This is a genomic window from Flavobacterium sp. FlaQc-47 (genome assembly GCF_044006475.1).
Taxonomy (GTDB): Bacteria; Bacteroidota; Bacteroidia; order Flavobacteriales; family Flavobacteriaceae; genus Flavobacterium.
The window spans coordinates 288,358-519,043 of sequence record NZ_JBIPCQ010000003.1 but is presented as its reverse complement, the minus strand read 5'-3'; the positions used below and the strand labels follow the sequence as shown (position 1 = coordinate 519,043).

General features: G+C 33.4%; 206 protein-coding genes, 4 tRNA genes and 1 riboswitch (2 of these 211 running past the window's edge). Of the genes, 97 read left to right on the top strand and 113 right to left on the bottom strand.

The window, feature by feature from the left end:
- Positions 1-1,458, top strand: the 3' portion of a protein-coding gene (locus ACHRVX_RS11815; protein WP_395332405.1) for a murein L,D-transpeptidase. The gene continues 126 nt to the left of window position 1, outside the view; the window shows 1,458 of its 1,584 coding nt (coding positions 127-1,584); its start codon lies beyond the left edge, outside the window; the stop codon is at positions 1,456-1,458.
- Here the strand turns inward: ACHRVX_RS11815 and ACHRVX_RS11810 are convergent.
- On the bottom strand, positions 1,447-2,169 hold the full coding sequence (locus ACHRVX_RS11810) for a murein L,D-transpeptidase catalytic domain family protein (RefSeq protein WP_395332403.1): 723 nt from the start codon (positions 2,167-2,169) through the stop codon (positions 1,447-1,449). The genes ACHRVX_RS11815 and ACHRVX_RS11810 overlap by 12 nt on opposite strands.
- 276 nt (positions 2,170-2,445) lie before the next feature.
- Between ACHRVX_RS11810 and ACHRVX_RS11805 the strand changes: the two genes are divergently transcribed.
- Together ACHRVX_RS11805 and gpmI are read left to right on the top strand one after the other, a co-directional pair.
- A complete protein-coding gene (locus ACHRVX_RS11805) occupies positions 2,446-4,875 on the top strand; it encodes a DUF5916 domain-containing protein (protein WP_395332401.1) in 2,430 nt (809 codons plus the stop codon).
- Positions 4,876-5,015: 140 nt separating this feature from the next.
- Positions 5,016-6,533 (top strand): 2,3-bisphosphoglycerate-independent phosphoglycerate mutase, encoded by a 1,518-nt coding sequence (gpmI, locus tag ACHRVX_RS11800; RefSeq protein WP_395332896.1) that lies wholly within the window; start codon positions 5,016-5,018, stop codon positions 6,531-6,533.
- Positions 6,534-6,713: 180 nt separating this feature from the next.
- Here the strand turns inward: gpmI and ACHRVX_RS11795 are convergent, their stop codons facing one another.
- Positions 6,714-7,970 carry a DUF445 domain-containing protein gene (locus ACHRVX_RS11795; RefSeq protein WP_395332399.1) on the bottom strand — a complete coding sequence of 419 codons (1,257 nt, stop codon included), beginning with the start codon at positions 7,968-7,970 and terminating at the stop codon, positions 6,714-6,716.
- 295 nt (positions 7,971-8,265) lie between these two features.
- Between ACHRVX_RS11795 and map the strand changes: the two genes are divergently transcribed.
- From map to ACHRVX_RS11755, 8 genes are all read left to right on the top strand, one after another.
- Complete coding sequence (map, locus tag ACHRVX_RS11790) at positions 8,266-9,084, top strand: type I methionyl aminopeptidase (RefSeq protein ID WP_213295625.1); 819 nt, start codon at positions 8,266-8,268, stop codon at positions 9,082-9,084.
- Positions 9,085-9,152: 68 nt separating this feature from the next.
- Positions 9,153-9,557, top strand: coding sequence for a GxxExxY protein (locus ACHRVX_RS11785; protein WP_395332397.1), 405 nt, complete (start codon positions 9,153-9,155; stop codon positions 9,555-9,557).
- A gap of 40 nt (positions 9,558-9,597) precedes the next feature.
- On the top strand, positions 9,598-10,371 hold the full coding sequence (locus ACHRVX_RS11780; RefSeq protein WP_395332395.1) for a class I SAM-dependent methyltransferase: 774 nt from the start codon (positions 9,598-9,600) through the stop codon (positions 10,369-10,371).
- A gap of 127 nt (positions 10,372-10,498) precedes the next feature.
- Positions 10,499-13,408 (top strand): DEAD/DEAH box helicase, encoded by a 2,910-nt coding sequence (locus ACHRVX_RS11775; protein WP_395332393.1) that lies wholly within the window; start codon positions 10,499-10,501, stop codon positions 13,406-13,408.
- Positions 13,409-13,488: 80 nt separating this feature from the next.
- Complete coding sequence (locus tag ACHRVX_RS11770; protein WP_395332894.1) at positions 13,489-14,751, top strand: DUF5103 domain-containing protein; 1,263 nt, start codon at positions 13,489-13,491, stop codon at positions 14,749-14,751.
- Positions 14,752-14,830: 79 nt separating this feature from the next.
- Complete coding sequence (apaG, locus tag ACHRVX_RS11765) at positions 14,831-15,217, top strand: Co2+/Mg2+ efflux protein ApaG (protein ID WP_008467225.1); 387 nt, start codon at positions 14,831-14,833, stop codon at positions 15,215-15,217.
- Positions 15,218-15,373: 156 nt separating this feature from the next.
- Positions 15,374-16,999 (top strand): L-glutamate gamma-semialdehyde dehydrogenase, encoded by a 1,626-nt coding sequence (gene pruA, locus ACHRVX_RS11760; RefSeq protein ID WP_395332391.1) that lies wholly within the window; start codon positions 15,374-15,376, stop codon positions 16,997-16,999.
- Between the two features lie 403 nt (positions 17,000-17,402).
- Positions 17,403-18,134 carry a hypothetical protein gene (locus ACHRVX_RS11755; RefSeq protein ID WP_395332389.1) on the top strand — a complete coding sequence of 244 codons (732 nt, stop codon included), beginning with the start codon at positions 17,403-17,405 and terminating at the stop codon, positions 18,132-18,134.
- Positions 18,135-18,222: 88 nt separating this feature from the next.
- Here the strand turns inward: ACHRVX_RS11755 and rsmG are convergent, their stop codons facing one another.
- Positions 18,223-18,852 (bottom strand): 16S rRNA (guanine(527)-N(7))-methyltransferase RsmG, encoded by a 630-nt coding sequence (gene rsmG / locus ACHRVX_RS11750; RefSeq protein WP_395332387.1) that lies wholly within the window; start codon positions 18,850-18,852, stop codon positions 18,223-18,225.
- Positions 18,853-18,959: 107 nt separating this feature from the next.
- Here rsmG and ACHRVX_RS11745 point away from each other — a divergent pair, with 107 nt between their 5' ends.
- From ACHRVX_RS11745 to ACHRVX_RS11715, 7 genes are all read left to right on the top strand, one after another.
- Positions 18,960-20,054, top strand: a complete 1,095-nt coding sequence (locus tag ACHRVX_RS11745; protein ID WP_395332386.1) for a fatty acid desaturase family protein — start codon at positions 18,960-18,962, stop codon at positions 20,052-20,054.
- A gap of 65 nt (positions 20,055-20,119) precedes the next feature.
- Positions 20,120-21,307, top strand: coding sequence for a pyridoxal phosphate-dependent aminotransferase (locus ACHRVX_RS11740; RefSeq protein ID WP_395332384.1), 1,188 nt, complete (start codon positions 20,120-20,122; stop codon positions 21,305-21,307).
- Between the two features lie 381 nt (positions 21,308-21,688).
- Positions 21,689-22,147 carry a PA2169 family four-helix-bundle protein gene (locus tag ACHRVX_RS11735; RefSeq protein WP_395332382.1) on the top strand — a complete coding sequence of 153 codons (459 nt, stop codon included), beginning with the start codon at positions 21,689-21,691 and terminating at the stop codon, positions 22,145-22,147.
- A gap of 175 nt (positions 22,148-22,322) precedes the next feature.
- Positions 22,323-24,197, top strand: a complete 1,875-nt coding sequence (locus ACHRVX_RS11730) for a U32 family peptidase (protein WP_395332380.1) — start codon at positions 22,323-22,325, stop codon at positions 24,195-24,197.
- Positions 24,198-24,314: 117 nt separating this feature from the next.
- A complete protein-coding gene (gene purT, locus ACHRVX_RS11725) occupies positions 24,315-25,532 on the top strand; it encodes a formate-dependent phosphoribosylglycinamide formyltransferase (protein WP_395332892.1) in 1,218 nt (405 codons plus the stop codon).
- 2 nt (positions 25,533-25,534) lie between these two features.
- A complete protein-coding gene (locus ACHRVX_RS11720; RefSeq protein ID WP_395332378.1) occupies positions 25,535-25,852 on the top strand; it encodes a DUF6370 family protein in 318 nt (105 codons plus the stop codon).
- Positions 25,852-26,427 carry a Crp/Fnr family transcriptional regulator gene (locus tag ACHRVX_RS11715; protein ID WP_395332376.1) on the top strand — a complete coding sequence of 192 codons (576 nt, stop codon included), beginning with the start codon at positions 25,852-25,854 and terminating at the stop codon, positions 26,425-26,427. Before ACHRVX_RS11720 ends, ACHRVX_RS11715 begins: the two co-directional genes overlap by 1 nt.
- Positions 26,428-26,670: 243 nt before the next feature.
- Here the strand turns inward: ACHRVX_RS11715 and aceA are convergent, their stop codons facing one another.
- Both aceA and aceB read right to left on the bottom strand, forming a co-directional pair.
- Entirely contained in the window at positions 26,671-27,951 is a 1,281-nt protein-coding gene (gene aceA / locus ACHRVX_RS11710; RefSeq protein ID WP_395332374.1) for an isocitrate lyase, read from the bottom strand.
- Positions 27,952-28,085: 134 nt separating this feature from the next.
- Positions 28,086-29,687, bottom strand: coding sequence for a malate synthase A (gene aceB / locus ACHRVX_RS11705; RefSeq protein WP_395332372.1), 1,602 nt, complete (start codon positions 29,685-29,687; stop codon positions 28,086-28,088).
- A gap of 428 nt (positions 29,688-30,115) precedes the next feature.
- Between aceB and ACHRVX_RS11700 the strand changes: the two genes are divergently transcribed.
- The 3 genes from ACHRVX_RS11700 (at position 30,116) to ACHRVX_RS11690 (ending at position 33,550) form a co-directional block, all read left to right on the top strand.
- Positions 30,116-31,597, top strand: coding sequence for a helix-turn-helix domain-containing protein (locus ACHRVX_RS11700; protein WP_395332370.1), 1,482 nt, complete (start codon positions 30,116-30,118; stop codon positions 31,595-31,597).
- Positions 31,598-31,911: 314 nt separating this feature from the next.
- A complete protein-coding gene (locus ACHRVX_RS11695; protein WP_395332368.1) occupies positions 31,912-32,628 on the top strand; it encodes a pirin family protein in 717 nt (238 codons plus the stop codon).
- A gap of 388 nt (positions 32,629-33,016) precedes the next feature.
- Positions 33,017-33,550 (top strand): YceI family protein, encoded by a 534-nt coding sequence (locus tag ACHRVX_RS11690; protein ID WP_395332366.1) that lies wholly within the window; start codon positions 33,017-33,019, stop codon positions 33,548-33,550.
- A gap of 167 nt (positions 33,551-33,717) precedes the next feature.
- Here the strand turns inward: ACHRVX_RS11690 and ACHRVX_RS11685 are convergent, their stop codons facing one another.
- Positions 33,718-34,581, bottom strand: coding sequence for a helix-turn-helix domain-containing protein (locus tag ACHRVX_RS11685; RefSeq protein ID WP_395332364.1), 864 nt, complete (start codon positions 34,579-34,581; stop codon positions 33,718-33,720).
- 156 nt (positions 34,582-34,737) lie between these two features.
- Between ACHRVX_RS11685 and ACHRVX_RS11680 the strand changes: the two genes are divergently transcribed.
- Positions 34,738-35,100, top strand: coding sequence for a DUF983 domain-containing protein (locus ACHRVX_RS11680; RefSeq protein WP_395332362.1), 363 nt, complete (start codon positions 34,738-34,740; stop codon positions 35,098-35,100).
- Positions 35,101-35,170: 70 nt separating this feature from the next.
- On the top strand, positions 35,171-36,046 hold the full coding sequence (gene fabD / locus ACHRVX_RS11675) for an ACP S-malonyltransferase (protein ID WP_395332361.1): 876 nt from the start codon (positions 35,171-35,173) through the stop codon (positions 36,044-36,046).
- A gap of 93 nt (positions 36,047-36,139) precedes the next feature.
- Here the strand turns inward: fabD and ACHRVX_RS11670 are convergent, their stop codons facing one another.
- The 5 genes from ACHRVX_RS11670 to ACHRVX_RS11650 all read right to left on the bottom strand — a co-directional run bounded on the left by ACHRVX_RS11670 (position 36,140) and on the right by ACHRVX_RS11650 (position 39,398).
- Positions 36,140-36,457: a hypothetical protein gene (locus ACHRVX_RS11670; protein WP_395332359.1), complete on the bottom strand. Its 318-nt coding sequence runs from the start codon at positions 36,455-36,457 to the stop codon at positions 36,140-36,142.
- Entirely contained in the window at positions 36,445-36,642 is a 198-nt protein-coding gene (locus ACHRVX_RS11665) for a hypothetical protein (protein ID WP_395332357.1), read from the bottom strand. Before ACHRVX_RS11665 ends, ACHRVX_RS11670 begins: the two co-directional genes overlap by 13 nt.
- Positions 36,643-36,795: 153 nt before the next feature.
- Complete coding sequence (galE, locus tag ACHRVX_RS11660; RefSeq protein WP_395332355.1) at positions 36,796-37,809, bottom strand: UDP-glucose 4-epimerase GalE; 1,014 nt, start codon at positions 37,807-37,809, stop codon at positions 36,796-36,798.
- A 14-nt stretch (positions 37,810-37,823) separates the two neighbouring features.
- Positions 37,824-38,261 carry a nuclear transport factor 2 family protein gene (locus tag ACHRVX_RS11655; protein WP_395332353.1) on the bottom strand — a complete coding sequence of 146 codons (438 nt, stop codon included), beginning with the start codon at positions 38,259-38,261 and terminating at the stop codon, positions 37,824-37,826.
- Between the two features lie 3 nt (positions 38,262-38,264).
- Positions 38,265-39,398 (bottom strand): DegT/DnrJ/EryC1/StrS family aminotransferase, encoded by a 1,134-nt coding sequence (locus ACHRVX_RS11650; protein WP_395332351.1) that lies wholly within the window; start codon positions 39,396-39,398, stop codon positions 38,265-38,267.
- Between the two features lie 136 nt (positions 39,399-39,534).
- On the opposite strand from ACHRVX_RS11650, the gene ACHRVX_RS11645 reads away from it, so the two are divergent.
- Positions 39,535-40,764, top strand: coding sequence for a 3-deoxy-D-manno-octulosonic acid transferase (locus ACHRVX_RS11645; RefSeq protein ID WP_395332349.1), 1,230 nt, complete (start codon positions 39,535-39,537; stop codon positions 40,762-40,764).
- Between the two features lie 348 nt (positions 40,765-41,112).
- Positions 41,113-41,325 carry a hypothetical protein gene (locus ACHRVX_RS11640; RefSeq protein WP_213295569.1) on the top strand — a complete coding sequence of 71 codons (213 nt, stop codon included), beginning with the start codon at positions 41,113-41,115 and terminating at the stop codon, positions 41,323-41,325.
- 181 nt (positions 41,326-41,506) lie between these two features.
- Here ACHRVX_RS11640 and ACHRVX_RS11635 read toward each other — a convergent pair whose 3' ends face one another.
- The 4 genes from ACHRVX_RS11635 to mutS all read right to left on the bottom strand — a co-directional run bounded on the left by ACHRVX_RS11635 (position 41,507) and on the right by mutS (position 44,975).
- A complete protein-coding gene (locus tag ACHRVX_RS11635) occupies positions 41,507-41,896 on the bottom strand; it encodes a DUF1508 domain-containing protein (protein WP_395332347.1) in 390 nt (129 codons plus the stop codon).
- 149 nt (positions 41,897-42,045) lie between these two features.
- Positions 42,046-42,131 (bottom strand) — tRNA-Leu (locus ACHRVX_RS11630).
- Between the two features lie 14 nt (positions 42,132-42,145).
- Positions 42,146-42,218 (bottom strand) — tRNA-Gly (locus ACHRVX_RS11625).
- Positions 42,219-42,368: 150 nt separating this feature from the next.
- Complete coding sequence (gene mutS / locus ACHRVX_RS11620) at positions 42,369-44,975, bottom strand: DNA mismatch repair protein MutS (RefSeq protein ID WP_395332345.1); 2,607 nt, start codon at positions 44,973-44,975, stop codon at positions 42,369-42,371.
- Positions 44,976-45,133: 158 nt separating this feature from the next.
- Between mutS and ACHRVX_RS11615 the strand changes: the two genes are divergently transcribed.
- The 3 genes from ACHRVX_RS11615 to ACHRVX_RS11605 all read left to right on the top strand — a co-directional run bounded on the left by ACHRVX_RS11615 (position 45,134) and on the right by ACHRVX_RS11605 (position 48,484).
- A complete protein-coding gene (locus tag ACHRVX_RS11615; RefSeq protein ID WP_395332343.1) occupies positions 45,134-45,571 on the top strand; it encodes a DUF1573 domain-containing protein in 438 nt (145 codons plus the stop codon).
- Between the two features lie 77 nt (positions 45,572-45,648).
- On the top strand, positions 45,649-46,194 hold the full coding sequence (locus tag ACHRVX_RS11610) for an RNA methyltransferase (RefSeq protein ID WP_395332341.1): 546 nt from the start codon (positions 45,649-45,651) through the stop codon (positions 46,192-46,194).
- Between the two features lie 103 nt (positions 46,195-46,297).
- Positions 46,298-48,484: a T9SS type B sorting domain-containing protein gene (locus ACHRVX_RS11605; RefSeq protein WP_395332339.1), complete on the top strand. Its 2,187-nt coding sequence runs from the start codon at positions 46,298-46,300 to the stop codon at positions 48,482-48,484.
- A 75-nt stretch (positions 48,485-48,559) separates the two neighbouring features.
- Here ACHRVX_RS11605 and folK read toward each other — a convergent pair whose 3' ends face one another.
- The gene (gene folK, locus ACHRVX_RS11600) at positions 48,560-49,693 is read right to left on the bottom strand and encodes a 2-amino-4-hydroxy-6-hydroxymethyldihydropteridine diphosphokinase (protein WP_395332337.1); all 1,134 of its coding nucleotides are present in this window, start codon (positions 49,691-49,693) and stop codon (positions 48,560-48,562) included.
- A 269-nt stretch (positions 49,694-49,962) separates the two neighbouring features.
- Here folK and sppA point away from each other — a divergent pair, with 269 nt between their 5' ends.
- From sppA to ACHRVX_RS11585, 3 genes are all read left to right on the top strand, one after another.
- Positions 49,963-51,720: a signal peptide peptidase SppA gene (gene sppA / locus ACHRVX_RS11595; RefSeq protein WP_395332335.1), complete on the top strand. Its 1,758-nt coding sequence runs from the start codon at positions 49,963-49,965 to the stop codon at positions 51,718-51,720.
- A gap of 13 nt (positions 51,721-51,733) precedes the next feature.
- A complete protein-coding gene (locus ACHRVX_RS11590; RefSeq protein WP_395332333.1) occupies positions 51,734-52,681 on the top strand; it encodes an alpha/beta hydrolase in 948 nt (315 codons plus the stop codon).
- 173 nt (positions 52,682-52,854) lie between these two features.
- On the top strand, positions 52,855-55,482 hold the full coding sequence (locus ACHRVX_RS11585; RefSeq protein ID WP_395332331.1) for an AsmA-like C-terminal region-containing protein: 2,628 nt from the start codon (positions 52,855-52,857) through the stop codon (positions 55,480-55,482).
- Between the two features lie 63 nt (positions 55,483-55,545).
- Here ACHRVX_RS11585 and ACHRVX_RS11580 read toward each other — a convergent pair whose 3' ends face one another.
- On the bottom strand, positions 55,546-56,625 hold the full coding sequence (locus ACHRVX_RS11580) for a glycosyltransferase family 9 protein (protein WP_395332329.1): 1,080 nt from the start codon (positions 56,623-56,625) through the stop codon (positions 55,546-55,548).
- 256 nt (positions 56,626-56,881) lie between these two features.
- The gene (locus ACHRVX_RS11575; protein ID WP_395332327.1) at positions 56,882-57,676 is read right to left on the bottom strand and encodes a DUF2797 domain-containing protein; all 795 of its coding nucleotides are present in this window, start codon (positions 57,674-57,676) and stop codon (positions 56,882-56,884) included.
- 269 nt (positions 57,677-57,945) lie between these two features.
- On the opposite strand from ACHRVX_RS11575, the gene ACHRVX_RS11570 reads away from it, so the two are divergent.
- Complete coding sequence (locus tag ACHRVX_RS11570; RefSeq protein ID WP_395332326.1) at positions 57,946-59,469, top strand: GH3 auxin-responsive promoter family protein; 1,524 nt, start codon at positions 57,946-57,948, stop codon at positions 59,467-59,469.
- A 604-nt stretch (positions 59,470-60,073) separates the two neighbouring features.
- Here the strand turns inward: ACHRVX_RS11570 and serB are convergent.
- From serB to ACHRVX_RS11535, 7 genes are all read right to left on the bottom strand, one after another.
- A complete protein-coding gene (gene serB, locus ACHRVX_RS11565; protein ID WP_395332324.1) occupies positions 60,074-61,303 on the bottom strand; it encodes a phosphoserine phosphatase SerB in 1,230 nt (409 codons plus the stop codon).
- A 145-nt stretch (positions 61,304-61,448) separates the two neighbouring features.
- Positions 61,449-61,907: a VOC family protein gene (locus tag ACHRVX_RS11560; protein ID WP_395332322.1), complete on the bottom strand. Its 459-nt coding sequence runs from the start codon at positions 61,905-61,907 to the stop codon at positions 61,449-61,451.
- Positions 61,908-61,958: 51 nt separating this feature from the next.
- The gene (locus ACHRVX_RS11555; RefSeq protein WP_395332320.1) at positions 61,959-62,402 is read right to left on the bottom strand and encodes an SRPBCC domain-containing protein; all 444 of its coding nucleotides are present in this window, start codon (positions 62,400-62,402) and stop codon (positions 61,959-61,961) included.
- Between the two features lie 2 nt (positions 62,403-62,404).
- On the bottom strand, positions 62,405-62,812 hold the full coding sequence (locus ACHRVX_RS11550) for a VOC family protein (RefSeq protein WP_395332318.1): 408 nt from the start codon (positions 62,810-62,812) through the stop codon (positions 62,405-62,407).
- A gap of 168 nt (positions 62,813-62,980) precedes the next feature.
- Positions 62,981-63,385, bottom strand: a complete 405-nt coding sequence (locus ACHRVX_RS11545) for an SRPBCC family protein (protein ID WP_395332316.1) — start codon at positions 63,383-63,385, stop codon at positions 62,981-62,983.
- Between the two features lie 43 nt (positions 63,386-63,428).
- Complete coding sequence (locus ACHRVX_RS11540) at positions 63,429-63,833, bottom strand: SRPBCC domain-containing protein (RefSeq protein WP_395332314.1); 405 nt, start codon at positions 63,831-63,833, stop codon at positions 63,429-63,431.
- Positions 63,834-63,860: 27 nt separating this feature from the next.
- The gene (locus ACHRVX_RS11535) at positions 63,861-64,271 is read right to left on the bottom strand and encodes a VOC family protein (RefSeq protein ID WP_395332311.1); all 411 of its coding nucleotides are present in this window, start codon (positions 64,269-64,271) and stop codon (positions 63,861-63,863) included.
- A gap of 141 nt (positions 64,272-64,412) precedes the next feature.
- On the opposite strand from ACHRVX_RS11535, the gene ACHRVX_RS11530 reads away from it, so the two are divergent.
- Complete coding sequence (locus ACHRVX_RS11530) at positions 64,413-65,378, top strand: GlxA family transcriptional regulator (protein ID WP_395332308.1); 966 nt, start codon at positions 64,413-64,415, stop codon at positions 65,376-65,378.
- Positions 65,379-65,601: 223 nt separating this feature from the next.
- Here the strand turns inward: ACHRVX_RS11530 and clpX are convergent, their stop codons facing one another.
- The 5 genes from clpX to ACHRVX_RS11505 form a co-directional block, all read right to left on the bottom strand.
- Positions 65,602-66,834 (bottom strand): ATP-dependent Clp protease ATP-binding subunit ClpX, encoded by a 1,233-nt coding sequence (gene clpX, locus ACHRVX_RS11525; RefSeq protein WP_271336760.1) that lies wholly within the window; start codon positions 66,832-66,834, stop codon positions 65,602-65,604.
- Between the two features lie 177 nt (positions 66,835-67,011).
- Entirely contained in the window at positions 67,012-67,686 is a 675-nt protein-coding gene (clpP, locus tag ACHRVX_RS11520; RefSeq protein ID WP_213295507.1) for an ATP-dependent Clp endopeptidase proteolytic subunit ClpP, read from the bottom strand.
- 242 nt (positions 67,687-67,928) lie between these two features.
- Positions 67,929-69,251: a trigger factor gene (locus ACHRVX_RS11515; protein ID WP_395332303.1), complete on the bottom strand. Its 1,323-nt coding sequence runs from the start codon at positions 69,249-69,251 to the stop codon at positions 67,929-67,931.
- A gap of 118 nt (positions 69,252-69,369) precedes the next feature.
- Positions 69,370-69,714, bottom strand: a complete 345-nt coding sequence (locus ACHRVX_RS11510) for a phage holin family protein (RefSeq protein WP_395332301.1) — start codon at positions 69,712-69,714, stop codon at positions 69,370-69,372.
- A gap of 147 nt (positions 69,715-69,861) precedes the next feature.
- On the bottom strand, positions 69,862-70,626 hold the full coding sequence (locus ACHRVX_RS11505; protein ID WP_395332299.1) for an alpha/beta fold hydrolase: 765 nt from the start codon (positions 70,624-70,626) through the stop codon (positions 69,862-69,864).
- Positions 70,627-70,840: 214 nt separating this feature from the next.
- Between ACHRVX_RS11505 and ACHRVX_RS11500 the strand changes: the two genes are divergently transcribed.
- Complete coding sequence (locus tag ACHRVX_RS11500) at positions 70,841-72,133, top strand: hypothetical protein (RefSeq protein WP_395332297.1); 1,293 nt, start codon at positions 70,841-70,843, stop codon at positions 72,131-72,133.
- 41 nt (positions 72,134-72,174) lie between these two features.
- On the opposite strand, the gene ACHRVX_RS11495 is transcribed toward ACHRVX_RS11500, so the two are convergent.
- The 3 genes from ACHRVX_RS11495 to ACHRVX_RS11485 form a co-directional block, all read right to left on the bottom strand.
- Entirely contained in the window at positions 72,175-73,035 is an 861-nt protein-coding gene (locus tag ACHRVX_RS11495) for a DUF4249 domain-containing protein (RefSeq protein WP_395332294.1), read from the bottom strand.
- Between the two features lie 3 nt (positions 73,036-73,038).
- On the bottom strand, positions 73,039-75,270 hold the full coding sequence (locus ACHRVX_RS11490; RefSeq protein ID WP_395332292.1) for a TonB-dependent receptor plug domain-containing protein: 2,232 nt from the start codon (positions 75,268-75,270) through the stop codon (positions 73,039-73,041).
- A gap of 186 nt (positions 75,271-75,456) precedes the next feature.
- Positions 75,457-75,798 carry a hypothetical protein gene (locus tag ACHRVX_RS11485; protein ID WP_395332290.1) on the bottom strand — a complete coding sequence of 114 codons (342 nt, stop codon included), beginning with the start codon at positions 75,796-75,798 and terminating at the stop codon, positions 75,457-75,459.
- A gap of 91 nt (positions 75,799-75,889) precedes the next feature.
- On the opposite strand from ACHRVX_RS11485, the gene ACHRVX_RS11480 reads away from it, so the two are divergent.
- Positions 75,890-76,132 (top strand): helix-turn-helix domain-containing protein, encoded by a 243-nt coding sequence (locus tag ACHRVX_RS11480; RefSeq protein WP_213295485.1) that lies wholly within the window; start codon positions 75,890-75,892, stop codon positions 76,130-76,132.
- Between the two features lie 131 nt (positions 76,133-76,263).
- Here the strand turns inward: ACHRVX_RS11480 and ACHRVX_RS11475 are convergent, their stop codons facing one another.
- The gene (locus tag ACHRVX_RS11475) at positions 76,264-76,644 is read right to left on the bottom strand and encodes a DUF1016 N-terminal domain-containing protein (RefSeq protein WP_395332890.1); all 381 of its coding nucleotides are present in this window, start codon (positions 76,642-76,644) and stop codon (positions 76,264-76,266) included.
- 76 nt (positions 76,645-76,720) lie between these two features.
- Positions 76,721-77,434 (bottom strand): pyridoxine 5'-phosphate synthase, encoded by a 714-nt coding sequence (locus ACHRVX_RS11470; protein ID WP_395332286.1) that lies wholly within the window; start codon positions 77,432-77,434, stop codon positions 76,721-76,723.
- Positions 77,435-77,550: 116 nt separating this feature from the next.
- Between ACHRVX_RS11470 and ACHRVX_RS11465 the strand changes: the two genes are divergently transcribed.
- From ACHRVX_RS11465 to murI, 8 genes are all read left to right on the top strand, one after another.
- Entirely contained in the window at positions 77,551-78,210 is a 660-nt protein-coding gene (locus ACHRVX_RS11465; RefSeq protein WP_395332283.1) for an acetoin utilization protein acuB, read from the top strand.
- Between the two features lie 88 nt (positions 78,211-78,298).
- On the top strand, positions 78,299-79,186 hold the full coding sequence (locus ACHRVX_RS11460) for an NAD kinase (protein WP_395332282.1): 888 nt from the start codon (positions 78,299-78,301) through the stop codon (positions 79,184-79,186).
- A 173-nt stretch (positions 79,187-79,359) separates the two neighbouring features.
- On the top strand, positions 79,360-80,043 hold the full coding sequence (locus ACHRVX_RS11455) for a DUF6089 family protein (protein ID WP_395332280.1): 684 nt from the start codon (positions 79,360-79,362) through the stop codon (positions 80,041-80,043).
- Positions 80,044-80,049: 6 nt separating this feature from the next.
- Positions 80,050-80,790 carry an isoprenyl transferase gene (locus ACHRVX_RS11450; protein ID WP_395332278.1) on the top strand — a complete coding sequence of 247 codons (741 nt, stop codon included), beginning with the start codon at positions 80,050-80,052 and terminating at the stop codon, positions 80,788-80,790.
- On the top strand, positions 80,723-83,473 hold the full coding sequence (locus ACHRVX_RS11445) for an outer membrane protein assembly factor (protein WP_395332276.1): 2,751 nt from the start codon (positions 80,723-80,725) through the stop codon (positions 83,471-83,473). Before ACHRVX_RS11450 ends, ACHRVX_RS11445 begins: the two co-directional genes overlap by 68 nt.
- 49 nt (positions 83,474-83,522) lie before the next feature.
- Complete coding sequence (locus ACHRVX_RS11440; RefSeq protein WP_395332274.1) at positions 83,523-84,533, top strand: OmpH family outer membrane protein; 1,011 nt, start codon at positions 83,523-83,525, stop codon at positions 84,531-84,533.
- A gap of 15 nt (positions 84,534-84,548) precedes the next feature.
- Complete coding sequence (locus ACHRVX_RS11435; protein ID WP_198529562.1) at positions 84,549-85,052, top strand: OmpH family outer membrane protein; 504 nt, start codon at positions 84,549-84,551, stop codon at positions 85,050-85,052.
- 151 nt (positions 85,053-85,203) lie between these two features.
- Positions 85,204-85,980: a glutamate racemase gene (gene murI, locus ACHRVX_RS11430; RefSeq protein WP_395332271.1), complete on the top strand. Its 777-nt coding sequence runs from the start codon at positions 85,204-85,206 to the stop codon at positions 85,978-85,980.
- A 4-nt stretch (positions 85,981-85,984) separates the two neighbouring features.
- Here murI and ACHRVX_RS11425 read toward each other — a convergent pair whose 3' ends face one another.
- Both ACHRVX_RS11425 and ACHRVX_RS11420 read right to left on the bottom strand, forming a co-directional pair.
- Positions 85,985-87,220, bottom strand: a complete 1,236-nt coding sequence (locus ACHRVX_RS11425; RefSeq protein ID WP_395332269.1) for an aromatic hydrocarbon degradation protein — start codon at positions 87,218-87,220, stop codon at positions 85,985-85,987.
- Positions 87,221-88,549 carry a DUF4270 family protein gene (locus ACHRVX_RS11420; protein ID WP_395332267.1) on the bottom strand — a complete coding sequence of 443 codons (1,329 nt, stop codon included), beginning with the start codon at positions 88,547-88,549 and terminating at the stop codon, positions 87,221-87,223.
- A gap of 281 nt (positions 88,550-88,830) precedes the next feature.
- On the opposite strand from ACHRVX_RS11420, the gene ACHRVX_RS11415 reads away from it, so the two are divergent.
- The 6 genes from ACHRVX_RS11415 (at position 88,831) to ACHRVX_RS11390 (ending at position 93,804) form a co-directional block, all read left to right on the top strand.
- Entirely contained in the window at positions 88,831-89,622 is a 792-nt protein-coding gene (locus tag ACHRVX_RS11415; RefSeq protein WP_395332265.1) for a DUF6268 family outer membrane beta-barrel protein, read from the top strand.
- Between the two features lie 16 nt (positions 89,623-89,638).
- The gene (locus ACHRVX_RS11410; RefSeq protein WP_395332263.1) at positions 89,639-90,646 is read left to right on the top strand and encodes a Kelch repeat-containing protein; all 1,008 of its coding nucleotides are present in this window, start codon (positions 89,639-89,641) and stop codon (positions 90,644-90,646) included.
- A 55-nt stretch (positions 90,647-90,701) separates the two neighbouring features.
- Positions 90,702-90,971 carry a DUF4907 domain-containing protein gene (locus ACHRVX_RS11405; protein WP_395332261.1) on the top strand — a complete coding sequence of 90 codons (270 nt, stop codon included), beginning with the start codon at positions 90,702-90,704 and terminating at the stop codon, positions 90,969-90,971.
- Positions 90,972-92,078, top strand: coding sequence for a sensor histidine kinase (locus tag ACHRVX_RS11400; protein ID WP_395332259.1), 1,107 nt, complete (start codon positions 90,972-90,974; stop codon positions 92,076-92,078).
- Between the two features lie 14 nt (positions 92,079-92,092).
- Positions 92,093-92,806 (top strand): intradiol ring-cleavage dioxygenase, encoded by a 714-nt coding sequence (locus ACHRVX_RS11395; protein ID WP_395332256.1) that lies wholly within the window; start codon positions 92,093-92,095, stop codon positions 92,804-92,806.
- Between the two features lie 281 nt (positions 92,807-93,087).
- Positions 93,088-93,804 carry a LytR/AlgR family response regulator transcription factor gene (locus ACHRVX_RS11390; RefSeq protein ID WP_395332254.1) on the top strand — a complete coding sequence of 239 codons (717 nt, stop codon included), beginning with the start codon at positions 93,088-93,090 and terminating at the stop codon, positions 93,802-93,804.
- An 89-nt stretch (positions 93,805-93,893) separates the two neighbouring features.
- On the opposite strand, the gene ACHRVX_RS11385 is transcribed toward ACHRVX_RS11390, so the two are convergent.
- Both ACHRVX_RS11385 and ACHRVX_RS11380 read right to left on the bottom strand, forming a co-directional pair.
- Positions 93,894-94,409: a gamma carbonic anhydrase family protein gene (locus ACHRVX_RS11385; protein ID WP_395332252.1), complete on the bottom strand. Its 516-nt coding sequence runs from the start codon at positions 94,407-94,409 to the stop codon at positions 93,894-93,896.
- A 10-nt stretch (positions 94,410-94,419) separates the two neighbouring features.
- On the bottom strand, positions 94,420-95,409 hold the full coding sequence (locus tag ACHRVX_RS11380; RefSeq protein WP_395332250.1) for a type IX secretion system membrane protein PorP/SprF: 990 nt from the start codon (positions 95,407-95,409) through the stop codon (positions 94,420-94,422).
- A 143-nt stretch (positions 95,410-95,552) separates the two neighbouring features.
- Here ACHRVX_RS11380 and ACHRVX_RS11375 point away from each other — a divergent pair, with 143 nt between their 5' ends.
- From ACHRVX_RS11375 to ACHRVX_RS11365, 3 genes are all read left to right on the top strand, one after another.
- A complete protein-coding gene (locus ACHRVX_RS11375) occupies positions 95,553-96,452 on the top strand; it encodes a NifU family protein (RefSeq protein ID WP_395332248.1) in 900 nt (299 codons plus the stop codon).
- A 143-nt stretch (positions 96,453-96,595) separates the two neighbouring features.
- Positions 96,596-97,003: a YtxH domain-containing protein gene (locus ACHRVX_RS11370; RefSeq protein ID WP_395332246.1), complete on the top strand. Its 408-nt coding sequence runs from the start codon at positions 96,596-96,598 to the stop codon at positions 97,001-97,003.
- Between the two features lie 90 nt (positions 97,004-97,093).
- The gene (locus ACHRVX_RS11365; RefSeq protein WP_395332244.1) at positions 97,094-97,906 is read left to right on the top strand and encodes a mechanosensitive ion channel family protein; all 813 of its coding nucleotides are present in this window, start codon (positions 97,094-97,096) and stop codon (positions 97,904-97,906) included.
- Between the two features lie 7 nt (positions 97,907-97,913).
- Here the strand turns inward: ACHRVX_RS11365 and tsaB are convergent, their stop codons facing one another.
- The 7 genes from tsaB to ACHRVX_RS11330 form a co-directional block, all read right to left on the bottom strand.
- Positions 97,914-98,588, bottom strand: a complete 675-nt coding sequence (gene tsaB, locus ACHRVX_RS11360) for a tRNA (adenosine(37)-N6)-threonylcarbamoyltransferase complex dimerization subunit type 1 TsaB (RefSeq protein WP_395332242.1) — start codon at positions 98,586-98,588, stop codon at positions 97,914-97,916.
- Between the two features lie 27 nt (positions 98,589-98,615).
- Positions 98,616-99,908 carry an efflux RND transporter periplasmic adaptor subunit gene (locus ACHRVX_RS11355; protein WP_395332241.1) on the bottom strand — a complete coding sequence of 431 codons (1,293 nt, stop codon included), beginning with the start codon at positions 99,906-99,908 and terminating at the stop codon, positions 98,616-98,618.
- A 6-nt stretch (positions 99,909-99,914) separates the two neighbouring features.
- Positions 99,915-101,312: a TolC family protein gene (locus ACHRVX_RS11350; RefSeq protein WP_395332239.1), complete on the bottom strand. Its 1,398-nt coding sequence runs from the start codon at positions 101,310-101,312 to the stop codon at positions 99,915-99,917.
- Positions 101,313-101,392: 80 nt separating this feature from the next.
- Complete coding sequence (locus ACHRVX_RS11345) at positions 101,393-102,508, bottom strand: efflux RND transporter periplasmic adaptor subunit (RefSeq protein ID WP_395332237.1); 1,116 nt, start codon at positions 102,506-102,508, stop codon at positions 101,393-101,395.
- Between the two features lie 39 nt (positions 102,509-102,547).
- Positions 102,548-103,813, bottom strand: coding sequence for an ABC transporter permease (locus tag ACHRVX_RS11340; RefSeq protein ID WP_395332235.1), 1,266 nt, complete (start codon positions 103,811-103,813; stop codon positions 102,548-102,550).
- A gap of 2 nt (positions 103,814-103,815) precedes the next feature.
- Positions 103,816-105,060, bottom strand: a complete 1,245-nt coding sequence (locus tag ACHRVX_RS11335) for an ABC transporter permease (RefSeq protein ID WP_395332233.1) — start codon at positions 105,058-105,060, stop codon at positions 103,816-103,818.
- The gene (locus tag ACHRVX_RS11330) at positions 105,053-105,754 is read right to left on the bottom strand and encodes an ABC transporter ATP-binding protein (RefSeq protein ID WP_395332231.1); all 702 of its coding nucleotides are present in this window, start codon (positions 105,752-105,754) and stop codon (positions 105,053-105,055) included. The genes ACHRVX_RS11335 and ACHRVX_RS11330 overlap by 8 nt, the downstream gene beginning before the upstream one ends.
- A 176-nt stretch (positions 105,755-105,930) precedes the next feature.
- On the opposite strand from ACHRVX_RS11330, the gene ACHRVX_RS11325 reads away from it, so the two are divergent.
- Complete coding sequence (locus ACHRVX_RS11325) at positions 105,931-107,337, top strand: DUF4403 family protein (protein ID WP_395332229.1); 1,407 nt, start codon at positions 105,931-105,933, stop codon at positions 107,335-107,337.
- Between the two features lie 129 nt (positions 107,338-107,466).
- Here the strand turns inward: ACHRVX_RS11325 and ACHRVX_RS11320 are convergent, their stop codons facing one another.
- The 8 genes from ACHRVX_RS11320 to ACHRVX_RS11285 form a co-directional block, all read right to left on the bottom strand.
- Positions 107,467-107,985 carry a hypothetical protein gene (locus ACHRVX_RS11320; protein ID WP_395332227.1) on the bottom strand — a complete coding sequence of 173 codons (519 nt, stop codon included), beginning with the start codon at positions 107,983-107,985 and terminating at the stop codon, positions 107,467-107,469.
- Positions 107,986-108,124: 139 nt separating this feature from the next.
- Positions 108,125-108,517, bottom strand: a complete 393-nt coding sequence (locus ACHRVX_RS11315; protein ID WP_395332225.1) for a hypothetical protein — start codon at positions 108,515-108,517, stop codon at positions 108,125-108,127.
- Positions 108,518-108,571: 54 nt separating this feature from the next.
- A complete protein-coding gene (locus tag ACHRVX_RS11310) occupies positions 108,572-108,976 on the bottom strand; it encodes a hypothetical protein (protein WP_395332223.1) in 405 nt (134 codons plus the stop codon).
- A 183-nt stretch (positions 108,977-109,159) separates the two neighbouring features.
- A complete protein-coding gene (locus ACHRVX_RS11305) occupies positions 109,160-109,561 on the bottom strand; it encodes a hypothetical protein (RefSeq protein ID WP_395332221.1) in 402 nt (133 codons plus the stop codon).
- A gap of 20 nt (positions 109,562-109,581) precedes the next feature.
- Positions 109,582-110,988, bottom strand: coding sequence for a hypothetical protein (locus tag ACHRVX_RS11300; RefSeq protein ID WP_395332219.1), 1,407 nt, complete (start codon positions 110,986-110,988; stop codon positions 109,582-109,584).
- 3 nt (positions 110,989-110,991) lie between these two features.
- The gene (locus ACHRVX_RS11295) at positions 110,992-112,452 is read right to left on the bottom strand and encodes a T9SS type A sorting domain-containing protein (RefSeq protein ID WP_395332217.1); all 1,461 of its coding nucleotides are present in this window, start codon (positions 112,450-112,452) and stop codon (positions 110,992-110,994) included.
- 61 nt (positions 112,453-112,513) lie between these two features.
- Positions 112,514-113,152: a hypothetical protein gene (locus ACHRVX_RS11290; RefSeq protein ID WP_395332215.1), complete on the bottom strand. Its 639-nt coding sequence runs from the start codon at positions 113,150-113,152 to the stop codon at positions 112,514-112,516.
- Positions 113,153-113,177: 25 nt separating this feature from the next.
- Positions 113,178-114,632 (bottom strand): transglutaminase-like domain-containing protein, encoded by a 1,455-nt coding sequence (locus ACHRVX_RS11285; RefSeq protein WP_395332213.1) that lies wholly within the window; start codon positions 114,630-114,632, stop codon positions 113,178-113,180.
- Positions 114,633-114,820: 188 nt separating this feature from the next.
- Between ACHRVX_RS11285 and ACHRVX_RS11280 the strand changes: the two genes are divergently transcribed.
- Entirely contained in the window at positions 114,821-116,569 is a 1,749-nt protein-coding gene (locus ACHRVX_RS11280) for an O-antigen ligase family protein (protein WP_395332211.1), read from the top strand.
- Between the two features lie 2 nt (positions 116,570-116,571).
- On the opposite strand, the gene ACHRVX_RS11275 is transcribed toward ACHRVX_RS11280, so the two are convergent.
- The 16 genes from ACHRVX_RS11275 to ACHRVX_RS11200 all read right to left on the bottom strand — a co-directional run bounded on the left by ACHRVX_RS11275 (position 116,572) and on the right by ACHRVX_RS11200 (position 136,555).
- Complete coding sequence (locus ACHRVX_RS11275) at positions 116,572-116,874, bottom strand: hypothetical protein (RefSeq protein ID WP_395332209.1); 303 nt, start codon at positions 116,872-116,874, stop codon at positions 116,572-116,574.
- 13 nt (positions 116,875-116,887) lie between these two features.
- Positions 116,888-117,469 carry a DUF420 domain-containing protein gene (locus ACHRVX_RS11270; RefSeq protein WP_395332207.1) on the bottom strand — a complete coding sequence of 194 codons (582 nt, stop codon included), beginning with the start codon at positions 117,467-117,469 and terminating at the stop codon, positions 116,888-116,890.
- Between the two features lie 2 nt (positions 117,470-117,471).
- Complete coding sequence (locus ACHRVX_RS11265) at positions 117,472-118,161, bottom strand: SCO family protein (RefSeq protein WP_395332205.1); 690 nt, start codon at positions 118,159-118,161, stop codon at positions 117,472-117,474.
- A gap of 10 nt (positions 118,162-118,171) precedes the next feature.
- Positions 118,172-118,813, bottom strand: a complete 642-nt coding sequence (locus ACHRVX_RS11260; protein ID WP_395332203.1) for a hypothetical protein — start codon at positions 118,811-118,813, stop codon at positions 118,172-118,174.
- Between the two features lie 78 nt (positions 118,814-118,891).
- Positions 118,892-119,242, bottom strand: coding sequence for a cytochrome C oxidase subunit IV family protein (locus ACHRVX_RS11255; protein ID WP_154340739.1), 351 nt, complete (start codon positions 119,240-119,242; stop codon positions 118,892-118,894).
- Positions 119,243-119,260: 18 nt separating this feature from the next.
- Positions 119,261-120,244, bottom strand: a complete 984-nt coding sequence (locus ACHRVX_RS11250; protein WP_395332201.1) for a cytochrome c oxidase subunit 3 — start codon at positions 120,242-120,244, stop codon at positions 119,261-119,263.
- 42 nt (positions 120,245-120,286) lie between these two features.
- Complete coding sequence (locus ACHRVX_RS11245) at positions 120,287-120,886, bottom strand: heme-copper oxidase subunit III (protein WP_395332199.1); 600 nt, start codon at positions 120,884-120,886, stop codon at positions 120,287-120,289.
- Positions 120,887-120,888: 2 nt separating this feature from the next.
- Positions 120,889-121,791 (bottom strand): heme o synthase, encoded by a 903-nt coding sequence (cyoE, locus tag ACHRVX_RS11240; protein ID WP_395332197.1) that lies wholly within the window; start codon positions 121,789-121,791, stop codon positions 120,889-120,891.
- A gap of 159 nt (positions 121,792-121,950) precedes the next feature.
- Positions 121,951-124,074: an energy transducer TonB gene (locus tag ACHRVX_RS11235; protein ID WP_395332888.1), complete on the bottom strand. Its 2,124-nt coding sequence runs from the start codon at positions 124,072-124,074 to the stop codon at positions 121,951-121,953.
- 18 nt (positions 124,075-124,092) lie between these two features.
- Positions 124,093-124,836 carry a deoxyribose-phosphate aldolase gene (gene deoC / locus ACHRVX_RS11230; protein ID WP_395332195.1) on the bottom strand — a complete coding sequence of 248 codons (744 nt, stop codon included), beginning with the start codon at positions 124,834-124,836 and terminating at the stop codon, positions 124,093-124,095.
- A gap of 109 nt (positions 124,837-124,945) precedes the next feature.
- Positions 124,946-125,329, bottom strand: coding sequence for a VanZ family protein (locus ACHRVX_RS11225; protein ID WP_213295365.1), 384 nt, complete (start codon positions 125,327-125,329; stop codon positions 124,946-124,948).
- On the bottom strand, positions 125,322-125,702 hold the full coding sequence (gene gcvH, locus ACHRVX_RS11220) for a glycine cleavage system protein GcvH (RefSeq protein WP_041517696.1): 381 nt from the start codon (positions 125,700-125,702) through the stop codon (positions 125,322-125,324). The genes ACHRVX_RS11225 and gcvH overlap by 8 nt, the downstream gene beginning before the upstream one ends.
- A gap of 87 nt (positions 125,703-125,789) precedes the next feature.
- On the bottom strand, positions 125,790-132,992 hold the full coding sequence (gene sprA / locus ACHRVX_RS11215; protein ID WP_395332192.1) for a cell surface protein SprA: 7,203 nt from the start codon (positions 132,990-132,992) through the stop codon (positions 125,790-125,792).
- A gap of 25 nt (positions 132,993-133,017) precedes the next feature.
- A complete protein-coding gene (gene ruvA, locus ACHRVX_RS11210) occupies positions 133,018-133,599 on the bottom strand; it encodes a Holliday junction branch migration protein RuvA (protein ID WP_213295353.1) in 582 nt (193 codons plus the stop codon).
- Between the two features lie 75 nt (positions 133,600-133,674).
- The gene (locus tag ACHRVX_RS11205) at positions 133,675-135,969 is read right to left on the bottom strand and encodes an NADP-dependent malic enzyme (RefSeq protein ID WP_395332190.1); all 2,295 of its coding nucleotides are present in this window, start codon (positions 135,967-135,969) and stop codon (positions 133,675-133,677) included.
- 160 nt (positions 135,970-136,129) lie between these two features.
- Positions 136,130-136,555: a CBS domain-containing protein gene (locus ACHRVX_RS11200; RefSeq protein WP_395332188.1), complete on the bottom strand. Its 426-nt coding sequence runs from the start codon at positions 136,553-136,555 to the stop codon at positions 136,130-136,132.
- An 811-nt stretch (positions 136,556-137,366) separates the two neighbouring features.
- Here ACHRVX_RS11200 and ACHRVX_RS11195 point away from each other — a divergent pair.
- A complete protein-coding gene (locus ACHRVX_RS11195; RefSeq protein WP_395332186.1) occupies positions 137,367-137,687 on the top strand; it encodes a hypothetical protein in 321 nt (106 codons plus the stop codon).
- A 443-nt stretch (positions 137,688-138,130) separates the two neighbouring features.
- On the opposite strand, the gene ACHRVX_RS11190 is transcribed toward ACHRVX_RS11195, so the two are convergent.
- The 14 genes from ACHRVX_RS11190 to ACHRVX_RS11125 all read right to left on the bottom strand — a co-directional run bounded on the left by ACHRVX_RS11190 (position 138,131) and on the right by ACHRVX_RS11125 (position 163,868).
- Entirely contained in the window at positions 138,131-140,071 is a 1,941-nt protein-coding gene (locus ACHRVX_RS11190) for an OmpA family protein (RefSeq protein WP_395332184.1), read from the bottom strand.
- A gap of 11 nt (positions 140,072-140,082) precedes the next feature.
- Positions 140,083-140,988, bottom strand: coding sequence for a type IX secretion system membrane protein PorP/SprF (locus ACHRVX_RS11185; RefSeq protein ID WP_395332182.1), 906 nt, complete (start codon positions 140,986-140,988; stop codon positions 140,083-140,085).
- Between the two features lie 50 nt (positions 140,989-141,038).
- Positions 141,039-148,481 carry a gliding motility-associated C-terminal domain-containing protein gene (locus ACHRVX_RS11180; protein ID WP_395332180.1) on the bottom strand — a complete coding sequence of 2,481 codons (7,443 nt, stop codon included), beginning with the start codon at positions 148,479-148,481 and terminating at the stop codon, positions 141,039-141,041.
- 488 nt (positions 148,482-148,969) lie between these two features.
- Positions 148,970-149,896: a tRNA epoxyqueuosine(34) reductase QueG gene (queG, locus tag ACHRVX_RS11175; protein ID WP_395332178.1), complete on the bottom strand. Its 927-nt coding sequence runs from the start codon at positions 149,894-149,896 to the stop codon at positions 148,970-148,972.
- Positions 149,893-151,239 (bottom strand): cytochrome P450, encoded by a 1,347-nt coding sequence (locus tag ACHRVX_RS11170; protein WP_395332176.1) that lies wholly within the window; start codon positions 151,237-151,239, stop codon positions 149,893-149,895. The genes queG and ACHRVX_RS11170 overlap by 4 nt, the downstream gene beginning before the upstream one ends.
- 15 nt (positions 151,240-151,254) lie before the next feature.
- Complete coding sequence (gene ruvB / locus ACHRVX_RS11165) at positions 151,255-152,277, bottom strand: Holliday junction branch migration DNA helicase RuvB (protein WP_395332174.1); 1,023 nt, start codon at positions 152,275-152,277, stop codon at positions 151,255-151,257.
- A 197-nt stretch (positions 152,278-152,474) separates the two neighbouring features.
- Positions 152,475-154,277, bottom strand: a complete 1,803-nt coding sequence (locus tag ACHRVX_RS11160; protein WP_395332172.1) for a cbb3-type cytochrome c oxidase subunit I — start codon at positions 154,275-154,277, stop codon at positions 152,475-152,477.
- Positions 154,278-154,309: 32 nt separating this feature from the next.
- Entirely contained in the window at positions 154,310-155,494 is a 1,185-nt protein-coding gene (locus ACHRVX_RS11155) for a cytochrome c oxidase subunit II (RefSeq protein ID WP_395332170.1), read from the bottom strand.
- A 19-nt stretch (positions 155,495-155,513) separates the two neighbouring features.
- On the bottom strand, positions 155,514-156,908 hold the full coding sequence (locus tag ACHRVX_RS11150; RefSeq protein WP_395332168.1) for a quinol:cytochrome C oxidoreductase: 1,395 nt from the start codon (positions 156,906-156,908) through the stop codon (positions 155,514-155,516).
- Between the two features lie 27 nt (positions 156,909-156,935).
- Positions 156,936-157,481, bottom strand: a complete 546-nt coding sequence (locus ACHRVX_RS11145; protein WP_395332166.1) for a c-type cytochrome — start codon at positions 157,479-157,481, stop codon at positions 156,936-156,938.
- A gap of 8 nt (positions 157,482-157,489) precedes the next feature.
- Positions 157,490-158,014, bottom strand: a complete 525-nt coding sequence (locus ACHRVX_RS11140) for a DUF3341 domain-containing protein (protein ID WP_394776493.1) — start codon at positions 158,012-158,014, stop codon at positions 157,490-157,492.
- Positions 158,007-159,407 (bottom strand): NrfD/PsrC family molybdoenzyme membrane anchor subunit, encoded by a 1,401-nt coding sequence (gene nrfD, locus ACHRVX_RS11135; protein ID WP_395332164.1) that lies wholly within the window; start codon positions 159,405-159,407, stop codon positions 158,007-158,009. Before nrfD ends, ACHRVX_RS11140 begins: the two co-directional genes overlap by 8 nt.
- Positions 159,408-159,441: 34 nt before the next feature.
- Complete coding sequence (locus tag ACHRVX_RS11130; protein WP_395332162.1) at positions 159,442-162,507, bottom strand: TAT-variant-translocated molybdopterin oxidoreductase; 3,066 nt, start codon at positions 162,505-162,507, stop codon at positions 159,442-159,444.
- A 32-nt stretch (positions 162,508-162,539) separates the two neighbouring features.
- Complete coding sequence (locus tag ACHRVX_RS11125; protein WP_395332160.1) at positions 162,540-163,868, bottom strand: cytochrome c3 family protein; 1,329 nt, start codon at positions 163,866-163,868, stop codon at positions 162,540-162,542.
- A 219-nt stretch (positions 163,869-164,087) separates the two neighbouring features.
- Here ACHRVX_RS11125 and ACHRVX_RS11120 point away from each other — a divergent pair, with 219 nt between their 5' ends.
- Positions 164,088-164,477: an SPOR domain-containing protein gene (locus ACHRVX_RS11120; RefSeq protein WP_395332158.1), complete on the top strand. Its 390-nt coding sequence runs from the start codon at positions 164,088-164,090 to the stop codon at positions 164,475-164,477.
- A gap of 368 nt (positions 164,478-164,845) precedes the next feature.
- On the opposite strand, the gene ACHRVX_RS11115 is transcribed toward ACHRVX_RS11120, so the two are convergent.
- The 4 genes from ACHRVX_RS11115 to rimP all read right to left on the bottom strand — a co-directional run bounded on the left by ACHRVX_RS11115 (position 164,846) and on the right by rimP (position 170,189).
- On the bottom strand, positions 164,846-165,355 hold the full coding sequence (locus ACHRVX_RS11115; RefSeq protein WP_395332156.1) for a DUF4920 domain-containing protein: 510 nt from the start codon (positions 165,353-165,355) through the stop codon (positions 164,846-164,848).
- A gap of 156 nt (positions 165,356-165,511) precedes the next feature.
- Positions 165,512-168,415 carry a translation initiation factor IF-2 gene (infB, locus tag ACHRVX_RS11110; RefSeq protein ID WP_395332154.1) on the bottom strand — a complete coding sequence of 968 codons (2,904 nt, stop codon included), beginning with the start codon at positions 168,413-168,415 and terminating at the stop codon, positions 165,512-165,514.
- Positions 168,416-168,463: 48 nt separating this feature from the next.
- Positions 168,464-169,711, bottom strand: coding sequence for a transcription termination factor NusA (gene nusA / locus ACHRVX_RS11105; protein ID WP_065448016.1), 1,248 nt, complete (start codon positions 169,709-169,711; stop codon positions 168,464-168,466).
- Positions 169,712-169,724: 13 nt separating this feature from the next.
- Entirely contained in the window at positions 169,725-170,189 is a 465-nt protein-coding gene (rimP, locus tag ACHRVX_RS11100; RefSeq protein WP_395332152.1) for a ribosome assembly cofactor RimP, read from the bottom strand.
- 175 nt (positions 170,190-170,364) lie between these two features.
- On the opposite strand from rimP, the gene ACHRVX_RS11095 reads away from it, so the two are divergent.
- The 3 genes from ACHRVX_RS11095 to ACHRVX_RS11085 all read left to right on the top strand — a co-directional run bounded on the left by ACHRVX_RS11095 (position 170,365) and on the right by ACHRVX_RS11085 (position 173,671).
- Positions 170,365-171,189 (top strand): universal stress protein, encoded by an 825-nt coding sequence (locus ACHRVX_RS11095; RefSeq protein ID WP_395332150.1) that lies wholly within the window; start codon positions 170,365-170,367, stop codon positions 171,187-171,189.
- A gap of 190 nt (positions 171,190-171,379) precedes the next feature.
- Positions 171,380-172,795: an aldehyde dehydrogenase family protein gene (locus tag ACHRVX_RS11090; RefSeq protein WP_395332148.1), complete on the top strand. Its 1,416-nt coding sequence runs from the start codon at positions 171,380-171,382 to the stop codon at positions 172,793-172,795.
- A gap of 69 nt (positions 172,796-172,864) precedes the next feature.
- Complete coding sequence (locus ACHRVX_RS11085) at positions 172,865-173,671, top strand: helix-turn-helix domain-containing protein (RefSeq protein ID WP_395332146.1); 807 nt, start codon at positions 172,865-172,867, stop codon at positions 173,669-173,671.
- 660 nt (positions 173,672-174,331) lie between these two features.
- Here ACHRVX_RS11085 and ACHRVX_RS11080 read toward each other — a convergent pair.
- Both ACHRVX_RS11080 and ACHRVX_RS11075 read right to left on the bottom strand, forming a co-directional pair.
- Positions 174,332-174,402, bottom strand: a tRNA-Gln gene (locus tag ACHRVX_RS11080).
- A 96-nt stretch (positions 174,403-174,498) separates the two neighbouring features.
- Positions 174,499-174,569, bottom strand: a tRNA-Gln gene (locus tag ACHRVX_RS11075).
- Between the two features lie 246 nt (positions 174,570-174,815).
- Between ACHRVX_RS11075 and ACHRVX_RS11070 the strand changes: the two genes are divergently transcribed.
- Entirely contained in the window at positions 174,816-178,094 is a 3,279-nt protein-coding gene (locus ACHRVX_RS11070) for a DUF2723 domain-containing protein (protein ID WP_395332144.1), read from the top strand.
- A 92-nt stretch (positions 178,095-178,186) separates the two neighbouring features.
- The gene (locus ACHRVX_RS11065) at positions 178,187-178,822 is read left to right on the top strand and encodes a polysaccharide deacetylase family protein (RefSeq protein WP_395332142.1); all 636 of its coding nucleotides are present in this window, start codon (positions 178,187-178,189) and stop codon (positions 178,820-178,822) included.
- Between the two features lie 28 nt (positions 178,823-178,850).
- Here ACHRVX_RS11065 and ACHRVX_RS11060 read toward each other — a convergent pair whose 3' ends face one another.
- The 8 genes from ACHRVX_RS11060 to ACHRVX_RS11025 form a co-directional block, all read right to left on the bottom strand.
- Positions 178,851-179,153: a co-chaperone YbbN gene (locus tag ACHRVX_RS11060; protein WP_059117840.1), complete on the bottom strand. Its 303-nt coding sequence runs from the start codon at positions 179,151-179,153 to the stop codon at positions 178,851-178,853.
- A gap of 74 nt (positions 179,154-179,227) precedes the next feature.
- Complete coding sequence (locus ACHRVX_RS11055; RefSeq protein ID WP_395332140.1) at positions 179,228-180,463, bottom strand: metallophosphoesterase; 1,236 nt, start codon at positions 180,461-180,463, stop codon at positions 179,228-179,230.
- 177 nt (positions 180,464-180,640) lie between these two features.
- The gene (locus tag ACHRVX_RS11050; RefSeq protein WP_394773748.1) at positions 180,641-180,829 is read right to left on the bottom strand and encodes a hypothetical protein; all 189 of its coding nucleotides are present in this window, start codon (positions 180,827-180,829) and stop codon (positions 180,641-180,643) included.
- A gap of 106 nt (positions 180,830-180,935) precedes the next feature.
- Positions 180,936-182,273 carry a sensor histidine kinase gene (locus ACHRVX_RS11045; RefSeq protein WP_395332138.1) on the bottom strand — a complete coding sequence of 446 codons (1,338 nt, stop codon included), beginning with the start codon at positions 182,271-182,273 and terminating at the stop codon, positions 180,936-180,938.
- A 9-nt stretch (positions 182,274-182,282) separates the two neighbouring features.
- Positions 182,283-182,957, bottom strand: a complete 675-nt coding sequence (locus ACHRVX_RS11040) for a response regulator transcription factor (protein WP_395332136.1) — start codon at positions 182,955-182,957, stop codon at positions 182,283-182,285.
- A gap of 186 nt (positions 182,958-183,143) precedes the next feature.
- Positions 183,144-183,335 carry a hypothetical protein gene (locus tag ACHRVX_RS11035; RefSeq protein ID WP_395332134.1) on the bottom strand — a complete coding sequence of 64 codons (192 nt, stop codon included), beginning with the start codon at positions 183,333-183,335 and terminating at the stop codon, positions 183,144-183,146.
- 51 nt (positions 183,336-183,386) lie between these two features.
- The gene (locus ACHRVX_RS11030) at positions 183,387-183,584 is read right to left on the bottom strand and encodes a hypothetical protein (protein ID WP_395332132.1); all 198 of its coding nucleotides are present in this window, start codon (positions 183,582-183,584) and stop codon (positions 183,387-183,389) included.
- Positions 183,585-183,633: 49 nt separating this feature from the next.
- Entirely contained in the window at positions 183,634-183,849 is a 216-nt protein-coding gene (locus ACHRVX_RS11025; RefSeq protein ID WP_395332130.1) for a hypothetical protein, read from the bottom strand.
- 299 nt (positions 183,850-184,148) lie between these two features.
- Here ACHRVX_RS11025 and polA point away from each other — a divergent pair, with 299 nt between their 5' ends.
- Positions 184,149-186,989, top strand: a complete 2,841-nt coding sequence (gene polA / locus ACHRVX_RS11020) for a DNA polymerase I (RefSeq protein ID WP_395332128.1) — start codon at positions 184,149-184,151, stop codon at positions 186,987-186,989.
- 199 nt (positions 186,990-187,188) lie between these two features.
- On the opposite strand, the gene ACHRVX_RS11015 is transcribed toward polA, so the two are convergent.
- Positions 187,189-188,214 carry a LacI family DNA-binding transcriptional regulator gene (locus ACHRVX_RS11015; protein ID WP_395332126.1) on the bottom strand — a complete coding sequence of 342 codons (1,026 nt, stop codon included), beginning with the start codon at positions 188,212-188,214 and terminating at the stop codon, positions 187,189-187,191.
- 512 nt (positions 188,215-188,726) lie between these two features.
- Here ACHRVX_RS11015 and ACHRVX_RS11010 point away from each other — a divergent pair.
- The 6 genes from ACHRVX_RS11010 (at position 188,727) to tsf (ending at position 193,423) form a co-directional block, all read left to right on the top strand.
- Entirely contained in the window at positions 188,727-189,470 is a 744-nt protein-coding gene (locus ACHRVX_RS11010; protein ID WP_395332124.1) for a ferritin-like domain-containing protein, read from the top strand.
- Between the two features lie 26 nt (positions 189,471-189,496).
- Entirely contained in the window at positions 189,497-190,309 is an 813-nt protein-coding gene (locus ACHRVX_RS11005) for a ferritin-like domain-containing protein (protein ID WP_395332122.1), read from the top strand.
- A 192-nt stretch (positions 190,310-190,501) separates the two neighbouring features.
- Positions 190,502-190,957 carry a 50S ribosomal protein L13 gene (gene rplM / locus ACHRVX_RS11000; RefSeq protein ID WP_395332120.1) on the top strand — a complete coding sequence of 152 codons (456 nt, stop codon included), beginning with the start codon at positions 190,502-190,504 and terminating at the stop codon, positions 190,955-190,957.
- Positions 190,957-191,343, top strand: a complete 387-nt coding sequence (gene rpsI, locus ACHRVX_RS10995; RefSeq protein ID WP_007808909.1) for a 30S ribosomal protein S9 — start codon at positions 190,957-190,959, stop codon at positions 191,341-191,343. Before rplM ends, rpsI begins: the two co-directional genes overlap by 1 nt.
- 176 nt (positions 191,344-191,519) lie before the next feature.
- Positions 191,520-192,323 carry a 30S ribosomal protein S2 gene (gene rpsB, locus ACHRVX_RS10990; protein ID WP_395332118.1) on the top strand — a complete coding sequence of 268 codons (804 nt, stop codon included), beginning with the start codon at positions 191,520-191,522 and terminating at the stop codon, positions 192,321-192,323.
- 137 nt (positions 192,324-192,460) lie between these two features.
- Positions 192,461-193,423: a translation elongation factor Ts gene (tsf, locus tag ACHRVX_RS10985; RefSeq protein ID WP_395332116.1), complete on the top strand. Its 963-nt coding sequence runs from the start codon at positions 192,461-192,463 to the stop codon at positions 193,421-193,423.
- A 366-nt stretch (positions 193,424-193,789) separates the two neighbouring features.
- On the opposite strand, the gene ACHRVX_RS10980 is transcribed toward tsf, so the two are convergent.
- Positions 193,790-195,910: a M3 family metallopeptidase gene (locus ACHRVX_RS10980; RefSeq protein ID WP_395332114.1), complete on the bottom strand. Its 2,121-nt coding sequence runs from the start codon at positions 195,908-195,910 to the stop codon at positions 193,790-193,792.
- Between the two features lie 169 nt (positions 195,911-196,079).
- Between ACHRVX_RS10980 and ACHRVX_RS10975 the strand changes: the two genes are divergently transcribed.
- The 11 genes from ACHRVX_RS10975 to ACHRVX_RS10925 all read left to right on the top strand — a co-directional run bounded on the left by ACHRVX_RS10975 (position 196,080) and on the right by ACHRVX_RS10925 (position 205,437).
- Positions 196,080-196,742, top strand: a complete 663-nt coding sequence (locus ACHRVX_RS10975) for a queuosine precursor transporter (protein WP_395332112.1) — start codon at positions 196,080-196,082, stop codon at positions 196,740-196,742.
- 15 nt (positions 196,743-196,757) lie between these two features.
- Positions 196,758-197,429, top strand: a complete 672-nt coding sequence (locus tag ACHRVX_RS10970; RefSeq protein WP_395332110.1) for a hypothetical protein — start codon at positions 196,758-196,760, stop codon at positions 197,427-197,429.
- Positions 197,429-198,001 (top strand): DNA-3-methyladenine glycosylase I, encoded by a 573-nt coding sequence (locus ACHRVX_RS10965; protein WP_395332108.1) that lies wholly within the window; start codon positions 197,429-197,431, stop codon positions 197,999-198,001. The genes ACHRVX_RS10970 and ACHRVX_RS10965 overlap by 1 nt, the downstream gene beginning before the upstream one ends.
- Before the next feature lie 97 nt (positions 198,002-198,098).
- A riboswitch (TPP riboswitch) is annotated at positions 198,099-198,196 on the top strand.
- A gap of 86 nt (positions 198,197-198,282) precedes the next feature.
- A complete protein-coding gene (gene thiS / locus ACHRVX_RS10960; RefSeq protein ID WP_395332106.1) occupies positions 198,283-198,489 on the top strand; it encodes a sulfur carrier protein ThiS in 207 nt (68 codons plus the stop codon).
- A gap of 240 nt (positions 198,490-198,729) precedes the next feature.
- Positions 198,730-200,553, top strand: a complete 1,824-nt coding sequence (thiC, locus tag ACHRVX_RS10955) for a phosphomethylpyrimidine synthase ThiC (protein WP_395332104.1) — start codon at positions 198,730-198,732, stop codon at positions 200,551-200,553.
- A gap of 77 nt (positions 200,554-200,630) precedes the next feature.
- Positions 200,631-201,260 (top strand): thiamine phosphate synthase, encoded by a 630-nt coding sequence (locus tag ACHRVX_RS10950; RefSeq protein ID WP_395332102.1) that lies wholly within the window; start codon positions 200,631-200,633, stop codon positions 201,258-201,260.
- Positions 201,227-201,982: a hydroxymethylpyrimidine/phosphomethylpyrimidine kinase gene (locus tag ACHRVX_RS10945; protein WP_395332100.1), complete on the top strand. Its 756-nt coding sequence runs from the start codon at positions 201,227-201,229 to the stop codon at positions 201,980-201,982. The genes ACHRVX_RS10950 and ACHRVX_RS10945 overlap by 34 nt, the downstream gene beginning before the upstream one ends.
- Positions 201,972-202,610, top strand: coding sequence for a thiamine phosphate synthase (locus tag ACHRVX_RS10940; RefSeq protein ID WP_395332098.1), 639 nt, complete (start codon positions 201,972-201,974; stop codon positions 202,608-202,610). The genes ACHRVX_RS10945 and ACHRVX_RS10940 overlap by 11 nt, the downstream gene beginning before the upstream one ends.
- Positions 202,591-203,367: a thiazole synthase gene (locus ACHRVX_RS10935; protein WP_395332096.1), complete on the top strand. Its 777-nt coding sequence runs from the start codon at positions 202,591-202,593 to the stop codon at positions 203,365-203,367. The genes ACHRVX_RS10940 and ACHRVX_RS10935 overlap by 20 nt, the downstream gene beginning before the upstream one ends.
- 144 nt (positions 203,368-203,511) lie before the next feature.
- Entirely contained in the window at positions 203,512-204,654 is a 1,143-nt protein-coding gene (thiH, locus tag ACHRVX_RS10930) for a 2-iminoacetate synthase ThiH (RefSeq protein ID WP_395332094.1), read from the top strand.
- 72 nt (positions 204,655-204,726) lie between these two features.
- Positions 204,727-205,437, top strand: coding sequence for a HesA/MoeB/ThiF family protein (locus ACHRVX_RS10925; RefSeq protein ID WP_395332092.1), 711 nt, complete (start codon positions 204,727-204,729; stop codon positions 205,435-205,437).
- On the opposite strand, the gene ACHRVX_RS10920 is transcribed toward ACHRVX_RS10925, so the two are convergent.
- The 4 genes from ACHRVX_RS10920 to ACHRVX_RS10905 all read right to left on the bottom strand — a co-directional run bounded on the left by ACHRVX_RS10920 (position 205,434) and on the right by ACHRVX_RS10905 (position 208,375).
- Positions 205,434-206,228, bottom strand: coding sequence for an MOSC domain-containing protein (locus ACHRVX_RS10920; protein WP_395332090.1), 795 nt, complete (start codon positions 206,226-206,228; stop codon positions 205,434-205,436). The genes ACHRVX_RS10925 and ACHRVX_RS10920 overlap by 4 nt on opposite strands.
- A 2-nt stretch (positions 206,229-206,230) precedes the next feature.
- Positions 206,231-206,869, bottom strand: coding sequence for a leucyl/phenylalanyl-tRNA--protein transferase (gene aat, locus ACHRVX_RS10915; RefSeq protein WP_395332088.1), 639 nt, complete (start codon positions 206,867-206,869; stop codon positions 206,231-206,233).
- Between the two features lie 228 nt (positions 206,870-207,097).
- Entirely contained in the window at positions 207,098-207,469 is a 372-nt protein-coding gene (locus ACHRVX_RS10910; protein ID WP_213295224.1) for a DUF3127 domain-containing protein, read from the bottom strand.
- Positions 207,470-207,484: 15 nt separating this feature from the next.
- Positions 207,485-208,375: a flavin reductase family protein gene (locus ACHRVX_RS10905; protein WP_395332086.1), complete on the bottom strand. Its 891-nt coding sequence runs from the start codon at positions 208,373-208,375 to the stop codon at positions 207,485-207,487.
- Between the two features lie 163 nt (positions 208,376-208,538).
- Here ACHRVX_RS10905 and ACHRVX_RS10900 point away from each other — a divergent pair, with 163 nt between their 5' ends.
- The gene (locus ACHRVX_RS10900) at positions 208,539-209,687 is read left to right on the top strand and encodes a sensor histidine kinase (RefSeq protein ID WP_395332084.1); all 1,149 of its coding nucleotides are present in this window, start codon (positions 208,539-208,541) and stop codon (positions 209,685-209,687) included.
- A gap of 98 nt (positions 209,688-209,785) precedes the next feature.
- Here the strand turns inward: ACHRVX_RS10900 and ACHRVX_RS10895 are convergent, their stop codons facing one another.
- Both ACHRVX_RS10895 and greA read right to left on the bottom strand, forming a co-directional pair.
- On the bottom strand, positions 209,786-210,172 hold the full coding sequence (locus tag ACHRVX_RS10895; protein WP_395332082.1) for an HIT family protein: 387 nt from the start codon (positions 210,170-210,172) through the stop codon (positions 209,786-209,788).
- Positions 210,173-210,244: 72 nt separating this feature from the next.
- Positions 210,245-210,721 (bottom strand): transcription elongation factor GreA, encoded by a 477-nt coding sequence (gene greA, locus ACHRVX_RS10890; protein ID WP_213295211.1) that lies wholly within the window; start codon positions 210,719-210,721, stop codon positions 210,245-210,247.
- 155 nt (positions 210,722-210,876) lie between these two features.
- On the opposite strand from greA, the gene ACHRVX_RS10885 reads away from it, so the two are divergent.
- Positions 210,877-211,290 (top strand): Rieske (2Fe-2S) protein, encoded by a 414-nt coding sequence (locus ACHRVX_RS10885; protein WP_395332080.1) that lies wholly within the window; start codon positions 210,877-210,879, stop codon positions 211,288-211,290.
- A 53-nt stretch (positions 211,291-211,343) separates the two neighbouring features.
- Here ACHRVX_RS10885 and ACHRVX_RS10880 read toward each other — a convergent pair whose 3' ends face one another.
- The 5 genes from ACHRVX_RS10880 to ACHRVX_RS10860 all read right to left on the bottom strand — a co-directional run bounded on the left by ACHRVX_RS10880 (position 211,344) and on the right by ACHRVX_RS10860 (position 217,663).
- Complete coding sequence (locus tag ACHRVX_RS10880) at positions 211,344-213,506, bottom strand: TonB-dependent receptor (protein ID WP_395332078.1); 2,163 nt, start codon at positions 213,504-213,506, stop codon at positions 211,344-211,346.
- A 296-nt stretch (positions 213,507-213,802) separates the two neighbouring features.
- Complete coding sequence (gene arfB / locus ACHRVX_RS10875) at positions 213,803-214,207, bottom strand: alternative ribosome rescue aminoacyl-tRNA hydrolase ArfB (RefSeq protein ID WP_395332076.1); 405 nt, start codon at positions 214,205-214,207, stop codon at positions 213,803-213,805.
- Positions 214,207-216,321 (bottom strand): DUF4301 family protein, encoded by a 2,115-nt coding sequence (locus ACHRVX_RS10870; protein ID WP_395332074.1) that lies wholly within the window; start codon positions 216,319-216,321, stop codon positions 214,207-214,209. Before ACHRVX_RS10870 ends, arfB begins: the two co-directional genes overlap by 1 nt.
- Positions 216,282-216,905, bottom strand: coding sequence for a nicotinamide riboside transporter PnuC (gene pnuC / locus ACHRVX_RS10865; RefSeq protein ID WP_395332072.1), 624 nt, complete (start codon positions 216,903-216,905; stop codon positions 216,282-216,284). The genes ACHRVX_RS10870 and pnuC overlap by 40 nt, the downstream gene beginning before the upstream one ends.
- 29 nt (positions 216,906-216,934) lie before the next feature.
- On the bottom strand, positions 216,935-217,663 hold the full coding sequence (locus ACHRVX_RS10860) for a geranylgeranylglyceryl/heptaprenylglyceryl phosphate synthase (RefSeq protein WP_395332070.1): 729 nt from the start codon (positions 217,661-217,663) through the stop codon (positions 216,935-216,937).
- An 83-nt stretch (positions 217,664-217,746) separates the two neighbouring features.
- Here ACHRVX_RS10860 and ACHRVX_RS10855 point away from each other — a divergent pair, with 83 nt between their 5' ends.
- From ACHRVX_RS10855 to ACHRVX_RS10845, 3 genes are all read left to right on the top strand, one after another.
- Entirely contained in the window at positions 217,747-218,343 is a 597-nt protein-coding gene (locus ACHRVX_RS10855; RefSeq protein ID WP_395332068.1) for a Crp/Fnr family transcriptional regulator, read from the top strand.
- An 81-nt stretch (positions 218,344-218,424) separates the two neighbouring features.
- Positions 218,425-218,712: a hypothetical protein gene (locus ACHRVX_RS10850; protein ID WP_395332066.1), complete on the top strand. Its 288-nt coding sequence runs from the start codon at positions 218,425-218,427 to the stop codon at positions 218,710-218,712.
- Entirely contained in the window at positions 218,709-219,095 is a 387-nt protein-coding gene (locus ACHRVX_RS10845) for a group III truncated hemoglobin (RefSeq protein ID WP_395332064.1), read from the top strand. The genes ACHRVX_RS10850 and ACHRVX_RS10845 overlap by 4 nt, the downstream gene beginning before the upstream one ends.
- 172 nt (positions 219,096-219,267) lie before the next feature.
- Here ACHRVX_RS10845 and ACHRVX_RS10840 read toward each other — a convergent pair whose 3' ends face one another.
- Entirely contained in the window at positions 219,268-219,918 is a 651-nt protein-coding gene (locus ACHRVX_RS10840) for a 4'-phosphopantetheinyl transferase family protein (protein WP_395332062.1), read from the bottom strand.
- A gap of 307 nt (positions 219,919-220,225) precedes the next feature.
- Between ACHRVX_RS10840 and ahcY the strand changes: the two genes are divergently transcribed.
- From ahcY to ACHRVX_RS10785, 11 genes are all read left to right on the top strand, one after another.
- On the top strand, positions 220,226-221,542 hold the full coding sequence (gene ahcY, locus ACHRVX_RS10835; RefSeq protein ID WP_213295186.1) for an adenosylhomocysteinase: 1,317 nt from the start codon (positions 220,226-220,228) through the stop codon (positions 221,540-221,542).
- Positions 221,543-221,960: 418 nt separating this feature from the next.
- Complete coding sequence (locus tag ACHRVX_RS10830; RefSeq protein WP_395332060.1) at positions 221,961-222,395, top strand: hypothetical protein; 435 nt, start codon at positions 221,961-221,963, stop codon at positions 222,393-222,395.
- Positions 222,396-222,600: 205 nt separating this feature from the next.
- Complete coding sequence (locus ACHRVX_RS10825) at positions 222,601-223,695, top strand: hypothetical protein (protein WP_395332058.1); 1,095 nt, start codon at positions 222,601-222,603, stop codon at positions 223,693-223,695.
- Positions 223,696-223,815: 120 nt separating this feature from the next.
- Positions 223,816-224,658 (top strand): hypothetical protein, encoded by an 843-nt coding sequence (locus ACHRVX_RS10820; RefSeq protein WP_395332056.1) that lies wholly within the window; start codon positions 223,816-223,818, stop codon positions 224,656-224,658.
- A gap of 86 nt (positions 224,659-224,744) precedes the next feature.
- Positions 224,745-225,077, top strand: a complete 333-nt coding sequence (locus ACHRVX_RS10815; RefSeq protein WP_395332054.1) for a DMT family transporter — start codon at positions 224,745-224,747, stop codon at positions 225,075-225,077.
- Positions 225,078-225,093: 16 nt separating this feature from the next.
- The gene (locus ACHRVX_RS10810; protein WP_395332052.1) at positions 225,094-225,555 is read left to right on the top strand and encodes a GNAT family N-acetyltransferase; all 462 of its coding nucleotides are present in this window, start codon (positions 225,094-225,096) and stop codon (positions 225,553-225,555) included.
- 124 nt (positions 225,556-225,679) lie between these two features.
- The gene (locus tag ACHRVX_RS10805) at positions 225,680-226,525 is read left to right on the top strand and encodes a bifunctional helix-turn-helix domain-containing protein/methylated-DNA--[protein]-cysteine S-methyltransferase (RefSeq protein ID WP_395332050.1); all 846 of its coding nucleotides are present in this window, start codon (positions 225,680-225,682) and stop codon (positions 226,523-226,525) included.
- A 72-nt stretch (positions 226,526-226,597) separates the two neighbouring features.
- Positions 226,598-227,320: an alpha/beta fold hydrolase gene (locus tag ACHRVX_RS10800; protein WP_395332048.1), complete on the top strand. Its 723-nt coding sequence runs from the start codon at positions 226,598-226,600 to the stop codon at positions 227,318-227,320.
- Positions 227,321-227,323: 3 nt separating this feature from the next.
- Positions 227,324-228,037 carry a 2OG-Fe(II) oxygenase gene (locus tag ACHRVX_RS10795; protein WP_395332046.1) on the top strand — a complete coding sequence of 238 codons (714 nt, stop codon included), beginning with the start codon at positions 227,324-227,326 and terminating at the stop codon, positions 228,035-228,037.
- A gap of 88 nt (positions 228,038-228,125) precedes the next feature.
- Positions 228,126-228,371 carry an Ada metal-binding domain-containing protein gene (locus ACHRVX_RS10790; RefSeq protein WP_395332044.1) on the top strand — a complete coding sequence of 82 codons (246 nt, stop codon included), beginning with the start codon at positions 228,126-228,128 and terminating at the stop codon, positions 228,369-228,371.
- Positions 228,358-228,966 carry an alpha-ketoglutarate-dependent dioxygenase AlkB family protein gene (locus tag ACHRVX_RS10785; protein WP_395332042.1) on the top strand — a complete coding sequence of 203 codons (609 nt, stop codon included), beginning with the start codon at positions 228,358-228,360 and terminating at the stop codon, positions 228,964-228,966. The genes ACHRVX_RS10790 and ACHRVX_RS10785 overlap by 14 nt, the downstream gene beginning before the upstream one ends.
- 3 nt (positions 228,967-228,969) lie before the next feature.
- On the opposite strand, the gene ACHRVX_RS10780 is transcribed toward ACHRVX_RS10785, so the two are convergent.
- Positions 228,970-229,725 carry an NrtR DNA-binding winged helix domain-containing protein gene (locus tag ACHRVX_RS10780; RefSeq protein ID WP_395332040.1) on the bottom strand — a complete coding sequence of 252 codons (756 nt, stop codon included), beginning with the start codon at positions 229,723-229,725 and terminating at the stop codon, positions 228,970-228,972.
- 307 nt (positions 229,726-230,032) lie between these two features.
- On the opposite strand from ACHRVX_RS10780, the gene ACHRVX_RS10775 reads away from it, so the two are divergent.
- Positions 230,033-230,290, top strand: coding sequence for a hypothetical protein (locus ACHRVX_RS10775; protein WP_395332038.1), 258 nt, complete (start codon positions 230,033-230,035; stop codon positions 230,288-230,290).
- A 336-nt stretch (positions 230,291-230,626) separates the two neighbouring features.
- On the top strand, positions 230,627-230,686 hold the beginning of the coding sequence (locus ACHRVX_RS10770; protein ID WP_395332036.1) for a DUF3857 domain-containing protein. Its footprint extends 1,962 nt past the window's final position; 60 of the gene's 2,022 nt are visible here — the first part of the coding sequence; it begins with the start codon at positions 230,627-230,629; its stop codon lies beyond the right edge, outside the window.

The following is a 230,686-nucleotide window of genomic DNA, read 5'->3' as shown; positions in this document are numbered from 1 at the left end:
CAAATTGATACTGCACTTCTAAGCACTTTTAAAAGTGAAACTCTGAAACAATTTTACAATTCATCTGAAAATAAAACCGTTTGGGGAAATCTAAAAAAGAGAACCTACGTTTTAGCGCAATTATCAAAAGCAGAAGAGTTAGGTCTTAACCCTGAAGATTACAAGGCTTCGAAATTAAAAAAGTTCGAAGATAAAATTAGTAATCTGAGCGATGCTGATCTTTCAACTTATGATATATTACTGACTTATAATTTTGAAAAATACCTCAACCATCTTTATAAAGGAAAATTAGATCCTAAAAAGCTATATAACAACTGGGATCTGGAGGAGAAAACTTTTGATGTCAATAATATCCTTATTAAAGCTTTCAACAAAAACAAATTAGATAGTGTCGTTGACAATATTCAATCAAAAGCATCTACTTATAAACAATTACTAAAAGCGCTTGAAATCATTAATACTTTTCCTGATGATGATATTAAAACCATTGAATCTGTAAATAAAATAACATTACATGATACAAATGTAGCTTTGATCAACATTAAAAAAAGGCTTTTATTCTGGAAAGACATGTCCGGAAAAGACAGTCTGACGAAAATTTATGATCAAAAAACTTTTGAATCTGTAAAGAAATTTCAGGAAAGACACGGATTAGCTGCTGATGGCGTGATTGGAGTTGGAACCATAAATGCATTAAACTATTCTAAAGAAAAAAGAAAACAACAAATTATCGCCAATTTAGAACGATGGAGATGGTACAATAATGATTTAGCCGAAAACTATTTCATTATCAACATTCCCGATTACAGCCTGAATGTTGTAGAAAGTCAGGACACGACTTTAGTAAGAAATGTTGTTGTGGGAACGAGCAAAAGAAAAACACCTGTTATCACATCAATATTAAAAACGGTTGTTTTTAATCCAACATGGACAGTTCCGCCAACAATCCTGAAAGAAGATGTTGTTCCTGCAATGAAACGAAACAGAAATTATTTAGCCAAAAAAAATATTACTATTTATGATAGTGCCGGAAATGTGGTGGACCCAAACGCATGGAACGAAAATAAACCGGGCAATTACCGTTATGTACAAAGTCCCGGATATAATAATGCTTTAGGATTAATGAAAATTTTATTCCCTAATCATCATAGTGTTTATTTACACGATACTAACCATCGCAATAATTTTGGAAGAAACAATCGCTCTTTAAGTTCCGGATGTGTGCGCGTTGAAAATCCGTTAGAATTAGCACAACATATTTTAGATGATTCTGAGAAATGGTCAAAAGACAGGATTGATACCATAATTGCTTCAAAGAAAACAACGAGCATTAAAATCGTAAAAAAATACGCTTTGTATCAATGGTACTGGACAGCCTGGAGCAAAAAAAATCAGCTCTTGTTCAGAGCTGATATTTATAATCTGGATTCGGATTTGTATTCTAAATTAAGAAATTAATTTTGATTCCATCATAAAACTTCTTGAAGGATGGTAGATATACAAACACGATTTGTTTTTTATTAATTCAATTATTTCATTTGTAAGCGCAACCGGAACTGCAGGACAACCCTGGCTTCTTCCTAATCTTTTATGATCTCTGATAAACGATTCAGAAACATAATCTGCACCATGAAGCACAACAGCTCTTTCACGGGCATGATCGTTAACACCTCTTTCTAGTCCGTCCAATCTTAATGAAGCACCATGTTTTCCATTATAAACTTCTCCAGTCGCATAAAAACCTAAGCTGCTTTTAAAAGATGAATTTGAATTTGAAAAATCAGAAGCAAATTCTTCTCCGGTATTTCTGCCGTGAGCAACTAATGAATTTAATAAGATAGTGTTTGTTGATAAATCAATTACCCAAAGACGTTTGATATTTGATGACAAACTAAAGTCAATAACAGTTAAAATGTCTTTTTGAATAACTCCTTTTTCTCTTAATAAGTAAAACCCTTTTAAGGCTTCAGAAAAAGTTCTAAGTTCTGGTAAATTAAAATTGTTAGGATTTAAGGTGTTATAAATGTTTTCAATTTTAGCTTCGACAGTTAAATTTTCAACCTTAGCAATGGTCTTTGTCGATACTTTTTTAAGCTCAGGAGTGTTATTTGAATCTTTACCAAAAGATAATAGCAAAAACACTAGAAGTGGATAAATTTTGTAAATCATTCAATTTCTTTAGGTTAATAATAAATTTGGGTTTGACAAAAGTATAAAAATTTGTAGGTTGTCAAAATATAGGACTGAAAATCAGGCTTTTTTTGCTAAAAATTTAACATAATTAACATAAAACGAATCTTTCTGTAAGATTTTTTCTTCTGTCAAAAAACTTAACGTTTATACCTATTTTCTTAATAAAAATAAAATTTAATGGTAATTTTGAAACTTATACTGTAACAAGTAGAACAAAAAACCGTCTATTTTATTGTACCTTTTAAGAAATTCATGAAAAAAACTTTTTTTTACTTCCTTCTTTTGTTCACTTTTTGGAGTTATGGACAAAAAAAAGTAGTACAATCTCAATTTATTACGGAGAGCATTTCTATTGACGGAAAATTAGATGAACCTGTTTGGAACAGCGCTGCGATAGCCACAGATTTTGTGATGTATCAACCTGATAACGGAAAACCAATTCCGGAAACTCAAAAAACTGAAATCAAGGTTGTATACAATAATGACGCTATTTATATTGGAGCATTAATGTATGATAATCAACCTGATAAAATTTTAAAAGAAATTTCGCAGCGTGATAATTTTGGAACTGCAGATCTTTTTGGCGTTTTTATAAACGGTTTTAATGACGGTCAGCAAAACTTTGAATTTTTTGTGTCAGCGGCTGATGTGCAAGGCGATTGCATCATGACAGATGCCAACGGAGAAGATTATTCCTGGGATGCTGTCTGGATCAGCAAAGCTATTTTAACGGATAAAGGCTGGACGGTAGAAATAAAAATTCCCTACGCCGCACTACGCTTTTCAGCAGAAGACAAACAAACCTGGGGAATTAATTTTTTCAGGGAAATAAAACGGGACCGTCAAAAATATACCTGGAATTTAGTTGACACAAAAATTGGAACATTCACGCAACAAAATGGTGTTTTAGAAGGAATAGCAAATATCAAACCTCCTACCCGATTATTTTTAATGCCGTACGCTTCTTTTTATTTAAATGCGGCGGATGGTCAAAAAACATATGGCACAATGAAGGGTGGAATGGATATTAAATACGGAATCAACGATGCGTTTACTCTTGATGCTATCTTGATTCCTGATTTTGGACAAACAAAATACGATGATCAAATTTTAAATCTTGGTCCGTTTGAGCAGCAATTCAATGAAAACCGAGCCTTTTTTACTGAAGGAACTGATTTATTCAATAAAGGAAATATGTTTTATTCCAGAAGAATTGGCGGACGACCATCTGTTGAACCTACTTTAAATGAAAATGAGGAAATCATCGAACAAGTTCAAAATGTAAACCTCATCAATGCTTTAAAAGTTTCCGGAAGAACGAAAAAAGGCTTAGGGGTAGGGATTTTAAATGCCGTTACCGAAAAAACATTTGCAACAATTAAAGATACAATTTCGGGCGAAACAAGACGTGAAGTTGTAGAACCTTTAACCAATTATAATGTATTAGTTTTAGATCAGCGCTTTCGCAAAAATTCTTCGATAACTCTTATTAATACAAATGTAACCCGAAACGGAAATTTCAGAGATGCTAATATTACCGGGCTAGCCTGGGATTTGAACACAAAAGCAAATACTTATAATTTATCAGGAAATGTGAAATACAGTTTTATTAATGATATCCAGGATAAAAGTGGTGTTTTTAGCACTTTAAGTTTTGCCGAAACAACAGGAAATTATCGCTACAGCGTGGGATCAGATTTTGTAACCAAAGATTTTGATCCAAATGATCTGGGAATTAATTTTTACACCAATTACTACAACTTCTACGGAAATGGAAATTACAGGATTTTAAATCCTACCAAACTTTTTAATACTTTTAAAATTGATTACGATATGTATGTCGAATTTAATAAGGAATCCGGAAAAGTACAGGAAAACAAAATTAGTTCAGAGGTGAATCTTTCTACGATAAAAAACAATTATTACGGATTAGGGTTCACATTTTTCCCTTTACAGTCTAATGATTATTATGAACCAAGAGCCGAAAATCGCTATGTTATAATTCCAAGAAAAATAGAAGCCTGGGGAAGTATTTCGACTAATTACAATAAGAAATTTGCTTTGGATTTAAATCCTTCAATTGTTTTTACAGATGAAGCCGGACGAATGGCGTATGGCGTAGACATTGGTCCCCGATATCGCTTTAACGATAAACTTTTACTAACCTATACTTTTAGTTTTAACAGAAAAAACAATAATAAAGGTTATATCGACAGTATTGATGATGACGACAATGAAAACACGCCCGAAACTATTATTTTTGTCAATAGAAATGTAATCACCTATTCTAACACCTTGTCCGGAAAATACGCTTTAAACAGTACAATGACGCTTAATTTAGCCGTTAGGCAATATTGGTCCTTTGCAGAAAACAAGGAAAATCTTGAGCTTCAGCAAGACGGAACTTTAACTTCTTACACGGCATATACAGAAAACAAAAATTCAAGTTTTTATTCCTGGAATACGGATTTATCTTATTCATGGTGGTTTGCTCCGGGAAGTCAACTCTCTGTCTTATATAGAAATAATGCCTCTAATTTTGAACGCGTTATTGACAAAGAATTCAAACATAATGTAACCGGACTTTTAAACAATGATGCACTAAAACACATTTTTTCAATAAGTATGAAATATTTTATTGATTATAACGCCGTCAAAAATAAGGTTAGAAAGAGAGTATAGCGTGAATTAATTTTAAAAAATAAACACTTATATAATTAAATTAGTATTTTTTAATACGCTTCATTTTATTAACCATAATTTGTAACAATGCTTTCGTACAAATTTTAGAAATGGCTTATCTTTGTAGAAAACAAAAAATGATGAACAAAAAAGTAATCCTTATGATTTTAGACGGTTGGGGAAAATCTCCTGACCCTAAAGTATCTGCAATAGACAATGCAAATGTTCCTTTTATAAACAGTCTTTACCAAAATTACCCTAGCGCACAACTTAGAACCGACGGATTAAATGTTGGTTTACCGGAAGGTCAAATGGGAAACAGTGAAGTTGGTCACATGAATCTTGGAGCCGGAAGAATTGTATATCAGGATTTAGCCAAAATAAATTTAGCCGTAGCACATAAAACCCTTGCAAAAGAGCAGGTTCTGGTTGATGCATTTACATATGCTAAAGAAAACAATAAAAAAGTCCATTTTGTAGGATTAGTTTCTGATGGTGGAGTTCACTCTCATACTTCGCATTTACGCGGATTAATTGATGCTTCGCAGGAATATGGTTTAGAAAATGTTTTTATCCATGCTTTTACTGATGGCCGTGATGTTGATCCAAAATCCGGAGCAAAATACATTCACGATTTAGAAGATTATATTAAAGATACTCCTGTAAAAATTGCTTCGATTATTGGTCGTTATTACGCAATGGATCGTGACAAACGTTGGGAACGCGTAAAATTAGCCTATGATTTAGTTGTAAATGCAATAGGAACGCCATCTAAAAATGCAGTAGCAAGTGTTCTTGAAAGCTACGAACATCATGTAACTGATGAGTTCATTGAGCCAATTGTTATGGTTGACAAAGACGAAAAACCATTAGCAACAATTATTGAAGGTGATGTTGTTATCTTTTTCAACTTTAGAACTGACAGGGGCCGCGAACTTACAGAAGCACTTTCGCAACACGATTTTCACGAGCAAAACATGCACAAGTTAAACTTGTATTATGTTACGCTAACCAACTATGATGATACGTATCAAAACGTAAAAGTAGTTTACAATAAAGATAATATTACTGAAACTCTTGGTGAGGTTTTAGAAAAAGCAGGCAAAAAACAAATTCGTATTGCCGAAACGGAGAAATATCCGCACGTAACGTTTTTCTTTTCCGGTGGTAGAGAAACTCCGTTTGAAGGCGAATCCCGTATTTTAAGAAATTCTCCTAAAGTGGCTACTTATGATTTACAACCGGAAATGAGCGCTTTTGAACTTACAGCGGCTCTTGTTCCTGAATTAAATAAAGGCGAAGTAGATTTTGTTTGTCTAAATTTTGCAAATGGGGATATGGTTGGTCATACCGGAATTATGAGCGCGGCAATTCTTGCCTGTGAAGCTGTTGATAAATGTGTTAAACAAGTTATCGAAGCAGCTCTTGCTAACGATTATACAACAATTGTAATTGCCGATCACGGAAATTGTGAAACAATGATTAATCCTGACGGAAGTCCAAATACTGCACACACAACAAACCCAGTGCCTATTATTTTAGTTGACAAACAATTAAAAAGTATTCACGATGGGGTTCTTGGCGACATTGCTCCTACCATTTTAGAATTAATGGGAGTTCAGCAACCTAATGCAATGACTTGTCATTCATTATTGTAGTCGTATAAAATTTTTAAACCATATAAGTGATATAAGTTCATTTAATAAAGCTGCGAAAAGCTTATAATAACTTATATCTCTTATATGGTTTATTTTTTTTGCATAATTATTCGCCATTATAAAACTGCCAAAAATTTATAATATCTTATATCTCTTGTATGGTTTAATTTCCATTTATAGTTAAACTACAAAGTAGTGATACGTCCATTCTACGCAATAGATTATAATTCCAATAAGCCCTCCAACTAAAGTTCCGTTGATTCGAATGTATTGAAGATCTTTTCCTATTTCAAGTTCTAATTTTTCTGAAACTTCTTTACCATCCCAGCTTTTTACCGTTGAAGAAATTAAATCTCCAATCACTTTTTTATTATTTAAAAGAATCGAAAGCAAATCGTTTTTAATGAAATTATTGATTTTGGCAATCATAACGTCATCTTCCTGAATCCCTTTTCCAAAAGTTTGTATTAATCCCGAAATACTATTTTTGATAGAAGATTCATCTCCTTTGTCCAAATCTCTGGTAATTGACAATTTTATTTCATCCCAGATTCCGTTAATATAATCCTGAACTTCTTTTTTACCCGTAAAGCTCAAAATCATATTGTTGATTTTTATTCTCATTTCTTCAGAATTTCTTACCTTAAGCAGAAAGTCATTAATATACTCGTCTATTTTAAGCCTAATTTCACTTTCCGGATTTTTAGCTTCGTTTAAAAAGTCATACAATCCGTTAAAAATACCTTCCGAAATGCTTTTATCGGCTAAGCCAAAACTTAAAAATGGTGTTGATTGTTTTACTTTTTTCCGAATCAGATCTTTATTATTGCTCAATTCTGTCGCCATAACTTCCAGAACATTTGTCAGCAATTGATCTTTTACTTGTCCTTTTTGTAAAGGTTCTAAAGCCAATGCAACCCAATCACCAAAATTTATCGCTTCGAGTTTTTCTTTGAACTGAACCTGAATAAATCTTTTAATATCTTCATCTTTTATTGTTTTTAAAATCCCCGGAATAATATTCACCGCAACCAAATTGGCAATTTTATCGGCGTTTTCTTCCTGCGATAACCAATCTGAAGCTTTTGTAGCAAAATTGAATTCTTCAAGTTTGATTTCTAATTTCTCCCTGTTCAGAAATTCTTCTGAGACAAAACTGCCCAGATTTTCTCCAATTTCATTTTTTTTGGTCGGAATAATCGCTGTATGCCAAATTGGGATTCCTAACGGATGACGAAACAATGCGACAACCGCAAACCAATCGGCAATTCCACCCACCATAGCAGCTTCACTGAAAGCCTGCAACATGGGGATTTTAAAATAAATAGCAATTATAAATAGAAGGACAGCAACACCCAAAAGTGCCAAAGCGTTCCCTTTCATTTTGTTCAAAGCTTTTTTCTTGTATATATTTTCCTGATCTACAGACGTTTCCATAATTAGATAATTTTAACTCTTACTAATTTACGGTTTTTCTGTCAAATATTTATCTGAAAAAGACATGATTTATTAATTTTTATTGTTTATCCGAAGTGGAAATCAAAAAAAGTTGGCCACGAATTTTACTAATTATCACTAATTAATTTAAGATGAAATTTTAAATCAATTTGATTCGTGAAAATTAAATTTTTAAGTCAATACACATTCTTGCTAATTCGTGAAATTCGCAGCGAAAATTTTAAATAAAAAATAATATTAAAATCGTACTTTTGCGAACTGAAAATCCGAAATTATGATTATTGTAAAATCACGTGAAGAAATAGAATTAATGCGCGAAAGTGCTTTGATCGTATCTAAAACATTAGGAATGATTGCTTCTGAAATCAAAGAGGGAGTTACCACATTATATTTAGACAAATTAGCTGAGGAATTTATCCGTGATCACGGTGCTGTTCCAAGCTTTTTAGGTTTGTATGATTTCCCGAATTCACTTTGTATGAGTCCCAATTCACAAGTTGTACACGGAATACCAAATAATACGCCTTTGAAAAGTGGTGATGTTATATCTGTAGATTGTGGTGCTTTTAAAAACGGATATCACGGTGATCACGCGTATAGTTTTGAAATTGGAGAAGTTGCTCCGGAAGTAAAGAAACTTTTACAGGTAACTAAAGAATCTCTTTACGTAGGAATCAGAGAATTTAAAGCCGGGAATCGTGTTGAGGATGTTGGAAATGCAATTCAAAAATATACTGAAGCTCATGGTTACGGTGTTGTACGTGAATTAGTGGGTCATGGTTTAGGGCAAAAAATGCACGAAGAACCAGAAATGCCAAACTACGGAAAACGTGGTCGCGGGAAACTTTTTATTGAAGGAATGGTCGTTGCAATTGAACCAATGATCAACCTTGGAACAAAAAACATCAAACAACATAAAGACGGCTGGACTATCACAACTGCCGACAATAAAGCAAGTGCGCATTTCGAACACGACGTTGCTTTAATTGACGGAAAACCAGAAATTTTATCGACTTTCTATTATGTTTATAAAGCCTTAGGAATAGAAAGTACGGAAGAAGATGAATTTAGAAAAGTGCCTTTAGTTCTATAGCTGTAACACAGAGATTCACAAAGATATACGCCAAGATTCACAAAATTTATTTATAAGCCTTTCTTAAAATGTTTGAAGAAAACAACGAATCTCGTAATCAACTAGATGCCATAACCTATAAAATAATTGGACTCGCAATTGAAGTTCATAAACAACTTGGACCAGGTTTATTAGAATCTGCTTATCAAGAATGTTTATACTATGAAATTGTAAATTCAGGCTTAATTGTTGAAAAGCAAAAAGTGTTACCAATAATATACAAGGATATAAAATTAGATCACGGATACAGAATTGATTTATTAATTGAAAACAAGATTGTTATTGAATTAAAAACTGTTGAAGCTTTTACAGAAGTACATTTTGCACAAATATTAACATATTTAAAACTTGGTAATTATCCATTGGGTCTTCTTATTAATTTTGACTCAAAAATTTTAAAAAATAACATAAAAAGATTTATAAACACTCTGTGAAACTCCGCGTCTCCTTCGTGTAACTCTGCGAAATAACCTCATGAAAAAATTATTTAAACTCGTACTTAATACAATACCGCGTCCATTATTAATTCGTTTGAGCTATGTGGCTCGTCCGATTTTGGCATTTTCATTAAAAGGAGATAAATATACTGACCCGATTGACGGAAGAAGTTTTAAATCGTTTTTGCCTTACGGCTACGGAAAACAACGTAATAATGTGCTTTCGCCAAGTACACTTTCGCTGGAAAGACATCGTTTACTTTGGTTGTATTTAAACGATCAGACAGATTTTTTTACGGCACCAAAAAAAGTGCTTCATTTTGCTCCTGAACAGGCTTTTTATAAAATGTTCCGCAAGCAAAAAAATCTTGATTACACTACAACAGATTTGTTTTCGCCTTTGGCAGATGTAAAAGCAGATATCTGCAATTTGCCTTTTAAAGACAATGAATATGATGTTATTTTGTGCAATCACGTTTTAGAGCATATTCCGGACGACACAAAAGCCATGCAGGAATTATTTCGTGTTTTAAAACCGGGCGGAATGGCGATTCTACAAATTCCGCAGGATTTATCAAGAGCGGTAACTTTTGCTGACGATACTATTACAGATCAAAAAGAACGCGCTAAAATATTTGGACAATACGATCACGTTCGTATTTACGGTCGTGATTATTTTGATAAATTAAGAAGTATTGGTTTTATCGTAATCGAAGAAGATTATACAAACAAAATCACTCCGGAATTAGTAGAGAAATACTGTCTGGCAAAAGGAGAAATTATTCCGCTTTGCTTCAAGCCAGAAAACTAAAACAAATAGTTTTTTTTCAATCCTATAAGTGATCTAAATTCATTTAAAAAGTTTTCAAATTAGCAATAATTTGAAAACTTTTTGAATTTATACAACTCCCTAATTACAAATAAACCAAACACTAATCTTGGATATCTCTCAATCATTTCAATTTTGTTTTGACATCAGTTTTGAAAAAAACCTGAATCATTATATTCCAACTGCCTATATTGTTGAGAATACTGACACCATTAAATATTTAAATAAAAAAGCAACTAAAGACGTACTGGAAAGTTTTTTTATCGTTTTTGAAAATTTAGATTCGAATACAAAAAAAATATTGACGATTTGCGAATCTTTAAAACCTGAAGTTATATTCAAAAAATTCAGCACAAAAATCAAGTCAGCAAAAACAATAACCGACTTGCAAAAAGATTCCAAAATTGATTTTGCTATTCGTCAGTATTTACAATTTAACTTAGAATCCTTTTATAATTTAATTATAAAAGAACAATTTCCGCTATCTGTAAATATGAGTGCTGAAAAGGATTTTTATCGTTGGAGAGTCAGCACAAATCCTTTGGAATTTGAACCTCAGATTCAATTTGACAAACACAATGACGGAATCACCTATACCTTGTCATTAAAAGAAAACGAAACTTCATTTCTACCTATGAATCATAGCGTAGACATTCTTTTAGACGAGCCGGGCTGGTTAATTATCGACAAAAAATTAGGACAGCTAAAAGACCTTAATTCTAAAAAGCTTTCACCGTTTTTAACGAAGAAATCGATCGCAATACCCTCGAAATTAGTTGATAATTATTTTAAGAATTTTATTCCAGAAATAGCAAAAAAAATAGACATTCAGGCAACTGGTTTTGAAATTGAACTTAGGGATAAAATTGTTTCCTGTACAATTGAGCCTGTTTATGATTTCTTTAAAAACTGTTATTACCTCAACCTTTATTTCGATTATAGTGGTTATTTATTTGATGCAAGTAAAACTAAAAAAACACATTCCTTTGTTGATTTTAGCGTTATCAACGAACCTAAAATAATTCAGTTCAAACGAAGTGCTGATGAAATTCTTTATACAGACAAATTACTTGAAATTGGTTTAATAAAAATCAAAAACGAATTATTTGGAAGAAATTCAGATACGGAAATTCATGATCCGTATGCCAATATTCAATTCATTATTGATCGTAAAGAAGAACTGGAAAGCTTAGGGTTTGAAATTCAAAACCTGAAGCTGGAAAGCAAAGAAATTATTACCGCAAAACATACTATTTCAACTTCAAAAGGAGAAACAAAAGAAGACTGGTTTGATATCAAAATAATTATTTCGATTGGGACTTACACTATCAATTTTAGCGAAATTATTCCAAATATAAAAAGCAAAGAAAGACTCTTTTTATTGCCTGACGGAAACTATTTTCTAATTCCGCTGGAATGGCTGAGCAAATATGGTTCGTTGTCAAAATTAGCCAAAACAGAAAACGGAAATCTTTTGTTACGCAAAAGTAATTTTGCTGCTCTGGATGCGATTCCGGAAATTAAAGAAGATGTAAACCCAATTTACGAAGCAGCATATTCGTCTTCGGATTTATTGAAAGCAACTTTAAGACCCTATCAAATTGATGGAGTAAAATGGCTTCTGGGTCATTTTAACTCAAATCTGGGCGCTTGTCTGGCTGATGATATGGGACTTGGAAAAACATTGCAGACTTTAGCGGTTTTAGTTGCTGTGCAGGAACAATTAGGTTTCACAACTAAAACTACAAATTTTGATTTGTTTCAAAACGAAACTACTATTGAAAAAGAACCCTTAAAAACTTTGATTGTTTTACCGTCATCCTTAGTTTTTAACTGGTACAATGAAGCTCAAAAATTTACTCCGCATTTTTCAAAAATGCAATATGTGGGAAATGACAGGAAATTATTAGCGCACAGATTAGAATCATCTGATTTGATTTTTACCAGTTATAGTATTCTTCATCGTGATATTTCAATTTTAGAAAAATACAATTTCCGCTATTTAATTTTGGACGAAAGTCAATATATTAAAAATAAGGATTCTAAGATTTTTAAAGCCATAAACAAAATAAACACGGCTCATAAAATCGCTTTAAGTGGTACGCCTATCGAAAACTCATTAGATGATTTATGGTCGCAAATGCAATTTATAAATCCTGATATTTTAGGGACTTATTCTTTTTTTGCAGAAAATTTTAAAATTCCAATTGAGAAAAAACAAGATGAAGACAGTTTATCTGAATTAAAAAACCTCATCCAGCCTTATATTTTGCGACGAACCAAAGAACAGGTTTTAAAGGATTTACCAGAATTAACAGAGCAGATTTATTATTGTGATATGGATCCTGAACAGGAAAAACTATATGAAAAAGAAAAATCAAAGGCTCGGAACTTTTTATTAAAAACAGATGGATCCAGTCCGGACAAAATTAGTATTATCAATACTTTGATGAAACTAAGACAGCTCAGTAATCATCCGAAAATGATTGACCAGGAGTCAGAAATTGATTCGGGTAAATATATTGCAGTAACCAATTATCTGGAAAACTTAGTAAAAGGAAAACAAAAAACCATCATTTTTAGTTCATTTGTTACTAATTTGAGTTTTTATACCGCCTGGTGCAAGGAAAATAAAATTGATTTTTGTGAAATAACAGGTGAGACTCCCTCTAAAAAAAGAGAACAGCAGGTTAATTTATTTCAGGAAAAAGAAAATCCTTTGTTATTTTTTATTTCGCTTAAAGCAGGTGGCGTAGGTTTGAATATTACCAAAGCTTCGTATGTATTATTCCTGGATCCGTGGTGGAATCCTTTTGCCGAAAAACAAGGCGTTGGAAGAGCGCACCGAATTGGGCAATTAAATAAAGTAAATGTTATCAGGTTTATTTCGAAAAACACTATTGAGGAAAAAATAATAAAACTACAGGAAAACAAAAAATTATTATCTGATTCTCTTTTAGAGGAAAGCTATATTAACGACGAAATCGCAGTTAATCTGGAATTCATTCTGGGTTCCTGATAAATTGTTTTCAAAACCAATAAAATGTCTTATTTTTCGTTATAGAAATTGTTATATTTACAATCTTACAACGTATTATGATACCAAAATTTTTGTTTCAAAATCTTCTGCTGCTTTTTATTTTTGCTTCGGCGACAGCCCAGGAAGTACAAACCGAGATTGATCCTCCATATAATATTAAAACAGTTTCGTTTGTTCAAAACGGAAGTAATGTTGTTCCTATATTTGAACTAGGCGATACTTTTATGTTTCAATTTGATGATTTATTTGGCAATGAAGCCAATTATTACTTTGAAATAATACATTGTGATTATAACTGGAAACCTACTGATATTCCTAAAACTGATTATATCAGCGGCTTTGACAATCAACGAATTACTGATTATGTAAATTCATTTAATACACTTCAGGTTTTTTCTCATTACCGTCTTTCGTTCCCAAATCAGTTTACTACGCAATTACGAATTTCAGGAAACTATATGCTTAGAATCCTGAATGAAGACAAAGATGTTGTTTTCTCCAGAAAATTTATTTTATATGAAAATCATTCAACCGTTACTGCCCAGGTAAAACGAAGCCGTGATGTGACTAATATTAATTACAAACAAAATCTGGATTTTGCAGTTTTATCGAACGATATCGCTTTTCAGACTCCGTTACAAAATGTAAAAATAGTATTGCTGCAAAATGGTAATCTGAATACTGCTATTAAAAATGTCCCTCCACAATATACAATTGGAAATCAATTGGTCTATAAATATGATAAGGAAACACAGTTCTGGGGTGGAAATGAATTTTTATATTTTGAAAATAAAGATATCCGCGCTGCAAGTAACAATGTGGGAAGAGTTGGTGCAAACAATGATATTTACAATGCTTATTTATATACGAATCCGGCAAGAGCCAATCAAATTTACTCTTTATATCAAGATGTAAACGGTAATTTTGTTGTAAAAAATATAAACGCTTCCAATAACGAAATCGAAGCTGATTATGCGTGGGTTTACTTTAGCCTTTCTGCTCCTACTTTCAGATCATCGACTAAGGACATCTATATTACCGGAATGTTCAATAATTACAGTTTGTCGCCAGAATACAAAATGGATTATAATACAGACAAAGGGGTTTATGAAAAAGCGGTAATGATCAAGCAGGGTTTTACTAATTTTCAATATACAATTGCGGATAAAAAAGGCACTATTGATTATGAAAATGCTATTGATGGAAACTTTTATCAAACTGAGAATGAATACACCATATTAGTTTATTATAAAGAAACCATGGATCGTTATCAAAGAGTTATAGGAAAAGGAAATGCCAACTCAATAAACATCATAAATTAAAACATTGTTAAGGTTTTCGAACGAAAGATTTTTTTTTGTAGATTTGCTCCTATAACGCACACATATATACTACTTTAGTATGGTTTCTCAGATCACAAGAGGCATAAAAATTTCTGTTTTGACTAGTTTTGAAGGTACTTACTTCAAGAACTATAAGATTCACTTTGCTTTTAGTTATGTAGTTACAATCGAAAATCACAGCAAAGATTCAGTTCAGTTAACATCACGTCACTGGGAAATATTTGATTCCTTAAATGATTTAGAGGTTGTTGACGGAGAAGGCGTGATAGGGAAAAAACCTGTTTTAAAACCTGGTGAAAACCACACTTACAGTTCAGGCTGTTTATTATCATCACCATATGGTGCAATGAAAGGTCACTTTAATATGATCAACTTTACTACTACTAAAACATTCAAAGTAATTGTTCCTACTTTTAGAATGTGTGCTCCTTTTGCTTTAAATTAAAAACGAGCTTAAAAACGCTCTTTTTTATCGTTATCTAAATCACAAAATTGTCAAATTATTAATTTATCCTTTGTACTTTTGTGCACCGTTAGATTATTCGTAACAAATTAAATTATCTAACCCTTAAATTGTCTAATTATCTAATTTTTAAATAAAATGCTAAAAGGATTCTTTCATGTACCAAAAGCGGTAAACGAGCCTGTAAAGGGCTATGCACCTAACTCACCAGAAAAAGCAGCTGTTCAGGCGGCTTATGCCACAATGTGGAATTCTCAAATTGACGTTCCGTTATACATTGGAAGCGAAGAAATCAAAACTGGAAATACAAGAACAATATCAGCTCCTCACGATCACAAACACATTGTAGGAACTTATCACTTAGCTGAAAAACAACATATTGAAAAAGCGATTGCTAATGCTCTTGAATCAAGAAAAGCATGGGCTAACATGGCATGGGAACAACGTGCTGCTATTTTCTTAAAAGCTGCTGAACTTATTGCGGGTCCTTACAGAGCTCGTATTAATGCAGCTACAATGATTGGTCAATCTAAAAATATTCACCAGGCAGAAATTGATGCTTCTTGCGAATTGATCGACTTTTTACGTTACAACGTAGAATTTATGACTCAAATTTACGGAGATCAGCCAAAATCTGATTCTACTACATGGAATCGTTTAGAGTACAGACCTCTTGAAGGTTTTGTTTACGCTATTACTCCTTTTAACTTTACTGCTATTGCTGCAAATCTTCCTGCAAGTGCTGCCATGATGGGTAATGTTGTTATCTGGAAACCAAGTGACAGTCAGGTTTTTTCTGCAAAAATTATTATCGATGTTTTCAAAGAAGCTGGTGTTCCTGACGGGGTTATCAACGTTGTTTTTGGAGATGCTTTAATGATTACTGATACTGTTTTAGCAAGTCGTGATTTTGCCGGAATTCACTTTACAGGATCAACTCATGTATTTAAAGATATCTGGTCTAAAATTGGAGCAAATATCCACCACTATAAAACATACCCAAGAATCGTTGGTGAAACTGGTGGTAAAGATTTTATCATTGCACACCCAAGTGCTAACGTTAAACAAGTTGCTACAGGAATTACTCGTGGCGCATTTGAATTTCAAGGGCAAAAATGTTCTGCAGCTTCAAGAGCTTATATTCCGCAAAGTTTATGGCCAGCTGTAAAAGAACAATTAATTACTGATGCCAAATCCATGAAAATGGGTTCTCCGGAAGATTTTGGAAACTTTATTACAGCAGTTATTCACGAAGGTTCTTTTGATAAATTAGCCGGTTTTATTGATCAGGCTAAAAAAGATGCTGATGCTGAAATTATCATTGGAGGAAATTATGATAAATCTGTAGGATACTTTATTGAGCCAACAGTTATTGTAACTACAAATCCAAAATATACTACAATGGAAACCGAATTATTCGGACCAGTTATTACTATATATGTATACGAAGATGCAAAATGGGAAGAGACTTTAGAATTAGTTGATACTACTTCTGAATATGCTTTGACTGGTGCTGTATTTAGCCAGGATCGTTATGCTATTGAAGTAGCTACTACAAAATTGCAAAATGCTGCAGGTAACTTTTACATCAACGATAAACCAACAGGAGCGGTTGTAGGAATGCAGCCTTTTGGTGGAGCGAGAGCTTCAGGAACTAACGATAAAGCAGGTTCTGCATTGAACTTATTGCGTTGGGCTTCTCCAAGAACTATTAAAGAAACTTTTGTAACTCCAGAAGATTATAGATATCCTTTCTTAGGTTAACATCTATTTTAGACTTTAGAGTTCAGACTTTAAATTTATAAAAGCCGAATCTTTTAATTAAGATTCGGCTTTTGCTTTTTAATTATACACGCTTATTAGATTTTTTCTAAACTCATTTAAAATACTCATTAATAAACACTTAATTACATTCATTTTTTTAAGATTTATCTAACTTTATTGTTTTTTCTCGTCTGAAAATAATATTTTGTAATACTTTTCTTATTGTATTGGTTTTCACTGTTATACCCTTATAATTAGTCTTATTTTAATACTTTAAAAACTTATTGTAATACACTAAAAATAATTGTCAACTTAAATTTACCGCAAGATTTAATTGTTAGCAAAAAAGATGAAACCAATTAAATTCTAAAAAAAATCAGTAAAGAATAAAAAAAGAAAAACAATGAAAAATTTACAAAACACTCCACCAATAATTGTCGAATCAAAGAGTATTGGTCATGCAATTGATTTTAAATGGAATAAAAAGAAAATCAATCAATTTTTAGATCCTTTAGAAGGAAATGAAGAGCTGGAAAATGCATTATTACAGATTAATCATAAAGGTTCAGTAGGTCTGACAGCATCATTACTTGAATGGATCTATTGGAGATTTACAGGATATACAAAAACAAATAATGATATTGAAAAAAGAATCGAAGCCTTGTGGTGTTCTATTGATAATGTAGAAAACACAAAACCACTAGTATTTGATTCTGATTTTGACATCAATGCGTGTGGTCATGTAAACGGACCATTATGGATCGCCCTTATGAATGTGAGAATGATTGATGTTATGTACAGAAAAGGTTCGTACCTTCTTCAAAGCGAACTTACTGGACTTGTTTTATTAACTCGTCATATCACTCCAAGAAAAAAAGTGTTTGACAAATGGTTTAGCAGGACTATATTAGAATTACAACGCAAATATCCTTCTCTATACATTAAAAATAATTTAGATGAAACTGACGAAGCTATTTATGATTCCTCTCATGAGGCAGTGATTTGCCGCAATTTTTTCTTTGATCCTGAATTTCTACATTCGCACGAGGCATCAGAAAAAGCAATCCATGATTTAATAAATAATTTAGATATAGAAGCCAATCAATTTTTGTGCTTTTCAAAAAAGGCCTCTTAATTTTTAGATATTAATTTGTCTCAATAAAAAACCCGACATAATTCACAAAGTAATGAATGTCGGGTTATTTTAATATTTTAAAAATAAACTAAAACGTAAACTTCAAAGGCAAATGCACTACTTTTTTAGTTTCGAAAAATTCGTCGTCAAAAATTGTAGACAAATCATATAAAGTAGCTTTTGGAAAATCTTTTAATTCTTCGGCTAAATCGCCACCTTTTAGGTATAGAATTCCGTTTTTCAAAGTGTGCTTATGCTGTTTTTTAATTTTACCTTTAATCCAGGAAACAAAGTCCGGCATATTGGTTACAGCACGACTAACGATAAAATCAAAATCGCCTTTTACATTTTCGGCACGCAATTGTTCCGCTTTTACGTTCTTTAATTCTAATGCATCAACAACACCCTGAACTACTTTTATTTTTTTTGCAATTACATCAATCAGATAAAAACGTGTTTCCGGAAAAAGAATCGCTAAAGGGACTCCGGGAAATCCTCCACCTGTTCCAACATCAAGAACAGTTGTTCCTGGTTCAAACTTCATGATTTTTGCAATTCCTAACGAATGTAAAACGTGTTTTGTATATAATGCATCAATATCTTTTCTTGAAATCACATTGATTTTTTCATTCCAGTCGTGGTATAAAAAGTCTAATTTTTGAAATTGTTCGATTTGAATATCGGTCAAATCCGGAAAATATTTCAATATCTCATCCATTGCTCTAATTTTTTAACAAAAGTACTACTTTACAGTTGAAATATTTAACTCAATTTTGCAAATTGAAAATTTATAATAATTATCTTTGAAAACTATTTAAATCAATTATGAATAACACTGCGCCTACATTTGCTAAACAAGACAATCTGAAGTTCTTCAGAACTCTTAACTCACGAGTAAACAATTACTTCAAGGAGAATAACATCCAGAAAACCGGAAACTGGAAGCTGCACTTAAAAGCCGTTATTTTATTTGCTGTTTTCCTAACACCGTACTTTTTGATACTAACTCTTAATATGCCATTTTGGGCACAATTGTTATTAAACATTCTTATGGGAATTGGAATGGCCGGAATTGGAATGAACGTAATGCACGACGGAAACCACGGATCCTATTCTTCTAAATCATGGATTAATAAAATTATGGGCGGAAGTATTTATGTTCTGGCCGGAAACGTACACAATTGGCAAGTACAACATAATGTGCTTCACCATACTTATACTAACATTCACGGACATGATGAAGATCTTGATGCCGGAAGAATTATTCGTTTTACACAAAATGCCGAATGGCACCGTTTTCATAAATTTCAACATTATTATTCTTTTTTCTTGTACGGACTTTTGACTTTTAATTGGGCTTTAACAACTGATTTCAAGCAAATGAAAAACTACCTGAGAAGAAAATTATCTTACGGAGCACCACAAAGTCCAACTATATTATGGACTGTTCTGGTAATCACAAAAATAATCTACGTTTTAATCTGGATGGCCTTGCCAATGATTTTGGGCGTAACATGGTGGAAAGTGGTGATAGGCTTTTTCGTTATGCATTATACAGCAGGATTAATTCTTAGTGTTGTTTTTCAATTAGCACACGTGGTTGAAGAAACTTCAAACCCGGTTCCTAATGAAGACGGCGAAATGGAAAATACATGGGCAATTCACCAATTATATACAACAGCGAATTTTGCTCCAAAAAACAAAGTAATCAACTGGTTTACCGGAGGGTTAAATCACCAGATTGAGCACCATATTTTTCCACATATCAGTCATATTCACTACGGAAAAATTGCCGAAATTGTAAAACAAACGGCGATCGAATGCAACTTGCCTTATCATGAATTCAGAACCATGAGAGGAGCTGTGATTGCACATTACAAGCATTTGAAAGATCTTGGAATGAAACCGGAACTAGCATAAAAAAACCTATTAATAATTAACCTTCCTTAATAAAGTTGAAATTAAGGACATTCAAAAATTTTATAATGAATAATATTCTTTCAGACAGAATCAACAACTTAGCAACATCACAAACCTTAGCAATGGCTGCTTTAGCACGTGAATTAAAAGCACAAGGAAAAGACATTATCAGTTTAAGTTTAGGTGAACCGGATTTTAATACTCCTGACTTCATCAAAGAAGCGGTTAAAAAAGCAGTTGACGAAAATTACAGCACCTACTCTCCGGTTGAAGGTTATTTAGAATTGAGAGAAGCAATTTGCAAAAAATTCAAAAGAGATAATAATCTAGATTACAAACCCACTCAAATTGTAGTTTCTACAGGAGCAAAACAATCTTTATATAATATTGCACAAGTAATGTTAAATGATGGTGATGAGGTTATCTTACCTGCACCATATTGGGTTTCTTACTTCGAAATTGTAAAACTTTCAGGAGGAGTTCCAGTCGAAGTCCCAACATCTGTAGATACTGATTTCAAAATTACACCGGAACAATTAGAAGCTGCCATCACACCAAAAACAAAAATGATGTGGTTCAGTTCTCCTTGTAATCCATCCGGATCTGTTTACAGCAGAGAAGAGTTAACAGCTCTTGCAAAAGTGTTAGAAAAATACCCAAACATATATGTAGTTGCTGACGAAATTTACGAACACATCAATTTCTCAGGAACTTTTTGCAGCATCGGGTCTATTCCGGGAATGTTAGAAAGAACCATTACTGTAAACGGAGTTGCAAAAGCATTTGCCATGACTGGATATAGAATTGGTTACATAGGAGCACCGGAATTTATCGCAAAAGCATGTACAAAAATTCAGGGACAAGTAACTTCAGGAGCAAATTCAGTAGCACAACGCGCTACAATTACTGCTGTAGAAGCTGATCCAAGCGTCTTAAACCATATGGTTCAGGCTTTCCACACTCGTAGAGACTTAGTAGTTGGATTGTTAAAAGAAATTCCAGGAGTAAAAATTAACGTTCCGGAAGGAGCATTTTACGTTTTTCCTGACGTTTCTTCTTTCTTCGGAAAAACTTTAAGAGGAACTGAAATTAAAGATGCAAACGATGTATCAATGTATCTTTTAGCAGAAGCAAACGTAGCAACGGTAACCGGAGACGCTTTCGGTAATCCTAATTGCATTCGTTTCTCTTACGCAACAAGTGACGATATATTAAAAGAAGCTTTAAAAAGAATCAAAGAAGCTTTAGCATAACACCATAAATAATTTTATTAAACAGCTTAAGATTTAAAGTTTTATCACTTTATTTTTTAAGCTGTTTTTTTATTAAGTCATTTTGGGCGTGCCCCTTCGGGTCGGGCTATTCACTGCAAGTCCTCGCACTTCCTTCGTCAGGCTGTGGGCTTTTCGTTGCTATCCCTCACGCAAACAAGTAATGTGAGATTATTAAGTTTTAAAGAAAACACAATAACAAATTGAATTATAATTCGTAAAAATTAATGTAATTGATGGCAAACCCGACAACCTTTCAAAATTCCCATTCTACAATCTTATAAATCACGCGTAAAATTCTGTAAAACAAAAGTTTCTGTAAAGTCCCACCTTTGTAATATACATTAATTAAAAAATTATATTATGATACATACAGATGAAACCACAGAAAAAGCAGTTAGCACACTAGAAGGATTAATTTCAATTCTTGAAGATGGAAAACTAGGATATACAAATGCCGCTGAACACGTAGACAGCCCGGCAATCAAAACTGATTTTTTAGATTATGCCCGTGAACGTGCATTATTCATTGTAGAGATACAAGACGAAATCAACAAATTGGGAAAATCAACTGATACAGCAGGCGGAGGTCCACTAGGAGCATTACACCGTGCATGGATTGATATTAAATCATCCTTTACAAGTGGTGATACTGAAGCTATTATCAATGCTTGTATTACCGGAGAAGAAGCTGCTGTTGAAAAATATAAATCGGCATTAGATGAAAATCATCTTGATGGAAGTCAAATCAGTATTGTTTCAAAACAATTAAACAGTATCGAAAATACTTTGACTAAAATCAAAGCGAAAAAATTGTCATAATAATTGGCACTATTTTTTGAGAAGGAAAACTACTTGGTATTAATCAAGTAGTTTTTTTTGTTTTTAGCACAAAACTATTTCAAAAAAAGTCACTTCAGCATTAGCAAACTCAAATAAAATATATGAACTTTGCAAACTTTTTCCGTGAATACCACAGAAGCTTAAAGTTTTAGAAATGAAGAAGAAGATAGAGATATTAGCTCCTGCTAAAGATTTAATTGGAGGAATGGCAGCCATAAATAGTGGTGCCGATGCTGTTTATATTGGTGCTCCACAATTTGGCGCACGTTCGAATGCTAATAATTCGATTGAAGATGTAGCCGCATTAGTAAAATATGCACACTTATTTAATGCTCAGGTATTTGTCGTTATGAATACTATTTTGTACGATAACGAACTGGAAACTTGCCATCAAATGATCTATCAGTTATATGATATTGGCGTTGATGCATTGATTATTCAGGATATGGCAATTATGGAAATGGACTTACCTCCTATCGTACTTCACGCAAGCACGCAAGCCAATAATCGTGACGCGGATAAAATAAAATTCCTTAAAGATGCCGGAATCAAACGTGTTGTTTTAGCGCGTGAATTGAACTTACATCAAATAAAAACGATTTACGACGAAGCTGATGTTGAATTAGAATTTTTCGTCACCGGAGCTTTATGCGTATCCTTCAGCGGAAACTGTTATATGAGTGTGGCCAACGGAGAACGCAGTGCCAACCGTGGTTCTTGTGCTCAAAACTGCCGTTTACCTTATAATTTAATTGATGGAAACGGAGAAACGCTAATCAAAAACAGTCACTTACTTTCTATCAAGGATTTAGATATTTCAGATCAGATTCCAAATCTGATTGAAGCGGGAATCGTTTCTTTTAAAATCGAAGGCCGTTTAAAAGATGTAGTTTATGTAAAAAACAACGTTTCTTTTTTACGTCAAAAATTAGACAGCTTTTTAGAAGCCGAAGGAAGTGATAAATACATGAAAGCTTCATCCGGAAAATGCACCTATACTTTCGATTCTTCTTTAAGCAGAACTTTTAACCGCGGGTATACGGATTATTTTGTAAATGATAGAAATCACAGTATTGGTTCATGGGAAAGCCCAAAATCAAAAGGACAATACATTGGAAAACTAATCAGAACGGTTGGAAATGCTTACGAAATCGAAAACGGTGAATTATTAAACAATGGTGACGGACTTTGTTTCATCAACGAAAATAACGAAGCCGACGGAATCTACGTAAACAAAGCCGAAAACGGTAAAATATATCCTAACGTTTTAAAAGAAGTAAAAGACGGAACTTTTATTTACCGTAACAATGATGCGGCTTTTATTAAGATTGTTGAAAGAGAAGACAGTGCTGTTCGTAAATTAAGCACTAGTTTGTTACTTACTGAAAATGAAACTGGTTTCGAATTAATCGCCACGGACGAAGACGGAAATGTAAGTATCGTAAAATTAGAACATTCAAAAGAGCAGACTAAAACCGGAGAGTCAATCGAAGAAAATATTAAAACACAATTGGCAAAAACAGGTTTCACACCTTATACTGCTGATGAAATCAATATAATGTTCTCTCAAAACTGGTTCCTTCCTATTTCAAAAATCAACGAAATGCGAAGAAACGTTTTCGACCAATTATCAGAGATTCGTTTGGCAAATTACAAACGTGAAGAACATCAATTGGTAAAAACGTCACATCCATATCCTGAAACTAAACTGGATTTCATGTACAACGTTTCGAACAAGACTGCTCGTAAATTCTACGAACGTCACGGTGTAACCGAAATCGAAAAAGCATTTGAATTGCAATGGGATCCTGGAAAATCACGCGTGATGACTACCAAATATTGCATCAAATACGAATTAAAAAAATGCCCAATACACCAAAAAGATATCATGGGGGTTAAAGTAAAAGAACCTTTGGTTTTAAAACAAGGCGAGCTTGAATACAAACTAAAATTCAACTGCAAACCTTGTGAAATGGAAATTTGGGAAAAAGATGCCGAATTTGAAATTGAAGAAGATCATTTTCATTAAGATTTAAACGCAAAGGGATTACGCAAGGTTCGCAAAGGTTTTAATAATCTTTGTGAACCTTTTTTATTTTACCACTACGCACAGCTTTGTGTTCTTTACGTAATCCCTTTGCTAACTTTGCGGTTAAAAACATTTTTAGTTACTTTTACTACTCAAACATTACAACACTCCAAAATGAAAATACTACTCCTCGGTTCAGGTGAATTAGGCAAAGAATTTGTCATTGCCGCACAACGAATCGGACAAACCATAATTGCTGTTGACAGTTACGAAAATGCTCCGGCCATGCAAGTTGCACACGGCTTTGAAGTCATTAATATGCTTGATGGCGAAGCGCTGGACCGAATCGTAGCCAAACACAAACCTGATTTTATTGTTCCAGAAATAGAAGCCATTCGTACCGAACGTTTTTACGATTACGAAAAACAAGGAATCACGGTTGTTCCTTCGGCGAAAGCGGCCAACTTTACCATGAATCGCAAAGCCATTCGTGATTTAGCATCAAAAGAATTAGGATTAAAAACAGCCAAATACCAATACGCAACTTCAGCAGAAGAATTGCAAAAAGCCGTTCAGGAAATTGGGATTCCATGTGTAGTAAAACCTTTAATGTCTTCATCAGGAAAAGGACAATCGACAATTAAAACAGAAAGTGACATTGAGAAAGCGTGGCAATATGCCGTTGCAGGTTCTCGTGGTGATGTTATAGAAGTTATTGTAGAGGCTTTTGTTGATTTTCATTCAGAGATTACACTTTTAACGATTGCTCAAAACAACAATCCAACTCTATTTTGTTCTCCAATTGGGCACAGACAAGAACGCGGAGATTATCAGGAAAGCTGGCAACCCGCAAAAGTTTCTGAAGCAGATTTATATGAAGCACAGGATATGGCTGAAAAAATTACCGAAGCACTTGGTGGCGCAGGACTTTTTGGTGTCGAGTTTTTCTTAACTAATGATGGTGTTTATTTTTCCGAGCTTTCTCCCCGACCACACGATACCGGAATGGTAACTTTAGCCGGAACGCAGAATTTCAATGAATTTGAATTGCATTTACGCGCCATTTTAAGCCTTCCAATTTTCGAAATCACTTTAGAAAAAGCCGGAGCAAGTGCGGTTATTCTAGCATCGGAAGATTCTAACAATCCTACTTTTAACGGAATCGAAAAAGTAGCCGCTTTACCTAAAACCGATTTCAGAATCTTTGGAAAACCAACTTCAAGACCGTATCGCCGAATGGGTGTTATTTTAAGCCATGATTCATTAGCAACTCCAATCGAAGAAATTGTAGAACGCGCAAAAGCAACTTCAAAATTAATAATAGTAAATTCTTAAAAATGAAAAAAGTATTCTTTATAGTATTCCTGTTTATAGGAATCACAACACAAGCCCAAGACAAAAAAACAACTGATAAACCTCAAATTGTAGAAACTGCTTGTGGCGAATGTCAATTCGGGATGAAAGGTAAAAGCTGTGATTTAGCCATTCGTATTGACGGAAAACCTTATTTTGTTGATGGAACAACTATTGACGAACATGGCGACGCACACGCAGAAGATGGTTTTTGCAATAAAATCCGCAAAGCTTCTGTTACAGGAAAAGTAGAAAACGGACGTTTTAAAGCCACTTCATTCACCTTGATTAAAGAAAAATAATGAATTTAATTCTTGAAAATATTTCCAAACACGTTTCATTAACACCAGAAGAACAAGCGTTGTTTGTATCAAAAACAGAAACTAATTTTTATAAAGCAAAAACTATTTTATTAAGTTCAGGCGAAGTATGTAAACATTCTTATTTTGTGAATTCGGGAATTTTAAGAAGCTTCAATATCAACGACAATATTGTTGAACATGTTTTATCATTTTCATGTGCCGGCTGGTGGATAAGCGATATGTACAGTTTTTTTTCTCAAAAACCAGGACAGCTTTTTATTGAAGTTTTAGAAGACGCAGAAGTGCTTTCGCTATCTAAAGAAAACCAAGAACAATTATATCTTGAAATCCCAAAACTAGAACGCTTTTTCAGAATTTTAATCGAAAATTCCTTAGTTGCCAATCAACAGCGCTTAATGGATAATTTAAGTTTACCTGCCGAAGAACGTTTTGATAAATTCTGCAAAAAATACGGAACACTGGTACACAAAGTACCTCAAAAACAAATTGCTTCCTTTATTGGTGTAACGCCGGAATTTTTCAGTAAGATGAAAGCCAGGCTTTTGAAGAAATAGTTTTATAGCCACAGATTGCACACATTTAAATGATTTTTTGTTCGCCACGAATTTCACGAATTTACGCGAATTTTTTAATTCAATTTTAAGCAAATTTAATTTGTGAAATTCGTGGCAAAAAAAACAAAAAAACCAGTTCAATGAACTGGTTTTTCTTTGAATTAAATTTAACAGCAAAACTTAATATTCTTAATTAGGACTAAGACTTAATTCTCTTAATATCTTAATGGTAAAACAAAAAAATTAAAATTGCTCAACCTCCGTTGAATGTTTCATTGCGGTTGTGGTTGACTTTCCTATTGTTACGGTATTTTGTACCGCATCAAAATAAGAAGTCCCAACAAACGCCTGATGTTTTACTGCTCTGAATCCGTTTTTTTGTAAAGCGAATTCTCTTTCCTGCAATTCAGAATATCCTGCCATTCCGCGTTCTTTGTAGGCTTTAGACAATTCGAACATACTCGTATTCAGAGCATGGAAACCTGCCAGAGTAATAAATTGGAATTTATATCCCATTGCAGCCAGATCTTCTCTAAAAGTTTCCATTTCGGCAACAGATAATTTTGCCGCCCAGTTAAAAGAAGGCGAACAATTATAAGCCAGCATTTTATCCGGAAATTCTTTTTTCATCGCATCAGCAAACTTTTTAGCATAAACCAAATCCGGATTGCTGGTTTCCATCCAGATCAAATCAGCATAAGGCGCATAACTCAAACCTCTTGCAATTCCCTGATCGATTCCGTTTTTTACATAAAAGAAACCTTCATTTGTTTTTTCACCGGTTATAAATTTTGCATCTCTGGGATCAGCATCACTGGTTAATAAATTAGCCGCATCAGCATCTGTTCTGGCAACAATCAAAGTCGAAACCCCCATAACATCCGCAGCTAAACGCGCTGCAATCAGTTTATTAATGGCTTCCTGAGTAGGAACCAAAACTTTCCCGCCCAAATGTCCGCACTTTTTAGCTGAGCTCAATTGATCTTCAAAGTGAACTCCTGATGCTCCTGCTTCAATCATCGATTTCATTAATTCAAAAGCATTAAGGTTTCCTCCAAAACCAGCTTCTGCATCAGCCACAATTGGAACTAAATAATCTTTTTTATCTTCAACTTTATTTACGGTCTGAATCTGATCAGCGCGCAACAAAGCATTATTTATTTTTTTTACCACCATTGGCACGCTATTTACCGGATAAAGTGATTGGTCCGGATACATTTCTCCCGCCAAATTTGCATCGGCAGCCACTTGCCAGCCACTTAAATAAATCGCTTCAAGACCAGCATCGACTTCCTGAATCGCCTGATTTCCTGTCAAAGCGCCCAAACCAGCAACATAATCCTGACTTTTTAACTTTCTCCATAATTTTTGCGCTCCCATTTTGGCAATAGAATGCTCAATTTGATACGATCCCTGAAGCGTCACTACTTCTGTAGCGGTATAAGGACGTTCAACACCTTTCCATCTTGGGTTCGTAATCCAATCGTTAATCAATTCCTGAATTCTGTCTTCTGTTGTTTTCATAAATAGTATAGTTAAAGTGGTTAGTAAAGCATTTTATTCAATTAAAAATTGAGAATTAAAAATAAAAATCTGCGTTATCTGCTAAATCTGCGTGAAAAAATATTTTTAATTTTTAATTCTCAATTTTTAATTATTTATAGGTATTTGTAACATGGAATCGTCAAAAAGTCAACAAAATCGGGATTTACAACCAATTGTTCCAAGACCTTTTCAGCCAAAGGAAATTGGCGTTTTTCGTGAAGCTCCTCTCCTAATTCGTCTTTGATTTTCCTGAATTCATCTAAAGCCAATTCGTGATAATAAGCGAGATCTAACATTTTGCCATTATCCAAAACCACTTTATTTTGAAGCCATTGCCACAATTGCGATCTCGAAATTTCTGCCGTTGCCGCATCTTCCATCAAATTATGCAGCGCCGCAGCGCCTTGCCCGTTAAGCCACGAAGCCAAATACAAAACTCCTACGTTAATATTTTTTAGAACGCCGTTTTCTGTAATGATTCCAATCGGTGGTTCAATCAAATCTGCTTCTGTAATTTTGCGATATTCTCTTTTAATATGAATTTGATTTGGAGTTGGCATTCCTGCATCAAAAATACTTTTCGCCAATGAAACCAAATCAGGATGTGCGACCCACGTTCCGTCATGACCGTTTCGAACTTCACGTTCTTTATCCGTTTTCACTTTTGCGAAAGCTGTTGCATTCGCTTCCTCATTATTCTTAATCGGAATTTGAGCGGCCATTCCGCCAATTGCGTGAATTCCACGTTTATGACATCTTTGAATCACCAAATTCGAATAGGCATTCATAAAAGGTGAAGTCATATTTACCTGATCACGATCCGGAACAATGAATTTTGGATTTTTTCTAAACTTTTTGATATAAGAAAAAATGTAATCCCAACGCCCACAATTCAACCCAACGATATGTTCTTTCAACTCATAAATGATTTCATCCAATTGAAAACTTGCTGTTATGGTTTCAATCAAAACCGTCACTTTGATCGTGCCGCGTTCTAATTTTAAATAATCCTCAGTAAAATCAATTACAGTATTCCACCAGCGCGCTTCCAGATAATGTTCTAATTTTGGGATATAGAAATACGGTCCTGAATTATTTTCCAATAATCTTTTATGATTATGAAAAACATACAATCCAAAATCTATCAAAGAACCCGAAACTTCATTTCCATCAATCAAAAGATTTTTTTCAGGCAAATGCAATCCTCGTGGGCGAACAATTAGCGTTGCAATCTTTTCATTTAATTGATAGGATTTATGTTTAGCCAAATCTGTGTACGAAATTGTTTTATTTACAGCATCAATCAAATTCAGCTGACCGTCCATTAAATTTGGCCAGGTCGGAGAAGTACTATCTTCAAAATCAGCCATAAAAGTTTTTGCTCCTGAATTCAATGCATTGATTATCATTTTGCGATCAACCGGTCCGGTAATTTCAACTCTTCTATCCAACAAATCTTTCGGAATTTCTCCAGCTGTCCAATTACTTTCTCTGATGGCTTTGGTTTCTGCTGGAAAAGCTGGCATTACTCCCTGATCAAAAGTGACTTGTTTTTGATCGCGTTGCAATAATAACAGTTTTCGCTGCGATTCGAATTTTTTATGCAATTCGGTTATAAAAACAATCGCATCTTCTGTCCAGATCTTTGGATAAGAAAACTTCTTTTCGGCTAAAAATTCCATTGCCGTTTCGGTAATTTCTAATTGGTTTTTCATAGTTGTGGCTTTATTTTTTATTAGTAACTATTGGGTCATTCGGTGCAATTTATTTTAACACATAGAAACATAGAATTATTGAACTCTAAAAAGGCGTCTCACTTGCATTAACACAACACAAAGTTTTTTCTCATTTTATGTCATTTCGACGAAGGAGAAATCACACTAGAAACTCCGCAATAAAAATCGCCAATCTTTGTCGAGTTACGCGTGTGATTTCTCCTTCGTCGAAATGACAAACCACGATCTATCATACTTAATTATATCAGATTTCATGTTTTTTAAAATATTTAAATCACAACAACCTGACATCTAATATTTTCCATACCACAATATTAGAAAAAAGTTTTTTACAAAACAAGCGAACGTTCGCTAAATATTCAAAATAATATTTTGGCGATTATTTTTTAAATACCTATATTTGATTTATGGATATTGAAAAAGACTATATAAAGCTGATATTTGGACTAAAACTTAAACAAGTTCGCACCCAAAAAAATCTTTCACTTTTTGGCTTAGCCAAATTGACAAATCTTTCAAAATCGTACTTAAACGAGATTGAAAAGGGAAAAAAATATCCAAAAACAGATAAAATTTTACTTCTCTGTGAACATTTAGATGTTCCATATGATCAAATGGTGTCTCTAAAACTCAATAATAATCTTGCCCCAATTGGAGAAATATTAAAATCCGGTATTTTAAAAGAGATTCCGTTAGAGCTTTTTGGTATTCAGGAGAATGATTTAATTGATATTATTGCAAATGCTCCGGCCAAAGTCAACGCCTTTATCAGTACCATTATTGAAATTGCCCAGCATTATAATTTAAGCCGTGAAAGTTTCTTTTTGGCAGCGTTACGATCTTATCAGGAAGCCAGCAGTAATTATTTTGAAGATCTGGAAAATCAGGTTATTAATTTTTCAAAATCCTTTCAGATCAATTTAGATTCAAAAATTAGTATTGAAGAATTAGAAGCCATTCTAAAAGAAGAATATGAATACAAAATAAAAGAAATTGCTTTTTCAGAACAGGAAGCGCTGGGAGATTTACGCTCTATTTATGTCCCGAAAAGCAAAACATTATTACTTTCTACAGAATTAGATCATCCGCAGAAAGCCTTTATTTTAGCCAAGGAAATTGCTTATAATTATCTAAAAATATCAGATCGATTATTGACTTTCAGCTGGATTAAATTTGAAAACTTTGATCAGGTGTTACATAATTTTTACGCTTCTTATTTTGCAGGAGCTTTATTATTACCAAGAAAATTAGTTGTAAATAAAATCAATGATTTCTTAAATAATGAAAATCCAAAACCGGAAGAATTTGTAGCTTTAATAGAAAGTTTCGAAGTTTCGCCGGAATCATTCTATCAGAGGTTAACGAATTTATTGCCGAAAGATTTTAACTTAAAAAACTTATTTTTTCTAAGATTATCACATCCAATTGGTTCAGATATTTATCAGATTAAGAAAGAACTGCATATTACCAATCAGCAAGAACCGCACGCAAACGAAACCAATGAACATTATTGCAGAAGATGGGTGTCTGTCAAAACCATAGACGAAGCCATTAAACAAAACAAACCACACTTTTTTGATGCACAGATTTCAAGTTATGTCCATAGCGGAAACGAATATCTGGTCTTTTCATCAGCGACAAAAGATCCATTTGTGGAGAATAACATAAGAAGTATTTCTGTTGGAATTCTAATTACTCCGGCAATGAAAAAGAAATTCAAATTCATCGAAGGAAAACCTTTGGTAAAAAGAATCGTTGGTGTTACGTGCGAAACCTGTGATGTTAAAAATTGCCTTGAAAGAGCTGCACCACCAATTGCTTTGGAAAATAAAAAACGGCATGAGAATACAGATGCTGTTGTTCAGCAATTTATAAGTCAATATAGCTAATTTTAGATTATTAGATCTTTAGACTTCTTAGATTTGTTCGCAATCCTGTCATTCCGGAACGAGGAATAACGAACGTTTCAGAATCTTTGTAATTAATTTGCGTAGAATGGATTAAAATTTATCCCTACAATATCTTTTGTTCCTCCGGAACAATTGAAAAACCTCTGAACCTCTGCACCTTTGAGCCTTTGCACCTTTGCACCTAAAAAATCAACACCTCAGAACCTCAGAATCTTTTCTTAATCTACATTAAGTGCCTTTCATTGACCTTGGTGGTATCTTTGTACTATAAAAATAACAAAACAAACATCATCATGGAAAATATAGTATTACATAAAGCAGAAACAAGAGGAAACGCAAATCACGGATGGCTTAATGCTTATCATAGTTTTAGTTTTGCAAGCTGGTATAACCCTGAAAGAATTCAGTTTGGAGCACTTCGTGTTTTAAACGATGATACAATTGCAGGCGGAATGGGTTTTGGAACTCATCCACACGATAATATGGAAATCATTACGATTCCGCTTGAAGGAGATTTAGCACACAAAGACAGCATGGGAAATACTGAAATCATCAAAAATGGTGATATTCAGGTGATGAGTGCCGGAACGGGAGTTCAACATAGTGAATTTAATCCAAATGCAGATCAGCAAACTAAATTATTACAAATCTGGCTGTTTCCTAACAAAAGAAATGTAGATCCCCGTTACCAACAAATTACTTTGAATGTTGCTGACAGACACAATAAATTATCACAAATTTTATCTCCAAATCCAGATGACGAAGGGGTTTGGATTCATCAGGACGCATGGTTCCAAATGGGTAATTTTGATTCCGGAATCAGCACTGAATATAAAATCAAAAAAGAAGGAAATGGAGTTTACGCTTTCGTTTTAAAAGGAAATGTAACTATCAACGGTCAGGAATTAAATACTCGTGACGCAGTTGGAATCTCCGGAACTGACATATTAAACATACAAGCAAATACTGATGCGGAATTTTTATTAATGGATATTCCGATGAACTATTAATTCTAAGAAGCAATTAATACTTTTTTTTCAGGAAACGATAATAAATCTGTTTATCAGGTTTTTATCGTTTTTCTTTTGCAGAATAAAAAAGGTTTCTCGCAGATTTTGCAGATTAAGCAGATATTTATTAGAATTCATTTTCACAAATAATCTGTGTAGATCGGGTCTTTTTTTTAAAAAATTCGTAAGACAAACATTGATAGAAATCTGCTTAATCTGCAAAATCTGCGAGAAACTAAAACATTTTTTTCATCCTGAAAGCAGTAACAAAAAAAATGTATAAAATCATCACATTTTTCATTTCTTAATCTAGGTTAAGTGCCAAATAAAGACAGTCGAAGTAACTTTGTCCTATCAAAATGAAATTAATTATTTAAAAATAAAAATTATGGCAACTACAAAATGGTCAATTGACCCAACACATTCAGAAATTGGTTTTAAAGTTAAACACATGATGTTTACCAATGTTTCAGGAAAATTTGGAACTTACGATGCAACAATTACTACAGAAGGTGAAAACTTCGAAAATGCAGCAATTGAGTTTTCAGGTGATATCGCTTCTATCGATACTGCAAATGCAGACAGAGATGGTCATTTAAGAAGTGCCGATTTCTTTGATGTTGAGAACAATCCTAAATTAACTTTCAAAGGATCATCATTCAAAAAAATAGACGCTGGAGATTATGAATTAACTGGAGATTTAACTATCAAAGGTGTTTCAAAATCAGTAAAATTTCCTGTAGAATTTAGCGGAATCATGACTGATCCATGGGGAAATACTAAAGTTGGTTTAAGTATTGAAGGAAAAATCAATCGTAAAGATTGGGGTTTGAACTGGAACTCTGCACTTGAAACAGGTGGTGTTTTAGTTGGAGAAGAAGTTCGTTTAAACATTGAATTACAATTTGTAAAACAAGCTTAATTCTATAATATTAGGTTTTAATTTGGTTGGTTCAAAAGCCTGTACTTTTTAGAAAGTACAGGCTTTTTCCATTAAAAGTTTGCCGCAAATTACACGAATTTCCACAAATTTATTTATTCCAAAATGAAATTTTTAGTGAAAATTCGTGCAATTCATGGCAAAAAAACTTATCGCACAGTATTTCTAAATTCTGTTGGAGAAAGTCCTGTTTGCTTTTTGAAGAATCTGGAGAAATAGGAATAGTCTTCGTAACCCACTTTAAATGCCACTTCGTTTACCGCTAATTTCTTATCAATCAACATTCTTTTTATTTCGAGAATTACGCGATCTGTAATCACTTCCGTGGCGGTTTTTTGCAGAATTTCATTGCAGATTCTGTTCAAGTGTTTCAAAGTAATGTTTAATTTTTCTGCATAAAATGAAGGCAATTTTTCCTGCCTGAAATATTGTTCCAGAAGCACTTCAAACTTATCGATTTTGATATTATACGAATGCGTTTGATGCGAATAGGTCTCATTGTATTTGCGGGCAATTTCGATATGAATGCAATCTAATAAATTCAACATTTTATCGATTTGATATTTGTTTTCTACATTATTTTCCTGAATCAGCAAATCAAAATAAAGTAGGATTTTTGGAATTTCTATTTCTTCAAAAACCATTTCCGGTCGATTGTGAATCGAATGGTAAAAATTATATTCGTTGATATTTTTCTGTCCGAAATATAAATTATACAATTCCTGCGAAAAGATAATCACAAAACCTTCAATATCTTCAGACAAACTCCAATGGTGCATTTGTCCGGGCTGCAGCACAAATAAACTTCCTTTTTTAATTTCGAATTGGTCAAAATCAACCTCATGCCGGCCGGAACCTTTGGTAAAAAAAACCATTAAATACGAATCATGACGATGCGGTTCTTCGACAAAACTGTGACTTTTTAAATGTTCCGTAAACGTATTTACATAAAAATCACGATGAATATCATTGCAGCTAAAATTCTGAACACTATAAATTGGATATTTTTTCATACGCTATTAGATTACATTTTAGATTTTTTGGCATTTGGAATTTCAGTTTTGGAATTTTACCCCAAAATGTCTTTATTGTGCTATAAGTAGCGAAGATATAAAAAAGACTTTTAATGGATTCTAAATTACCTTTGTATAAATAAAAACAACAAGATCATGTCCAGTGCATTAACTCATATTTTCAAAAACGAATGTCCTATTTGTCATACCGGGAAAGTATTTAAAGACAAAAATATTTTCCTTAATTTTAGTTTGCCAAAAATGAATGAATATTGCAGTCATTGCAATTATAAGTTTCAGAAAGAACCTGGTTATTTTTTTGGCGCGATGTATGTAAACTACGGATTAACTGTTGCTCAAGGTATTGCTACTTATTGTGTTGCCCAATTTTTCTTCGAAAAAAATTTCGATTTAAGAATCATTCCAATTATTGCTGTTGTAATTATTTTATTGACTTCTTTCAATCTCCGATTTTCAAGATTAGCATGGATTTACATGTTTAAGGATTATACGAGCTAAAAAAATACTATTTTTGCGTTTCAATTGAAACTAATTTTCAATTCAAAAAAATTCAACTTAAATTAGAGAAATGAAAGCATACGTATTTCCAGGGCAAGGCGCACAGTTTACAGGAATGGGCAAAGACTTATATGAATCATCGGCTTTAGCCAAAGACTTATTCGAAAAAGCTAATGAAATTTTAGGTTTTAGAATTACAGATATTATGTTTGAAGGTACTGCCGAAGAACTAAAAGAAACTAAAGTGACTCAGCCGGCTGTTTTTTTACATTCGGTTATTTTAGCAAAAACTTTAGGCGAAGATTTTAAGCCGGAAATGGTTGCAGGACATTCTTTAGGAGAGTTTTCTGCATTGGTTGCCAATGGAACTTTATCTTTTGAAGATGGACTTAAATTAGTTTCTCAACGTGCCCTTGCGATGCAAAAAGCGTGCGAAATTACGCCATCTACAATGGCAGCTGTTTTAGGTTTAGCTGATAATGTTGTTGAAGAAGTTTGTGCTTCTATTGACGGAATTGTGGTTGCTGCCAACTACAACTGCCCGGGACAATTAGTAATTTCAGGAGAAACTACAGCAGTAGAAAAAGCTTGCGAGGCAATGAAAGCTGCCGGAGCAAAACGTGCTTTAATTTTACCTGTTGGAGGAGCTTTTCACTCCCCAATGATGGAACCGGCAAGAGAAGAATTAGCCGCTGCAATTGAAGCAACAACTTTCTCTACTCCTATTTGCCCAGTGTATCAAAATGTAACAGCAAGCGCTGTTTCTGATGCAAATGAAATCAAAAAGAACTTAATAATACAATTGACTGCTCCGGTAAAATGGACGCAATCAGTTCAACAAATGATTGCTGACGGAGCTACTTTATTTACAGAAGTAGGACCAGGAAAAGTATTGGCAGGTTTGATTAGCAAAATTGATAAAGAAGCGGTTACTGCGAATGCCTGATTAGTATTCAGTTTTCGGTCGCAGTTTTCAGTTTTCAGTATTGGCGATATAAATAAAATCCTCATGAACAGATTGTTGATGAGGATTTTGCTTTTATAGTTTATTTACTTCTGAACTATTATTATTTATAATTCCTGTTATTAAATAATTTTTATCTCTTTTTTCAAAAAACACATACCAAGTAGTTTTAGTATTTGGTTTATAGAAAATATAATTTGAACCTAAATATTGTAACGATTTTGGTGTTTTCTTATGCGGAAAACTAGAAATATTTGAGATTATAAAATTTAAAATTTTGTCTGTATAATTTTGGGCAGATTCCGCAAAACCAAAATACTCTTTCTTAAAAAGAGCATAAACTAAATTATCAAAATATTCCAGAACAGCCTTTTCAAAAATTACTTTTTCCAAGGATATGCTTTTATTCTTTTAGACATTTCAGCTTTAAATTCCTCCGGTGTTAAACCTTTAGCAAACTCAGCATCAAAATCAAAAGTTTCGCGATCTATTCCTTTAAATTTAGGTTTTTGAATTTCATATTCAACAGCAGGCTCTTCAACCTTATTATCTTTCGCATCTTCTTTTTTCTTATTCATAATTCCTACAATTTAATCTTACAAATTTACAAAATAAAATCCTTCCAAAATAAAAAACCCAAATAATATAAAATTATTTGGGTTTTTAATATTGATATGTTAGAAAGGCTGCTGTGACTCTACTCTAAACTGTGACCGCGACTTAACACTAATCTAAGAACGCACTTTTTGTTCCCATTTCCAGGCACTTGCCATTGCTTCATCTAAATTTAATTGTGCTTTCCAGCCTAAAACGTTATTTGCTTTATCTGTATTGGCGTAAGCTTCTGTAATATCACCTTCACGGCGCGGCATAATTTTGTATGGTAATTTTTTCTCGCTTACTTTTTCGAAACTATTAATTACTTCAAGGACTGAACTTCCCGTTCCTGTTCCTAAATTAAATGTTTCTACTTTTTGTACATTCTTTTTATTAAACAAACGCTGTAGTGCAATTACATGGGCTTTTGCTAAATCAACTACGTGAATATAATCACGAACTGCAGTTCCGTCAGGAGTTGGATAATCATTTCCAAAAACAGATAATTCTTTACGTAAACCCATTCCTGTTTGTGTAATAAAAGGCACTAAATTTTGAGGAACTCCTAATGGCAATTCTCCTATTTCGGTGCTGGAATGCGCTCCAACGGGATTAAAATAGCGTAATAAAATTGCGCTGATATTGGTTACTTTTGCAGTATCTGTAATAATTTCTTCTCCTATTTGCTTTGTATTTCCGTAAGGAGACATTGCTGTCTGTACAGGAGCATCTTCTGTAATTGGCATTTTTTCGGCCTGACCGTAAACTGTACAAGACGAACTAAAGATAAAACTTGCTTCAGGTTTTTGCTGCAATTCCTGTAAAAGATAAATCAAACTGTTAATATTGTTTTCATAGTACAACAAAGGCTGTTCTACACTTTCGCCAACTGCTTTTGAAGCAGCAAAATGAATTACACCAGTAACATCATTATGTTTTTTAAAGAAATCCTGAACTGACGCTTTTTCTCTTAAATCTAACTTTTCGAATAATGGCGTTTTACCAGTAATTGCTGTAATCCCTTTTAAAACATCTTCGGTAGCATTAGAAAGATTATCAATTATCACTACTTCAAAGCCTTCATTTTGCAATTCGACTACGGTATGAGAACCAATAAATCCTAATCCTCCTGTTACTAATACTTTCATTTTTTGGTTACTTTTTATGTAGTTAATTTATAAGCTTGTCTCGCAATAAGAATCCATTTATTCTTTTGCTTTTGCCAAACCAGCATTATTCCTATTTTAATATCTTTATCAATTCCGTCATCTTTTGTATGTGCGGCCAAAACATGACTTACAATAGCAACGTCATTTTGAATTGTTATGGTTTGATTTTGAAAATCTATAGTAACAAAATCAGATTTTCCGCTGACAATTCCGTCAATAAATTCTGCCTGATTTTGAAAATTACCATTCGAATGAACGTAACTCAATTTATCAGAAGTCAATGCTTTTAATTTCACTCCATCTGCATCAATCATCGCTTTACGCAAAATTTCGACTTGATTACTGATCGCTGTTTTATCTTTTGAACCTGATTTTTGAGAAAAAACCGAGAACTGAACAACCATTAAAACTAAAAGACAAATCCTTTTCATAATTTATTTGTTTAAAAATTCTAAAACAGAATCGGTAATAAATTTAATTTGCTCATCATCTAATTCTGTATGCATTGGCAAAGCAATAACTTCTTTTACTAATTGATTAGTAACCGGAAATTGTTCTTCTTTATAACGAGAATCCAGATATGCTTTTTGTGAATGTAATGGAATCGGGTAATAAATAGCACATGGAATTTGCTTATCCTGCAAATGCTGCAATAAAGCATTTCTGTCTGCATCAATAATTCTCAATACATATTGATGAAAAACGTGATCATTTTCATCTGCATCAAATTCCGGAGTTATTATATGTGCATTTCCTGCAAAAGCTGCATTGTACTTTGAAGCCGCTAAACGACGTGCAGCATTATACTCATCTAATAAAGGTAATTTTGCATTTAAAACTCCAGCCTGAATACTATCTAAACGTGAATTCACCCCAACAACATCGTGATGGTAACGCTCATACATTCCGTGATTTACAATTCCGCGAATAATGTGCGCTAATTTATCGTCATTAGTAAAAATTGCGCCGCCATCTCCATAACAACCTAAGTTTTTAGAGGGAAAAAATGACGTTGCAGCAACTTGTCCAATCACTCCTACTTTGCTTTTTGTTCCTGATTTAGAAATATAATCAGCACCAATTGCTTGTGCATTATCTTCGATTACATATAAATTATGTTCAGCAGCAATTTCCATAATTGCGTCCATATTTGCAGCGCGACCAAATAAATGTACCGGAACAATTGCTTTTGTTTTTGGCGTGATTGCTTTTTTAATTGCTTCGATATCAATGTTCATGTTTGCAATATCAACATCAACTAAAACCGGTGTTAATTGCAACAATGCAATTACCTCAACTGTAGCCGCAAAAGTAAAATCAGCAGTAATTACCTCATCGCCAGGTTTTAAATCCAAAGCCATCATCGCAATTTGCAAAGCATCTGTTCCGTTTGCACAGGGAATTACATGTTTTGCTCCCAGATAATCTTCCAGATTCTTTTGAAACTGATGAACTAAAGGTCCGTTTATATAAGTATTTGTATCTAAAACTTCTTGAATAGAAGCATCAACCGTAGTTTTTATTTTTTCGTATTGACTCTTTAAGTCAACCATTTGAATTTTTTTCATTTTCAATATATTTTTAAAATTAAAGAACCGTTTTTAAAACAGAATCTCTAAAAGGAGGAACAAAAATAGTTATTTAATACCTTCAAACCAATGAAAATAATCGAAAGAACCGTAATTTAGCCACAAAAATAAACAGATGCTTTTTCTATATAATTTAGTTATTTCTATTGCGGGGTTTTTTCTGAAAATTGTGGCGCTTTTTAGTCCGAAAATTAAACTTTTTACAAATGGCCGAAAAAACGTTTTCACTATATTAGAAGAGAAAATAAAACCTACAGATAAAACAATCTGGTTTCATTCTGCATCGCTTGGCGAATACGAACAAGGCTTGCCGGTAATTGAAAAAATCAAGGAAAAATATCCTGAACATAAAATCATCGTTACTTTTTTCTCCCCTTCAGGATATGAAGTACGCAAAAATAATACAGTTGCAGATGTTACTGTTTACCTGCCATTAGACACAAAAAGCAACGCAAAGAAATTCTTAAAACTGGTTCATCCTGAATTAGCCTTTTTTATAAAATATGAATTCTGGCTTAACTACTTAAAAGAACTCGAAACAAGCAAAACTCCCACTTACTTAATTTCGGGAATTTTCAGGGACAATCAAATGTTTTTTAAATGGTATGGCGGTTTTTACCGAAAAGCACTAAAAGCATTTACCTACTTTTTTGTGCAGAATGAAAGTTCTAAAGATAAGATAGAAGCAATAGGATTTGATAACGTTGTGGTTTCCGGCGACACTCGTTTTGATCGCGTCAATGCTATTTTAGAAAGGGACAATTCACTTGATTTTATCGAAAAATTTAAAAACAACAAACCTGTTATCATAATAGGAAGTTCGTGGCCAAAAGACGAAGCTTTAATCGCCGAATATATTAATCAGGCACCGGAAGATGTAAAATTCATTATTGCACCGCATAACATCAAAGCCGATCAAATTTTAAATTTAAAATCTCAGATCACAAAATCTACAGTACTATTTTCAGAAAAAGGGACTCTTGATTTATCAAATTACAACGTTTTTATAATAGATACGGTTGGATTACTGACTAAAATCTATAGTTACGGCACCATTGCGTATGTTGGAGGAGGTTTTGGAAATCCGGGAATTCATAATATACTTGAACCTGCAACATTTGGTATTCCAATTATTATTGGTCCCAATTATTCGAATTTTGCCGAAGCCATTCAACTTGTAGCACTTCAAGGCTGCATTGTAATCTCTAATTTTAATGAATTAAAAGAAAACTTAGACCTCCTACTTACCGACGAAAATTTTTTAACAGAAAAAAGTAAGATTTGCTATGCCTATATTCAGGATAATACAGGAGCAACAAACACGATTATGAATGTCGTTTTGTAAGTGATTTAATTAAACATGTAGCATCTTTGAGTCGTAATTATACAAAAAAGAGCTTAAACAGGCTATTTTTACCCATATCTGGATAGTAAATATTCAATTAAAAACAAAACAAACTGCAACGAAGAGAATAAAATAGCCAATTCTCTTATTGAATCTTCAACTAAAAATAATTTATTCAAAAAATACAATAATATAACATAATTTTAGCATTATGGCATATTATTTGATAACTAAGATAATCGTGAGCAAATGAAAATATTTTAAAAAAAAAATAAAAAAATATTTTACATATTAAAAAATTTATATCTTTGCCACGAATTAATAATTAACCTTTTATAATAAAGTAAGATGAAAAAAGTATTTTTAAGTTTAGCTGTTGTTGCTGTTTTAACTGTTGTTTCTTGTAAAAAAGCTGATGCTGCAGCTACTGAGTCTGTAGATTCTACTGCTGTAACTGTTGATTCTGCTGCTGCTGTAGTTGATTCTGCTGCTGCAACTGTTGATTCTGCTGCTGCTAAAGTTGATTCTGCTGCTGCTAAAGTAGAAGAAGTAAAAAAATAATTAGAACCTAGTTTCTAAAAATTTTAAAACCATCCTTGAGATGGTTTTTTTTGTGCTTATATTTTGACAAATTTTAATATTTTCGAAATTTGTCAAAAATAATCCTCAATAATAAAAAATTCCAAATTCCAATTAACATGTTATTGGAATTTGGAATTTTTAAATAATTGGAATTTCTTTTTTATCCTTCAACCTCTTCTCCAATTTCCTCCATCTCCTGATCTTCATCATCAAAAATCGATTCACTGGACGAGAAGTCTAAAATTTCAGATCTTGAAGCATAGGTTACAATTTCTTTTATTCCTTTTTGCAGAAGCAATTCTGTAGTGTATTTACGGCTTGTTGCAAAGTGAAGCTCACCCAACATCAATTTAAAAAAATACTTTCCTCCCGAGCCTTTAAATTTCAAAAATCTCGCCTGATCAATAATCAATTTAAATTTCTCAATATCTTCTTCGCATTCAAATTTCAGTTCATAACTCAAACTTGTAAATATCACTTTACCTTTCCTGGAAGTAAACACGAATTTATATTCATCATTAAATCTTTTACTTATTACGAAAGCACCCATTTGTTATTTTAGATTTTAGATTGTTGATTTTAGATTTCTTAGATTCTTAGATTCTTAGATTCTTTAAAATAAATTTACTGTGTAAATTTATTTTAAACCACCGCGAGTTTACAGCATAAAAAAAGCCTCTTCAAAAGAAGAGGCTTTAGTACTCAGAGCGGGACTTGAACCCGCACGAACATTGCTGTTCACTGGATTTTAAGTCCAGCGTGTCTACCAATTTCACCATCCGAGCATTATATGGCATTGAGCGAAAAACGGGGCTCGAACCCGCGACCTCGACCTTGGCAAGGTCGCGCTCTACCAACTGAGCTATTTTCGCGTTTCAAATTCTTGTAAGAACTACAATACTTGACTTGTTCTGTATTGCGAGTGCAAATTTAGGACATTTATTCAATTACACAAGCGTTTTTTGAAAAAAAAATTTACTTATTTTATAACTTTCTGATAACCTAAACTTTAAATCTGAAATTTATTTTTTAACCAGCATTCTTTTAATCTCATTGAGTTTCATTAATGCTTCAACCGGAGTTATCGCATTAATGTCAAGACTCATGATCTCTTCTTTTATTTCTTCTAACAATGGATCATCTAAATTAAAAAAGCTCATTTGCATTTCGTCTGCCGCTGATTTTACTCCGTTTAAGGCATCGCTTGAATGATTCTTCTCTAATTTCTTCAATAACTTTTGGGCTTTTAAAATTACAATTTGGGGCATTCCCGCCATTTTTGCAACGTGAATTCCAAAACTATGTGCACTTCCTCCTTTTACCAGTTTACGAATAAAAAGAACAGTATCTTTTAATTCTTTTACCGCAACATTATAATTCTGAATTCTCGGCAACGATTCGGTCATTTCGTTTAATTCATGATAATGCGTTGCAAATAAAGTTTTAGGTTGTGAGGGATGTTCGTGTAAAAACTCGGCAATAGCCCAGGCAATTGAAATCCCGTCATACGTACTTGTTCCTCTTCCAATTTCATCCAACAGCACTAAACTACGATCAGATATATTATTCAGGATAGAAGCCGTTTCATTCATCTCGACCATAAAAGTAGATTCCCCCATCGAAATATTATCCGATGCTCCTACTCTTGTAAAGATTTTATCGACAATCCCCATTCTCACACTGTCAGCCGGGACAAAACTTCCCATTTGAGCTAATAATACAATTAAAGCGGTTTGTCTTAAAATAGCTGATTTACCGGACATATTAGGACCGGTTATCATGATAAGTTGCTGAGTTTCCCTGTCAAGAAAAACATCATTTGCAATATAAGGTGTTCCAACCGGTAATTGTTTTTCGATTACGGGATGTCTTCCATTTTTAATTTCAAGCTCAAAAGTTTCATCTATTTCAGGACATACATATTGATTCTCTACGGCCAATTGCGTAAACGAACATAAACAATCTAATTGTGCTACCAAATTTGCGTTCATCTGAACCGGTTTGATATAAGTAGCAATCCACGCGACTAATTGCTCAAAAAGATCGGTTTCGATTTTATGGATTTTTTCTTCTGCGCCTAAAATTTTGGTTTCGTATTCTTTTAATTCTTCGGTAATATAACGTTCTGCATTTACCAGGGTTTGTTTACGAATCCATTCTGTTGGCACTTTGTCTTTATGCGTGTTTCTAACTTCGATATAATATCCAAAAACATTATTAAAGGATATTTTCAAAGACGAAATTCCTGTTCGCTCTGATTCTCTTTTTTCTATTCCTTCCAGATATTCTTTTCCTGATGTTGAAATATCCCTTAGATCATCAAGTTCTTCACTTATTCCTCTTGCAATTGCATTTCCTTTTGAAATTGCAACCGGCGCATCCTGATTTAAGGTGGTTTTAATTTTTTCTCTTAATAAATCACAGGCATGTAAACTATCCCCAATAACTTTTACAGCTTCCTGCGGACTTGCAAGTGCCAAAGTTTTTATTGGAATTATAGCGTCAAGGGATTCTTTTAAATAAACAATTTCTCGTGGAGAAACTTTTCCTGCCGCGATTTTAGAAATCAAACGCTCCAAATCTGAAATTTGTTTGATTTGATATTGCATATTGTACAATACTTCAGAGTTGGATTTCAAATATGAAACCACATCATGACGCCCTTTTATTTTATTACTGTCTTTTAATGGTAAAGCCAGCCAGCGTTTCAATAAACGTCCGCCCATTGGCGAAAGCGTTCTGTCGATAACATCTAAAAGTGTTACTGCATTTGGATTGTAACTATGGTATAATTCTAAATTTCTAATGGTAAAACGATCCATCCATACATATGCATCTTCGGCAATTCGCTGAATCGCTGTAATATGCTGCACGCGATTGTGCTGAGTCTCGGATAAATAGTATAAAATTGCTCCGGAGGCAATAATTCCTTCCTTTAATTCTTCGATACCAAAACCTTTTAAAGAAACGGTCTGAAAATGTTTCGTCAAAGTTTCTAAAGAATAATCTTCTTTGTAAATCCAGTCTTCCAGATAAAAAGTATGAAAATCTTCTCCAAAAGCTGCCTTAAAATCTCCTTTATTATTTTTAGGAACAAGTATTTCACTCGGATTAAAGTTCTGTAATAATTTATCAATGTATTCGGCATTTCCCTGAGCGGTTAGAAACTCTCCGGTCGAAACATCTAAAAAAGAAACTCCGATATTTTTATTAGCAAAATAAACCGATGCTAAAAAGTTATTTGTTTTCGATTGTAAAACTTCATCATTTAAGGAGACTCCCGGAGTTACTAGTTCAGTAACACCACGTTTCACGATAGTTTTGGTCATTTTAGGATCTTCAAGCTGATCGCAAATCGCTACACGAAGTCCGGCTTTAACCAATTTAGGCAGATACGTATTGATGGAATGGTGCGGAAAACCTGCTAATGCGGTTTCAGTTTCAGAACCTGCCCCTCGCTTAGTCAATGTTATCCCAAGGATTTTTGAAGCTCTTACAGCGTCTTCTCCAAAGGTTTCATAAAAATCACCTACTCTAAAAAGCAAACATGCATCAGGATATTTTCTCTTGATTTCGTTGTACTGTTTCATTAACGGTGTTTCTTTCACCACTTTCTCTTTCGCTGCCAAATTATTGTATTTTAAATGAAAAATTAAGACAGCGAATTTATAATATTTTGAAGGAATATCGCAGTGCTTCAAAAATTAAAATATTTTAAGATTTTTTTATATTAAGATTTAAGAATTTTATATAGATTTGTTCATAATTAAAACAAAGATTCTTAAAGATGAAAAAAATAATTTTATTCGCTATGTTAGCTGTAGTTGGAATTACTGCTTCTAACGCTCAAAGCACTAAAAAAGCAACTGCAAAAGCTGCTAAAGTTGCTAAAGTTGATGGAGCCGGAATGGCTTTTGAAACAGAAACTATTGATTACGGAACTATCGCTCACAATGCTGATGGAAAACGTGAATTCGTTTTTGTAAACAACGGAACTAAACCATTAATCATTACAAATACACAGGGATCTTGTGGTTGTACTGTACCAACAACTCCAAAAGAGCCTATCGCTCCTGGTGCTAAAGGTATCATTGGTGTAAAATATGCTACTGACAGAGTTGGTGCTTTTACAAAAACTGTAACTGTTACTTCTAATGCTGAAGGACAACCTACAAAAGTACTTACTATTAAAGGTACAGTTTTACCGGATCCGGTTAAAAGCTAATCTGAAAAACAAATAAAATAAATCGAAAAAGCTTCCTTATCTTTGGAAGCTTTTTTTATGACCTGAATTCAACACAAATGAGAAAACTAGAAAATAGCGAACTGGACAGAAAATCAATCGAAGATTTTAAAAAATCAGATAAAACACCTTTAATTTTAGTTTTAGATGACATTCGCAGTTTACACAATATTGGATCTGTTTTTAGAACTGCTGATGCTTTTTTGATCGAGAAAATAATATTATGCGGTATTACGGCTACTCCGCCCAATAAAGAAATTCATAAAACTGCTCTTGGCGCTACCGAAACTGTTGCATGGGAACATCACGAAAACGTATTGGAAGTTATCGAAAATTTAAAAAAGGACAATGTAGTAACATTAGCGATTGAACAGGTGGAAAGCTCCGTGTTTCTTCAGGATTTTAAAGTGGAAAAAAATCAAAAATATGCGCTTGTTTTCGGTAACGAAGTTTATGGCGTAGCTCAGGAGGCAGTTGCAATTTGTGATGGCTGTATTGAGATTCCGCAATTAGGAACAAAACATTCTTTAAATATTGCCGTAAGTGCAGGAATTGTAGTTTGGGATTTGTTTCAGAAACTTAATTGGCCAGCTGTTATTGAGTAAACAATCTAATTTTATACAATGTTATTTTACAGCAGATTCAGGCTTTAATTGTTAGAAATTGAAATATATTTTTTTGTTCTTATAAAATTGATACTTTTATAAAATGAAAAGAACCAATTTCGTAAAAACAACCATTTTCTTTTTTGTTTTAAGTTTCATTCAATCTTATGCAAATGAGAAAATTAAAACTTCAAGCAAAACTGTAACTACCACCATAAACGATACTCTCAAATCAAATAAAAAAACTGGCAAAGTTCGTTTTGCTACTACTCCACCTGTATTAAAAGCGACTGGCGATCAATTGTATTGTCCGCAAAACGCCATTACTATTGTTACCGCTTTTTCCATAACTCACGATCCTCTGGAACCGGGAACTCAAGCCGCTTATATTCAAATTTCTTCCGGTTATTCTTCCGGTTTCGACAAATTAGCACTTTCAAATACCGCAACCCATCCTTCGATTATATCAAATTGGGATGCTACTGCCGGAAAATTAACATTATCAAACCCGACAGGTGCTGATGTTTTATATTCTGATCTTGAAGCCGCTATTAAAGATGTTGTATTTACTAATTCATCAGCTACTGCTTCAGGAACTAAAACTTTTTCGATCACAATTGGTCAGGCTAATTATTTGCCATCTACACAACATTATTATTTATATGTTCCCAATATAGGGATTACCTGGACTGATGCAAAAACAGCTGCTGAAGCCAGTACTTATTACGGATTAAAAGGGTATCTGGCTACTATTTTATCTACTGATGAAGCTAAATTAGTAGGAGAACAAGCTTCCGGAACTGGCTGGATTGGCGGCAGCGATGCCGATACCGAAAATGTCTGGAAATGGGTTACAGGACCGGAAGCAGGAACTGTTTTCTGGAACGGAACTACAAATGGTTCGACTCCAAATTTTGCTTTCTGGAATAGCGGAGAACCTAATAATCAGGGAGGAAATGAAAAATATGCGCATATCACGCAACCCGGAATTGGAATAAGAGGATCATGGAACGATTTATCCAATACAGGAGATCCAAGTGGCAGTTATCAGCCAAAAGGTTATGTTGTCGAATATGGCGGAATGCCCGGCGAATTACCTTTGGAAATTGCGGCAAGTACAAAAATCACTATTCCGGTTGCAACACCTGCTGTAAATCAAAATTCGGTTTGTGACTCAGGAAGCTTTACTTTAACTGCTACTGCAACAAATGGAGCCACAATTAATTGGTATGATGCTGCAACTGGAGGAACTTTATTAACCACAGGAAATTCATATACAACCCCAATATTAAATACAACAACAACTTATTATGTTGATGCAGGTTGCGAATCAAACCGAAAAACGGTAATTGCCACAGTAAATGCAACGCCTAATCAATCTGTTGCAACTTCATCCACGGTTTATAATTGCGGATCAGGAAGCGTTGTTCTTGAAGCCAAGGCAAATATTGGTGTTATTAATTGGTTCACAACTTCTACCGGCGGAACAAGCATTTATACGGGAAATAGTTTTACAACACCTACAATTTCTTCTAACATTACTTATTACGCAGAAGCGTCAAATAATATTTGTATTAATTCAAATCGAACGCCTGTAAATATTGTAATTTACACTCCGCCTATCGTTACAAATGAAACTTTGGCTTTATGCCAATTTCAAAAAGTTACTCTCGATGCAGGGATTTCCGGAATGACATATTTGTGGAATACCGGTGCAACATCTCCAACTATTGATGCTACTGCCGGCGGAACTTACACTGTAGATATTACAAGTCCTGCTCCTGAAAATTGTACCAGCCGAAAAACAATTATAGTGAATGAACATGAAATTCCGCAAATAGACCGAATTGATGTGAATGGAACTACGGCAGTAATTCATCTTAAAAAAGAAACGGATTATTTTGAATATTCGGTTGACGGATTAAATTTTCAGGATTCTAATTTATTTTATGATGTTCCGGGAGGATTGCAAACGGCTTATGCGCGAGAGAAAAACGGTTGCGGACAAACAACACTAAACTTTGTTGTGCTTGTTTTTCCCGCATTTTTTACTCCAAACAATGATTCGTATAATGATTTATGGGAAGTAACCGGAATGGAAAATTATGCGCAGGCAGAAATTACTATTTTTGACCGATACGGAAAACTAATCGCCCAATTGAATTCGTCTAAAATGAGCTGGGACGGAACTTTTGATAAAACTCCTCTTCCTGCTTCTGATTACTGGTATGCTTTGAAAGTGGACAATACCAAACCTGTTTTAAGAGGACATTTTTCTTTGAAGAGATAAATTAATTAGAAAATTAGATAATTGTTCAAAATGCTGTAGATAATTATGTCTTTTTCTAATTGGCACATTGACACATTATCCTATTTTCTTCTGAATTTCATTTAAGATAAAAAGATAATCTTCGTGCTTTTTTACAAAATCCCGATCAGAAACATCTATAATCAAAACATTCAGATCTGTTTGGGATTTGATATAATCTAAATAACCATTATTGATTTTATCCAGATATTCTGCTTCAATATTTTGTTCGTAAGTTCTGCCACGTTTCTTGATGTTTTGAAGTAAACGCTCTGAATTCTGGTACAAATAAACGTACAGATCAGGTTTTGGCATTTCCTTATAAATAATATCAAATAAGTTGCGATACAAGCGATATTCATCTTCTGCTAAGGTAATTTTAGCAAAAATTAATGATTTAAAAATATGATAATCGGCTACGATAAAATCTTTAAATAAATCAAATTGCGCTAAATCATCTGATAATTGCTGATAACGATCTGCGAGAAATGACATTTCTAACGGAAAAGCATAGCGGTTTTGATCTTTATAAAATTTGGGCAAAAAAGGATTGTCGGCAAAACGTTCTAAAACTGTTTTGGCATTAAAATCTTCGGCAATTTTTTGTACCAGTGTAGTTTTTCCTGCGCCAATATTTCCTTCAAAAGCAATATAATTAAAGTTTTCAAGGGCAATTTCGCGTAAAGGATTTTTTAAATTCTGGACTATTGTACAAACCGCGTCATCAGGAGAATTTGCAATTAATTCTGAAATAGATTTTTGAAAAACAGGATGTTTCCAGTCTAACTTTAAATCCTGCATTGGCAGTAAAACAAAATTTCTGTTTTGCATTAAGGGATGCGGAATTTGCAGTTTCTCAGAATCAATAATCTGGTCATCAAAAACAATCAGATCAATATCGATAATTCTGGATTGATATCCTTGTTGTTCCGTTCTGATTCGTCCTAGTTGTTTTTCAACTTTTAAAACCTGATTCAGTATTTTTTGTGCCGATGAATTGGTGTGTAAAACCAGAGCGCAATTATAAAATGCATCGCTTTCAAATCCCCATGCAGGAGTTTCGTATAGTTTAGAAACCCTGATAACAGTTCCCACTTCCTGATGTATTAAATCAATACAACTTTCGATGTTTGCTAACCTGTTTCCCTGATTACTTCCTATAGATAAAACGACTTGATGCTGTGACTTCATAATTACTGCAAATTAACTAAAACTATTTTAGAATTACCTATATTATTTAAGGCAAGACTGAGAAGTTTCTAACCGCTTTAGATTTTTTATTTGCCATAACTATCTTAAAAACTTGAAACATAATGCAAAAATACTTTATCTTTAATTTAGAATTAAAAATGTAAAAACTACAACTATTTGATCAAATGGTGTTTGATAAATAATTTGTTTTTAGATTACATTTGTAACAAACCAGCCTTTTTCGCTACTTATTAAAAAAAAATATACTTATGAAGTTTTTAGGAAATGTAATTGCCACAGTTGTTGGTATTTTTGTATTTATTATGTTCTTCTTTTTCGGAATAATTCTTATTGGAGCTATTTTTGGAGGAGACGATACTGTTTCTGTCAAAGGCGATTCGGTTATAGAATTAAACTTAAAACAAATTCAGAATGATTATGCCGGGAAATACAAAGATCCCTGGGTAACTGTTTTCTCAGATAAAAAAGAAGTTGGTTTAACCGATGTCATCAATGCAATCGAAGCTGCAAAAAAAGATGACAATATTAAAGGAATTTCAATTTTAAATGATGAATCTTCTTTAGGATTAGCACAATATAAAGATTTGAGAAATGCGCTTGAAAGCTTCAAAAAATCAGGGAAATTTGTTTGGGCTTATGCCAATACGTATTCACAAAAAGAATATTATTTAAACTCTGTTGCCAATACCGTTTATATTAATCCTGCGGGTGATTTAGATTTTAAAGGACTTTCGTCTGAAGTGATGTTCTTTAAGGATTTTCAGGATAAATCAGGCATTCATATGGAAGTGATTCGTCACGGGAAATATAAAAGTGCTGTTGAACCATTTTTAGAAAATAAAATGAGCGATGCTAACAGAGAACAAGTTACGGCTCTTTTAAACTCGATATGGACAACGGTTTCTACTGATATTTCGAAAAGCAGAAATATTCCTCTTGCTAAATTAAATGAAATTGCAAACGGTTTATTAGCCCGCACTCCGGAAATGGCAAAAGCACAACATTTAGTTGATATTGTAGCGTATGAAGATGTGTATCATAACGCCATCAAAAAAGCATTGAAAGTGAAAGGCGATGATGATTATAATAAAATTTCTATTTTAGATTATACTCAAAACAATGTTACAACGGCTTTAACTAACTCAGCAAGTGATCAAATTGCTATTATTTACGCTCAGGGCGAAATACAAAGTGGCGAAGGAGATGTTACAGTAATTGGCGAAGGTTCTATGCGACGTTCTTTACAAGAGGCTCGAAAGGATGAAGATGTAAAAGCAATTGTTCTTAGAATTGACAGTCCGGGTGGAAACGCTCTGACATCTGATTTGATCTGGAGAGAAATTGAAATCACTAAAAAAGTAAAACCGGTGGTAGTTTCAATGGGAAATTATGCCGCTTCTGGAGGGTATTATATTGCTTGTAACGCCAACAAAATTTTTGCAGAAAGCAATACAATTACAGGTTCTATTGGTGTTTTTGGAATTTTACCAAATTTCAGCCCTTTGGCCAATAAACTAGGAATCAATACAGAACAAGTTAAAACACACGAAAACTCCGCTAATTATAGTCCGTTTGTGCCAGTTGACGAAAAGTTTAAGGCTTTTACCTTAGAAGGAGTGGAACATATTTACAACACATTTGTAACGCATGTTGCTGAAGGCAGAAAAATGACTTTTGCCCAGGTTGACGCAATTGCACAAGGAAGAGTATGGTCAGGAAGCGAGGCTTTGAAAATAGGTCTTGTGGATAAAATTGGCGGACTAAATGATGCTATCGCTGAAGCGGCTAAAATTGCCAAAATAAAATCATACAGTACTCAGAATTATCCTGAATACGAAAAAACATTCAACGATTTACTTTCTAATTTACCTTTTGCACAATCAAAAGAAGCTTTTATAAAAGAAGAAATTGGCGAAGAAAATTATTTACTTATTGAGCAGGTAAAAAGACTTCAAAAGCAAAAAGGAGTTCAGGCAATGCTTCCTTTTGGACTGAACATTAAGTAATTCTATTATTAATATGAAAAAGATATTTGCTGTTGCTGCAATTTTGTTTTTGGGTTTTGCTAATGCTCAGGATAAAAACGGAATCACGTTTAAAGAATCTCCCGTAATTTTAAAAATTAATATAGATCAGCTTTTTGGAACACTGACTACTCCGGATTTAAAAACAAAATATCCGGTAGCATTGATCATTTCGGGTTCAGGACCAACAGACCGAAACGGAAATAATCCGATGATGAAAAACAATTCGCTGAAAATGCTGGCCGAAACGCTGGCAAAAAATGGAATTGCATCATTACGATATGATAAAAGAGGCATTGGCGAAAGCAAAGCATCTGCAGTTTCTGAACAAACGCTGGTTTTTGAAAATTATACTGAAGATGCCAAAAGCTGGATTAATTTATTAAAACAGGACAAACGTTTCTCTCATGTAATTGTAATAGGTCACAGCGAAGGTTCATTAATAGGTATGATTGCCGGTGCAAAAGCAAACAAATTTATATCAATTGCCGGCTCGGGAGAATCTGCTGATAGATTGATAAAAGCGCAAATTACGTCAAAATCAAATAAACAATTAGAGGATTTAACCTTCCCGATTATCGATAGTCTGAAAAGCGGCAATACTGTAAAAAAAGTAGATCCAATGCTTAACTCGCTTTTTAGAGCAAGCATTCAGCCTTATTTAATTTCCTGGTTCAAATACAATCCGCAAACGGAAATTAAAAAGTTAACTGTTCCTATTTTAATTTTGCAGGGAAACAAAGATTTACAAGTGACTGAAAAGGATCCAGAACTTTTATCGCAAGCCAACAAAAATGCGGAACTTTTGATTGTGGAGAACATGAATCATATTATGAAAACCATTGAAGGTGATAGTCAGGCAAATATGGAAAGCTATAATAAGGAGAGTTTACCACTTTCAGAAATCATGACAAATAAGATTGTTTCGTTCATTAAAAAATAATCTAAATCATAAAAACAGTATAAATCCGTTTGAATCTATATTCAGGCGGATTTTTATTTTTAACAAAAATAAAAATATTCCTACTTTTTAGGAAAACTTTATCTTTGAACTCAATCAAAAAAAACTATTTTTGCATGAGACGATTATAAATTTAAACCCTCAAATCTATTTATATGTTAAAGAAAATTTTAAAAATCACTGCCATTGTTCTTGTAGTGATTGTTGCCGCATTATTTGCCATTCCGTATTTCTTTAAAGATCAAATAAAGGCTAAAATTGCCGATGCCATCAATGAAAGTGTTGATGCTAAAGTAAGTTTTGCCGATGCTGATTTAAGTTTGTTTAAAAACTTTCCAAACGCAACTGTTGGAATAGAAAAACTGGTAATCATTAACAAAGCTCCTTTTGAAGGCGATACTTTAGTTTCGTTAGGAGAATTGAATTTAAAAATGAGTATTAAGGAACTTTTTAAAGGAAAAGATGAACCTTTAAACATTCAGGGAATAAGTTCTACAAATGGTCTAATCAATATTATTTTTAATAAAGATGGCGTTGGAAATTTTGATATTGCCTTAAAAGACAAAAAAGAAACAAAGACAGACGATAAAAGCAAACCTCTTTCCTTAAAAATTCAGAATTATAAAATCGAGAATTTTACGTTTAGATATATTGATCAGGGTTCTAAAATTAAAATGGTAATTGATAGTTTAAATCATGAAGGAACGGGAGATTTTACGAATTCAAAATTAGATTTGACAACGAAATCGACCGCGAACGTTTCATTAGATATGGATAAAATCAATTACATGAAAAATGTAAAACTGACTTTAGATGCTGTTCTGGGAATTGATTTGGAGCAAAGTAAATATACTTTTAAAGAAAACAAGGCTTTGATTAACCAATTACCTTTAGAATTTGATGGTTTTATTCAAATGGTTGACGCAGGACAGAACTATGATTTAAAGTTTAAAACGCCTACTTCGTCCTTTACCAATTTCTTAGGTTTAATTCCTTCTGCTTATTCTTCAAGTTTAAATGGTGTGAAAACTACAGGAGATTTTACTATTGTTGGTTTTGCAAAAGGACAATTAACAGATACGACTGTTCCTAAATTTAATATTGCAATTGCCTCAAATAATGCTTCTTTTCAATATCCTAACTTACCAAAATCAGTTCAGAATATTGTGATCGATACAAAAATCATCAATGAAACCGGGATCTTAAATGATACGTATGTTAATCTGGACAAACTGACTTTTAGAATTGATCAGGACGTTTTTAGTGCTAAAGCAAGTATTAAAAACGTAACCGTAAATCCTTTTGTTAACGCGGCTTTGAAAGGGACTATCAATTTAGCAAATCTTTCAAAAGCATATCCAATTAAAATGGATAAACCTCTTGCCGGTATTTTAAAGGCCGATGTTACGACACAATTTGATATGGCGTCTGTAGAAAAAAGCCAATATCAAAATATTAAAAATGCCGGAACAATGAGTTTGTCAGGATTTAAATATACGGATGAAAACAATAAGTCAATGAACATTAGTACGGCTTTGGTTGAGTTTAATCCAAGTACGATCAATTTGAAAAAATTTGATGCAACTACAGGAAAAAGTGATTTAAGCATTAATGGGGTTTTAGAGAATTTCTATGGTTTTATGTTTAAAAAACAAGAACTTAGAGGAAACTTCAATATGAGTTCCAACCAATTAGCCGTAGATGATTTTATGACTACTGGTGAACCTGCCAAAACCGGAACTGCAACTGGAAAAGAGGGAGAAACTAAATCAAAACCGGCAAAAACCGCTGAAGCAATGAAGATTCCTGCTTTTTTAAACTGTACTATAAATGCCAAAGCAACTACGGTTTTATATGATAATTTAAAATTGAAAGATGTTTCCGGAAAATTGATTGTAAAGGATGAAAAAGCGACTTTAGAAAACTTTAAAACGTCAATTTTTGGTGGAAGCATTGGTTTAACAGGAACGGTTTCTACAAAAACAAAAGTGCCTACGTTTGATATGAATTTAGGATTCAATCAAGTGGATATTGCGCAGACTTTTACGCAATTAGATATGATGAAAAAGATTGCTCCAATAGCCGGAATCATTAACGGAAAATTGAATTCAACGATTAAACTGAACGGAAACCTGGATGCTAACGAGTTAACTCCGGATTTAAAATCGATTTCAGGAGATTTAATTGGTCAATTGCTTTCTACGACTATAAATGCTAAAAATTCAACGGTATTAAATTCTTTAACTTCAAATATTAAATTTCTTGATATGAATAAGTTGAATTTGAATGATATTAAAGCTGCCTTGACTTTTGACAACGGAAAAGTAAACGTAAAACCTTTTGATATTAAATATCAGGATATTAAAGTTACAGTTGGCGGAACTCACGGCTTTGATCAAACCATGAATTACAACTTAAAATTAGATGTTCCCGCTAAATATTTGGGCAGTGAAGCTAACGCTTTTATTGCAAAAATGTCTCCTGCAGATGCTGCAAAATTGCAAAACATTCCCATAAATGCATTAATTACAGGTAACTTTTCTAATCCTAAAATTTCAACTGATATGAAATCGGCTGTTACAAGTTTAACAACTCAACTGGTGAACCAGCAAAAAGAAAAGCTGACTCAAAAAGGAACTTCGGCTCTTACTGATTTAATCAATAAAAACACTAAGGCAAAAGATACTACAAAAGCAGCTGCAACTGAGAAAGAACAGAAAACTCAGGAAGCTACGAAAAAAGCGAGTGACTTGATAAACGGTTTATTCAAGAAGAAAAACTAAACCAAAAAGGCGATCTCAATTTAGATCGCCTTTTTTTATGCTTATAATTATTTACTTTTAATTTTACATTGCATTAGAATAATTACCTAATTTTCCATTATTCAAAATTGAATTTATAGTTTTTAAATAATCTTTTTTGGTATAAATATTAACATCTATTGCAATACTGCAATTATCATAAGGTTCGTATTTTTTTATGCTCGTACCGGAAAACAATCCTATTGTTGGCGTCTGCGAAGCGCTTGCTAAATGCATTATACCGCTATCAGCTCCAATAAATAAATTAGAATTTGCAATTACAGATCCTATTTCCCTAACATCCTTACTATAAAATGTAGGTGCCTTAAATGCGATTTGCGAAACGTTTTCAACTGGTAAAATTTCAATAATATTGTAGTTGGTATATTCTTCTTTCAATTTTGAATAAAAATTCTCCCACCAATCAGTTGATAAACATTTGTCGCCTGTGGCGTAAGTAAAAATGCAAATTGTTTTTTTATCATTATGAAACAAATCATTTAAAATTTCTTTTCCTTCAGCAATTTCACTTGGAGTCAGCTTAAGATCTAAAGGAGCAATTATTTTATTGCTTTTTGGAAATCTTAATTTGGTTAAATAATGTCTGAAATTATAAACGGGGTATTTTGCGATATGCTCATAATCATTTTTCAGGAGTTGAGATTCTTCATTTGAATCTCCGAAAAATTTATATTTGGCATTTGAAAATTGGACTGCTAAACGTCCTGAGGAAGAATTTTGATCTACATTGATCGCAATATCATATTTTTGTCTTTTTATTGAAATCCAGACATTGAGGTATTTTAGTAAATTTTTGAAGGGCTTTTTAGGTAAATCGATTATTTTATCAATGTTTTTGTAATTTTCAAAAATTATGGGAGCTAACGTTCCCTTAACAAACAAATCGACTTTACAATTTGGAAATATTTCCGTGACTTCCTGAACGAGAGGAGTAATCAATAATAAGTTTCCTAATCTTCCATTTGGTCTACAGATCAAAATTCTCTTTATATCTGTTTTATCAACTAATATAATATCTTCGAGTGATCCTGATTTTCCAATATTCTTAGTAAGAGTGCGCATTAAGCCACGCCTGAAAACATTTATTTTTCTTTGAATACCCATCGTATTAAATAATTTTGGATTATTAAATCTTCATTTAAATTTTAAAAAAATCCAGAGATTTATCTAGCTTAAAACTAGTGTCTTTTATTTTTTAAAATTAAATTCTTTCAACAAGCAATCATTACAAAATTGTAACGAAATGTATCATTATTCACACATTTTACTTTTGAAAGAGATTTAAAAATACCAATATTATTTTGTAATCCATAATATATTAGACAGTTAACCAATAAACATAGACCACTTACCGATAAATTCAGACGTTTATTGTAACCACATATCCCTCTGAACTACGAACGTTAAAAACCGTTCCATCTTCAAAAATTAAATACTGGCCTTTGATTCCTGTTAATTTTCCGGTAAAGGATGGGGTTTTATCCAGACTTAAACTTGCCACTTTTGCAGGGTAATTGAGTACCGGATAATGAAGTTCATACAAGTCATTTTTTTGCGAATAGAAATATTCTTTAGCTTCCTCGGGAATTAAGTTTTCTACTTTTACTTTCTCCGCTATCAGGTCACAATCTCCACAGATATTTTGGAGCATTTTTCTCCAATTAGTCTTATCTGTATAATGGCTTTTTAAAGCCATCTCTGTAATACCTGCTAAATAGCGATTGGGAACCTCAACAATTGCAATTGCCTGGGTAGCGCCCTGATCGATCCAACGGGTTGGAACCTGAGTTTTACGCGTTACACCAACTTTTACTTCACTGGCAAGAGCAAGATAAACAACATGTGGCTGCAATTGTACTTTTTGCTCATATTCTAAATCACGATCTGCAATTCCTAAATGTGCCGTACTTAATTCCGGTCTCATAATCCAGTCACCAACTGCCGGACTGGAATAAAAACAATCATAACAGAATCCCTGGCGGAATATTTTTTTCTTTTTATGACAATTCAAACATTCATAACCTGCAAAATTGATCTCAATCTCTTTATCTAAAAGTTGATTCATATTTAGAAAACTATCTTCGAAAACCAAGTAATATTGAATTGGATTTCCTAGTTCAGTTTGCATTTTTGTAAGTACGCCTTGATATGTCATTCGAATTATGGAATTTTAGATTTAGATTGATGCTTTTAGATTACAGATACTTTGAAAAATTCGAAATTATATTAAATTCAAATTTTGAATCACAATCTTTAGTCAATATTGACGTTTTTTTTTACAAAAAAACACTATTTTTGATACAACGACAAAGTTAGTATTTGTCGATCGATATTCAAATTTTAAATTTCCCGATTTTGCGCAAAAGTAAAATCCATGATCTAAAATCTCCCGAAGCTATTGGGATTAAAACCTAAAATTCACTCATGCCGTTATCAATAATCAATTCGTTTGCCTCTTGGGTCCTGAAACAAAGGATACATCAAATAGAACTTTTTCTAAAATATCCAAATGAAGTTCAGGAAGAACTATTGCATAATTTATTGACGGCCTCAGAGAATACTGTAATAGGTAAACAATATGGTTTTGAATCGATAACATGTTATGCTACTTTTGTTGAAAGGGTTCCTATTGCAACTTATGAAGAATTACAGCCTTTGATTGAACGAACTCGTCAGGGCGAACAAGGTGTTTTTTGGGAAACTCCAATAAAATGGTTTGCAAAATCGAGCGGAACTACGAATGCTAAAAGCAAATTTATTCCGGTTAGTAGTGAAGCACTCGAAGATTGCCATTATAAGGGAAGTAAGGATTTGCTTTGTTTGTACTTGAATAATAATGAAGATTCAGAGTTGTTTTTGGGGAAAAGTCTTCGCTTAGGCGGAAGTTCTCAGATTTACGAAAACAACAATACTTATTTTGGAGATTTATCGGCGATTTTGATTGAAAATATGCCTATTTGGGCGGAATTCAGCAGCACGCCAAGCAATAAAACTTCGTTAATGAGCGAATGGGAAGCTAAAATTGCTGCGATTATAAATGAAACTAAAACGGAGAATGTGACCAGTTTTGCGGGAGTTCCGTCCTGGATGCTGGTTTTGATGAATAAGGTTTTAGAAAATACGGGAAAAGAAAGTTTATTGGAAATCTGGCCAAATCTGGAAGTTTACTTTCATGGTGGTGTGAGTTTTTCTCCTTATAAGGAACAATACAAGAAAATACTACCAAGTAAAGATTTCAAATATTATGAAATATACAATGCTTCTGAAGGATTCTTTGCCATTCAGGATTTAAATAATTCGAGCGATTTATTGTTGATGCTGGATTATGGTATTTTCTACGAGTTTATTTCAATGGATACTTTTGGAACTCCAAACCAAAAAGTGGTTCGATTGGCTGATGTTGAACTGAATAAAAATTACGCAATTGTTATCACGACCAATTCTGGTTTGTGGCGTTATTTGATAGGTGATACAGTTCGTTTTACTTCTTTAAACCCATATAGAATTCGGGTTACAGGAAGAACCAAACATCATATTAATGTTTTTGGAGAGGAATTAATGGTCGAAAATACAGATCAGGCAATTGCAAAAGCGTGTCAGCTTACTCAAACTGAAGTCATAGATTATACGGTTGCTCCTATTTTTATGCAGGACAAAGAAAAAGGCGCACATGAATGGATGATTGAATTCAAGAAAAAACCTGCTGATGTGGGTCTTTTCCAGAAAGTGCTGGATGAAACACTACAGACTTTAAACTCTGATTACGAAGCCAAACGCCACAATAATATGACGCTGAATCCTTTGGTAATTAACGTGGCTCGTGAAAACTTATTTTATGATTGGTTAAAGGAACGTGATAAACTAGGCGGACAACATAAAATTCCGAGACTTTCAAATCAAAGGGATTATTTGGAGCAATTGAAGGAGATGTGTGTACTTAAACACTAATTTCACAAATTTTCACGAATTATTTGTTGATGGAGCAAGCTTGTCATCTTATAAAATAAATTCTACTTTGAATAGCCACTAGCTTCAGGTAGTGGTAGAAATACGAACCAAAAATTGAAATGTGCCGTTAGGCACTAAATATTGGTAATTAATAGAGATAAGAAATACATTGGCGTGCCGTAGGTACGCAACAAAATGAGAACTATTGCGTATACGGCACGCTAGATTTATTTGGATTCTTTTAATTACCAACATTTAGTGCCTAACGGCACAAATTACGGGGTTTCAAATCTTGATTGGCATGGATAATATAATTGTCGATTTTATACTGTTTTACACATCTGAAATTACGTAACATTGGAATAGAAGTGGAAATCCTTTTGTGCCGGGGTCATGCACAAAAGATTGTAACGAATATGCCGACCCTTAGGGACATGACCATAAAAAAAACCTTAGCTTTTATTGAAACTAAGGTTTTGTTTTTAAGTAGTATTCCTCATTTCGAGGAACGAGAAATCACAAATAGTAATTCCATCCGGAATGTCTTCAGTCTTTGTCGAGTTTCGTGTGCGATTTCTCCTTACGTCGAAATGACAAAATGAGACTACATCATATCAATATACCTGTCGTGATATCCTAATAAATATAAAACTCCGTCAAGGCCTAAACTTGAAATTGATGTTGCAGCGTTTTCTTTTACTTTTGGTTTTGCATGGAAGGCGATTCCTAAACCTGCTAAATTTAGCATTGGCAAATCGTTTGCTCCGTCACCAACCGCAATGGTTTGGTTGATATGAATTCCTTCTTTTTCGGCGATTGCTTTTAGGTATTCGGCTTTCTTTTGTCCGTCTACGATTTCGCCTAAATATTTACCGGTTAATTTACCGTCCTTGATTTCTAATTGATTGGCATGAACATAATCAATTCCCAATTCTTTTTGCAGATATTCTCCAAAGTAGGTGAATCCTCCGGATAAAATTGCGGTTTTATATCCGTAATATTTTAAGGCTTTCATTAAACGGCGGGCTCCTTTTGTGATTGGTAAATTGATGGCTACATTTTGCAAAACATCTTCGCTCAAACCTTCAAGCAGCGCCATACGTTGTTTGAAACTTTCGTTGAAATCAATTTCACCATTCATTGCAGATTCTGTAATGGCACGAACTTGTGCTCCTACTCCGTTTAGTTCTGCCAATTCATCTATTACTTCGGTTTGAATCAAAGTCGAATCCATATCAAAACAAACTAAACGTCTGTTTCGTCTGTAAATATTATCTTCCTGAAATGAGATATCTACATTTAAAGTTCGGGAAATTTCCATGAAACTTGCCGTCATGATAATCTTGTTTACAATTTCGCCGGTTACGGATAATTGTATGCAGGAACGCGGATATTCCTCTATTTCAACAATAGATGTTCTGCCTGTTAATCTTATAATAGAATCAATATTTAAATTTTGATCTGACATTATTTTAGTAACTGCCGCCAATTGTGAAGCTGCCAGTTTTTCACCTAAAATATTAATGATATAACGTTGTTTTGATTGCGATTTTACCCAGGTTTCATAATCTTCAATAGAAATAGGGATGAATTTTACTTTAATTTCTAATTCGTAAGCTTTGAACAATAAATCTTTTAAAACAGGTCCTGAACTTGAACCGGCTTCGATCTCGAACAAAATTCCCAGAGAAAGTGTGTCGTGAATATCAGCCTGACCAATATCCAGAATATTGGCATCGTAAGTTGCTAATACAGCTGTTAAACCCGCTGTTACTCCTATTTTATCGTGTCCTGAAACTTTTAATAAAATAATCTCTTTACCTTCTATTGCCATTTTATGTATTAATTTTAAGAAGCGACAAAAATCGGTAATCTATTGTTGATAAAAAAGGATATTGTTTGTTTTTTTGAAAAGAAAAAGCACATATAAATGTGCTTTTTGAAGTAATTTAACAAATATGTTCCGCTATTGAAATAACCTAACTATTATATTCTTTATGTGGCTCTGATTCGTCAAAATTTACCATCCAGTTAATACCAAATTTGTCTTTGAACATTCCGAAATATGCGCCCCAAAATGTTTTATTCATGGGCATTTCTACTTTACCTCCAGCCGAAAGTCCGTTAAAAATCTTGTCTGCTTCTTCCTGGCTTTCGGTATTAATAGAAATTGAAAAATTATCTGACAAACCCGGATCTCCTAATTGTGGATGACTATCACTTCCCATTAAAATAGTATGTCCAATAGGGAGCGAAACGTGCATGATTCGGTTACCATCCTGCGGTGATAATTCAGGATAATTTCCATTTTCGTCTGCGGGGATATCTTTATATTTTCCGATATAAGGAAATTCTCCTCCAAAAACTGATTTATAAAACAGAAATGCTTCTTCACAATTTCCGCTAAAAATTAAATACGGGTTTACTGATGTTGCCATGATTACTTATTGTTTTTTGTTTATTGTTTGTTGCAATGTATTCTCTTTTTTCTATACACTTTCCTCTGATAATTCTTTTACAATCTCTAATCCTTTAGGAAAAGCATCCTTGAAATAATCAATAAATTTTTCGACTACATCAACCTGAACTACAAGATCTGTAAACTCGTCATCAGGAGTTAATCGATAGATTTCCATTGCACCGCTCCATTTTTCAGTTTCTTCATTAACAGGCATTTCTTTAAAATCTTTAACTTCTCCTAAATGCTTAAAAGCCATATATTCATTTTGGATTTTTTTCTCGATTATGCTATTCATTCCTCCACCATCAGGTCCCAGAAAGTGTATTTTTCCGCCTTCGTTCCAATCACTTATTGCATATGATCCCTCATAAAAAACTCCTGCCCATTTTCTGTACGTTTCATCATTCCATAAAACTGACCAGACTTTTTCTGCCGGAGCTTTGATTCTGATTTTAAATTCTAAAGTTTCCATAATTATGATAGTTTACTAAAATCCATAAATAAAACATTCCATCGATGACCGTCTAAATCTGCAAAACCAAAACCATACATCCAGCCTTGTTCTTCTGCCGGAGGCGCAAAAATTGTTCCGCCGGCCTCCTCTACTTTCTTTGCCAGTTCGTCAACTTCTGAAACACTTTCAGCATCAATTGAAATCAAAACTTCTGAGCCTGATTGTGTATCTGTCAGTTTGTTTTTGGTAAAGCCGGCAAATAACGTTTCTTCAAAAAGCATTACTACAAATTTTCCTTCCCCTACAATCATTGCAGTTGAGCCTGGCGTATCGTGTTCTTCATTAAAAGAGAATCCTATTTTCGAAAAAAAAGTTTTTGATTTTGCCACCTCTTTTACCGGCAAATTCAACCATATTTGTTTTATCATAATTGCTGCTTTTTAAATTTTAAACCATATAAGTGATGTAAGATAATTTAAGCTGGACTTTTTTAAATGCTTAGTATTTCTCGCAAAGACGCGAAGTCACAAAGTTTTTCCTTTGTTTTCAAAACTGTGTCCCTATGTAGCTTTGCCTCTTTGCACCTTAAAAAAAACCTAATTACTTTCTACATAACTTTTAAAATTATCCAGGATGGCGTTCCATCCACCTTGCTGCATTTCATCTGAATTTTCAGTTTCAGGGTCAAAGCTTTCGGTGATTTTTACTCCGTCTGGTGTTTCTTCAAAAGTAATTTCAACTTTTCTGCCGTCTTCAAGAACGTATTCTATTGCCTTATTTTTTTCGACCAAAGTATACTCTCCTCCAAAATCAAAACTTATACTTGCATCTTTTGCTGCCATAGTGGTTTTGAATTTTCCTCCCACCTGTAAATCATTTTCCGCATGAGGTGAATGCCATTCTGCAGAAGCGTAACTCCAGTTTTTAATATGTTCCGGTAATGTCCAAAATTCCCAAACTTTATCTATTGATGCATTAATTGTGCTTTGTACTGTTATCATATTTTCTTTTATTTGAATTAATTTTTTCTAATTTAACTGGCTTTTAAAATGCTTCTGCATACTTTTTAAAATTATCAATAACCGTTTGACACCATTCTTCTTGCATACTTTCAGAATCTTCTTTGACTGGTTCAAAATCTTCGGTAATTTTTACTTGATTTTCATTTTTTTCAAAACTTACTTTTCCTATTCTGTTATCAAGGAGTTTATATTCTATTACAGATAGATTTTCGATTTTCGTATACAGGCCTTCAAAATCAAAACTTAAACTTGTATCTTTTTTAACCATTTTGTACTTGAATTTTCCTCCCACCTTCAAATCATTTTCTACCGCTGTTGTATACCAACCCTCTATTGCAATATTCCAATTTTGAATATGCTCCGGCAATGTCCAAAAATTCCAGACTTGATCAATTGATGCATTTATAGTATTTTGTACCGTTATCATTTTTTATTTTATTTATATTCTGGATAATTAACTCATTTCCGGGATCTCACTTTCATTCATATAGAAAATTTCCCATTGATGTGCGTCTAAATCCAGAAAATTACGTTGGTACATCCATCCATAATCCTTTGTGTTCATATATTCTGATGCACCGGCTTTAATAACCTTTGCCATCATTTCATCGACTTTGTCACGTGAACTTAGTGAAATTGAAATAATAACTTCATTTGTCGTAGCTGTGTTACAAATTTGCTTATTGGTAAAAGTTTGATAAAACTCTTCAATTAACAGCATTACATTTATATTTTTACCAATAATTAAACATGTTCCTTTTTCATTTGTGAATTTTGGATTGAATGAAAAACCTAATTGGGTAAAGAATGCAATGGACTTGTTTAAATCTTTTACAGCAAGATTCAAGAAAATTTTTGTTTCCATTTTAATATAAATTTACAAATTATTAAACAAATTTAAAATATTACATCCAGCATTATGATACATTAAAAGTCAACTTTAGGGGCATTTAAGACAAAATAATTACTTTTGTGTATTACGCAACTTTATAAAAACCAACAAATTATGAGCACGAAAGTAGGTTTAATTGTTCCGCATGATTATAAATTATTAAGCATAGCCGCAATTTTAGAAGTTTTTGAAACGGCTAATAATCTTTTTAAAGAAATTAAAAAGCCTTTTGAAATTATGATTTTTCAATCGACTGAACAAATCAATGAAGAACGTTTGTTTGGATATGAAGTTAATTCGATCGAAGAGTCAACTAGAACTTTAGATTTAATTTTGATTCCTGCTTTTACGACTGATAATATGGCTGAAATGATTGCTAAGAACATGAATTTTATTCCATGGTTGAAAAAGCAACACAATAGCGGAGCCGAATTGGCGAGTTTTTGCACTGGTGCTTTTTTGTTTGCGGCTTCAGGATTGTTAAACGAAAAGCTGGCTACAACACATGTTGATGCTTGCAGTGCTTTTACAAAGGCTTTTCCTTTAGTAAAACTAAAACCCGAGGAAACTTTAACGGCTGATGGCAGTTTATATACGAGCGGTGGTTCTACCTCAACATTTCATTTATTGATTTTATTGGTTCAGAAATATTGTGGAAATGAAATTGCTGTTCAGATTGCAAAGATTTTTTCGATTGATTTAAACCGATACAAACAGAGTTATTTCAGCACTTTCAGACCCAATCATTTGCATAACGATGCGTTGGTGGCAATGCTTCAGCATAAAATAGAAAGTCAGTATCATTCTATTGAAAAACTGGAGGAAATCACAAAAGATATTCCAACAAGTTCGCGAAACATGACACGAAGATTTAAACAAGTAACAGGAATTCCACCAATTGAATATTTACAGAATATCAGGGTTGAAAGTTCTAAAAAATATCTGGAGCAAACGCAACTTTCGATTTCTGAAATTATTGAAAAAACGGGTTATAATGATCCAAAAGCTTTCAGAAAGGTATTTTATAAAATGGTGGGAATGAAACCTATTGAATATCGTGAAAAGTTTAGGGTGCAGTAATTTTTTTCAGGAGCAGAAAATTCAAACACGAATTTCACTAATTAGCACTAATTTGTTTGTGAAATTAATTTTACAAAGTTAATTGACCATGAAATTTGTGCAAATTCGTTTAATTCGTGTTTGTTTTAATAAATTCTCAAAAAAAAAAAAAACCTGTTCAAATAAATGAACAGGTTTATATTAAGTTTGTCAAATTTAAAAACCGGACAAATTTATTTAAGCTTTAAGATGCAATTTCCATACGTTTCAATAAATTTTTATTCAAAGTATGTTTTGCATAATCCTGATCTATTGTTAAAACTTTATCATCAGAACTTGGTAATTCATACATGGCATCTGTTAAGATAGCCTCGCATAACGAACGTAATCCACGAGCTCCTAATTTGTATTCTAATGCTTTATCAACAATAAAATCTAATGCTTCGTCAGTAATATTAAATTCAACATCATCCATTAAAAATAATTTTTGATATTGTTTGATTAACGCATTTTTAGGTTGTGTCAAAATTGCACGTAACGTTTCTCTGTCAAGAGGATCCATATGTGTCAAAACTGGTAAACGACCGATAATTTCGGGAATTAAACCAAAGTCCTTGATGTCTTTAGGAATGATATATTGCAATAAATTGTCTTTATCGATATTATCAACATTTTTAGAAGTTGAATATCCCACTGCCTGACGGTTTAAACGTTTAGAAATAATACGTTCTACTCCATCAAAAGCTCCACCTGCAATAAACAGGATGTTTTGAGTATTTACCTCAACAAATTTCTGGTCCGGATGTTTACGTCCTCCTTTTGGCGGTACGTTTACAACTGTTCCTTCTAATAATTTCAACAAAGCTTGTTGTACACCTTCACCAGATACGTCACGTGTAATGGATGGATTGTCGCTCTTGCGGGCAATTTTATCAATTTCATCAATAAATACGATTCCTCTTTCTGCTTTGGTTACATCATAATCTGCAGCTTGTAATAGACGTGTCAAAATACTTTCGACATCTTCACCTACATAACCAGCTTCTGTAAGTACGGTTGCATCAACGATAGCCAAAGGAACGTCTAACATTTTTGCGATAGTTTTTGCTACCAATGTTTTTCCGGTTCCGGTTTGACCTACCATGATGATGTTACTTTTTTCGATCTCTACTTCGTCGTCTAATTGCTGTTGCATTAAACGTTTGTAGTGATTGTAAACCGCAACTGACATTACTTTTTTAGTCTGATCCTGACCAATAACATATTGATCTAAGAAAGCTCTGATTTCTTTTGGTTTCTTTAAAATTAAATCACCAACAAGTTTTGCACTTCCGCTTGATTTTAATTCTTCTAATACAATTCCGTGTGCTTGTTCAATACACTTATCGCAGATATGTGCATTGATACCTGCAATCAATAAATTGGTTTCTGGCTTTTTTCTTCCACAAAACGAACATTCTAATACTACTTTAGCCATTCTTTTTTTATTACTAAGCTGCAAAGTTACTAAGTTTCTGATATTTATTACTATATCCTCAAAAACTTAGCAACCTCTTAACTTTTTTATTTTTGTTTCAAGTTTAAAAATTGTTTCAGGTTTCAGGTTTGTTATTCTTAACTTGAAACCTGAAACTTTGAAACTATAAACTTTTTTTTAGCTTCTTCTCAATACTTCGTCAATCATTCCGTATTCTTTAGCTTCGTCAGCTTTCATCCAGTAATCACGCTCACTGTCTTTGTGTACTCTTTCAAAAGATTGTCCTGAATGTTGTGAAATAATATTATATAATTCATCTTTCAATTTCAACATTTCACGTAAGTTGATTTCCATATCTGTTGCAACACCTTGTGCTCCTCCTGATGGCTGGTGAATCATTACTCTTGAATGTGGTAAAGCAGAACGTTTTCCTGCTGCTCCTGCACATAATAATACAGCTCCCATAGAGGCTGCCATTCCTGTACAAATTGTTGCTACATCTGGTTTGATATATTGCATAGTGTCATAAATTCCTAATCCTGCATAAACGCTTCCTCCAGGAGAATTTAGATAAATCTGAATGTCTTTTGATGCATCGGCACTTTCTAAAAATAGTAACTGTGCCTGAACGATATTCGCGATCTGATCGTCGATACCTGTTCCTAAAAAGATAATTCTGTCCATCATTAATCTTGAAAACACATCTAATTGAGAAACATTCAACTGACGCTCTTCAATAATATATGGAGTCATGTTTGTTGGGTTCATTGCTGCTACGATTTTGTCGTAGTACATTGCGTTTACTCCCTGGTGCTTTGTAGCAAATTTTTTGAATTCTTTACCGTAGTTCATATTTTAAGTGTTCTAAGTTTATGTTATATCTGTATCTATTCTTCATCAAAGGTTATACCTATTTATGAAGGGTGTCAATTTGTCTTATTCTCAAAAGTTGTTTCAGGTTTCAAGTTTCAGGTTGCTTCATATTCGTTCCAATAAAAACTTGAAACCTGAAACAAAAATAAAAACTTAAAACAAAAAAATAAGCGTCAGGAAAAAAATCTCCTGACGCTCAAATATACTTATTTTTTTAGAAATTATTCTCCGTAAGACGCAGCAATAAATTCTTCGTAAGTTACTTCTTTAGTTGTAGGATTTGCTTTTTCTTTAAACACGTCTAACAATTTTTCAGCCACAACTTGCTCAGAAAGTCTTTTCACTTCATCCTGGTTAGATAAAACTCTAGCAACGATTCCTTGTACTTCTTCGTCAGTAGGATTTGTTTGTCCAAATTGAGCCATTTGTTGTCTGATAGATTTTGTTGTAAAAGCTTTCAGGTCTTCAAATGTAATTTGAATATTGCTTTGTGCCATTGCTTTTCCTTCAATTAATTGAAAACGTAATCCTTTTTCAGATCTTGCGTATTCAGCTTCAGCTTCTTCTGCAGAAAGTTTTTTCTCTCCAACAGTTTGCAGCCATTTTTTAAGGAATTCAGCCGGTAAATCAAATTTTGTGTTTTCAATCAGGAAGTCCTGAACGTCTAACAATAATTTTTGATCTGCTTGTTGTGCGAATTGAGCTTCTGCATCTTCTTTAATTTTAGCTTTCAAATCTTCAAGAGAAGCTACTTTTCCTTCACCAAAAAGTTTATCAAATAAATCCTGGTTTAATTCAGCTAATTCAGCTCCGTTGATGGCGCTGATAGTAAAGTTTACTTCGATATCTAAACCGTGAACATCATCATGACCTACTTTTAGGTAGTCCATTAACTGGTGATCATCTTCAAATAAACCTTTTGTACTTACTGCAACAACATCTCCAACTTTTTTACCGATGAATTTATCAGCAGCAGTTTTATTGAATGTAGATAATGCAATTGTAGTTGTATTTTCGATTCCTTTTTCTTCGTTTGAGAAAGTTCCTGTCAAATCAGAATCAGCAGACACCACTTCTTGTGGAATTGCTTTTCCGAATTGTTTTTGGATACGCTCAACTTGTCCGTCGATTAATTTATCATCAGCCGTAACAATATATTTTACGATATCGTTTTTAGCTTCTAAGTCAATTTCGAAGTTAGGTACTAAACCAATTTCGTATTCGAAAGTTAGTTCTTCAGCATCCCAGTCAAAGTTTTCGTCTACTTTTGCAAGAGGAGTTCCTAAAAGATTTAATCTTTCAGATTGAACAAAACGCTCTAAAGCCAAATCAACAACTTTTTGAACTTCTTCTTGCTTAATTGCTTTTCCGTATTGTTTTTCAACAAGGTCTTTAGGTACTTGTCCTTTTCTAAAACCTTTAACGGTAGCCAAAGGCATTTTTTCGTTTATTCTTTTTGCTACTTGACCTTTATAATCCATGTGAACAACTGTCATTACAATTGTTTCATTCACAGCGTTTATTGCTACTCTTTTGATATCCATCGTCTTCTTTAATTTACATAATAAAATTGGGTTGCAAAATTATAAAATTTTTGCAACCCAACCAAGTTTTTAGTCTATTGTATTTGAAGTCGTGTAAAACACGCTTTGTCTATTTATTCTATTTATCGTCTCCAAGTATTTTATAGGTAATAGATTGAAGCAGAGACAATATGATACTAAAGAATAATGCTGTCCAGAATGAATCAACTGCAAAACCGCCAACAATATTGGTACACAATAAAATAATGATGGCATTAATTACCAATAAAAACAAACCTAAAGTAATAAAGGTTACAGGCAATGTCAGGATAACTAATATAGGTTTGATAAAAAGATTTAGTAATCCTAGAACAACTGCTACGATTACAGCTGTAGCAAAACTGGCAACGTGAACACCTGGCAAAAGGTTAGCAATTAACACCACCAAAGCTGCAGTAACAAGAAGTCTGAGTAAAAAGTTCATATCTTTTTTAATTTAAAATTTTAATAAATGTACTGATTTTTATATTATTATTTTTTGCCACAGTTTAAAAAGTTATGAAAGGATTTTTAAATTTCTAATTTCAAAACTTTGAAATCTTATCTGTAGGTGTAATAAATTGAACTTGATTTATTGCTTTAAAAACTCAGTTGTTAATTCAAAAAACAATTTAGGATTTTCGGCATGAAGCCAATGTCCGGCATTTGGAATTGTTTCGAATTTAACATCCGGAAAATGCTGGCGTATGGAATCAAAGTCTGAATCCTGAATATATCCCGAATTTCCTCCGCGAATAAATAAGGTTGGTTTATCGAAAACCAAATTCTCATCTAAAGCTTTTCCAATAGCGTCTAAATTAGTATTGAAAGCGGCCAGATTAAATCTGAAAGCCAATTGTCCTGGTTCTTGCCAATATAAATTCTTTAACAAAAATTGTCGTGTTCCTAAATCCGGAACATATTCAGATAAAGTGGCTTCGACATCATTACGGCTTGGCTTTACTGAAAAGTCAATTGCGTTTAATCCTGCCAAAATATCCTGATGATGTTGTTTATATAATTTCGGACCTATATCTGCGACAATTAATTTATCTACTATTTCAGGATGTGTGGTGGCAAAAAGCATGGCCACTTTCCCTCCCATAGAATGTCCCAGAATATCAACTTTTGATAATTGATTTGCCTGACAGTATTCGAATACATCCTTTACCATGGCTTCATAACTCCATTCGTCTGAATGAAAACTGCGACCGTGGTTTCTTAGGTCTAATATATGAACCTGAAATCCAGCTTCTACATATTGTCCTGCAAGAGTTTTCCAGTTATCAGACATTCCTAAAAATCCGTGCATGATGATGAAAGGTTTTCCTTCTCCTTCTATTTTTGAGTATAACATTATATTTTGGTTTTAAAAACAGAACACAAAGGTAAAAAACTTATCGGTCAATATATAATGGTACAAATTCTTTACACTTTTATTTGGTTTTATTTATTAGAAAAAAGTTTACATCATTTACGGCTTTCCGTAAAGAAAAAACAAACCTAAATACTACCTTGCGGCTTGAAAAACAACCAAACCTAAATTGGTTAAAATCTTTAAATTCAACATTATGATTAAAAAATTACTTTTATGCGCAGTAGTTCTTTCTCAATTTGCTATCTCTTGTTCAAGCGATGAGACTGAGCCAGAAAAAGAGCCGGTAACAGAAGAACCTACAAAAGAACCAGTAAAAGAGCCTGTAAAAGATCTAACTCTTGCTGAACAAATTGCAGCACTTGTTAAACAACCTTATTCTGCTTTAACTCCTGCGGATCAAAAAGTTAAACTTGAAGCTGAAGCTAATGAAATGTTAGTTCAGTTAGATAAGTCAAAAAGTTCAAGCGCTATTGCAGCAGTTGAAAATTTAAATATATTATTGGATCTTAAAGGTGTTGACATTTTTAACGGGAAAAATGATAATAAAGTAGAAGATGTTTTAAATATATCTGGTGTTTACGGTGTATACACATGGAATAATACTGCAAAAAGCTGGACTAAAACTGAATCAACTACAGAGTTGAAATTTGTTTTTCCTGCTAAAAAATCCCAAACAGCTAATAATGCTGTTTTATCTGCAAAAGGTGTATCTTCAACTGTAAAGGTGGAACTTTATGATGGATACAACGGAACGAAAGAAATTAATGACAACATTTTTCTTCCTAGCTCATCAGATGCAACATTAACAATTGATAATGTACAAGCGGCTTCATTTACTCAAACTGCTAAATATTCTTCAAAAAACCAATCACCAGATGAGTTCGCTTACAAAATGATCTTAAATGATGGTTATACTTGGGAAATGAGTGGTAAAAAAGCTGCTGAAAACACTTCAAAAGCGGCTCTTACTTATAATACAAAAAACTTAATCAGTTTTAATATTGGAAGTTCTGCAAGTATTGATGCTTTAATTGATAACGACGCACTTGTTCAATATAGAGGTAAGGCGAACGGATTGATTCAATTGATGGACAATTTTGTTATTATTGCAGATGTTGACTTAGCTGCCGCTGCTGCAGATGATGCTGCATTAGAAAAAAGCCTGGTTCGTCCTACTAACTATAATTCACCAACATATAATACTGATTTAAGCAATTACAACCTAAAAGTAACAGAAGGTGCAGTTGCTAATTTCAATAAAAACATGAAATTGATTTTAGTTTCTAAGAAAGACGGAACTAAAATAGCCGATATCGTTCAGCATACTGAAAAAGAAGAAGGTGATTATGAAGCTAAATATTATTACGCAGTAAATTACTTGAAATTCAGCGATAAAACTGAAGCAGAAATGGGTGTATATTTCTCAAAAGGTTTTGAAAAATTCGAAACTAAATTTGAAGATTTCATCAAAGCATTCAACAAATAATAGCTTTTTAAAATACAAACTTAGAGCCGATTTGAAATCATTCAAATCGGCTCTGTTTTTTGTGCATATTTTGCCACTAAAATACTTTTTCCATATCCTGCCCAAATACCAATTCCGCCTTTTATATTTGATTTAAGACTTGTATTTGCCGGATAAATAGGGTTTCTGCTATTTACAATTTCGTTTTGCCAGCTATTCCAGAAATCCAAAGCGTCTTTGTTTTGGGTTCTCAATTTTACATAGATCACATCTCCGTCTACAAAATAAGGCGTAAATACGGTTTTAGGAAAAAGCAAAACTCCCCTGTTTACTTGCACTGAAACTGCTGATTTAGTGAAATTTTTATCGTCTAAATTTCCATAAAATGCAGGAACAAAAATAGATTCCTTGCCTTCAATTCTGGTAGCAATCTGGTAATAGTTTTTTTCGTTTACCGGATCTTCAAAATTCACAAAAACATAACCTGTTGTATCGGCAACATTCTTCTTTATATATTCGGCACTTTTAAGTTGTACAGATTTTGGGATTGTTGTTACCGCTTCTACAACTCTGTTTAAATATTCAATCCTGAGCGAATATTGTTTTCCTGCTTCGCCCATTAAAGCTGATCCAAAATAGACAAATGGCGGCACTCGGTTTTTATCGTTTTTAACTCTTAAAACTTCAGATGTCTCCCCGTCAGAAATTGTAATTTTTGCAGATCTTATCACGTGATTTAAAACATTTGTAGAATCAATCACATCAGTTACGGGAATACTGCTGGATAATAAAACCTGAGCATAATCACCTTCTTCAATCCATCCTTCGACTACAATTTTAGATTCAATACTTTGTTCGCTAAAATCATCTTTTGAACAACTTAGCAAAATTAAAGTGAATAGAAATAAGATATTTTTTTTCATTTTTTAAAATTTAAATCTCCAGCTTATCGAGGGCAATATTCGATATAAAACCTTTTTCTCCTGTTTTACAACAACGCTGTTTTTATCTTCATTGACCTGAATATTCAACACTACATATATAGGATTGTCAATATTAAAAGTATTATAGATTGAAAAATTCAAGGCACTTTCTTTTTTATTTGTTTTCAGGAAAAAGTAATTGACCGAAAGATCTGTCCTGATATAATTGGGCATTTGCGCATTATTATATCCTGAATATTCTTTAACCGGATTGTTATTGATAAAATACCACGAAGTAGGCATTGTAAAACGATTTCCGGAACTGAATATTTGGGTTACGCCAAAATTCCATTTTGGATTCAAGTCATACATTCCAACTACTGAAAGATTGTGACGTCTGTCATATTTTGCAAAATAAGTATTCCCGTTATTGAATTCGTCAAAATTTCGGTCAGACCAGCTTAAGGTATAACTCAACCAGCCTGTGAATTTTCCGTTGTTTTTGCGCAACATCATTTCTAATCCATATGCTTTTCCTTTTCCTGATATTAAATCATTTTTTAGTGTTGTGGTTTCGTTAAACTGAGTAATTCCGTACGGATATTCGAGTAAATCTTTCATGGAGCGATAAAATCCTCCTAATGACGAAGAAATGTTTTTTGAAATGTTCTGATTCGAACCAATCGAAAATTCATCTGATGATTGCGGTTTTATTCCGTCTGAACTTGCAATCCAAAAATCAGTTGGAATCCCAACACTTGAAGTCGTTATTAAACTCAGATATTGATATTGTTTATTATAAGATCCGTAAAAAGAATATTTGTCGTTTGCAATATAGTTTAGCAAAACGCGGGGTTGAAAATGCAAATAAGAACTATTAGAACCCGATGTATAATAATTAATCCGAAGTCCTAATTCTGCATTTAAACGCTCAATTAATTTTGGTTTAATGGTTGTAAAAACTGCAGCTTCATCGGCATTTATTATATTGTTTTGAGAGGTATTATTATCTGTTAAATTTTCGATATTTACTTTTTGAGGCTGCAAATTATGATGTACATATTGTAATCCGGATTCTACCGCAACATTTTTTACAACATATCGAAAGGCATTATTAAAACCAAAATCTTTTACATAGGATGAAACGCCAAACTCAACCGTGGCTTGTTCCATATTCAAATTATTAGAATATTCACTAAAATAAACTGAATTTGACATGTTTGTTTTTGGCGAAAATGTGGTCGTCAAAGTTGGCGCAATTGTAAAATTACTCCACTTTAAATTTGTTCTCAATGCAAGATTACTATCTTTTATTTTTAGTTCATCTCCACTTATAAAAACATCCACAGAAAGTAAATTGTTTTTAGAAATTTGAGAAATAAATGTCATATTCCCGTCGGAGAAACCATATTTCATGTCCTGAACATCATTACTTTTTGAGCCGGAACGCAATAATGGCGCAACAATTTCATCGATATAAGTTTTTCTGCCTGAAATATAAAATCCGGATTTTTGATTTACAGGAATCGCTACAGTAAGTTGTGAAGCTAATATTCCGATGTTTCCCTGAATTCCGAATTCTGCAGGTATTTTTTTATTCGGAATCAAAAGTGTTGTTGAACTTAAACGTCCGCCATATTTAGAATTGGAACTTGATTTATCAAACTCAACTTCCTTAATATGATCTGTGTTGTAAAAAGGAAATATACCTAATAAATGTGACATTCCATATATAGGAGTTCCATCGTATAATATTGCATTGTGTCCCGGATCTCCGCCTCTAACATATAAATAGCCGTTTGCATCTCCGGAATTTTGTACTCCAGGCGTTAATTGCAAAAGTTTTATAATATCTGTGGTTCCTAAAACCGTGGGAACTGATGATAATTCTTTTAGATTAAAAGATAACTTTCCTCCTGATAATGTTGTAATGCCGCTTTTTTTATCATTCTCAATTACAACTTCTTTTAACTGCGAAATATCTTTTTCTAACACAATTGAAATCAGTGTGTCTTTTACAAAATCAAAAGTGATCGATTTATTGAGAAACCCCAATTGATTAACCGAAATTTTGACTTTGCCTAAAGTAATATTTTCTAAAAAATTACCAATTGAATCTGTTATGGCATAATAATGCTGATTATTGACCTCTAAAGTAACGCTTGTTCCAATCAGGTTTTCGTTTTCAGATGATTTTATGTTTCCAATTATCGTCGCTTTTGATTGCGCAAACACATTGGAAAAACAGAATGTAAAAAAGAGGAATATTGTTTTTGGCACTTGATTTTAATAAGAAAAGTGCGAAAGTAAACAATTATAAATCAATTCTTTGTTGAAGTAAATATTTTCTTTTTTTTCGTAAAATTCATGCTCTGAAAAGAGCGATTATGATCTAAATGCCGCAACTATTTTTTCACTCGATTATTGATTAAGACTTTGAGAATTTACAGCAAGCATTTGATTAATTTCATCCAACATTTCAAATTCATCAGAAGGAAACATTTCTAAAACCATTTCTAAAATGAGCGCTACATTAATAGGTGAAGTTTTAATAGTATCCGAAGTTTTATGTGCTTCCTGATCCAGCGCAACGATACATAATTTTAGGGTTTCGGCAATAACACAACCAAGCTCAGCATAATTTGATAGTTTTATTTGAGCTTTATAAGTATCTGTTTTATCAGTTGAAGGCTTTAAGGTGTTAAAATATTTCGCAGTTAATTTTCTAAGATTCTCCATTGTTTCAGTTTCGTTTATTTTCATAAGAGTATGTTTTTTCAGCAAATGTACTATTATTTTTTAACACGACATATATGTCGTATGATTTTTTTGTACAATTTAATAGATTTGATTTGTGGAAAACGATAAGTACAAATTAGAGATTATCCGATTAGGTCTATTGATCAAGGAACTCAGAAGAAAAGAAAAAATTACACAGGATCAATTATCAAGATCATGCAAGGTTGATGTAAGGACTATTCAACGAATTGAAAAAGGAAAACAAAATATCACTATTAGTTTGCTTTTTTCAATAGCAGATTCATTGAAAATAGAATCAAGTATTTTAGTGCATAGAATGTTTTCTGAAAACATATAAAACCAATAGTATAGATTTACAATCCGTGCTTATAATAATAAAACTCCGCAATCATAACGCAATCCAGTCATTTCGACATAAGTAGAAATCCCATAACGGCGACATAGTGCTGAATTATTTTTAGGATGTGATTAAGATTCGTTGCTCTCCGGATGTGATTTCTCCCTTCGGTCGAAATGACAAATATCTGTAGAAAAGTAATAGTTATTCTTTTCTTTAGAATTTAGTCGAGATAATAATCTATAAAACGTTTCCAATTCGGTACGCAATGCGTTCCAAATTGGAAATGCTGTGTAAAAAGCTCGCATATTATTTAGATTACGCTCATCAAAACCTTTTCCAAATTCCAATGTAAGATAATTTGCAAGATTCTTTAAAATAGACTTTCCGTAATCCGCAAGCTCTTTCCCATTTTGTTCATCTTCAACTATTAATTTTCCAATATGCGAATAAGTTTCAAGCAAGGCAGAATTTGCCACTCTGAAAACACGTTGACGGGATTGAAAAATAATTTCTCTAATCTCAAAAAATAAAGAAGATTAATCTATAAACATTCTGGCGTATTAGATTATGTAAATTATAAAAACATTACTTCAATTTATTCAAATACATATTAACGACATTATCTAATCCTAGATAAAGTGCTTCCGAAATTAAAGCGTGACCAATAGAAACCTCTAACAATCCCGGAATATTTTGTTTGAAAAACTCGATATTATCTAAACTTAAATCGTGACCTGCATTGATTCCTAAATCTAATTCATTAGCTAATTCTGATGCTTTGATATAAGAATCGATTCCGTTTTTGTTTCCAAGGTCGTATTGATGTGCAAAAGCTTCTGTATATAATTCAATACGATCTGTTCCTGTTTTTTTAGCACCTTCGATAATTTCAAGAACCGGGTCAACAAAAATCGAAGTTCTGATTCCGTTACGCTGAAATTCCTGAATTACTTCGGTTAAATACGATTGGTTTTTTATAGTGTCCCAACCTGCAGATGAGGTAATGGCACCTATTGCATCCGGAACTAATGTTACCTGCGTTGGTTTGCATTCTAAAACTAAATCGATAAAATTATGCTGCGGGTTTCCTTCGATATTATATTCGGTATAAACGATTGCTTTTAAATCACGAGCATCCTGATAACGAATATGGCGTTCATCCGGACGTGGGTGAATGGTGATTCCCTGCCCTCCAAATTTCTGGATATCAGCTGCGACTTTTAATAAATCAGGAACATTTCCTCCACGAGCATTTCGAAGGGTTGCAATTTTATTGATATTTACACTTAACTTTGTCATATAAATAGATAATTAATTCTAGTAACACTATATTTGTTACGACAAAAATACAAAGTAAAACGTAGCAGTTTTTGCTATTTTTTGATTATTTTGCATCAAATATCCTTAACAGATTTATGACAGAAATTATAAACTATATCAACAATGATTTAAGAGCGATAGATAGTCAGGAAACGATAGCATCGGCTCAGGACTTTTTTGCTGAATTGAATTTTTCACATTTTCCGGTTTTGGAAAACGGAATTTTCATTGGAAGTATCGCTGCTGATGATGTTGAAACTTTTGATACAGATAAAAAAGTTATTGATTACAAATATACTCTGGAACGTTTTTTTGCCCGCAAATCAATGTTGTGGCTTGATGTTCTGGAAGTTTTTGCTAAAAACCATACGAATATCGTTTCGGTTCTTGACGAAAACAATGCCTATATAGGATATTATGAGATGGAAGATATCATGAAATTTTTTCAGGAAACTCCATTTTTAAAGGAACAAGGCGGAATAATTATCGTTCAAAAAGGGCTTTTAGATTATTCTATGGGTCAGGTAACACAGATTGTTGAAAGTAACAATGGTAAAATCCTGGGTTGTTTTGTATCTGAAGCTGATCTTGAAAATGTTCAGATTACCGTAAAAATTGGCGTTGGACCTATGAATGAAATTATTCAGACGTATAGAAGATATGGTTATGAAATTATTTCAGAACATCAGGAAGATGCTTATATCAACAGCTTGAAAGAGCGCTCAGATTATTTAGACAAATACCTTAATATATAGTATTGTTTGTTGAACCGGTTAATTTTTTAATCGTTTTGACGAAGAAAATTAAAGGTTAAACAATAAACAAAAAACGATTCAACATCAGATGAAAGTAGCCATTTACGGACAGTATTATCAGAACAGTACGGAACCTATTATCAAAGACATATTTTTGTTTTTCAAAACTAATAATGTCGAAATGGTTATAGAGGAAAATTTTCTGGAAATGCTTCACGAAAAGGATCTTGTACAAAAGGGATACAAAACTTTTTCGGCAAGTACTTCTTTAGATAATAGTTTTGAAATGTTGATTAGTATTGGCGGTGACGGAACTATTTTGAGAGCGGCGACCTTAGTTCGTAATTCAGGTGTACCTATTTTAGGAATTAATGCCGGAAGACTTGGATTTTTAGCTACTGTTCAAAAAGAAAACATTGATAGCTTTTTACAGTTTGTTATTGATAAAAACTACACTACTTCTGAAAGGACTTTACTAAGTGTGACCTGCGATCCTGAAAATGACGCTATTGAAGATGGGTTGAACTTTGCAATGAATGAGATTACGGTGAGCCGAAAAGACACGACTTCGATGATTACTGTTGAAACGTATTTAAATAATGAGTATCTAAACTCCTACTGGGCAGACGGATTAATCATTTCTACACCTACAGGTTCTACAGGATATTCCTTAAGCTGTGGCGGACCTTTATTAACTCCTGATGTTAAAAGTTTAGTAATTACACCTATTGCGCCTCATAATTTAACCGCAAGACCGCTTGTTATTCCTGATGATACCGAAATTAAACTTCGTGTTTCCGGAAGAGAAGACCAATATCTGGTTTCATTAGATTCCAGAATTGCTTCGGTAAAAAATGAATCTGTTTTAACGATCAAAAAAACTGATTTTAAAATTAAAATGGTTGAGATTCCAGGCGAAACATTCTTAAAAACACTGAGAAACAAATTGCTTTGGGGAGAAGACAAGAGAAATTAAGTTCTTTTCTGATTCCACTCTATACGATAATAGTACTTTTTGCCGTTCTGCATGTAGTGAATCATCATTAAATGTCTCAAATACATATTGTAAATTGAAAAAAAAGCACATTTAATCAAAGGAACGTTGATTCGTATCGATAATTATTATATTTGCACGCAATTTTGAATTAAATGAAGAAAATTTTTAATTTATTGTTATGTTTTTTCCCCTTTATCACACTGAATGCTCAAATCCATGAGATTGGTGTTTTCCTAGGTGGAAGTAACTTTGTTGGTGACGTAGGAAGTACAACTTATATAGCGCCTGAAAAGCTGGCTATTGGCGTTTTGTACAAATGGAATAAAAGCCCTCGTCACGCTTATCGCTTTTCCTACACACAATCAACTATAACAGGAAACGATCGTGACTCAGAAGAAACAGGAAGAAACCAAAGAGGTTATAGTTTTGAAAATACCGTAAAAGAACTTTCTGCGGGTTTGGAGTTTAATTTTTTTGACTTTAATCTACATGATTATCATCAAAAAGTTACTCCTTATATATATTCAGGATTAAGTTACTTTATGTATGATCAATTACACGTAACGGGAGGACAAACAAAAAAAGATAAAAGTTCCGGTTCAATTGCCATACCTATTACATTGGGAATCAAATCAAATATTGCTCCTCATTGGGTTCTGGGTGCAGAAGTTGGAGCACGTTATACTTTTACGGATAACATAGACGGAAGCAACCCAAGCAATAAGGCTTATGAGCCTTTGCATTTTGGAAATTTAAATAATAATGACTGGTATGTGTTTACTGGTATTACCCTAACGTATACCTTTGGACAAAAACCCTGCTATTGCGCATATTAATAAAAAATGAATTTACTAGACTCTATAGATCACACTAACCTACCCAAACATTTGGCCATTATCATGGACGGAAATGGACGCTGGGCAAAACAACAAGGTTTTTTAAGGGCGTTTGGTCACGAAAATGGAACAAAATCTGTCAAAAAAACAATAACAACTTGTGCTAAACTTGGCATAGAGTATTTAACACTATACGCTTTTTCGACAGAAAACTGGAATCGTCCAAAATTAGAAGTCGAAGCTTTAATGAAAATATTAATCAATTCATTAAAAAAAGAACTTGGTACGTTACAGGAAAACAATATCAAACTTAATGCAATTGGTAATCTTGATAAATTACCCAAATCAGCTCAAAAAGAGCTAATGGATGTAATTGATAAAACCAAAAACAATACACGTCTTACGCTAACTCTCGCTTTAAGTTACGGATCAAGAGAAGAATTGGTAAATGCTGTGAGAATCATCAGTGATAAAGTTAAAAATAATATAATTTCAATAGACGCTATTGACGATTCAATTATAAATGAGCATCTTTACACGCAAAATTTACCTGACGTAGATTTATTAATACGAACGAGTGGAGAACATAGAATAAGTAATTTTTTGCTGTGGCAGATTGCCTATGCAGAATTATATTTTACTAATGTCTTGTGGCCTGACTTTAAAGATCAAGATTTATATGAGGCTATTATTAGTTATCAAAAAAGAGAACGTAGATTTGGAAAAACCAGTGAACAAATTAAATAATTTTTTAGTGTTACAAAAAAGAGTACAAATAGTCCTTACCCTACTTCTTTTGGGTAGTTTTTCACAAATAAAAGCACAAGAAAGAGTTCCTTTTGATCAGGGAAAAAAATACATTCTTGCAAAAGTATCTGTTGTTGGTAAAATAAGCTTCAATGAACAAACTGTAGTTACCTTTTCCGGTCTTCAAAAAGGACAGGAAATTACTGTACCCGGTGAAGAAATTAGTGGTGCAATCAAAAAATTAGGCAAACTTGGCCTTTTTGATGAAATCTCTTTTTATGTAAATAAAATTGACAATGACAGTATCTATTTAGACTTAAATATCGTTGAACTTCCTAAATTAAATGAAGTAAAATTTGTTGGTATTAAGAAAAGTAAAGTCGAAGCATTAATTAAGGATAACAATTTGACTAAAAACAAAATTGTAAACGAAAACTTAATTACTACAACCAAAAATTATATAGAAAACAAATATAAAAAAGAGGGTTTTTATAATACTAAAGTAACCATAACAAATACGCCTGATACCATAAACGGAAACCAGGTAAATATGCTTGTCAGGATAGATAAAGGTGACAAAGTAAAAATAAGCAGCATTGATTTCATTGGTAACAAACAACTTACCGGTAATCAATTGAGATCTGCAATGAAAGACACAAAACAAAAGAATTTCTTTCGTGTCCTAAAATCTTCAAAATTTATTCCTGAAAAATACAAAACCGACTTAGAAAAAGTGGTTGCCGCGTATAAGGAAAAAGGATATCGTGATGCACGTATTATTTATGATTCTGTTAGTTATAACAAACAGAAAAATATGCTTACCATTAAAATTAAAATGGAAGAAGGTAACAAATATTACTTTGGTAATATTAAGTTCCTTGGAAACACCGTTTACTCAGACCAATTATTAAATCGTTATTTAGGAATCAAAAAAGGAGAAACCTATAATGGTGTTTTACTTGAAAAACGTATTGCTGACAAAACAAAACCCGATGCTGAAGATATTACCAACTTATACCAAAACAATGGTTATTTGTTTTCTAATATTAATGCTGTAGAGGTGAAAACAGTAAACGATACTATCGATTTTGAAATTAGAGTTACAGAAGGTCCTATTGCTTATTTCAACAAAATATCTGTAGTAGGAAACGATAAAACTAATGACCACGTTATTTACCGCGAGCTTAGAACTAAACCAGGTGAAAAATACAGTAAAGAACAATTGGTAAGAACTATTCGTGAAATTGGACAATTAGGATTCTTTGATCCTGAAGCAATCGATCCAAAATTCAAGAATGTTGATGCTGCTGCAGGTACTGTTGATATTGAATACCACGTTGTAGAAAAAGGATCCAGCCAGGTGGAACTTCAAGGAGGTTACGGTGGTGGAGGTTTCATTGGAACTTTAGGATTATCGTTCAACAACTTTTCGGCTAAAAACTTATTCAACAAGGAATCTTACAAACCATTACCTATGGGAGATGGTCAGAAAGTAGCGCTTCGTTTACAAGGAAGTACTTATTTCCAGACGTATAGTTTATCATTCTCAGAACCGTGGTTTGGAGGAAAAAAACCAGTACAATTTAGTTCATCTATATCTTACAGTAAACAATTCCTGAACAATTATGCTACAAGAACTGTAGATAAAGATAAAAGTTTTAACATCCTGACATTACAAGTTGGTTTAGCAAAACGTCTTACTGTGCCCGATGATTATTTCGTTCTTTCACAATCTGTGAGTTACCAACATTATGATTTGAATAACTATAATACAGGTTTGTTTACCTTTGGTAATGGAGCATCAAGAAACTTAGCCTATACAATTGGACTTTCAAGAAGTAATAAAGGGGTTAACCCGATATTCCCAACGTATGGTTCTGACTTTAGTATTTCTGCAAAAGTGACACCTCCTTACTCATTATTTAATGGTATCAATTACGGGGATTTACAAAATCAAAAAGAATACAAAACACAATATACAGGAGCTGCACGACCAGGTGCAGATGGTAAACCACTTAATCCGGGAGATTATGTTAAAGTACAAACTATAAATGGTGGAGCTTCTGATTATGTAAGTGTTGGATCTGATTATGCAAGTGCTGATACAGATCAGGGGAAAGTCGATCAAAAGAAATACAATTGGTTAGAATACTATAAAATCAAATTTAAAGGAGACTGGTATACTAAACTATATGGTAAATTAGTTTTAAGAACATTAACAGAGTTTGGTTTCTTAGGTGCTTATGACCAATCAAGAGGTGTTGTACCGTTTGAGCGTTTCTATTTAGGTGGAGATGGTATGGCAAACTACTCTATGGATGGTAGAGAAACAATCCAGTTAAGAGGTTATGAAAATAACTCATTAACTCCTGTAAATGCACGTGGAGAGCAAATTGGAGCTACAATTTATAATAAATTCTCTGCTGAATTACGTTATCCAATTACATTGAAATCGTCTGCATCTATTTATGCGTTGGCGTTTTTAGAAGCAGGTTCATCATACCCAACTTTTAAAGATTACAACCCATTTGACCTTAATCGTTCTGCAGGTGTTGGTTTACGTGTATTCATGCCGGCATTTGGATTATTAGGTATTGACTGGGGTTATGGATTTGATCCTCAACCGGGAGAAACTAAAGCGCATGGTAAAGAAATTCACTTTATTATTGGACAACAGTTTTAGTAGAAATTTTAGTACATTTGTTTAAAAAATTTTGAAATAAACTAATGTTATGAGAAAACAATTTTTATTTATATTTTCAGCTTTCATTGTAGCATATACAAGTCAGGCACAAACCAGAACGACGAGAATTGGTTACATTGACATGGAATATATTCTTGAAAATGTCTCTGATTATAAGGAAGCAAAAGCTCAGTTAGAGTTAAAAGCCCAAAAGTGGAAACAAGATATAGAAGCCAAAAAACTGGATATCAATATTCTTAAAGAAGGGCTTAAAGCCGAAAGGGCTTTACTTACTAAAGAACTTATTGATGAAAGAGAAACAGAAATTAAATTTCTGGAAAATGAAATGATGGATTACCAGCAGAAACAATTTGGAGCTGAAGGAAATTTAATTCACCAAAAAGCGGCATTGGCAAAGCCAATTCAGGATCAGGTTTTTACAGCCGTTCAGGATATTGCCGAAGCTAAAAGTTATGATTTTGTGTTTGATAAATCATCAGATTTGACAATGCTTTTCAGTAACAAAAAGTTTGATATCAGCGATCAGGTTATTCGTGTTTTAAACCGAACTGATAAACGTGAACAACTGACTAAAAAACAATTAAAAGATCAGGAAGCAAAAGAAAAAGTTGAAAATGCTATTGACGAGAATCCAGCAATGCAAGACCGACAAAAAGCTTTAGATGAAAAAAGAACTGCCAGAGAGAAATTAATTGAAGACAGAAGATTAGAGCAGGAAGCTAAGAAAAAAGAATACGACGACAGAAGAAAAGCAATTGCAGCAGAAAGAGAAGCTAAAAAAAATGGCACGGTTTCTGAACCAGCTACAACAGATGCAACTGCAAAACCTGCAACTGATGCAACAGCGAAACCTGCAACTACCGGAACTGAAGCAACAACAACAGATCCTGCAGTTGATAAAGCAGCCGAAAGACAAAAACTTTACGAACAGCGTAAAAAAGAATTAGAAGACAGAAGAAAGAAGATTTTAGAAGAACGAGAAGCGGCCAAAAAAGCTAAAGAAGCCGAACCACAAAAATCAAATACGACCAATAATTAATTAATATTTTTAAAAATGATGAAACAAATCAAAACTTTACTAATTGCTGCCATACTTATTTTAGGAGCAAGTAACACAATGAACGCACAAGCTAAGGTAGCTCATGTTGATGTTAGCGAGATTATGTCGAAAATGCCTGCAATGCTAGATGCACAAAATCAACTACAAAAATTAAGTGGGACATACGATGCAGAATACAAAAAAATGGTTGACGAATACCAAGTAAAAATCAAAAAATACGAAGGTGAAGCTGCAACTGTAACTGATGCTGTAAACGGAGAACGTTCTAAAGAAGTTCAGGACATGCAAAAAAGAATCGTTGACTACAGAGACAACGCTCAAAAAGAATTGCAACAAAAAGAAACTGACATCGTTAAACCATTAATGGAAAAAGTAAGAGCTTCTATCCAAAAAGTTGGAAAAGCTAAAGGTTTCCAATATGTATTAGATGGTTCTACTCTTTTATTAGCTGATGGTCCAAACATTACTGCTGATGTAAAAAAAGATTTAGGATTCTAATAAACGAATTTCTTAAAAATCAAAACTGCTTAAACTTTAAAAGTTTTAAGCAGTTTTTTTTTATAATAACTTAAAGTAAAAAACCAAAATATTCACGTATTTCCTGTAAATTGGAATATCAATTTATTGCAAAAAAGACTAAATTTGTATCATGACGAATAACAATCCTATAGGCGTTTTTGATTCCGGTATTGGAGGAACTTCCATCTGGAGCGCCATCCACGAATTACTCCCAAACGAAAAAACCATATATCTAGCCGATAGTAAAAATGCTCCTTATGGGCAGAGATCGAAAGAAGAGATTGTTGCCTTAAGCAAAAAGAATGTTGATTTTTTACTTGAAATGAATTGCAAACTTATTGTTGTAGCGTGTAATACTGCGACAACAAATGCAATTTTGGAACTTCGTGCTGATTATGATATTCCGTTTATAGGTATTGAACCTGCAATAAAACCTGCCGCTAATAATTCAAAAACACAAGTCATAGGCATTTTAGCCACAAAAGGAACCCTAAATAGCGAGTTGTTTAATAAAACGGCCGAGATGTTTCAAAACACTACAATAATTGAACAAGTGGGTCATGGACTTGTTCAGCTTATTGAAGACGGGAACCTGAATTCACCGGAAATGACTCAATTATTAGAATCGTATTTACAACCTATGATCGATGCTAATATTGATTATCTTGTTTTGGGGTGCAGTCATTATCCATATTTAATTCCGCAGATTAAAAAGATCCTTCCGGAACACATTCAGATTATTGATTCCGGAGAAGCAGTTGCCCGCCAAACCCAAAATGTTTTGCGTGAGAAAGTTGGTTTTACAGATACTCAAAATACTGATCCCCTATTCTACGTGAATTCAAATCCAGAAGTTTTAAAATCAATTTTAGATTATAAATACACGGTTATACAAAAAGACTTTTAAATCCTTAATCAATTTTTCGTTTGATAAACCAAATTCCGTCCAAAGATAAATTCAGGGAAATTTTATGGTAATTTTCTTTGATTAAATTGTCTGAAATTCTTCCTCTTTGTCCGTAAGAATAAGAAATATGCAAAGCTGAATATGTGTTTTCTATAGGCAAAGTAAGTCCGAGGGAAATCGCTGCATTATTCACCCGTTTTCCATCGACTTCAAGATAACCTGTATCAAAGTTTACACCTGTAGCATATTGAATCCTGTCCCAATAACTACGAATGTTCTTTTTTGTTTTATAGGTAAATCCAAGTGCAAAACGATCCTGGTTCACAAAATTTCCATATAACTCAGATTGATCGCTGTTGCTCCATAAACTCTTTTCATAATCCAGCGTCATATTCAGGTTGTTTTTAAAACGCTTACTAATTCCTATACCCATTTCTAACGGCATATAATAATCGTCTGTTTTTGATGCTACATTCGATTCTACAGTTGTAATAACATCATCTGTAACCGTTTGAACAGTCTGCACTTTTGAGGCACCAATTTGCGATGGCAATTTAAAAGTTGTTGCCACTGTAAAAGTAGAATCAATTTTATATTGCGCTCCTAGTGTTGCTCTTACACCGCTATAATTTGTTTTTTTCTGAATACTTGTAATTGAATTCATAATCAGGAAATTCCTGTCATCGGTGGTATTTCCAAATAACACCGCTGCTGACACTCCAAGAGATAATTTTTTCCCAAATCGATATCCGTATGAAAAATCAAAATTATTCAATCCTCCGGAACCTGTAGCCGTTAAATAGTAATAATCCTGACTATTATCTATGGGCAATTTTAAATTAGAAATTTTAAAAGCTGAACTTGAGTATGGTCGTAAAGCCACACTAAATCCTGAATTTTTAGTTACCGGAAAAGCAAAAGCAATATGTGAAAATTGAAAATTATTGCGGCTTTCGCTTCTTGAACTGCTTTGATAAGTGGTAGAAATTGCTTTTCCTCCAATATCAAACATAAAATGATTTTGAGGTAAATAACCTAATGATGCAGGATTCAGATTGTTTATAAAGGTATCTGACGGTAAAGCCATTCCTGATGAACCAATTGCCGGCAGTATTCCAAAATCAGCATCATATAAACTACCTACTCCATATAACGAATATGGAGAACTTGAAATACTTTGAGAAAATGAAGTCAGCGACATTAAAATGAAGCAACTTAAATATATTATTTTACGTTTCATTTAGTAGGAGATGTAATAAATTTTAATTTGTATTTTATTATTCACATGTTTTTGATCTCCCAAAACAACTCTGTTTACTGCTTTGGAAATCGCTGGCAATGTTAGAATAAGAGAGGATTTAGAATCAGATTGTTTCAGCATTTCTTTTTGTAAAAAAGCACCAATTGGAACCGTGTAACCAATATTTTCGTTAAACTCATCTGTTTTTTTATTCAAAATACCATAAACAGCAGTTCCTGCCGAATTTACTAATGAACCACTAACCCTGTTTAAGTTATCAGCCACATAAATTTTTAATGAATCGGCTAAGGGATATTGTTCAGAGTACGTATTCGCAACTGGCTTCAATAAGATCTGCGCATCTACAATTGCGCCATTTGCTGCAATGTATTTCAGCTGCTTAATATTGGGGAAATCGATCCTGCAGGCAACTCCGGTACCAGACTGTATAAATCCCTGCCTGTTTGTTAATGTACTGGATAATTTACTGGTTGAAACGGGCAAATTCTCCAGTAATGTTCCGGTTTTATCCGATGAAATAGCATTGAATTGTTTTGTAGCGTCTAAAATTGTAAAATCCATTATAAAAGGAACTTCTTCAGTATCTGCCTGATATTTTGAATAATACAACCTGATTTTACTTGTTGCGACATGAAAACCAACTACACTTGCAGAGTTAGAAGTGGATGGCACGAGAACAAGTCCTTTTAAATACTCATTGAAAGTGTCAAAATCTGTAATTTCTCTTTTCTTAAATTTCTGAAAAAGTGCCGCACCAAACGCATCACTCATTTTAATATTAATGGAATCTTTCTCAAGCGGTCTTGGTTTGTATGAAATCGTCCCGAGACTTTCATCACTATAACTTAAAGCCGAATTATTATAAAAACTATTATCATCGGTATTTGGTTTCACCCTTTGAGTTAATCGATGAATATCAAACGTCTGCACTTTAGTCGTATCTCCATAATAGTAATTATCATATTTTAAAATCATCGAAATAGAATCAAAAACATAATTAGTAGTTTCAGTATCTGAGCCGCTATTTTTTAAAGTATAGGAGTCTGAAGCCAATTGAAAATAACTGTTAGATTTCACCTTTCCATAAAGCGGATCGTCATAATTTCCAATTAAAATCCTGCTTTGATTAGAAGTAACAAGCGAGTCAAAATTTATGGTAGACATATCGACTGTTACGGTATCAATTAAAATGACTTTATTGCCCACAGCCAAATAATCAGATCCAACAACAAATTCGCCCGCATCTGCATCTGTTCCGCATGAAATTGCGGTTACTGCCAAAAACAACATCAATATAAACTTGTGCATAATCAATTTTTTGAACAAATATAAAATGCACTCTTCTGCACTGCACTATAACATATACAGTCACGCCTTTTTGTACTATAAAAAGCAAAAAATCATCTACCATACATTAATACCGGTCAATAGTTCATTCAGCTTTAAAAAAGGGGATTTAGTCTATCAAAAAGTGCCATACATATATCTTCTTTTTTTTAAAACCATTAGCCACCTACTTTTGAACCAATAAATAAGTAATGAAAACAAGGTTTATAATTTGTTCATTTTTTCTGATTTCAATTTTCAGCATGAAAGCTCAGGATAACTTTTCTGTAGATATGAATGTAAAAACAGCTCCTACGGATAAAGTTGATTTTACTGAAACGAACATCGGTATTTCATTTAATAAAAAAATAAGCGACAATAGTATCATAACAAATACATTAGAATATTCGAATTTGAAAGTGAATTATGATTTAGGCACTTTTAATGCATACGGAAATTTAGATCGATTTAATCAGATTAAGAACAAGTTTGAAATTTCTCATGCAATTTCAAATACAACAAATCTGAGTTTTTCGATTACGCCAATATTAAATTTTCAAAGTGATTTAAACGGTAATGATTTCTCGGTTTTAGGAAGTTTTGAAATTAAACAGCAATTGAATTCAGATTTGAATATTAACATTGGCGTAGCCAGAACAACTGTTTTTGGTTCTCCTAAATTCATGCCTGTTCTATCATTGAACTATAAAATCAATAACGAAAGTTCTTTATTGATTGGGTTTCCGGATTCAAAAATTACATATTCGAATAATAGTCGGAATCAATTTAGCCTAAGCAATAGTTTTAATGGTAATTTTTATCATTTAGACACACAAAACAATTTAAATAATACCGCCACAAAGGTCAGCTTATCGCAAATGACGTCGGCATTAGAATACGAAAGAAACGTGGACAAAAACTGGTTTTTAAATTTTAAAGCCGGATATGATTTTGACAAAGAATACCATCTGATAGATAATGAGAATCATAAAGTATATGATTTTAATACCGGCAATGGATATGTTTTAGGAATTGGCATCAAATACAAACAATAAATAAATTTAATACACTATGAATAATTTGAAAAAAGGAATATTATTCGCGGCATTGTTTTCGAGCCTCGTTTTTATAGGCTGCAGTAATGACGATGACGATGATGATTTAATAGGAAACTGGATTAAAAAATCAGCATTTGACGGACCCGCAAGATCTAGTGCAACTAGTTTTGTTATTGGTGATTTTGCTTATGTAGCAACAGGTTATACTGGCGATGTATATTTAAAAGATTTATGGGCTTATAATTCTACGGGAGATTATTGGGAACAAAAAGCAGATTTTACAGGAGTAGGACGCAGTTCTGCTTCGAGTTTTACGCTTAACGATAAAGGATATGTTGGTTTGGGATATGATGGAACGAATAAACTTAAAGACTTTTACCAATATGATCCTACGAGCAATAGCTGGACGCAAAAAACTGATTTTGCAGGAACCGGGCGTTACGCTGCTGTTGGTTTTCAGGCTGGAGGAAAAGCATTTTTCGGAACCGGATATGACGGAAATTATCTTAAAGATTTCTACCAATACAATGACGTTACAAATGCATGGACGCTTGTAAACGGATTTAGCGGAAATAAAAGACGTAATGCAACGGCTTTTGTAATTGCTGATAAAGTATATCTTGGAACCGGAATTAACAATGGAGTATATCAGGAAGACTTCTGGGAATTTGATCCTGCTACGGATGTATGGACACGAAAACGTGATATCGACAAAGATACTGATGATGATTACTCCTACAACGATGATTATGCAATTGTTCGTTCAAATGCTTCTGCTTTTTCCATGAACGGATTAGGTTATGTTGTGGGTGGAGAAAGTATAAAAACAATTTGGGAATACAATCCTGCAACTGATTTATGGACAGAAAAAACACCAATGGAAGGTGCAAGCAGAACAGATGCCGTAGGTTTTGCAATCAATAATCGCGGTTTTTATATGTTAGGAAGAGTGGGTTCAACTTACTTTGATGATGCCTGGGAATTTAAACCTTTAGATGAACAAAGTGACGACGACAACTAATACAAAAAAACAATTTTTGAGGAGTAAAATCCGGAAGATTTTAGTGTTTGTTTTAATGGTGATACAATTTACTGCCTGTGTCAAAAATGAAAAAACTTTTAAAACCGAATCCTTTAGAACTACGTCAGGTTATGGATATTCGATCATTTTAAAAAATAAAATCATTATCAGGCAGTCTATTATTCCGGTAATAAACGACACTAAAAGTTTTTCAACAGAAGGCGATGCTCTAAAAGTGGCTGATTTAGTGGTGAAAAAACTGAATCAAAACATATCGCCAACGGTAACCAAAAATGATTTAATTTTATTAAAAATAAAATTATAAATGAAAATAGATACCATCAGAAATACCAGTTCAAATAAAATTTTGTTTCATTGCATCATCTGGGTTTTCTTTATCCTGACTTCATTAATTCAGTTTTATGAAAGTCCGTTTAGGATCAACAATGATTTTTATGTTCAATGGACAACAGGAATTGTGCTGTTTTATCTGAACTATTTTTATTTGGTTCCCGTTTTGCTTTTAGAAAAAAAATACTGGCTTTATTTTGTGTTTGTGTTTGCGCTTATTTTACTTTTTATGATTATCAGGATCAATTATTTTATTCCTGATTTCTCTGAAGCAAGACATATAAGACTTCGAAATATGCCACCGCCGGAAGAATTTAAGTTGATGTTTAAAGGAAGAAGACCAGCTATAATGGCAACGAGACAGCCATTGTTTTTTAAAATTGGACCTTCGTTTTTCTATATTTTAATTATTACAATAAGTGCCATTATCAGAACACTTACTGAATTTTACAACAACCAGCAAAACAAGTTAATTGCCGAAACGCACCGAACAAATACTGAATTGATTTATTTGCGCAAACAAACTAATCCGCATTTTTTATTCAATTCCTTAAACAGTATTTATTCATTGGCACATAAAAAATCTGATTTGGTCCCTGATGCCATCGTAACACTGTCAGAATTAATGCGCTATATGCTGTATGAAACTGACAATAAAACGGTGGCTTTAGAAAAAGAGATCAATTACATTCAGAATTATATTGAATTACAAAAACTGAGGCTGAACAACATCGAAGACATTGTTATCAATGTTCACGGTGATACCAGAAACAAGTTTATTGAGCCTTTACTTTTGATTTCGTTTGTTGAGAATGGCTTTAAATACGGAACGGATTACAAAGGTGCCGCGCATGTAAAAATCAAGATTTTTATTTTGGAAAACAGTCTGGATTTCTGGATAGAAAACACAATTGAAAACTATGTAAAAGATCCTGAAAATTCAGGGATTGGGCTGGTAAATATTCAAAGCCGACTGGATTTGCTTTATCCAAACGCACATAAACTTACAATTACAGAAGACAATCAATATTATCGTGTGCATTTGAACTTAGAATTAGATAAAATTCAAACTGCAATTTAATTAAATCGTAACTGATGATGGACAGAAAAAAATTTATTCGAAATGGCATTTTAGGAATTGCTTCGTTAGCAACAGCTTCTAAATTATTAGAATCCTGTTCTAAAAGTGACAATGACGATTCTGGTACAAGTGCTTCCGGAGATGAAAGCTGTGCCGTTTCTCCTGCTGAAACCAAAGGTCCCTTCCCTATTAAAACACCAAGTCAGCTGGTTTTAGAAAACATAAAATCTGACCGCGTTGGAGTTGCTTTACTTATTAATTTAGTCATACAAAACACCAACAATAATTGTTCGCCATTAGCTGATGTTTTAGTTGATGTCTGGCATTGCGATAAAGACGGAAATTATTCTGAATACGGCGGAACATCTATGCAACAAACTGATTATACATCGGTTCATTTTTTAAGAGGAAGACAAACCACCAATTCAAAAGGCGAAGTTTCGTTTATTTCGATTTTCCCTGGTTGGTACCAAGGGAGGGCACCACATATTCATGTTGAAGTTTTAAGCAGTAGCGGTTCATCATTACTGGTAACACAAATTGCTTTTCCTGAAACTGTTACAAGTACTGTTTATTCCAGTACAAATTATGCTGCTCACGGTCAGGCCGATACTTCAAACACAAAAGACAATGTTTTTTCGGATAGTTTAGCAGATGAATTAGCAACCTTAACAGGTAATCTTACAGATGGTTACACTCTAAGCAAAACGATTAACGTGAAGGGATAATTTAAAATGAATGTATGTGTGTTGAAAAATATTAACACATAGAAACATAGATTTAATAGAGTAAACAGAACTCAAAAAAGAAATACATTTCTTCCACATAGTTAGCTTTGTGCATTTTAAGCGAGTAAAACCCCTTTTTTAAATAATCTATGTTTCTATGTGTTAGAATTAATTATACATAAAAGTTAAACCTGTATTTTATGATAATTTTAAAACTTAAATCACTGGTTTAAAACTATTTTTGACTGCCAAAACAAATTTACTAATTTAAACTTCAACAAATGAAATGTGTAATTATAGACGATGAACCTTTAGCGGTCGAATTATTAGAAGATTTTGTTGGAAAGGTAGATTCGCTTGAACTCATCAGCACTTTTAATAATGCTATTGATGCCGTTTCATTTATCAACCAAAACAATGTAGATTTGATTTTTCTGGACATACAAATGCCCCATTTTTCAGGAATTGATTTTTTAAATACAATCGAAAAAAAACCTTTGGTTATTTTTACGACAGCTTATTCTGATTATGCTGTTGAAGGTTTTAATCTTGGCGCGGTAGATTATTTGGTGAAACCCATTCCGTTTCATCGTTTTTTAAAATCAGTTGTCAGAGCGCAGCAAGTTTTAAATCCCGCTGCAAATGTTCAGGCAATTTCTGAAAACACAACCGTACCTGAATTAGAGCAGGATTTTATGTTTGTGAGAGCAGAATATGAAAACGTAAAAATGAATTTTGCCGATATTTTATTTATCGAAGGTCTAAAAGATTATGTCAAAATTTACACTACAGATAATAAATTCACACTGACTTTAATCAGTTTAATAAAACTGGAAAATTTACTTTCAAGCAAAGGTTTTTCCCGAATTCACAGATCTTATATCATTAATATAAAACATGTAAAATCAATTCAAAAAAATAAAGTTTTAATCAGCGACAAACGAATTCCGATAAGCGAAAGTTATAAAAATTCCTTTTTCGAAAGAATCAACCTATAATTTTAAAATTCCAAAAACGAAAAATTCCAAATCCCAATTGCATCATACTTTATTGGAATTTGGAATTTTTATTTTGGAATTTATTAATTTTATTCCTCTTTAAACCAACCTGAATACATGACATAATTGTTCGAAATACGTTCAATTTCGCCTGCAAAGTCTGACTGGTCAATATCTTTTACCTTTTTTGCAGGAACACCTGCATAGATAGTTCCAGAAGGCACAATAGTATTTTGCGTTACAACGGCTCCGGCGGCAATGATCGAATTGCTTTCTATCACACAATTATCCATTACGATCGCGCCCATTCCTATCAAGACATTGTCATGAATTTTACATCCGTGAACAATTGCATTGTGTCCTATTGAAACATTGTTTCCTATAATAGTGGGATGTTTTTGATAGGTACAATGAATTATCGCCCCATCCTGAATATTAACTTTATTCCCAATTGTGATAAAGTTGACATCACCACGAATCACAGCATTAAACCAAACACTGCAAGAATCACCAAAGGTAACATCACCTACAATCGTAGCATTTTCAGCCACATAACAATCCTCTGGAATAGAAGGCATTTTTCCGTTTACAGATTTAATCAGCATAATAAAAAATTTAATTAATAGCGGGACAATTACAGTCGTAACGCTCCTTTTTACAAAATAAATTGATACCTAAAGTAATTTGATGGTATCCTCCTGTGTCAAATTTTACATCGCCTGTAACTTGTGAGTAGGTATACGCAAACATAAAATTATTATAATTTAAACCTATTATAGGGGTAATATATTGCAGTTTTTGTGCTGCTACTCCACTTGTGGTACTATATTGAGCTCCGTCAAAACTTCTTCTATAAGATAATGCAGCCCATAAACTTCCAAAATCCATACTTTTGTATGCTTTCATATTTAAATCAATTGATTTTTGTTTGGTCTTATCAAACAATTGAAATAAAACAGAAGGTTCCCAGGTAATATTATTTCTTTTACCAAAAACATATCCTGCACTTAAGAGAAACTTTCTAACATTATCACTTTCATAATCGGTGTACAATTCCCGTCTGGTTTCAAGTGCGCCCTGAACTGTTGCATGAGCATAAAAATCAAGATAATTATAGGATGCTCCAATATCCATATTAAAATAAGAATCTTTTTGTATCTGACCAAAAACAATGGGATCAAAAGAGCCGCCAAACTGAGTTTCATCTAACTGACTTTGAATTACTCCTCCGCTAATACCAAACGAAAGCTGATTTAAATCCACTTCATCTCTGGAAAACATAATGTGATGCGCATAAGTCAGCTTTACCCCTTTTTGCGAATGGTAACCATTTTTGTCATTAAAAATAATGATTCCGGCTCCGGAGCGTTCTCCAATTTTTCCGTTAAAAGTTAGAGTCTGAAGTGCCGGCGCATCTTCCTGACCAAACCATTGTTTTCTGGCTGTCAATCTTATTTTGGCACAATTCGCCGCGCCCGCCATCGAAGGATGAATTAAATAGTAATTATCTGATAAATAATCAGAGTAAACAGGGATTCCTTCTTGGGAATAAGAGTAAAATGTGGTAATCAAAAAAATAAATAAAACCCTGATTCTAAATTCCATAAAGGCAATTATGTTTAAATAAATTTTGGACTCTTGCATTTTAATACGATTAATTTGAAAAGAGTCTTAATTATTTTATTAAAAAATCAAATATAGGTATTAGTAGAAAATAACTTTACTAAATTTGTGCAAAATTACAAATCATGACAAAAATCACTATAAAAGAAACTCAAAATCCAACTATCCTAAAGTTCGAGTTTGAAGATTTCATTACCAAAAATCAAAATTTTGAGTTTAAAAATATCGATGAAGCCCAGGCATCGCCTTTAGCACAACAATTATTTTATCTTCCGTTTGTAAAAACAGTATATATTTCAGGGAATTTTATTGCTATTGAAAGATATAGTATTGTAGAATGGGATGATGTAAAAGATGCTGTTGCTGAACAAATTGAATCCTATGTAGAAAAAGGTGGCGTGATTATAAAAATCGATGAAAATCAGCCTAAAAAGCAACCTATTACGGTTTATGGAGAAACAACTCCAAATCCTGCTGCTTTAAAATTTGTTGTTAGCAGAATGCTGACTAAAAATGCTGTTGAATATAAAAATATTGATCAGACTGCTTCTTCTCCATTGGCAAAGGAATTATTTAAATTCCCGTATGTAAAAGAGGTTTTTATTGATGAAAACTATATTTCGGTAACTAAATATGACATCAATGAATGGGATGAAATTACTTTAGAAGTACGGTCATTCATCAAACAATATATTGAAAACGGAGGAACTGTTTTAGATGAAACTTTAATTGAAGTTGCTACTAAAAATGATGTTACAAAGGATGAAGCATTTGATAAATTAGATGTAACATCGCAACAAATTATCAATATCTTAGAAGAATATGTGAAACCGGCGGTTGCGGCTGATGGCGGAAATATTGCTTTTGACTCCTATAATGAAAATGACAAAACGGTAAAAGTAATTTTACAAGGTGCGTGCAGCGGTTGCCCATCATCTACGTTTACTTTAAAAAGCGGAATCGAAAATATGCTTAAAAGTATGCTGAACGATGAAGCGATTAAAGTAGAAGCAATAAATGCATAATAATTTATTCAAATAAAAATGAAAAGCGTCTCAAATGAGGCGCTTTTTTATTGAATTCCTATCTCCTTTATTTTCAATAAATTATTATCCCGTAATAGCGCAAAAATAGTTTAATATTGTATTATAACTAATAATATATAACCATGGGAGTATCTTCATTTTTCAAGAATTTATTTGGCTCAGCCAAAGATTCTACTACAAATTTGGCAACAGAAGCCGAAGTTAAGTTTGAACAAGCTAAAGAAGCCGCTGCTCCTTACATCGATAACGCAGAAGCTTTTGCTGAGGAAACTATCGAAAAAGTAAAAGAAGCTTCAGAACCCATACTTGAGAGTGCGGTAGAATATGCCCACAAAGCAAAAGATATCGTTAGTGAATATGTAGAGAAAGCTTCGGATTCATTAAGCGATGTGATTGATTCTGTAAAAGAACAAACAACTGAAACTTCAAGCGCAACTACCACTATTGTTCCTGAGTATATAGTTGTTAATGGTGAAAAAACCGAAACTGCTACGGATAATATTATTGATACGATTCCGCCTAAGGAATAACGTTCCTTTTTTCTAATAAAAACAAAATATATCTATATTTGCACCACTAATATGCCTTCTCGTTTGAGAAGGTTTTTTTTATTTAAAAACATGAACATGAATCCAGACCAGCTTAGTAATTACGTCACTAAATTTATTGACGTATTAGTTGATTATGCCCCAAAATTAGTCTCTGCTTTTATTATTTTATTTGTTGGGATATATGCCATCAGATTGATCAACAGAATTATTACAAAAGTAATGGTTCAAAGAAATTTAGATCCTACATTGACAAAATTCCTGTCGGACATTTTAATTTGGGCACTCAGAATTTTATTGTTTGTCACTTTTATTTCAAAACTAGGAATCGAAACTTCGTCATTTGTTGCCATTTTAGGAGCAATGGGACTTGCAGTAGGTTTATCATTGCAGGGGTCGCTTTCAAATTTTGCAGGCGGAATGCTTATTATCGTATTCAAACCTTTTAAAGTTGGCGATACTATCGAGGCGCAAGGTGTAATTGCAACAGTATTAGAGATTCAAATTTTTGTTACTAAAATGCTTACCGGAAACAATCAGACTGTTTTTGTACCTAATGGCGCTTTGTCAAACGGAACGATTATTAATTATTCCATGCAGGGAGAAAGAAAAGCCGATTTGACTTTTTCAATTTCTTATGATTCAGATATTAAGAAAGCAAAAGAGATTCTTTTAGATGTTTTAGTTAAAAACCCAAAAGTACTTGAAACTCCGGCACCGGAAGTTTTTGTCAAAAATTTATCAGCAAGTTCTATAGATTTTGCAGTTCGCCCGTGGGCAAAAAATGCAAATTATGGTGCTGTTTTTTCTGAAACGCTGGAGAATTGCAAATTAGCACTGGACGAAGCTGGAATTTCAATTCAGCCTTATACCATTCAGAAATAAAAATGTTTTATTGTTTTTTTGATGGAGGAGCCATAATAAAATCTTTTAAATAATACGGTTCAAAATAAGCGACATCTACAGTGTCGCTTTTTTGGTATTTATCATAACTAATTTTGCTCATTGCCGATGCAGACGGATATTTGATTTCTTCTAAAAATACAAAATTTTCCTTTGTCAAGACCGCTTTACATTTCTCAGCACAATCACCTACAAAATAAATAGTATCTGTATATCCTGAAAAAGATTCTTCGGTAATCACTTCTGCTTCAATTCCTCTTTCATTTTCTAAACCGGCATTAAAAACTTCGCTGTACACTTCCATTCTTCGGGCGTCAATCATGGGAATAATTTTCCCGTTTGAAACCTTTGCCTGCGACGCTAGAGTTTGTAATGTATCAATTGCAATCAAAGGAATATTTAAGGCAAAACACAATCCTTTTGCTGCCGAAACTCCTATTCGTAAACCTGTGTAAGATCCTGGTCCCTGACTTACCGCAATCGCTGATAAATCCTGAACTGAAATTCCTGCTTCGGCAATTGCTTCTTCAATAAAAACATGCAGTTTTTCAGCATGTGAATATCCTTCTTCAGCAATTTCTTTACATACAATTGTTTCTCCGTTTTTAGCAATGGAGACTGAACAGTTTTTTGTAGCCGTTTCGATATTAAGAATAAATGGCAAAGTATTTAATTTAAATTATTAAAAAAATTATTTTTTAGGTAAATCTGCTTTTTTTAGTTTTACTTTATCGCCGGAATTCAGTTCTTTAGATACTGTTGTGTAAGGTCCCGTGATCACAACATCTCCAGGTTGTAATCCTGACATTACTTCAATATTTGTATCGTCCTGAATACCTGTTTTAATGATTCTGATTTTAGCTTTATCCCCTACTTTTACAAAAACACATTCGAATTTTTTATCGCTTTTTGGTGCTGCTTTTTTATCGTCCGTTGGTTCGTCTGCTTTAACATCTTTTACAGCAGTTGTATCCGCTTTTACAACAACAGAACTAATTGGCACTGCCAAAACATTGCTTTTTGTTCTGGTCATAATATCCACTGTCGCAGTCATTCCGGGTCTAAAAGGAGAATAAGTACTTGGCTGACCTTCTAATAAATCCTGGTACGATTCTTTTAAAATACGAACTTTAACTTTAAAATTAGTTACCTGATCTGATGTTAATGTTGTACTTGCCGAGTTCGAAATACTGGTTACAGTTCCTTTAAACTTCTTTTTTAAATAAGCATCAACTTCAACATTTGCCTCATCTCCAATTTTTACTTTTACAATATCATTTTCATTTACATCAACTTCTACTTCCATATTGTTCAGGTTGGCCACTCTTAAAAGTTCTGTTCCTGCCATTTGCTGCGTTCCTAAAACTCGCTCGCCCAGTTCAACATTCAATACTGAAATTGTTCCTGCAGCCGGTGCATAAATCAATGTACGACCTAGATTGTCTTTTGCTTCTGTTACAGATGCAGAGGCGCTCTGAACATTATAATAAGAGCTTTGTTTGGTTGCTTTTGCTACTTCAAAAGTGGCAATCGATTTATCCCAATCTGATTTTGATATTACCCCTTTGTCATATAACGTTTTATTACGCTCATAACTTGCTTTTGCTTCTTTAAAATTGGCTTCAGACTGTGTTAAACTAGCCTTTGTTCCTGATAAATTTGCAACAGACCTGTCTAATCCTGAAGTATATAAATCAGGATTTATTTTTACCAATAAATCGCCTTTTTTTACAACCTGACCTTCTTTAACGTTTAAAGCGATAATTTCACCAGAAACCATTGAGGAAAGTTTTACCTCAATTTCCGGCTGAATTTTACCTGTTGCAGAAACTGTTTCTATTATTGTCGAAGCAATTACTTTTGAAACTTCTACTTCTTTTCCTTCATCCTTATTTCCTATTACTCCGGCTTTTGAAAGAGCTATTAAAGCTACGATTAGAATTACTGCACCGCCGAGTAAGAAATAAATTGTTTTTTTTGACATAATAAATTATTTTGTGATAATTGGAACAATTGGAATTCCAAAGTAGAATTCAAGTATTTTTATTTTAAAAATGTAATCATATTTTGTTCTGATAACGTCTGACTGTGCATTAGTTAACAATGTTTGTGCCTGAGTAAAATCAAATGAATTCATCAATCCTACATCGTACTTTTCTTTTGCATAATTATACGCTTGCTGTCTTGCCTCTAATGTTATTGTTGAGGATTCATAGGCATTTAAAGCACCTTTAGCATCTGTAAAAGCTGTGTAAACGTTACGTTGCAAATCTAAACTTTTTTGTTCTAAATCTATTTTAGATTTCTCTAAACTTACTTTGCTTTTTTCTACATTATTTCGAACAGAAAAACCATTAAAAATGGGCACATTCAATTGAAAACCAAAATTATGACCTTTATTATCACTAAATTGATCAAAAACAGGAAGTGGTCCTGCAGAAATCGGGTTCCCATTTGCATCTATCCCAATTACTCTGTCGCTGTAACTGGCTCTGGTACTAAATGAATAAAATCCTGAAAGAGTTGGCTGATATGCACCTTTAGCAATAACAACATTTTTCTCAGCAATTTCAAGATTAGTTTGCGCTAACTTTAACTCTGTTCTTATTTCTTTTGCTTTAGCATAAATTTCAACCGGAGTCTGCGCCAGGATATTATTTTCATCTTTCGCATTTGTATCGTCTATAACATCAAAATCTGCAAATTCCTTTAATTGTAAAAGTTGGGCAAGGCTTAATTTTGATATCAGTAAAGTATTTTCAGCAACAATAATAGCTTGTTGATCTGTTGCGGCAGTTGCTTTTAAATCATATAAATCACCACGCGGAATTGTTCCGGCATTTACCATTTCTTCAGAACGTGCCAAACGTTTTTGATCAATAGACAATTGCTCTTTTTTTACCTTTAAATTTTCTTTATTAAAAAGGATTTCCAAAAATGCATTCGCTACATTCAGGGAAATATCTTCCTGCATTTTAAGCAATTGGTATTGTGATGATATTATAGATAATTTAGCTCTTCTGTAGTTATTCTGATTTTGTAAACCTTTGTAAATATCAATACCGGCATTTAATCCCAATGATGAATACTGAGTAGTCTGATTACGTAAAAGTCCAGTTGTAAGATCCTGGTTCAAACCAATATTCCAAGAGTGTGACGCACTTCCGTTTACTGATGGAAGATAATTTCCAAATGCACCTTTTTTATCAATTGCAGCATTTTTAACATCTAATTCTGATAGTTTTATTGTGATGTTATTGTCTAATGCATAACGAACACATTCTTCTAATGTCCATTGTTTTGGTTGTGTTTCTGATGGTGTCTGAGCCGATAAACCAGCACCAAATAAAATGGCAAAAACAAGACTATTATATTTATTTATTTTCATATATTTTGAATGAAAGCATAGCAAAAGGCGCTACGCAAATTTAACATTTTTAAAACCAAAAACTCTTTTCTACTTTGAAATTATTTTTTCTCTCCTTCACTTATTAAACCCTGATTCCAGATCTTAATTTTATCCGTAGATTTAATTCCGCTTTTCACCTGAACGTAGATTCCGTCACTCACTCCAAGGACTAAATCCCTTCTTTCAAATTTTTGAAGAGCAGTTTCAATTTCAACATATGGTTTTTGAGTTTTTTTGTCAAATTGAACTAATGATTCTTTGATAGCTAAGGTTTTTTCTGCTTTCTCTAAAATAATCGAAGCGTTTGCACTCAATCCGGCTCTTATAAAAGTAGCGTCTCTGTTTTCTAATTTTGCTTTGATTTCAAACTGAATTGCGCCATTTTCCACCACTCCTTTTGGTGCGATATCAGTCAAAACAGCTTCAAACTTTTTGTTTTCGATTGCGCCAACTGTAATCTCAATAGGCATTTTTTCTTTGATTTTACCTACCTCCGATTCGTCAATTTTTCCAATAAAAATCATTCTTCCCACATCGGCAACACTTGCAATTGTAGTTCCTTCATTAAAATTATTACTCTCAATAACCTGATTTCCTACTTTTACAGGAACCGCTAAAACCATTCCGGTTACTGTTGCACGAATCAAGGTATTTGCATAACTTCCTAATGATGTTGTTGTTCCGGTTTTTACGATATCCAAACTTTGTCTTGCAGCCTGATAATTTTGTTTTGCCTGTGTATACGCTAATTGCGCTGCATCAAAATCGTTTGCCGAAATTACATCCTTATCAAATAAGGTTTTTTGCCTTTTATAGATTTTTTCCTGATTGTCTAAAGCAATTTTAGCTGTCTGCACCTGATTTTGCGTAGTGCTTACATTGGATACATTTGCCACCACTCTGATTTTAGCAATCATATCTCCGGCTTTAATTTTTTCTCCGGCTTTGATATACACTTCTTCAATAATACCTGAAATATTGGGCTTGATCAGAACCTCTTCATTAGGTTGAATATTACCGGTTGCGATGGTAGTTTTCACGATTGTTTTAATCTCTGCTTTTTCCGTTTTAAAGACTATTGGAGATTCTTGATTTTTAGCATACAAATAATACAGCGCGCCAAAGAAAACTATAGCAATAAAGATTAAAATGGTTACGGTTACTCCTTTTTTCATTTGTTTTTGGTTTAATCGATTTATTTTTGATTGATAATTTTATTCTGTTCGTAAAGCATCTACAGGCTTTACGTTAATTGCGGTCTGCGCCGGAATAAATCCTGCCAGCAAACCTGAACCTACTAATATTAATAACGCAACAACTACAACTCCTAAATCTACACTTGGATTAGAAAACATTATATTTTTTTCCGGTGGCATTGAATCTAAAAACATATTCAAAAGTGCAATTACTCCGGTGGCAACGGCAATACCCAGCATTCCTGAAATAATGGTCAGGAACATCGCTTCTAATAAAATCTGACTGCGAATAGCTGCCGGAGTTGCCCCTAAAGCTCTGCGGATTCCAATTTCCTTAGTACGCTCTTTGACTACAATAAGCATAATATTTGAAATTCCGATTACTCCGGAAATCAACACCAAAGTTCCTACAAAATAAGCAATGATTTGCAAAATACTAAACAAACTTTGTACTTTATTAAATTGTTCATACAAGTCAAAATTACCAACGGCACGATCGTCCTTTGGGTTTATGGAATGAAGCGCTTTAATTAATTCTAAAATTTTTGGCTTTAAATCTGTAATAGAAGTTTCGTCTTTTGCTGTAAGCGCCATCCATCCTACTTTATCACCATAATTAAAAGATTGCTGAAAAGTGGTAAACGGAATAAATATATTCTTTTGTTCCTGTTCTGCATTTCCACCAGTTTGCTTAGAGTTGTAAACTCCAACAACCATAAAATTAATTCCGTTGATTTTTACGTAAGTTCCAATAGCTTCCTCTTCTTTTCCATACAATTCGCTGATAACTCCTTTTCCAATTACAGCAATTTTTCTTCTCTCATTAATATCCTGCTGGTTTATAAAACGTCCTTTTATAATATCCATTGGCTGCTGTTTGATCAGTTCAGGATAATCTCCATAAATCGTAAATGAGGAAGTTTTTGTGCCACGCACTACATTATTGGTTCCGTTAAAATCGCCTAACTGATTTCGTGGTGAAACATATAATAAATCAGGCAAAGATGCTTTTAATGCCGCTACATCACTATTTCTAAAATTATATTGACGCGTTTTTGGTAATCCTTTATAGGCTTTTGATGTTGTCTGGCTCCACATAAACATTGTATTTGTGGCAATCCCGTCAAAATCTTTCTTAACCCCGTTCTCTAAACCCTTTCCTGCCGCAAGTAATATTACCAAAATAAAAATTCCCCAGAATACCCCAAATGCAGTCAGGATCGTTCTGAAAACGTTAGCTGTTAAAGCCTGTAAAATTTCGTCCCAATTATCTTTTTTAAACATAATTATTCGTCTCTAAGTGCTACAATAGGTTTAATTTTGGCTGCTCTGTACGCCGGGAAAAATCCTGCCAGTGCGCCGGCAAAAACCAGCAAAGCAAGTGTTGTTAATGCTACACTAAAATCTACTGAAGGATTTTGGAAATATTCACTTTGCACCATTGGACCTACGAATTCCAACAATAACAAACTGGCCAGTAACCCAACAAAACCTGCAATTGTAGTAATAAAAATCGATTCGTGAAGTATCATTGAAACGATAGAAAACGGCGAAGCTCCTAAAGCTTTCCTGATCCCAATTTCCTTAGTTCGTTCTTTAACTATAATAAGCATGATATTACTTACTCCCACCACTCCGGCAATAATGGTACAGATACCAACCCACCAAAAAAACAATCTGATATATAAATTTAAATCATAAAATTGTTTTGCATCTTTAACAGAGTTATAAACCCCAACTCCTCCATCATCATCCGGAGCAACTGTGTTTCTGCTTTTTAATAAGTCTTTTAAATCTTGTGTGAATTTCTCAGATTGTGCTAATGCCTCGTCATAATCATTTGTCTTTTTTAAAGTAAAAAACAAATTACTTATTTTATCTCCACCACCATACGCTCTTTGAACGGTAGTTCTGGGCAAATAGGCCCTTGCTTCCTCCCGTTCTCCTCCCGGATCTGTAAAAACTCCTACAACCCTGAAATTGATATTATTAATTGAGATTTCCTTGCCTAAAGGATCTTTATCCTTAAACAAATCTGTTTTTACTTTCATCCCAATGCAGGCCACTTTTTCATTATTGGCTAAATCATTGCTATTTACGAATCTTCCATTCACAATTGTAATATTTTCAATTCCTGAATAATCAGGATCTACTCCTCTAAATTGATAACTTCCGGATTCTTTTCCATAAGAGAATGCACCGCCCCAAAAGCTATAAGTGGAAGCTTTCAAATCTAATTTATCATCAAATTTTTGAACGGACTGTTTGTAATCACCGTCTCTAAACTGAATTTGTCGTCCGGGATTTAATCCTTTATATTCTTTTGTAGTCGTTCCTGACCAAACCTCAATAATTCCGGCAGCATCACGCTCGAATTGTTTTTCAATTCCGTTTTGAAGCCCTTTACCTGCACCAAGTAAAATCACTAAAATAAAAATACCGGAAGCTACAGAAATTCCCGTAAGAAATGTTCTAAGTCTGTTTTTAGAAATTGCTTCAAATATTTCCTGCCAACGCTCAATATTAAACATAAGATGACGCTCTAACTTGTTCTACCTTTTTATCATCGATAATTAATCCATCTTTCAGGACCACATTTCTTTTGCACATTGCAGCAATATCAGGTTCGTGAGTAACGATTAAAATCGTTTTTCCTTCGTCGTTAATTCCCTGAATAAGTTCCATAACTTCATAAGATGTTTTAGTATCTAACGCTCCCGTAGGTTCATCTGCCAATAATACTTTCGGGTTTGATGCTAATGCACGGGCAATTGCAACACGTTGTTTTTGACCTCCGGAAAGTTCATTTGGTAAATGATGTGAATGTGAACCCAGACCTACTTTTTCTAGATATTTCATTGCAATCTCATAACGCTCTTTACGCTTAATACCCTGGTAATACAAAGGCATTGCCACATTATCAAGTGCGGTTTTATAATTTATTAAATTGAAGGATTGAAAAACAAATCCCAAAAATTTATTTCGATATCTTGACGCTATAGTTTCGTTAAGATTTTTAATTGGTGTTTTGTCTAAAATATAACTACCTGAATCAGCTTCATCAAGAATTCCTAAAATATTTAAAAGCGTCGATTTTCCAGATCCGGATGATCCCATAATCGCAACTAACTCACCTTCTTCAATATTAAAATTAATTCCTTTTAACACATGCAATTGAGAACTTCCCATTTTATAGGACTTGTGTAAATCTTTGATTTCGATCATGATATTGTTAAATTTTAAAACAATAATAACATTTTTATTAAGTAAAATATGATAAGAAAACGTTAATAGTCGCGTTATCTTATTACCATAAGACTCAATTCATTATCAATTGTTACACTTTTTTAAGATAATATAATTGTTTTCTTAATTTTGCATCACTTAAAAAAATCATAACGATGAAGTTTCTCTCCATTATCTCTTTATTTGCAGCACTTACAGTGGCTACAAGCTGTTCAACATCTCATAAGTTAGAGACATTAAAACCGGAACCTGACGATGCGAGTCCGTTAGTTTATGATGCAAATCCGTCCTTTATTAACCTGCCTATTACGGTAAAACTAAGTGATATTCAAAATCAAACGAATTTATTGTTGAATGGATTAATCTATGAAGACAATAATATTGAAGATGACGATATCGAAATGAAAATCTGGAAACAGGCGCCAATAAAAATCCAGAATGATCCTGCAAACCCGGATAAAAAAATAAAAACAATTTTACCGCTTAAAGCCACGATCAAATACCGAATTGGTACTAAAAAACTGGGAGTTGAACTGTATGACACGAGAGAATTTAATTTAAATGGCGTAATCACGTTATCGAGTGAAGTGGCTTTGACCAACTGGAAATTAAATACCAAAACCGAATTCAAATCTTTAGACTGGAACGAAAGTCCAACCATGATGGTATTTGGAAAAAGTATGCCAATAACGTATTTAGTGAATCCGGCAATTTCTATTTTTAAATCTAAAATTGAAAAGAAAATAGACGAAGCAATAGAAAAATCGATGGATTTTAAACCGAATGTTTTATCGGCGTTAGAAAAAATCTGTACGCCATTCCAAATGAGTGATACTTATGAAAGCTGGTTAAGAATTGTTCCTGTCGAAGTTTATTCAACAAATGCAAAATTAAAAAATGATTTGTTTTTATTAGATATGGGAATGAAATGCAATATGGAAACGATTGTGGGCAAGCAACCTGAATCTAAATTCAATGCGAGCAAAATTGTGTTGAAACCTGTAGCAAAAATACCCAATCAAATTTCGGCTAATATTGCAGCAATTTCAACTTATATTGATGCTTCAAAAATCATGACCAGGAATTTTGCAGGGCAGGAATTTGGATCCGGAAGCAAAAAAATAACTGTGAAAAATGTTTCAATCTGGCATAAAGATGGCAAAATGGTTATTGCTCTTGATGTTTTAGGATCAATCAACGGAACTCTTTATTTAGATGGATTCCCACAATATAATGCCAAAACAAAAGAAATTTATTTTGAGAAACTGGATTACGTTTTAGACACTAAAAGCAAAGTAATGCGTACGGCAAGCTGGCTTGGTCAAGGTTACATTTTAAGAAAAATGGAAGAAAGCTGTCGTTATTCTATTCAGCCTAATTTAGAAGAAGGCAAAAAGAGCATGGCAACTTACCTAAAAAACTATTCGCCAATGCCAGGCGTTTTTGTAAATGGTAAAATGGAAGATATTCAGTTTGATAAAATTCAGTTGACCAATCAGGCTATTATCGCTTTTATCAAAATAAACGGAACTGTGAATGTTTCGGTGGATGGTTTGAAATAATTATTCTTAACTTTTATTAAGACTAAAAAGCCTTCAGAATCAAATGATTTTGAAGGCTTTTTTTGTCCTATACTTGAGGAAACAATATTCCTTTTTATTGTAAACAAAACATAAGTTACATATTGAAAATTACCCCCTGCTTATCTCTCTTTTTCTTGCAAAAACCCATTTATTATTTTGTTTTTCAAAATAATATCGATCTGTTGCAGAACCAATTCCATGTGTTTTCATTACAACTATATTTGCAAGATCCTTTTTAATTTCCAAATTCGAAAATGAAACAAAAAGAACTTGAGATTCACTAATCTCTTTCTTTACGAGATTTAATCTATACGGAGAATGAAAATTTGAAAAGTCACTTTCCTCCAATTTAAATGTACTACACTTAAGGGTTTCCCTGGAAAACCTTTCATTAATACCTACTGAATCAAGAAGTGCTACTTTTAGAGGTTTTAATCTGCCGTCCTTGTTAACAGGACTCATATCATGCATTTCTAAAGAATCCAGCAAAATAGTGCTGTTTTGCTTAATCAAAGCTTTTCCCTCTGCAATTAAACTATTTTTAACTACATCAATCTGCTGCTCTTTCTTGCAACCGATAGTAAGTACTAATAATAGCACTAAACCTATTTTATTAAAAATTCCCATATTGTTTGCACAGCTTATCCATAAATTTATTACAATACTACTTCCTAATACTTTCTAAAAACATTAATTTCACATACTTGCCCTGCTTCGTATATACCCAAACTATTGGAATTAATTAGCTAGAAATTACTTTTTTCTATTAATAAACAATTTCAATTTCACTCACTATTAGATTGCCGTATTTTTCAGCATCTTCTTTGCTCCAGAAAGTTTCTTTACCTTTTGGTCTATTTTCCCAATTCCAGTCAATACTATTTTTTACATTTACAAAAAGAGACACTTTGTTTCCTTCATTATTTAGTCGTTGTTGTCTGGTAATAAACCTAAATTCAAAAAAAGAAGGATCATTATATGCAAAAGCAACTTTAATTTCCGGTTTAATTTCTTTAATTAAATCCTTTAAAGGTTTATTGATGAATATTGCTTCATATTCCTTAAGAAGGTTAATATCATTTATATTTTGTACTAGTTGTTGAGAATATCCAATCTGTGCAAAAAAAAGTGTTGCTAATAGTGTTTTAATCGTTTTCATGTTTTCTTTGTTTTTCTATTGTTTCTGGAATTAATTAGCTAGAAATTACTTTTATTAATAAACAAGATTAATACGAGTTACTATCAAGTTACCATATTTTTCAGCATCTTCTTTTGTCCAGACAGGTTCTTTTCCTTTTGGTCTGGTTTCCCAATTCCAGTCAATCGTTTCTTTTACATCTACAAATAGAGCAACATTCTCGGCGATAGTACCTTGCCTTTTTCTTAATTGCTCATGGGTTACAAATCTAAAATCAAAAGAAGGATCATGACTATATGGAAAGGCAATTTTTATTTCGGGCTTAATTTCTTTAATTAAATCTTTTAAAGGTTTATTGACGAATATTGCTTCATATTCTTTAAGACGGTACATATCATTTAAATTTTGTACTAATTGTTGAGAATATCCAATCTGTGCAAAAAAAAATAGTATTGCTAATAGTATTTTAATTGTTTTCATTTTTTATGATTGTTTTTCTCTTGTTATTTGCTGTTTTTTACTATCTGCCGGAAATTTTCAGCTGTGAATATGCTTATGAGCTTTTCATGTGGGAAAATCAATATTATTTTATTAAAATATCTTGAAATTCCAGAGCCAATTTTTAATTTGACTCTGGAATTAATTAGCTAGAAATTATTTTTATTAATAAACAATATTAATACGAGTTACTATCAAGTTACCATATTTTTCAGCATCTTCTTTGGTCCAGACAGGTTCTTTCCCTTTTGGTCTGGTTTCCCAATTCCAGTCAATAAAATCATTTACACCTACAAAAAGTGAAACATTTTCAGCAATGGTACCTTCATCTTTTCTTAATTGCTCATGGGTTACAAATCTAAAATCAAAAGAAGGATTTTGATTATTTGGAAAAGCAATTTTTATTTCGGGCTTAATTTCTTTAATTAAATCTTTTAAAGGTTTATTGACGAATATGGCTTCATATTCCTTAAGACGATAAATGTCATTTATATTTTGTACTAATTGTTGAGAATATCCTATCTGTGCAAAAACAAATATTGCTAATAGTGTTTTAATTGTTTTCATTTTTTCTTTGTTTTTTTTAATTAAATGCAGGGAATTACACTGTAAATCTTAGATCCATTTTGTTCAGTCTCTTTTATCAGCAGCGGATAGAAGGATCCTTTATTATTTTGTTGAAAAAAGGTTATGCCGGCGTTGTATTTATTGACAACAAATGCGCTTGCTCTGTAGTGTGCTTCTATAGAATAGGAATTCATATTATCCCGAATCTTATTCATTTCTCTTGCCATAAAATCAGGATAATGCGCAGGTTTATTAGTTTTTGGATCTGTTAGGTATTTTGCAGCAAAAGCCTGTGCTGCTGCCAGGTCTGTTATTACTGCAGCGTAGACTTGTTCTGTATGAGGGAGAACGAAACTACCCATATAATTACGGTAAAATTTGTTAAATAATGTGGCATTGGATAAATCTCTACCAGAATGAGTACTACCGTTAGGATGATTATGTAAATTAATAAAAAAACCTTCCATAGTATGGTTTACTGGTACCTCGATTTCATCTCCAGAATTCATTGTACTGGCATAAATTTGTCCGCCACTATTTTTCCCCAAAGAGATACCATATTCCAGATAATAAAAATCCTTGGTACTTCTAATATCCTGTAAAGCTTTTTTAAAAACAGGACTTGCCGCCAGAGTAGTGAGTTCTTTTGCTACAATACAAGGATCTTTTTTGTTATCTTGAAAGTTAGCTACAGTAAAACTTCCGGTAAAAATAATATCTTCTTCCTCGTTTATCGGTGAGGTAAAATTTATAATATCAAAAGTCTTGTACATACTCAAATCTGTTACAGCTTCTTTTAGATTACTTGTGGTACTATGTTGCGAACCTTCGTAATTTGAAGTTTGCGGGTTATCAAATGTAATGCTCGTTATCGCTATAGGACAATGACGAAAAACTTCGACTGTCATTTTAGAATAAATATCTATTCCGTTCGCATCCCTTAAAGGTGCAGAAAAAGTCACCGTACCTACTTTTACACCATTAACAATAAGATCTATTGCTTTTTTGTCTGTACTGGTACTTGGATCCCTTAATACCTTCACACTTTGTGTATGGGTTTCACCCGGCATTACTTTTTTGGTTAATAGTACCTGCGATTTATTTTGTTTATCGCCGTCTCCACTTTCTACATTTCCCCCATATTCATTTTTTGGACCTGTTTTTTCTATCGGTGGATGATATTGCGGTGTATAATTATCCTCATTATTTGAAATATATTCATTGGGATCTGTTTTCCAATATAATGAAGCATTGTCCCAGGAGTCATCAGGTGGCACATAAGCATCTATAGGAACATTGTTTAATTGTTCTCCTATGTCAAAACCTGCAGGAGGTTCATTCTCCCCATTTTGTGCTTTTATTGTTACGCAAAAAAACAGCAGCAAAAACAGCAGCATCATTCTAAAGTTTATTTTTTTGTTTAACATATCTTATTGTTTTATAATGGTTTTGGTATGCACTTTTTGGTTCTCTTGTATCTGCACAATATAAATTCCTTTGGGCAGGTTGCTGGTATCCAGTGTAAATGACTGCGCTCCTGCATCCAGGTTTGCCATTGCTGTCTTTACGGGTTGTGCCGTTATTGCACTTGTAAGGGTCAGGTTTATTTTGGCAGGTTGTTTTAGATCAAACGCTACATAAAGCTGCTCGTTAAACGGTACGGGATATACCTTTATAAAATCTGTTTTCTGCGAAGCCAGCGCAAGCAATAATGCCTCGTCATCAACACCTGTCACGGTGTTTTTTGGTCTTACTATTAAAGTTATTGGCGGTCCCGGCTCTCGCCAATAGGCTATAAAACTCTGTAGGTCAACCAGTAAATAAGGTATGTTGTTAACGTTTTTTTGGCTCAGGCTCATTCCTAAAACATCATACTCAAGTTTGTCATTTTTAAAATCGTGCAGATACAATTGTTCCAGTTTAAATTTAAAATCGTTAACAAAAAGGGTATTCTCCTGCAGTTGGGCAGATTCTTTAAAAATCCTGCCTTCAAAATCTATTGTAGTTTGCAAACTATTGTTATCATTTTTGCTGAAAGTAATAGTAATAGGCAACACTCGCACCGGAGTAATTCCAGACCAGTCGTATTCTATAAAGCGGCCTGTCCATTCTCCCAAAATATTTTTTGGCTTGATGTTTTGATTTTGTGTTTCATCAGAAATTAAAATTTCCCTGCTTTCAGAAATTAATTCAGGCTCGATTTTTTTAGCCGCTTTGTTGGCTTCTTTTATAGCATGTTCTGTTTGATTTATAACCACACTTTGTTTATCATTTTCTATGTTTTTTAAAAAAGCCACGCTGTTTGGAGTTGTGTTTCCGTACAGGCATTCTAAAGCTTTCTCTGTGTTTTGTGGCACTCCATATCCTAAATAATAACAAACCCCAAGCCAGTGTTTTGCCATTGCATAGTTGCTTTTTTTAAACCACTCGACAGCCTGAACATAATCCTGCGGCACTCCAAAACCTTTTAAGTACATATAACCTAGCTCATAAGCCGCACGCTGGTTATTTTGGGTTATTGCTTTTTTGAACCACTCGACAGCTTTGTTCATATCGAGCTGGCAGCCACGCCCCTCGCTATACAGTTTGCCCAGATTATACTCTCCTACCGCATTACCGCTTTTTGCTGCTTTTTCTATGTAAGTAAAACCTTTAGACTCGTCTTTTTCTACACCCAAACCGTACACGTACATAAGACCTGTGTAGTTTTGCGCTAATGGTTCGCCCGTTTCTGCGCAGCCTGTCATGTCCTGAAAGAGACTGTCATAATTTTTATACAATTTTTTGTCGTCCAGGATTTTCCTCGCTTTTTCAAGCTTTTCTTCACAGTTCACTTGAGCAGTAGCAAAAAGAACTGTACACAAAAAAATAAATGTGAATTTTTTCTTCATAATTGTATTAGATTATTGGTTAATAATATTGTTAGTTTGCTTTATTTTTGTTTAGTTTCCCTTAGTTCCATTCGAAACCATTGGTATTCTGGCCACTTGATTCATAAACTTTTATATTATATTCTTTGCCCAGTTTTTTAAACTCTTTTTCAAAATTAAATCGTAAGATTCCGAGTTTTGGTTTCTGCTGCGTTTTATCAAAACTGTAATAAGCCGTTGTTAAAAACTGATTTAAATGATAGCTATAGAGGAATAGATATAAATTCTTTTTCTGCTTTTCCGTTAGGCTGGTATTGTTATTAATCAATTGTTCAAATTCTATTTTTGCATTTTCATTTGCTTCTTTTTTATAATCTTCAACGGTAAATTCAGCATATTCTTTATAGGTTAGGAGATTGCTTATTTTTTTCGCGTAATAAGTTCTGGCATTATTAATTTTAAAGTTATAAAGCGTGCCGGGGTCCTGAATACTATAAGGGGCATCTGCCTGTTTCTTTTTAGTATCCAGATCTTTTAGAACCTTGTTTCTGTCGTCTATGATTTTCAAAAGTTCTTCTGTCTTAGTTTCAGTTATTCCCGCTTTTTTTGCATTTTCATAGAATCTTTCTTTTGTATCGTTTTTGGGCTGTGTATAATTTTGTGCTACTATTGCGTTTACAAAAAGAAGTATGGTCAGGGTTTGAAATAATTTTGTCTTCATCGTTTATTTTTTTTTAGCTGTTGTTTTAATACCACTCTACTTGTTTTGTATCACTATTAATTCTAAAAATGCGTTCGTAGCCATTACTTTTAGTGCAGAGTACTAGAAATAGTCCATTGTCAGGGATTCTGGAAAACTTTATAAAATCTTTTTCTGCTCCGGCATCTTCTATCTTTTTCCAACCACTATCCCATACATAAAGCGTGAATATTTCATTTTCAAACACTTCAAACGAATTGAAATCAAGTCCTGGTCCTTTTTTGTTTTTGTCCCTTGTCAGGTTATATGAAAAAGTCTTATTATAATTTGGGTTTAGTATTTGCTGCTTTGCATTACTATTCAGGAGTACGGGATATTTTGCATAATCCATCTTTTTTGACACGGGATCGTAAAAACCTGGCAGATATACTATATTGCAACCTAAATTTTGAAATTCGATCCTATTACTTTTTTTCTGTCCCCAATCGATTACTCTCCATTTTGCAAGATTGAAAACATTTAAATAAGCTGTTGTATTTTTACTTTCCGGATTTATTGGATAACTAATTTTACCCGTTGTAACATATTCTTCGGTTACGTCTAGAATATTTTTTTCTCTTAGAAATCCATCGGGAATCAATATGGTATCTTTTGTTACTGCAAGCGAATTTTGTTGAATCGAAAAAGTTTTCCTATACACTTTTGCCAGTCGTTTCCCGGTTGCATTATAGGCATAAGGAAGTCCTTGGGGATTTCCAAAGCAATTACCGTTAAAAGGAATGTGTTTGCCATTTTCATCTATAACGGTATCCCAAAAATGTCTTTTTGAAGAGGCTCCGTATTCTGGTGTAAAATCAAATGTTACTGCAAGCCCCATTGACCTGCAGGCAAGTAATGATAAATTTGCCAAATCATTACAAGCGCCTTCTCTTCTAAAAAGTAATTGTTTTGGACTTAAATAAGGAATTGGATCTGGACGGCTATCTAAAAATCTGAAATTTTTAAGTTCCAAGATAGTTTGAGTCGCAACATCAACAGGCTGGTTTACGTTTTTTACCTTCAATCCTGCCTGCGCAACAAGTTCTAAATATTCACTTCGCCAGTCTTCCAATGGTTCTGTTAAACTCCTGTAGGGAAGAATGTATTCGCAAAAGGTTTTAAAATCATAGGAATTTGACCAAGGATTATTTTTCCAGGCGTCAAAAGCTAAATCAATGTTTTTAATTAGAAATTCCGGTGTAATGACATTAATATCATTTATTCTGTATGTTTTTGGTGTAAGCCTGATGCTGTCTTTTAGATTTTGAAAAGCTATTGAAGCTACTTTCAAATCTGGATAATCCAGTTCATTAAAATCAATTTTTCTATTTTGTTCATCAACCCAATCATAATTCTCACTATAATGAATTTGTAAATTATCTATTAAAAACTTAGCGGCTTCTTTCTTTTCAATTTCATATTCATAATGTTTAAACAACGAATTTTCTAAATTGCTTTTCAACAATTTTTGATCCGCAATCGATTGCGAAAACGAAACGGAACACACCAAAGTAAAAAATATCAAATAGACGTTCATGTTAAAATAGTAAGTATTAAAGTACAATAATAGAATTAAAATGTAAGAAAAGAAATTAAAAATAGTTAAATTTACAAATTGTGCAATATGCCGGTTTAATTGATACTATAACGATGAAAAAAAAGCAACTTATTATTTTTCTATACCTTTTGTTGCTGTCACTAATGATAAGGAGCAGCCTAAGTAGTATTCCTTTTTTGAATGGAAAGTATCTTTATTGGCTATTTGTAGTCGTGACAGGAAGTGCTGTTTTTTTGTTTAACGACAGTAATAAAAAATGGATATTAAATAGATTTGATGTCTGTGTACTACTCTTATTTTGTATTGGGTTATGGAACTTTATGTATTTATCAAATGCAAAAGTTTTTAATTTAAAAGTCTGGTATATTATAGGTTATTTGTTACTCTACATAATTTTAAGACGATCTTTATATACAAAAGGCATCATTTTAGAAATATCAAAAAAAATATTTTATCTGCTATGTCTCGCCGCTACACTAAATGCAGCAATAGCTATTCTTCAAAAAATTCAACTATTATCGTCTACCAATCCGGATTTTAAAATCACAGGATTGTTTTATTCACCCAACCATTTAGCGCTCTTTCTTGCTATTGGTATTGTAAGTTTGACTGAATTAATTAAAGAAAACAAATCGAAGCTTGGTAAAATCTTATTTTTTATATGCTTTATTATTTTGGGTTATGGCTTGTATTTATCAGAATGCAGAGGAGCCTATATTGCATTAATTGTTGTTATCCTGTTTAACATGGTTCGTTTCAGGAAAAGAAATAAAAAACTCTTCTCTTTTAAAACAACTGCATTTATTTTTATTATTCTGAGTATTTTACTTGCTATAATATGGAATCCCACTAGCTCTAAATCTGAATCAGCTTCGGGAAGACTATTTATTACAAAACAATCATTATCGCAGCTTAAAAACAGGCCTTTAGCAGGTTATGGTTTTGATTCATTTTCTCTGCAATATAATTTAGCAAAGGCAGATTATTTTGCTGTTGAAAGATCGTGGGAAGAAACTCGAAACGCAGGTTATATTTACAGTGCTAATAATGATTTTCTGGAATTAGGTTTTGAATTAGGAGTAATATGGATTATTGTCTTTAGTGTTTTTATTATAATGCTGTTAAATAAGGCAAAGAATAGTAATACCCCTGAAACATTTAGTTCAACACTGCTGTGCATCATTATTTTTGCATTTACAAACACAATTTTACCTGTACCTTTATTTGTAGTTTTGGGCTGTATTTTTACTGTTGGTATCATTAATGAAACAGAAATGAAGCCAGTTGTATCTTTTAAACAAAATATTTTATTTAAAATTATTGCCGTTATATTCCTGGTTATATTCTCGACTATTATTGTTTCAAGATCAAACGCAGAATATAAATTGAAAAAAATTTATGATGAAGAAGAAATTTCCGGTCTCAAAAAAACAGAAAATTACGCCTCAAAAATTGATGCAAATGGTGAGCAACTTTTTGTGACAGGAATAATTTTTCTAAAAAACCATAACCGGGAAGAAGGACTTAAATATTTGACGAATGGTTTTAAACAATCAGGAAAACCGAGTTTGGGAAAAAACTTAGCAACGACATTTGAAAGAATGGGTAAGTATGATGAAGCTGAGAGAATCTATATCTACAATAAAAATGCAGAACCCTTTAGATTTGATGCCAGAATGGATTTATTTAACTTATATCTAAAAACAAATCAGCAACAAAAAGCAAGGGAGATAGCTAAAGAAATACTTTATTTACCAATAAAAATTCCTTCCAAAAACATCGATCTCTTTAAAGAAAAAGCGAAATATTATTTGAAAAATGAACAAAAAAAAGCAGAATAAAATTATTCTGCTTTTTTCTTTTTAGATTGGTACATTCTGTAAATCAGAACGCCAATTATAGCTACAAGTAAATAAGGAATTACCATTAAATAAACAATTCCGTTATTTACCGCTTCTGCTTTTTTTACATTCGAATCTCCGGCAAGTGCAGCCCGACACATTGCACATTGAGCGTTTGCCGCAAGAGAAAAGAAAATAGCAGCAAGAATATAGATCAACTTTGTTTGAAAAGTTGTACCCACATTCCTATTTCTATTCTTCATTCTACACTCTTTACTTTCCATTTTATCTTCTGTATTCTTCATTCTATTTCTTAATTTAAGCATAATAAGGAGAAATCATTAAATAAACTATTACACCTGTAACCGCAACGTACAACCAAAGCGGGAATGTTATTCTGGCTATTTTTCTATGTTTATCGAAACGTTTTGCAAGAGCCCTGACATAGGTAACTAATACAAACGGAATAATAACAACTGATAAAACAATATGTGTAAGCAAAATAAAAACATACAAATATCTTACAGCGCCAATTTTAGCTTTTTCGACAGCATCTACAATTCCGTCATGATTTAAATCTCCAAATTTAGTAGAATCAGCTGTCATATGATACGCAACATACATCACTAAAAAAGCCAGGGACAAAGCAATTGCCGAAGTCATTAAACGTTCATGAAGTTTTTGTTTTCCGTTTTTAATAGCAATAACTCCTAAAATCAATGCAATTGCTGTTAAACCATTCGTTGTAGCATATATGGGAGGTAAAAATGAAAGAGGTTCAACATTGATACCGAAATCTTTTAATTTAATTACAAATAAAACACCTACTGCAACTGGTATTATAATTGAAACTGCTATAATAAGTTTATTATACTTTTTTTCTAATGAATGATCTTCCATTTTTATTCTGCTAATAATATTTTAATATCTTCCTGAATATCTCTGACACCTTTTTTATCTAATCCGTCATAATAGATGTTTGGATTCCCAAATTCATCTTTTCTGCAACGAATATTTCCGTCTTTATCAATTAAGGCAAACAAACCTGAATGTTCAAAACCTCCGCTTACTTTTTCATTTTCTCCTGCATATAAATTGAATCCTTTATTTGACAAATCCATGATTGTAGCTTTGTCGCCCGTTAAAAAATTCCAGTTAGATGATTTTACTCCTAATAACTTAGCATGATCTTTTAAAACTTGTGGCGTATCATGTTTTGGATCAATCGTAATGGAAACGATTCCGAAATTTGGATTTCCAAAAAAAGTTTTCTCGATCTCTAACATGCTTAAATTCATCTTAGGACAAATTGAAGGACATGTTGTAAAGAAAAATTCTAAAACATATACTTTTCCTTTATACGTATCATTTGAAACTTTAATATTATCCTGATTCGTTAATTCAAATTTTGGAGCCGGACCAATTGTTATTAGTTTTCCATCAGACTTTGATGTTTTCAAACCTACATTATCTAAACGGTTTCCTTTTACAACTTCTCCATTCGAAATTCTGTCTACAATTTTAGGCACAGCATAAATTCCGAAGATTAAGATAATAAACGAAATTCCGATATATGATTTATTTTTAAACATGATATAAAGATTAAAGTTCTTTTGTTGCGTTGTGGTTCTTTTTTAGAGCTGCACGATATTCATATAAAATGATTTTAAAATCATCAAGCATTTCGTTGCTCAGCTCAGAAGGATGAAAAGTGTTATAACCTTCCTTGTATTCCTCTTTATCTTTTCGTCCTCTTAAATTTCGTTCTTTATCGACGATATAAACATTCGGAGTTCCGAGATCCTGATCTAATTTTCCCTTTAAATGCAATTGATCATAAAACACTTTAATTTCTTCCGGAGAAGCAAACACAAAATGCCATCCTGAAACATCTGTAAAAGCACCTAATGACTCTTCGATTTTCTCGGCGTCTTGTTCAGTTCCTAACGGACAAATCACTACAAATTGTAAATCTTTAAAGCCATTGTAACGCTGGTAAATTTTTTCGTTCAGATTAAAAAAGTTTCCTCTGTTTTTTAAAATCTCAGTTCCTGAAAAACCAAGAATTGTTATTTTATTATTTAAGGTTACTTTTTCTCCTTTAAGGGATTTCCAGTTACCAAAGTCGGCAATTTTAGGAGTGATTGTGGGAAGTTTAGTAAAACTATTTACACCTGAAGCAAAAAACAAATAGGCTACAATTGGCAAAACAAAAAGAACAAAGAGAACTATATTTTTTTTCATTGTATTAACGGAAGTTATTGAGGTACAAAAATAAAAAAAGCTCCGTTAAACGGAGCCTCTTTTCGAATTAATATCATGTTAAAAATTCCATTTAATAGTAGAATCTTTAAAAACCCCATAAATATAATGTCCTTCTGTCAACAGAATAAACAATAAATATAAAACCAGGAAAATAACCGGTGAAACAACTGACCATCTAAGGCTGCTTTTTTCACCTTCCATGTGCATAAATGCCCATACTATATAATACGCTTTGAATATTGTCAGGATATAAAATATCCAGTTTAACAAATTCAAACCTAAAAAATGATTAAACTCTAATACTCCCGGTTTAATAATACCAAGTATAACTTCTACTGTCGTTACTGCTGATAATAATGCAAAAACAAACCAGATTCTTTTTGTATTTGATACGTGTTCGTGTGACATAATAATTAAAATCTAAAATTAAACTAAGTAGAAAACTGTAAATACAAATACCCAAACTAAATCGACAAAGTGCCAGTATAAACCAACTTTCTCTACCATTTCGTAGCTTCTTCTTTTTTCATAAGTTCCTAATAACACATTAAAGAAAATAATGATGTTAATGATAACTCCAGAAAATACGTGGAATCCGTGGAAACCTGTAATAAAGAAAAAGAAATCAGCAAATAATTTACTTCCGTATTCGTTTCTTACAAGGTTTGCACCTTCTACTACATATTTTGCAGTACCCAAACGAGTTTCAGATTCTGCTCTTGACAAAATTGTTTTTTTCTTTTCTGCTGTAAGATGCTCTGTTCTGATCAACAATTCCGGATGCGCTTTAAAACCAGCCTGAATTTCAGCAACTGAATAAGTTGGAGTTGACTCAGCACTTTCCATAAACCATTTACCGTCAGCTCTTGTAAGCGCTTGTCTTTGTTCCGGTAATTTTACAGCAAACTCTTCAAGAGCTACTCTTTTACCATCTTTATCAACAAACTGTAATAAGCTTCCACCTACTGTTTCAACTGCTCCATATTCACCTTTAATGAAGTTTTTCCATTCCCAGGCTTGAGAACCCACGAAAATAAAACCTCCAATAATTGTTAAGAACATATAAATTGCAACTTTTGTTTTTTTCAATTGGTGACCTGCATCAACAGCCAAAACCATTGTTACAGAGGAGAAAATCAAAATAAAAGTCATTAAGGCTACATAGTACATTGGAGCCGAAACACCATGCATAAATGGGAAGTGAGTAAACACTTCATCAGCCAAAGGCCATGTTTCAATAAATTTAAATCTGGAAAAACCATAAGCCGCCAGGAATCCAGAGAAGGTTAAAGCATCTGATACGATAAAAAACCACATCATCATTTTACCATAACTTGCGCCTAATGGCTGGATATCGCCGCCTCCCCAAGTTTTTTCGTCGTTGTTTGCAGTAGTAACTGTCGCTTCCATAAAAGATATTCGTTAAAAAGTTCCCAAATTTACGTTTTTTTCTTATTTAAAGAAATATAAAAATAAAAATAAATATACCCATAATAAATCCAAAAAGTGCCAATACATCGCACCTAGTTCTATACCAAGAGTTTGAGTCGAATTGTATTTTTGTTTAAAATGATTATAAATTATAATTAAAAGTGAAATCAAACCTCCAGCCAGGTGTAATAAGTGTGTAACGGTAACAACATACAAAAAAGTTGTAGTAATTGAACTACCTTCTCCTGTAAAATAATAACCGCTTTCTACAATTTGCCCAAAACCTGCAAACTGTAAAACCACAAATAAAATCCCTAATGCTAATGTTCCTAAAAGTAATGCCGTAGTTGCGCTTCTATTGTCTTTTTGAATGCCTTTTTTTGCCAGAAAAAAAGTAACGCTGCAACCTACAATTACTATTGTACTGTAATAAAAAGCGGTTGGTAATTCGAAATTCTTCAACCAATCTGCTCTTGATTTACTTACAACAAACGCACTTGTAAGTCCGGCAAACATCATGGTCATACTTACCATTGCGAACAACAAAATCAGTTTTGCCGATTTTGATTTTCTTACTTGCTCCTCACTTGTTGAGTCTGTTTTTGTTAACGTCATTTCCATAACTATCTTAAAAATTTATCTACTATAAATACTATTTGCAGTAACGAAATATACGAAACACTTACCAGCATTAATGTTCTCGCCGCTTTTGCTGTTCTTAACTGATACAAACGTACCGCGTAAAACAACATCCATAAACCTAATAAGAACACTATTATTGCTGCAATTGGCGTAATGAACAATTGTCCCGTAAACCCTAAAGAAGGAAGCAATGATGCTATAATAAGCCAAATTGTATATAAAATTACCTGCAAAGCGGTTTTTCTGTCTTTTTTTCCGGTTGGAAGCATAAATATTCCAGCCTTCGCATAATCTTCATATAAAAACCATCCAATGGACCAAAAATGAGGAAACTGCCAGAAAAACTGAATTAAAAAAAGCGTTCCTGCTTCAATACCAAATTCTCCTGTTGCCGCAACCCAACCTAACATGAATGGAATTGCTCCGGGAAAAGCACCAACAAAAACCGATAACGAAGTTACTGTTTTTAAAGGTGTATATACGCTTGTGTATAAAAATATTGACACTGCAGCAAACATTGCTGATTTTGCATTGATTGTATACAACAATGTAATACCAATAATAGTTAGCAAACTTGCTACAAACAAAGCCATTTTGGGAGACATTCGCCCTGAAGGAACCGGACGATTTTTAGTTCGATCCATCAATAAATCGATATCTTTTTCAATTACCTGATTAAAAGCATTTGAAGCTCCAACCATACAATATCCTCCAATCATCAAAACAACTAAAACACTCCACTTAAAAGGATGATCAGCATTAACACCCAATAAATAACCGGCAATGGAAGAAAACAATACACTGATCGCTAAACCAGCTTTTGTAATCTCTTTGAAATCGGTAAATATTGATTTTATTGAAAATGTATTTTTAGTAGCGTTCAATACGGTAATTATTTGTATGTTTTTTTTGAGTGGTGCAAATGTACAAATTAGATTGTAGAATACTGACCTATAAAATTAGATTTTTTTCAATACAACCTTTATAAAATAAGGACTTGCCAATCTTTAACACTATTATTTCGAAAAATCTTATTAAAAATCCTAGTAATCAAAATACCAATTGAAAATATCTGAGCGCAATCCGATGGTGAACCAGGTTGTACTTTGTTTAAATGTCGTAGCAGTTTCCTGTGTCGGATCAAAATTTCTATATAAAAAACTTCCAAAAAATTTCAAATTCGTCATTGGGTTGATCAAATAACCTCCCTGAATATCTGCGATAAAAATATTGGTTTTATTTCCCTGTCCTACTTTTACACCTGTATCATAAGGGCGATCTACGTCGTAACTTTTATAAATATTTCCTCCGTAGTTATAGCTGTCTTCAGCGGTATCAAAGTCTAAACCACGTTTACCAATTGTAAATTTGGCATCAGCATAATAACGTCCTTTGTGATAACGTCCAATTGCAACAAGTTCTTCAAAATTCCCACCCCACTGATGTCCTATACTTTGATTATTATGCCCGTAATTGGTAATAATAGCACTATGCGAATACACATATGGACGCACATGATTATACTCTACCTGCAACAATAAATCTTTGATTTTAAAAGCATTAAAGTATTTTGCTCCAAGCTGATATCCAAATTTATTTTTCCAGCTATTCTCGCCCGCTCCCATATCACTTATTGAAAATTCATCCAGCAAAAACTGAGCATATAAATTAACATTGTTGTTCCATTTGTATTTAGACGACATTCCTAAAAGTGCGTTTCCACTTCTGGACGACGAAGAAAACTCTACAGAACGATAAAAAATAATCGGATTTACGAAATTAACATCAAAACCTCTATTGTTTGTATCTGTCCAGACTACTGATTCAAAAAATCCTAAATTCAATTTGTTCGAAACATTCCAACTTAAATAATGGTTCGCCATGAATTTTGTAGCGTATGTTTTATCCAAAGTAACATCAGGACGGACATCCTTAAGCCACATATAAGTGTTGGTGTATTTTATTTTCCAAAAAGTAGTATTAATTTTAAAATAAGGATAAGGACTTGCACCGTCACTTTCAAGCAAAGAACGATATCCGTCACCAATAAAATTTCTTCCGTAACCTAATTGAAAATCAAAAATCTTACTTGGCGCATACGTAATGTTAGCTTCTGCCAAAGGAAAATCGTAAGCATCTGTTTTAAATCTTTTTGCAATTCCCATTCCCGGAATAATCGCCGGATTTCCACCTGAAGGTTTTAAGGTTTCAGCATAATCATTATAATAGCCCGCAAATCTTCCCTGACTTTCAAAAACTGTAGTTGTAAAATTGATTTGTTTTCCTAATCCTCCTCTAAAATTCAAAGCACGCGTGTTTACGTAGGTATATGAAGCGTCAAGATCTGAGGCTTTACCCATTTGCAAATCAAGAATAGGATTTAATGCCAGCCAATAATCTTCTCCTTGAATCTGAACCAGATTTTCATTCCAGAATTTTCTTCCTAACCAGGTCGAAACATTTTTTTTCAACGAGTGGTTTACTTCATTTAAATTATAATATTTTGAAACCTCGGCATAAGTATATGGTTTTGAAGCCGTATGATTATTAGTTCCTACCTGATTCATCGCTCCGTCAAATTGAGCATAATAACTGTGTGAAAATGGAATATTTAAATGACTTTCAAATTCAGGATTATTGTATTTTTTATATACAATACTATCTAATTCTGTCATTGGCTTTTGTTCCGGTTTCAAAATTTCTGCTGCAGCCAAAGCTTCTGCTGCAATTTGATCAGCACTTTTTAATGGAATATTTATTGAAATAGTATATTTTGAGTACGTTGGCTTTCCATTATAAGTTGACGGTTTTATTTTAGGAAATTTTCCAAAAACACGTTTTGCCTCTTCAGACAATTCATCATTTACGGCATTTACATAAATCACTTTAAACTCTCCGTTTGCATCGACTTCAAAAAGTACTTTTACTTCTCCTTTATAATTTGATTGCTTTAAATTTTGCGGAATCTCAAAATTACTAAACACGAAATCCTGTACTTCTTTATAAAAACAATCTTCAAGCTTTTTTGATTGCAAGTTTTCACAATTTGGAAAAACAGGAAATTGCTCTGATGTAAAAGCAGGTTTAATCGATGAATTATTATTTTCTTGCGAAAAGGCAAATACGGCAGAAAGTGTCAGAATAAAAGATAGAAAAATCTTATTCATGTAAATTTTGGTTTTCATTTAATATTGGTTTGTGGTATTTTCTCCATTTGCAATTGCTTTTGCAGCCGAAGTTCCGATGCGCTTAACGCCTAAACGAATCATTTCTACAGCATCTTTATATGATCTAACTCCTCCGGCAGCTTTTACTGATAAAGGCGATGCATTTTCTAACATCATTATAATGGTGGGAATGGTTGCTCCGTTTGGTAAATCGTTTCGGGTTTCATAAAAACCAGTTGATGATTTTACAAAAACAGAAGTATATTCTTCTTCTTTAAAATTTGATATTACAACATTTTTGATCAATGCCGAAAGCTGAATAATTTCTTTATCACTTAAAGCCGCAACTTCTATAATCCACTTTACTGTTTTATTGTTTGCAAGACCAATTTGTGTTCCTATTAAAATTTCCTGTTTTACTAAAGCAAGATCTCCATTTTTAAAAGCTTCATAATTACAAACAAAATCCAGATCATCTGCTCCGTATTCAATTGCTTTGTTAGCTTCTTTAATCTTGGTTTCTAAACTTGCCTTGCCTTCAGGAAAATCGATAACGGTACCAATAAGCAAAGTTGAATTTGCTTTCACAATCATTTCTTTAGCCAAAGCAACATGCTCGGGCCGAATCATAATGAGCTTGAAGCTTTCAAGAATAGCTTCTTCAATGGCGCTTTTTACTACATCATTATTTTCTGCTTCCGAAAGTTGGGCTTGCGAAGCAGTTTTTAAGTAAGTGGAATCTAAATATTGCTTAACATTCATAATTATATAGAATTGCGACAAAAATACATTTTATATTCAGAAAAAAATACACTTTTTAAAGCTTGATTTTTTGGCAACAAAAAACCCACCGAAGTGGGTCTTTATATTTTTATATTTTATCGATTTGCTTTTTAAAAACTATTGCCGTAAAAACCCCAATAGTAGCTCCAAGTGCATTAGCTAAAACATCCGTCACATCAGCAGCCCTTGTGGTTGTAAAAACGCTTTGTAAAATTTCGATTGTGATTCCAAAAAAAACAGAAAATATAAACGAAATCAAATAGGCTTTATAATCATCAGGTGCTTTCCCCTTTAGTTCTTTTTTGAAGAACAAAATCCATGAAATTGTAAATCCAAAATGAAAACAAAAATGTACAATTTTATCTATGCTTGGGAAATTTACAGCGGGAATATTACTTGAATCGGTCAAACAAAAATAAGTAATAATACCCGAGCATATCATCGCCCAAAGCAGCAGGAATTGTTTAGGCACCGATAAGTTGTTTGTAAGCTTCGTCAGATAACAATGAATCAATTTCTGATGCATCTGAAATTTTTATTTTAATCATCCATCCAGCTCCGTAAGGATCAGAATTTACTGTTTCCGGTGCGCTTTCCAAACTTTCATTAAAAGCAATTATTTCTCCTGTTAAAGGCAAAAACAAATCAGATACTGTTTTAACGGCTTCAACCGTTCCAAAAACCTCATCTTTATCAAGTGTCTGATCTAAAGTTTCTACTTCAACATACACAATATCCCCTAACTCTTTTTGTGCAAAATGAGTAATTCCTACAGTTGCAACATCTCCTTCGATGCTAACCCATTCGTGATCTTTTGTGTACTTTAAATTTGCTGGTATGCTCATAATACTATGTTTGAAAATTGATAATTTAATAATTAAGCCACAAATGTAATAATCTTCTAATGAAATCTTGTTTAGAATCCAAGAAAATTAATTTCCGAAATTATAGCGCAGTGTAAATCCTGATCTGATGTTCGTTAAGGGAAAAGAGGTCGAAATTACCGCTTTTGAGAACGAGTGATCGTAATAGAATATTGCCGTAAGGTTTTTACTAAACGAATAATCAGCAGTTAGTTTTAATGACCATATATTTTGTCCTGCCGCTAATTGATTGTTGTCATAATCTAAATATCGTACTAAAGTTTCATTTTTTCTAAGAGAAAAATCGGCTTTAATATTGATATCACTTTTTATAATTCCTGTTGGGCTATCTGCTAATCTTGATGAAAAAATAACATCTTTAAAACGATATCCCATACCTACGATATATTCCATACCTTTTACTTCGGTCAATAAATTATTATCAAAACTCATTGATAATGCTCTGTCTTTTTTGATTTCGGTAAGGATTCTTAAGGAACTTTTCAACTCAAAATCTACTCGCATTAGCGGACTAAACTGTTCTACCAAATTGACATTTGACATGATTGTTTTGTTATAGAAATTGGTATTGACATCTTGCCCATTTGGCGTTTCCTGATAATCAAAATTAGACCTAAACTGGTTTATCGTATAGGATGCTCTGTAATTGTGCTGTAATGAGAAACGTTTAAATTTATCTTTAAAATATTTATAACGCATCAATCCGTTGTATTTTATACTCCAGTTAGGAATAGGAAAACTTTTAAAAATATCGGTTGAACTTCCTGAAGCATCACTTCCTGAATACGCGGCTAAAAATGCCGGTAATAAAACCGCCTGATTACTTTTTGTAAATCCTATTGGATATCCCTGATTGGCAACATATATTTTATAACTAGGATCTGTTTCTGCCGGAATTGGATTGTTTGCATCTCCATATCTCGGGATCGCCGCTCCTGCCCCATAACGATCAGCCGCCAGACGATCTGCAATTACTAAACGGTTAGTCCTGAAATCATCAAATGCAGCTGATTCAGTTTCACTACTTGTAGAGAAAGCTGTTTTAATCAATACTGTTGAGATCGAGAACATTCCGTAAGTGTACGGTGATAATGGCGTATATTGTCCATCTACAACACTATATTGCTCTGAAGAATTTTCAGAATAAGAGCGATCCATTGAAAGATCTACTTTTAAGTCCGGCAATAAATCAATATTTGCTGTAATTTTCAAAAGCTTATTTGTTACCTGAGTAAAACTCTGATTGAAATCCTGATAATCTGTTAACCAGCCTCTTTTTGCTGCTTCATAACGAACATCATCCTGGCTTCCAAATACGAATCCTAAACTTGGTCTTGAAGATCCTAAGAAACCTACACTTGGTGTATATCCCGGTAGTACTGTTCCGCTGTTTTTAGTATAATTAACCTGAATGTTTTTTACACTGGTTAAAAGACCTATCATGCCATCATAAAACGGACTACTGCTTGTTGCCGGTTTTGCTGTATTAACGATTTTTTCTCCTGGTTTTGGTGCCGCCGTTGGTTTAGGTTTTGCTGCTGCTTTTGATCCAGGAGTTAATCCTAAATATTTGTACAGCGTGTTCATGGTAAAAGTCGTTGTCAATGTATTAGAATTCGCATTCTGAATTGTATTTCCTAAATCAAATTGGTTTCCATTTGGATCAATATATTCAGAAAATGCAGTTGATGAACGCTGCCAGTTATAATCTGCCGTATACGAATAGGACGCTTTTACAAAACTAAAAACCGGTATTTTATTGATCGGAATATCATAATTCAACACTAATTGCTGTACGTGTTGATTTGGTGTTCCAATGTCTAAATAATCATCCCAGATATTAAAATCCTGTTTTGGCGTATTATCATCATTCAGGAAGTTTCTAACTATATTATTGGATGCCGCAGTATAATTTAATTTCAATGATTTTGTCAAATTATAGCCAAAACCATATTGGTAATTAAAGGCAAAATTTCGTCTGTATAAAGGATCAAGTCCAATTCCCTGAACTTCTACTTCTCTATATTGCTGACGGTTACTTTGTCGTATAATATTTGTATTAAAAGAGATATTAGACGGTAAGTAATTAAAATTGAAATCACTTAACAGTTTCCAATATTCACTTTTTTTCATGAATTTGTTTTGCTTGAAAGGCACCACTTCTTTTGGCTGAAAAGTGTACGCATAATTTACTGCCGTATTGGATTGCTCATCTACATAATCCGCAACTTCATAATCATGACGTTCTACTTCATTATACGATTGTGACAATGTTAAATTCTCAACATCGTAAATGTGTGGTTTCTGCTCAGGTGCTCTGTCTTTTCTTACTCCAATAAAATTGATGCTTCTTCTTTTTGTGTAATCAATAGCACGAGTTCTGATATTTTCTTTTTCTGCCGGATCTGTAGTTTCTCTTATTAACTGATCCAGTTTTATATCCTGATTAAAAGGATCGTATTCCGGCGTAATAACTTCTTCTCCAATAGCATAATTAAATGGCAGATTGATTCCCCATTTTGGAGGCAATAATTTACCTAAATTAAGATTTGTAACAATGTTATATTGCTGAAGATCTTCACGGTCTCTTTCGTTTGCACCTTGCTCCAAAGATCCAAAACCTATTGTGCTCTTTTTACCTGTTGCCGAAACGGTAGCAAAATCTGCCATATTGGTGTCAATATTTAATATTGCCGCCATACCGCCTTTATTCTCCATGTCGGCTAAACGAAGCTCATTGAACCAAACCTCTCCTTTAATGTCTTTATGATCTGCCCTGCTTTTTAAACCAACCATTAAATTTCTGACCAAACCAAAGTTAGGATTTCCTTTTATCCCTAATCTCAATTTACCATCACCATCTCCTCCACCTTCACTTAAATCATCATCCGGATAGTAAATCCCGTTGATGTCGCGCTTGTTGGAATTGATATCAATACTCATGGCTTTAATTTTCATTTTTGTCAATAACTCAAGCGCCAGATCAATATTATTATCTTCAAGCCAAACCTGTTCTGAACTTAGGGTACAACTTCCTCCTGTTCTGGTTACTTTTAACGGAATTTCAACTTGATAAAAGTTTTGTGTAAAGTCATTTCCAAAACGGATAAAACCTATCATTTCGTCATCTAACAATGTGCTTTCATTAGGTAAAGATTCAGCGTGTAAAAACATTTTAAGTTTTTTATACTGACGCATATCTACACTTACGTTTTTAAATACTGCTCTTGAATCCTGATATTGTAAACCTGCACCACCAATACGCAGTGCTAATGCTTGCTCATTTTGATTAATGATTGTATTGTTGTTGTATAATTGCTCTCTTTGAACTCCTGGAGGAACTACATAATTTACCGGACACTTTGTACCGTTTTCCTGAATGTTAACTGCCGCAACATCAAACTCGGTTCCGTCATCATCCGGAGTCTGATCATTTGCATCAAGTGTTCCTGTATATCTTCTCCATTCTCCTCTTACTAAATCTAAAGCTCCAAAACGAACTGTCATCTGGTTGCTAAAACCAGTCATAAACATACGCATGAATCGAATAGATCTAAAATCTGTAATGTTACCAATTGTATTTTGTGGCTGCGAAACCGGAATTTTAAACTGAATCCATCTTGCTGTTGTAGTTGATCCGTTTGGTAAATCGACATTAGTAACCTCCCGGATATCTGTAATAAAATTTTGTCCTACCTGCATTCCCGGCTTTACATCAATGCTATATTCATAATAAGCATTAATCGTGTTCATTGTGTTGTCACGATTAATATCCTCAACATCCGGTAAAGTTGTTGATCCACGATTGGGATCATCAATACTTACTGCAGAGTTTCCTTCAACTCCATTATAATTTTTATAACGTTCCAGAACTCCACCGTCAGTATTTAAATAATACGTGTAGTTGTCCCCTGCAGGGTCTGCTTCTCCTGCATAATTAGTATATACCGATCCTTCTCTGGAGTCTGGCAAACCATCTAATCCTACATCCTGATTTTTACGATTTTCAGCGTTTGTATCAAAGGCATAAATTAACGATTGTGATGCCGGAACATCTCCCCACAATGGCTGCGGATTTACCATAATCTGACCTGGTCCTAGTCCGTTTTCGTATTGCTTTCTTCCGTCTTTTAAAACGTCTTCAGAAATTTCACCTAAATTGAAATATATCTTTCCTGTATTACTGGTTGGTGCTTCTGCATTTCCAACATAAGGATCCATAACCCAAAACTGAATATATTCGACATTTCCCTGCTCAAAATTAGTTGAATTTAAAGCACGCATAATTCCACCATAATTAGTGGCTGCCGGAATTGTACTGAAATTTGGATTGTTATTATATGGTCCTCTGTCTGATGGATAATAACTTAAATCTAATGTATTTATAACCTGTATTTGACCCTGGGCAATATCTGTATTAGGATAAAGTTCTTTACTGTAAATACGTCTTGTTGTATTTAATGACAAATCATCATTTGAAATTCCGGATGGTTTTGAGGAATAAAAAACAGGATCAATTGTATACCATGCTAATTTTGCACGTTTAAAACCATATTCTAATGTATTTGAATTGGCATTAAAACTATTGTCATTTATAGAATTTACAAATGGCGTAGAGGCTAAACTCCAGGCATAAGCTGATCGCATATCGATTGTTGATTGCGAGCCTTCAAAATCATCAACATAAATAGTTGCTTCACCTTCAAAATCAGTTGCTTTTGGTGCGTCAGGTCTCAAAAATGCAACTTCTCCACGAATTGAAAGATTCGAGGGAACATCAGTATCAATGTTAGGTAATTTGTTTACTAATCTGGTAAAAAACGGAACTTCGGTTGAGTAATTTCCATTAAATCCAAAAATAGTATTATTTACAGATTCCTGTCCATAACTCGATTTTTGAGTAAATGGTTTCTCTGTCATCTTTAAGAAAGTTCCACCAATTACAAAATTATCTGAAATTTTATGTTCAACATTGAATCCCATAAATCTACGGGTTTGTTGTCCGAAGATGGAATTGTTTTCCAATGAAACTTCAATTGGCGTATTTGATGCCTGAAGTGAAGGATCCAGAATTTGAACTCGTCCTAATTGATAATCGACACTGTAATCAATTCCTTCAACTAATCTTCTTCCGGCTGCCATAACCACAACAGAACCTTGAGGAACGTTGAAAGCACCAATTGGAATACCGTTACTTCCGGATGATTTATATTTTCCTCTTAATAAGAATTTATTTTTATCACTATCCTGCAACGCTCCGGATTGTGTGTTGCGATACATGTTTCTAAACACATATTTTTGCTGATTGGCATTGTATGAATTTGGATCATCATAGTTTTCACCTGATCCTGTATTTTGTAATTTTCTAAATAAAAGTTCCCCAAAAGGTTCTTTTGTGGTGAAAATAATTCGTCCGTTTTGAACATCTACCGTAACTCCGGGAATATAATCAAAGAAACCATCTCCACCGGTTTGCGGATCATTATTATAGTTTAACCGGTCAAGGTTAAATACATTTAACAATGGTGTCTGATCTACTTTATTGTCTGCAGTTGCATTCGCAGGAAAAGTAGTTCCCTGAACAGGTGAAATATAATTTATAGGCGAAGGATCTGTATAAAGTATATTTAATCTAAAATCGTCTTGTTTAATTTGATATGCCTGCGGAATTTGATAAACGTTTTTCATCATCAGGTTCCAAACCGGATTTTGAACATTTGTCAAATTGCTTTTCAGCATTTTTAATACTAAACTTTGTGTAATAATAGCCTGATTTGCATTATTGTTTCCTGTAACTACAGTGGCATCAACTCCATCACTACCAAACTCTCCTACCTGATACACTTTACCTCCCACAGTATATTCAAACGCTACGGCCAGAACCTCATCATTTGCTAAACGCTGCTGCAATGAAAAATATCCTAATTGTGCATTGAAAGTATATTCGTTTGTAGTTAATTTTCTGGCGTTTTCAAGTACAGAGTAATCTGTTCCTTCGCTGGTGTTTGCATTATTGAATCCAGACTTTGCTGTTACAATTTCTCTAATGTTTGAGTTTAAATAAGAACCTGCCTGACCTATTGTTGCCGGATCGTATTTATTATTGTTATTATCTGTAGGTGTATCAATACCGTTATTAAAAAATCCCGCAGTAGAACTTATCACGACAACCTGATTATCAGGAACGCCTGTAATTTGAGCCTCACCTAAATCCTGAAGTGCAATAATATTACGTAAATTGTTATTATTTGTACTTACACGATTTTGCTTATTGGTTACCCAAACTTCTAATCTTGTAATTTGAACACGGCTATCAATAAAGGGGTAATTTTTTAGCGAAGCATCGTATTTGTTTCTGAAATATTGAGATAAGAAAAAGTGTCTGTCATTATCATAGTCCAAAGCATATAAATCAAAGTTTTGAACTGTCCCGCCACCTTCTGCAACTATACTCTTTGTTTGTGATTTCTGTTCTGAGAAAACTCCGGTTACGGTTGTCTTACCAAATTGCAATTGCGTCTTGACTCCAAACAAACTTTGAGCACCTCGAATAAGGGTACTGTTTAATGGCATGCTCACATTACCTACTTCAACTTTTTGAACAATATCATCTTCTGAAGGAGTATAGGCAAGTTTAAATAAATTCTGGAATGCAAATGTAGACTGGGTATCATAATTGGCGTTAACCTCTAATCTGGTTCCTACTTTACCCATTAAACTCATACTGATTCGCTGATCAAAATCAAAAGTAAGGCTTGATCTGTTTCTTGGAGAAAAAGAAGGATTATCTTGTTTAGTATAGCGAACACCCAAATCCATCTCTACTGATCCTGTGGGCTTTACATCGATTGTATTACTACCAAAAATACTTTCAAAAAGACTTGAATTGATATAATATCGAGGCAATAAATCTTTTTTAGCAGCTTCGCTTCCTAGTTTTTTACCATCAATTGCATCTGATTTTTTTCTAAAATAATCTCTTCTGGATTCTTTCAAAACTAAATCTTCGTACTCTTGAGGCGTTAAAATAATAGGGTAATTGATTGAAAATCCATCAACGGATTTAGTGTAGATATATCGATCTGTAATAGGATCATATCTGTAAGCAGAAAGTATACTTGGTGGATTATCTAACTCAACTTTCCCAACAGAGAATTGGGTTTTCGTTGTATCTTTAACCGCTGGATTTACTTGCGCATGCAAAACATTACTGCAAACCAAAAACAGTAAAAAAATACAAATTTTACGCATACAATTCGTTTATATAAAATTGAGTTTATAGGCTTTTTAAGGCTTTTTTGATGATTGTTTCTACAGTAGCTTCCGGGTCTTCTTTTACGATTTTCTCCACTACTTTTTCTGAAGTTTTTCGGACAAAACCTAAAACTTCCAAAGCAGATAACGCTTCATCTCGGTTTGTATTGTTTTGAACTACCGAAACTTCGTCTAAATCGTACAACTTTAACACTTTTTCTTTCAAATCAAGGATTACTCGCTGTGCTGTTTTGTTTCCAATGCCCTTAATTGACTGAATAACACCCACATCTCCGGATGCAATTGCGTTAATAATTTGTCTTGGTTCGATTGAAGACAACATCGTTCTTGCAATGTTTGCCCCAATTCCGGAAACAGATAATAACATCCTGAATATTTCGCGCTCTGATTTTTCGGCAAAACCAAATAAAGTATGCGCATCTTCCTTAATCAGAAGATGCGTATACAGTTTTATATTTTCAACATTAGGGATTAATGAAAAGGTATGTAGAGAGATATTCACTTGATAACCAACTCCTCCACAGTCAATTACAACCTCTGTGGGATTCTTCTCTACCAACTTTCCCTGCAAATGTGCTATCATAATTTAATTTAAAGGATCCAAATATAAGAATATTGCAATAAAAATACGACAAAATTATTGTTAATTAAAATTTTCTTATTCTCTGGTCTGTTTATTTTTTTTATTTTCTTTTTCCTGTGCGTCAATAACTGCGATTGCAGCCATATTAACCATTTCTTCGACACTTGCTCCTAATTGGAAAATGTGAACCGGTTTACCCATTCCCATCATAATTGGACCTATCGAATTTACTTTATACAACTCTTTCAACAACTTATAAGTAATATTAGCTGACTCTAAGTTAGGGAAAATCAATGTGTTTACTTTTTTACCTGCCAATTTAGAGAAAGGAAATTTCTCTGCAAGCATTTCCTGATTCAAAGCAAAATCTGCCTGAATTTCTCCATCAACAATTAATTCCGGATGATTTTTATGTAAATAAGCTACTGCTTCTCTCACTTTTGACGCTCCAGGACTTGTAGATGAACCAAAGTTTGAGAATGAAACCATTGCAATAACCGGCTCAACTCCAAACATTTTAGCTGTTTTAGCCGTCATTAATGCAATATTAACTAAATCTTCGGCAGTTGGATTAATATTGATTGCCGTATCAGACAAGAACATTGGTCCGCGAGAGGTCATCATCATGTTTGCTGTTGCTACAAGAGATGCTCCGGCTGCTTTATCAATTAATTGCAACATTGGTTTTACAACACTTGGATAACTTCTGGTATGACCTGTAACTAAAGCATCTGCTTCGCCTTCGTTTACCATCATTGCTGCAAAATAGTTTCTTTCGCGCATGAATTTTTGAGCATCAAGTAATGAAACTCCTCTGCGTTCTCTGGTTGTCCAATATGAGGTTGCAAATCTTTTTCTTCTGCCGTCTTCTTCTGCTGTTTTAGGATCGATGATTTGAAGATCAGCATCAAAACCTAATTCGGCTTTAAGCTCTAAGATTATATCTTTATCACCTAATAAAATTGGAACACCAATACCGTCTTCATGAACAATTTGAGCTGCTTTTAATACATTTAATTGATCTGCCTCAGCAAAAACAATTCTTTTAGGATCCATTTTAGCACGGTTTGTAATCAAACGTACCATTTTATTATCGTTCCCCATACGTTCACGAAGTGCATCTTCATAAGCTGCCCAGTCTGTGATAGGATTTTTTGCTACTCCGGATTCCATTGCTGCTCTTGCAACTGCTGGCGCTACGATAGTAATCAAACGTGGATCAAATGGTTTAGGAATGATATATTCCTGACCAAAACCTAATTTTGTTGCACCGTAAGCCACGTTAACCTGCTCAGGAACTGGTTCTTTTGCCAAAATAGCTAATGCTTTTACAGCAGCCATTTTCATAGCTTCATTAATTTTTGTAGCACGAACGTCCAGCGCTCCTCTAAAAATATATGGAAAGCCTAAAACGTTATTTACCTGATTAGGAAAATCAGAACGTCCCGTAGCCATAATAACATCTTTACGAGTTTCTGTAGCTAAATTATAATCGATTTCCGGATTTGGATTTGCCATTGCAAATACAATCGGATTCTCTTTCATAGTCAATAACATTTCAGCAGATAAAATTCCTCCTGATGATAAACCGATGAAAACATCTGCACCGTTTACAGCTTCGGCTAAATCTATTTTAGCACCGTCAACAGCATATTTCAATTGTAATTCTGATAATGCAGGATTGTCTTTTGTTAAAAGTCCTTTACTATTGAACATTAAAATATTCTCAACTTTAACTCCTAATAAAACATATAAATCTGTACAGGCAATCGCTGCAGAACCTGCACCGGAAACTACCATTTTTACATCTTCGGCTTTTTTGCCTGCTAATTCTAAAGCATTGATTAAAGCTGCCGAAGAAATAATAGCCGTTCCATGCTGATCATCGTGCATTACCGGAATGTCTAATTCTTCAACCAGTCTTCTTTCAATTTCAAAAGATTCCGGCGCTTTAATATCTTCCAGATTAATTCCTCCAAAAGTTGGAGCAATATTTTTTACTGTCTGAATAAATTCTTCAATATCTTTTGTTCCAATTTCTATATCAAAAACATCAATATCCGAGAATATTTTAAACAATAAACCTTTTCCTTCCATTACTGGTTTAGAAGCTTCAGGACCAATGTCCCCAAGTCCTAAAACAGCTGTACCGTTTGAGATAACGGCAACTAAATTTCCTTTTGCTGTATATTTGTAAACGTCATCAACGTTTGCTGCAATTTCTAAACATGGCTCTGCAACACCTGGCGAATAAGCCAAAGACAGATCTCTTTGGGTTGCGTATTTTTTTGTTGGAACTACCTGAATTTTTCCTGGAGTTGGTTCTGAATGGTACAGTAACGCTTCTCTTCTTTTACTCTCTTTGTTCATTTATTTTTAGCTTTTATTCTAGCTTACAAAGATATAAGTCTTGGTTTAAATTGGCGTATTTTTATAGTTTTCTTTTCTTAAAATAACATTTGTTGAATACCAAAAAAAATAGTCCGCTATTATTTGGACTATTTTATAAAGCTTATTTTTTAAATTTCCTTTACTGAGAAATATAAGAGTTTAAGTGATTTATTGTATCCTTTTGAATTTCTATAATTGCTTTTACAACATCACTGATTGAGATTATGCCTTCTACAATTCCATCTTCTAAAACTGGTAAATGTCTGATTCTTTTAGTGCTCATTAGTTCCATACAATCCTCAATATTGTTTGAAAGGTTGACCGAAAAAACATTGCTTTCCATAATTTCATGAACAAAGGTTTCTTTTGATGATTTGTCTTTTAAAACAATTTTTCGGGCGTAATCCCTTTCAGATAATATTCCTTTTAAATCGTTATTATCAATAACAAGAATAGCTCCTATGTTTTTCTCTCCCATTACTTTTAAGGCTTCATAAACCGTAGTTGTTGAAAGAACCGAATAAACATTTTTTCCTTTTGCGTTTAGTATTTGATTTACAGTCATATCTGAAAAAATTTAGATCTATAAAGTTAGAAAAAAATGAATACACACAACAACGAAATCGATTTTTTAAAACTTAATCAATTCATTTTAAATATAATACCTTTTATTTTGAATTTCAGAAATATTACTTCAAAAAAATGAATGAATTTTATGACTTTTCTGAAGAAAGTGCAGGTTTTTAATTTCCAGATTGCGTGAATTGTTGTGTGAGTATAATCCCTATGGGATATTTAATTTGGGGGTAATTTGGGTTTCTACCAATATGTAACTCCTAGCGGAGTATTTTGGAGAAATTAAATTCCCTTTAGAATTTGCAATGCTCCACCGAAGCAATATATAGTCAACTAAATATACCACCGATGGGTTTTGTGTAAACTGGACTAAAGTCCAGCCCTACAATATAAATCGAGCCGATGGCTCTTTACAAGCTATTGCTTTATAAAGTTCCGGAGGAACAAACTATTTTGTAGGGCTGGACTTTAGTCCAGTTGAAAATATAAATCGAGCAGATGTTTTTTTATGGTTTAAGTACAAAGCATTAAAGTTCCAGAAGAACAAATATTTTGTAGGGCTGGACTTTAGTCCAGTTAAAAAAATATAAATCGAGCCAATGGCTCTTTATGGATTTAAGTACAAAGCCTTTAAACCAAAAGCATTAAAGTTTCGAGCAACAAACTATCTGAAAGGTTTCAAAACAATAATTACAAATTTACATTATTATTTTCGTAAGAAAAAACTCAAAAAACATATTATCGTATGTTGAAATTAATAATTATAAGTCGGAAATTGCCTGACTTAAAAACATATTATTATGAAAACAAACGAAACGCAAAAATTAGAGAATATTAATAAAATAATTGGGAAATATTTCAATCCTTCTAAGTCAGATAATGAGAATTCAGAAGTTTATACAGCTCAGATTAACATCAGCTATTATGAACTTGGTTGTGTGATTACCAATATGATAAAAATGTGTGTTTTGACACTCGATAATGACGGTCATATAAAATCAAGCACAAACAAAAATCCCATAAATGTGTCGGTCATTCTAGAAATGGTTCTTGAGATGTTTCCTTTAAATGAATTTGAATTATTAGGTGAAATTAATCAAATGATTGTTGGTGATAATTAAATCATCGATATGTTGTTGTGTAAACTGGACTAAAGTCCAGCCCTACAATATAAATCGAGCCGATGGCTCTTTACAAGCTATTGCTTTATAAAGTTCCGGAGGAACAAAATATATTGTAGGGCTGGACTTTAGTCCAGTTAAAAATATAAAATCGAGCAGATGTTTTTTTATGCGTTTAAGTACAAAGCCTTTTATAAACCAAAAGCATTAAAGTTCCAGAGGAACAAAATATATTGTAGGGCTGGACTTTAGTCCAGTTAAAAAATATAAATCGAGCAGATGGTTTTTTATGCGTTTAAGTAAATAGCATTTTATAAACCAAAAGCATTAAAGTTCCAGAGGAACAAACCATATTGTAGGGCTGGACTTTAGTCCAGTTAAAAATACGAACAAAATGCAAATTCGTAATGGGTTTATATACAATTTCATTTCAAGCATGAAAATTATAAATTCGTAATTACAAATTCGCTTCGTCTATTCAGCTTATGTTCTTCTTCAGAACATTTTACGCCATCAGAACATTGATTTATTAATTGTGATTCTCCGTAACCCTTTGCCGTTAATCGGATTGAATCTACGCCATTTTCAATGAACCAGTTCATAGTCGCTTTTGCTCGTTTATCTGATAAAATCTGATTGTATTTTACTGTTTGTCGGCTATCTGTATGCGAACGGATATCAAGTTTTATGTTTGGATATTGTTTTAATATCTGTGCGATTTTCTCTAATTCAAAAGCCGATTCCTTTTTAATTGTGGTTTTATCCAAATCGAAATAAACAATAGGAATATCAAGTGTTTTTGCAAGATCTGTTCCTACCATTATTGGTTTAACTCTTTTTTCGAGCTGTATTGGCAAAGTTGTTTTTCCGTCTAATCTTTTAATTGTTACTGGAGTTTCTTTATTTTCATAATCCGTTTTTGATGTGCGTACAAAATAATTCTTTCCACATTTTAAATTAGAAAAAATGTAATTTCCTTTTTCATCAGAAACAACCTCGGCTACAGGCTGAAAATTTTCATCAAACAATGCAACTTTGGTATTTGAAAGAATTTCATTTGTTTCAGAATCTGTTATTGTTCCTGTCAATTCCTGCTCACAAGTTAGTTTACGAGTTTCGGTAAAGCGGTAAATATCATCAAATCCCTGACCATTTTCTCTGTTTGAGGAGAAAAATCCATTTCGGTTTTTACTGTTAATGGTATAACCAAAATCGTCTTGTTTACTATTTATTGGTTCTCCCACATTTTGTATTGCTTCGAAAGTTCCATCGTTATCTATTTTAGAAACAAAAACATCAAGTCCGCCTAATCCCGGTCTTCCGTCAGTGGCAAAATAGAGTTCATTATCATTTGATATAAAGGGGAATGTTTCTCTTCCTTCGGTATTAATTGTTGCGCCTAAATTTTCCGGTTTCCCGAAGGTTCCGTTATCATTAATACTCACTTTAAACAAATCTGATTGTCCTAAAGTTCCGGGCATATCTGATGCAAAATATAACATTTTTTCATCGACACTTAAAGCGGGATGCGCCACACTATATTGATTGCTATTAAAAGGAAGTTCCTGAATGTTTTTCCATTCGCCATCAATAAACCTGGCTTTGTATAGTTTTAACAATGTGATCTTTTTTAGGTCTCTTCCCCTTTTTCCGTCCAGAAAATTATTTCGGGTAAAATACATCGTTTTTCCATCTTTTGTGAAAACGGGAGTTGACTCATTGAATTTTGTATTTACTTTTTTCTGAAAACGTTCGGGATTCCCAATACTTCCGTCTGCTTTTAGTTCAGCAGTATATAAATTGGTAAAGGATTTATTGGTCCATTTAAAGTTTTTCTTAGCTATTCCGCCAGTATCTCTTGCAGAAGTAAATACCAATTTATCATTGAAAACAGCACTTCCGTAATCTGAATATTTAGAATTTATTCCGGCATCGGCAATTTCAAATCGTCCGGAATTAGATTTTATTTCTTCTAAATAATCCTTATTGGTTTCAAACAAAATACCTCTTTGATCGTTAGTAATTTTTTTACTGAATTTTTCTAAAATAATATCTGCTTTAGAATAATTTCCCACCGATTTAAGACATTGTGAATATCTGTAATAATATTCAGGCTCTTGTTGTTCGTTCATCAAAAACAATTCGTCGTACCATTTTAAAGCCTTAATTAATTCACCATTAAAATAATAGGAGTTACCAAGTCGCTGAAACATTTTTTCATCTTTATATCCTTTATTCGCAACACTTTCATACACTTTTATTGCATCAACATACTCGTACTTCTCGTATTTTTCATTGGCATTGTTTATGGCTGTTTTTTGTGCAAATATGTTTAGAAAAAACAATATAAATAAAATGGTATAATTCAGGTTTTTGGTTTTCATAGACTGGCTTTTTAGAAGAATCTTGGTGATGTAATTCTGTTATAATTATTGAAAAACTCAAAACGCAGGAAAATTTCATGCGATCCGGAATTGTATCTTCTTAAATTGGTTGTTTCATGATCATAACCATATCCTATATATAAACCATCGGTAATCTGAAAACCTGCCATTGCACTTACAGATGCGCTCCAACGGTAGGCAAGTCCCAAAACAAATTTATCATTGAATATAAAATTACCCGAAACATCCACTTGTAAAGGAGCACCTTCGACCATTTTTGTTAATATTGCCGGTTTGAATTTGACGTAATAACTAACATCAAAAACATAACCTGCCATCAAATAATAGTTTATCTTATCTTTAAAAATAGCCGTATCATTATCATTGTATCTATTAGTCTCGATGAAATTAGGAACCGATAATCCTAAATATGCTTTATCTGAATGCCAATAAACTCCTGCTCCAATATTAGGGGTAATTTTATTGTTTAAATCCTGAAATTGCGGATCTCCCTGATCTTCATAACTTAATTTATTTACATCCAGATTAAAAAGATTTGCCGTTGCTTTTATTCCGAAAGAAAGTTTAAAAGTATCAGACGTTGGAATTGTATAGGATAAATCAGCTGATAAAGTATTCTCATTTGTTGGACCAATTTTATCGTTGACTAATGAAACTCCTAATCCCAAATTACTATTACTTAGAGGTGTATTTACAGAGAATGTGCTTGTTTCGGGCGCGCCATCAAGTCCTACCCATTGTGTACGATACAATCCAAAAACACTTAATGCACCACGAGAACCTGCATATGCAGGATTTATCGTAATTGTATTGTACATATATTGTGTAAACTGAGAGTCTTGCTGCGCTGAACACACAGCAGAAAAAAACAGGAATACTACTATTATCTTTTTCATTTTAAAGGCTTTAAAAAGCGGCTTAGCAATCACTAAACCATTTGTATTTTTTATTTGTTGATATATAAATAACCTGATAATTCATGCGGATTTGAAGCTGTGTCTTTGTATTTCAAGATATAGAAATAGGTTCCTACAGGTAATCCGTCAGCTTGTTTTATAGTGGTTCTTCCAGCTGAGAGACCTACAAAAGAGCGATCTTCATTGTTATAATTGTCTGTGTCGTAAACCAGAACACCCCAACGGTTGTAGATTTCTACCGTATTTTCAGGATAACATTCTAACCCCTGAATATAGAATCTCTTGTTTTTTTCGTCTCCGTTTGGAGAAAATGCATTAAAAACTTTTATTACACAACCATTCAAAGGCATTACTGTTGGTTTATCTCCCGTATTATCCTCTCCATCTGATTTGTCTTCGACAGTAATTCCTTTTTTGCTCGTTCCTTTTACAGTTGCCTGATTGCTTACGCTACCATTATTGATGTCGGTTTGTGTAATTTTGTAAGTAGCAACGAAATTGTTATCATCAGATTGGTTTACTTCTAAATCAATTACTTGTCCGGAAAGCACAATTCCCGGTAAAGGATCTGAAATCATAATTCCTGTCAAGGGAACATTTCCTGTGTTTGTTACTTTAAATTTATAAGTAATAGTTTCACCTGCATTTGCGAATCCGCTATTATTTTCGTCGTTAAATACTGCTGTTTTAATTATCGCAATAGCAGGAACTTCTACAAAAACCGTTAAAATTCCGTTGCCACAATTAGATGAATTTGTTTTTTGGCAAACTTGGTATGGCAATGTATAATTTCCTCCGGGTGTATTGGGTTTTACATTTACAGTTCCGTCTAAATTGAATTCAAAATAAGGATTTGGAGTATTTGTAATTACAACATCAGCAGGATTAATTGGTAAACCGTTTAATAAATCATTGTCTAAAATATTTATAAATTCAAGTGAACCATTTATTCCGTCAACACTGGCAGTTTCATTAACTACAACAATTTGTGTTAGCGGCACAATTGGTACTATTGGCGGAGTAACGCCTATAACATTAACTACCGAAATTTTCACCACCGCTTCACTACAATTAGATGTATTTAAAACTTCACAAATTTGATATGTTAATTCATAATTTCCAGATGGCGTTCCTGGTTTTACTGTGATTGTTCCGTTTGAATTTAAAATTAAATTGGGATTAGGAATAACCGTTCTTAAAATCAAATCTGCCGGGTTAACCATTAGCCCGTTTAAAGTATCGTTATTAAAAATATTTGTTGTTGAATTTTGCCCCTTATTATTATCAACAGTTCCTGCATTATCATTATTTGCCTGTAAAACCGCCCCCGTTACGGGAACATAACTTTTTACAGAAGTACAATTAGTTGTTGGGTTTATATATTCACAAATACTATATTCAATTTCATAGTTTCCTATTGGAGTTCCTGCTTTTACTGTGACAGTTCCGTCAGCATTTAAGATTAACCCTGTTGGAACATTTATCGCTGTTAATATTACACCGCCGGGACTATTTGTAATCAGTACTGGAATTCCGTTTAATGTATCATTATTAGTTAGTGAAAATGTGGTTCCTCCAATACTGCCATTTATTGGCTGCGTATTTTCGGTTAATGCAATAATTACTCCTTTTTCCACCACAACCGTAGCTGTATTAGAAGAACAATTTGCCGGGTTTGCCCCTATTTCACAAATTTGGTAAGTAATTGTGTAAGTTCCTGCTGGTGTATTAGGATCCAGAGTTAATTCTCCATTTGCATCAATATTAAGCGGACCAGTTTTAATTGGCGTTACATTAGTATTTGTCGAAGTAACTGGAAACCCGTTTAAAGTATCGTTTGTGGCAACATTTCCAACTGTAATTATTGATGATGATGATATCTGTGTTCTAAAAGTATTATCAACATTGGCAATTAAAGTATTCCCTATTACAACTGTTGCTGTTGTTGTTGCACAATTCGCCGGATTTGCCCCATCTTCACATATTGTATAATCAATAGTATAAGTTCCTGATGCAGTATTTGGAGCCAAAGTCAATTCGCCATTTGCATCAATACTCAGTGAACCACTTGTAATTGGCGTTACATTGGTATTAGCAGATGTAACCGGAAAGCCGTTTAAAGTATCATTTGTGGTTACATTTCCCACTAATGTGATTGTTGTTGATGCTGTTTGTATTCCAAAATTAGAATCTGCAATGGCACATATTTTAGAATTAATGACAACACTTGAATTTGGAGACTCACAACCATTAGCCTGTGCTACAATACTGTAAGTTCCTGCCGGAGCAGTAATTATATTTCCGGTTTGAGTAACGTCTGTCGAAGGCGTTATCACATAATTATATGCAGCATTAAAATTTGTTATTGTAAAACTTCCTGTTGTTGTACCACATATCGGCTGATTTACCGCGCTAAATAAAGGAACTGCTGGCGTAACCAACATCACATTGTTTCTAAAAGCAGATGTAGCGATTGAAGTACAAGTTGCATTTCCTGCCGTAAGCGTATAATCTGTTCCAATAATCATTCCTGAGATAATTCCGGTTGCAGCTATACTTGGTCCTGATGGATTAAAAGTATACGTTAAACCTGAATCGTAATTTGATACTGTGGAAATTCCATCAGATAAACATGTCGGAGAAGTTGAAACTAAATTTGGAACTGATGGTGTTACCAACATCACATTGTTTCTAAAAGCAGATGTTGCGTTTGAAGTACAAGTTGTATTTCCTGCCGTAAGCGTATAATCTGTCCCGATTGTCATTCCTGAGATAATTCCTGTTGCAGCTATAATTGGTCCTGTTGGATTAAAAGTATATGATAAAGCAGAATCGTAATTTGATACTGTAGAAATTCCATCAGATGAACATGTCGGAGAAGTTGATGCGATTGTTGGAACACTTGGCGTTACCAACATTGCATTGTTTCTAAAAGCAGATGTTGCGTTTGAAGTACAAGTCGTATTTCCTGCCGTAAGCGTATAATCTGTTCCGATAATCATTCCTGAGATAATTCCGGTTGCAGCTATACTTGGTCCTGTTGGATTAAAAGTGTACGTTAAACCTGAATCGTAATTTGAAACTGTGGAAATTCCATCAGATGAACATGTCGGAGTAGTTGATATAATTGTTGGAATATTTGGCTTTACCAGCATTGCATTATTTCTAAAAGCAGATGTAGCGACTGAAGTACAAGTCGTATTTCCTGCCGTTAAAGTATACTCTGTTCCGATTGTCATTCCTGAGATAACTCCGGTTGAAGCTATATTTGGTCCTGTTGGATTGAAAGTATATATTAAACCTGAATCGTAATTGGATACTGTGGAAATTCCATCAGATGAACATGTTGGAGAAGTTGAAACTAAATTTGGAACTGATGGTGTTACCAACATTGCATTATTTCTAAAAGCAGATGTTGCGTTTGAAGTACAAGTTGTATTTCCTGCCGTTAAAGTATAATCTGTCCCAATAATCATTCCTGAGATAACTCCGGTTGAAGCTATACTTGGTCCTGATGGATTAAAAGTGTACGTTAAACCTGAATCGTAATTTGATACTGTGGAAATTCCATCAGATAAACATGTCGGAGAAGTTGATGCGATTGTTGGAACACTTGGCGTTACCAACATTGCATTATTTCTAAAAGTCAAAGTTGGTAATGAAGTACAAGTAGAATTTCCTGCCGTAAGCGTATACTCTGTCCCGATTGTCATTCCTGAGATAATTCCTGTTGCAGCTATACCTGGTCCTGTTGGATTGAAAGTATATGTTAAAGTAGAATCGTAATTTGATACTGTAGAAATTCCGTCAGAGGAACATGTTGGAGCAGTTGATGTGATTGTTGGAACACTTGGCGTTACCAACATTGCATTATTTCTAAAAGTCAAAGTTGGTAATGAAGTACAAGTAGAATTTCCTGCCGTAAGCGTATAATCTGTCCCAATAATCATTCCTGAGATAACTCCGGTTGAAGCTATACTTGGTCCTGTTGGATTAAAAGTATACGTTAAAGTAGAATTGTAATTTGATACTGTGGAAATTCCGTCAGATGAACATGTCGGAGAAGTTGATATAATTGTTGGAACATTTGGAGTCACCAACATTGCATTATTTTTAAAAGCAGATGTAGCGACTGAAGTACAAGTTGTATTTCCTGCCGTAAGCGTATAATCTGTTCCGATAATCATTCCTGAGATAACTCTGGTTGAAGCTATACTTGGTCCTGTTGGATTAAAAGTATATGTTAAAGTAGAATCGTAATTTGATATTGTAGAAATTCCATTAGATGAACATGTTGGAGCAGTTGATATAATTGTTGGAATATTTGGTGTTACCAACATCACATTGTTTCTAAAGGCAGATGTAGCGACTGAAGTACAAGTTGCATTTCCTGCCGTTAAAGTATACTCTGTTCCGATAATCATTCCTGAGATAACTCCGGTTGAAGCTATATTTGGACCTGTTGGATTGAAAGTATATATTAAACCTGAATCGTAATTGGATACTGTGGAAATTCCATCAGATGAACATGTTGGAGAAGTTGAAACTAAATTTGGAACTGATGGTGTTACCAACATTGCATTATTTCTAAAAGCAGATGTTGCGTTTGAAGTACAAGTTGTATTTCCTGCCGTTAAAGTATAATCTGTCCCAATAATCATTCCTGAGATAACTCCGGTTGAAGCTATACTTGGTCCTGATGGATTAAAAGTGTACGTTAAACCTGAATCGTAATTTGATACTGTAGAAATTCCATCAGATGAACATGTTGGAGAAGTTGATATAATTGATGGAATATTTGGCGTTATCAACATTGCATTATTTTTAAATGCTGATGTAGATGCAGAACTACAATTACTTGTGCTTTTAGCCGCGACAATATAATCTGTTCCATCCAACATTCCAGAAATAACTCCAGTTGAGGCGACACTTGGACCCGTTGGAGTAAAAATATAAGATAAGTTTGAATTGTAATTTGATACTTTCGAACTTCCGGCCGCTAAACATGTTGGTGCTGTTGAAACTATTGTTGGTTCTGCAGGAGTTGGATTTACTGTTACTAATACTGATTTTCTGCTACTCTCACAACTACTTGCAGAAGTTTGACTTACATAATAAGTCCCTGTTGACAATAATTCTGTGCCTAAATAGGCTGTTCCGCCTGTGTTAGTATTGTACCATTTTAACGTACTGCCTGTTGCAACTAAATCATTGACCTTTTTAGCATCTGCTGAACAGAAATTTTGTGCTGAAGCCGTTGGCGCTGCCGGAGTTGCATTTACCGTTACAACAACTGGTTTTATATCTGAACATCCTGAGGCATTAGTTGCCTTTATATAATATGTACCTGTCGTAGCTGCTGTTGGGGTTGCATATGATGTTGTCGCCGTTGCGTTTGTCCAATAAGTAAAAGTTAAACCTGATGAACTTCCTGCTGTAATTGCCGGAGCAGTAATATCAACTTTTAATGGAGAACAAACTGCGGCAGGATTAGTTATAACTAATATTGGCAATGGATTTGGCGTAGTTGAAACACTTGCTGAATTATTAGTCATATCGCTATCGGTTGTTGTAGCGGGTAATGATGCTGTATTAGTGTAAACTCCTGTAGCATTTACTTTAGCAATAACTTTTAATGTTTCTGTAATTCCTCCACTTACATCACCAATACTCCAAACTCCTGTTGCTGAATTATAACTTCCAACCGTTTGTGTTGAACTTACAAATGTATATCCTGTAGGAAGTAAATCATTCACAGAAACTCCGGTAGAATTATTAACGCCCAAATTACTTAGTTTCACCGTAAATTCAACATTCGAACCTACACAAGGAGTAGCATTGTCAACTGTTTTTGTAATACCTAAATCAGTACATAATGTTACGCTAACTGGTTTGGATTGGGTTTGAACGCCACAAGCCAAAGTTGACGCAACTGAATAAGATCCTGTTTTTGTAGCGATATATGAATTTGAGTTTGCATTTGTTATTGGTGTACCATTAAAATACCATTGATATGGTGCAAAACCGGAAGGGGTTGTAAGAGTCGCTGTATTGTTCGTACAGCCTCCACCTGAAACATAGGCCATAGTGGGATCTTCTGGCTGAGCTGCAAAATTAGAGAAAAATCCTGCCATAGAAAACCCTCCTCCTTGCTGTACAATCGAAACTGTTAATTTTGCCGCACTTGATATCGAAAGAATATTTGGACTTCCTATTTGTGTATCTTCAAAATTAATTATATACCAACCTGTGGATCCTAATTGATGACGTGCATTAATACCTGTTACTGTTTCAATATTTGTTCCATTTACATTTACAACTGCAGTTGCATCTTTCAAAAGAACATAGCCAAAATAAGGTAACGATCCAGTTCCGTAATTCCTAAATTTTGCAGTTTCAATAAAATTTGACCCTCCACATTCTGATACTGGTGCAATGGTCGAAATATCGACTTCACAAGATTGTGCGGTTCCGGAATATACCGCTACATTTTTATCTGCTGAAACTCTTGAAGCCGAAAAGTTAGTGGTTGTAACTCCATTAAGGAAAGTAAAAAATTTACCTGCCGTTGCTAATACAGTTGTCTTTGTTCCTACTAATGCTCCTGTAACCGAATAGCTGTCAACTGTAACTGTAGTATTATCTTTTGTCGCAACAACCGTAGTTTGCTCCGCTGTATCATTTCCTTTTCCTCTTTCAATAAAATATTCTGAACCTAAAACTGATTCGGGCGGAATCTGGTTAAATGCTCCATCTCCACATCCTCCCGGTGTATCAATTGCAGCAGAAGTATTCATTACAGTTGAATTAGAGGATTGTACCAAAGTTCCTATTGGGGCTTTAAACAAATAACTTTGGCCTGCATCTAAAGTTGCTTTAACAACGCCGTCTATGGTTACAGATGTACCGTTTGTTATTGCCATGATACTATAAATAGGACGCTGATCACCCAAACTGGCAAAATTCCCTAACGAACCGTCTCTGTAATATCCTACTCTAAATCTAACTCCAATTCCTGCATCGCCAAAACTTGTTAATGCAGCATTTCCTTTCATATTAGCATCTACATTTTCTCCATTTACATAGTCATCAGAAGCAATATTTCGCATATTTATAGAAGTAGGTGCAGTACTTTCTACGATTAATCCGGCAGCATTAATAACTGTATTTAATGGATTCATAGGCAGATTTTTAGAAAGCAGCTTAAATCTGTAAATCGCTGGTGCCCCTTTTATTGCCGTTAAGTTTGTTTCTAGAGTACCATCACTCTTTTTTAAAGCGATATTTACTGTGGTAGCCGAATTTGTCGCAATAACAATTTCGTTTGCTTTACTAAAATATTGCCACGGTGCAGGCGCGATGTAATGTTTTGTGTAAAACTGCGCTGATGCATTATAGCTAACCAATAATAAAAATAAAACTAGAAAATTGAATCTAAACAATTTAGATCGACTAAAAGTAAAGTTAGACATAGATAACGGTGATTTTAAAGATAGAAATATCAGAGGCTGAATAGCCTGATGTAGCATTCAACATGTAGTGGAGATACGATAAAATAAGAGAAATGGATTTTAAAAGTCTTAGAAAAAACTTTTTAAGATCTTTATTAAAATAAAGCAGCGATTGGACCATAAATATTTTAGCTTCAAGACATCAATTGTCTTTTTAGTTAAATTAATAGTTTTTAGAGTCGCGAAAATATACAAACACCTCTGTACTAGCTACTTTATTCGTCAAACTACATGGATAAACGTTGAATTACATATTTAAGAGAATAAAATTAACTTAAGAGAACAAAAAAGTTAACTATTTGATAACGAAACAACAGAAAATTCTTAATTTTTTGGAGAATTGTCATTTTTTATCAAAATTTTAAAACAAAAAGGTAAAATCCTACAAATCGAATAAAATCAAGAAAAAATAAGTATACTTCCTAAAGAATAAAAACAAGTGTAAGTTTTTATTCTAAGAATTTAACATTTCGTCTTAAACCATCAAATTTGGTTCTTTTAATTGGGGAGTTTTTAAAAACAGCACGAAAAGTTTCTTCTGTAATTTCAATCCAATCTTTTTTTGAAAAAGAAAGCAATTCGGGATTTGGATTAAATAAAGGTTCTGAATGAGGTTTCGAGAACCGATTCCATGGACAAACATCCTGGCAGGTATCACAACCAAACATCCATTCATCAAATTTTCCTTTCATTTCATAAGGAATATTTTCTTTGAGCTCAATGGTGTAATAAGAGATGCATTTGCTCCCGTCAACTACATGCGGAGCAACAATTGCTTGTGTAGGACAAGCATCAATACAGGCTGTGCAAGAACCGCAATGATCTGTAGTAGCGTGATCATATTCTAATTCTAAATCAAGGATAAGCTCAGCAATAAAATAAAACGAACCTACCTTTTGAGTCAGTAGATTACCACTTTTCCCAATCCATCCCAATCCACTTTTAGCAGCCCAGGCACGATCTAAAACAGGGGCAGAATCTACAAAAGCACGCCCTGAAACATCACCGATATTTTCTTGGATGGAATGTAAAAATTCTTTTAGTTTTTCTTTAATTACAAAATGATAATCCTGACCATAAGCATATTTCGAAATTTTAAAACTTTCCTGAGTTTGAGTTTCCTCCGGATAATAATTGAGTAATAAAGAAACAACACTCTTTGCATCATCAACTAATAAAGTAGGATTTAATCGTTTGTCAAAATGATTCTCCATATAGGTCATTTGACCATGATGATTATTATTCAGCCATTTTTCAAGTCGTGGCGCTTCTTCTTCCAGAAATCCCGCTTTAGAAATTCCACAAGAAAGAAAACCAAGTCGTTTTGCTTCTGATTTTATAAAATTCGAATATGTCTCTTTAGAATTAATTGTCATCTTTTAGAGAATAATACTTCTACTCCAACTGGTTTTAGTGTAATTAAAGGATTAAACTGCACAGTTTCATTAGTAGATTTAATCACATATTTTTTTACTATTTGAGAAATCGTCAGACACATTTCATAAATAGCAAATCCGGATCCAATGCACATTCTGGGGCCCGCACCAAACGGATAAAAATATTGCATCGATTGCTTTTTCTGCTCACCAAGAAAACGTTCCGGATTGAATTCCTCCGGGTTATCCCAATATTTAGGATTGCGATGCAGCTCATAAAAAGAAACACCAATTAAGGTTTCTTTTTTTATATAAAAACCAGCAAGGGTATCATCTGTCACGTTTTGCCTGTCAGTAATCCAGGCTGGAGGATACAAACGCATAGATTCGTTTAAGACTGCATTCGTATAAGTCATCTTCTGAAGTTGCTCTACTATATCATTTGTTTGAGATTGAATTTCTACAATCTCATCAAAAACTTTCTGCTGCACCTCAGGATTTCTTCCTAAAAGATGTAATGTAAAAGTTAAGGCATTCGCTGTAGTTTCATGTCCCGCAATAAAAAGCACTTTAATTTCATCAACTAATTGACGTACTGACATGCCTTCTCCAGTATCTTCATAACGAGTTTCCAAAAGCATATTCAGAAGATCATTAATTTCTTCATTCGAAGTCATTCTGTCTTCAATTATCTCCTGAATGATCTGATTATTCTCCTCAGCTAATTCAAGATGTTTTTTAACTTGCCCGCTTAAAGAAAACCACCAAGCCTTATGAGGAAGTCTGATTTCTTTAATTAAGAAATTCTGAACCTCTTCAATAATATATTTTATACGATTTAATTTTTCGTCCGAAATTGAAAGCTGAAATAATGATTTAGCCACAACATTAAATGCTAACTGACTCATTACAGGAAAAAGATCAATTGGTTTTTCTTCCACTAAACTGCCTAATTCAGAAGTAATAGTTCCATTCATGTTCTCAACCAATTGATTCATCTTTTGCTTATGAAAAGCAGGCTGAATAAGTCTTCTTTGTTTGAGCCAAAAATCGCCATCAACTGTTAAAAGACCTTTACCTAAATATTTTGAAAGATATACAGACTGAAATTTAGATTTATGATAATTCTTTTGATTCTTTTGCAAAATATATTGGGCAACTTCATTATCCCTTGATAGAATTATATGCTTCGAAGCACCAATTTTAAGAGAAAAAGAATCTCCAAATTGATCAAAATATCTTTTATGAAATGGAATCGGATTTCTACGCACTCCTTCAGCATCAAGAAGAAATCTTACTATTGAAAGCCTGTCTGGGTAATTATATTTTCTACTTTCGGACATTTACTTATAATAAAATTAAAATAATCCGCCTTGAATATTGGTATTTATTTTACCTAAATGTTTATACGCTTTATCTGTAACTTCTCTTCCACGTGGTGTGCGCATAATAAACCCTTCCTGAATTAAGAATGGTTCATAAACTTCCTCAATAGTTTCACTACTTTCAGAAACAGCGGTCGCTAAAGTTGAAAGTCCAACAGGTCCGCCTTTGAATTTATTGATTATGGTCAACAAGATTTTATTGTCCATTTCATCAAGTCCATGTGCATCAACATTAAGCGCTTTTAAAGCATAACGTGCAATTTCAAGATCAATAGTTCCATTACCTTTTATTTGTGCAAAATCACGTACTCTGCGTAATAATGCATTGGCAATACGAGGTGTCCCACGACTTCTACCGGCAATCTCGATAGCAGCATTTAATGAAATTGGCATTTTAAGAATAGAAGAACTTCTTTCCACAATACTGGTCAAAAGTTCAGTAGTATAATATTGTAATCGGGATGAAATTCCGAAACGCGCGCGCATTGGCGCAGTCAATAATCCTGAACGAGTTGTTGCCCCTATTAAAGTAAATGGATTTAAATTGATTTGGACTGTTCTGGCGTTTGGACCAGACTCAATCATAATATCAATTTTAAAATCTTCCATTGCCGAATATAAATACTCTTCAACAATTGGACTCAAACGATGAATTTCATCGATAAACAAAACATCTCTTTCGTCAAGATTCGTTAATAAACCAGCTAAATCTCCTGGTTTATCTAAAACCGGACCTGAAGTAATTTTAATTCCAACTTCAAGTTCATTCGCCAAAATATTAGCCAAAGTGGTTTTTCCTAATCCGGGAGGACCATGAAAAAGTGTATGATCAAGAGCTTCACCACGCTGATTGGCGGCAGCAACAAAAATTTTTAAATTTTCTAAAACTTGATCTTGTCCGGCGAAGTCATCAAATGACAGCGGACGTAATTTTTTTTCAAGATCAAATTCTTCAGGGTTGTACCCATTTGTAGTGGGATCTAGGTTCTCATTCATTTTACAAAGATAGACAAAGTAATCAGTTTGTAAAATAGATAAATTCCAAATAAAAAAAGGAAATTCCAATATTTTAAATTACAAAATTATAATTAAGTTTAACCTCGTATTGGAATTTGGAATTTAAAATATTGGAATTTATATTTAACTGAAACAAAAAAAAGACCATCTTCTCAGATGGTCTTTTTGATTTATTTTTAGTGGTGTAAAACTTCTTCACCCTCTTTCATTGGTACATTTTGCGGTACAAAATCTACATCGTGATTTGGGTTACTGTAGTCATATGGCCAACGGTATACATGAGGAATTTCACCTGGCCAGTTACCGTGAATATGTTCTACCGGAGTAGTCCATTCTAATGTTGTAGATTTCCATGGATTCTGAACTGCTTTCTTACCGTAGAAAATACTACTGAAGAAGTTGTATAAGAATACCAATTGGAACGCACCTCCTACAAGAGCAAATGTTGTAATTAAAACATTCACATTTTGTAAATCATCAAATAATGGGAAGTTTGTATTTGTGTAATAACGTCTTGGTAAACCAGCTAATCCGATAAAGTGCATTGGGAAGAAAACTCCATAAGCACAAACTGCTGTTACCCAAAAGTGAATATAACCTAAGTTTTTGTTTAACATTCTTCCGTACATTTTAGGGAACCAGTGGTAAATACCAGCAAACATTCCATAAAGTGCCGAGATACCCATTACTAAGTGAAAGTGAGCAATAACGAAGTAAGTATCGTGAACGTTAATATCTAAAGTACTATCTCCTAAAATAATTCCAGTTAAACCTCCAGTGATGAAAGTAGAAACCATTCCAATAGAGAATAACATTGCAGGGTTAAATTGCAAGTTACCTTTCCATAAAGTTGTAATCCAGTTAAATGCTTTTACAGCAGATGGAATTGCAATCAATAATGTTGTAAAGGTAAATACAGATCCTAAGAAAGGATTCATACCTGAAATAAACATATGGTGACCCCAAACAATTGTAGATAAAAATGCAATTGCAAGAACTGACATAATCATCGCTCTGTATCCGAAGATTGGTTTACGAGAGTTCGTAGCCATAATTTCAGAAACAAGTCCCATCGCTGGTAAAATTACGATATAAACCTCAGGGTGTCCTAAGAACCAGAATAAGTGTTCGAACAATACTGGGGATCCACCTTGGTAATGTAAAACTTCTCCCGCAATATAAATATCAGATAAGAAGAATGAAGTACCAAAACTTCTGTCAAATATCAATAATAATGCAGCAGATAACAATACAGGGAATGAAATAACACCAATAATAGCTGTTACGAAAAATGTCCATATTGTAAGTGGAAGTCTGGTCATAGACATTCCTTTAGTTCTTAAATTGATAACAGTAACGATGTAATTTAAAGATCCCATTAAAGAAGATGCAATAAAGATCGCCATTGAAACTAACCATAAAGTCATACCTGTTCCAGAACCTGGAATTGCTTGTGGTAAAGCACTTAATGGAGGATATATTGTCCAACCTGCAGAAGCCGGTCCAGCTTCAACAAATAAAGAAGATAACATTATTACAGCAGATAAAAAGAACAACCAGTATGAAATCATGTTCATAAATCCGGAAGCCATATCTCTTGCTCCAATTTGAAGCGGAATAAGTAAGTTACTAAAAGTACCACTTAAACCAGCTGTCAGTACAAAGAATACCATTATGGTACCGTGAATTGTTACTAAAGCTAAATAAATATCATTTGCCATTACACCATCAGGTGCAAATTTATCTCCTAATAAAACATTAAAGATTTTAAAAGACTCCTCTGGCCATGCTAATTGCATTCTAAAAAGCAAGGACATTGCAATACCAATAATACCCATTATAATACCGGTAATTAAGTATTGCTTAGCAATCATTTTGTGATCAATACTAAAGATATATTTAGTAATGAACGTGTCTTTATGATGATGTTCGTGCTCGTGATCGTGTGCGTGATCGTGATCGTGCGCTTCTGCTGACATATATGTGTACTTTAAATTTTCTTAAATAAATATTATTTCATAGCAACTTTAGCTATAGCTGCTTTAACAGTATCAATTACCGCTTTCACAGTATCTTTAGCTGTACTATCTGTAGTTGCTTTTGCTCCTTCAGCTGGTTCTTTAGCAGCAGCTGCCGCTTTAATATCCTGTGATAAAGTAGTTTTTTCGCTTAACCATTTTTTATAATCTTCAGGTGTATCAACCACTACTTTCATTTGCATGTTGTAGTGAGAAGCTCCACAAATTTTATTACATAATAATAAATAATCAAATGTATAAGGATCTAAAGCTGTACCACCTTTAGCAACTAAATCAACACTTTTTTCAGCTCTAAGCTTGTTGATGTTTGCAACTTTCTCTACCATAAAAGGTAACTCTCTGTATTCAGAAGTTGTGTAAGTTGGAATAAAAGCAAATTCAGTAACCATTCCGGGAACACAGTTCATTTGCGCTCTAAAGTGAGGCATGTAAGCTGAGTGCAATACGTCTTGAGAACGCATTTTGAAATGTATTTTTTTACCTTTTGGAATATGCAATTCAGAAACTACAATATCATCAGCTGAGTTTTTATCTGACATATCAACACCTAAAGTATTAATACCTTCGATTAAACGTACGTTAGCCTTTCCTAAAACATTATCTTGTCCGGCATATCTTGCAGTCCATTTGAACTGTTGTGCATACAATTCGATTTCAATTACATCTTCGTCTTTATCAACAAACATAATGTTGTTCCATGCATACAATCCATAAAGGATCAAACAAGCCAAAACTACAGATGGAATAATACTCCAAAGTGCTTCTAATTTATTACTATCAGCAAAGAATAAAGCTTTTTTATCTTTATGTCCTCTATTTTTAAAAGAAAACCAGTATAATAAACCTTGTGTAATAAACTGAACTACAAAAATTAAAACCCAAGTAATATTCATTAAGTTATCTACCAAAAGTCCGTGCTCTGAAGCAGGAGTATGAAGTGCTAAATTACCCCATTTTAGTAAACCGTAAATCGTAAATATGTAGATGAAAGCTAAAAAGCCAAACATAACATACCCTTGAACATTATTATCATTATCTGATGCAACCTGAGAATCGTCCGAAGAAGATCCCACTTGAGTAAGATCAAATATCTTGGTCAATTGCCATAATGCAACTGCTAATAAAACTAAAACTATAATTACCAACAAACTTGTCATCTGTTTACTTCTTTAAATATTAATAATGAAAATGTTTACTTTCTTCAATGAAAGGATTTCTTTTTGCTAACAAAGGAGCTTTAGTCAATGCAGTAAACACTACAAAAATAAATAAACCTAAGAAGAAAAGTATAGATGCAATTTCAGAAACTCCAATAAACCATTTATCTCCAACTGTACCCGGCATAATCATATTAAAGAAATCAACATAGTGACCTAATAAAATAACTGTACCAGCCATAACAATAACCCAGCTAAGACGTTTAAAATCAGTATTAACCAATATTAATAATGGGAATACAAAGTTCATAACAACAGCACCAAAGAATGGTAAATTATATAATTGTATTCTTGTTATAAAATAAGTAACCTCTTCAGGAATGTTAGCATACCAGATCAACATAAATTGAGAGAACCATAAGTATGTCCAGAAAATACTGATACCGAACATAAATTTAGCTAAATCATGAATATGACTTGTATTTACATACTCTAAATATCCTTTAGATTTTAAATATATAGTAACTAATGCGATTGAAGTGATTCCGCTTACAAAGAAAGAAGCAAAAACATACCAACCAAATAAAGTACTAAACCAGTGTGGATCAAAAGACATAATCCAATCCCAAGACATGATAGACTCAGAAACGATAAAGAATACTAAGAATCCGGCAGATAACTTAAAGTTCTTTTTGTAGTAAAGATCATCATTAGCGTCATCTTGAGCTAAACAGTTTTTTCTTGAATAGTGACGGTATAAATTCCATCCTATTAAAAAGATAGCTGCTCTGATAATCCAGAAAGGAAAGTTTAAGTATCCCGCTTTTCCAGCAATAATTTTATCATAGTTTGCACTATTAGGATCTGTAACTCCTTCACCTAACCATACAAATATGTGATTAAAGTGTAATCCGCACAGAATTAAAATGATAAAGAAAATAACAGAACCCACTGGCAAATAAGACGTGATTCCCTGCATAACTCTAAACAAAACTGGAGACCAACCTGCCTGAGCAACTTGTTGAATAGCATAAAATGCTAAAACCCCCATAGAAAGCAGTAAAAAGAAAATACAAGCAACATATAAAGCTGACCAAGGCTTATTTTGCAATTGGTGCAATACATGTTTTAAATGTTCTTTATGCTCATCAGCAGCACTAACTTTTTCATGCTCGCCACCTTTGTGCGATTCATGTGAAGCTTCAGCAGCTTCGTGATGTCCGGCTTCCTGATGTGAAGTCTCCGTTGTTGCTTCATGTGCAGCACCATGAGAACCATGTTCATCTGCAGCAAGAATTTTTTCAACTTCTTGAATATCTTTAGGAGCAGTTAAAAAACCATATCCAATTCCTAATACACCAAGGGCCATTAGGATGATAGAAAAAGTTTTTAATTTACTTGAAAATGTATACATATCTATTACGATCAGTTTGTTCAACAATTATAATTGGCTTTTTAGTTTTAGAACATAGTCAGCAACTAACCAACGTTCGTGGGCACTTAATTGATTTGCATGCGAACCCATTGCATTTAAACCATAAGTTTCAACATGAAAGATACTTCCCTCAGTGATTTCTCTGTCTTTATAGCTAGGTACCCCAAGAAATTTTTCTCTTTCAACTAATTTTCCTTTACCGTTTCCTGATGCACCATGACAACTGATACAGTAAATTTCGAAAAGTTCTTTTCCTTTTCCGGAATTTCTTTCGATAGAATCCAAAGGCGATTTTAAATTAGCTTTAGCCAATTCATAACCAGCAGTTGAATTTTCATATTCATAAGGTTCAAAACCTCTGTTAATACTTCCTTCTGCAGGAAGTTGTCCTTCTTTTCCACCTTTAAATATTTTTGCTTCTGAATAGGTTTCATAACCTACAGACTCATACATATTAGGGAAATACTGATAGTTTGGTGCCGAATTATTGTGGCAAGATGAAACTAAAATAGTTATACCAACTAAAAGTGTTATTTTATATATCCTTTTCATAGCTACAATTAATTCTTTTCAATTACTTTAACTTCAACAGCTCCTGTACCTTCAAAGAAAGAAACTAGTTCTGCTTCATTATCATTTACAGCAATTTCCATCAAGAAATGGTCATCTGTTGTTCTTACATCAGGATTCTCAGCTTGTTTGAATGGCCATAATCTACTTCTCATATAAAAAGTAATAACCATTAAGTGGGCAGCAAAAAATACTGTCATCTCAAACATAATTGGTACAAATGACGGCATATTTTGAATGAAGCTAAAACTTGGCTTACCTCCAATATCTTGTGGCCAATCGTGAATCATTATATAACTCATCATGAATGTAGCAAAAGAGATACCAACACATCCATATAAAAATGCACAAATTGCTAATCTTGTTGGTGCTAAACCCATAGCTTTATCCAACCCGTGAACTGGGAATGGAGTAAAAACTTCTTCAATATGATGATGAGCAGCTCTGGTTTTCTTTACTGCATCCATCAAAATATCATCGTCATTATAAATGGCGTATATTACTTTATTACTCATGATGTGAATCTTTATTTGCTCTTTGTCTAATGTAATTATCTCCTGTTCCTTTCAAAATTGTTTTTACCTCTGCCTGAGCAATTACAGGGAATGTTCTTGAGTATAATAAAAACAATACGAAGAAGAAACCAATAGTTCCGATGAAAATTCCAATATCAACAAATGTTGGTGAAAACATTGTCCAAGAAGATGGAAGGTAATCTCTATGTAAAGAAGTAACAATAATTACAAATCTTTCAAACCACATTCCTATGTTTACTACAATCGAAATGATAAATGAAAACATGATACTTGTTCTTAATTTCTTGAACCACATAAATTGTGGAGAGAAAACGTTACAAGTCATCATTGACCAATATGCCCACCAGTAAGGCCCGGTAGCTCTGTTCAAGAACGCATACTGCTCATACTCTACTCCTGAATACCAAGCTACGAATAACTCAGTGATATATGCTACCCCTACGATAGAACCTGTAATCATGATTACAATATTCATTAACTCGATATGCTGTAGTGTAATATATGCTTCAAGGTTAGAAACTTTTCTCATAACGATCAACAAAGTGTTTACCATTGCGAATCCTGAGAATACCGCTCCAGCAACGAAGTACGGAGGGAAAATTGTTGTATGCCATCCAGGAATTACAGAAGTAGCAAAGTCCATCGATACAATCGTGTGTACAGAAAGTACAAGAGGTGTAGCCAAACCAGCTAATACTAATGATACTTCTTCAAAACGCTGCCAGTCTTTAGCTCTACCACTCCATCCAAAACTCAGGATAGAATATACTCGTTTATTAAAAGGTGTTATTGCTCTGTCACGTAGCATTGCAAAATCAGGTAACAAACCAGTCCACCAGAAAACTAATGATACTGAAAGATACGTAGAAATTGCGAATACATCCCAAAGTAACGGTGAGTTAAAGTTTACCCATAGTGATCCAAATTGATTTGGAATAGGTAAAACCCAGTACGCTAACCATGGACGACCCATGTGAATAATTGGGAATAAACCTGCCTGAACTACCGAGAAGATAGTCATTGCTTCTGCAGAACGGTTAATAGCCATTCTCCAACGTTGACGGAAAAGTAATAATACCGCAGAAATTAATGTTCCGGCGTGACCAATACCAACCCACCAAACGAAGTTCGTGATATCCCAGGCCCAACCAACTGTTTTATTTAATCCCCATGTTCCAATACCGGTAGATACGGTGTAAATTATACAACCTAACCCCCAAAGGAAGGCTATTAATGCGATTGAAAATACAATCCACCAATGTTTGTTTGCCGGACCTTCAACAGGTGCAGCTACATCTACAGTTACATCGTGATAAGATTTATCACCTATAACTAAAGGTTTTCTAATGGGTGCTTCGTAGTGAGACGACATAATCCTTTATATGTTTCTTAATTAATAATTTATTCTAAGTATTTCTAACTTTAACATGGTAAACCACATTAGGTTTTGTTCCAACATGCTCCAATAAGTGGTATGATCTATCATCAGCAGCTAATTTAGCAACTTTGCTTTCAGCATCATTAACATCACCAAATATCATTGCTCCGGAAGAACAAGCATTTGAACATGCTGTCTGGAATTCACCATCAGCAACCGGACGACCTTCATTTTTAGCTTTTAGCTTAGTCGCCTGTGTCATTTGAATACACATAGAACATTTTTCCATAACTCCACGAGAACGAACGTTTACGTCTGGATTTAATACCATACGTCCTAAATCATCATTCATGTGGTAATCGAATTCACTGTTTTTGTTATACAAGAACCAGTTGAAACGACGTACTTTATAAGGACAGTTGTTTGCACAGTAACGAGTACCAACACATCTGTTGTATGCCATATGATTTTGACCTTCACGACCGTGAGAAGTTGCAGCAACAGGACAAACTGTTTCACATGGTGCGTGATTACAGTGTTGACACATTACCGGCTGGAAAGAAACTTGTGGATTATCCCCTGGTTTTTCCATTTCATTAAATGTAGATAATGAACTTGACAAACCAGCGATATTCTCTTTTCTTTCGTTATCACCTTCAAAAGTGCTTTCAGATGAATAGTATCTGTCAATACGCAACCAGTGCATATCACGACTTCTTCTTACTTCTGCTTTACCCACAACAGGTACGTTGTTTTCAGCGTGACAAGCAATAACACATGCTCCACAACCTGTACAAGCGTTCAAGTCAATTGAAAGGTTAAAGTGATGTCCTGTAGAACGATCAAATGATTCCCATAAATCAACTGTTGTAGCTGCTACTTCCTGGTGATCTAAAGATACCATTGGTTGTTCGTTCCAATGTTCTGCATCTTTAGTGTTGAAAATTTCAAGAGAAGTTTCTTTAATAATATCTCCTCTTCCCATTAATGTTTTCTGTCCCTGAACACAAGCGAACTCATGAACTCCATTTGCTTTCGCAATAGAAACAGATTGAACACTATTGAAATTTTTATATAGAGAGTAAGCATTTAAACCTACCATCATTTCTTCTTTCAAAGCAGCCTTACGACCATAACCTAATGCTAAACCAACTGTACCAACAGCTTGTCCTGGCTGAACAATTACCGGAACGTTTTCTAATTTTAACCCATCAGCAGTAGTAATTGTAGCGTAACTTCCGTTTAAACCTCCGTTTGCAACAATTTCATTTGATAAGTTTAATTTCTTAGCATCAGCGTTCGAAACAGTTACATAGTTATCCCAAGAAACTCTTGTGATTGGATCCGGGAACTCTTGCAACCAAGGATTGTTTGCTTGTTGTCCGTCACCCATACCTGTTTTAGTATATAATACTAATTCGAAGTCTCCTGCAGATCTTGATTTTGCAACAGCACTTGCAGCGGCACTATAATCAACAGATCCTGCAGCTAACGCAGATGAACCAATAACAAAAACACCATCATGTAAAACTTTGTTCCAAGAAGAACCAACTATTACTGAAGCTGAATTAGCTTTGATATAATCGTAGAAATTTCCAGGAGTTCCATTCAACGACAATAAAACGTCTTGAAATTGTTTTGTGTTAAATATAGGACGAATAGTTGGCTGAGTTAAACTATAAGTTCCTTTTGTAATTACAACATCTCCCCAAGCCTCTAAGTAATGAGGAACCGGAGCAGCAATTGTAGTTATAGATGCAGTCTCATCTTCTTTTAAAGAAAATGCTACCGAAGTTTTTACTTTTTTCAATCCAGATACAAAAGAAGATGAATCAGCTAATGTATAAACCGGATTAATTCCACTCATGATTAAAGTATGAACACTTCCGGCGTTCATGTCTTTTATCAATTGAGATACAACTGCATTAGATCCTTTTCTAATTTGTCTTGTACCTACAGTATTAAAAGCTTCACTAGCCAACAACTGGTTGATTGCTAAAACTAATAATTGAGCATTTTTATCTTCAATTCCTGAAACTAGAACACCTTTAGAACCCGCTAATTTCAATTGCTGAGCAGCTTTAACCACTTCAGCCTTAAATTTAGCATCTAAAGAAACAGCAACAGAAGATCCTGTAATTATATTATAAATTTGAACTAAAGCTTGCTTTTGATCCGCAACACTCATTGGGATACGTTTATCAGCAGCAGCTCCGGACAATGTCATATTTGATTCGAACTGAAAATGGCGAGACATTTTTTTAGCTCCGGTAGATCCTGATGGAATTCTACCTTGTGCATATCCTGCATCATATCCACCACCTTGCCAGTCACCTAACAAATCAGCACCAACAGAAACAATTAGAGAAGCTTTTGAAAAATCATAATCAGCAAGAGCTCTTTCACCATAAACTGTTTCAAATGCATCTAATGCGTCAGATGAAGAAACTGCATCATAAACAACATGTTTTGCATTAGGGTTTTTAGCAATAAATTCCCCTATTAATTTTTCAGTAGATGGACTTGCTAAAGTATTAGTCAGCAATACTACTTGGCCACCTTTTGCTTTTGCTTCAGCAAGACTTGATTTAATTCTCAAATCAACAGCAGACCAGCTACCATTTTTTCCGTCCAATTTAGGCTCTTTCAAACGCATACTATCATATAATGATAATATAGACGCATGAATTCTCGCATTGGCTGAAAACTTAGCTCCAGAAATAGTATTGTTATCAATTTTAATTGGACGACCCTCACGAGTTTTTACTAATAGGTTAGCAAAATCAAAACCATCAAAAACAGTAGTTGCATAATAATCCGCAACACCAGGAATGATTTGTTCCGGTTGTAACACATAAGGTATAGACTTGTGAACAGGACCTTCGCAGGCAGCAAGTGTAACCGCTGCAGTACTAAATCCTACGTACTTTAAAAAGTCACGACGTGAAGTTCCAGATGAAGCTAAAGCATCCGCATTTCCTAAGAATTCTTCAGTAGGAATTTCTTCAACAAATTCGTTATTTCTAAGCGCCTCAACAATAGAACTATTCTCTAGTTCTTCAACACTTTTCCAGTATTTTTTGTTTGATGACATTGTATATAAATATTAAAATCTTAATAATTCGATTAATAGTGGCATTTACCGCATTCTAAACCTCCCATTTGCGCTGCAGTCAATTTTTCTACACCGTATTTTTTAGAAAGTTCAGCATGAATTTTATCATAGTAAGCATTACCTTCCATCTTAACATCAGTTTTTCTATGGCAATCAATACACCATCCCATTGTTAATTTAGAATATTGCTTCATGATCTCAAATTCCTGCACTGGACCGTGACATGTTTGACATTCAACTCCTGCAACATTAACGTGTTGAGAGTGGTTGAAGTAAACAAAATCAGGAAGATTATGAATACGAACCCATTTTACAGGCTGCGTTTTTCCAGTATAAGCCTGCTTAGCCTTATCCCAACCAACAGCATCATACAATTTTTGGATTTGAGCATCGTAAAATGCTTTGCTGTACTCAGGAGTAGCAGTAGTTTCAGCAACTTCAGAAATGTTTTTATGACAGTTCATACAAACATTCAAAGATGGAATACCAGCATTTTTACTCACACGAGCAGCAGAGTGACAATATTTACAATTGATTTCGTTATCTCCAGCGTGGATTTTATGAGAATAGTGAATTGGCTGAATTGGTTCGTAATTTTGATCAACACCCACCTGCATTAAGTAAGCATAAACAAAATAACCACTTGCCAAAAGCAAAAATATAGAAGTAACTAATACCAAAAATTGATTTTTAGCAAAAGCTTTCCAAATTGGCGTTCTTGCTTCTCTCGGAGCAACTACAATACCGTTATTACCTGCTACTTTAGTCAACACTTTGTTCACCATGAACAACATCACAACTAAAATTGCCATTACAAGAGCAAGAGCCCCTAAAATAATATTGTTGGAAATTCCACTTCCTTCTGCTTGAGGTCCTGTTGGCAAAGCAGCAGTATTTCCCGCAGGAGGGTCAGCTTTAGGCTGAGAAGTATAAGCGATAATATTATCAATATCACCTGTCGATAATTGAGGAAAAGCAGTCATTACAGACTTATTGTTTTCTTCAAAAAGTTTAACTGCAGCAGCATCTCCTGATTTAATCATTTCAGAGCTGTTATGCACCCACTTGTAAATCCAAGCCATCTCATGTTTACCAGCAACACCTCTTAAGGCAGGGCCAGTTGATTTAGCATCTAATTTGTGACATGCAGCGCAATTTGCATTAAAAAGTTCCTTCCCTTTTACTGGATCACCACCCGCAGCAGCAGCCGGAGCAGCAGCTTCAGGCGCCGCCGTAGCAGCAGCATCTTGAGCAAATGAAGTTAGGGAGAAAATTAACGTTAGCGATAAGCTAAGTAGTAATTTTCTTGAGATCGAATTATGGTTACCCACCTTTTTCATATAGTATAATAATTATCTACTAATTTTTGGTATGATTTTTTCTGTATCAAATCAACGAAAAACTAATACCTTCTTTTAAAACTTGCACAAAAATACGACTTATGAACTATTCTCAAAACCTTAAAATACTCTTAAATATCAATTTATATCAATTCTAAATAATATCAAAATTTTCCATACAATTTTTAAATACTATTTTTGCATAAAAACCATCACATTATGAGAATTTTAACCCCTTCAAAAAGAGTTTTCTTAACATTAACAATGTTCACTTTAGCATATAATATTCATGCTCAAGACCAAAATTTAACAGTAAACCAAGATCCCAAATTTGATCAATTACTGAATGATAAACGAAAAATTAACACGTCAATAAACACAAATGACACTTATAAAATTCAAATTTTCAGTGGTAAAAGCGAGGAAGCTAAAAAAACATTATCTGATTTTAAAAGAGAATACAATAATATCGACGGAACAATAATTTTCAATACTCCAAACTATAAAGTAATGGTTGGAAATTTTAAAACAAGAATTGAAGCCGAACGAAATCTGGCTGACATAAAAAAGAAATACAAAAGCGTTTTCTTAATTAAACCAAGCAAATAAAAACAACTATTTGACATAAAAAAAAGCGAGATTAAATCTCGCTTTTTTTTATTAACCTATAGGCTTACTTAACTCAGGGAATTTAGCCCCTAAATAACAGGTAAAAATACTGCTTGGATACAATAACACCGAAACATTAAAGAAAATCTCTAATAAAAAGATTTCAACTTGGTAATGAATTCCTATTTCAATTATCTGAAGTATTGAAAGTTAAAAAAAGCATTTGATTAAAACAAATCCTCACTCATTTTCAACCAAAATCAGCATAAAAATAAAGGTGAAAAATCTACATAAACTCTATTAACTTTCAAACATAAACTGATTCAATTCGCGATTTACCCAATCACTAAACGAGCCGAAAACCTAAACTATTTCAAGACTTTAATCCCACTCGCTAAAAATTTTATTTCTTCTTTTGAGGAAGTAATAGCATCAATCTCTGATTGCTGCTTTTTAGCATCTTTAGCGTAATGTTTCAGATCATCAATAGATGTAACTTCTTTCTCTGCATTGCCTTCTAAAACAACATTCTTTCCTTTTAAAGCAGTAGGAACAAAAAAAGCATAATCTTTCATTCTAACAAAAAAAGAAGCCCCATCATCTGTCTTAAGAGTCAACCAGCATCCTCTTTTTTCACAAACATCTGTCACCAGTCCTTTTACAACAATATTATCTGCCTTTTTATCTTTCATCAGCATACCTTCCAACTCTTTAACCGAAATTGCTTTATCCTGAGAAACTACAGAAACATCTTTCCCATAATAATCCCCAATAACAGCATTACCGGCTGGCGGTGATTTCTTTTCAACAGCTTCCTGAGAAAAAGCCTGAAGAGAAAAACTTAAACAAAAAACAACTGAATATATTAATAGTCTCATAATTAAATAATTTTATCAAAAATAATATTAAAATCTGATATATATAAAGTCTGCTTTTTTTTAATTACAGAACAATTAACAAGACTTGTAAAAAACACAACACAAAAAAAGTCCCAATTTTCATTGGGACTTTTAAAATATGTTTATTGAATATTATTACTTCAATTTCTTTTTAATTGCAACTTCATGGTATGATTCAATAACATCTCTTTCTTCAATGTCATTATAACCTTTAATTTGAATACCACAATCGTAACCTTTAGCAACTTCTCTTACATCATCTTTGAAACGTTTTAATGCAACAAGTTCTCCTGTATGCACTACTACACCTTCTCTGATAACTCTAATTTTCGAAGTTCTCATAATTTTACCATCCATCACCATACAACCAGCGATTGAACCAACTTTAGAAATTTTGAAAATTTCACGAATTTCAGCTGTTCCTAAAATCTCTTCTTTCATCTCCGGAGCTAACATTCCTTCCATTGCATCTTTCAAGTCATCGATAGCAGCGTAGATAATAGAGTAATAACGGATATCGATTTCTTCTTTATCAGCAAGTTGTCTCGCATTTCCAGCAGGACGAACGTTAAATCCAATAATGATCGCATCAGATGCAGAAGCCAACATAACGTCAGTTTCAGTAATTGCACCAACCCCTTTATGTATAATATTAATTTGCACCTCTTCAGTAGAAAGTTTAGAGAACGAATCTGATAATGCTTCAACAGATCCATCAACGTCTCCTTTAAGGATCACGTTCAATTCTTTAAACTGACCAAGAGCAATACGACGACCAATTTCATCAAGTGTAATATGTCGTTGTGTACGTACAGATTGTTCACGCATTAATTGAGAACGTTTAGATGCAATTTGTTTTGCTTCTTTTTCATCTTCAAATACATTGAACTTATCACCTGCAGTTGCAGCACCATCAAGACCTAAAACAGATACCGGAGTTGACGGCCCAGCCTCTTTAACTATATGTCCACGTTCGTCATGCATAGCTTTAATTTTACCATGATGTTTACCTGCCAACATATAATCTCCAACTTTTAAAGTTCCGTGTTGAACTAAAATTGTAGAAACATAACCTTTTCCTTTATCTAAGAAAGCCTCAACTACAGTTCCCTGAGCCGCTTTATTTGGGTTTGATTTTAAATCTAAAATCTCAGCCTCTAATAATACTTTTTCTAATAACTCTTTTACTCCTGTTCCTACTTTTGCAGAAATATCATGTGACTGAATTTTTCCACCCCAGTCTTCAACAAGTAAATTCATACCAGCCAGACGCTCTTTGATTTTCTCAACATTAGCATTTGGTTTATCAATTTTATTGATTGCAAATATAATTGGTACTCCTGCAGCTTGTGCGTGAGAAATTGCCTCTTTTGTTTGTGGCATGATATCATCATCCGCAGCCACTACAATAATAGCAATATCGGTAACTTGAGCTCCACGTGCACGCATCGCGGTAAACGCCTCGTGACCCGGTGTATCTAAGAATGCAATTTTTTGACCATTATCTAAAGTTACTCCGTATGCTCCAATGTGTTGTGTAATACCTCCGGACTCACCAGCGATAACATTTTCTTTACGGATATAATCCAGTAAAGATGTTTTACCGTGATCGACGTGACCCATTACAGTAACGATTGGCGCTCTAACAACTAAATCTTCTTCTTTATCTTCAATTACTTCAATAGCATCTTCGATATCAACTGTAATAAACTCAACTTCGTAACCAAATTCATCAGCTACAATAGTTAATGTTTCAGCATCTAAACGCTGGTTCATGGTTACCATGATACCAAGTGACATACAAGTTCCAATTACTTTGGTAATCGGCACATCCATCATGATTGCAATTTCACCAACTGTAACGAATTCCGTAACTTTAATTGTTTTACTTCCTTCATCAATTGCTCTTTGCTCCTCATCAGATTTCTGACGGTGCGTATCTCTTTTATCTCTTCTGTATTTAGCAGCCTTTGATTTTCCACCTTTACCCTGAAGTTTTTCAAGAGTTTCTCTAATTTGGTTTTTTACTTCCTCTTCAGTAGGCTCAACTTTAGCTACAATTGCAGGACGGTTTCCTTTTACGAATCCAGGTCTTGCACTTCTGTTAGCATTAAAACCTCCACCACCAGTATTTGGTGTAATTTTATTAGGGTTTGGAGTTCCCGGTGGATGAATTGTAGCAGGTTTTTGCGCACCCGGAGTTCCCGGTTTAGGCGCAATTCTTTTACGCTTATTTTTATTAGCGTTATTTCCAGCTCCCGGAGCTCCTGGCTTATTAGGAGTTATCTTTGGATCTTCTTTCTTTTTCTTAGGTTTGTTAAATTGAGATAAATCAATTGTTTGACCTGTAAGAGTAGTTCCTGATAATTTTTGATATTGAGTAGTAATTGTCTCTTCTGCAGTTGCAGGATCAGTTGAAACAACTGGCTCTTGTGCAGCTTTAGGTGCGTTTTCTACTTTTACTTCTTTTTTCTCTACTTTCTCTACTTTTTCTGTAATAATAGGTTTTTCTACCTTTTTCTCTTCAGAAACTACAGCAGGAACCACAGGCTCAGACTGTACAACTTCTTTTTGAGCAGGTTTTTCTGGTTGAGTTGGAGCAACAACTGCTTTAGGCTCTTCAGTTTTAACTGGTTCCTCAGCAGGAGTAGAAACAACTGCAGGCTTTTTTGTTGGATTCAAATCAATTTTACCTACTTGAACTGGTCCTGTTACAACTGCTTTTGCTTTTATAACTTCCTGTTGTTTTTGGCGTTCCTCGTCTTGTCTGCGTTTGTCTTCAATTTCTTTTTCACGTTCTACACGCAAAGCTTCTTTCTCTTTTCTTTTCTCCTCACCCACTTCTTTAGAAGCTTCTTTATTCCCCTTATCGCCCGCAAATTGGCTTTGTAGGATATTAAATTCGCTATCAGAAATTTTCGCATTTGGATTTGCATCAATAGCAATTCCCTTATCTTTTAGATAATCAACAGCTCTTTCTAACGAAATATTTAATTCCCTTAAAACCTTGTTTATTCTTATTACTCTCTCTTCAGACATATAACCTTTTTATTATTACCTTTTTCGTTGTGTTGTTGGAGCAGATAACTAGCTATCAAACTCCTCTTTTAGTATTTTCATAACATCAAGAATAGTTTCCTCTTCTAAATCTGTTCTTCTAACTAAATCTTCTACCTCTTGTTTTAAGATACTTCTAGCTGTATCTAAACCAATTTTTGCAAATTCTTCGATAACCCAGCCTTCAATTTCATCTGAAAACTCAGTTAATTCAACGTCATCATCTTCGCCACTGGCAACATCACCTTCTCTGATAACATCAAGCTCGTAACCTGTTAGCTGACCCGCTAATTTTATATTATGACCTCCTCTACCAATTGCTTTAGAAACTTCTTCTAATTTCAAAAACACTTCAGCTCTTTTGTTTTCTTCATCAATTTTGATTGAAGAAACTTTTGCAGGGCTTAATGCTCTCGTAATAAACAATTGAATATTACTTGTATAGTTGATTACGTCGATATTTTCGTTTCCTAACTCACGAACAATTCCGTGAATACGAGAACCTTTCATACCAACACAAGCTCCAACCGGATCAATTCTATCATCATAAGAATCCACAGCTACTTTTGCTTTTTCACCTGGAATACGCACTACATTTTTAACTGTAATTAAACCGTCAAATACTTCCGGAATTTCTTGTTCAAACAATTTCTCTAAAAACTTCTCAGAAGTTCTAGACATAATAATTTGAGGTTTATTTCCTTTTAATTCAACGCTTTCAATGATTCCACGAACATTATCTCCTTTACGGAAAAAGTCAGATGGAATTTGTTTTTCTTTTGGAAGCACAATTTCGTTCCCTTCATCATCTACTAAAATAACAACTCTTGGGCGAACGTGATGCACTTCGGCAGTATAAATATCACCAATAATATCTTTAAATTGCTTGTAAAGATTGGTATTATCGTGTTCGTGAATTTTAGATATTAAGTTTTGACGCAAAGCCAAAATAGCTCTTCTTCCTAAGTCAATCAATTTAACCTCTTCAGAAACTTCTTCACCAATTTCAAAATCCGCTTCGATTAATCTTGCTTCAGTCAGGGTAATTTCTTCGTTCTCAAAATCAAGATCCTCATCAGCAACGATTACACGTCTTCTCCAAATCTCCATATCTCCTTTATCAGGATTTATAATGATGTCAAAGTTATCATCAGAACCGTATTTTTTCTTCAATGCATTTCTAAACACATCCTCTAAAATTGCCATAAGCGTTACACGATCAATAAGTTTATTATCTTTAAACTCTGAGAATGAATCGATTAATGCTAAATTTTCCATGCGAATTCTTTAATTAAAATGTTACTGTAACAATTGCCTCTTTAATTTCTGTATAAGGTATTTGTTGCTCTTTTTGAACTGTTTCTTTTCCTTTTCCTACTTTTTTCGGTTCTCTTGCTTTCCAAGACAAAATTATAAAAACATCGTTAGCTTCCACTAATTCTGCTTCAATTTTTTCAGTATTTGTAGTAACAATCAATGATCTACCAATATTTTTTATGTATTGTCTTGTAAATTTCAAGGGTGATCCTACTCCTACCGATGCTACTTCAAGCGAAAAATCCTGCTCTTCACGATCCAGATTATTCTCGACTGCACGACTCACATCAATACAATCCTGCAACGCCACTCCATTATCCCCGTCTAAACCAACACTAATCTTGAAAGAGTCTGAAATACTCAGATCAATCAAAAAGATAGATGGCTTTTCTAAAAGAGCCTCTGCAATTAATCCGTTTACTTTTTCTTTAAATGTCATAATTTTATAAAAAGAGGGGACACTTAGTCCCCTCATTATTTAGATTTTAATAAATAACGGTGCAAATATAGTGTTTTTTTTATAAATCAAAATAAATAGATTGCTCTAAAAATATTTCTTATCTTTATAAGAGCATTAAAACAATAGAATTTCACATTATTTAACCCAAAAAACTATGAAAAAAATTCTAGTACCTACTGACTTCTCCGAACACGCAGAAGACGCCCTAAAAGTGGCAGCACAAATTGCTAAAAAAAACAACTCCGAAATTATCATTTTACACATGCTTGAATTACCAAGCCAAATGAGTGATGCGGTTTTAGGCGGAGCAAGTATTCCGGAAACCATGCTTTTCATGAAAAAAGCGAACGAAATGCTGGATGAAATTTCGTCGAGACCTTATTTAGATGATATTTCGGTTACTGAAATTGTAAAAATGGACAAACCCATTCACGGAATTTCACAAGTAAGCAAAGATTATGATGCAGATCTAATCATAATGGGATCTCACGGTTCTTCCGGAATTGAAGAATTGCTAATTGGGTCTAATACTGAAAAAGTGGTTCGTAATTCTGAAATTCCAGTTTTGGTGATCAAAAAAGACATTACAAATTTCAGTGCCTCAAACATTGTATTTGCATCTGACTTTTCTGACGAAACAAAAAAACCTTTCGAAAAACTATTAAAATTCACAAGATCATTTGAAACAAAAATACACCTCGTTACTATTTGCACTCCAAACAGTTTTAAACCCACTCACGTTGTAGAAAAATCAATGAATGATTTCGCAAGTGAATTTAATCTTAATAATTACGAAACACATATTTATAATGATACTAATATTGAAAAAGGAATCATTAATTTTTCAAACAGTATAAATGCAGATATTATTGGAATGTGCACACACGGAAGAACTGGTTTTGCTCACTTTTTTAACGGAAGCATTAGCGAAGGTTTAGTAAATCATGCAGTTAAGCCAGTCATAACATTCAAAATTTAAAAAACAATTCACCAATTCTTTACAAGGCAAACCTCTTTAACAGAGGTTTTTTTTATGCAATTACAATAACAACCTGAAATATAAAGAAATATTCATGAGCTTTTCAACAAAGTTACTTTGAGCTTTCTAACAAAGTCGGCAGCGTGGTTAATTTGGATCTTTGTCAAATAAAATCATAAAATACAACAACATGAAAACAATAGACAAAATTTACATTAACGGAGAATTCACAACTCCGGAAGGAACAGAATATTTCGATCTTATTAGTCCAACAACAAACGAAAAACTGGGAAAAGTACTTTTAGGAAATCAAAAAGACACTCAAAAAGCAATAGCAGCGGCTAAAGAAGCTTTCAAAACTTTTTCTAAATCCACAACAGCAGAAAGAATTCAATATTTAGAAAAAATTCAATCTTCTATAGAAAAAAGAAAAGACGAATTTATCAATGTAATGATTAAAGAATACGGAGGAACATTTCAATTCGCATCGGCCAGTTATACTTATATGCTAAAAAGTTTTCAATCGGCAATTCAACTTTTAAACACTTATGATTTTACCAAAACAATGGGAGAATCAGAAGTTCAAATGACACCACTTGGCGTAGTTGGAATTATTATTCCCTGGAATTCAAGCAATGGCTTTATCTGCAGTAAACTTTCAACTGCGATCGCAGCAGGATGTACCGCGGTAATCAAACCAAGCGAAATGAGCGCACAGCAAACTCAATTAATCACAGAATGCCTGCACGAAGCCGGATTACCAAAAGGTGTTTTTAATATCGTTAACGGATTGGGAGAAATAGTTGGAGCAGAAATAAGCCGACATCCTGATGTTGCTAAAATCTCCTTTACAGGATCTACAAATGTTGGAAAAATCATTGCCAAAGAAGCTGTAGAAACGATGAAACGCGTCACACTTGAACTTGGCGGGAAATCACCCAATATCATTCTTGACGATGCGAATTTTACAGAGGCAATTCCGCTTGCAATAATCGCCGCATACATGAATAGCGGACAAGCATGTATTGCAGGAACCAGATTATTAGTTCCTGAAAACCGAATTGAAGAAGTAAAAGAACTGGTGAAAAAAGCAGTATCTAATACTATTGCCGGAGACCCGAAAAACAAAACAACTTCAGTTGGACCAATGGTTAGTAAAAAACAATACGAACGCGTTCAAAATTATATTGAGATTGGAATTAATGAAGGTGCCGAAGTTTTAACAGGCGGATTAGGAAAACCGGAAGGCTTAGAAAAAGGCAACTTTGTAAAACCTACAGTTTTTGTAAACGTAAACAATCAAATGCGAATTGCAAGAGAGGAGATTTTTGGCCCTGTTTTATCTATTATTACTTATAAAACCGAAGAAGAAGCAATTGAAATTGCCAACGATACTACTTACGGATTACAAGCCTATGTAAGTTCATTAAACGAAAAACGAGCTCACAAAGTAGCATCGCAAATAAATGCGGGACGCGTACAAATAAACGGAATTGGTCATGATCCGATGGCGCCTTTTGGAGGATTTAAACAATCAGGAATCGGAAGGGAATTTGGCACAATCGGACTTGAAGCTTATCTTGAACCAAAAGCGTTGATTCGATAAATTTAAAAAAAACAGATCCGGAAATCTTTACTCAAAAGACTTTTCCGGATCTTTTAGTAATTTTACAATATGACAGCAAAAATAATCACCAAACCGAAAATACTATACTCCTGCTATTTTGCGCGTAGTCGCGAAGGAGAACATTTTATCCCGGAACATGTGTTTAGTTATCAGATTTCAGGAGAAATGATAGCTTCTGACAGTAAAAATACGTATCACTCAAAAGAAGGGGATTTTCGCTTTAGCAAAAGAAATCATTTAGCAAAATTCGTAAAAATTCCACCCGAAGGAGGTGAATTCAAAACAATATCACTTTTTTTAGATCAGGAAATTCTGCGTGAAATAAACAGAGAACTTAATTTTAAAGTCAACAAAAAACCAGATTCTGAAGCGATGATTTCATTAGCCCCAAATCCGCTTTACAAATCTTTTATGAATTCGCTTATTTCTTATCTCGAAGTAGAAGAGGAAAACAATGAAGCTTTATTTAATTTAAAAATAAAAGAAGCTGTTCATCTTTTACTAAAAGTTAATCCTGAATTAAAAGATATCTTATTCGATTTTAACGAGCCCGGAAAAATAGACCTGGAAGCTTTTATGAATAAAAATTTCCATTTTAACGTACACTTGACACGTTTTGCCTATCTAACAGGCAGAAGTTTAGCGACATTTAAAAGAGATTTTCAGAAAGTATTTCAGGAAACGCCCGGAAAATGGCTGTTAAACAAAAGACTTCAGGAAGCTTTTTATTTAATCAATCAAGGAAACTCTCCTTCCGAAGTTTATATTGGAGTTGGTTTTGAGGATTTATCTCATTTTTCATTTTCATTTAAAAAGAAATTCGGAGTAGTTCCTTCTTCTTTAATTTTGAAATAAAAACACTATATAAATTCCAATTTTAAAAATTCCAAATTGCAAACTATATAAATTGAGAAACCATCATGATCCTTGCTCTCAAGATTAAAACGGATCAAGACTAAATGTTGTGGAAAACACAAAAGAGATTAGTAGTTAATTGAAGTTGCTCGTTTAATAAATAAATTGGCTTTAAAAAGTTTAATCCCTACGGGATATTTTTCTGGTTGATTTTTATCCTACCAATATTAAACTCCTAACGGAGTAAAAAAAATATCCTAGGAGAGATTACATTTATATACTGGATGATTTTTACCGCAAAGCACGTAAAGTTTTTTATCGTAGAGTGTGTTGACAAACACAAAGACCACAAAGCTTTGTGTTGACATAGCTTTGTGGTCTTTGTGTTTATATCCATCTTGCTTAGTAAAAAATCTTTGAGTGTTCTGTGGTATTTTTTTTCTCTCCAGAGGTTTTCGTGTTGATCCATTAAAACCTCGAACTATTTAACAGAACACAAATTTCATAATACTTACCTATTCCCTATCTATTCCAGAAATCTGGATTTGGAATTGGAATTGGAATTTGGAATTTGGAATTTGGAATTTGGAATTTGGAATTTGGAATTTTTAAAAAACTTATCGCATAAAAAAAGCCTCTCGACTGAGAGGCTTTTTTTTGTTGGTCTACAAGGACTCGAACCTTGAAAGACTGCACCAAAAACAGTTGTGTTACCATTACACCATAGACCAGTAAAAATGCTTAAGCGAGTGCAAATGTAAAACTTTTTTTAGTTTACACAACTTTTTAGTTTATAAAAAAAGCCTCTCGATTGAGAGGCTTTTTTGTTGGTCTACAAGGACTCGAACCTTGAAAGACTGCACCAAAAACAGTTGTGTTACCATTACACCATAGACCAGTAAAAGCGGTTAAGCGAGTGCAAATTTAAAGCTTTTTTTAGTTTGCGCAAACTTTTTGATAAAAAAAAATCATTTTTATTCATTTTTTTTTCTTCAGAATCCATAATAATCACGCAAGTATTTCACAAACAATACGTTACTTTTACCAAATACTTTTATAGAATTTTTTGTTAATGGTCGTTTCTTTAAACAAAAAAACATTTTCTTTGTAGGATAGAAAACATACAAAATTTTAACACCTAAATATGGCACAATTCAATTTCAATAAATGGAATACTATTATTGGTTGGTTTGCATTTGCAATCGCTTTAATTACTTATACACTAACTGTTGAACCTACAATGAGCTTTTGGGATTGTGGCGAATACATTGCCACAGCAGCCAAATTAGAAGTCGGTCACCCGCCCGGAGCCCCATTATTTCAAATGATAGGTGCATTTTTTGCCATGTTTGCCATAGATGCACAACATGTAGCGGTGATGGTGAATATGATGTCTGTTTTCTCCAGTGCCTTTACTATTCTATTTTTGTTTTGGTCTTCGTCGATGATATTGAAAAAAATCATAGCACGATTTAGCGAAATCAATCAAAACAATTCAATTGTTATATTAGGAAGTTCTTTTGTAGGAGCTCTTGCCTATACTTTCTCAGACAGTTTCTGGTTTAATGCAGTTGAAGCCGAAGTTTATGCAATGGCTTCTTTATTAATTGCATTGCTTTTCTGGCTTGGTCTTCGTTGGGAACAAGATATGGACGAGCCTAAAGGAAACAAATGGTTGTTACTTATTTCGCTTGTTGTAGGACTTTCATTTGGAGTTCACTTTATGGCTTTATTGACCATTCCTTCAATAGGATTTCTTTACTACTTTAAACATTATGAAAAAGTTACCATTAAAAACTTTCTTATTGCCAATGTTGTCGTAATTGGAGTTTTGTTATTTATCTTCAAATTGCTTTTACCATTAACTATGGAAGCCTTTGCAGATACCGAAGTTTTTATGGTAAACAGCATGGGATTACCTTTTAACTCCGGAACTCTATTTGTAGTTTTAGTTTTAATAGCCTTCTTTTATTTTGGATTAAAATATACCAGACAAAAAGGACATGTTTTTTACAATACTATAATTCTTTGTATCTTATTTATTTTTATCGGGTTCTCAACCTGGATGATGTTACCGGTTCGTGCAAATGCGAACACCGTAATTAACGAAAATAAACCATCGGATGCTGCCGAAGTTTTAGCTTATTACAATCGTGAACAATATGGAGTAAATCCTTTGTTTTACGGACCTCAATATACAGAAGTTTTTGCGGGACTTGATGCAAAAAACCCTTACTCAGACAAAAAACCAAACTACGAAAGAGATTACAAAACAGGCAAATATATCATTACCAATAATTTCAAAAACGCTAGTCAAAATACCGACGATAATCAAAAAACGATTCTGCCAAGAATGTGGAGTACAGAAACAGGCCACGTTCAAAACTACATCAGCTTTACAAATCCTCCTAAATTTAAGATAAATCCTAATTATGATTATGAACAGGATTTAGGAAAATATGGAATTGATGCAAGTCAGCTAAGTGAAGAAGAATACAATAAAGCTACAGCGCAATTGCGTAATGAAGTTGAAAAAACAATTTCTGAATTCAGAAAAGCGTATTCTCAAAAACAAATTGACAACGAAGGTTATGTTAAATTCCTAAGAAGTTACGGGGATTATTTAATTATCGAAAAACCAACAACGGTAGATAATTTTAGTTTCATGTTCGAATATCAATTTGGATATATGTACTGGAGATATTTAATGTGGAATTTTGTTGGACGTCAAAGTGATGTTCAGGGAAAATATGACAATCTTGACGGAAACTGGATTAGCGGTATTAAAGCGCTTGATTCGTTACACCTGGGATCTCAGGACAATTTACCTTCAGATGTTTTAAACAACAAAGGAAGAAACGTTTATTTCTTTTTACCATTTATATTAGGGCTTATTGGATTAATGTACCACGCAAATAAAGACCTTAAAAGTTTTTATGTGCTTTTAGCATTGTTTTTATTTACCGGAATCGCATTAAAAATTTACTTAAACGAGCGTCCGTTTGAACCTCGTGAAAGAGATTATGCCCTTGTAGGATCATTTTATGTATTTGCTATCTGGATAGGTTTTGGAGTTTATTCGCTTTACGAAAGTATCCAGAAATATATCGCCCCTAAAATTGCCGGTCCGCTTATTATTGGCGCAAGTTTATTAGCAGCTCCGGTTTTAATGGCCTCTCAAAACTGGGATGATCACGACAGATCAGGAAAATATACCGCGGTTGCAATGGCAAAAGCATATTTAAATTCCTGTGATAAGGATGGTATTTTATTCACTATTGGAGATAATGACACTTTCCCGTTATGGTATGCACAGGAAATTGAAGGTATTAGAACCGATGTGAAAATTGTAAATACAAGCTTATTTATGACAGATTGGTATATTGATCAAATGAAAGCGAAAGCATATGAATCTGATCCGTTACCAATATCATTTACACATGACGAATATGTGGGTGATAAACTGGATTATGTCGCTTACATTCAAAAAATTGACACACGCTGGAACATTAAGGATTTTATTGATTTTATCAAAAATCCTAAATCGACTGTAGGTTTACAAAACGGACAAATCATTCATTTTTATCCAACAAATAAAATCAGAGTTCCTGTTGACAAGAATACCATTATCAAAAATAAAGTGGTTAATCCTAAATACAATGACTCTATAGTTCCTTATATGGATATTGACATCAAAGGAAGTGCACTTTATAAAAATCGTTTAATGATGCTGGATATTCTTGCTAATAACAATTGGAAAAGACCAATTTATTTTAGCGGAGGTGCTTTTGACGATGAAGATTATCTATGGCTGAAAGACTACTTACAGCTTGACGGAATGGTATACAAATTAGTTCCTATTAAAAATACGCCTTCAAAAGATGGCGGACCTATGGATATGGGACAAATTGATGCTGATAAAATGTATGATATTGTAATGAAATGGGACTGGGGCAATAGTAACGGTAATATTTATCATGATCCTGAGACTAGAAGAAACAGCATCACGTACCGTACAAATTTATCCCGTTTAATGGATCAGCTTATTGTAGAAGGTAAAATTGATAAAGCTAAAAATGTGATCAACTTAGCGATAACAAAAATGCCTTTGGATAAATATGGGTATTATTCATTAGTTGAACCTTTTGCCGGAGGATATTATAAAGTAGGAGAAACTGCAAAAGCACATGATTTGCTTAATAAACTGGTTCAGAAATACAAAGAAGAACTTAACTATTACGCTACTCTGACGCCTGGGGATCAAACTGATTTAGCAATTGATATTATCACTGATATTGAGCGTTACAGAAGCTTATTACAGGTTATGAAAGACCATAAAGATCTTGCCTTTTACGAAAAACAAAAAGTTACTTTTAATACTTATGTAAACGTTTTTGAACGTTTTGGAAGAGAAAAAGAATAATATACGAAAAACATAGCAATTAAAAAAATGCAGCGCTGCTTGATATATAGCGCTGCATTTTTTATTTTTACATATCTGTAAATTAATTTAAAATGAGCTTTTATTGGGTAAAAACTAATTCTTTTATAAAAACGGTGTTTTCTAAATATTGCTGGGATATCCCAAACAATGAAAAGAAAATATACCTAACTTTTGATGATGGACCAACTCCGGAGATTACAGACTGGGTTTTATCTGAATTGAAAAAATTTGATGCAAAAGCAACTTTCTTCTGCATTGGAAAAAACATAAAAGCCAATTTATCTTTATTCGAAAAGTTAATTAGAGACGGACACTCCATAGGAAATCACACGATGAATCATATGAACGGCTGGAAAAGCCAAACCGAGGATTATATCGAAAGTGTTAAAAAATGCGCTGCCGTTCTGGAAGAAGAAAAAACATGTAACCTTATATTTCGTCCTCCGTACGGAAAAATAAAAAAGGCTCAATCTAAAATCCTAAGAAAACTGGGATATAAGATTATTATGTGGGATGTTTTAAGTGCTGATTTTGATCAGACTATAACTCCTGAAAAATGTCTTGAAAACGTTACTAAAAATGTGAAATCCGGAAGTGTAATTGTATTTCATGACAGTATAAAAGCTTCGCCAAATTTAAAATTTGCGTTACCTAAAACCTTACACTTTTTAAAGGAAAACGGATATACATTTGATATTATTCACTAAATACCATCATCCGCAAAGAAGTTTTTTTTTATACGCTGAATTGTTCCTGGACAATTCCAATAATTGTATTTGCATCAAGTTCACCTGATTGTCTCCAGATCATTTGCCCTTCTTTATAAATCATTAAAGTAGGAAGCCCTTTGATTCGTAGTGCTTCTGCTAACTCCTGATTTTTATCCACATCAATTTTAATGACTTTGGCTTTATCGCCTAGCGCAGCCGCAACATCCTTAATTACAGGATGCATTGATACAGATGATTCGTTCCAATCTGTGTAAAAATCTATTAACACTGGAACCTGAGCATTTATAAGTTCTCCAAATTTTGACATACAACCAAAAATTTAATTCTTTTTTAATCTGTTAAAAAGAGATAATTATATACAAATGTAGCATTTTTAACGAATTAAGCCACATTGTTCCCTTTTTTTAGTTCAATCACTGTTATTTCAGGCATAATACCTACTCGTCCCGGATAAGCGTGAAAACCAAATCCTCGATTTACGTAAACGTATCGTCCTACATTTTCGTATAAGCCTGCCCATTGTTGGTAAATATATTGGGCCAGGCTCCATTTAAAATATCCGGGAATTTCAATTCCAAATTGCATACCGTGCGTATGACCTGATAATGTTAAATGAAAGTTTTTAGGATGATTTTTAATCTCATACTCCCAATGACTAGGATCGTGACTCATTAGCACCTTAAAATCGTCCTGATGCACATTTTGAGAAGCTTTATTTAAATCTCCCGCCTTTTTAAAATTCTGACCCCAATTTTCTACTCCAATCAACGCGATTTTATCAGCACCTTTTTGGATATAAGTATGTTCATTCAATAAAAGTTCAAAACCTATCTGACCATACAATTTTTTAATTTCTTCAAAATTGTGATCTTTCTCTTGTTCAGAAGGCCATGTCACATATTCGCCATAATCATGATTTCCTAAAACAGAAAATTTCCCGTATTTATAGGGTTTGATTCGATTGAAAGTTTCTAACCACGGATGCATTTCCTTAGCATGAGTATTAACAATGTCTCCTGTAAACAAAATCATATCTGCTTCCTGCTGATTAATCAAATCTATCGCGTAATTTATTTTATCCGGATTATCAAAACTTCCGCTGTGAACGTCTGAAATCTGAGTGATTTTAAAACCATCAAAAGCATCCGGCAAGTCAGGGAAATAAATTGTTTGCTTAAAAACCTTAAAATTATATTTTCCTTCAAAAATTCCGTAAATCAAAGATAAAAAAGGCACAGCTGCTAAACCCAAAGCGATCTGACTGATAAATTTACGTCTGTTTGGCATCATTTCAGAACGGGAAGTATTGTACATGAAATAATTCAGGATACTTGCTCCTATTCTAAAAACATCCTCTCCGAACATTACAAGTGTCAAAACTATTTTCGGAACATATACCATTAACAACAAACCCATTGTAAACATGGTTTGTTTGGTTTGTCCAACAGAACGATCAAACTGTGTAAAAGAGTAAATGATAAAAATTAAAAGCAGTAAACTTATAACCTGATAACTTACCAAAACCCATCTTAATCTAATTAAAGTACGAAAGGCTTGATAGGAATAGAACTCAATAAATAAAAAAAGAGCACACAGAAGTACAAAACGTAAGATCATTATTAATTGTTTTAAGCAAAGTAACAAAGAATGAAATTTTTATTGCTTTTTATTATCAAAAATTTAACTCAAATAATAACAAAAAGCTGATAGATTTCTCTACCAGCCTTCTCTCTACCAAATTTTTTAAAACCTTTTAATCCACAACATAGTTTACAGGTGTAAACTCATGTCGTATTATTTTTTAGCTTCTGGCTTAGCAGCTTCTGCTTTAGCCTCTGCTTTTTTAGCTTTTTTGTCTGCTTTTTTGTCTTTTTTAGGCGCTTTTGCTTCTTTTGCAGGAGTTGTTTGTGCTGGAGTTGTTTGAGCGCTTACCATTGCAGTTGTTCCTAAAACAGCTACTGCTAACATTACTAATTTTTTCATGATTTGTAGTTTATGATTATTATTATCTTCATTTATTATACCTCAAAGATAGAATCACTAAATGAAGATTAGATGAAGATTGAATCACTCTCATAAAATTAACTTTTTATTGTGCTTTTGAAACTTCAGGAAACAATAACTCAAAGCTCGTACCTTCATTTATTATTGATGTAACTTTAATCTCTATATGATGAAAAGAAGCAATACTATCAGCAATTGCAAGCCCTAATCCCTGCCCGTCCTGATCTGAACTTATTCTGGCAAATCTGTTGAATATATTTTCAATTTGAGAATTATTCATTCCAATACCGGAATCCTTTATAGAAATGAAATAATTATTCTCTACAAAACCATCTGTTATAATTATACTTCCGTTTGCTCTATTGTATTTTATAGCATTGGTAACTAAATTATAAATCAAAATATGAATCAACGTTTTATTCCCCGTAAAATTAAAATCATGCTGCATTTGATTTAAAAACTGAATTTCCCTGTTATCAATCCTATCTTGTAAATCCTCTTGAAGATTCGTTATAATCTCATGAAAATTTACGTCTTCATTTGCCACATATTGATTATTTTCGATTCGGGAAATTAGCAATAAGTTATTGATGATTTTTTTTAGCATATCTAATGTTCTAAGCGAACCCGCAATTTTGTCAAAAGCATTATCATCTAAAGAATCATTTTGAAGCAAATTTTCGAACTTGTTTTTAAGCAAGGCAATTGGCGTAAGCAGTTCATGAGACACATTCGAAATAAATTGTTTTTCTTTTTTGAAAAGTTCCGCAATCCGATCCATCATCTGATTTAAAACCGAATCAAGTTCTCTAAAATCCCTTGACCTTGCTTTTATTGGCGTATGATCAAAAGCTTCAGGTTCATTGACGCGCCTGATTTTTGTATCAATAATTTTATAAAAAGGCTTTAGTAAATATTCGATATAAAAAGTATCTGCCAAAAAAGTAATAAATAGTATGACTACAAATACAATAATAATAAAAAACCTAATGATAAAAGTAAGGTCGTTTACTTCGCCAAGACTGCTCCCTATTTCCAGCTGATACGCTTGATTTTCGTAAACAAAATGATATTGTAAAATTCTATATTCATTTTCTTCGCCTTCAATAACTCTGTATTCATTTGTGAAAACTACTTTCTTTTGATGTGGTTTTGCCGGAGATTTTGAAAGCACTAAAAATTCACTATGTAATGTAGAAAACTGGGAATACGTTTCTGTAGAATCATCTTCGTTTTCGATAAAATCATTAATTTCATTTTGGTCCAGATGATCAATAAATTTCTGCTTTTTTTCCAGCAGACTATTATTAATATGCCTGTAAACTACATTCTCAACCAAAATAGGCAGCATTAGCCATAAAATTAAAATCACCAACAATCTTGTTAGTGCATTAAAAATAGCCAGCTGATGTTTTATTTTCACAATATTTCTTTATTCATTTATACGATAACCAACATTTCTTACGGTTTCAAACCAATCTATTGCAGTATGTTTATCCAATTTTTTGCGAAGATTTCGAACATGAACATCGATAAAATTAGAATCGGAATTTACTTCCAGAATATCTCCCCAAATATGTTCTGTTAGTTGCAATCGTGTAATTACCCGATTTTTATTCAGAACCAAATACTGAAAAATATCAAATTCTTTTTTGGTCAGATTAATTGGAATTTCATCATAACTGACTTTATAATCCTGAAGCTGCAATAAAAAACCATGAATGCTCAAATTGTTCAAAGTAAAACCATGAATTCTACGAATCACCGCAAACAATCGCGCACTTAATTCTGTCAAAGCAAAAGGTTTTGTCAAATAATCGTCGGCACCAAGATGTAAACCATTTATTCTATCGTCTAATTCACCCCGTGCCGTAAGCACAATTACAGCTATTTTTGATTTTGTTTTCCTAACCGTTTTCAAAATATCAAAACCATCTCCGTCAGGCAAACCAAGATCAAGCAGCATTGCATCATAATCATTGCTATTGATCTCTTCTAAAGCATCCGCACAATTATGCGCAATTTTACAAACGTAACCTACATTGCATAAAAAATCATAAATTTCTACGGCAAGTTCCTTATTATCTTCAACAATTAAAATATTCATATCACAGCGTTTAAGCGCAACTAAATTTAAGCAATTCTAAAAAATACTGTCACGCATTATTAAAAAATTAACGAATCAAAAAAAGCTGATAAATTTCTTTACCAGCTTTCCCATCTGCATTCTTCATAATCATTACTTCTGTTTTGCTTCCCTTACAATCTTTGAAAACAAAACAGAAACAATTTATTATTTCATTTTAGTCGCTTCTGCCTTTGGAGCTTCGCTTTTTTCTGATTTCACTTTTTTGTCAGCTTTGTTTTTGTGATGTTTTGTAGCCTTCACTTCTTTAGCCGGAGCTGTCTGAGTTGGGGTTGTTTGAGCGCTCACCATTGCAGTTGTACCTAAAACTGCTGCTAATACAATAAATAAATTTTTCATGATTTCTACTATTTTAAATTAATTAACCTTCTATTTTATAATAAACTTTTCTTATTTTTTTACTTTAACCGCTTGTACTTTTGTAACCTCGCTTTTTTCTGATTTTACTTTTTTATCAGATTTGTTTTTAGGGTGTTTTGTCGCTTTTACTTCTTTTGCAGGAGCATTTTTAATTTCTTTTGCAGGAAATGCACTTACCATAACACTTGTTCCTAAAACTGCAACTAATAACATTAATACGTTTCTCATGATTTCTAATATTTTAAATTAATAACATTTATTTTATAATAACCCTTAATTATTTTTTTACTTTAGCTTCTGGTTTTGAAGCTTCACTTTTTTGTGACTTTGCTTTTTTAGCAGATTTAGCTTTTGGTTCTTTTGTAGCTTTAACTTCTTTTACAACAGTAGCTTTAACTTCTTTTGCCGGAGCTTTTTTTACCGGAGCAGGAGCTGCTGTAACCATTACACTTGTTCCTAAAACTGCAACTAATAACATCAATAAATTTTTCATGTTTTCTAAGTTTTAAATTGATACCTTTTATTTTACAGATCAAATGTACCTCTGTAATATGAAGACAAAATGAAGAAAACCCTCAACATAATTATTTTAACTTGACATTAACGATTGAGTATTTCTACCATATAAATTAGATAAGTTCATTTAATTTATATACAAAATATTAGACGTACTGCTGTGCACATCTACTAAAATGAAATTATATCACTTATATGGTGAAAAAGAAAAAAAAAACTTATTACTCTAATTTTTGAGAACTCAATTGTTTATTTTTACAGACTAATATTTTTTTTATGTCAACTCAAAAACGTCTTTTTCTTCTTGATGCTTATGCATTAATTTTTCGTGGTTATTATGCCTTTATAAAAAATCCGCGAATTAATTCTAAAGGAATGGATACATCAGCGATCATGGGATTCATGAACTCGCTTTTAGATGTAATTAAACGTGAAAAACCAGATCATTTAGCAGTAGCTTTTGATAAAGAAGGAAGCCAGGTAAGAACAGAAATGTATTCTGACTATAAAGCCAATCGTGATGCAACGCCCGAAGCAATTAAAATTGCTATACCTTATATACAGGATTTATTAAGAGCAATGCACATTCCTATTATTGAAATGGCAGGTTGTGAAGCCGATGATTTAATTGGAACAATTGCTAAACAAGCCGAAAAAGAAAACTATAAAGTCTTTATGGTAACGCCGGATAAGGATTTTGCTCAATTAGTTTCTGAAAATATATTTATGTACAAACCAGCCCGAATGGGAAATGGTATCGAAATTTGGGGAGTTCCCGAAGTTTTGGCAAAATTTGAAATCGAAAGACCGGAGCAAGTAATTGACTTTCTGGGAATGATGGGCGATGCTGTTGATAATATTCCGGGATTACCTGGTGTGGGTGAAGTTACTGCCAAAAAGTTCCTGAAAGAATTTGGAACAATGGAAAAACTTCTTGAAAACACGCATTTACTGAAAGGTAAAATGAAAGAGAATATTGAAGCCAATAAAGAAAAAGGAATTTTATCTAAAAAACTGGCTACTATTATATGTGATTGTGATGTGGTTTTCAATGAAAATGATTATGAACTTTCACGTCCTGATATTGAAAAAACCGATGCTATTTTTCAGGAATTGGAATTTAGAAGAATGGCGGAGCAATTTGACAATTTATTTAAAGTGGGCGGCGGAAATGAATTAGCAAATAAAGGTGATGATGCTAAATTGTACAAAAAACCACAACCGAAGAACGACGATCAATTTGATCTTTTTGGAGGCGGCGCAACAACAAGTGAAGATGCCGAAGAAAGAACTTCGTTTTATAATACTTTAGAAAATACACCTCACTCCTATCAGGCCATTGAAGGCGATTTAGGAATTAAATTGCTTTTACAAAATTTACAAAAACAGACATCTGTTTGTTTTGATACTGAAACTACCGGTTTAGATGCTTTACACGCTGAATTGGTTGGGATATCTTTTGCTTACGAAAAAGGAAAAGCATTTTACGTTCCGTTTCCGGAAAGTCAGGAAGAAGCTCAGGTTTTAATTGAAAAGTTCAGACCGTTTTTTGAAAATGAAAACATCGAAAAAATTGGTCAGAATTTAAAGTATGATTTAAAAATCCTTTCTAATTATGGTGTTGTTGTAAAAGGTAAACTTTTTGATACGATGATCGCGCATTATTTAATTAATCCTGATATGCGTCATAATATGGATATTCTGGCTGAAACGTATTTGAAATATTCTCCAAAATCAATTGAAACTTTAATTGGTAAAAAAGGAAAAAACCAAATTACAATGCGCGATGTTGCACTTGAAGAAATCAAGGAATATGCCGCAGAAGATGCTGATATTACATTACAATTAAAAGAAATTTTTACTGCAGAATTAGATAAAACTGAAACTAAAAAATTATTTGACGAAATCGAAATTCCGTTAGTAAGCGTTTTAGCTGCCATGGAAACCGAGGGAATAAGGTTAGATGTTGAATTTTTAAGTGCGATGTCTAAAGAAATGGATGTTGAAATTAAATCTCTGGAACAAAAAATTTACGAAACAGCCGGTGAAAAATTCAATTTAGCTTCTCCAAAACAATTAGGAGATGTTTTATTTGATAAAATGAAAATTGGCGGAGCAAAACAAAAGAAAACCAAAACCGGTCAATATGCAACTGGCGAAGAAGTTTTAACGTATTTAGCAAACGATAATCCAATTGTAAAAGAAATTTTAGATTGGCGTCAAATGGTCAAATTACAAAGTACTTACATTTTGGCTTTGCCGGAACAAGTAGACAAAAAAACATTACGCGTTCATACCGATTATATGCAAACTGTTGCTGCAACAGGTCGTTTGAGTTCTAATAATCCGAACTTGCAAAACATTCCGATTCGTACCGAAAGAGGTCGCCAGATTCGTAAAGCCTTCGTTGCACGCGATGAAAACCACACTTTAATTTCTGCTGATTACTCGCAAATAGAATTAAGAATTATTGCAGCTTTAAGTGGAGAAGAAAATATGATTGCCGCTTTCAAAAACGGAGAAGATATCCATAAAGCAACCGCTTCAAAAGTTTTTGATGTTCCTTTAGACGAAGTTTCACGCGAACAAAGAAGCAACGCCAAAACAGTAAACTTCGGAATTATATATGGCGTTTCTGCTTTCGGATTAAGTAACCAAACTTCATTATCACGTGGAGAAAGTGCCGCTTTGATCGAAGCATATTACAAAACGTATCCAAGATTAAGATCATATATTAATGAACAAATAGAATTTGCGCGCGAAAAAGGTTATGTACAAACTATATTAGGCCGTCGCCGCTATTTAAAAGATATTAACTCTGCAAATGCTGTTGTCAGAAGTGCCGCTGAAAGAAATGCCGTAAATGCACCTATTCAGGGAAGTGCCGCCGATGTTATTAAAATTGCAATGATCAACATTCACAAAAAACTAAAAGAAGAAAACTGGAAATCAAGAATGCTGCTTCAGGTTCATGATGAGCTTGTGTTCGATGTTCACAATGATGAACTCGAAAAAATTCAGCCAATGATCAAACACGAAATGGAAAATGCCTTTATGATGAGTGTTCCTTTAGATATAGAAATTGGTTTAGGAGTAGATTGGCTGGCCGCGCATTAATAATTTTAGATTTTCAGAGTGTAGATTGTGTGTTCTGAATAAAAAAACAAAATTTGTCATTGCGACAGAGGAGAAATCACATCCAGAGAGCGACGCAATGTGCGGACTCATTTCATTTGATTTCTCCTGTCGAAGTGATAAAATAATACATAAAAAAAACTGCCCTTTTGAGCAGTTTTTTTTATGTATTATTTTAATCTTATTTTTTTCTGGTTGATTCTCGTTCTTTCAACTTAGTTTTAATTACGATTGTTTCATAATCCGAAGTTTCGTCTTCTTTTTCTTCTAAGCGTTTGATTAATTGCTTGGCTGCAACTTCTCCAATTTCAATTCCGTGTTGACTTACCGTTGTCAAACTTGGCGATAAACGTCTTGAAGCTAAAATTCCGTCGGCAAAACCTATAATCGAAATATCTTCCGGAACTTTATATCCTTTTTTCAAACTTACACGTAAAGCAGCAACTGAATCATTTTCATCCAAAGCAAAAATTGCATCGATATTGTTGTCAAAAATCGCATCAATTTTAGCTTTCATGTCATCTTCAGAATCGGTACGAAGAATAATTTTTTCGTTTACCGGAATATTATTGTCTTTTAAGGCTTTCAAATATCCGTCAGCTCTTAATTTTCCAACACTTAAATTATCTACAGACGAAATCAAGGCGATGTTTTTACATCCTAAATCAATTAAATGCTGTGTAGAATTCAAAGCCGAATCAAAATCATCAACTACAACTTTATCACATTCTACTTCATCAGCGATTCGGTCGAACATTACTATAGGAGTTCCATCATTTATAATAGCAGAAAAATGACTGTAATCCTGCAGCTTTTGAGCTTCTTCAGAAACTGACAAAATAAAACCGTCAATTGTTCCGTTACTCAACATTTCAAGCGTATGAATTTCTTTTTCCAGTGATTCATTCGAAATACAAGTAATTACATTGTATCCTTTTTTATCAGCTACTTTTTCGATACCACTAAAAACCTTCGCAAAAAAGGAGTTCAATATATTAGGTATAATTACACCAATTGTTTTAGTCTTACGATTTTTTAAATTAAGACCAATAACATTGGGTTTATAATTTTTGAGTTTGGCATACTCCTTAATCTTCACCTTCGTTTGCTCACTAATTTCCGGGCTATCGTTTAATGCTTTTGAAACAGTTGACACAGAAACACCTAGTTCTTTCGCAATTTGTTTTAGAGTTGCTTTAGCTTTCATTTAATAATAATTTTATCTAATTAATACAAATATAGTAGAATTACCTAAAATAAAACAAAAAACACCCACTAGTATTTGAATTCATAAGGTCTTTTTAAAATAACACGCCTTTTACCTGAATATAGCACTTTTTACTTAAAAAAAATATAAATGTTAAATGTTTAGGTTTATACACTAATTATTAACAAGGATTATATCAATATTAAAGAAATTACTTACCTTTAATAAACTAGCCTGAAATAAAAATTTTATCTAAAAAATTCCCAGAATCCCAAGGAATTAAAGGCTTTTATTAAAATATCTTTTAATAAAAAACAATCTCAACAAGCTAAATAACAGAATTTTACATCGTAATTAAATAATATTATGATGTAATTACCTATCTTTATTATAAAAACCAAAAAAAATCTTAAAAAACATCAAAAATTTAAAACCGTATAGATCTAAATCTCGTTTATATCTATTTACGGAATAATTATAATTACTATTAATAACACTTAAAGAATTAAATTATGGAAAATGAAGTTAAAATTCATGAGGTTGACCGCTCATTGAATAACAGAAGGAGCTTCTTAAAGCTTAGCGGTTTGACATTGGTAACCGCCGGTTTAGTAATGGCTGGATGTAGCGATAACGATAATGATGATCCGGAAGATACATCGTTACCAGGAATTAGAAATGGTGTATTTGACTTAGGCTCCGGCGATTTTGGAGTATTAACTTATGCTTATGCTCTTGAACAACTAGAAGCTGACTTTTATACTAAAGTTGTAAACTCTACAAGTTTTAACAGCACTTTTAATGATATTGAACGTCAGGTCTTGACTGACTTATATCATCATGAAGTAATTCACAGAGATTTTTTTAAAGCAGCTTTGACCGGAGCGCTTCCTGATCCCAGTTCACAGTTACTTCCATCCTTAGCGTTTAATTATGGTTCTCTAAACTTCAATAGCCGCACTGACGTTCTTGCTACTGCAAAAGCATTAGAAGATACTGGAGTTGCTGCTTATAACGGAGCCGGGAAATTAATTAAAAGCCCTGACTATTTACTATTAGCCGGAAAAATTGTTTCGGTAGAAGCAAGACATGCCTCAGCTATTAGAAGTTTGATTAATCCTAATTCTAAGGATTTTGCCGGAGATGATATCGTTAATGTAACTACAGGTTTAGATGCGGCTAAAGATCCTTCTAAAATTCTGCCAATTGCAGGAGGTTTCATTACTACAAAATTTACTGCTCAATATTTACCTTAATCTTAACTAGCTAAAACTTAGAAATTATGAATATTTTAAAATTTATAGAAACATTTACTGATGATAGCTTAATGAGAAGCACGGGCTCTCGAAGAGATAGTTTCAATCAGTTTGGAAACATAGGAAAAACATTAGCATACGCATCGATCCCATTCGGATTATCGGCTATGGCAAATAAGGCATTCGCAAAAGATATTACGGCAACACCGGCAACACCTATTGGAGCATTGCAATTTGCATTAACATTAGAATACCTGGAAAACGAATTTTATGCCATGGCATTAGATTCAGGCGTAATCCCGGCATCAGAAAACGGCGGTCGTGATTTAAAAGTTTTCCAACAAATAGCGGCACACGAATCAAGCCATGTTAAATTTTTAATTGCAGGATTAGGCGGACCGGCAAGTGCGAACTTTGTTGCTAAACCTACTTTTGATTTTACCGTAGGCGGAACATTTAATCCGTTTGGCGACTATCAAACCTTTTTAGCATTAGCACAAGCTTTTGAAGATACAGGTGTAAGAGCTTACAAAGGTCAGGCTGCAAATTTAATTTCTGCTCCGGATTTATTGACTGCAGCATTACAAATTCACTCTGTAGAAGCACGTCACGCCTCTGAAGTGCGAAGATTACGCGGATTAAAAGGATGGATTTCAAATGACGAAAGAGGCGCAGGAATGCCAGCTGCCACCCAAGCCGTTTACGCTGGCGAAGGAGTTACTAGTCAGGCAGGATTCAATACTTCAACTGCATTTGGAGCTGCTGCAGGTTCAGAAGCTTATGATGAGCCACTTACGACACAACAAGTCGTAGACATTGCAAATTTATTTATTGTTTAACAAAACAATTCTAAATATTGAACCACCTTCGCGTTATTGTGAAGGTGGTTTTTTTTATTCAATTAATTATAAAACTGTATGCCCTGATTTTCAGCAGATAAAATATTCTTTTAAGGTATTTGGTTTTAAAATAATTAATTGTACTTTTGCATCCCCTTTATTGGGGATGGAATGTTTAATTAAAATAATATTATGGACGCATTAAGCTACAAGACAATTTCAGCTAACAAATCCTCTGTAACGAAAGAGTGGATCGTTGTTGACGCTGAAGGTCATAACTTAGGTCGTCTTGCTTCAAAGGTTGCAATGATCTTAAGAGGTAAGTACAAACCAAGTTACACACCGCACGTTGACTGTGGAGATAACGTAATTGTTATCAACTCAGAAAAAATTAACCTTACAGGTAGAAAAATGGATGACAAAATTTACATGCGTCATACAGGTTACCCAGGAGGACAAAGAACTTTAACTGCTAAAGTATTGCAATCTAAAAACCCTGCATTATTAGTAGAGAAAGCTGTAAAAGGAATGTTACCTAAAAACAAATTAGGATCTGAACTTTTTAGAAATCTAAATGTTGTTGTAGGATCTGAGCACAAACAAGGAGCTCAAAAACCTAGAACTGTTAACCTAAACGATCTTAAGTAATGGGAGTTATTCACAAAATCGGTAGAAGAAAAACCGCTGTTGCACGTGTATATGTTTCTGAAGGAACAGGTAAAATCACTGTAAACAAAAAAGAATTCGCAACTTACTTTCCAACTGCAACTTTACAATACAAAGTTTTACAACCAATGTCTATGACAGAAAATGTAAATAACTTTGATGTAAAAGTAAACGTTTACGGAGGTGGTTCAACTGGTCAGGCAGAAGCTGTAAGAATGGCATTAGCACGCGTTATGTGTGAAGTAAATGCTGAAAACAGAGCTATCTTAAAACCAGAAGGTTTATTAACAAGAGATCCAAGAATGGTTGAACGTAAGAAATTCGGTCAGAAGAAAGCTCGTAAGAGATTCCAATTCTCTAAACGTTAATATTACCTGTCTTGTTCAATTAGGACAAGACATGATCAATTATTTATTGAAATTAAAAAACACAGTTGTTGTTGCTCTCCTACCGAGGTAGGAAATAGTTTAGCATCTAAATGTATAAAGCCTGGGAAACCGCCATTTATACATTGCTAATCAACAGAACGTAAACTAGTACAAAAATGGCAAACAAAATAGAAGTAAAAGACTTACTAGAAGCAGGTGTTCACTTTGGACACATGACTAGAAAATGGGATCCAAATATGGCCCCTTACATTTATATGGAGCGTAATGGTATTCACATTATCAATCTATATAAAACTGCAGCGAAAATTGAAGAAGCTAGCGAAGCAATGAAAAAAATCGCTGCATCAGGTAGAAAAATCTTATTCGTAGCTACAAAAAAACAAGCAAAAGACATCGTTGCTGAAAAAGCAAAAGCTGCAAACATGCCGTACATCACTGAAAGATGGCCTGGTGGAATGCTAACTAACTTTGTAACTATCAGAAAGGCAGTTAAAAAAATGTCTTCTATTGATAAAATGAAGAAAGATGGTACTTTCATGACGTTATCTAAAAAAGAGCGTTTGCAAGTTGATCGTCTACGTGCTAAATTAGAGAAAAACTTAGGTTCAATCGCTGACATGTCAAGACTACCAGCTGCATTGTTCGTAGTAGATATCAAAGCTGAACATATCGCAATAAAAGAAGCACAAAAATTAAACATTCCAGTTTTCGCAATGGTTGATACGAATTCTGACCCAAGAGAGGTTGATTACGTTATTCCTGCAAATGATGATGCTTCTAAATCAATTGACAAAATTTTATCTTTAGTAACTGCTGCAGTAATCGAAGGTCTTTCTGACAGAGGTTCTGACAAAGAAACTGAAGCTACAACAGAAGAAACTACTGCTCCTGCTGCTGTAGAAGCTGCTCCGGCTGCACCAGCTGTTGAAGCTGATGCTCCTGCTGCAACTGAAGAATAAATCAAATTTAAATTCCAAATTTTAAATTCCAAATTCCAAATACAAAATTAAAAACGTTATGTTGATAATTTAATAAAATTGGAGTTTGGGATTTAGAAGATGGAATTTTTACTTTTAACATTAAAACTCAAAATATTATGGCAACAATTACTGCTGCAGACGTAAATAAATTAAGACAAACTACAGGTGCCGGAATGATGGACTGTAAAAAAGCTTTAGTTGAAGCTGACGGAGATTTCGATAAAGCTATACAAGTCCTTAGAGAAAAAGGACAAAAAGTTGCTGCTAATCGTTCTGACCGTGACTCTTCTGAAGGAGCTGCTGTTTCTTTTATCAATGCTGACAATACTAAAGGAGCTATCATCACTTTAAACTGCGAAACTGATTTCGTAGGTAAAAATGAGGCTTTCGTAACTTTGGCTAAAGAATTAGTAGAAAGAGCTATCAATTTCTCTTCCAAAGAAGAATTCTTAGCTTCAGATTTCAATGGAATTACTGTTGCTGAAAAATTAATCGAGCAAACTGGTGTTATCGGTGAAAAAATCGAAATCGGTGGTTTTGAAATTTTAGAAGGTGCTTTCGTTGGATCTTATGTTCACGTTAACAAAATTGCTGCATTAACTGCAATTTCTGCTGCAATTCCTAATGCTGACGTTTTAACTAAAGATGTTTCTATGCAAGTTGCTTCTATGGGAGCTGATACATTATCTTACAAAGATTTTGATCCTGCTTTCGTTGAATCTGAACTTGCTGCTCGTATTGCTGTAATCGAAAAAGACAATGAAGAAGCAAAACGTTTAGGAAAAACTTTAAAAAATGTTCCTAAATATATTTCTTTCTCTCAATTAACTGAAGAAGTTATAAAACAAGCTGAAGAAGATGCTAAAGCTGAATTAAAAGCTGAAGGTAAACCAGAACAGATTTGGGATAAAATTATTCCAGGAAAAGTACAACGTTTCATTTCTGACAACACTACTTTAGATCAGGAAAAAGCTTTGTTAGATCAAAACTTTATCAAAGACGATAGTAAAAAAGTTGGTGATTACGTTAAAGGATACAACGTTGAAATTACAGGTTTCAAAAGAGTTACTTTAGGTTAATATATTATTTCAATATAAAAAGCCCGAATATTAATTTATTCGGGCTTTTTTGTTTTAAAATTTCCTGTCTTTATTTACAATAATAAAGAGGCTATAATTTAAAGCTTACACCAAATACAAAAGCGTTAGTGAAAGATCTTTAATCCAAAACTAATTCTAAGATCCTTACAGCTGATTAAAATGATTAGATTAGCCTAATAAGCTATAGGTTAAACATCTTTACAAAATTTCGGTTAAAGCCATACTTTTTCACTTTGCACTGTGATCTCCAGCCAAAGTTTAAGGTGATTCAATTTACAAATTAAATAAAAAAAATCCCCGAATAATTATACATTATTCGAGGACTTCACTTAGAATTTCTTCTTATTATTTTTTCTTCTCTATAATTGGGAAGTTTCTTGCACGCATTAAAGCATCAGATTTAGGGGCTCTTCCTCTAAAGTTTTCATAAGCCTTTTCCTGATCGATAGTATTTCCAACACTAAAAATATCATCATAAAGACGTTTCGCTACTTCTTTGTCATAAGGTCCTTTTCCTTCAGTGAAAGCCTCATAAGCATCTGCATTAATTACATCAGCCCATAAGTAACTGTAGTATCCGGCTGCATATCCATCTCCAGAGAAAATATGCCCGAATTGAGGAATTCTGTGACGCATTACAATTTCTGATGGCATATGAAGCGCATCTAAAGTTTCTTTCTCAAATTTATGAGGATCAATAGTTGTTGTAGCCAAGTGTAATTTCATGTCAATTAAAGAACTTGAAATAGTTTCTACAGTTGAAAAACCTTCACCAAAGTTAGATGCTTTTTCAATTCTGTCTACTAAAGACTGTGGTAATGGCTGATTTGTTTTGTAATGTAAAGCAAACTTGTTCAATACCTCCGGAGTAGCTAACCAATGCTCTAACAATTGCGATGGAAACTCTACATAATCTCTTGCAACGCTTGTTCCTGCCAAACTTGGATACGTTACGTTAGAACATAAACCGTGAAGTGCATGACCAAATTCATGGAACAAAGTTGTAGCATCTTCCCATGAAATTAAAACAGGTTCATTAGCTGTACCTTTTATAAAATTACAATTATTAGATACAATGGTAAGAACTTCACCATCCATTTTTTGTTGATCACGGTAAGCATTCATCCAGGCACCAGAACGTTTTCCTGCACGTGCATAAGGATCAAAATACCATAATCCAACAACTTTATTGGTTAGTTTATTACTAACTTCCCAAACACGAACGTCCGGGTGATATACTGGAACATTTGTAATTTGTTTAAAGCTTAAATTAAACAACTCGCCTGCAACCCAAAACATACCTTCACGTAAGTTTTCTAATTGTAAATATGGCTTAACTTCATTCTGATCAAGATCGTATTTTGCTTTTCTAACTTTTTCAGCATAGAATCGATAATCCCAAGGTTGAATTTTAAATTTACCACCTTCTGCATCTACAATTTTCTGCATTTCAGCAACATCCTGATGTACTTTTTCAACAGCCGGTTCCCAAACAGATAACATTAAATCTAATGTTTTCTTAGGATCTTTTGCCATTTTATTGGACAAACTCCAATCGGCAAAAGTAGGGAAACCTAATAATTTTGCCTTTTGAGTACGCAATTGTAAAATAGAAACAAGAGTTGCATTGTTATCGTTTGCATTGCCATTGTCTCCACGTTTCACAAAAATATCAAACGCTTTTTCTCTTAAATCCCTGCGAGTTGAAAAAGTCAAAAATGGTTCAATAGAGGAACGTGTATTTGCAACACATCCTAAAACATCTAATTTTCTGCTTTTAGCTTCAGCAATTGCGGCATTTTTTACCTCATTTGGCAAACCGTCAAAATCACTTTCAGTTTTCAACGCTACATATTGATTATGCTCTTCAGCTAATAAATTCTGACTGAATTTTGTAAAAAGACTCGCTAATTCCTGATTGATCTTCGCTACTTTTTCTTTGTCTTTTTCATTTAGTTTTGCTCCTTCACGAACAAAATCAGTATAATACAACCAAATTAAGCGTTGTTGCTCACTTGTAAGTTTTTTGCTTTCTTTAGAATTGTATAAAGTTTCAATTCTTGCAAACAGCTTTTTATTTTGAACTATTTTATCACTAAACTCGGATAATTTTGGAGACATTTCTGTTTCAACCGCATCAAATTCCGGAGTACTTAAAGTCGAACCATAAATACCGTAACTGGTATAAATCCTGGACATTGTTTTGCCTGAGCGTTCTAAAGCTGCAATAGTATTATCAAAAGTTGGTGCTTTTGGATTATTAGTGATAGCGTCTATTTCGCTAAGTTTTTCCTGAATCGCAAATTGAATTGCAGGTTTAAAATCCGAAACTTTATACTCATTAAACGCAGGAACTCCTCCGTAAGGTCCCGTCCATTTTTTAAGCAATGGATTATCGGAATTGTTTTGTGCGCTCGCCGAAAATAAGGTTGTTCCCATGAGAAAAATTGTTATTATTTTTTTCATTATCATTAATTTGATTTAATATGTTACTGTTCCAAATGTAACTAAAAATCAGCAATCCAAAGAAAATTTTAACTTATAGATTATACGTAAAAACATACTTTAAATTAAAAATATCCATTTTAAGTTAGAAAGAAATAGTTTAAATTTGAAACATCATTTACCAAATCACATGTTTAAAACCAGAAAAGAAATTGTTTTTGTAGTATTAGCAGGAATATTTATAACAAATGCCGTAGTGGCAGAACTGATAGGGGGAAAATTAATTCAAATTGGACCTTTTGTAATGAGCATAGGTATTTTGCCCTGGCCAATTGTTTTTTTAACCACAGATTTGATCAATGAATATTTTGGCGAGAAAGGCGTAAAAAAACTATCATTTATCACTGCATGTTTAATTGCGTATGCCTTTTTACTATTATTTATGGCAATTGTAATTCCTGCAGCAAAAGGAATCAGCCCCGTAAATGACGAACAATTTCAAGCTGTTTTTGGTCAAAGTATGTGGATAATAGTTGGTAGTTTAATTGCTTTTATGGCTTCTCAATTAATTGATGTTTGGATATTCTGGTTTTTTAAAAGAAGAACAGGCGAAAAAAAGATATGGCTCAGAACAACCGGATCGACAGTAATTTCACAATTATTCGATTCTTTTATAGTATTGGGAATTGCATTTTGGTTACCGGGTAAAATTGATTTTAAAACCTTTATTTCCTCTGGTTTAACAGGTTATATTTTTAAACTTTCGGTTGCCGTTGTATTAACTCCTCTGATTTATTTAGGACATCATTTGATAAAAAAATATCTTAAAGAGGATCCATCTATTAAAGATTAAGAGTACCTTGTAGTTATGAAAAAGACAATTGCCATATTACTTTTTACAATATCCTATTTATTTATAGGATGTGGCAACGATGAAAAAAAGTCTAAACAAGATAAAATATATCCGGTAAATAAATTAAAAACTGCTTCGGCAAAAATCTTTAAAAAAGACTCTCCGAAAACTGCAGTCATTCCTAATTCCCAAAAAAAATCCATTACAAATAAGGGATTGTTTTCAATTAAAGAAGAAAACGACTCAAAGCCGGAAATTCAAAATTCCGAAACTAATAAAAATGATAAATTAGACGTAAGCAATGAAGCTGATAAAACTTTAATGTCATTCGTTAATTTGCGTAAAATTCTTTACGGAAGTAAAATTGGACAAACTTTAACCCAAAAACAGTTGACCGAAAAATTCGAAATTCCGGAAGAAGCTGTAAAACTCATAAAAACAATTACAAAAACCGACGAAGATGAAATTGCCGTAAAATGGCGTTCAACCTGGTTTGTAGAAAGAGTTTCAGATGCTAAATTCAAAGACGGATTGATGAAAATTACTTTTAAAGCCAATAAATTGTATACTTCCGGAACTGCCATTGGTATTAAATATGATAAAAGAATTTACAACGAACTTGTTATAATTGGTCGCTCGGCTTATATTCCCGGTGTGAGAGGCTATAGCTGGCAAATAGGTAAATAATGGAAACAGAAAATCAAATAAGATGCAGCTGGTGTTCTGCCAGTGATTTATATAAAAAATACCATGACGAAGAATGGGGAGTTCCTGTTTATGATGATCCTTCATTATTCGAATTTCTAATTTTAGAAACTTTTCAGGCTGGCTTAAGCTGGATTACTATTTTAAATAAAAGAGAAAATTTCAGACTTGCTTTTGATCATTTTGATTATAAAAAAATAGCCCATTATACCGAAGAAAAAATAGAATCATTATTACAAGACGCTGGAATAATTCGCAACAAACTTAAAATACGTGCTACTATTTCAAATGCTCAGGCATTTATGAAAGTACAGGAAGAGTTTGGAAGTTTTTCTGATTACATCTGGAAATTTACTAACGGAAAACCCATTATTAATAATCCAAAAACCACAAAACACATTCCTGCCACTACTCCACTTTCAGACGAGATCAGTAAAGATCTAAAAAAAAGAGGCTTTAAATTTGTTGGTTCAACCGTAATTTACGCACACATGCAAGCCACCGGAATGGTCAACGATCACGTCGAAGATTGCTTTATCCGAAAGAGGATATAGTCGCAGTTTTCAGTCTCGGTTTTCAGTTTTTTACATAACATGAAACCTGAAACTTGAAACTTTTTTTAACTTAAACACAAAAAATACATATATTTGCTTCACACTTTAGGGGTGTCTACTAATAAGTAGGCTGAGATTTTACCCTCTGAACCTGATCTAGTTCATACTAGCGTAGGGAAAAGTAAGATGACTTCTGCGCGCATTTTTATGCGTAATTGTAGCCATTCCTAAAGATATAGATTTACTATAGTAGATCTTTATGAAACCTAAAAACTTAAGGAATGGAACTAAAAATCAACCAACAAATCAAACAATTCAATGTTGAATCGCTAAGCGTTCAATCATTGCTCGATCTCGAAATTCCAAACAAACAAAACGGAATCGCCGTCGCTATTAACAATACTATTATTCCAAAAACTAATTGGGACCAACATTTTGTACGCGAAACCGACGAAATATTAATCATTTCAGCAACGCAAGGAGGATAATAAGGCTGCCTATACGGGCTATCCGTTTCAAGTCCGCAGTCGTCAACCAAAAAAATATAGTCTTAGCAAAGCTTCCGCTGGTCGCTTTTCTAATCAGTATTTTTTACGGTTTCCTCCTTTACGGGCTTTCCACTTCTATCCCTGGCAGAAAAAATAAATTCCAATTTCTTATAGGACTTAGACGCAATGCTGTGCGCCCTTACAATAACTCATAACTTATAACTCATAACTTCTTTCCTTATGACTACAGAAGAACAAATTTCCAGAACTCCTTTTCCCAACTCAAAAAAAGTATACGTAAAAGGTGAAATGCATCCAATAGAAGTTGCCATGCGAGAAGTAATTCTTAGCGATACAAAACTTTCTAATGGCGGAATCGAGAAAAATCCACCTGTAACTATTTACGACACTTCTGGTCCATATACAGACCCAAACATTGAAATCGACATTCGAAAAGGACTGCCAAGGTTAAGAGAAAACTGGATTTTAGATCGAAATGATGTCGAAATCCTAAACGAAATTACTTCAGATTACGGTCAAACCAGACTGAAAGATGAAAGTTTAGATCACCTTCGTTTTGAATATCTGCATCAGCCGAAACGTGCCAAAAAAGGCGCAAACGTAACGCAGCTTTATTACGCAAAACAAGGTATTATAACGCCGGAAATGGAATATATTGCGATTCGCGAAAACCAACGTATCGAACTTTTAAACGAACAAACCAAAGCGATGCGCTGCCAACATAACGGACATAGCTTTGGCGCAAATACTCCAAAAAGCAAAATCACTCCGGAATTTGTTCGAAGTGAAGTAGCCTGTGGAAGAGCCATTATTCCAAATAACATCAACCATCCTGAAAGTGAGCCTATGATTGTGGGACGTAACTTTTTAGTAAAAATAAACGCCAACATTGGTAATAGTGCCGTGACTTCAAGTATAGAGGAAGAGGTTGAAAAAGCCGTTTGGGCTTGTCGATGGGGCGCTGACACCATTATGGATTTATCAACCGGAAAAAACATTCACGAAACCAGAGAATGGATTATTCGCAATTCACCAGTCCCTATTGGTACCGTTCCTATTTATCAGGCATTGGAAAAAGTAAAAGGAATTGCCGAAGATTTAACCTGGGAAGTTTTCCGTGATACTTTAATCGAACAGGCAGAACAAGGTGTTTCATACTTTACAATTCATGCCGGAGTTCTATTGCGTTACATTCATTTAACTGCAGATCGTGTTACCGGAATCGTCTCTCGTGGCGGATCTATCATGGCAAAATGGTGTTTATTTCATCATAAAGAAAACTTTTTATATACTCATTTTGAGGAAATCTGCGAAATCATGAAACAATATGATGTTGCATTTTCATTAGGAGATGGTTTGCGTCCGGGATCTATTGCTGATGCCAACGACGCGGCACAATTCGCCGAATTAGAAACTTTAGGCGAACTAACAAAAATTGCATGGAAACATGATGTTCAGGTTTTTATTGAAGGTCCCGGTCACGTACCAATGCATATGATTAAAGAAAATATGGACAAACAATTAGAACATTGTGATGAAGCTCCATTTTACACTTTAGGTCCGTTAACTACTGATATTGCGCCTGGTTACGATCATATTACATCTGCGATTGGAGCTGCTATGATTGGTTGGTATGGCTGTGCTATGTTGTGTTATGTTACACCAAAAGAGCACCTTGGTTTACCCAACAAAAAAGACGTAAAAGACGGAGTAATCACATATAAAATTTCAGCTCATGCAGCTGATTTAGCCAAAGGGCATCCGGGAGCGCAATATCGTGATAATGCATTAAGTAAAGCGCGTTTCGAATTCCGTTGGGAAGATCAGTTTAATTTGTCTTTAGATCCTGATACAGCACGAGAATTTCACGATGAAACACTTCCTGCTGATGGTGCAAAAGTGGCTCATTTTTGTTCGATGTGCGGACCAAAATTCTGCTCTATGAAAATATCTCAGGAAATTCGAGACGTTGCAGCAGCTGAAAAAGGCATGCAGGAGAAATCAGAAGAGTTTATTGAGCAAGGGAAAGAAATTTATATTTAGTGAGAAGTTTTCTGTAAAATGTGAGATGCCAGGAACTATTTGTTTCACTTTCCCACATCTTCCTTTTTACTAAATGCATGTCACTTGGAACATCTAACAAAAAACATTTTACAAACATGATTGTGATTACAAATCCTTCTGCAATAGCAAATGAAATCGGCATTATTGATTCTTTATTTGACGAAGGATTGTCTTTGATTCATGTTAGGAAACCTGATTTTTCTGAGTTAGAAATGGCTCGATTTATTCATCAGATAAAACTCGGATATCGATCTAATTTAGTTTTACACAGTCATCATGAATTAGCCGAAGATTTTGGTATTAACCGAATTCATTTTTCTGAAAAGGAAAGAAAAAATAGTTTTTTAATTATTCCGGATCAAAAGATATTTTCAACATCAACACATGCTGTCGCAGATTTTAATTCCTTAGATAATAATTTTGATTATGCCTTTTTAAGTCCTGTATTTACAAGTATTTCTAAAGAAAATTATCATCCGAAAGAAAATCTTTTTGAAGCTTTAAAATTAAGAACAAATATGAAAACAAAGGTTATCGCTCTAGGCGGAATTGATGCTGAAAACATTCAAAAAACACTGGAAAATGGTTTTGATGATGTAGCACTTTTAGGAAGTATCTGGAATAACGAAAACCCAATAAAACAATTCAAATTATGTCAAAAAATCGTCCAATTGCACTCAGTATAGCAGGTTTTGATCCCACTGGCGGCGCTGGTGTTTTGGCTGATAGTAAAACATTCGAACAGCATCAGGTTACAGGATTTGCGATAACAACCGCCAATACCATTCAGACTGAAAATGAGTTTCAGGCAATTGAATGGACAGATTTAAGTTTTGCTATTCGTTCAATTGAAACCTTATTTCAAAACTATAAAATCAAAGCTGTTAAAATTGGAATCGTACCGTCTATAAATTATTTAAACCGAATTCTGTGTACGATAAAATTACTGTCACCAGCTACAAAAATTGTTTGGGATCCTGTTTTAAAATCGACGACAAATTTCGAATTTATAAACATTAGAGATCAAGTAGATTTGGATAAAATAATATCCAAAATCGATTTGATTACGCCAAATTATAATGAAATAGAAATTTTATTTCCGGGTTTTATTTCGAATGAACTTTGGCAACAAAACGAAATTCAAAGTGCCATTCTATTAAAAGGCGGACACAATCCTTCTGAAACAGGAACGGATCGTTTGTTTCTAAAAAATGAAATCATTGATTTGTTTCCGTCTAATACAGAATGCTTTGAAAAACATGGCTCAGGTTGTGTTTTATCCTCTGCCATTGCCTCAAATCTGGCTTTGAATCAAACGCTAACAGAAGCTTGTAAAAATGCTAAAACCTACATCGAAAAATACCTGAATTCAACTTCAACTTTAATCGGATATCATTATGTACCCTAAACTACAATACATTTCACAAGGAAAAACTATCGACGAACAATCGTACAATATTCATCAGGCACTGGATTCAGGATGTGACTGGATACAACTGCGATTTAAGAATCAAATTGCCAAAGATACTTTTGATTTAGCCGAAGCGGTAAAATTTTTGTGCAAAGAATATCTCGCTAACTTTATTGTAAACGACAATTTATATCTCGCCCAGAAAATTGATGCAGACGGCGTTCATTTAGGATTATCAGACATGAAAATTAATGAAGCAAGAGCGATTTTAGGCAGCAAAAAAATTATTGGAGGAACAGCAAATACTTATGATGATATTGTAAATCACTTACAAAATGGCTGCGATTATATTGGCTTGGGACCTTTTAGATTTACGGAAACAAAGGAAAAACTAAGTCCGATTTTGGGTTTACCAGGCTATTATGAGATTGTTGAAAAAATGAAAAATAATAAAATTCAGATCCCGGTTTACGCCATTGGTGGAATTACATTAAATGATATAAATCCTTTAATGGAAACCGGAATTCATGGCATTGCCGTTTCCGGAATGATTACAAAAACCGATCAAAAAGAAAAATTAATTCAAGAAATAAACGAAAAGTTATATGCAAACGTCATTGTTTAAAATTGGAGATAAAACCTTAACCTCCCGCCTATTTTTAGGAACCGGAAAATTTGGTTCAAATCGTGAAATGGAAGAAGCTATTTTGGCATCAGGGAGCGAATTGGTTACCGTTGCCTTAAAACGTATCGATCTAGAAACAGAAACCGATGCCATATTATCACATTTACAACACCCAAATATTCATTTATTGCCTAATACATCAGGCGCACGAAATGCCAAAGAAGCCATTTTTGCAGCGCAATTAGCCAGAGAAGCTTTAGAAACAAACTGGCTAAAATTAGAAATTCATCCTGACCCGAAATATTTAATGCCGGATCCTATAGAAACTTTAAAAGCGACGGAAGAATTAGCTAAACTTGGCTTTTTTGTATTGCCTTATATTCACGCAGATCCTGTTTTATGCAAACATTTAGAAAATGCAGGAACAACTGCAGTAATGCCTTTAGGCTCACCAATTGGCAGTAATAAAGGATTAAAAACAATCGATTTTCTGGAGATTATAATCGAACAAAGCAACGTTCCGGTAATCATCGATGCCGGAATTGGTTCTCCATCTGACGCTGCAAAAGCAATGGAAATTGGTGCCGATGCTGTTTTGGTCAATACTGCAATTGCCGTAGCAGGAAATCCAAAACTAATGGCAGAAGCTTTTAAGGAAGCTGTTATTGCAGGCAGAAAAGCTTTTGAAGCTAAGATTGCTAATCAGTATAATCATGCGGTCGCTTCTAGTCCTTTGACTTCTTTTTTATATGAGTAATGTACTTAACCGCAAAGTTCACAAGGTTTTTTTTCGCAAAGTTCGCAAAGCTTTGCGAACTTTTAGCCAAAAATAAAGAAACCCAAAGCTTTGCGAACTTTGCGTAAACCTTAGCGCTCTTTGCGGTAAAAACCATAATCCAAAATGAAAACATTTAAAGCACTATTTGAGCAATACAATTGGGATACCATCCAATCTAAAATATACCAAACTACATCAAAAGATGTTGAACGTTCTTTGACAAAAACCAAAAGAAATCTCGAAGACTTTTTAGTTTTGATTTCTCCCGTTGCTCAAAATTATCTAGAACGAATGGCACAGGAATGCCACGAAATAACGAAAAAACGTTTCGGAAAAACGATCCAAATGTACGCACCTCTTTATCTAAGTAACGAATGCCAAAACATTTGCACTTATTGCGGATTTAGTTTAGACAATAAAATCAAACGAAAAACCCTTTCTGATGCTGAAATTAAATTGGAAGTTGAAGCTTTGAAAAATGTTGGTTTTGATCATGTTTTATTGGTTACAGGAGAAGCAAATTATACCGTAAATATTAATTATTTTCTGAATGCCATTGCTTTAATACGAAAAGAGTTTTCGATTATTTCTGTAGAAGTTCAGCCGCTTTCCACCGAAGATTATACACGATTGCACGAGGCTGGCGTTTATTCGGTTTTAGTATATCAGGAAACTTATCATCAGGAAGTTTATAAAAAATACCATACTAAAGGCAAAAAGTCGAATTTCGACTATAGACTCGAAACTCCTGACAGAATTGGAACCGCAGGAATTCATAAAATAGGCTTAGGTGTTTTATTAGGTTTGGAAGATTGGCGCACCGATAGTTTCTTTAATGCTTTGCATCTCGATTATCTTCAAAAGAAATATTGGCAAACTAAATATTCAGTTTCATTTCCAAGACTGCGACCTGCTGAAGGTATTATTGAGCCTAATTTTATTATGGACGATAAGGATTTAACGCAACTTATTTGCGCTTACCGATTGTGGAACGAAGATCTGGAAATTTCAATTTCAACCAGAGAAAATGAGAAATTCAGAAACAATATTATCCCAATTGGAGTTACAAGTATGAGTGCCGGTTCTAAAACAAATCCCGGTGGTTATGTTGTTGATCCACAATCATTGGAACAGTTTGAAATTAGTGATGAACGATCTGCGAAAGAAATCGCGCAAGTTATAACTAAATCAGGCTATGAACCCGTTTGGAAGGATTGGGATAAAATATATAGTCATAAAGTCGAAAGTCATAAAGTCTTAAAGTAAGCACTTTACTTCGATTTCGGCTTTCCTCTTGGACTTTTACCTTCGACTTTACAACTTTAAGACTTAAATAAAATGAGTGTTATACAAGAATTCCTTCGCTACAACAGACAAACCATTTTACCAGAAATTGGTGACGAAGGTCAGGAAAAATTAAAAAAAGCAAAAGTTTTGGTACTTGGCGCGGGAGGTTTAGGCTGTCCTATTTTACAATATATTGCGACTGCAGGATTAGGTTATATTGGGATTATGGATTTTGATGTAATTGAAATTCATAATTTACACCGACAGATTTTATATACTGAAAATGAAATTGGTCACGAAAAAGCTCTTGTGGCAAGAGAAGTGGTTTCAAAACTAAATCCGTTAATTCAAGTCGAAGCAATTAATGAGAAATTAACACCTGAAAATGCCAATCAAATTATTCAAAAGTATGATATTGTGGTAGATGGTTCTGATAATTTTGCAACACGTTATTTAGTCAATGATACTTGTGTTGACCTACAAAAACCATTAGTTTACGGAAGCATTTTAAAATTTGAAGGACAGGTTGCTGTTTTCAATCATAATGGGAGTAAAAATCTACGCGATTTATTTCCTGAAATGCCAGATCCAAAAGACGTACCCAATTGTAATCTAAATGGCGTCCTTGGAACGCTGCCCGGAATTATTGGGACTATGATGGCGCATGAAACACTCAAATTAATTCTGGATTTACCAACTTTAAAAAATCAATTGTTGCTTTTTAATACGCTGGATTGGAGCTTTACAAAAGTGAATTTCTAAAAAACAAGAGTATCACCCACACTAATAATTCCAGTATTGAGACTCACAATATTAGTTCCAAAGTAAACGGAGTTTTGAACTTTTCTATACTTGCTTAACGTTTTTAAAGGTTCTTTTTTTATAATACTTTTTTGCGGATCATTATTCACCATAATGCATCTTCCGCAAGGTTTTATATTTTTAAAATGAACTTCACCAATAGTAAAAGTATCAAAATCATCCTCTTCATGGGCATTTTTTGAACTGATGACAATATTGGGGCGGAATCTTAAAACTGTGATTTTATTTTCTAATTTTTCATTTAATAAATCTATACTTTCTGATCCAATTAATAAATATGGATATCCGTCAGCCAGACTTACATTGAAGATTTCTTTGAGCTTTGAACTTTCATGTTTGCGATCTCCAATTTTAATTATTTTAACTAATTTACATTGAAAACCCAAACGTTGGCTAAACCATTTTGAAGTTTGCAGATCTACTTCAAACACTTCACTTTTATCTTCCCACACATTTGCCTCAATAGAATTTTCTAAATGTTCAGTAGTTGAAAATTCATGTTTATAATCCTGAAAAGTGATCGTAATTTTTCCATCTGAAATTTGTGGATAAAACTGACTTAAAATTGGATTTTCTCTTTGTGTTATTAATTGATTTTCAGCATCAATTAACATCCATCTTCGGTCATTTTCAAAGCCCATTTCTTCTGCCAAAGCTCTCTGACAACTAATTGCGGCTAAACTTTTTATCGGATAAATATAAATTTCTTTTACAACATGAATTGCACTCATTTTTACTGACTTTTTAAAATTGACATAAATTCTTCACGATCAATTTCGCGACAACCTAAACTTTCTAAATGTGGATTATAAACCTGACAATCTAATAATTTATAATTTTCTTTTTCTAAATAATTGACCAAAGCTATAAAGGCCACTTTGGATGCATTTGATACTTTTGAAAACATACTTTCTCCACAAAAAACATGTCCCAAATCAATTCCGTATAAACCTCCAACTAAAACCTCATCTTGCCAAACCTCAACAGATTTTGCAATTCCCTGTTCATTCAGTTTGCAATAAGCATCGATCATATCGTTTGAAATCCAGGTTCCGTTTTGACCGTCACGTTTTATTTTTTGGCAATTCGAAATTACATCTCTAAAATTTTGATTAAAAGTAATTTTAAACTCTTTACGATTCAAAACATTACGCATACTTTTAGAGATTACCAATTCATCAAGAAACAAAACCATTCTGGGATCCGGTGACCACCATAAAATAGGTTCTCCTTCATTAAACCACGGAAAAATTCCACTTTTGTAAGCTAATTTTAACCTTTCTGAATCTAAATCACCGCCAATTGCCAGAATTCCGTCTTCATCGGCTTCTGAAACTGGAGGGAAGAATAAATCTTTGAATACGTAATACATTTTTAAATAAATTCCAATTTTTTAAATTCCAAATTCCAAGCTCTGATTAGAAAACCTTTTTCAAAGTTTAAAACTTTAGCAAAGCTCTCCCCCGTAATAGCTGTGTTCAATGTTGTCATTTTGAACTAAGGGAGAAATGACAAAAACTGAGATTAAAACAAAATTCCAAACTCCAATTGCATATTTTATGAATTGGAATTTGGAATTTAATTTTTGCAATTTAAACTTTTAAAAAGGTAAATCGTCTGGTTCGTCCTCGTTTAAGTTTGTTGCTGGTGCAAAAGCTTCTGCAGCAGGCATTGCCGGAGTTTGTGCAGGACCTTCTGGTGCTACTCTTTCAATTCTCCAACCTTGAATACTATTGAAATATCTGGTTTCTCCTTGTGGATTAACCCATTCTCTTCCTCTTAAATTGATAGAAACTTTTACTGCCTCTCCCTGTTTGTAGCTACTTAATAAATCGCATTTATCTTGTGTAAATTCGATCAAAATATGCTGTGGATATTGCTCATCTGTGGTAACAACCAACTCTCTTTTTTTGAATGCAGCACTAACTTGTTGCTCTGGGTTCACCACTTTTACTTTTCCTGTAACTTCCATCTTCTTCTATATTAATTATTGTTTCTTTTCTATTTTCTTTGCTAAAAGCACTTTCCAGGCTGACAAAATATCATCATTGTTGAGATATTTTTTAGCTTCTAAATGTATCTTTTCCTGATCATCCGAGCTTAAAACTCCTTTCACCGAAAAGTTTTCTTTCACAAATATACTAACTTCTTCCGTTGTAGGCAAGGCTTCAATGTTACCTAATTTCCCTAGATCATTTCCATCAAAAACTTTACTTTCTTTGATGTTTTTTGGAATCACATCTACACCAACTCCAAGTGTTGTCAATGGTTTTGGCACTTCAAAGAGTCCCTGGTTGGATCTTGAATACCAGTTATTTCCTAATCTTGAAACCAAATCAATTTTATGTTGATCAATGCCTCCGTTTTCATCTAGAACAGCTTCGTGAATATGCATTTTTACCACCTCACAAAGTATCAGATTTCCTGCTCCTCCTTCTGTACCTAACGGAATTATCTGTGTGACTTTGCACTCAAACTGCACCGGAGATTCTTTTACACGATATGGTTTTACCAGATCTGACGGAATTTGCGTTAATCCCGCTTTTATAAACTCGTTTACACCTTCGGCATATTCTGTACTGGCTAATGATGTTTGCTGCACTAAATCATAATTCACCACATTAATTACGACTTCGCGAGTTGCCTCGGCATTAATCAAAGTATGTTTGACCGTATTGTCACGAACGCGGCGTGCCGGCGAAAAAATTAAAATTGGCGGATTAGCACTGAAAACATTAAAGAAACTAAAAGGCGACAAATTCGGGATTCCTTTTGTACTCATTGTACTTGCAAAAGCGATTGGTCTGGGACCTACGGCACTTTGCAAATATCCCTGCAATTTTGCCGTTGGAATTTCTTTAGGATCGATGCTAATCATAGATTTTTCTTTTAACCGAATCTCGTTTCGGTAACTGCAAAAGTAGATAAATGGTTTAATCCAAAGAAATACTTTCCTATATAAAAACAAAAAAAATCTTTAAAGCATTACAAAATATTAAATGTGTTTATTTCGTTATATTTATACCTCAAAAAAACTATTTATGTCTTTTTCAGAAAGAAGAAATACTACGCGATGGATTATCATTTCTATTTCCTTTTTAATCATTTCCCTGATTCTTTGGAATACTTATACTTTTTTTCAGATTTTTAAAAACGAAGAAAGGCTGAAGATGAATCTTTGGGCAAATGCTTCAAAAACGCTTATTAATGCCGATGAAAATACTGATTTAGATTTACCGCTTGAGATTATAAACAACAATACTTCGGTTCCTGTTATGTTAACGATGTATGATAAGGTGATTAGCTCAAAGAATATTCCTGATGAAATTATTGAAGACAAAGATAAAGCAGCAGCATATTTAGCGAATTTAAAAAATGACAATGAACCAATTCTCATTGAATATGCACCCGGAAAGCAACAACAGGTGTATTATGGCAATTCGGATTTGCTTAAGAAATTAAAATATTATCCCGTGGCTTTATTGCTGATTATCTTTTTGTTTGGCGCTTTGATTTACAATTTTTACAAAAGCACTAAAATGGCTACTCAAAACAAACTCTGGGCTGGAATGGCAAAAGAAACGGCGCATCAAATCGGGACACCATTATCTTCTTTAATTGGTTGGGTTGAAATTTTAAAAACAGAGGAAATTGACCAATCAATCACTTTTGAAATAGAGAAAGATATTGAACGATTACAAACTATTACAGATCGTTTTTCTAAAATTGGATCTGTCCCGGTTTTAGAAGAACATGATATTATTGCCGAGACTTTAAATACTTATGAATACCTTCAATCTCGTTTTTCTAAACAAGTTGCTTTTTCGTATAACGGACCTCACGAACCTATTTTAGTCATGATAAACCCAACATTACATAGCTGGACTATTGAAAATTTGGTAAAAAATGCCATTGATGCCATGAAAGGAAAGGGAACCTTAGAGCTGAAAATTAAACAAGATGCCCATCATGTTAAAATTAATGTGAAAGATTCCGGAACGGGAATTTCTAAAAAGCAATACAAAACAATTTTTGAGCCTGGATTTACTACAAAAAAGCGCGGTTGGGGATTAGGACTTTCTTTAACCAAAAGAATTGTTGAAGAATATCATAGTGGAAAAATAAAGGTTTTAAATTCTGAAATAGGAAAAGGAACAACTTTCCAGATTTCGTTAAATAAAAAAGTGTAGTAAAATTTACTTTACTACACTTTATATTTTTTATTGTGGTGTGGGGGATTCGACTCCGCTCAGCCTGACAAATATAGCCTAACCTTATATTTTTGGTTTTACAAATTCGCCTGAATACTTCTAGCCAAAGCTTCAAATTCTTCTTTTGAAAGTGATACTTTATTATGAAAACGCATTTCATCCATTTCGTTCAACGGAATCAAATGTACGTGTGCGTGAGGAACTTCTAAACCTACAACTACCATTCCGACTCTTTTGCAAGGAACTGTTTTTTCTAAGGCAATTGCAATTTTCTTAGAAAATTTCATTAGCCCTAAATACAACTCATCATCCATTTCAAAAATCTTATCGATTTCTTGTTTCGGGATACAAAGAGTATGCCCTTTTGCATTTGGATTCACATCTAAAAAAGCCAAATACTTGTCGTCTTCCGCAATTTTATATGAAGGAATTTCTCCGTTTACTATTTTGGTAAATATTGACATCGTTTATTTGTTTATTTGTAAAATCGTTAAATCGGTTAACAAATAAATGATTAACCAATTAAACATTATAATTTAATCTCTTGTAATCTCTAATACTTCAAATTTTAATATTCCGTTAGGAACTGTAATTTCTGCTACTTCACCAACAGATTTTCCAAGTAAACCTTTCCCGATAGGAGAAGTTACTGAGATTTTTCCGGTTTTCAGATCCGCTTCACTTTCGGCAACAAGTGTATATTTCATTTCCATTCCGTTGCTTTGGTTTTTAATTTTTACATTAGAAAGTACCAATGCTTTTGAAACATCAAGTTGTGATTCGTCAATTAATCTTGCATTCGAATATACTTCTTCCATCTTGGCAATTCTCATTTCCAGTAATCCTTGTGCTTCTTTTGCTGCATCATATTCGGCGTTTTCAGATAAATCACCTTTGTCTCTTGCTTCTGCTATATCTTGGGATGCCTTTGGACGCATTACACTTTTTAAATGCTCCAACTCATCTTTTAATTTTTTTAATCCTTCTGCGGTATAATAAGATACTTTACTCATAACTTCATCGTTTATATAAATACAAAAAATCCCATCGGGACGGGATTTTGTATTACAAATATACTATTATTTTTTATAGTACATAATTATATGTTAATCATATAAAAATCAAATCTAAATAAATTATTTTTGTTTCACTAATTCTTATTAATATAATGAAAAAATTCTGGCTTTTAATCGTATTTGTTTCTGTACTATTCTCTTGTAGCGATAATGGCGGCAGCAATAAAAATCCGTACATACCAAGTTATTCTGTTAATCTTTCCATTGACATGAATTTGCCTGCATATTCAAACCTTAAATTTGTAAGTAACGGTGTCATTATTCCTAACTACGGTGCAAAAGGAGTTATTATATTTAATGCGGGAAGCGGCTATAATGCATTTGATGCTGCTTGTCCTAATCAGGCATTAACTTCATGTACTGCCATGACAATTAACGGTATTAACGCTGTTTGCTCCTGCGACAAATCAGAATACAGTTTATTTACCGGACTAGGCGGAAAAGAATATCCTTTAAAACAATACAGAGTTGAAGTGATAGGAAGCGTGATTCACGTTTATAACTAACATAAAAAGCCTGAAAGTTTTAAATTTTCAGGCTTTTTTATTTTTGGATAATCTTAAAATTTCAAAGTTAATCCGGCTAAGAAATTAATTCCTGCCTGCGGATAATAGTATGGATAAACATCGTACATATACCCGTTTGAAACATATTTTTTATCTAAGATGTTATTTACTAAACCTGTAATTAAAATCGATTTAAAGATTGATTTAGGTTTAATTTCGTATGAAACATTAAAATCATTCACAAAATAATCTGCTAATTTAGCCGCAGGTAATTCGATATTATTCATGTATTGTTCCCCAACATATTTTTGTAACAACGAAATATGTAAACTCTCAATTGGGCTGTAAACAATAATATTTCCTGCAATAACTTCTGGCGAATAAGCAATTTTAGTGGTTCCGTAATTTTGACCATCAACAGCCAGATCAACGTTTTTATTACTGCTTAAAGTAAAGTTTGGTCTTAGAATAAATTTGTCCGAAAGCTTAATTGTCGCATCAACTTCAAAACCTAAACGGTAACTTTTGTCCGTATTGGAGCGAATTGGTGCTCCAACATCATCCAGTGTTCCTGTCAAAATCAATTGATCTTTGTATGCCATATAATAGAAATTTGAAGTTAGTTGAAATTTCTCTGAATTCAATCTCCAGCCTAATTCAAAATCATTTAGCTTTTCTGGTTTTACATTTCCCCCTTCATAATCCGTTCTGTTAGGTTCACGATTTGCTCTGGCGTATGAAAAGTAAAGTGTGTTTTTTTGATTAATTTCGTAGTTCAACCCTGCTTTTGGATTAAAGAAATTGAAGTTATCATCAACCACACCAGTTTCGGCACTATTGGCTTTATACGTCACATTTCTATATTGTAAATCTCCGTAGAAACTTAACTTTTCTGTGAATTGATAATTTGCTTTTGCAAAAACATTACCATCTGTTTTAGCTGAATAATCATCGTAATAATGATCTCCAAGTTCAGATTGAGACGCATATCGTGCCCAGATTACTTTTCCAAAATGATCGCCTTCGTATTTATTCCAGCCACCGCCAAAAATAACATCCAGTTTTTCTTCTTTGTATTTTACTGAAAAAGTAGTTCCGTAGAAATCATTATCTAACCATTTCTGGCGCACTAAATCGGCTGTAGTTACAGCGCCAACTGGCAATAAACCGTAATCTGCCATATCAGCATCTTCTTTGTAATTGTCGTAATACCCTTTTCCTTTAGTATAATGTAAAGCTAAGTTTGTACTCCATTTATCTGAAAAGGATTCACTCCAATGCAATTGATAATGATTTTGATTGTAATTATCGGTTTCATTATCATAGAAACGAGGATTTCCTGCTTCATCTGTATAGGCTCCTGCAGAATTATATGTACGATCTGAATTTAAAGTCTCAGCATCAATTCCGTTCCAGGACTGGTATGTTTTTTCGGTTCCGCCAAAAACCAATGCTTTGATCAAAGTCGTTTTACCAACATACGTTCCTTGCAGGAAATATGATTTTAAGTCAGAACTTGCCCTGTCAACATAACCATCAGATTTAATGGTAGACAAACGTCCTGCCAATTCAAAATGGTCATTTAATAAACCGGTACTAAATTTTACTGTATTCTTTTTAGAATTAAAGCTTCCGTAAGAACTTGAAATTTCTCCATTAGCTTTTGATGCATAATTATCTGTCAGCATGTTTAAACTTGCGCCAAACGCGCCAGAACCATTCGTTGAAGTTCCAACTCCTCGCTGCAATTGCAAACTTTCCAGAGACGAAGCAAAATCAGGCATATTTACCCAAAATGTTCCCTGGCTTTCAGCATCATTATAAGGGATTCCGTTTATGGTAACATTTACCCTGGTTGCATCGCTACCACGAACTCTTATTCCGGTATAACCCATTCCGTTTCCTGCATCTGAAGTTGTCACGACAGATGGCAAATAGTTCATCAAAATTGGAATATCCTGACCAAGATTTCTGTATTTAATGTCCTTTTTATCCAAATTACTAAACGAAACCGGCGTTTTTGTAGTGACACGAACTGCAGAAACCAATACATCATCAAGCTTGTTGACTTTTGTTGAATCTTGCTCTTGTGAAATAGAAGAAAGAGAATAGAAGAAAGAAAATAGAAGAAAGAAAATAGATTTGGTTATGCTCATTTTATGAGACTTAGAACCTTTGTAACTTTGTGCCTTAGCACCTAAAAAAAAAGTTTTCATCCGTAAAAAAATTACGAATAAAAGGGGGAATTATTCTTTTGTTAAATTAATAAATGTTTCACGACAAAATATAGTGTGCACGCTAAATTTGTCGTTATTTCCCTTAGCAACATTACTCGCTCAGGTTCTTTGGGTATGATCTCAGCTCGTTATTTAGAGCACCCCTTTGAGACGGGACAAATGTAGTGTTAAAAATTACAAAAGTCAATATCAATAACAATCAAAATGGCAATTAAAACAAAACTTAATCTATAATTTCTACAATTGGAATTTGGATTTTTTATTTTTTTGGAATTTTATTCTAAGTCTGGTTTCTTGCGGGATTGTTTTCTCTCAGAAATATTTTTTTTGTTTTTAATTCGCTTTTTGATAACTGATTTTGGAATTTTGGTTGCTTTACGAACTTTGGGAACGAATAGTCCTTTTTTGATGATTTCCAGAAAACGTTTTATGACAATATCTTTGTTTTTAAGCTGGCTTCTGTCTTCGTCACAATTTAAAATTAAGATATTTTCCGTCGTTAAACGAGATGCAATATTGGTTAATAGAAGCAATTTTTCTTCGTCTGATAAAGCCCGAGAAGTATTTACATCAAAATTCAAAACTACTTTTGATGATACTTTGTTTACGTTTTGTCCGCCTGCACCACTACTTCTAACGGCTTTAAAACTTAACTCTGATATAATTTTTTCGATATCCATTATTGTGGTTGATGTGCTGCTTTTAATAAATCATTTACTGTTTTCACCGGATTAAAAGTAATCAAAGGAACTGCTACAAAAATCGTGAGCCAGTTTGCCATTGCTCCGTTCCATAATCCCGGTAATTCGTAGCTTTTAACTATTTTTCCTTCAACACTTTTCTCTACAATAAATCCTGCTTTATGATCTGTAAATTGTAATAAATCAAACTTTTCATTTTTATAATTTTTGATTCCGCAAACTAAATCAACCGGATTAAAATGCGTTGCTTCTGCTAAAATTTCCTGTTGCTTTTTATTCGCTAAATCTACCTGAGAGGTTTCTACAATCTGCAATGAAACTGTTCCTTTATCATTTCTTACCCAAAAAGGCCCTCCTCCGGGTTCTCCTTCATTTTTAACCATTCCGCAAACACGAATGGGCCTCTCTAACAAATCTTTAATCTTACTGATTTTATTTTCAAAAGTAAACTTACTAAAGTCGCTATTTAATTCAATATTTAGTTTTTGCTTTAAAAAAAGAACAATTTCCTCAATGTTATTTTCTTTTTTTTCCTGCTTTTCAATAGCTTTTAAATAGCTAAAAACGTGTTGTTGAACATCAATCAAAATGCCGGCTAAAGCTTTTTTGTATAACGATATTTTATCAATATGATTTTGAATTACATTATCAATATTCTTTATAAAAATAATATCTGATTCCATTTCGTTTAAATTTTCAATCAATGCTCCATGTCCTCCGGGTCTAAATACTAAATTATTCTCTTTATCCCGGATAGGAATATTTTTCACGTCTACACAAATAGAATCTGTGCTTTTATTTTGATAGGAATAACTAATATTAATTTGAGCGCCTGATGATTTTTCTACTTTTTCTTTAAGAACCTCAACTTCATTTTCAAATAAATTCTGATGATTTTCAGAAACCGTAAAATGCAAATTTGAAACTTGATTAGTTGTTGCATAATGCACACATTCATTCAAGTGTTCTTCAATAGGATTTGCGATATGGGTTTTATATTGATGAAATGGTACAACTGCTTTCGGCTTATTGGCAAAATCGAAATAATCAGAAGCTAATAATATTTTTATAAAATAATAATTCTTGTAATCCCTGTCTAAAGTTTCAAAATTGGGATAAATTTCCCTAAGCTTTTTATCTAAAGATTCAAAGAATGGAAATTTATCCATTGCTACGATAAAAATAGATAAATCGCTGTCTTTTTTTCTATTGATATAAGCGTTTATAGTTTCTTTTTTAATATCGAAATCATTCAAAAAAGCGCTTAAAAATTTAAACATTCTGCTTGCTGCGCCTGAAGCCGGAACAAACTTTTTAAGTTTTAATTTTTCTTTCTGAAGATCAAAAAAAGCAGCTTTCTCTTTAAATTCAGATTCTGACAAACTTAAAATTCCGTTATTAATCGTAGCCGGACTTATTAGGTTTGCTTTTGCGATTCCGTTATTAAAAATTTCTAATTGTTTTAGAATTTTAGCAAAAGGAATTTCGTGATCGTATATCTGAACAAAATCTGCTGATGAAATATCATGTTGATTCGCAATCGATAAATTATCTATAATAGAGATTGCTTTTGCCAGACGACTTTCTTTATCGCCGGAAAGCGTTATAAAAGGCTTTTTAGCATCAATTAAGGTTTGTTTAAAAACTGAAAATACAGTTTCTCTACCTTTTGGAGTATCTCTAATATCATCCTTTTCCCAAGGAACATCTATATCAGTCAGGAAAAACAAATCGTATTCATGTTCTAGCGCCGCTTCGTTTAGTAGCGGATCACAGAAACCGTAATACATTTCAGAAAAAACTTTGGTAACCATTAAATTGGTATCAGAAAACAAATATTTATTTGCCAAAGTCAGCTTTTTATTTTCTAATGCAACTTGTCCGTATGCAATTGGCAGCATATCACCGGCAGCACAAATGTGTTGGTTCTCTTCCCATTTTTCCTGCAAATAATCCCGCGCGAATTCAGGAACCCATTCGGTTTCATAATATTCTGCAAGTTGTTTTGCCAATGTGGTTTTGCCCGTGCTTTCAGGACCAAATAAGGCAATTTTTATGATAGCTGTTTTTTGCTGTCTAAGATTTTTCTCCATTCTAAATAAGCTGAAATAGCCAAAATTGTAAAAATTAAATACTGTAGTGACAACATCCCTAAGCCACGATAAGCATAAAGAGGCACCACAATAATATCACCAATGATCCAAAGTGTCCAGTTTTCGATCTTTTTCCTGGCCATGTACCACATTCCTGCAAAAAATATTCCTGATGAAATCATATCGACATAATTGTCATTTTTAATTTCATAATCAAAATATTTATAAATTCCGAAAACTACAAAAACAGTCACGAAGAACAATATTAGCCCTATTATTTTTTCATTAAGATTCGTTCTCGTAATAGGTAAATTATCTTCAACCGTTCCTCCTTTTGCCCAAACCCACCAACCATAAATACTCATAATAGAGAAGTAGGCGTTAATAATCATATCACCAATGTAACCAGCAACATATAAAAGGTAAACTGAAATAACTGTAGCGATCAACCCAGTTGGATATACCCAAATATTTTCTTTTTTAGCAAACCAGACACTTAAAATCCCAAATACAAAAACTAAAAACTCTAAAACAATATGCCATAAAGGAGCATTTTTGTAACTTTCAAGAAAAAAATCTATCATTGGTTTGGGTTGTTTTTGGTTGTTTCTATTTATGATTCAAAAAAGTGGCTGTCATTTTCAAAAGCGGTCCCTATAACTACTAAATCAGCGCCGGCATTATAGGCATTTTGAATTCCTTGCAAATCTACAATTCCTCCCCCAACAATAATAGGAATATTAATGTTTTGAGCAATTAACTGTATCATTTCCAAAGGAACCGGTTTTTTGGCTCCGCTTCCTGCCTCTAAATAAATCAATTGGTTGCCTAACATTTCTCCAGCTTGTGCAGTTGCCAAAACCAAATCGAAATTATCACGATTTAGCGGTTTTGTTTTGCTCACTCGCGCAACAGCGGTTTCATTTCCGCTTTCGATTAAAATATATCCTGTAGAAATGACTTCCAGATTTGTTTTTTTAAGAACTGGTGCTGCCTGAACCTGATATTCTATTAAATAATCCGGATTTCGTCCGGACAATAAAGACAAGAATAAAATAGCATCTGCCTGAGGTGAAATTTGGGAAGGATTACCAGGAAATATTACAACCGGTAAGTTAGTTTTTTGTTTTAATGCTGAAATTAAATCTTCTAAAATCTCAGACTCAACAATGCTTCCTCCCACAAAAATATGTGTTGCAGGCGATTGGTTTATTTTAAGCAATAAATGATCTAAATTTTCCCAAACAATTTTATCAGGATCTAAAAGTATGGCCAGTAATTTTTGTCCATTACTTTTAGCTTCCAAAATTTGTTGGCGTATGTTGGGTATTTTTTGTCTCATAACGGGCGTAAAAGTAAAAGTTTTTTAATGCAGAAGAACTATTTTGAATGAATTATATTTGTGTCATAGCTAAAAACAAGATTATGATTACAATTGATCTGCTGGAAAAATATGGGGCTTTAAAAAAATATTTCGCTAAAAATGAAATTATTTTTGAAGAAGGCAATCTTCCTGCGCACTACTACCAAATTATTTCGGGAGAAGTAAAAATGAGTAATTATAATGATGATGGCCGCGAATTTATTCAGGGTATTTTTTATAAAGACCAATCTTTTGGAGAACCTCCTTTATTTCTAAACCAAAATTATCCTGCTAATGCTATTACTGTTGACGATTCTGAAGTTCTTGTTCTTGCCAAGAGCAGCTTTATGAAATTGCTGGAAGAAAATCCTAAAATAAGCATTAAGATGATTGAGAATTTTGCACAGCGTTTATATTACAAATCGGTTATGGCGGCAGAAATGTCAACACAGGAGCCTGAACATCGCGTTTTAAAACTAATCGATCACGGAATTGCTTATTTTAATTTCCAAAAAGATGAAAATGGCTACCTCATCAATTTTACCAGACAGCAAATTGGCGATTTAACGGGTTTACGTGTAGAAACGGTAATTAGAACTATCAAAACTCTCGAAAAAAAGGGCGTTCTTAAAATAATCAACAGGAAAGTATACCGATAAAATAGTTCTTGTTTTATGATTTTAATCATAAATTGAAGCCGTAAAGTGCATGTACCTTTGTAGTATAAAAATCTCACTATCATGACACTATATCAAACAACATTCGAAAATTTCAATAAAAATTATATGGGTTCTGCAGCAATGGCTGTAATTGGTCAAAGCTGTTTAGGTGCAGCTGCAGCGATGTATATCCTGTCTCACGGAACTTCTGTTGGGCAAATGGTACAACTTGCTATTATTGTATTAGCGTGTATATTAGCGAATACTTCTATTTTAGCACAAATGAAACACAAAGTGGTTTTCAACTTTATTATTGTAAGTACATTATTAAGCGTTTTATTAATAATCCTGAACAATTTTATACTATGAGGAAACAAATAGAAAACAGAGCTGATATCTCATTTTTAGTACATCAGTTCTATACTATAATAAGAGCCGATCAAGAGATTGGCTTTTATTTTAATACAACGATTAAAGATTGGGACGCACACTTAGAAAAGCTGACTGATTTTTGGGAAACTAATTTATTTGCCGTTAAAAAGTATAAAGGCAATCCACATACGGTACACAACGAAGTTGATGCTCATTTTGGAAGCAATATAACAGCAGAGGTTTTTGGAATCTGGCTGAATCATTGGTTTCAAACCATAGACGAACATTTTGAAGGTGAAAACGCCGGTACGCTAAAACGTCGTGCAAGAAAAATGAGTACTTTTTTGTTTATGAGTATGTTTGAGCATCGTAAGAAATGAGCAAAGTTTAGTCATTTGTCTCATTTTGTCATTTCGACCGAATCGCACTCGAAACTCTGCACAGAAAATCGCCAATCTTTGTCGAGCTACTAGTGCGATTTCTCCCTTCTGTCGAAATGACAAGATTTTTGCTATTTCTCTGAAAACTATCACCGTAAACTGTGACTAAAAATCACTTCTCAAAAGCATAAACTAAAGTAAAACTTCCATCAAAATTAGCTGATTTCATTTCCTTGTAATGAACATCAAAATCTTTTACTAAATCATCAAAATGAAGACTTGCTTCGGTTTGGTTTTCGTTTAATGAAAAAGCCCCGACTTTTATATGATCTTTGAAACTGATTCCTTTTTCGTTTCTAATTTTAAAGATGGCTTCTTTAGCGCCCCATATTATGGTAAGTTCCCGTACATAATCTTGTACGTTTTCCGGGGATAAATATTTATTTTCACAATCTACAAATTTATCAGCGATACGCAGGATTTTTTCTCGCTGCAATTCCATATCGATTCCTACGGTTTCATGGCTGATTATAATAGCTGCAAAATGATGCGAATGTGTAATTGAAATAAAATTATGACAATCAAAATACGGTTTACCAAACTCGTCATAATGCAAATCATTATCTGTAAAACCCATTTCCTGAATCAGCATTCGAACGCTTAAAAAAGCACGCTGGTGCATTTGAGATTTCATTCCGTTTAGCCTTTGCTGCGTTTTTTCTTTTAAAACCACTTTAGAAAATAACTCTTCGAATGATTCAGTTATTTCCCAAATTAAGATTTTGGTAGTTTCGTTGCATTGTATGGTTTGGAATAAAGGCATTACTTTTTAATTATGAATTATGAGTTGCAAGGTTGTTTTTCTTAAAACCATATAAGTGATATAAGTAAATATAACTTAAGGGGTCAGAAATATGTGTTTAGTAAATTTAAGCAATTCGCAATAAAAGTACTTCACAAAGAATCCTTTTTAAATGAACTTATATAACTTATATGGTTAAAAATATTTTTTAAACTAATGTTCTAAAGATTAAGAAATTAAACATTTCACAAATCTTATAGAAGATAGTAAAAATTCTAAAGTTATTACGTAAATTTGCAAAAATTTTACAATTACAAATATACTATAAATGAGTACTACAACTACGCCTTTTGTGGCTTTCAAAGTAAAAGACATTTCTCTAGCGGCTTGGGGAAGAAAAGAAATTGAACTGGCTGAAGCTGAAATGCCAGGTTTAATGGCGCTTCGTGCTGAATATAAAGACGAACAACCTCTTGCAGGTGCTCGTATCGCTGGATGTTTGCACATGACGATTCAAACTGCTGTTTTGATCGAAACTTTAATTGCTCTTGGTGCTGAGGTTACCTGGTCTTCTTGTAACATTTTCTCTACTCAGGATCAGGCTGCTGCTGCTATTGCTGCTGCAGGAATTCAGGTTTATGCATGGAAAGGTTTAGATGAGCAATCATTTGACTGGTGTATTGAGCAAACTTTATTCTTTGGTGAAGACAGAAAACCATTGAACATGATCTTAGATGATGGTGGAGATTTAACAAACATGGTTATTGATCGTTTCCCTGAATTGGTTCCTGGAATCAAGGGACTTTCTGAAGAAACTACAACTGGAGTTCACAGGCTTTACGAAAGAGTAAAAGCCGGAACTTTACCAATGCCTGCAATCAACATTAATGACTCTGTTACTAAATCTAAATTTGATAACAAATACGGTTGTAAAGAATCTGCTGTAGATGCTGTACGTCGTGCAACTGACTTAATGTTAGCTGGGAAAAGAGTTATCGTTTGTGGATACGGTGATGTTGGAAAAGGAACTGCTGCTTCTTTCAGAGGTGCAGGATCTATTGTAACTGTTACTGAAATTGACCCAATTTGTGCTTTACAAGCTGCAATGGACGGTTATGAAGTTAAAAAATTAAACACTGTTGTTGCTAATGCTGATATCATCATTACAACTACTGGAAATAAAGATATCGTTCTTGGATCTCATTTCGAGCAAATGAAAGACAAAACTGTTGTTTGTAACATCGGACACTTTGATAACGAAATTGATATGGCGTGGTTGAACAAAAACCACGGTGCATCTAAAATCGAAATCAAACCTCAGGTTGATAAATATACTATTGCTGGAAAAGACATCATCATTCTTGCTGAAGGTCGTTTGGTAAACCTTGGTTGCGCTACAGGTCACCCAAGTTTTGTAATGAGTAACTCATTTACGAACCAAACTTTGGCACAAATCGAATTATGGAAAAACAGCGCTGCTTACAACAATGACGTTTATATGTTACCGAAACATTTAGATGAAAAAGTTGCTGCTTTGCACCTTGCTAAATTAGGAGTTGAATTGGAAACTTTACGTGACGATCAGGCTGCTTATATTGGTGTTGAAGTTCAAGGTCCATTTAAACCAGAGTACTACAGATACTAGTAAATTTTAGATTTCTTGAATTTAGAGTTTAGACTCTAAATCCTGATTTCTTAAATACCTATTTCAAACCCGACAGATTTTAAAATCTGCCGGGTTTTGTTTTTTAATTTAAAATCTATCACGAAGCACTGATTGTTTTGAAATCATGTTGGGTTTTTGAGACTTATAACTCAATTTAAGATGAGCTGAAAATTAATCAGATATTTTTGAATAATTTTTAAAATTAAATATACATTTGGATTCAAAAAAAACCTAAACCTAAATCATGAGAACACGCTTTATTTTAATGCTATTGCTACTACTTCCTTTTTTTGCTTCTGCGCAATTTAATAACCAAGCCAGAGCAATGCATCAGCAAATGAACAACCAGAATCAAAAATGGGCAAGTGAACGAAGAACATCTGATCAGCAATGGCAAATGAGAAATATGATGTCGCAAACAAATAAAATTCAAACTGCCGAAAATAAATTAGCGAAAGAAGAGAAGAACAAAAAGAAACTAGAAGAGAAAACAGAGAAATTAAACGCAGATTTAAAGACCAACCAAGATCAACTTTCCAATCTTAAAAACAACTCTGAAAAAAACAACAATTCTGATTCTCAAAAAGACATCGAAAATTCTGAAAAGAAAATAGCCAAGTCTGAAGAAAAATTAAACGATGCAAAGACAAAACTTGAATCCAGTTCTAAAAAAATTGAAGACTTCAAAAAACAAATAGAAACCTCGAAAGCAGAAAAAGAAGAACTAACCAAGAAACAAGAGGAAGAAAAAAAGGTTAAAGAAGCAGAAAAGGAAAAGAAACAAAAAGAAAAAGAGGAAAAAGAACAACAAAAAAAATCTACTAAAAGTTAGAGTAGTTTAAAATTACCAAAAACCCTTATTATATCAAATATAGTAAGGGTTTTTGTTTAAAACTTAAAAAGCAATTAATTATATTTATATATTAGCTATAAAACAGGTTATGATTGAAAAAGTTTTATGTGAAGTACGTGATTCAACAGAAATCTCTTTTACCTGTATTCATATTGCAATGGCAATAAACGCTAAATAAATGCCCATGAAAAATAGTATCGTTATTTATATATTTCTTTTTGTAAAATGTGCCTTATTTGCGCAAAATAAAGATACGTGGATTTCATTTTGGGACAAAGACACTACGCACATAGGATTTAAAGATCAAAAAGGAAATATCAAAATAGCGCCTAAATTTATGGGACTTACTTTTGCTAATAAATTTGATGACATCATTGTAGTTTCAGAAGAAATGAAAGAAAACTGGAAAAGTTATTACCTAACTAAATCCGGGAGAATTGTTGGTCGTGATAGTTTGTACATTTTTGATAATGGTGCAGATTGCGAAAATGAAGGTTTTATCAGGTTTAAAGATTATAAGACAGATAAAATGGGTTTATTTAACGCTCATGGAAACATTGTAATTCCTACTGAATACAGCGATTTAACCAGAGTTAGAAACGGAATGATTATCGCACTAAAAGGCGCAACAAAAGTAATGGATTCAGGCGGTGACGGTCATTTTAGCTGGGGTGGCGGTAAAGAATATCTTATTGATATCAATAATAAAATCCTGATTGAGAATTTTGGTTATAATGACGAACTTAATTTTTATTCTCTTCAAAAATCAAAAGAACCAAGTAAAGACGAAATAAGAGAAAATTTTCTTGGTGTTGACGATCAATATTATTCCTTTATCAATTTTGATAAAGAATTTAAATTGTGGCTGAAAAACAATTTCCTGACTGATTTATCAAAAGAAAATTTGCTTAAAAATTCATATGATAAAATCACTTACTGGAAAGAACAAGACGTTGATGGATGGGTCAGTAAACCAAAAGCCAGCTTTATAGAACAAAATTACAAACTAATAAAAGCAAAGCTGCTTCAGCTTAAAGCAGTAGATTGTGATTATCATATTTTCTCTCAGAGCTTAAATAAATTTATTTATGAAGCTGATGAATATGATCAATATTTTGACAATTGCCATCAGCCAAAAGACTGGATCAATCCTGTGAAAAATATTGTTATATCTCCAAAAAACAAAACGGATCACGGACAAGATCATTTTGAATTTTTAAGAACTGAAAATGGTTATAAATTAATTAGTATTTCACTAAGAAATGCGGAACTTAAATAATTTGTTATTTTATTTTTTTGAAATCGTTCAAATACTATTTGGTCTTGTAAATTAATTCTGAAATATATCGATATATTCGCAGCAAAATAAAACCAAATACCAGTACAAATAAAATCTACAATGAAAATAAAATTACTTAGTACAAGCCTGTTTCTAATTATTACATCAGTTTCGTTCTCTCAAAAAATATCGGTTAGTGAGATAAATGAAAAGAGATCTACATCAGATAATTCATTTAGCAACGAATGTGAAATTGAATTAAAAATCTCCGGTGATGAGGTAAGAAAATACAAATTTGTTAAGATCAGTAAAATCACTAAAGCAATTGATGATCAAGGTATCGATTTACTTACTGAGGATAAAAACAATGATGACTATACTAAAATAGATCAAACTGCTAAGATTAAAGTAGAAACTAAAATTCCAGCCAGAAAAGTAAAAACCATTAAAGAACTTAGCGGAGAAGTAAGCTTGTACAATCCAAATCAGGCAAATGGCAGTGAAATAAAAATTACGAATTACCAGAATAAAACCAATGTAAATCTTTTACCTGCTAAATCAGGATTAGAAATAATTTATTTAACAAAAGAATCTTACGCAAAATATGTCAAGGAGAATAAAGATAAAAAAGAAGAAGAACTTAAAAAATTGCCGGAAGCTGCAAGACAGTTAGCTCAGGGATTATTAGGTGCTTTTGAAGGTCTTTTTAGCTCTGATGATACTACTGACGACAATAAAATTTATTTTTATGTAAATGGCGATAAATCTAAATTTGTCGATTTATATTTTGAAGATACAACCGGAAAGAAAATAGAACGAAATGGCAGTATGAGAAGTGATGCTCTGTTTACCTATTATTTTGAAGAAAAACCAAATCCCAGCTGGAAATTAGTAATTAATATTGAAACGGATAAATCAATTAAAAAAATACCTTTTAAACTAATTGATATTGAGTTACCATAATTAAAAAACACGATTAATTTATGTATACTATTCTATAAATTTTTCTTTCACGTGAATACAAAGATTAACTTTGTAAAAAACGTGATATGAAGAATTTTATATTTTTAGGTATTGCCATTATATTTGAAATCATTGCAACATCTGCATTAAAAAAATCAGAAGAATTTACCCGGCTTATTCCAAGCATTATTACAATTGTGGGCTATTTTGCAGCATTTTACTTCTTGAGTTTTGCCATTAGAACAATTCCTGTTGGGATTGCTTATGCGATTTGGTCAGGAGTCGGCATTGTTTTGATCACAATTATTGGTTCAGTATTTTTTAAACAAATACCGGATTTACCAGCGATTATTGGCTTGGTTTTAATTATGGCAGGTGTCATAGTTATTAATATTTTTTCTAAAACTACGGCTCATTAATTTAAATATCCAGAAAATGAATTTCAGAAAAGCTACAATTTCAGACTTAAAAGAAATGCAGGAAATGTATTTTGAAACCATTAAATGGGTTTGCAAAAGCGATTACAATCCTTTACAAATCAATGCATGGATTTCCAGTCTCGATGATTCAGAACGCTGGCTGAAACTTATTCACAGCCAATTTGTTTTATTAGCTGTTAATGATACTAAAATTGTAGGTTACGGAACTTTAAAAGATGGGAATTATATTGATTTCTTTTGTGTTCACAAGGATTTTCAACGTCAAAAAATTGCTGATAATATCTTTAATCAATTAGAAGCTGAAGCTATAAAAGAGCATTCAAAAACAATTACTGCTGATGTAAGTATAACGGCAAAACCATTCTTTGAGAAAAAAGGTTTTATTACAAAAGCTGAGCAAAAAAACATAAGATTAGGCGTTGAACTCATCAACTTTAAAATGCAAAAAGAATTGTAAAAAAATTTCCCGTTTCAGGTTATACAGAAGCTGAAACCTGAAACAAAACAATCCTAACTTCAGCAAGTTTCGGATTTTATGACGACAAAACCCTGCCGATATTTGCCTTATAAAATGGAACGAAATGAACACACAGGAAAATATCAATTATAATCGCATTGCCGAAGCTATAGACTATATCAAGTCCAACTTTAAGGAACAACCCAACTTAGATGAGGTGGCTGAAAAAGTACATTTAAGTCCTTTTCATTTTCAGCGTTTGTTTACAGATTGGGCAGGAACAAGTCCGAAGAAATTCCTGCAATATATTAGTGTCGAACATGCTAAAAAAATCCTCAAGGAAAACAATCGTGCCACTCTGTTTGATGCGGCATTTGATACCGGATTATCCGGAACAAGCCGGTTACATGATTTATTTGTTAACATCGAAGGCATGACTCCTTCCGAATATAAAAACGGCGGTAAAAACCTGGAAATAAATTATAGTTTTGCCGAAAGTCCGTTTGGGAATATTATTGTTGCGTCGACCAATAAAGGAGTTTGTTTTATGGCTTTCGCCGAAGATGAAGAAACTGGATTTCCCGATCTCCAAAACAAATTCCCAAATGCAACATTCTCTAAAAAATTAGATTTGGCACAACAAAACGCTTTGTTTATTTTCCAGAACGACTGGAGTAAATTATCTGAAATAAAACTGCATTTAAAAGGAACTGATTTTCAGTTGAAAGTATGGGAGACCTTACTTAAAATTCCTATGGGAAAACTTTCAACTTATGGTACAATTGCACAACAAATAGAAAAGCCCAATGCTTCACGCGCTGTAGGAACTGCTATTGGGAGTAATCCTGTTGCATTCCTGATTCCGTGTCATCGTGTGATTCAATCTTCAGGAACCTTTGGCGGTTATATGTGGGGAAACACCCGTAAAACAGCGATTATTGGTTGGGAAGGCGTTCAAATTAGCTTATAATTGAGCAAGAAACAGATTTTATCTTCCTGAGTTCAAAAGTAATTTTGTCTTATAAATAATAAATATTATAAGATGAAAACATTTATTTTAATTCACGGTTCCTGGCATAGTTCATGGAATTGGCACAAAATAATTCCTATTTTAGAAAGTAAAGGTCATAAAGCAATTGCAATAGACTTACCTGGAATGGGAAGGGACAAAACACCTATTGAGCAGGTAACATTACAAACTTCGGTACAAAAAATTTGCGCATTAATTGATAGTTTAGAGGAACAGGTAATCCTTGTTGGGCATAGTAAAAACGGAATCATGATTTCGCAAGCTGCAGAATACAGGTCAGAAAAAATTGAGAAACTTATTTATCTGGCGGCTTATTTAATTCCAAACGGCAAAACCCAATCCGAGTATTCAGTTCAGGATATTGATGGTGTTTTAAAACCGTACGTTACCAGATATCCGGAATTGAACGCGCATACTTTGCAAACAGAAATTTATAAAGAAGGTCTGTATCATGATTGCGAAGATGGTATAACGCAATTAGCAAAACTATTATTGAGTCACGAACCAGTTGCGACAGGAATTACACCGCTGGAATTATCTGAACAGAAATATGGCAGCGTTCGCAGATTTTATATAGAATGCACTGATGACAAAGCTGTAACACCATTTATTCAGAAAAAAATGTATACTGAAACTATTTGCGAAAAAGTATACAGTCTGCCAACCAGCCATTCTCCTTTTTTTAGTAAACCTGAAGAATTATCTGCCCTCTTTTGTGAAATAGCAACATCCTGAAAAATGCAAAATATACAATCAAAAATTGCTTCTCTTAATTGGGAACGCATCACCGAATCTATGCACGAAAATGGATTTGCTATTATTCCGAATTTAATTAATAACGAGCAATGTGAGGATTTAAAATTTGATTACGCGAATCCGAATTTATATCGAAAAACGGTTGTAATGGAACGTTACAGGTTTGGTTTGGGCGAATATAAATATTTCAATTATCCATTGCCTGATTTAATTCAGACAATCCGAAATAGTATTTATCCTAAGCTTGCGCCAATTGCAAATGCGTGGATGAAAGCATTAAATATCAACACAATTTTCCCTGAAACACACGAAAAATTACTGGAACAATGTCATGACAATAACCAATTAAAGGCAACTGTTTTAATTTTAAAATATGGTAAAAGTGGTTTTAACACCCTGCATCAGGATCTATATGGAGATGTCTATTTCCCTATTCAAATGTTGCTTTTCCTGAATGAACCTGATGTCGATTTTACAGGTGGAGAATTTGTATTGACGCAACAAACGCCCAGAGCGCAATCTAAAGCAATTGTTTTGAAACCTAAAAAAGGTGATGTTTTGTTTTTTACAACAAATTTCAGACCTGTTAAAGGCACAAAAGGATATTATCGCGTAAACATGAAACATGGCGTGAGCGAAATTCATTCCGGTGAAAGACATACGTTAGGAATTATTTTTCATGATGCGTTAAATTAAGGTTCAAAGGTACAGAGGTTTTCTTATAGGCCGTATCCCTTTGTAACTTTGGACCTTTGAGCCTTTGAGCCTTTGAACCTTAAAAAAGATGATTGAGCACAATAAAATTTCCGATTCAGATCTCCGAATTAAAATTAAAAATTCGGAAATTTGCTTTGGTGGAAACCAAAAACTTAAAATTTACGGAACGCTGAAATGCGCTTCGGGAAAAAGAATGAAACGAGAAAATCGGGTCTTCTTTTTATCTGAAAACGAAGCTGGATTAAATGGTTTCAGACCTTGCGGACATTGCATGAAAACCGAATATCAAAACTGGAAAAATGGACTTATTTAATCCCGAAATAAACGAAACTACAAATCTTCTTCCTAAAGACGGAACTGTAAATTATTATGGAAAATTGTTTTTACGAGAAAATGCAAATCACTATCTGGACGTTTTATTGAATACTATCGAATGGAAAAATGACGAAGCTATTATCTTTGGAAAATTAATTATTACGAAGCGAAAAGTAGCCTGGTACGGTGATTCTGGTTTTGAATATACGTATTCGAATACGACCAAAAAAGCTTTACCGTGGACGAAGGAGTTACTTGAATTAAAAACCGAAATTGAGAAAAAAACAGGTGAAACATTCAATTCTTGCTTACTTAATTTATATCATTCCGGCGATGAAGGGATGGCGTGGCACAGCGATGCTGAAAAAGATTTAAAAAAAAATGGCGCAATTGGTTCCTTAAGTTTTGGCGCTGAACGTAAGTTTGCTTTCAAACATAAGGAATCTAAAGAAACTGTTTCTTTAATCTTAGAACATGGTAGTTTATTGGTCATGAAAGATACAACCCAAACACATTGGTTACATCGATTACCTCCAACAAAGACAACATCAAAACCCAGGGTAAATTTAACTTTTAGAACTATTGTTGAGTAATTTTTACCACCCCTGATTCAAGCCGTTTTTAAGGACTTCCTCGTATTTATCTTTATCAAAAGTATATAAATTAGGTGCTTTATGAGCGACATTACTTTTCTTTTCGTCGAGTTTATTTAAAATTCCGATATTATTGATTTTACGAAGAAAGTTTCGTCTGTCCAGCTTTTTATCTAAAATCGTTTCATACAATTTTTGAAGCTCCGGCATTGTAAATTTTTCGGGCAATAAATTATACCCTATTGGCATTAAATTCAATTCAATTCTAAGTGTATTTAAGGCTTTATCCAGGATTTCCCTATGATCTAAAATAAGTTCCGGAACTTCTTTATGATCGATCCATTCTATAATTTCAAGACTGTTTTCCTTCTGCGGAATCGCTTTTAAAAAATCAACTAAGGCATAATATCCAATGGTCACAAAACGCTGCGTAAACCATTTTCCTGCTTCTTTAGGGATTTTGAAATGTTCCAGAACTGCATTCCCAAAATGTTGATCGTTCCGTTTTACTCTACCAAATGTGGCAAACTGCCTCAGGAAAATACCTTCCATTCCGGTTCGTTCGTTTAAAACAGTAACTGCTGCGGTATCAATATCTTCATCAATAGGAATAAATCCGCCTGGTAAAGACCATTTGTCTTCGTAAGGGGTTTTAATCAATAAAATTTTAAGCTGATTATCATGAAAACCAAAAATGACACAATCTATAGAAAGTCCGGGTTGGTAATTTTCGTTATTCATTATTATTCCTTTTGACATTCACTTTTATTAAATCAATATTCCATTCTAAATAAAGATGCAATTTAAGGCATTTTTAGAGAACCAAAACTTTTTTTCAAAAATGCTGTAATTAACAACCTCAAAAGCATAAATGCAAAAATTTATGATTCACAATTTTCACTTAAAATTAAAAATCGAATCAAAAAAATAATTACATTGCGTCATAATAACACAATTAAAAGGCAATCTGTTATTTTTTTATTATATATAAAGAATATTATTACAGAACAACTGGTATTTGTAGTTTATTTAATTCAATTGAAAGTAGAATGTTAATGCAGGAGATATGATTACCAATCCGTTAAAAAATATAAACGAAAAAATTAGAACAAAAATCTGGACTTCGTTCGGCTTTGTTTCTAAGACTTATTTATTAGAAGCTTCTTTAAAATACAGCGAAGAACAGGAAAGAATTTTCAACCAGATGATTGTTGAAACCGAAGCAAAAGATAAAAAGGCAAAACGTGAAGCTTTTGATAAGGCATTATTTGCATCTTATAAAGGAATTGGCGCTATGGATTTCATTCATACAGTTTTGAAGTAATTCTGAAATTTTAAAATCAATATTATTATTGGGCTTTTATTTATATTGTACTTCTCAAAATTTATACAACCTTGCTAAACGGCAAGGTTTTTTTGTTTTAAATAGTTGTATTTCGTCGCTTGTATATTTTTTAAATTTTTAAGTTTCATTGCATATTAACCGAATATTTTTTGGAATTACCTTTGCCAATGTCAATAAAATAACGCAATTTTATTCTCAATTTAAATTACTTTAATTTTAACTATAGCAAAGCATTCTCGAAATTTACGTTTTAAAAATGCGCTAAAGTAAGATTATACCTGAACTAATAATTTGAAATAACATTAAAAAACAACGATGGAAAATCTTATTCAATCAGAGAATTACAAAATTCAAAAGCCTGCAGAATGGGCGACC

Coding starts and splice junctions, on each gene's coding strand:
- nusA (WP_065448016.1), bottom strand. CDS start 169,711: ATGGAAAATTTAGCATTAATCGATTCATTCTCAGAGTTTAAAGATAAT.
- ACHRVX_RS11365 (WP_395332244.1), top strand. CDS start 97,094: ATGAACATGAATCCAGACCAGCTTAGTAATTACGTCACTAAATTTATT.
- ACHRVX_RS10845 (WP_395332064.1), top strand. CDS start 218,709: ATGAGGAAACAAATAGAAAACAGAGCTGATATCTCATTTTTAGTACAT.
- ACHRVX_RS11465 (WP_395332283.1), top strand. CDS start 77,551: ATGACAGAAATTATAAACTATATCAACAATGATTTAAGAGCGATAGAT.
- ACHRVX_RS11585 (WP_395332331.1), top strand. CDS start 52,855: ATGTTAAAGAAAATTTTAAAAATCACTGCCATTGTTCTTGTAGTGATT.
- ACHRVX_RS11445 (WP_395332276.1), top strand. CDS start 80,723: ATGAGGCTATTATTAGTTATCAAAAAAGAGAACGTAGATTTGGAAAAA.
- ACHRVX_RS11615 (WP_395332343.1), top strand. CDS start 45,134: ATGAAAAAAATAATTTTATTCGCTATGTTAGCTGTAGTTGGAATTACT.
- ACHRVX_RS11735 (WP_395332382.1), top strand. CDS start 21,689: ATGATACATACAGATGAAACCACAGAAAAAGCAGTTAGCACACTAGAA.
- gpmI (WP_395332896.1), top strand. CDS start 5,016: ATGAACAAAAAAGTAATCCTTATGATTTTAGACGGTTGGGGAAAATCT.
- ACHRVX_RS11345 (WP_395332237.1), bottom strand. CDS start 102,508: ATGAAAAAAGGAGTAACCGTAACCATTTTAATCTTTATTGCTATAGTT.
- ACHRVX_RS11195 (WP_395332186.1), top strand. CDS start 137,367: ATGAAAACAAACGAAACGCAAAAATTAGAGAATATTAATAAAATAATT.
- ACHRVX_RS11065 (WP_395332142.1), top strand. CDS start 178,187: ATGAGCTTTTATTGGGTAAAAACTAATTCTTTTATAAAAACGGTGTTT.
- ACHRVX_RS11170 (WP_395332176.1), bottom strand. CDS start 151,239: ATGTCCGAAAGTAGAAAATATAATTACCCAGACAGGCTTTCAATAGTA.
- ACHRVX_RS11740 (WP_395332384.1), top strand. CDS start 20,120: ATGAATAATATTCTTTCAGACAGAATCAACAACTTAGCAACATCACAA.
- ACHRVX_RS11560 (WP_395332322.1), bottom strand. CDS start 61,907: ATGGCAACATCAGTAAACCCGTATTTAATTTTTAGCGGAAATTGTGAA.
- ACHRVX_RS11460 (WP_395332282.1), top strand. CDS start 78,299: ATGAAAGTAGCCATTTACGGACAGTATTATCAGAACAGTACGGAACCT.
- ACHRVX_RS11500 (WP_395332297.1), top strand. CDS start 70,841: ATGATTAAAAAATTACTTTTATGCGCAGTAGTTCTTTCTCAATTTGCT.
- pruA (WP_395332391.1), top strand. CDS start 15,374: ATGCTAAAAGGATTCTTTCATGTACCAAAAGCGGTAAACGAGCCTGTA.
- ahcY (WP_213295186.1), top strand. CDS start 220,226: ATGAGTACTACAACTACGCCTTTTGTGGCTTTCAAAGTAAAAGACATT.
- ACHRVX_RS11150 (WP_395332168.1), bottom strand. CDS start 156,908: ATGTATACATTTTCAAGTAAATTAAAAACTTTTTCTATCATCCTAATG.
- ACHRVX_RS11795 (WP_395332399.1), bottom strand. CDS start 7,970: ATGGAAACGTCTGTAGATCAGGAAAATATATACAAGAAAAAAGCTTTG.
- ACHRVX_RS11510 (WP_395332301.1), bottom strand. CDS start 69,714: ATGAACTTTTTACTCAGACTTCTTGTTACTGCAGCTTTGGTGGTGTTA.
- thiS (WP_395332106.1), top strand. CDS start 198,283: ATGGAACTAAAAATCAACCAACAAATCAAACAATTCAATGTTGAATCG.
- ACHRVX_RS10775 (WP_395332038.1), top strand. CDS start 230,033: ATGATTACCAATCCGTTAAAAAATATAAACGAAAAAATTAGAACAAAA.
- ACHRVX_RS11015 (WP_395332126.1), bottom strand. CDS start 188,214: ATGAAAGCTAAAGCAACTCTAAAACAAATTGCGAAAGAACTAGGTGTT.
- ACHRVX_RS10795 (WP_395332046.1), top strand. CDS start 227,324: ATGCAAAATATACAATCAAAAATTGCTTCTCTTAATTGGGAACGCATC.
- ACHRVX_RS11295 (WP_395332217.1), bottom strand. CDS start 112,452: ATGAAGAAAAAATTCACATTTATTTTTTTGTGTACAGTTCTTTTTGCT.
- fabD (WP_395332361.1), top strand. CDS start 35,171: ATGAAAGCATACGTATTTCCAGGGCAAGGCGCACAGTTTACAGGAATG.
- ACHRVX_RS11290 (WP_395332215.1), bottom strand. CDS start 113,152: ATGAAGACAAAATTATTTCAAACCCTGACCATACTTCTTTTTGTAAAC.
- ACHRVX_RS10900 (WP_395332084.1), top strand. CDS start 208,539: ATGTCTTTTTCAGAAAGAAGAAATACTACGCGATGGATTATCATTTCT.
- ACHRVX_RS11245 (WP_395332199.1), bottom strand. CDS start 120,886: ATGGAAATGACGTTAACAAAAACAGACTCAACAAGTGAGGAGCAAGTA.
- ACHRVX_RS11095 (WP_395332150.1), top strand. CDS start 170,365: ATGAAAAAAATTCTAGTACCTACTGACTTCTCCGAACACGCAGAAGAC.
- ACHRVX_RS11060 (WP_059117840.1), bottom strand. CDS start 179,153: ATGTCAAAATTTGGAGAACTTATAAATGCTCAGGTTCCAGTGTTAATA.
- ACHRVX_RS11145 (WP_395332166.1), bottom strand. CDS start 157,481: ATGAAAAGGATATATAAAATAACACTTTTAGTTGGTATAACTATTTTA.
- arfB (WP_395332076.1), bottom strand. CDS start 214,207: ATGGATATCGAAAAAATTATATCAGAGTTAAGTTTTAAAGCCGTTAGA.
- ACHRVX_RS11180 (WP_395332180.1), bottom strand. CDS start 148,481: ATGTCTAACTTTACTTTTAGTCGATCTAAATTGTTTAGATTCAATTTT.
- thiH (WP_395332094.1), top strand. CDS start 203,512: ATGAAAACATTTAAAGCACTATTTGAGCAATACAATTGGGATACCATC.
- ACHRVX_RS10800 (WP_395332048.1), top strand. CDS start 226,598: ATGAAAACATTTATTTTAATTCACGGTTCCTGGCATAGTTCATGGAAT.
- gcvH (WP_041517696.1), bottom strand. CDS start 125,702: ATGAGCATACCAGCAAATTTAAAGTACACAAAAGATCACGAATGGGTT.
- ACHRVX_RS11115 (WP_395332156.1), bottom strand. CDS start 165,355: ATGAGACTATTAATATATTCAGTTGTTTTTTGTTTAAGTTTTTCTCTT.
- ACHRVX_RS10905 (WP_395332086.1), bottom strand. CDS start 208,375: ATGATTAGCATCGATCCTAAAGAAATTCCAACGGCAAAATTGCAGGGA.
- ACHRVX_RS11370 (WP_395332246.1), top strand. CDS start 96,596: ATGGGAGTATCTTCATTTTTCAAGAATTTATTTGGCTCAGCCAAAGAT.
- ACHRVX_RS11485 (WP_395332290.1), bottom strand. CDS start 75,798: ATGAAAATAAACGAAACTGAAACAATGGAGAATCTTAGAAAATTAACT.
- greA (WP_213295211.1), bottom strand. CDS start 210,721: ATGAGTAAAGTATCTTATTATACCGCAGAAGGATTAAAAAAATTAAAA.
- ACHRVX_RS11265 (WP_395332205.1), bottom strand. CDS start 118,161: ATGTTTAAAAATAAATCATATATCGGAATTTCGTTTATTATCTTAATC.
- ACHRVX_RS11335 (WP_395332233.1), bottom strand. CDS start 105,060: ATGTTTAATATTGAGCGTTGGCAGGAAATATTTGAAGCAATTTCTAAA.
- ACHRVX_RS11255 (WP_154340739.1), bottom strand. CDS start 119,242: ATGTCACACGAACACGTATCAAATACAAAAAGAATCTGGTTTGTTTTT.
- ACHRVX_RS10855 (WP_395332068.1), top strand. CDS start 217,747: ATGATTACAATTGATCTGCTGGAAAAATATGGGGCTTTAAAAAAATAT.
- deoC (WP_395332195.1), bottom strand. CDS start 124,836: ATGAATGTTAAGCAATATTTAGATTCCACTTACTTAAAAACTGCTTCG.
- ACHRVX_RS11685 (WP_395332364.1), bottom strand. CDS start 34,581: ATGAAAAAATATCCAATTTATAGTGTTCAGAATTTTAGCTGCAATGAT.
- clpX (WP_271336760.1), bottom strand. CDS start 66,834: ATGGCTAAAGTAGTATTAGAATGTTCGTTTTGTGGAAGAAAAAAGCCA.
- ACHRVX_RS10860 (WP_395332070.1), bottom strand. CDS start 217,663: ATGAGACAAAAAATACCCAACATACGCCAACAAATTTTGGAAGCTAAA.
- folK (WP_395332337.1), bottom strand. CDS start 49,693: ATGAAGTCACAGCATCAAGTCGTTTTATCTATAGGAAGTAATCAGGGA.
- ACHRVX_RS11655 (WP_395332353.1), bottom strand. CDS start 38,261: ATGAAAAGGATTTGTCTTTTAGTTTTAATGGTTGTTCAGTTCTCGGTT.
- ACHRVX_RS10935 (WP_395332096.1), top strand. CDS start 202,591: ATGCAAACGTCATTGTTTAAAATTGGAGATAAAACCTTAACCTCCCGC.
- ACHRVX_RS11320 (WP_395332227.1), bottom strand. CDS start 107,985: ATGGGAATTTTTAATAAAATAGGTTTAGTGCTATTATTAGTACTTACT.
- ACHRVX_RS11785 (WP_395332397.1), top strand. CDS start 9,153: ATGTTTGAAGAAAACAACGAATCTCGTAATCAACTAGATGCCATAACC.
- ACHRVX_RS11190 (WP_395332184.1), bottom strand. CDS start 140,071: ATGAAAACCAAAAACCTGAATTATACCATTTTATTTATATTGTTTTTT.
- ACHRVX_RS11010 (WP_395332124.1), top strand. CDS start 188,727: ATGGAAAATGAAGTTAAAATTCATGAGGTTGACCGCTCATTGAATAAC.
- ACHRVX_RS10790 (WP_395332044.1), top strand. CDS start 228,126: ATGATTGAGCACAATAAAATTTCCGATTCAGATCTCCGAATTAAAATT.
- apaG (WP_008467225.1), top strand. CDS start 14,831: ATGGTTTCTCAGATCACAAGAGGCATAAAAATTTCTGTTTTGACTAGT.
- ACHRVX_RS11330 (WP_395332231.1), bottom strand. CDS start 105,754: ATGATCGAAATCAAAGATTTACACAAGTCCTATAAAATGGGAAGTTCT.
- ACHRVX_RS11375 (WP_395332248.1), top strand. CDS start 95,553: ATGACAAAAATCACTATAAAAGAAACTCAAAATCCAACTATCCTAAAG.
- ACHRVX_RS11315 (WP_395332225.1), bottom strand. CDS start 108,517: ATGAAAACGATTAAAACACTATTAGCAACACTTTTTTTTGCACAGATT.
- ACHRVX_RS11410 (WP_395332263.1), top strand. CDS start 89,639: ATGAATAATTTGAAAAAAGGAATATTATTCGCGGCATTGTTTTCGAGC.
- ACHRVX_RS10870 (WP_395332074.1), bottom strand. CDS start 216,321: ATGGAGAAAAATCTTAGACAGCAAAAAACAGCTATCATAAAAATTGCC.
- ACHRVX_RS11455 (WP_395332280.1), top strand. CDS start 79,360: ATGAAGAAAATTTTTAATTTATTGTTATGTTTTTTCCCCTTTATCACA.
- rpsI (WP_007808909.1), top strand. CDS start 190,957: ATGGGAGTTATTCACAAAATCGGTAGAAGAAAAACCGCTGTTGCACGT.
- ACHRVX_RS10885 (WP_395332080.1), top strand. CDS start 210,877: ATGAAAAAATTCTGGCTTTTAATCGTATTTGTTTCTGTACTATTCTCT.
- ACHRVX_RS11035 (WP_395332134.1), bottom strand. CDS start 183,335: ATGAAAAATTTATTTATTGTATTAGCAGCAGTTTTAGGTACAACTGCA.
- ACHRVX_RS11160 (WP_395332172.1), bottom strand. CDS start 154,277: ATGTCAGCAGAAGCGCACGATCACGATCACGCACACGATCACGAGCAC.
- ACHRVX_RS11495 (WP_395332294.1), bottom strand. CDS start 73,035: ATGAAAAAAAATATCTTATTTCTATTCACTTTAATTTTGCTAAGTTGT.
- ACHRVX_RS11690 (WP_395332366.1), top strand. CDS start 33,017: ATGGCAACTACAAAATGGTCAATTGACCCAACACATTCAGAAATTGGT.
- ACHRVX_RS10880 (WP_395332078.1), bottom strand. CDS start 213,506: ATGAAAACTTTTTTTTTAGGTGCTAAGGCACAAAGTTACAAAGGTTCT.
- ACHRVX_RS11780 (WP_395332395.1), top strand. CDS start 9,598: ATGAAAAAATTATTTAAACTCGTACTTAATACAATACCGCGTCCATTA.
- ACHRVX_RS11435 (WP_198529562.1), top strand. CDS start 84,549: ATGATGAAACAAATCAAAACTTTACTAATTGCTGCCATACTTATTTTA.
- ACHRVX_RS11155 (WP_395332170.1), bottom strand. CDS start 155,494: ATGACAAGTTTGTTGGTAATTATAGTTTTAGTTTTATTAGCAGTTGCA.
- ACHRVX_RS11580 (WP_395332329.1), bottom strand. CDS start 56,625: ATGGGTATTCAAAGAAAAATAAATGTTTTCAGGCGTGGCTTAATGCGC.
- ACHRVX_RS11120 (WP_395332158.1), top strand. CDS start 164,088: ATGAGAATTTTAACCCCTTCAAAAAGAGTTTTCTTAACATTAACAATG.
- murI (WP_395332271.1), top strand. CDS start 85,204: ATGACGAATAACAATCCTATAGGCGTTTTTGATTCCGGTATTGGAGGA.
- ACHRVX_RS10975 (WP_395332112.1), top strand. CDS start 196,080: ATGTTTAAAACCAGAAAAGAAATTGTTTTTGTAGTATTAGCAGGAATA.
- ACHRVX_RS11810 (WP_395332403.1), bottom strand. CDS start 2,169: ATGATTTACAAAATTTATCCACTTCTAGTGTTTTTGCTATTATCTTTT.
- ACHRVX_RS10785 (WP_395332042.1), top strand. CDS start 228,358: ATGGACTTATTTAATCCCGAAATAAACGAAACTACAAATCTTCTTCCT.
- ACHRVX_RS11405 (WP_395332261.1), top strand. CDS start 90,702: ATGGTGATACAATTTACTGCCTGTGTCAAAAATGAAAAAACTTTTAAA.
- aceB (WP_395332372.1), bottom strand. CDS start 29,687: ATGAAAAACCAATTAGAAATTACCGAAACGGCAATGGAATTTTTAGCC.
- ACHRVX_RS10820 (WP_395332056.1), top strand. CDS start 223,816: ATGAAAATAAAATTACTTAGTACAAGCCTGTTTCTAATTATTACATCA.
- ACHRVX_RS11470 (WP_395332286.1), bottom strand. CDS start 77,434: ATGACAAAGTTAAGTGTAAATATCAATAAAATTGCAACCCTTCGAAAT.
- nrfD (WP_395332164.1), bottom strand. CDS start 159,407: ATGTCGTCTCACTACGAAGCACCCATTAGAAAACCTTTAGTTATAGGT.
- ACHRVX_RS10925 (WP_395332092.1), top strand. CDS start 204,727: ATGAGTGTTATACAAGAATTCCTTCGCTACAACAGACAAACCATTTTA.
- ACHRVX_RS11140 (WP_394776493.1), bottom strand. CDS start 158,014: ATGAGTAATAAAGTAATATACGCCATTTATAATGACGATGATATTTTG.
- ACHRVX_RS11030 (WP_395332132.1), bottom strand. CDS start 183,584: ATGAGAAACGTATTAATGTTATTAGTTGCAGTTTTAGGAACAAGTGTT.
- ACHRVX_RS11440 (WP_395332274.1), top strand. CDS start 83,523: ATGAGAAAACAATTTTTATTTATATTTTCAGCTTTCATTGTAGCATAT.
- ACHRVX_RS11545 (WP_395332316.1), bottom strand. CDS start 63,385: ATGATAACAGTACAAAGCACAATTAATGCATCAATAGATAAAGTTTGG.
- ACHRVX_RS11205 (WP_395332190.1), bottom strand. CDS start 135,969: ATGAACAAAGAGAGTAAAAGAAGAGAAGCGTTACTGTACCATTCAGAA.
- ACHRVX_RS11720 (WP_395332378.1), top strand. CDS start 25,535: ATGAAAAAAGTATTCTTTATAGTATTCCTGTTTATAGGAATCACAACA.
- ACHRVX_RS11310 (WP_395332223.1), bottom strand. CDS start 108,976: ATGAAAACAATTAAAATACTATTAGCAATACTATTTTTTTTTGCACAG.
- ACHRVX_RS11515 (WP_395332303.1), bottom strand. CDS start 69,251: ATGGATATCAAAAGAGTAGCAATAAACGCTGTGAATGAAACAATTGTA.
- ACHRVX_RS11355 (WP_395332241.1), bottom strand. CDS start 99,908: ATGTCAAAAAAAACAATTTATTTCTTACTCGGCGGTGCAGTAATTCTA.
- ACHRVX_RS11535 (WP_395332311.1), bottom strand. CDS start 64,271: ATGGAAACAAAAATTTTCTTGAATCTTGCTGTAAAAGATTTAAACAAG.
- ruvB (WP_395332174.1), bottom strand. CDS start 152,277: ATGAATGAGAACCTAGATCCCACTACAAATGGGTACAACCCTGAAGAA.
- rplM (WP_395332120.1), top strand. CDS start 190,502: ATGGACGCATTAAGCTACAAGACAATTTCAGCTAACAAATCCTCTGTA.
- ACHRVX_RS11695 (WP_395332368.1), top strand. CDS start 31,912: ATGGAAAATATAGTATTACATAAAGCAGAAACAAGAGGAAACGCAAAT.
- clpP (WP_213295507.1), bottom strand. CDS start 67,686: ATGAACTACGGTAAAGAATTCAAAAAATTTGCTACAAAGCACCAGGGA.
- ACHRVX_RS11200 (WP_395332188.1), bottom strand. CDS start 136,555: ATGACTGTAAATCAAATACTAAACGCAAAAGGAAAAAATGTTTATTCG.
- aat (WP_395332088.1), bottom strand. CDS start 206,869: ATGTATTACGTATTCAAAGATTTATTCTTCCCTCCAGTTTCAGAAGCC.
- ACHRVX_RS11130 (WP_395332162.1), bottom strand. CDS start 162,507: ATGTCATCAAACAAAAAATACTGGAAAAGTGTTGAAGAACTAGAGAAT.
- ACHRVX_RS11050 (WP_394773748.1), bottom strand. CDS start 180,829: ATGAAAAAATTAGTAATGTTAGCAGTAGCTGTTTTAGGAACAACTGCA.
- ACHRVX_RS11235 (WP_395332888.1), bottom strand. CDS start 124,074: ATGAATAAGATTTTTCTATCTTTTATTCTGACACTTTCTGCCGTATTT.
- ACHRVX_RS11280 (WP_395332211.1), top strand. CDS start 114,821: ATGAAAAAAAAGCAACTTATTATTTTTCTATACCTTTTGTTGCTGTCA.
- ACHRVX_RS11570 (WP_395332326.1), top strand. CDS start 57,946: ATGCCGTTATCAATAATCAATTCGTTTGCCTCTTGGGTCCTGAAACAA.
- ACHRVX_RS11700 (WP_395332370.1), top strand. CDS start 30,116: ATGGATATTGAAAAAGACTATATAAAGCTGATATTTGGACTAAAACTT.
- ACHRVX_RS10780 (WP_395332040.1), bottom strand. CDS start 229,725: ATGTCAAAAGGAATAATAATGAATAACGAAAATTACCAACCCGGACTT.
- ACHRVX_RS11090 (WP_395332148.1), top strand. CDS start 171,380: ATGAAAACAATAGACAAAATTTACATTAACGGAGAATTCACAACTCCG.
- ACHRVX_RS11610 (WP_395332341.1), top strand. CDS start 45,649: ATGAGAAAACTAGAAAATAGCGAACTGGACAGAAAATCAATCGAAGAT.
- ACHRVX_RS10810 (WP_395332052.1), top strand. CDS start 225,094: ATGAATTTCAGAAAAGCTACAATTTCAGACTTAAAAGAAATGCAGGAA.
- ACHRVX_RS10940 (WP_395332098.1), top strand. CDS start 201,972: ATGTACCCTAAACTACAATACATTTCACAAGGAAAAACTATCGACGAA.
- ACHRVX_RS10965 (WP_395332108.1), top strand. CDS start 197,429: ATGGAAACAGAAAATCAAATAAGATGCAGCTGGTGTTCTGCCAGTGAT.
- galE (WP_395332355.1), bottom strand. CDS start 37,809: ATGAAAGTATTAGTAACAGGAGGATTAGGATTTATTGGTTCTCATACC.
- ACHRVX_RS11640 (WP_213295569.1), top strand. CDS start 41,113: ATGAAAAAAGTATTTTTAAGTTTAGCTGTTGTTGCTGTTTTAACTGTT.
- ACHRVX_RS11805 (WP_395332401.1), top strand. CDS start 2,446: ATGAAAAAAACTTTTTTTTACTTCCTTCTTTTGTTCACTTTTTGGAGT.
- ACHRVX_RS11275 (WP_395332209.1), bottom strand. CDS start 116,874: ATGAAGAATACAGAAGATAAAATGGAAAGTAAAGAGTGTAGAATGAAG.
- ACHRVX_RS11605 (WP_395332339.1), top strand. CDS start 46,298: ATGAAAAGAACCAATTTCGTAAAAACAACCATTTTCTTTTTTGTTTTA.
- polA (WP_395332128.1), top strand. CDS start 184,149: ATGTCAACTCAAAAACGTCTTTTTCTTCTTGATGCTTATGCATTAATT.
- ACHRVX_RS10980 (WP_395332114.1), bottom strand. CDS start 195,910: ATGAAAAAAATAATAACAATTTTTCTCATGGGAACAACCTTATTTTCG.
- serB (WP_395332324.1), bottom strand. CDS start 61,303: ATGGCAATAGAAGGTAAAGAGATTATTTTATTAAAAGTTTCAGGACAC.
- ACHRVX_RS10815 (WP_395332054.1), top strand. CDS start 224,745: ATGAAGAATTTTATATTTTTAGGTATTGCCATTATATTTGAAATCATT.
- ACHRVX_RS11380 (WP_395332250.1), bottom strand. CDS start 95,409: ATGGAATTTAGAATCAGGGTTTTATTTATTTTTTTGATTACCACATTT.
- ACHRVX_RS11635 (WP_395332347.1), bottom strand. CDS start 41,896: ATGGGTGCTTTCGTAATAAGTAAAAGATTTAATGATGAATATAAATTC.
- aceA (WP_395332374.1), bottom strand. CDS start 27,951: ATGAAAACAACAGAAGACAGAATTCAGGAATTGATTAACGATTGGATT.
- ACHRVX_RS10850 (WP_395332066.1), top strand. CDS start 218,425: ATGACACTATATCAAACAACATTCGAAAATTTCAATAAAAATTATATG.
- ACHRVX_RS10970 (WP_395332110.1), top strand. CDS start 196,758: ATGAAAAAGACAATTGCCATATTACTTTTTACAATATCCTATTTATTT.
- ACHRVX_RS10805 (WP_395332050.1), top strand. CDS start 225,680: ATGAACACACAGGAAAATATCAATTATAATCGCATTGCCGAAGCTATA.
- ACHRVX_RS11590 (WP_395332333.1), top strand. CDS start 51,734: ATGAAAAAGATATTTGCTGTTGCTGCAATTTTGTTTTTGGGTTTTGCT.
- ACHRVX_RS11505 (WP_395332299.1), bottom strand. CDS start 70,626: ATGTTATACTCAAAAATAGAAGGAGAAGGAAAACCTTTCATCATCATG.
- pnuC (WP_395332072.1), bottom strand. CDS start 216,905: ATGATAGATTTTTTTCTTGAAAGTTACAAAAATGCTCCTTTATGGCAT.
- rpsB (WP_395332118.1), top strand. CDS start 191,520: ATGGCAAACAAAATAGAAGTAAAAGACTTACTAGAAGCAGGTGTTCAC.
- tsf (WP_395332116.1), top strand. CDS start 192,461: ATGGCAACAATTACTGCTGCAGACGTAAATAAATTAAGACAAACTACA.
- ACHRVX_RS11745 (WP_395332386.1), top strand. CDS start 18,960: ATGAATAACACTGCGCCTACATTTGCTAAACAAGACAATCTGAAGTTC.
- ACHRVX_RS11530 (WP_395332308.1), top strand. CDS start 64,413: ATGAGCACGAAAGTAGGTTTAATTGTTCCGCATGATTATAAATTATTA.
- ACHRVX_RS11575 (WP_395332327.1), bottom strand. CDS start 57,676: ATGACATATCAAGGCGTACTTACAAAAATGCAAACTGAACTAGGAAAT.
- ACHRVX_RS11270 (WP_395332207.1), bottom strand. CDS start 117,469: ATGGAAGATCATTCATTAGAAAAAAAGTATAATAAACTTATTATAGCA.
- sprA (WP_395332192.1), bottom strand. CDS start 132,992: ATGCGTAAAATTTGTATTTTTTTACTGTTTTTGGTTTGCAGTAATGTT.
- ACHRVX_RS11250 (WP_395332201.1), bottom strand. CDS start 120,244: ATGGAAGCGACAGTTACTACTGCAAACAACGACGAAAAAACTTGGGGA.
- ACHRVX_RS11305 (WP_395332221.1), bottom strand. CDS start 109,561: ATGAAAACAATTAAAACACTATTAGCAATATTTGTTTTTGCACAGATA.
- ACHRVX_RS11450 (WP_395332278.1), top strand. CDS start 80,050: ATGAATTTACTAGACTCTATAGATCACACTAACCTACCCAAACATTTG.
- ACHRVX_RS11755 (WP_395332389.1), top strand. CDS start 17,403: ATGAAAAATTTACAAAACACTCCACCAATAATTGTCGAATCAAAGAGT.
- ACHRVX_RS11260 (WP_395332203.1), bottom strand. CDS start 118,813: ATGAAAAAAAATATAGTTCTCTTTGTTCTTTTTGTTTTGCCAATTGTA.
- ACHRVX_RS11425 (WP_395332269.1), bottom strand. CDS start 87,220: ATGAAACGTAAAATAATATATTTAAGTTGCTTCATTTTAATGTCGCTG.
- ACHRVX_RS11185 (WP_395332182.1), bottom strand. CDS start 140,988: ATGAAAAAGATAATAGTAGTATTCCTGTTTTTTTCTGCTGTGTGTTCA.
- ACHRVX_RS11390 (WP_395332254.1), top strand. CDS start 93,088: ATGAAATGTGTAATTATAGACGATGAACCTTTAGCGGTCGAATTATTA.
- ACHRVX_RS11555 (WP_395332320.1), bottom strand. CDS start 62,402: ATGGAAACTTTAGAATTTAAAATCAGAATCAAAGCTCCGGCAGAAAAA.
- ACHRVX_RS10950 (WP_395332102.1), top strand. CDS start 200,631: ATGTCACTTGGAACATCTAACAAAAAACATTTTACAAACATGATTGTG.
- thiC (WP_395332104.1), top strand. CDS start 198,730: ATGACTACAGAAGAACAAATTTCCAGAACTCCTTTTCCCAACTCAAAA.
- queG (WP_395332178.1), bottom strand. CDS start 149,896: ATGACAATTAATTCTAAAGAGACATATTCGAATTTTATAAAATCAGAA.
- ACHRVX_RS11340 (WP_395332235.1), bottom strand. CDS start 103,813: ATGTTTAAAAAAGATAATTGGGACGAAATTTTACAGGCTTTAACAGCT.
- ruvA (WP_213295353.1), bottom strand. CDS start 133,599: ATGATAGCACATTTGCAGGGAAAGTTGGTAGAGAAGAATCCCACAGAG.
- ACHRVX_RS11125 (WP_395332160.1), bottom strand. CDS start 163,868: ATGAAAAAGGTGGGTAACCATAATTCGATCTCAAGAAAATTACTACTT.
- ACHRVX_RS11395 (WP_395332256.1), top strand. CDS start 92,093: ATGATGGACAGAAAAAAATTTATTCGAAATGGCATTTTAGGAATTGCT.
- ACHRVX_RS11715 (WP_395332376.1), top strand. CDS start 25,852: ATGAATTTAATTCTTGAAAATATTTCCAAACACGTTTCATTAACACCA.
- ACHRVX_RS11400 (WP_395332259.1), top strand. CDS start 90,972: ATGAAAATAGATACCATCAGAAATACCAGTTCAAATAAAATTTTGTTT.
- ACHRVX_RS11085 (WP_395332146.1), top strand. CDS start 172,865: ATGACAGCAAAAATAATCACCAAACCGAAAATACTATACTCCTGCTAT.
- ACHRVX_RS11415 (WP_395332265.1), top strand. CDS start 88,831: ATGAAAGCTCAGGATAACTTTTCTGTAGATATGAATGTAAAAACAGCT.
- ACHRVX_RS10825 (WP_395332058.1), top strand. CDS start 222,601: ATGAAAAATAGTATCGTTATTTATATATTTCTTTTTGTAAAATGTGCC.
- map (WP_213295625.1), top strand. CDS start 8,266: ATGATTATTGTAAAATCACGTGAAGAAATAGAATTAATGCGCGAAAGT.
- ACHRVX_RS11070 (WP_395332144.1), top strand. CDS start 174,816: ATGGCACAATTCAATTTCAATAAATGGAATACTATTATTGGTTGGTTT.
- ACHRVX_RS11005 (WP_395332122.1), top strand. CDS start 189,497: ATGAATATTTTAAAATTTATAGAAACATTTACTGATGATAGCTTAATG.
- infB (WP_395332154.1), bottom strand. CDS start 168,415: ATGTCTGAAGAGAGAGTAATAAGAATAAACAAGGTTTTAAGGGAATTA.
- ACHRVX_RS11730 (WP_395332380.1), top strand. CDS start 22,323: ATGAAGAAGAAGATAGAGATATTAGCTCCTGCTAAAGATTTAATTGGA.
- ACHRVX_RS11550 (WP_395332318.1), bottom strand. CDS start 62,812: ATGATAAAACAAATATGGTTGAATTTGCCGGTAAAAGAGGTGGCAAAA.
- ACHRVX_RS11540 (WP_395332314.1), bottom strand. CDS start 63,833: ATGATAACGGTACAAAATACTATAAATGCATCAATTGATCAAGTCTGG.
- ACHRVX_RS11055 (WP_395332140.1), bottom strand. CDS start 180,463: ATGATCTTACGTTTTGTACTTCTGTGTGCTCTTTTTTTATTTATTGAG.
- ACHRVX_RS11025 (WP_395332130.1), bottom strand. CDS start 183,849: ATGAAAAATTTATTGATGTTATTAGTTGCAGTTTTAGGAACAAGTGTA.
- ACHRVX_RS10830 (WP_395332060.1), top strand. CDS start 221,961: ATGAGAAATATGATGTCGCAAACAAATAAAATTCAAACTGCCGAAAAT.
- ACHRVX_RS10945 (WP_395332100.1), top strand. CDS start 201,227: ATGTCAAAAAATCGTCCAATTGCACTCAGTATAGCAGGTTTTGATCCC.
- sppA (WP_395332335.1), top strand. CDS start 49,963: ATGAAGTTTTTAGGAAATGTAATTGCCACAGTTGTTGGTATTTTTGTA.
- ACHRVX_RS11645 (WP_395332349.1), top strand. CDS start 39,535: ATGCTTTTTCTATATAATTTAGTTATTTCTATTGCGGGGTTTTTTCTG.
- rsmG (WP_395332387.1), bottom strand. CDS start 18,852: ATGGATGAGATATTGAAATATTTTCCGGATTTGACCGATATTCAAATC.
- ACHRVX_RS11040 (WP_395332136.1), bottom strand. CDS start 182,957: ATGAATATTTTAATTGTTGAAGATAATAAGGAACTTGCCGTAGAAATT.
- ACHRVX_RS11680 (WP_395332362.1), top strand. CDS start 34,738: ATGTCCAGTGCATTAACTCATATTTTCAAAAACGAATGTCCTATTTGT.
- ACHRVX_RS11385 (WP_395332252.1), bottom strand. CDS start 94,409: ATGCTGATTAAATCTGTAAACGGAAAAATGCCTTCTATTCCAGAGGAT.
- ACHRVX_RS10910 (WP_213295224.1), bottom strand. CDS start 207,469: ATGGAAGTTACAGGAAAAGTAAAAGTGGTGAACCCAGAGCAACAAGTT.
- ACHRVX_RS11665 (WP_395332357.1), bottom strand. CDS start 36,642: ATGAATAAGAAAAAAGAAGATGCGAAAGATAATAAGGTTGAAGAGCCT.
- ACHRVX_RS11350 (WP_395332239.1), bottom strand. CDS start 101,312: ATGAAAATAAATAAATATAATAGTCTTGTTTTTGCCATTTTATTTGGT.
- ACHRVX_RS10840 (WP_395332062.1), bottom strand. CDS start 219,918: ATGCCTTTATTCCAAACCATACAATGCAACGAAACTACCAAAATCTTA.
- ACHRVX_RS11300 (WP_395332219.1), bottom strand. CDS start 110,988: ATGTTAAACAAAAAAATAAACTTTAGAATGATGCTGCTGTTTTTGCTG.
- ACHRVX_RS10895 (WP_395332082.1), bottom strand. CDS start 210,172: ATGTCAATATTTACCAAAATAGTAAACGGAGAAATTCCTTCATATAAA.
- ACHRVX_RS11325 (WP_395332229.1), top strand. CDS start 105,931: ATGAAGTTTCTCTCCATTATCTCTTTATTTGCAGCACTTACAGTGGCT.
- ACHRVX_RS11650 (WP_395332351.1), bottom strand. CDS start 39,398: ATGAAAAAAATTCAAATGGTTGACTTAAAGAGTCAATACGAAAAAATA.
- rimP (WP_395332152.1), bottom strand. CDS start 170,189: ATGACATTTAAAGAAAAAGTAAACGGATTAATTGCAGAGGCTCTTTTA.
- ACHRVX_RS10920 (WP_395332090.1), bottom strand. CDS start 206,228: ATGAGTGCAATTCATGTTGTAAAAGAAATTTATATTTATCCGATAAAA.
- ACHRVX_RS11420 (WP_395332267.1), bottom strand. CDS start 88,549: ATGCACAAGTTTATATTGATGTTGTTTTTGGCAGTAACCGCAATTTCA.